This window comes from Paenibacillus massiliensis 2301065 = DSM 16942, assembly GCF_000377505.1.
GTDB classification, from domain to species: domain Bacteria; phylum Bacillota; class Bacilli; order Paenibacillales; family Paenibacillaceae; genus Paenibacillus; species Paenibacillus massiliensis.
Genome location: NZ_KB898188.1, coordinates 115343 through 346028, shown reverse-complemented (window position 1 = coordinate 346028; position 230686 = coordinate 115343). Strand labels below are relative to the sequence as shown.

The window sequence follows — 230686 nt, the reverse complement described above, 5'->3', positions numbered from 1 at the left end:
CTCATATGTTCGATTATGTCCTCTCGATCCAGACGGCGCAGACCCCGGATTCTCCATGAAACCTGGCGGGCTCTCTGTGAACGGTGCGACCGTATTTGTCCCGGAGCATAGGCATTCATTGGAGGAACTGCAGGACGAGCTGTCACTCAGTTCAGCCGAGGTGCTCAGACTCCGGGAGAATGGGATCGATTCTGCTCCCTCCGCTGCGGGCTTATCTGGTCCGGAGATGCTGGATGGTGTCTTGGGCAGACTGCTGGCGCGGGTTGACCCTGAACAAGTACGTTACCTGCTGCTGCCGTACATTTATTACGCTTTTCCTCATTCAGAGGACGTGCTCGGGAATCTACGTAGGAAATACGGTCTAAAGCGTGCGCTCTGCTTCTCGCTCCGGGATCAGCTATGCTCCGGGTATCTGCTTGCCTTGTATGCTGCAGCACGGTGGATGGAGCAGGAGGAGGCAGAGACGTCTGCCATCATCCTTGCATCGGAGAAATGCATCCTGTCCGATCAGCGCTATGGAGGCGGCCACATTCTTACTGGGGATGCTGCAGCGGCAGTGCTGCTCTCGAAGTCTCCTTCTGGAGATCGTCTGCTTGCCGTCAATAGCTCGACTGATATCCGTACACTACAGCTCGGTAAGCTGAAGACGCGGCAGGATGAAGTGCCCAACTATTTCTATTTTGTGAATCTGGCGAAAATGATCAAACGAACGCTCCGGGAGGCAGGTATTTCCTTCTCTCAGTTGCGTCTGATTATTCCCAATAATGTTACACCCGAGCTGTGGTCTTACATGGCCCGTCTGCTGCGTGTGGATACCACGAAATTTTATACCGAGGGTATACAATCATCAGGACACCTGAACACCTGCGATCTTCCGGTGAACTACACTCGGATTGTGCTGGAGCAGCGAGTGCAGCCGGGAGAATATTACGCGATGCTTAGTCTCGGCAATGGAGGGGTGATCGGCTGTGCAATTTTTCAAAAAGGCGAATGTCTTCCTGTCCTGGCCAGCTGTATGTAGAGACTACGGGCATGTGCGTCCTCTTCAATCCATTGAGCATCGGCTATATAGACATGTAATTCAGTCCTTCAGCGGTGATCCGACTGTTGTGGCTGAGGGTGTGGGAATGAGCTACTCGATCAGTGACACATGTCAGTCACCACATCAGATAGAGGGGAAATTAGGGCTTCCACCAGCATCTCAGCTAGAAGGCCAGCCTGAGCTCCATTCGAGTGTCCAGTCAAGAGTTCAATCCAGACAAGCTGGAGAAGCGACGCACACCGAATGTCCCGAACAGGCCAGCCTTCAACTCAGGCTGGAACCCTGCGAATATGCAGCTGAACTGTTCGCCAGCCTGGGTAGACGAGAGTATGCTGAAGAGCTACAGCCTGAATATCTGGTATGCTGCTATGATTCATACCCGCTGACGGACAAGATTAATGCCGCATTGTATATGCAGAAGCTATTACATTTGAATGAATCACTTACCTTCTCCATAGCAGATGTCGGTTCACTAAGTCCTGTGATGGCTATTCATTGGGCTGCTTCGACCCATGCCGTCGTATGGATGGTCTGCATGGAGCAACTGGGCTTACATGAGCTTGAATATGTGCCTTCTGGGGAATTCCCGATGGCTGATGCAATCGCTGCCTGCCGAATCTCCCCGGAGCAAGGAGACTGGAGAGTTGTTGGTTACGCCTGTATGCAGCCTGATCAGACGGAGCCAAGGGTCAGTGGATCAGTTCTGGGAAGACGTACCGTAGATTTTGTGCTGGATGTGCTTCACCGCCTCGATATTCCAGTGGAGGAGTGCGCGTTATTGACTCAGGCTGTGAGCGAGCAGTACGTCTGTGAGCTGGAGGCCCACATGGACTACGTCATTACAGGGATCGAGGAAGTGAACCTGGGTACAGCAGGATCATTGTATGCCCTCGATACACTTCGCTCGGCAGCAACAACATTGCGATATGCTGTGCTTCATATGGCTGACCCTGCGCGAGGATTGGGATGCATCGTTCTGGAGATGACAGCTGATTGAACAAGACGTCAGAAAGCGAGGGATGCTCGTGGGCAGACTGCGAGATCAGCTTGGAGAATCGATAGGATTGGAAGAGAACGGAAGGCTTGTATGGTTGGGTAATTTCGAGGTTGAGCGGTTCTGGCGAACGGAGGGGCTGCTCTCGCTACCCTTGCTGTCTACGCATTCAGCTGGGAGTGAGTCACTGATCAACAGTCTGAGTGAGCTCGCGTTATGGCTTGCTGATCCCCATGACTTGGTGTTGCTACATCGGAGACCAGACCCTGATTTTATCCAATATATGAAGCAGCTTGGCTGGTCGGTACCAAAGTTCATCACGATTGATGGTGTTCCGTCCTTGCCACTCACAGACTCGTTACTGGCAGACGAGCACGTATGCGCTCAGATTCGGCAATGGGCATCACAGCAGCGAATTACAGAGCACCAGGCTAGCGTCTCTCTTATGCCGCATGGTGCTTCGCCCTCAGAGGAACGTCTTGCACATCGCAGTGATCTACGGCTGGCGGCCCCCGAATCGGAGGTCGTGCAGAAGGTCAATAGCAAGATCTATTCCAGGCGGATCTGCGCGGAGCTCGGCATTCGGCAGCCGAAAGGCAGTACAGCCCATACGCTCACGGAGCTGGAGCAGGCTGCCCATGAGTTGCGTTCATTGTGGAAGTCTGGTCCTCTCGTAGTGAAGGACGCGATGGGCGTATCCGGCAAAGGGATCATCGTACTGGAGGATGAGCAGCGCTTCGAGCAGATCATGAGACTTCTGCGAAGGTCAGCCGAGCGTGATGGACATGAACGTATTGAATTTGTAATCGAGCAATGGCTCCCTAAGCAATGTGATCTGAATGCGACCTTCACCATAGATCCTCAGGGAAATATGCGCTGGGGAACACTACTTCGGGCCTTGGTTCAACAAGGAGTTCACCAGGGGCATCAGTATCCGCACGGCATTTCTGCGGAACTGGAGGCGGTCATGCGCGATACGGGAGAGCGGATTGGAAGCAGGCTGGCAGCTGACAGCTACTTTGGTCCGGTAGGAATTGATGCCATGATCAGCAAGGAAGGCACGATCTATCCCTGTCTTGAGATCAATGCAAGGCTGAATATGTCATCCTATCATGTCGGGCTATTGGACAAGCTGCTGAGCGAACGAGCTGACTATGCCTTGATCAGCCAGATTCAATTCCGAAGAGAGCGTGCCTTCAGCTTCGCAGAGCTTCAACAAGCGCTGAAGCCAGTTCTTTATACACTAGAGCATCGACTAGGCATTGTAGTATGTGCATTTGCACCAGCCTGTGCGGATTCAGTGCGGACAATGGATGCTGGTGAGACGCAAAAAGATAGCAAGTACGCGTACCCGGGTGAGGGCAAGAGAAAAGTGGACCAACAGGGACAAGGGAGGCTATACATCATGAGTATAGGCTCATCCACGGAGCAATGCAGCTCTTATATCCAACGCTGTAAGGAGCTCTTGGAGGAAATCCCCGGCATTCAATGCCGTAACTGAAAGGGAGTGATGACAAAATGGGACATCTGGCTTCGGAGGAGGACAGGAGTGGCATGAAGCATCATATACCAGAAGGCAAGTCGGACTTGCTGGCATGTGCGGAGACCTTTGGTACTCCGCTATATGTCTACGATACACAGGTGATTAATGAACGGATCAGGATGCTTCTGGATAGTCTGCATCCATCTGTTCGACTGATGTACTCGCTGAAGGCGAACCCCAATCCAACGCTGGTGAGTCACATTCATCGACAAGGACTGGGGCTCGAGATCTGCTCCGCCGGAGAGCTGGAGACGGCTCTTGCAGCGGGCGCTACTCCTGATCAGATGATGTATGTAGGACCAGGTAAATCTTTGGGTGAGCTGGAGCGAATTTTGGACATAGGAATTCACTATATCATTGTGGAGTCACTTCAAGAACTTCAAATACTGGAGCGACTTGCGGTAGAAAGGGAGCTCAGGGTGGGTGTGGGGCTGAGATTTAATCCACAGACCGCTATCCATGGTGCACGGTTGAAGATGGGCGGGACGGCTCGACAATTCGGCATAGATGAGACGCAGCTGGATGAAGCCGTTACCATGATTGCATTGTCGGAGCATCTCCGTCTATCCGGCATCCACGCCTATTATGGTACCCGAATACTGAGCGCGCAGACACTGGCAGCGAATCTGTCATACGTGCTTGATTTTGCAGAACGATTCATGGTTGCTCATGCTCTGGAACTGGATTATGTAGGTGTGGGTGGTGGCTTCGGTGTGCCTTATTACGAAAATGAACAACCACTGGACCTGAAGGAATTCAGATCCAGAACCTACGGCCTGATAGATGCTTTCCGCTCACGTTATCCTGTTATCGAATTACTGGCGGAATCGGGTCGATTTCTGATGGCGGAGGCGGGGAGCTATCTGTCCAGCGTGAGATATACGAAGGAATCGCAGGGCAAGCAATTTGCCATTACCGATGGTGGGACGAATCATCACGCAGCAGCAGGAGGAGCAGGTAGCTTGCTTCGGCGGCATTTCCCCGTCTATGCCTGGGCACGGAATATGGCAGCAGACGAGGTGCCCGTAACCATCACAGGTCCTTTGTGTACGCCAGCTGATCTGCTGGCTGAGGATGTCATGCTGCCTCCACTACAGCCTGGAGACGTTATAGCCGTGTTGAATTCGGGAGCCTACGGGCTTACGATGAGCCCGGTTCTGTTCCTGAGCCATGGGATTCCCCGCGAGGTGCTGCTGCATGAAGGGGATGCCATCCTCATACGGGATCGCGATGAATGGTCCCTTCCTCGGATCAGGCTATTGCCACATCGTGAAGTGAGGACGTGTGTACCGGATGAAGATGGTCAGGAGCATACAAGCGAGTAAAGCCGAATAGGACGCCAACGATCGTCGAGAGCGTATGGGTTCGTACGAATTATGATATAGACATCAGACGGGATGCACTGAGATGAACAGGAGTGCATAGCCGTAGGAAGGAGGAGGACAGTGGAGACAGTACAAGCAGATATTGTTATTATCGGGGCCGGGCCTGCGGGAGCGAGCGCGGCGAATTTCATGGCACGTGCTGGTCAACGCACGATATTGCTCGACAACAGCCAGAGTGGTACCCATCATGCCTGGGTTGCCAACCATTATGGCATTACCGGCATGACAGGATATGACCTGTTCGAGACAGGAAAGCTGCAAGCACAGCGTAGCGGAGCTCAGTTGGAGGTAGCTGCTGTTGAAGCGCTGGAGGCAACGGGTGACGGCTTCATCATCCGCACCGAGCAGTCAGCCTATTGCGCTCCACGCGTGCTGCTGGCGACAGGAAAGGCTTATCAGCTTGCGGAGCACGCAGGAGTCGAACTGGTATCTGATAACAACGGAAATATGATAGTTAACACAGATACCGAAGGACGAACCAATGTACCAGGAATTCGGGCAGCGGGGGTATGTACAGGCCTTAGTATGCATGTATCCGTTACCTCCGGGCACGGGGCCCATGTGGCAGTCACCTGGCTAGGTGATATTACCGGTCGTTCCTATCAGGATCACGATAACATGTGCTGAAGAGGTGATTAATAATGAGTCAGGCTATGACATTAAGCGAGGAGCAGAAGTCTTTTTTTGAACAAGAGGGCTATCTGGTGATCAAGGGACTATACTCACCTGAAGAAGTGAACGTACTCAATGAGCTCTACCATAAAATCTGGCTTCGGCTTATGGCCGGGGGGCATATTCAGCAAGCGCCCAATCGTCCGCTCAATAGTCTGTATCCTCGTTTGCGGGATTATCACAAAGACCATGAGGGAATCACTCGCTTTATCCTGAAGCCAGAAGCCATGGAGGCATTGGAGAATCTGACTGGCGAGGAGATGCTTGCGTGTCAGACAAGCTATTATTTCAAGGCTCCAGGGGCAAGCGGGCTACCGCTTCATCAAGACAACTACAGTATTGGTGCCTATCCAGACACGACCTATGCGGTCTGGGTGAGCCTGGACCGCTCAGAGGAGAGCAATGGTGGCCTACATGTCGTGCCGGGTTCACATCGACTGGAGATCATTTCACCAGCAAATGTGCCCAAGACGGTGAATGCATATGGACTGCGTCTGGATCTCCCAGAGGGCTACAGCATTCGGCAGGTGGAGAATGAGCCGGGAGATGTCGTAATCTTCAACGGCAATATTCTGCATGGCTCCTCCCATAACGAGTCGGAGGACTTGTTCCGACGAGCGATCGTTACTCATTTTGCCCGGAGCAGTGTGGAGAAGATTACATTGAATTACAGCAATCTGGTGAACAAGCATGGCGTAAAGGTGCGGAGACGACTGAACTCAGACCCGCGAGTCGTGGAGACAAAGGAGACCCTCTTTGAATTTCGGGATGCCAAATTCTACGACCAGATTATTCATAGAGAATAGGAATGAAGCAGTCTACGTGGGATGTGAAAGCGTATTTAGCCATTCTGGCGCGACATGGTGACAGGACATGCTTCATACATGAGGAGGGGCGTGCCACCAGCTATAGGCAGCTTCTGGATGCTGTGGAATGGAACGCTGCAGCTTTGCGCAAGGCTGGCTGTGCTTCACAAGAAGGGGACAGCAATCATGCTAGTGTGGCGTTCGACGTCTGGCTTGGCTGGAGGGCGGTTCCATTGCTGCTGGCCATTTTTCTGGAGGGCTTAACGGCAGTTCCTGTTGATCCCGTGCGTAGTCCAGCGCAATGCCGCAGAATTCTTGGCAGTGTTCGCCCTGCGTTATATTTGCGTGATGAGCAGTTGGACGAGCAGGGTAAGCTACTCCTGCCGGCGTCAAGCCATTTCGGTAACAAGCATGGCTACTATGACTTGCAGCATGCAGATAGCAGTCTCGCAGCAGGGATCGCTATGCTGCTGTTCACTTCAGGCACAGGTGGACAGCCGAAAGGTGTAATGCTGAGCTATCGGAATATAGGGGGCAATCTTGCTGGTGTTTTGGATTATTTCAGACTGGGCCCGGAGGATCGCCTCGTCATGGTGCGTTCCCTAGCCCATGCTTCGGCGATTACTGGCGAGCTATTACCGGCATTGTATCATGGCAGCTCCATCCTACTGCGCGCCCATGAACGAGGCCCACTCGCCATTGTCAGGTCGGTACAGGAGCATGACGGGACGATTCTGTGTACGACACCATCCGTAGCTGCTGCTCTGGCTGGAAGAGCATCCCGATATGATACAGATACATTGCGGCGCATTGTGCTTAGCGGTGAGCTGTTGCTGCCAGCTCATGTAGACAGAATCAGGAGAGGCTTTCCAGAGGCTACGCTGAGTAATGCGTATGGACTGACGGAGGCTTCGCCAAGGGTGAGCTGCCTGCTGGACATCGCACAGTCTGAGTCACTGGCTTGCGTCGGCAAGCCGATCACGGGAGTTCAGATCCGGATTGAGCCGCCTGAGAATACTGTGACAGCCGCAAGCATGGGGGCGAACACGGGAGTGCTATGGGTATCTGGTCCAGGGGTTATGGCTGGTTATTTAGATGATAAGGAAGCGACCGACATCCGTCTCAGAGACGGATGGTTATGTACACAGGATCTGGCCTCTTGGCAGAATGGGGAGCTTCATGTGTATGGAAGGGCAGATGATATGCTGATCCGCTCGGGGATGAACGTGCATCCGGCTGAGGTTGAGTCGTGGCTGACAGGTATTGAAGGGATTCTGGAGGCTATGGTATTCGGGACTTCGACTCCACAAGGAACCCGGATTGTGGCTTGGGTGGTGGCGGAGCCTGGCATGGAGGCCAAGGAGATTTATCGGCTGCTGCTGCGTGGGGAAAGAGACGAGCGGCTGTGGCCTGACGAGCTGGAGCTGAAGAGTGAGCTGCCCAAGACGCCTTCTGGCAAAATAAGCCGACCAGCTCGTCCATTCATTCAGGAAAGAGAGGTATGACATTGAGGGAACGCGAGCATTGGAATGCTTTTTTTGGTGAGGATTATGTCAGGTTCTCAGAGGTTATTCTGTCACCAGAGCGTACAGCCTTTGAGGCACAGCGCATTGTAGAGCTTTTGCAGCTCCCGCCGGGTGCAGCCATACTCGATCTTGGCTGTGGTCAAGGGAGACTAAGCATTGAGCTGGCCCGAAGGGGCTACCAGGTCACAGGCGTTGATGCCTCAAAGGAGCTGCTTGAAGTAGCGCGCAGGCGAACCGCTGAAGCACACCAGAAGGTAACCTATCTGGAGACGGACATGCGAGATCTGGATTTTACAGCGACCTTCGATGCGGTCATTAATGTAGGTACAGCCTATGGTTACATTGATGATGAGGCAGGGGATCAACTGATTCTGAGCAAGGTCTACACAGCGCTCAAGTCAGAGGGAGTATTTCTGCAGGAGACGGAGAACCGTGATTACAAGCTACAGGGCCTAAGAAATACATGGAACCACATGAATGGACGTCCGGTCTTCTCTGAACGGATCTTTAATCCTGTGAATGGACGCTGGCGTGAGCATATCTTCTGGTATGAAGGCGATCAGCAGCGCAGCTCCTTGCTGGAGCTACGTCTTTATAGTGCGACGGAATTGATTCGAATGATACGTACAGCAGGTTTGAATGTAGAGCAGGTCTATGGAGGATTCGATGCATCGGAGCTGACGGTGAACAGCCCACGGCTGGTTATTCTATCCCGAAAGGAGCGGGGACATGTCTAAGGAGCATACCATTATTCCAACGGCAGAGCGGCAATGGCATGAGGGAATCTACGAAAATACGGAGATGTGCTATCTGTGGGAGGAGGCTTCCTCCGAGCGACGTGCTTTTTTGCTCAAAATGAAGCCAGGCAGTGTTATACCCATGCATGATCATCCTCAGCGTGAAATAGCAATATTGCTTGAGGGAGATATGATCATGGATGATGGCCAAGTGATGTATGCGGGAGATTTTCTGACGGCGGGGCATGGTGAGCCCCACGAGGTAACGACCAAGACAGGCTGCATTATGTTCTTGTACATTGACTATGATGTAGAGACGAGACAGATTGTGAACCGGGAATGAGCAGCATGATGATTACGAATGACAGTCGTACTTTATTTAACGATGTATATCATGCAGCCTATGATTTTGTCACCAGCTATACTGCCGGTCGGATTCGCCAGGAGTTAGAGCATGTAGGCCTACACGACACAGACACATTTTCCAGGGAGCAGGCTGAGCAGCAGCTTCGTTGTCTGGATTCATATCGGTCACTTGTGCACTGGGCTCTTGCCTTTCTGGTTCAGGAGGGACACTTGGTAGGGGAGGGCGCAGAGCTTTATCGTTGGACCGCAGGCCGCCCATCAGGTCTCGACCTTCGGGAGCGGGACGTGCAGGCTCTGAATCTTCATATACAGCCGTCACTGACGATGATTGATTATGTGGCCTCCCACTGGCTAGCCATATTGAACGGTGAGTCTCAGGTGATGCAGGTTATGTTCGGCGCGCAGGGCACCTCCCTGTGGGAAAGCTACTTCAATAATGCTCATGATCTGTACTCGGTCCACAATCAATGGGCAGCCGAATCCTTGGCAGACCGTATTCTTCCTGGTCATTCTCCGAAGATTCTTGAGCTCGGAGCGGGATACGGATCTGCAGCAAGAGCCTTGGTCGAGGAGCTTCGTTTACGCCATCAGACTATTGCTGGTTACGCGCTTACAGATGTGAGCCCGCTGCTCGCAGGGAAGGCCAGACGGCTTCTAGCCCCCGAATTTCCCGAGATTCCATTCAGCTCTCGCAAGCTCGACATGAATCGTTTCTCCCCTGCAGATGAGGACTCATATGATTTCATCTACGCAGTCAATACCGTGCATTGCGGGAGCCCCCTATCGACTGTGCTTGGTCATCTGCGTGAGCTGCTGACAGACAAGGGTCAGCTCATCATTTCCGAGTGTGTAAGGGCAGATTATGATGTGCTGCTGCATCAGGAATTTTTGTTCTCGCTACTGCCGGGCTTCTACAAGATTACTGGAATGAGGGAGGGAACCCCTTGCTTTGGATTCCGTACTGCAGCGGATTGGGGAAGTCTTCTGATGGAGGCGGGGTACGCTCAGGTCAATGTTGAAGTGAACAGTGGTACGGCCATACGTGGTGCGATAATTACAGCACAAAAATAATGTCTACGCAGACACAAAGCACAGAAAATGACTCATTAGCAAACATGGGCACCCAACGTGGTGTCTTTTTTTTTCGACAAAATCTCCAGTATTCCTACGTAATTCCAATTGATGAAAATGGGAAAAAGCCGATTTATGGGTAAAAAAAGCCGAGTTACCTTCTGTGGAAAAATCTATCATTAAATTACTGGTACAACCACTATAAACACGGCAGGAGGGGAAGTTCTTTGGTTGTTGTATGGGATGTGGAGCAGTGCTCGGAAAGTAGCCAGATGATCGGCGCAGAACTGAATCAGTCTTGGGAGAATATACCGGTAAGGTATGCTGTATCGTGGGAGGATGCCAGTCGTATGGCAGAGGGTGGTGAGGCAGGAGCGTTGCTGGTGGTAAGCTCAGGCGATAGCTGGCCGCCAGGATTCCACTGGTCTAGTCTTCCTTCCCATCTGCCCAAGTTTCTGATCTCACAGGCAGACAAGCAGGCTCGATTCATCATCCAGCTATTGATGTATTATTTGGCCTCACTTCCCGGTTCGCAGACTACAGAAGCAGAAGTGGGAGCCAAAGCTGATGATATCGACTGGAACAAATCCATCAACTATATTCAGGAAAATCTGGACAATAACGATCTGACCCTGGAAGAGGTCGCCAGACAAAACTATGTCTGCAAGTGGCACTTTTCCAAAATGTTCAAAAGAAAAATGGGCCTTACCTTTCGTGAATTTCTGATCAATGAGCGTATTAAGCTGGCTAAGGAAATGCTGATGACCGACCAGTCTGTAACAGATGTGTGCTATGCGGTGGGCTATGGAGATCTGACCCATTTTGGCCGTATGTTCCAAAAGAAGGTAGGCATGCCTCCCTCCCGCTTCAAACGAATGTACTGGAAGGCCGATCGGACATAGAGTACGGGCCCGGCATTCCATACAAGCATGAACGGCATTCTTGCAGACAGGGATCGGAGCTGTACTCACGTAGGAATATTCCAGCATCTTCGTGTCCTGCGGGAAGGCTGCACATGACTCTATCCAATTGAGGAGTATTGTATGAAAAAAATAACAATATCCATCGTAATTGTGCTGATTCTGCTACTGGCAGGCGGCTACTGGTGGTGGACAAAGCCATATGATCTACCTGCGATCTCTTCAGAAGCCTCGTGGGAATCCTTTCAGCTGGATTTTGCCAAGGAGGCGCAATCCTACGCGACAGCTCAACAGGATACGGTGGAGAGACCACAACTTCCGCTGCAAAGTGTGGAGGAGGCTGACCAGCTCTTTGCTTATGCTCTTACTGCATCTCGTAACAAGCAGTTGGAGCAATCGGAGATTGTGCGATATCTGAAAGAGACGGTTGCCTATGATCCATCGAATGCTGCTTACTCCACTGCATTGCGATTGGAACTGATGGACACGGAGCGTAGCGAAGAATTCGTATCCTTCGTCGAGGGACTCAACGCTCAGGATGTGCCGCAGCTTGAAATCCAAAAATCTATGGCCATCATTGATAGACTCCAGGACCCTTCAATCGGAACAGCAGTGCTGGGACAACGTTCATATGTTGCCATCGAAATACTCGATCGTGTGCTGGAGCGCAATCCGTATGACTGGATGGCTCACTATGCCCGGGGAATCAACAATCTCTATTGGCCTGTAGGGCTGCAGCGAATCGATCTGTCCATTCAGGACTTGTCCTTCTGTGTGGCTGTGGCGCGTCAATATGAGGGTCGTTCGCCGGAATTGTGGACGAGAGCTTATCTTGCATTGGGAGATGCTTTGGTCAAGAAGGGACAGATCGCAGAAGGCATCAAAATCTGGGAGGAAGGGTACGAGCAGTATCCTGAAAATGAAGAGCTGCGCAATCGTGTAGAAGCAGGTGAGGATCAGGCTGAGGTGATTGTGTCGGCAGAACGGGGAATGGAGCAATTCGAGCGCCCTGCCCCGGATATGACGAATCTGAATGTGATCTGGGAGCAAGCCGAATCAGTGGAGACTCGCTAGGAAATGCATGCAAAGGTGGATGGTTCATGGATGAAGTAATGATTACAGGAATCGGCACACATACCTCGATCGGGCGTGATACGAGTGAGCTATGGGAGTCGTTGTTGGCGGGGAAGTGTGGTACGGAGCCACTCACCTTGTTCGATGTCAGCTCACATACGAATAAGATGGCTTGTCAGATCCGCCATTTACCTGCCCCCGAGCAGCAGAGCCTGCTCGATGGGGGTGGAAGAACTATTGGCATTTTTATGCCAGCGATAGAGGAAGCTCTACGTTCAGCAGGCCTAAGCATTGCAGACCTGTCTCGTTATCGTGTAGGTCTGTGCGTAGGTACAACGATGGGCGAGATTGAGCCGTTGGAGCAGGCTCTTCGAGGTGCGAATCCAGCAGTCCAAGGTGGACCGAGCCGGATTGCCGCTCATACCGCGGCGAAGCTGGGGCTTCAAGGACCGCTATGGACGTTCACAAATGCTTGTTCAGCCGGGAATTTTGCCATTGCCAAGAGCATGGATGAGTTAAGGTTCGGCCGGGCTGACATTATGATTGCAGGTGGAGTGGATTCGCTGTCGTGGGTGGCCTTTACGGGATTCTCCAGTCTGCGGGCGATGTCACCAGACTGCTGTCGTCCCTTTGACGTGAATCGCCAAGGGCTGATTCTCGGTGAGGGAGCCGGGGTGCTGGTGCTCGAAACGCGAGCGCATGCCCAGAAGCGTGGAGCTTCACAGAGGGCGCAGCTTCTGGGCTATGGACTGGGCTGCGACGCGCATCATATTACACAGCCTGATCCTGAGGCGAAAGGGGCCGTTCGGGCGATGCGGCAGGCGATGAGCGCTGCTGGTGTTCTTCCGTACGAGGTCACGCATGTCAGTGCTCATGGAACAGGTACGATTGCTAATGACCGAATGGAAGCCAAAGCGATTATGGAGGTGTTCATGGATAAGGATCGGGACGAACGGCTTACGGTCAATTCCATCAAAGGCCATCTTGGACATACGCTTGGGGCTGCCAGTGCCATCGAAGCTGTCATGTGTGTGAAGACCATAGAGACCAGCGCATTCCCACCAACAGCCAATACCGAGCACATCGATCCCATCTGCATACATGAGCAATTAACTATTAACAGGCAGGTACAGGAGGGACGTGTGGGCATTGTCATGTCCAATTCCTACGCGTTCGGAGGTATTAATTCTTCGATCGTGCTAGCTGCTCCCGAAAGGAGAACGACAGGATGAGCAATTCCGGCAAAAGCAGCTGCACGGAGCTACTAATGCTGAGCAGCGGGGCGGTGACCCCGGCGGGAGCCGGTACACGATTAGCCCAGCCATGGCTCAGGAGAGCCATGAACAATCCTACGCTGTCCCCACGGCTTGAACGAATTCCTGCTGAGGTGACTGCGATCAGACTGCCAGGAGTCCGGAAGTGGGGACGCCCCTCACGAATGGCTTATTTGGCTGTGGCGGAAGCCCTGAAGGGGATTGAGCTTGAATGTCCAGAACGAACGGGAATGATTATTGGTGGGGAGTATACGAATCTTGAGGCCATTCTTCAGCTCGATGAGGATGCAGCCTCGTTCGGAGTCAACGGCACCAATCCAGCCATTTTTCCAGAGACGGTTCTAAATGTCGTAGGCGGGCATCTTGCGGCCCAGTTCGGCATTACAGGCGTTAATGTTACGGTGTCTAGCGGCTCACGTACCGGGGTGCAGGCTTTTCAATATGCAGCGGATTTACTGCGGCTGAACCTGGTGGACAGGATCGTCGTCTGTATCGTACACGTGCATATTCCTGACAAGCTGACTGATTATGTAGAACCCCCGCAGGCTTCGGGCGAGTATGCTGCTGCCTTCCTGCTGCAAGCCCTACCAGCTGAATGCAGCTGGAGAGATATGGTTAAGGAGAAAGACGTCGACAGGCTGCTCCTCGTACCACGTTCGGGAGATTTGATGCTCTGTGTGGCTGCAGAGGCTGAACAATTACGTGAGAACAATCGCCCACTTGGGATGAAATCAGAGCTTGAGGATCATCAGATCTGGCTGGCTTATGCGGAGGGAGGGGGCCATGTTGTCCAACTCGTTGCACCCATCTCAGGCTCGGCCTGAGGCGGTCATTACAGGAACGGGCCTGCTAGCCTCAAGCGGCAGCACGGAGGAAGAGGTGTGGCAAGCGCTTCTGAGGGGAGATACACAGGCAGGGAGAAGAATCTATGCTACGGCTGGAATCGGTGATGAACTGGCGTATCCAGTCTATGGCATAGAGCAGGAACGATTACAAGCCCTGCTGCTGCCATCCGAGCACGCCGCGCTTGAGCGGTGGGGGCTCGCAGAGGATGCCGATGTCCAAATGCTGATAGCCGTTATTCGTCAGGCGCTGGAGCATGCCGGATTAGCAGCTGGGACCGACTCGCTTGCGTGGCCGAAGCCCTGCCGGGTGTCGCTAGTCATCGGACATGAGAATTTGGGAGTCACATCCTTGGCTGATCGTCTGCTAGGACAGCCGGATACTACTCCTGCCTTTTCCAAGCTACAGCAATCGTTCTTTCATCTGCAGACCTTTCCGTACCTGTTCTATATCGCCCAATTGTTCGGGGTCGATGGCATGGCTTATACAGTCAATAATGCGTGTGCATCAGGGCTATATGCGCTAGAGCTAGGTCGCAAGCTGCTGCTCTCGGGGGACACGGATGTAGTCATTGTAGCTTGCTCGGATTATGCACATGTCACTGAATACCTGTGGCTTGATGAGAAGGGGGCTCTCTCACCGTCCGGAGCTCTTCGCCCGTTCGATACGAAGCGGGACGGGTCCGTGCTTGGTGATGGAGCAGGCGCACTGATCCTGGAGACAGCTGAGCATGCCAGACTACGTGGGGCGCTTCCGCTGTGCAGCTATACAGGAGGCTGTTTTGCGCAGGATTCATGGAGCATGACGCTGCCTGATGTTAGCAGACATACCTATGCGTCTGTTATTGAAGGGGCCGTGAGAAAGGGGAAAAGGGAGACGGTGGATCTGCTCATTCCGCATGGTTCCGGCAGCCGACTCTGGGATCGATACGAGGCTGCAGAAATCACCCTGGCCATGGACAGGCTGGAACGAGACGTTCCCCTGATAGCAGCCTTTAAAGGAGGGCTGGGGCACACGCTGGGTGCCAGTGCGATGATGGAGCTGCTGCTTGGCATTCGTTGTCTGCGAGAGCAACTGGTACCTGCTACCGCACACTGTGAAATCGTCGATCCCAAGTTGGGAATGCCTGTTGTGCAGAGAGTCCTGCAGACACCACTGCAATCCATCATCAAGGCAGTGCCTGCTTATGGAGGTTTCCACGCTGCCTGCAGGCTGGAGCGATGGAGTTAGGAGGATGATATGAAGCAAGAGCAGTGCTTACAGATACGGAATTTCAAGGGTAGGACAGCATTTGTAACAGGGGGATCACAGGGGATCGGAGCAGCCATTGTCCGCATGCTAGTCTCCGCAGGGGCACAGGTAGTATTCACTTATTCAAGTAACGCCGAGGCTGCGGAGTCCTTAATCGAGCAATGCGGCGGGCTGGAGAATGCAAGAGCAATTCGGGCCAATTTTACAGATTCGACGAACTGTGCAGCACTCCTGGAGGAGCTTCGGGGCTTGGAGCTGGATTACCTTGTTAACAATGCGGGCATGATTCGGGACGCTCCGCTCTACACGATGCCGCAGCAGAGCTGGCAGGATGTATTGGAGGTAAATCTGGTCGCTCTTTTTCCGGTCGTGCAGGCGGCCTTGCCTTCATTGACCCGCAAGCAGGGCAGTATCGTGAACGTGGCCTCGGTGTCGGGCTTAAGTGGTACAGCAGGGCAGACCAATTATTCGGCTGCGAAAGCCGGGGTCATCGGGTTCGGCAAGGCACTCGCCCGTGAAGCCGGTCCGCTGGGGGTACGAGTCAACACCGTAGCACCTGGCTACGTCGACACCGGAATGGTAGGTGATCTGACTGATCGCCGCAGAAAGGGAGTAACGCGCGGCATACCGCTTCGCCGCTTCGCGCAGCCAGAGGAGATAGCCCGGGTGGTGCTCTTCCTGTTGTCTGACGAGGCTTCTTATGTGACGGGTGCTGTACTCAGCGTAGATGGAGGACTTTACTAATCCAAGGAGGAATAGGCATGAATCAATCAGAGGAGAAGTTGAGGAGCAGACTGTACGAGCTGGCGCAAGACGTGAGCGGAGAAGGCGATCTCGGGCTGACGCCTGCCGAATACTTCGCGACTCCGCTCGGGGAGCTAGGGATCGATTCCTTATCAGCACTGGAGCTGTCAGTGTATCTGGAGAGAGAATTTGGCGCCCGAATTGAAGAAGATGAACTAAGCAGCATCCGAACGCTCGAAGACATTGTCGCTTTGGCCCAGTCCAAGGGGGTATGAGATGCGTGTGCAATGGCTGCGCCGGAATTACGGGGCTGTAGCGCGACGAATTCCGCTGCTGGAGACGGGGACGCCCCGTTTTGTAGATCGGTTCTCCACCATTCTGGGAGCCTTTCTGGAAGGCTACAACACCGTACTTGAAGAGGCGGAGCTGGACCCCGAACGTGTACGTACTCGGTTGGATGAACGGTTCGATGACTTTTACCGGGGCTTTGCCTATGAGGGCATGGGGATGGGGTTAGGTGCCCGCAGCCTGTTTCGCTTCGGAGAATTGCGAGCCTTTGAGTATAATGCTGCCCAGGTGTCCAACGCTTATCTTTACCAATACTATGTCGGATTGGGCTGGTGGCTGCTGACTCGCTACGGATATCGGGCTCAGGCTTATGAGCGTATGCTGGGGAGTCTTGATCCTCTGCATGGCCCGATCATCTTTGACGGAGTTGGCTTCCGAACGGGAATGGAGCGCTTCGCATCGAAGCCGCAGACGATCGCCCGCTTCGCGCGGTTTGGACCCGTTGGCGAGACCGTATGCTATCAAGGCCTGGGACGCTGGTTATGGTTCCAATGCGAATTCAACCCCATGAAGCTAATGCAGCAAGTGGATAAGCTACCCTCCGAGCATCAAGCCGATGCCATGAGTGGAGCAGGATTGGCGGCAGCCTACAGCATGTTCGACGACATGGAATGGACCTGCGCTCTGTCTGCTTACATCCCTGAAGAGCTGCGAGCAGGCTTTGTTCAGGGGCTATCCTTCGGCTGGGAGGCCCGTAGGCTCCAGACGCCAGACTTCGAGCATAGGGTAGCTGCTCTGACGGCCTCCTCACAGGCACAGATAACCGAGGCGATTCGGCTGGTGCATGAAGTGAAGGCGAGCGTTGAGGATAGGATTCAACAGCGGAGCTTGGCAGGAGAGAACCCCTATGTGCACTGGATTCAAGGAGTAAGACGTAAGCTGAGCTCAGTTTCGAATGGACAAGGAGCATTTTAATACCGTGCTTATTTCGAACTAGCACTGGTTCATAGTCAAGTGTAGCAAGCGATTTAATATTGAACGATTCAAAAAGCCCAAGTGCTCAATGCAGCCTCACACGAGCAAATTGAGCCAAAGGAGGATCATTGTGCGGAGAACTTTCACGATGTCATGTGTATGGATCATGTTGGCGGGTGCAGCTTTAAGCGGCTGCGCGGCTGGTGGGTCCCAAGTAGCCGAATATGGCTTCAGCTATGAGGATGTCACGAAGCAGGCAGGGATCGACTTCAAGCATGAGAAGGCTGTATTCGACTCCAAGGTCGAGCATGTGATGCCCTGGCTGGCATCGACAGGAGCGGGAGTGGCTGTCGAGGATTATGATGGCGATGGTCTGATGGATATTTATTTTACCAGCTCCGCCCGTGGCAGCAAGAACGCCCTTTATCGCAATAACGGCGATGGTACCTTTACGGATGTAGCCGAGGAACTGGGTGTTGCTGACGTCAATCAGACTGGGGTATCGGAGACCGTGTTATGGCTGGATTATGATAACAGTGGTTATCCCAGCTTGCTAATCGGCAAATGGGGGGGACCTGTCCAGCTATTCCGCAACAATGGAGACGGTACCTTCACGGATGTATCCGAGGAGAGTGGAGTAAGCAACATTATGGGCAATTTTGCCAAAGTTATCTCGCTGGACTATAACCGGGATGGGTATCTGGATGTCTATCTCGGTGGTTATTTTCATGAAGACCATGATCTGTTCAACCTGACCACCACCAAGATTATGCATAATGATTTCGAAAAAGCACGTAACGGCGGGACGAACATCATGCTGCGCAACAACGGGGACGGCACCTTTACAGATGTAACGGAGGAGACAGGCACTGGTGATACGGGCTGGACGCTAGCTGCCGGGGCTGCAGACCTGAATAACGATGGTTGGCCTGATATCTATAACGCTAATGATTTTGGTCCAGATGTGCTGTATCTCAACCGCGAAGGAAAGGATTTCGAACGTATTATTCAAAAGCGGGGAATCGGCGATGACACTTACAAAGGGATGAATGCAGATTTCGCAGACGTCTTCCACGACGGTAATCAGGCTGTCTATGTATCCAATGTAAGCAAGTCCCGTTATATTCTGGAGGGTAACCAGCTGTGGCAGGCCAATGCTGACGGCAAATTCGTGGATCGTGCAGAGGAAATGGGCATCAATCTCGCAGGCTTCTCTTGGGGAGCACGATTCCTGGATGCCGATAACAGTGGGAATTTCAGTCTGATGGTGACCAATGGCTTCATCTCGGATAGCACCAAGCGTGACTACTGGTTCGACCTTGGAACCCTTGCGACTACGCCTGGTACAATTGTAGAGGATACGAAAAATTGGCCGCCATTCAAAGACAAGAGCCTGTCGGGCTATGAGAAAAAGCTTCTGTTCTGGAATAATGGCACGACGATGAAGGACGTCGCTCAGGATGTGGGCATTACCTTTGATCTGGATAGCCGTGGCGTTGCTGTCGTGGATCTATGGAATCGCGGAACGCTCGATATGGTATTTGCCAATCAGGGTGCGGAGCAGAAGCTCTACAAGAGTCATAATGAGACGGGGAATCACTGGATCAAGCTGGATCTGGAGGGTACCTTCCCGAGCAATCGGGATGCTGTAGGAGCGAAAGCTATCTTTGAAATTGGAGGCATCCGTACTGCCATTGAACGAGATGGTGGCAATTCTCACGGAGCTCAGAGTGATCCGAGAATTCATTTTGGCCTAGGTGCTCACACCAAGGTGGACAAGCTCACTATTCAATGGCCAAGTGGCCGAGTACAAGAGCTGGAGAATGTGGAGGCCGATCAGATTCTGAAGCTGACAGAGCCGGATACTCCTATGGAGGATACGCTACAGCCCCGCGCCACGAATTCAGATCCAAGCAATGGAGAGGAGAATACAGGCCAATGAGTGAGCAATTACGCATTGGGATCATCGGGTGTGGCAGAATTGCTGTTACCCGGCATATTCCTGAGCTGCTCGCCCACCCACGGGCTGTCCTCACGGCATTGTGTGATACGCGCAAAGCAAGGGCTGCGGAGCTTGCTGAGCGATATGGTGTGACAGGTGTCTATGATACTGCTGAGGAGATGCTTCGGTCTGCTGCCTTGGACGCGGTTATCATCTGCACCCCGAATTGGCTGCATGCAGCAGATGCGGTGCATGCATTGCGCAGGGGACTGCATGTGTTCGTGGAGAAGCCGATGGCTGTAAGTCTGGAGCAGTGCCAGCTCATGATTGAGGAGGCCGAACGTGCAGGCAAGGTGCTGGCGATCGGACATAATCAGAGGCTGCACCCGGTATTTCGAAGAGCCAAGGATTGGCTGGATAGCGGCCGGATCGGCAAGGTCACACAAGTGATGACTCAATTTCAGCATGGCGGGCCAGAGCTGTGGAGCGTAGATGGCAGTGAGAGCTGGTTCCTGAATGGCAGTGAGACAGGACTTGGTGTGCTCGGGGATCTCGGCATTCATCGCCTGGATATGCTGCGCTGGATGCTGGCAGATGAGATTACAAAGGTGCATGCCTTGACCTCAAGCGTAAGGGGCATATCAGGAGTGAATGACAGTGCGGCATTGGTGCTACAGACTGCGGCAGGAGTGCTGGGCACCGTGCAGGTTAGCTGGAACAATCCGCTACAGGAGCACAGGACTGTTTTTTATGGAACGAAAGGCACGTTGTTGTTCGGGGAGACAATGGATTCGATTACGATATCGGATATGGACGGCAGTGTCGTAACAGAGACGGTCGCGCTCCCTCTCCGGAAGGACGGGGGTATGGAGTCGGGCATGGTAGACGACTTTATTCACAGTATTCTGGAGGGTAGAAAGCCTGCTGTTAGCGGACAGGAAGCGTATCAGGGCATGAAGGTATTGTTTGAGGCGTTATCTGTAGGCCAGTAATCTGGCGAAGGAAGATTCGACTTAGGCAGGGGCTCCGTATGGGAGTCCTTGCCTTTTTAGCTACATAGACTTTGTGAATGTATATACATACTTGTAAGTGGAGGAAAACTATGGTAAATGATCATTAGAAGGAAAAATTCGAACCCAGTCATAGGATGGATCGGAGGGGGCAGAGCATGAGTCGGACGGAAGAATGGATGGCAACCTACCATGAGCATATCCGAAGGTATAGCCTCTCTGTTACTGGAGGGAGTGGCGACGCCGAGGATGTGTATCAGGAGACGGCACTCCGCCTCTTGCGGGCACTCAAGCAGGACAGCAGCAGAGCTGTTACGAAAGCCTTCATTTACCGGATTACCAAAAGTGTATGGATTGATATGTGCCGCAAGCGCAAGCTGAAGGAGGTATCACTGCACATGTTGCCTGAGCATCAGCTTCAGGGAGCACAGATGGCTGATGGCATGGAACTGCTGGAGACGTTGGAGTTGCTTGCCAGTCGCTTGTCTCCCCGTTATCTGGTGGTGCTGCTCCTCATGGATGTATTTCATTTCACGGCAAAGGAGACTGCTGGACTAATCGGAGGTACCGAAGGGGCAGTGCACATTACCCGCAGCCGCGCCAGACATAAAATTCAGATGTTGCAAGCCCGCTCGTGTCACGGAAATCTGGATGTTGCGCCCATATCGAAGGCTACGCTGTTGGAGCGGGATGCTTTCCAAACTATTGTTGAAGGCTTCCGACGGCGAGATGCACAGCAAATTGTTAATGCATTTTTACAGATATCCTCGCAGGACAGCTTCCTCAGACAGATGCGGGTGGGGGCTTATCGACTATCATTCGCCTTCGAGGACCCTGACGGGAATGTATGTATGGTCTCATCCAGATAAAAAAAATATAAAACAGGTGTATATTTTTCGTGTATACCTACGTTAATTCATCGCACCCGTATTTAACGGGGCATAATCGGCAGGAGCCGAGTATTTTCGTCGAAAGAGAGGTGAGCTTTGGCGTGGCAGAACGTAGAGCACTAGTAACGAGAATTGATACCATCTTCATCCCGGTGACGGACCTCAAGCGATCAGCTGAATGGTATGAACAATTGCTGGATTTGGATCGGGTCTACGTGACACCAGATACCAACTATATCGGCTTTCGATTCAAGGGAGCTGGTCCGCAAGCGACAGCTCTTACTTTGTTCCGGTCAGAGACAATCCCGCAGTGCAAGCACGCTGCATTCAATTTGTTCACGTCGGATGTAGAGGAAGCCCATCGGTTTTTCCAGGAGAAGCAAGTGAAGGTAACCGAGGTGCACGATGAGGCTGGCATGCAGTTCTTTGATTTTTGGGATCTGGACGGCAATTGGGCACAGTTGATTTCATTTCCGGAGTAATGCACAAGACATTTGGATAGGAGGAGATTCATTTGATCACAAGCGAAGATGTAGAGATCAAGAAGCTGGGGGGCTTCAAGGCGGCTGTACTGACCGTGGAGGCCCCCTTCGCCAAGCTGGGACATGAGGTTCGTAGACAGTGGAAGCGTATTGAGGCCATGCTACCTGACGAACACCCCCTGCGCCTCGATGCTGAGATCGGATATGTATTTTCTCCGCAGTGGAACACGGATGAGGGTGACGGTACGATGAAAATTAAGGTCGGTGTCAAGGTGTCTCATGATACTTCCCTCCCGGATGCTGTAGAGCTTCTGGAGGTACCCACCCGTGAGTATGTAATCCTTCGGTTCGAGGGAGATCGTGAGCGCCTGAACACGATCTATCAGGATTTATTCGCCTGGATTGACGGCAGTGGCTATAAGGCTATATCGGAAGAGGGAGTATACTGGATTGAGGCCAATCGCTTGCAGCCTGTAAATCCTTTCGACATTGCACCTGAGGAAATAGATAGCTTTGACTATGATATCTGCATTGCTGTTGAGCCCGCTTGATCGTTGTTGGTACCTTGCTAACTGCAAGACCAAAAAGGATGCCCCGAAGTCGTACAAGCGGGGCATCCTTTTGTTGTAATCATGATAATGCCAGCTGGCATGGCCAAGAGCCTGCATGAACCTAGCATCATCGGATATTCATGATATATTTTTATTTATTGATAACATTTGCAACGGTTACTTCAGGATCAACCTCGGCCTCATAATCTACACCATCGATCTCGAAGCCGAACAGTCGGAAAAATTCACGGCGATAGCCTTCCAGATCAGTCTTGTCATAGATGTTGTCTGTATCCACTGTGGCCCAGAGCTGTGCTACCTCTTCCTGGACATCGGCGCGCAGCTCCAATTCATCAATTCGGATGCGTCCCTTCTCATCTACCGGAGTTCCGTCTGCAGCATACAGGCGATCTGCGAATAGACGATACATTTGCTCGATACAGCCCTCATGAATCCCCTTCTCCTTCATTACACGATATAGTGCGGAGATGTAGAGAGGAACGACTGGAATCGCCGAGCTGGATTGAGTAACCAGTGCCTTACAGACAGCAACATAGGCGCGTCCACCAATAGAAGAGAGCTTGTTGGTCATTGTAAGAGCTGTAGCTTCCAGATGGTCCTTGGCTCTGCCGATAGTTCCGTCGCGGTAAATCGGCTTCGTAATCTCCGAACCAATGTATGAATAGGCAATGGTAGTGGCGTTGTCTGCGAGCACTCCAGCTTCGAGCAAGCGGTTAACCCAGTCCTGCCAATCCTCACCGCCCATGACAAATACAGTATCCTCAACCTCTTGCTCCGAAGCGGGCTCCAAAGTAACCTGGCTTACTTCTCCGGTATGGAAATTAACCGTTTTGTTCGTGTAGGTCCCATTGAGTGTCTTCAGTACGGAAGTCTTGGTCTCGCCTGTAGCTGGATGGGTACGGCGAGCTGTAGCTACACTGTATACCACCAGATCAACCTGGCCCAGCTCACGACGAATTAGTTCAATCGTTTCAGCCTTCAGCTCAGCTGAGAAGGCATCTCCTGTAATACTGTAGGATTTGAGGCCAGCTTCCTGAGCTGCCTCTTCAAAGGCAGCCGAATTGTACCAGCCAGCAGACGCTGTACGCCCCTTGCCTGCGGAGCTTTCACGATAGACGCCAATTGTATTTGCATTAGCCCCGAAGGCCGCTACAATGCGTGAGGACAGTCCATAGCCTGCAGAAGCTCCGATGACCAATACATTTTTCGGTCCGCTAATGGCTGGCTGGGATTGTACATATTGTACCTGCTCGCGTACTTGCTGAGCACATCCGACTGGATGAGCCGTTGTGCAGATAAAACCTCTGGTTCTTGGTTTAATAATCATGTGTATTCATTACCTCTCTTCAGATCCGAAAATTGTACAAGCGAAAGCGTGAAGTCTGATTCACAATCTCTTTCTAAACCATCATTGTATTCTTTGATGTACTATCCTATTTTAACGATTTTTTTGAAAAACGAAAACCTTGTGTCTCCATTTAACCGGATTTAGTCATTATTTGGTTGGTGAGCACATGATGGAGCTGTTATTTCTGAATGTGTTTTTAAGTGTTAATAAACATGACGTGAATATGTTACATGTCAAAGATTGTTTTGACGTTCATAGGGATTATTGTATAGAATGTAAGAGATCGTGCAATGTATCAGATAGGTATCATCACCTAATATTTGGTTTATTTGCAGTTGTGCGAGTGTCAATCCGTTGTTTTTATTATTTTTTATCCACTGTTTAATTCTTGACGTCAGGTCGGAGAGTGGGTAGAATAAATTAAATAATTGTGCAAGTTGTGTCTATATAACTGTGGGTAACATGCACAAGCATCAGTGGAGCTGAGTCATCTTGTAATCGCAAGAAAAACATCCGCTTATGGCGGTCTATCTTCTTACGCAAGTACGTCGATTGATGTTTTTCTTTAGATTATACAACCTAACAGCTTTAGCAGAGCTGGTCATTTGTATAATCGCAAGAAAAACAACTGCTTAAGGCGGTCTATCTTCTTACGCAAGTACGTCGATTGATGTTTTTCTTATTAAATAATGAATGTGAGTGATATAACATATGAGTCGTCTTTTGGAAGTTAAGGATTTAGCTATCTCATTTAAGACTCGTGGCGGCGAGCTGCAGGCGATCCGCGGAGTCAGCTTTTACGTGAACAAAGGGGAGACACTTGCCATCGTAGGTGAATCCGGTTCAGGCAAGAGCGTTACCTCACAGGCCATCATGAAGCTAATCCCTGAGCCACAAGGAATGTACAAGCGTGGACAGATTATGTTTGACGGTCAGGAAATCATTAAGAAGAATGACAAGCAGATGCAGAGCATTCGTGGTAATGAGATCGGCATGATCTTCCAGGATCCGATGACCTCTCTGAACCCGACAATCAAGGTAGGTAAGCAGATCACAGAAGTGCTGTTCAAGCACAAAAAAATGAATAAAGAAGCAGCGCGCAAGCGGGCAATTGAGTTGCTGGATCTGGTAGGTATTCCATTGCCGGAGCAGCGCTTCAATCAATATCCGCATGAATTCAGTGGCGGTATGCGTCAGCGCGTCGTTATTGCAATGGCACTGGCTGCTGACCCTAAGCTGCTGATTGCGGACGAGCCAACAACGGCTCTTGACGTTACAATCCAAGCTCAGATTCTGGAACTGATGAAGGATCTGCAGAAGAAGATTGGGACAGCCATTATTTTCATTACCCATGATCTTGGCGTCGTAGCGAAAATGGCAGACCGCGTAGCTGTTATGTACGCTGGTCAGATTGTGGAGACCGGAACAGTACAGGAGATTTTCTACGATCCGCGTCATCCATATACATGGGGATTGCTTGCATCCATGCCGCACCTAGACAGCAGAGGCACCAAGCTGACTGCGATTCCAGGTACGCCACCAGACTTGTTACATCCTCCTAAAGGTGATGCATTTGCGCTGAGAAGCTCCTATGCTATGAATATTGACTTTGAGAAGGAGCCACCGTTGTTCAAGGTATCGGATACACATTACGTGAAGTCCTGGCTGCTTCATCCGATGTCTCCAGCGGTAGAGCCGCCAGAAGTCGTGAAGACTAAGCGTCGCGATCTGGAGCAGAACTATGCTGAGCCTGTCATGGTAGATGCCTACGAGCTGTAAGGCAAACGGATCATGATGCAAGGTCAGACTGGTGGGGATAGTAGCTCCTGACGGCATTGTATCTACAGAATGCATTTTGTTGAAATAATTGTATAGCAACAGCGGCCTATAAGTTCATAAGGTTGCTGCGTCTCGGGTGGTGTACTGTCATAATGACGGTGCACCACCTTTTTTCATTTTTTGCTATCAGTACACATGTAATCACATCACATGTAATGATCTCATCGTTTTGCAGATGCAAGCGAGCTTTGTGCCGGACATGAGTAGGAAAATGAACAACGAAAAGTTAAAATAGAATATAGTTCCATCGCGATTCACATTCACTTGTTGACATGAAGGCTATATGGCTAATCATATTCTGAACAGGGAGCGTGAGGACAATGGCAGCATTTGCTAACAAAATAGGAGTCATCTCGGACAGCTTCGGTCTAGGGGTGTATCAGGATTTGCTTGAAGCCCGGAAGCTAGGAGTGGAGGGAGTTCAGATCTGGGCAACCCAAGGGGAAATGGACCCCGTACAGATGACAACGGACCGGCGCAAGGAACTGCGCCAATATGCTGCAGGGCTTGGCCTGGATATCTCTGCACTATGCGCCGATTATGGGGGCTGGGGCTTCCGACATGCTGCGGACAATCCGCACCGAATTGAGCAATCCAAGCGGGTCATGGAGCTGGCGCTTGACCTGGATTGCCGGATCGTGACGACCCATATTGGCATTATTCCCAGAGACACGAATCATGATGAATATAAAGTGCTTCAGGAGGCATGCAATGAGCTGGGACGCGCAGCTTCGGCTCTTGGGGGATATTTTGCGATTGAGACAGGACCCGAGCCTGCCGACCGATTGAAGCAGTTCCTGGATTCATTGAACACACCTGGTATTGCGGTGAATTTTGATCCGGCCAATATGGTGATGGTGACGGGCGATGATCCCGTCCAAGGCGTATATAGCTTGAGAGATTATATTGTTCATACACATGTGAAGGACGGTATTCGATTAAGGGAAGTTGATCCTTATGAGGTATATGGGGAGTTAAGTCATGATCAGATCGCGACAATGGCTGAGACAGGAGCTGGCTTCCGGGAGGTTCCGCTGGGGGAGGGGACGGTTGATTTTGCAGCCTATTTTGCAGCCTTGCAGGCGATTGGATATGCCGGATATTTGACGATTGAGCGGGAAGCAGGACAGCAGCCGCATATCGAGCTTGAGGCTGCCATCCGTTTCGTTCGCCGCTATCGCGACGCCTGACTACACGCGTCCCTTGCCTATAGCTCATTCCAGATCCGGCGAACGTTGGCCATGCCGATCCTGGAGCCTGTGCGACAATCCTCCATCCCTTCGAATTCGAGGGACAGATAGCCGTCATAGCCTGATTGCTTAATAGAGCGCAGCACCTCTCGCAGATCCAGATCTCCATGTCCGGCAATAGCCCCTCTCAGATAATTGCCGCCAGTGGTTCGGAACCAGCCTTCTCCAGGGCCATCTGGTGAATCTGCATGAGCAGGACGAAGATAGAAATCCTTGATGTGAATCATGGATGCATAGGGAAGATTATTGCGGACAGCAACCACCGGGTTCTCGTCGGCACACATGAAATTGCCAATATCCAGTGTTGTCTTGTAATTGGGTTCCTCCACCGCTTCGACCAGCGCCTGGACACGATCACTATGCTGAATGAAGTATCCGTGATTCTCTACACTTGTAGTGATTCCGAAGGCAGCAGCATAGCGTGCTACCGTACGGCAAGCGTGGGCCAGACGGTCGAGCTGCCTGTTAAAATGTCCAATAGAGACATCCTTACTGGAGGCCACATCATGTCTCATAAGCTTGACACCTAGACGAGCGGCGATATTCACTTGGCTCTTGACACGCTCAATTTCCGCCTCGTAAGCGTCATCATGGTCTGTCAGGAAATTGGCTCCGATCGCATAGTTCGATATCTCCAGCCCGGCGGCAAGCGCTTGAGAGCGAATCCGATCAATTAGTTCGGGTTGCTCTGTCAGATCGAAGCCGAGGGGCACAATTTCGATATGCTCACTTCCGAGCTCAGCTGCGTAATCAATGAAGCCGACGATGTCCATATCACCCTTGTGCAGTGCGTTATACAGGCTATAGCTGCTTAATCCAAGCTTCACAGATGTACCTCCTTTCCAAGCTGGGCAGATGTGTAGACGGCATTAAGAATTTTCGTAATCTCCACACCATCCTCGACAGGACTAAGTGGCTCCTTGCCTGATTGGATGCATTCGATGAAGTGCGCAATTTCATTCGCAAATGCGGTGTCCACCTGGAAAGTGGTACTATCTGTCTGTGGATGAATATTTAGAATGGTGTTATTTTTCTCGGAGACCATCACCAGCTGAGGATCAATCTCCAGCCCCCCTTGATCTCCATATAGCTTGACTGAGCTTTCGTTACGCTGTGCATGGAGTGAGAAGCTAACATCGACGAATAGAGACGCGCCGTTCTCGAATCGGATTAAGGCATTGGCCATGTCCTCAACGTTGTTCTTACTAGCGTCATAGTCTGCAGCCTGGTAACGGGAGAGGTTCGCGATATGTGCGCGATTGCCTAGGCGGTAATAGGTGTTGCCGCTGACGGATACGGCTCTGGGGCGGCCCATCATATACCAGCATAGATCAATGACGTGCACGCCAATATCAATCAGGGGGCCTCCGCCCGAGCGATCTACATCACTGAACCAACCGCCGGGATTTCCCAATCTGCGAATGGTTGATGCCTTGGCATAGTACAGTTCTCCGAATTCTCCAGCCTCGACGAACGAGCGGAGCATTTGAACATTGGGATCATAGCGTCGGACGAAGCCAACCTGCAAAATGTTGCCGGAGCTGCGAACTGCCTCCTGTATACGAATAGCCTCATCAACGGTGCGGCATAGCGGCTTCTCGATGAGTACATGCTTGCCCGCCTCTAGTGCGGCGATACTAATCTCGGCGTGGGTACTGTTCCAGGTGCATATACTGACGGCATCAATGGCGCTGTCAGCCAGCAACTCCCGGTAGTCAGAATAAGCCTTCGTAGCGCCGTTCGCCGTGGCTACTTGCTCCGCTCGTGCTTTGTTGTTATCGCAAATGGCCTGGATGACGACGTCCGGATGATTACGGTAGGGTCGAAGATGGAAGTCGGATATACTTCCTGCTCCAATGACACCGATATGTACTTTTTTCAATGGAACCAGCTCCTTTCGGTATGCTTGTTGCTTCAAATGTAGACATGAACGATGTACAACTCCATGAGGATTGACTTCATTGTAGCGGGAGAGCAGTCTCTAGGCTATGTAGCCGTGTGCTGTTTATTTGAATAATTGTGCGCTTCAGGAGGGATGGACGTGAGCAGAATGACAGCGTTACGAGAAGAAATGGATATGCCAGATCCCCATTTTCCAGCCAAGCTTAATTCACTGCGTTACGATACCAAAGGGCAGGTCATATTCCAGCATCACTGGCATGCCCATCTGGAGCTGCAATATTTTGTATCAGGGGAAGCGGTTATTGAATGTAATGGGGTGCCTCTGCGTGTAAAAAGCGGGGATCTTGTCGTGCTAAATAGCAATGATCTGCATATGGGTGTCTGCCAATCCAACGAGCTGGCATACCATGTGCTCATTGTGGATATTGCGCTGCTGCATAGCCTGTCGCCAGATGCCATTGAGACCAAATACATAGCCCCGATCGCCCGGAACCAGATTCTGTTCCAGAACCGGATTGAGCGTGATGCCAATCTGAACCGATGCATGGATGCCATGATAGGGGAGTTCAGAGAGCAGGAGCCGGGCTATGAGCTGTCGATCAAGTCGTCCCTGTATCGCCTGCTGACCTTGTTGGTTCGTAGCTATGTCACCGAGTGTAGTCAACTCCCGCAGCATGAGACTCGAACGAGGAATCTGCAGCGCTTCGCTCCGGTATTCGACTATATTGACGGGCATCTGGATCAGGAGCTTACGGCCAGCGAGCTTGCTGACCTGATCGGGCTGAGCCGTTATCATTTCAGTCGCCTGTTCAGCAGTCTGACGGGCAGGACGATCTCGGAGTACATCAATCAGCTTCGCATCAATAGATCCGAGCAGCTTCTACGTCATTCCAGTATGACGGTCTCCGAGATTGCCTGGGCTATTGGCTTCAAGGACGTGTCCTACTTCAGTCGGACCTTCAAGAAATACAAATCGCTATCCCCCTCTGAGCTTAGGACGGAGCGTTAGCTTTACATTAGACAGTACACGAAACATCATATTCCCAGACCTCTTAGTACCTTGACCAGTTTGAACAGATACAATGTGAGTGTAGAGTTGCTGCAAGCGGGGAGCACTGTGGGTCACTGTTAAGCTTGCTGTTCTTTGGAACGAAATTGAAAAAGAGGATGAACAGCAAGCTTAAGGTCGGCAACTGTCGTTTCTCTAGGCTCCCCCGCTGTCCGCTAATTAGGATCTCTCCAAATCATTCACACCTGAAATCAGATTCGATCAAGGTACTGTTCGCCAATGCCTGCCTAGCGGTAGCCTTCGGTCTGAGCTGGCTTTCCTGCCTCCTGCACCTCCACCAGATAACGGAAGCAATCGGGTCTGGACCCGTCCCTATCAGTGAATCCGTATACTTGGGCTAACTGGCCGCTGGACAGCGAATGCCCATTCCAGCGAGCCTTGTTGTCATCCGAGGCAAGGGCTGCTACGGCGCGACCTACATAGAACGGCGTCTCAGATATGGCAAAATGAGGCTCCTGCTCCGTCGCATCCTCCCAGTTCGACTCGGTGACGCCAAAATGCTCCAGCATCATCTCGGATCGCATCCAGCCTGGTGTCAGTGAGACAGCTGTGCAAGCATGCGGCTTCAGATCATGACTTAGCCCCCATGCCATCCGGCTTACAGCCGTCTTGGCCAGATCGTAGAAGAGCGACAGACGATAGTGTGATTGGTTGTATTCGGCGGTACCGTCCGTCATTTCCACGACCAGACCTCCTGCTTGGCGGATTAACAATGGCAAGGCATAGTGGCTTGTAATCAAATGGGTATCAAGTGCAAGACGAAGCAGACGCAGCCCGTTGTCCAGCGAATGCTCCCAGACCGGGACGTTCCAGTCTGTGAGCAGCTCACCACCCCAAATATCGTTCACAAGGATATCCAGTCGGCCTTGCTCCTGCTCAATGCGGGTGATCAGAGCCTTCACCTGCTCTGATTGTAGATGATCGACCTGCACGGGGATGCCAATCCCTCCAGCCTCATTCACCAGCTCTGCCGTGTCCTCGATGGTCTCGGGCCGATTGTATTCTGAAATCTGCGTACGCGTCGTGCGGCCAGTGACGTATACCGTGGCTCCGGCTGCACCTAGCTCGACGGCTATGCCTCTTCCGGCACCACGAGTACCTCCGGCTACTAAAGCTACTTTTCCTTGTAATGGTTGCATGTGTTCCAGCTCCTTTCGTTGTCTTACCGTTCACTTTACACTATAATGATGTCATCTATTGTCATATATAATACGAATCACCAAGGAGGGAGCTTATGAGAGCCGATCGGCTGCTTGCGTTGCTTCTACTGCTACAGACTCACGGCAAGCTGACGACCCGTGAACTGGCAGAGCGTCTGGAGGTATCCAGTCGTACAGTCATACGTGATCTGGAGGCGTTAAGCGTGGCGGGTCTACCCGTCTATTCGGAGCGCGGGCCGGATGGAGGCTGGCGGCTGATGGAGGATTTCCGCAGTCGATTAGGAATGATGAGGCTGCATGAGATCAAGTCCTTGTTCATCGTTCCTTCCGATACAATTATGAGACAACTAGGATTACCTGCTCGGGAGGATGAAGTCCGTGCCAAGCTGCTGCATGCCCTTCCTTCACCGATGAAGCGTGAGGCCGAGCAGTTTCTGGACAAAATCTATATCGACACAGGCACCTGGGCACCTGCTGTGGAGAGTAAGGAGCAGGCTGAGCGGTTCGCACTTGTGTATGAGGCAGTATGGCAGGAGCTTCAGCTACAAATAGAATACGAGAAAGCCGACGGCAGTCGTATCCAGCGTAGCGTGGCTCCACTCGGGCTGGTCGCCAAGGGGAATACATGGTATTTGGTAGCAAGCTCCGGGACAGATCAACTGCGCAGCTATAGATTATCGCGAATGTTGTCTGTTCAGATCACCTCTGATGCCATCGTTCGTCCAGCAGAATTTTCCTTGCGTGCATACTGGCACCAGAGCAAGAATGAGTTCGTACAGGGCATTCCTGTCTATGAGGCCGACGTGCTGGCACATCGTTCTATTCTGGGGCGTCTTACCTTTACAGGGAAATTCGTCAAGCATATACATCTTCATGAAGAGCGTGGTGGGGAGGAGTTAGCAGACGAGAATTCCTGGACTCGTGTGAGTCTTCATTTCAATGATGAAGAGGAGATTGTGGAATACGTCATGGGCTTTGGTGATCGGATGAAGCTGCTACAGCCAGAGCATTTAATAGATACCATTGCTGAGCGCGCCCAGGCAATTCTGAAGCTGTATGGCTCTTCCAAAATTATTAGTCAGGAGCAGCAGGCAACTGAGAGTACGTAATACCATATCCATATCCACATCAGGAAGAAGGAGTAGGTCATTTTGGCAAACACACTAACCATCAAGGGCATAACCATTGGCACGGGCATCCCGAAAATCTGTGTCTCCATGGTAGGCGCTAATCTGGAGCGACTGAAGGAGGAAGCAGCGGAGCTGCGGCTTCTGAGTCCCGACCTTGTCGAGTGGCGGGTGGATTTCTATGAGCAGGTAGAGGACATAGATCGTGTCAGAGAAGCCTTGGCGATTATTCGAGCCCTGTTGCCAGACACCCCACTCGTGTTCACCTTTCGCAGCGCGAAGGAGGGTGGGGAGAAGGAGGTAAGCTCTTCCTATTATGTAGAGCTGAATCAGGCGATTGCACAATCCGGTCAAGCGGATCTGATCGATGTCGAGCTGTTCCGTGCGGAGCAGGATGTCCAACTGTTGGTAGATACGGCGCATGCACATCAGGTGCATGTGATCATGTCCAATCATGATTTTAACAAGACCCCAGCCAAGGATGAACTGGTAGGGCGCCTGCGGAAAATGCAGGAGCTTGGTGCTGATCTGCCCAAGATCGCCGTCATGCCAACCTCCACAGCGGATGTGATTACTCTGCTGGATGCTACCAACACGATGAAGGAGCAGTACGCGGATCGTCCGATCATTACGATGTCGATGGCGGCAAACGGGGTGATCAGCCGGTTATCTGGTGAGCTATTTGGCTCGGCGGTCACCTTTGGCGCAGCCAAGCAAGCCTCTGCTCCAGGACAGGTGGCTATCTCAGAGCTGCGTACGATGCTGACCATGTTCCATCAGCAGCTGGTGAAATAGCAATGAAGTAATGATAGGCATGGTCTCCTGAACAAGATGAATCTCAGAGTCGCAGGCTGCGGTTCAGAGATTTTTTGCAAAGTCTGGGACTCGGAAAGTGCTAAGGCGGTGATACTGCTTCCGGCTTTCCCCCCCCGTGTTCATTGGTAAAATTTGAAGAGAGCATCCGAGCATACCATGTGAATTTGTCTCTCCATGGAGGAATATAGTTCTTGTGCTGTGGACTTTCTTATTCTATAATATCAGAAAGTATGTAGAGTAACGTTGACTTCACTGGTCATACCAGCAGAGATCTAATCAGCAATGGGGGATGCATTGTTCATGGAATATATAAGCACAAGAGGACAGGTAACAGGTAAAGGCTTTATTGAGACAGTACTGATGGGCTTGGCGGATGATGGCGGCCTTATGCTACCAGCACAGATTCCGACGGTAAGCGCCGCCACGTTGGAACAATGGAAGACGCTGAGCTATGAGGAGCTATTCCTGGAAATTTTCGCTTTGTACATCAATGATGAGATTCCGCGTGAGGACCTCAGAGAGCTGGTGCGTCGCAGCTATTCCAGCTTCCGTACACCAGAGGTGACTCCGGTGCATAAGGTGCACGACTCTTTGTATATTCTGGAGCTGTTCCACGGCCCTACCTTCGCATTCAAGGATGTAGCACTACAGTTCATGGGTGAGTTCTACTCCTACGTGTCCAAGAAGCAGGGGCAGATCATTCACATTCTGGGTGCAACCTCCGGGGATACCGGAGCTGCAGCCATTCAGGGTGTACGTGGTAAAGAAGGCATCAAGATCTGTATCCTGCATCCGCATCAGAAGGTAAGTAAGGTGCAGGAGCTGCAGATGACGACAGTACAGGACGAGAATGTATTGAATCTGTCGGTTAAGGGCAACTTTGACGACTGCCAGGGCGTAATCAAGGAGCTGTTCGCTGACCTTGATTTCAAGAGTCAGTACCATCTGCGGGCTATTAATTCCATTAATTTTGTACGCATTCTGGCACAGACGGTGTATTATTTCTACGCTTATCTGCACATTGAGCAGAGCGGTCCGTCTTCTAAGGTGAACATCAGTGTGCCTTCTGGCAACTTTGGCAATATCTTCTCTGGCTTCCTGGCCAAGAAGATGGGTCTGCCGGTGAACAAGCTGATCATTGCCACGAATGAGAATAACATTCTGGAGCGCTTCGTGAAGACTGGCGAATATCGTCCGGGTGGCTTCAAGAGCACATATAGTCCTTCTATGGATATTCAGGTGGCCAGCAACTTTGAGCGCTATCTGTATTATTTGCTGGATGAGGATGCTGCACAGGTATCTCACTATATGGCACAACTGAAGGAGCAGGGGGCTATCGTCATCCGTCCTGAGGATCTTGCGAAGGTCCAGGCTGATTTTGCAGCTTATGGTACCAGCAATGAGCAATGCCTGGAGATCATCAAGTCGTACCAATCCGAGTATGACTACCTGTTGGACCCACATACGGCCTGTGGTATTGCTGCGTATGAGGCGAATCAGGAGCCAGGCGAGGTCACGATCACCTTTGCTACGGCTCATCCTGCCAAGTTCAACGAAGCCATCGAACTAACGGGAATTGAGCAGCAATTCCCAGAGCCGATTGCTCGCTTGTCCTCCCTGCCTCAATATCAGGTTGTAGTAGATAACGACAAGGCTGAGATTGTGAATCAGCTAGAAGCCTTCTACACGCTGAAGGGCTAATGCTGTTACTCCGACCCGCTGGGTGGGAGATATGAGACCTATCCATCGAGTTCATGAAGAAGCTGTTCTCACGGCCAATGCTGGCTGCTGGGGGCAGCTTTTTTTAGGATGTGACATGAAAAGTGAGCCTGAGCGATTTATAATAAAGCGGAGAATACCACAGTGAGATGTCAATGGCGAAGCAAGAACACCCAAGCAGCGAAGCGCTTGATTAGGCTTGTCAGGAGGAGGAGACAGACACACATGCTGAAGGAACGAGTAGAATACTTATGCAAACGAAGAGGGATTACCCGCAAGGAACTGGTGGACGGGCTGGTTACACAGGCGCATTTTGCTAATATTTTGGCGGATCGCTATCCACTACCAGAGGATTTGGCGGAGCAGCTGGCTCCAAGGCTGAATGTGCCAATGGATCATCTGACAGAGGCAGCACGAGCCGACGAATCCGTCCTGGTCCAGGCGGAAGACATCTTCCAACAGCTATCCCAGACAGCCTCCTTCGTGCCAGAGAGCTACGTGCACGAGCTGCCGGATCGAGCCCCTGCCCTGACGATCGAGCTGACCACGGCCCTTATGAAGGCTGTCTACTATCAGCAATTAAATGATCTGGCAGCCTATGAATATATACATAGCTCGTATCTGAACTTTTACCTTGATAAGTATGGTCGCCCGGATGAAGTAAGCGTGCCAGGACCGCTCCAGAAAGCATTATTGTTCTATAAAATACAGCATTATCGTTCGAAAGGTTATTATCATGATGTATTGCACCATGTAGAGAAGCTATTGAGCAAGGTGGAGCCAGGGACAGAGATATGGCTGACTACACAAAATATGAAAATGGAAGCATATGTATCCCTCAAGCAATTTGAGCAGGCCAAGCGTGTGTTCGATGAAACGCTGCGACGGGTATACGATGACCGCTTATTCCACAGACTGTCAGGTCTGTATGTAGCCTATAGTGGATATTGCTATGCTGTAGGCTGGCTGAAGGAAGCTTTGTCTGCCTTGAGTATGGCAGAGGCTCATCTGGTCTATGCTCCTAATGCTGGTGAAGTGATGCTCTCGATCATGAACAACCGCATTATTATGGAGACTATGGCAGGAAAATATGACAAGGCGCTAGAGGATATTACTCGGCTGCAGTCAATGGTGGAGAAGGAGCCAGAGGAGACGAGGCAGCTTCTTAGACCCACGCTTACGATCTACCGTTGTGAGCTGGCATTAGCCCGCAAGCATTGGCCTACATTGTCTGCCGAGGTGGAGGAGCTGGGACAGCTGCCGTTGAGCCGAGATCAGCACATGACGCTGCTGTTTTATCAGAGTCAATTAGCTCTATCTCACGGAGCCAATGAACAGTTCATGGAACAGGCCCTTGCGTGTCTGGAATACTATGAAGAGACGCAGCAGGAGCTTCGACTGGAGCAGCTCTATGAAGCGCTTGCGACCATATCTGAGGAGGGGCGAAAATATAAGGAAGCCGCTACCTACTATCGCAAGCTGGTGTATTTGCTTAGAAGACACAGCGCGCCTGGAAGCATGGACTAGACTTACCAATCGCACGAATCAATTGTACGAAGTCACAAAACTCTACTCCTAATAGGGGTGTATAGATCCCGGAAGTGACACTTTTATTGCGCTTATATCGTTATTTTTCCAAATATCGAACTCGAAGATCCCTGTGAAGCAGGGATTTTTGCTGTTTTATTGGATGTCCCGAGATGTATTGTGGTGAGGCTGCGCGGGTGTTTATACTTGAATTAAGCCAGAAACATAGCTAAACGCTATAACTAATGAAAAGAGGTGCAGCCATGCTAGGATGGTTCGGGAAAAAGAAAAAGAATGAAGATGCTCTGCAGCATGCCGACCGTGTCATGAATACAGGATTAACAGGGCTAATGATGAAGGGCTTCGTATCGAAGGAGCATCGGGATGCGATCAATCAAGGCCTTAATTCAGCCAAGGATGCTCAGCTTGCTGCTCATGGTGGCCTGCCGCTAGCCGCTACTGCGAAGGTGTTACGTGTTACAGATACTGGTAAGCTGATTAACTTTGATCCGGTGGTCATTCTGGAGCTCAGTGTGACGGAGACAGGCGGCAGTTGCTATAACAAGACGATGGAGACCTTGGTATCCAAGCTCCAGATTCCTCGGGCAGGCGATACTGTAGGGCTTGCGTCCAATCCTGCCAAGCCTTCCGAATTCCTTTATATGGGTCTGATTGCAGGCTGATCGGTCTGCAGCCAAGTCCTGGAGTATGAATGCAATGCGTATAACCTATGAATGCGATGCATGTAACAAGGGATAGTCGAGTTATTTAGGGTGCTTTAATGGGGCTGGCAAAGCAAAGTCTCGAACGAGTAGCAAAACTATAAATACCGTTGTACAAAATAGCGAACAGGTGAGCAACAACCTCGGCCTCTAACCTGTTCGCGCTACCTTTTTTATAGAAATCCAATGGCCTTGTACATTCTTCCTTCAATAAAAAAGATGATATTCAAGTCAGTTTTATTGAATAGGAACTAAAATCTCGCACAGGTGATTATCAATCCTTTGTAGAGTATATCTTTCAATAATGGGCTGTTCTCTGATGGATAGATTATTTTCCTTGATTTCATAAAAAATGCTGTCCCAAAATTGACTGATGGCTTCCTTAGAATGGTCAAGCAAGAACACAGCGTATTTTCCTCCAGGAAGATTACCAGCCTGTGCCGGTTGTTCCACATTAAAGTCTTTATCTACAACCACACAAACATCATACCGACATTCCTCTTTAGGAGTAACCTTAGGGTTATCCTGTGGTATGCCTAGAATCGCAGCTTGGTTCAATACACCATTCAACTGTGCCCAATGCTTGAAAGATTCCATTAATTCTTTGTTTTGCTCTCCACCATACGTTCCAACGCTTCGGAAATAGGCAATTCTTGATTCAGTTAATTCCTCAATGGTAATTTTCATTGTATAATCCCCCTCCTTTCCAGGATAAGGTAATATGATATAAAATAATTATCAAGCCAGTTTTAAAAAGAAATTATTAACTATAATTAATCAGTCTATAATTTCCTTTATGTACTCAACACTCTAAATGAAAAGAGCACCTCAATGCGCGAATGAATTCATTCGTCCATCGAGGTGCTCTTTTACTTAATTCCGCTATTGCTATTGTTCTAAAGTTCATTTCTATTGCTCTAAAGTTCATTGCTCTGGGTTTACTGCTTCAGCGTAATATTAATGGGCTTCGGCCTGCTTGGTGCTTGCCTGATTGTGATCCCGGTGAAGCTTGCGATCGTATACAAATGGACCAAAGGGCAGCAGGGATGCGAGCACACCCAGAAAGGATTGCCACAGTGTAATTTTGCGTACGACCAGTGCGAACAAGATGGCTGCAAGGTACATCACGAATAGAATACCGTGGATCATCCCCGTCCAGCTGACCATTTGCGGCAGATCCAATCCATATTTGAGCGGCATAGCAATAAATACAAGCAGCAGATAGGATATAGCTTCAAAAATACCTACAACACGAAGAATCGGTAGTGCACGACCAGTCAATTCAGGCAGCCCCTTTCAGCATCTTACACCCTTCCTGAAATGCAATGCACTTGAGAGAGGATATGTAAAATGACCGTACATGATTTGGTGGGATCATATACGACGAGAATGTTATTTTTTTATAATATATCCTATAGAAAGTGCCTTGAGATCACTGGAAAGTTACGAAAATTTGAATATTTTAAATTCATATAATTATTTATACATATCATTAAATTTGTTTGCAAGGAATTGAAGATATTACCGTCATGCTATACTTTTTCACAGCCTTTCATAGGGTTCGTTATCGTGGTTCGTTATCCCTGTAGCGCTCATGAAAGTCATCAGTAAACTGTACTTTTATTGCGGAATAGCTACCCAGTGGCCCTTGGATACCTCCACCAGCTCTGAACGATCCAGTTGGTAGTTGTCAGGCGTGCGTGCTTCTTCTGGTGCCAGACGCTTCTTGGCAGCTTCTCTGACAGGATCAGGAATCGGTACAGCGGCCAGTAATGACTTCGTATACTCATGCTGTGGATTGGTGTACAGCTCTTCACTCTCTGCCAGCTCTACAATTTTGCCCATGTACATGACAGCGACCCGATCGCTGATGTGCTTGACCATGGACAAATCATGAGCAATGAACAGATAGGTCAGGCCGAGGCGCTGCTGCAGCTCCTCCATCAGCTTGACGATCTGAGACTGAATGGAGACGTCAAGTGCGGATAGCGGCTCATCGCAGACAATGAACTGCGGCTCTACTGCCAACGCTCTTGCAATTCCGATCCGCTGGCGTTGACCGCCCGAGAATTCATGTGGATAACGCAGGGCATGCCGGGGCTCAAGGCCGACCATATCCAATAGCTCCTCTACCCGCTTGCGCCGTTCCTGCTTGCTGCCGGACAGACCCTGCACATCCATTGATTCTCCGATAATATCCAGCACATTCAATCGTGGATTCAGCGAAGCATAGGGGTCCTGGAAGATCATCTGCATATGCCGGCGCATCGCCTTCATATCCTTTCGTGAGAAGCGATTAATCGCCATCCCCTGGTACAGGATATCTCCGCCTGTCGGCTCATGCAGGCGCAGGATCGAACGTCCCGTCGTAGACTTGCCACTGCCGGATTCTCCTACGACCCCAAGTGTCTCACCGCGCTGAATATGAAAACTGATGTCATCAACCGCGCGGAGCACCTTGCCTTTGCCCAGATTGAAATGCTGCTTGAGGGACTTCACCTCCAGCAGTGGACGCTCATCCCGGGAAATCACTGTGGATGCAGGCTTGGGCTTCTTGGGCTCGTCCAGCCGGGGCAACGCGTTCAGCAGCTTCTGTGTATAAGGGTGACGCGGATTCGCGAAGATCTCAGTTGTCGTGCCTGTCTCGACAATCTCCCCTTGTTTCATAACAGCAACGCGGTCGCACACGCCTGCGACGACACCCAGATCATGGGTAATCAGAATGATGGCTGTACCGAACTGCTGCTGCATATGCTTCATCAGATTCAGAATCTGCGCCTGAATTGTCACATCGAGTGCGGTCGTCGGCTCATCAGCAATGAGCAGGGAAGGACGACAGGCCAGCGCGATCGCAATCATCACTCGCTGTCGCATCCCGCCGGAGAATTCATGTGGATATTGATTGAATCGTACTTCACTATCGCGTATGCCTACAGATTGCAGCATTTGCAGAGCTTGTGCCCGTGCCTCCTGATGGGATAGCTTTTGATGCTTTTGGAGGCTCTCCATAATTTGCTGCCCGATTCTCATCGTCGGGTTCAGCGAGGTCATCGGGTCCTGGAAGATCATACCGATCTCCTTGCCACGGATTCGCTCCATTTCTGGCTGGGTCAGCTCCGCCAGATTTTGACTGTTAAAAAGAATTTCTCCGTTCTTCAGGTAGGAGGGAGGTGAAGGAAGCAGACGCATGATCGAGCGTGCAGTTACACTTTTTCCACTACCGGATTCGCCGACGATGCCGAGCGTTTCTCCTTTGTTCAACGTGAAGCTGACGTTACGCACAGCCTCGAATTCATCGCCTCTTGTCTGGAAAGATATACTTAAATTGTTCACTTCTAATAACGGGGTCATCTCACTCACCTGCACCATGTCGAATTATATGAACTTGGGAAATTTTATGCTTGACTTCACCACAATATGGACTAATAATTAAGTATACTAATATACTCGGAATTGTCAATTTGAGTTCTGCTATGATTGGACTTTCAAGCAATTTTGGAGAGGATTTGTCGTTCTATGGAATTATCGGGAGCTGTCCAACACAGTTTACTAGGTCGTAATATAAGTGAAGCTTTTGGAAAAATGCTGCATAGCCCGTTGTATAAAGGAGCCGTATTCTTACTTGGTGCTCCGGTTCATCTGTATGCTGGCATCGTGCATCTGGGACGAAAAAGGAATCATCCCTTCTTTGCAGTTGAGCAGGAGATAAGGCGTGAGCTACTGGAGGCAGGTACCCGTGATCGGCTGCTTGCTGAATTCAAGGAGCAGCTGCAATTGAAGGAGCAGTTCTTTCAGCGGACTATAGATGAGGAGGTGCTCGCCAAGGAGGCAGCACAGCTGGCTGATGAACGAATCGAGGCATTGGTCCGGGAGCAGGCTACCCGAAGGATGGAGGAGCAGGGCGAGGAGAAGCCGACTTATGCGGCTACGTTTCAGTCGCTGCTGACACGTCCATTGTTCTGTATTTTGTCTTTCCTGCCAGGCCTGCTGATGTATGGCCTTCTTTTTATGTATAGCAATCCTTATCTGAAATACATGCTAGAGCGGCTATTCATGACATTATTCGTTATCTTCGGTGTATCTGTGCTCGTATTTACGATCCTGTACCTATCCCCGTTCAACCCGGCGGCGAATATTTTGGGTGTGACGGCGACGCCAGAGCAGATCGCTAATTTTAATGCGGTGTATGGACTTGATCAGCCTTATTGGGTACAGCTATGGAACTATCTGCGTGGTATTGCCATGTTTGACCTTGGTAAATCCTTCGCCGGTAATGAAGAGATTGCCTCAGCAATTGCTCGCAAATTCCCGGTGACGCTCGTATTGTCAGTGCTATCGTTAGTGCTGGCCGTTGTAATCGCCTTGCCGATCGGGATTTTGTCGGCGACGAGACCGAATACGCTGCTGGATTATTCCTTTATGCTGATAGCATTGATTGGTCTGTCGATTCCTAACTTCTGGCAGGGGTTGATCTTCATTCTGAACTTCTCCATTAAGCTCCAGTGGCTGCCGCCGACCTATAATCCGCAGAACTGGCTATCCATGATTATGCCGATAGCCGTGCTGGGTACAGGGCTGACAGCAGCCGTAGCAAGGATGACCCGATCGTCGACGCTGGAGGTCATTCACGAGGACTACATGCTGACAGCCAAAGCCAAAGGACTTACGGAACGACAGGTCATCTGGCGTCATGGAGTTCGCAACGCGATTATCCCAATCATCACGGTGATCGGCCTGCAATTCGGAGCCATGATGGGCGGGGCGGCCGTGACGGAGAAGGTATTCAACATTAGCGGCTTGGGCAGCTATATTGTGGATAAGCAGTTCATACCCGATATTCCGGGTATTATGGGCGGTGTCGTATATATAGCCATTACGATTTCCATTATTAATGCAATCATTGACATTTCTTATGCCTTCTTCGATCCGCGAATTCGTTCCCGGATGAAACAATATTGATAAAGCAGGTGACTTCATTGGCTGATATGCTCCACATTTCCAAGCACAGAGCAGCCATCGCACTCCAATCCTCATCAGAGTATCAGCAAGCCAGTCTGGCAGGGATATGCTCGCTCGTTGTGACCGTGATCTGGTTGTTAGGCAGTTATGATTTTGCAGATGGACAGCTGCGTCCCTTTGTTCTCATTGCTGGCATCGTATATGGTGTGTTCACGCTCCTACAGGCAGGTCTTACGCTTCTGCTCCGCAGAAGCCTGCTTCGTGAGGGGCGTATCTCTTCAAGACTACGCTTGCTGGGGTACGTGCAATTGCTGAGCTTGCTTACAGGCAATATATTTATCTTTCTCGCCGCCTGTCAATTGATTAAGAAGGAACGAGTGCCAGAGTACACGATAGGGATCTACATGCTGCTCACGCAGCTGGCTGTCATTGCCGTATCCGGGCTGAATGTGTTCAAGCCCTACGTAGCGGATACCTTCATAACAGGCATGCTGGCTCTGATCATCGTGGCAGTGTTCTATCTTGTAGCAGTGCTACTGATTGCCCTCGCAGTTAAGAGGGATCATATCCCGGGCTGGATGCTGTGGCTGGCGATTCCCTTGATGGCAACAGCTGTAACAGGCAACCTCTTTGCTCTTGTACTGGGGCTGTCGTTAATCTCCAGAATTCGTAGACAGGCCAGTCATACAGTAGGGAGCTGGGAGCGGATCAGTGAGCATCTAACGGGAAATACCACTTCGATGCTTGGCGCATTTTTCGTTATTTTTCTGTTCAACATCTCGATAGGCAGCTTCTTCACCTTTGATTACGGCATGGCGATCGAAAATAATTACAGTGCGATCCTGCAGCAGCCGTCCCTGGCTTATCCACTGGGTACCGATAATTTCGGGCGCTGTCTGTTCTCTCGTATTATCTTCGGTGCGCGCATCTCACTGATCGTCGGTGTGATCTCGACACTCATACCGCTGTTGCTCGGTGGTATACTTGGTGCCGTTTCTGGCTATTTTGGACGCTACACAGACCATATCATCATGCGTGCATTGGATATTCTGTATGCGGTGCCGGGCATTCTGCTGGCAATTGCTATTATCGCAGCCTTCGGTGCGAATACGGTGAACCTGATTGTGGCCTTGAGTGTGGGAGCCATCCCTACTTATGCTCGGACTATGAGAGCTAATGTGCTCCAGGTATCTACATTTGAGTTCGTCGATGCTGCCCGGGCTTTTGGCTCAGGACATTTGAAGATTATTTTCAAGCATATCGTTCCGAATTCCATGGCTCCAATGATCGTCAAATCAACGTTGACCATCGGTAGTGCTGTCATTGCCACGAGCAGTCTGAGCTACCTGGGTCTTGGCGTAGAACCGCATATTCCCGAATGGGGGAACATTCTGAAGCTGGGTAGTACGTATCTGGAGAGTCATTCCTACCTGGCGATCTATCCAGGGCTTGCGATTATTGCGCTTGTACTGTCATTCAACTTCCTCGGGGATGGTCTGCGTGATGCGCTTGACCCACGTATGGAGCAGTCCTCGTAGACAGTTGAATGTGAAATTCGAGCAAACCGTGCATCACAGCCATCGGTGGGTTGTTCTGACCGCTTAGGTATCGTATGTGAAGGTGATTGGATCAAGCCATGTTGAAGTAAACGCCTGTTTGGAAAAGGGTAGTACAAGAGGGAGTTCAGTTAGCGGTAGCGTGCAATATTCGGCCTTCAAGAGGGCTGCATAAAGTACTGCCGCTTGTCAATGAAATTATACCTAGCAAAATGATAGGGATAATGGTAATATAAAAAACAGGAACACACACATAGGGGGAGTTCAACCATGAAGTTGAGACATGTAATATCGCTACTACTCGTATTCGCTATAGTACTTAGCGGTTGCAGCGTAGCTACCAAATCAGAGGTTGCAGGTAACACCGAGTCCCAGGCGGAAGAGACTGCTACTAATACAAATGGTGTAGAGATTGAATTGCTGGCACAGACGGCCAGTGAATCTGATGTAAATATTATCCGTGATCAGTTGACCAAGAACGGCTTCAATGTGAAGCTGAATCTGCAGCCAGACTACGGCGGCTTCACAGCCCAGAAGGACGCTGGTAACTATGATATTGCGCTGTCCAGCTGGACGACGGTAACGGGTAACCCGGATTATGCGGTTCGTTCCCTGTTCAAGACAGGCGGCGATTACAGCATTTTGGCAGATTCGGACGTTGATGCATTGGTTGATGAAGCTTCCACGCAGACACCAGAGCAATATACAGAGACTTATAAGAAGCTTGAGCAGCGCCTGGTGTTCGACAAGGCTTACATAGCTCCATTGTACATTTCGTTGAAGAGCCAAGCGATCAACAAGGATATCCTGCAGCCGGAATCGGTGCATTTGTCTAAATCCCGTGCACTGGCTTGGGAGCATATCACCTTTGCCGATAGCAGCAAGAATACCAAGGACCCGCTCGTTATTACCCAGACCGCGTCCACATTGACTTCTTTGGACCCGATCAAAGGGAATGATGGCTCCATTAATACGATTAACACGAACATGTACGTTCGTCTGATCAACCTGACAGATGACGACAAGATTACTTCCGATGGTTCGTTGTCCCGTAATTTTACGATTGCTGATGGGAACTCCGAATATTACTTCATTTTGCGCGATGATATTAACTTTGCCAAAGTGACAGATAAGAAAGCTGTAGATACCGGCGAGCGTGTCGGTGCAGATGATGTAGTATTCTCTCTGAACAGAGCGAAGAACAAGGATTCTGTACCGGATCACCGTACGTTCTCACTGCATGAGCACATTAAGGATGTAGAGGTAGTAACCGATGTAGCAGCGCTGGATGCTGTGAAGAGCAATGATGGCGGCAGCGTGCGTGAAGCTCTGGAGAAGGGCTTGGATAGTCGTATTACACAGCTCGTAGCGGATAAAAAGCAAGCCAACAATGCTGAGGGTAAATACCAGGTCGTGAAGCTGACTACTACAGAGCCATTTCCACAGGTGCTGAACTATCTCGGTCACCAATCTGCTGGTATTGTATCCAAGAAGCAGGTAGAGAGCATCAACACGTATGACGTGGCTTCCTTCGATGTCAATAAGGATATCCCTTATGGAGATCAGAACACCGTGACCGAAGGTGACAAATACAATAACACACTGTATGCAAGCGGGCCGTACATCTTGACCTTCAAGAACGATTACGAAGCTGTGTTCCAGAAGAACCCTGGCTACATGAAGGGAACTGAGAATGAGCCTAAGATTTCTTCCATCTCGCTGCGCTTCATTGCCGATGCAGACAGTGCTCTGTCAGCTCTCCGCAGCGGTGAAATCTACTACTACTATAATGTTCCTGAGACGAAGTACAATGTCGTTAAAGGAGACAGCAAGCTGGTGCTGAACACCATCCCGAGCAACGCTGTAGCTTATCTGCTATTCAACACTAAAGGCAGAGCTGTATCGGACAGTGAGGATCTGAGAAAAGCTGTGCTGTACTCCATCAATCAGGATGAGATTCAGCAATTCTACGAAGGCAACAAGCTGAAGGCTGTATCCACACTGAGCCCACTTGTAGAGACAGGCAATGAGCTGAAGGCAGATCCAGCCAAGGTCAAAGAGCTGCTGGCAAGCTACAATAGCTCGAAGTAAACAAACAATCTGAAAGGCAAAATAAGGTGAGGTACATTCGCCGAATTTGCAGATGACACCTACCAGATGAGCTCCAAGTTGAATAACTAGACTGATAAATGATATCGGTACGGACTCATTCGTTCATATTGAAATAACATAATCAGCCCTTTCGAATTCCTTGCGGGGAACACGAAAGGGCTGATTGTCTTATCAGTTCAATATAGTCTCAAGCACAGCTTAAGCTCTTAGATGTTAGTCGTTGATTCATTCATGGCAACCAAGCGTGGTGTATGGCCAGGTTACTTGCCCGATACGGCAGGGGGAAGCCATGCACTGATCATTGCTTCAAAGCCGGTACGAGCCATATGTGGATATTTCATGCATAGCCGCTGGTATGCTTTGCAGATATCTGGATGCAGCGGATGGTTGCTGGGAAGACCTAGCAGCTCAGATACTGTGGACTTGATGCCTTGTGCACGGATATGCTCCTGGATTCGTACAGCCTCCTGGTCCTCCGCAGTGTCGAACATGAGGGCTGAGGCTATAGCAGAGACGATCGCGTCGGTAGGAAGTCCCAAGGCATGGGCATCGAGTGCGGGCCTGAGCAGGCGCTCATGGGGAGAGAGCTTCCGCAATGGTGATCTACCGATTCGCTCGATTTTATCCGTGAAGTTGGCGTTAGAGAAGCGCCGTAGAATTTTAAGGATGTAACGCTCGTGAATCTCCGGGTCAAAATGATGCTTGCTCACTAGCAGCGCTCCAGTCTCCTGAAGTACAGCACGTACCCGCTCACGGATGGATGGATTGCCCATCGCTTCCTGAATGGTAGTACAGCCTTCCAGATAAGCGAAGTAAGCTGCACAGCAATGGCCTGTATTGACGGTGAAGAGCTTCCGTTCCAGATAGGGGTCCAGTGTCTTCACATATCGTACGCCTTCAATTCGCGGTAAGCCTTGAATGGCATCAATATCATGAATGACCCATTCACTGAAGGGTTCTACCATAATTTGTAGCGGATCTGCATGCTTCTGAACAGGAACGATTCGGTCAATTAACGCATTTGGGTACGCCATGAGGGACTTCAGCTGCTCAGCTGAAGCTGGTCTTAGATGACGCAGAATATATTGCTTCAACTGATCGCTCGCCTTGAGACCATTCTCGCAGGCAATAATCTGTACAGGTACGTCGTCACGGCGATGCTTCAATCTGAACTCTAGCCCTTTGGCTATCGACTCTGCAATATCCTTGAGGGCAGACATACCCACTGCGGTCGTGATGATATCAGCCTCAGCTATGGCCTGTGCCACTTCTTGCGTGTGGCTAATGCTGATAGCCGTCACATTATGGACCATGAAGCTATCACGGTCGTCATTCGCGAGTGTGACCCTGTATTTACCGCGTTGCTGTAGCTGAGAGACCTGCTTTTGATTACGTGCGACAAAACATACATCAAAACCGGATTGGGTCAGCGTGGGGGCTATGAGTCCCCTGCCGATATTTCCCGCTCCAAAGTGAACTGTTTTCATTGATAGAGTTCCTCCTTCAGCTTGCTAATGCTAGCCTGCCAGGCGTGAGGAACAGGATATGCTCGAATAGCGTCTCCACTGTTTCCGAGTCCTGCTCCACCGCAGGCTGTATGGAAATAGTGTCTGTCGCGCGAAAGTCGCGTGAAGTATTAAGCGAGTATGTTGGAGCTATTCGCAAATGCACGGGAAATGACATGCTCGAAATCGAGGGAGCTTAAGCTGTCTGTCTTGTAATGCGGAGTGTCGAATTCAAGGAAGTTTGTAATTTCGTTAGGGATGACTACGCAATGCATACCAGCTGCAGCCGCGGCTCGCGATCCGTTCGGCGAATCCTCGATTGCTACGGTCTCGCTAGGTGTCAGCTCAAGGCAAGCAAGGGTCTGTTCGTACAGCTCAGGGTCAGGCTTCACATTCGCGACATGATCGGCGGTACGTATGCATTCGAAGTAGTGCTTAATACCAAGATGGTCCAAATGCTTCTCGACCCATGCTGTAGATGAGCTCGTTGCCAATCCAAGACGCAATCCAGCTTCCTTCGCAGAATCCAGATAATGCTGGATGCCAGGTCTGATCTGCTCCAGCTCCATCAGCTCAGCGTGTCTTGCCTGTACGAGTGTGCGGAATTCGTCCTTATCAATGGGCAAATTCAGGTCAGTCATCAGATACTCGTAAGGGTTGAAGCTGTTCAGGCTTGTGCCGATGCAGGTAGAATACTGCTCCAGGGTAAGATCAACTCCGTGCTCCTGGTAAGCCTCACGAAAAGCGGTGTACCAAGCTGTCTCCGTATCGATAATCGTTCCGTCAAAATCAAAGATCATTCCTCTGATCAAGTTCAACCATCTCCTCTTCAAGCAGTTAGTTAGCAAATCTCACACGTTTCACCTCTCATAAGCTCCAAGTCGAGCTTTTCTGGAAGTGAATGGAGTGGAATCATCGCTGTTTGCTATAAAAACCGTAACATAGCCTTCCAGATGGTTCAAGTTTGTCAGGGAATATAACGCATGTATTAAGCGCTTACAATAGATTGTTTTTTTACATTTTTCAAGATGTTTTTGTGGCGTTAAAAGCTGCTATTTATGCCCCAATTCAATAATTGGAGAAAACGTTTAATTTCAAGCTGGTTAAGGGTTTGTTAGCCTGAGGTGTATGCTTAGGACAAGACGGCCATTCGCTTAATCAGAACAGGAGGACAGCAGCCTCATTTCAGAAAAAATATTTTTTTGAAATTTTAGTGCTCTGATGGGCTGAATGATCTCAGAAATAGATGATTCCGCCTAGTGGGGAATTAATTTTTTCCAGCTGCCAGCAAGGTGTGAATCGGAGGGAATGGGGAGTGAAACTGGGAAGTACCAGAGTATATGTACCAGAATATTAAATCACTAGAGTATAGCCGTAAAGCTTGCTGCTCTTCTACTGTGCATGACAGGTCAAAGAACAACAAGCTTAATGGCGTTGACAGTCCCTCGTTGAAGTGGCTCTATATTTGCATTTGATACGGTTAAATTACCAGGTTAGTTGGAGCTGCCTTGCTTGCTACCTTCAATCAGCATGTCCACGAACAAGTCGATCTGTGCCATGACGGCAATCGGGTCATAGCGATAAAAGGTGTCAAAATCATTGATGAATAGGCGACCGTTCTTTGCCGCATCAAGGTTTTTCCATACAGGAGAACCTTTTAATTTTTCCAACGCATCACTATTATTTTCAGGATTATAGAACGTCAGGAACATGTAGTCTGCAGCATAGTCAGGCAGCACCTCCATGGAGAGCTGTACAGTCTGATCCTGTCCTGCCATCTTATCCGGCATTTTGAGTCCAAGCGCATTATAGACAGTCTGCCCGCCTCGACCTGCATTATCGTTGAATATCCACAGATCTCCCTTGTCAGTCAATTCATATAGTCCAACCGTTGTATTCTCATCCACGATTCCTTTGATCCGCTCACGTCCCTCAGCAGCCTTCTTATCGAACTCGGCGAGGAATTCCTTAGCTTTGTCCGGTTCTCCCACGAGATCCCCGAAGAGCTCAACGGTTTCTTGAATATTCTTTGTAGTACCGTATGGAATATGTACCGTTGGTGCAATTTTGGACAAAGCCTCATAGCTCTCATCGTACATGACAACGATCAGGTCTGGCTGGAGCTCAAGGACCTTCTCCGCGTTAATGGGAGCGCCGACATCCTGGGCTCCTGAGAGCTTGTCTTTCATAAAAGGACTGTCGAAGGCGAGTGGTTCCGCACCAATGACGTTACCCCCAACGGACAGCACTTCGCCTGCATAGTAATCGGTCACAATGCGCTGCGGGTGCTGTGGAATCTCGACAGGTCCTTTGGCCGTATCGAAGGTACGGGTGGCTCCCTCAGTAGGGGCCGCTGTCGTGGGTGAAGCTTCAGGTGAAGTTGCTGTAGGTGTGGTGCTCGCACCGCCACCGCTGCAAGCGGACAGCATAATGGTACAGACAAAAATCAACATAAATAGCGGTAACAGATAGCGATTGTGATTCATACAAGCCTCCTAAAGTAAGAATACCGACAAGTTAATACCTTTTCGCAGAACAACAAGCTCAATAGGGGTCGAGAGGGCTCCTGGCGTGCAGCGACTATATACTCATAGTTGATCTGGTCAAAGTACTAGCATTCATACACAGAATGAGCGCGTGCAGCGTGTAATGTCTCAACCAGTGTAAATGATATTGCGAATCATTATCAATAATAAAATGTATCAAAGCCAACTATTTCTGTCAATCATTTAGTGCAATATCGGAGTTGCTTCATACGTTCCTGTAATCCTCTATTTTCGCCTGATATAGATTAATATTGTCCAACGGCAGGCCACTCAATTTTCCAACGCCAAAAAGAGAAGTGACAGTTATAATGTAAGCGTACACATAAAAATAATAATATCTGTTTCATTAACATGAAAACGAGGCATATATTAAGCAATTCTTAGTACGAGCAAGCTGAGATGGGGGTGAGAGGTAATGAGGTTATGGCGCGGCAAGTTAGGCATTCCCTTTCGGCACAGTATACGAAGTCGTCTTATGATGTCCATGATCCTGGTAGCGGTTATTCCCATTGCGATCCTGACGCTTGTAGCTGCTGAGAACAATCGCAGAGCCATGGAAATGGAGATTATCGGAACGAACCTGTCCAATATGAAATGGACCGCCTCCTACCTGGATGAGCAGTTCGCAGATTGGAATCAGCTTATCTATTCCATGCTAATCAATCCTTATCTAGATGGTTACCTGAGAGCCTCCGAGGAAGCCGATTTATCCAGAAAATTCGCGGCTCAGCGAAATATTACTGATTCTCTTACGAATATGTACTACTCTGCCGGAAATCAAGTGCTTGGCGTCAGGCTCTATGCCAGAGACACCCGCCATCTATTCGTAGTGAATGCCTCCACCAGCTCGATGCGAACTCCAGCCATGCTTCCGGATATATACAGCATTTTGCTAGAGCAGCACAAGGATGTACTCATTCGTACCGACCCGCAGGACTCTGGGCGCTTTCAGCTCATTCGCAGCATTAATCGATTCGAGAACAAGGAGAAGCTGGGGGCAATCTCACTGGATATTCGCTGGGATGCTGTGGAGAAGACACTGGAGCTGCTGGGGCGCCAAAATGAAATGACCGTACTCATTACCGATGCCGATGGACAAATATTATATCGCTCACGCGGTGAGGCCTCGATACCTCTAGGGCTAGCAAGCAGTCTTATCACTGAGTCTGAAGATGGATATATGAAGGAGGGGGAGAATTACGTATTCTACAGCGCAATAGAATCGACTGGGCTTAGGATCGTATCTCTGATTCCTGGTAGCGTAATTAACCAGAGCGCCTGGACAACCATGCGATCAGGGCTGCTGGTAGGTACTCTCGCAGCGACGCTTGCGGTAGTAGTAGCGGCATTTCTGGCTTGGCGAACGGCAACGCCCATTGTCACATTGGCCCGTTCCTTGCGGGATTTGGACCCCATTCATGGCAATACAGGACTAGGCAGTACACGCACGGATGAGATCGGTATGCTGGAACGGAGATTATATCAGATGTCCCGTCGGATCAAAGAGCAGGTCCGCAAGGAATACGTTATGCGCCTTGAGAAAAACACTGCTGAGCTAAAGGCGCTGCAGTCCCAGATTAACCCCCATTTTCTGCAGAATACGCTACAGCTGATCGGAAGCATGCTGTTTGCCAAGCAGCCGCATGAGAGCTATGAGATTGTCAGATCACTTAGTGATATGTTCCGATATGTGATTCGCGAGCCGGACGATCTGACAAATCTCGGCGCGGAGCTCAAGCATTTGGGCAATTATATGAAGATTCAGCAGCAGCGCTTCTCTCATCAGCTGCATTATACGGTAAGCATAGACGAGGAAGAGCTCAAGTCCGCTATTCCCAAGCTTAGCCTGCAGCCACTGGTTGAGAATGCTTTCTTTCATGGCTTAGAGCCTAGGCAAGGCACCTGGGAGCTGGAAATTAAGGCGTACAAAGAGGCAAGCATGCTTACGATTGCGATCCGCGATAATGGTGTTGGTATGAGCGCAGACAGACTAAATGAGGTGCGTATGCGCCTTGAGCAGCAGGATGGACAATTGTGGCGTCAGGGCAGCCGAATTGGACTGCATAATGTGGCTGCACGCATTCGGCTGCATTTTGGTGAGGAGTATGGAATCTCAATGGAGAGTAGCGCTGGTCAGGGCACGACAGTATTCGTTCATATTCCTGCCCATCAGCATATGGACTCTTGGTCTACTAGAAAGGGAACTTCATATGGATAATCACAATCTACCTACGTTCGCTGTGTGAACGGTATGGAACAGATACATTTGGTTCAGCAAGGCTGCGTGTTCGGCATATGACAAGCTTGTACATTTTGTTGTGGGGGTGGCTGGATGATCAAGGTATTAATCGTCGATGATGAGAGTTGGAACCGGGAGCTGTTCCGCAGCCTGGGACAATGGGAGGCTCTTGAGATGGAAGTGGTCGGAGAAGCCGCTGATGGAGAGGAGGCACTGAGACAAATGGAGGCCATGCGGCCGCATATCGTCATTACAGATATGAGAATGCCAGCCATGGATGGCGTTCAGCTCATGGGCCACATCCGGGAGCGGTATGCTGATACTAAAGTGATCGTCGTTAGTGGCTATGATGATTTTGAATATGCACGACAAGCGATCAAGCATCGTGCTGTGGATTATTTGCTGAAGCCGATCGACCCGCAGGAGTTGAACAATGTATTAAACAAATGCAGAGAGGACATTCGGCAGACCCTGGTCCGAACGGTGGGATTGAACTATGACTCCAGAGTGACGGCACTGCTGCTTCCTTATAAGCGATTGTTCCACACGGGCTTCAAGCACTGGGACGAGGAGGGGCTGCTTGCTGTATTCCGCCAGCTTCACGATGAATTAGCGGCCAGCACTGCACTCACGCCCGATTCCCTGAAGCAGGTCATCTACGAGCTAAGGCTGGAGCTGGAGGAGCTATGCCAAGCTAACGAGGTGGAATGTGAGACGGAGATCCGCGAGCTACGTGAAGGTGCGGAGCTTCAAGTTCAGGGCGAGCTGGAGGCAGCAGCTTTGCTGGATGCTGTGCACAGGCAACTGTGTAAGGCTTATCTGAAGGCGTTACGTCTGTTGCAGGAGCAGCGACGGATGAGATTCAGACTGAATCTGGATGAGGTGCAAGGCTACATTGATGAGCATTTTGCCAAGACTATTTCGCTGGAAGGAATTGCACAAGCTTTCCATGTCAGCAAGGAGTACCTGAGTAAAATGTTCAAGCAGAGATTCGATTGCACAGTGAATGACTATATTATTCGACAGCGCATGAATAAGGCTCGCAAATGGCTGGCTGATGAGGATATGCCGATCAAGGCCGTAGCAGAAATGGTGGGTTATGAGGATGTGACTTACTTTTATCGTGTCTTCAAGAAGCATTTCGGTATAGCTCCTGGCGAGATGAGGCGTAATGGATAAAGCCTGATTAATAAAGCCTCATTAATAATATCCAATCCAAGAGAACAATACTGTCCAATTTCAAGGAATCCCCTAGCGGCTATAATGAAAGCGTAACCAAAACGCAAGAGACATCACAATGAAAAGCTTAGGGAGGTCATCAAGATGAGAAAACTTTGGACCGGAATGCTGTGTACGATTCTGACAGCAGGCTTACTCGCAGGGTGCGGCTCGACGGGAACGGACAGTACGGATACATCCAGCCAGGGCGGGGATGGTGTGAAGAACGTAACTCTCAAAATGTTCGTTGCCCAGCCACGTTTCAAGGAGCAGTACGATAGCTATATTGCCAAATTCGTCGCCAAGCAGAAGGCTGAGAACAATGTAAATGTAGATGTTCAGTTGGAGATGCCTACAGCCGATAATGCAGCACAGATCCTGAAGACTCGATTGGCTTCCAATGATGGGCCTGATATTTTCGCACTGCATGCCGTGAATGAGTCTCCTTCCTTCTATAAAGCAGGCTATCTGGAGGATCTGTCAGATCAGCCATTCGCTTCCAAGCTACTCGACAATGTCAAGCCGTCAGTAACCAGTGTAGATGGGAAGATCATTGCCCTTCCTTTGGAAACGCTGTCATGGGGATATCTCTATAATAAGAAAATTTTCGAGGAACAAGGCTTAACTCCACCGCAGACCCTCTCCGAAATGAAAGAGGTGATTGCGAAGCTGAAGGCTAGCAACATCACTCCATTTGAGCTGTCGTACAAGGAGGCTTGGGTTCCCCAGCTCATACTGCCGTTGGCTGTAGGTGGGATGGTGAAGACAGAGAATCCTGATTTTGTAGATCGGATGGGCAAGGATGAGGGCTCATTTGCCGAAATGAAAACCGCAATCTTCGATGTGTTCGATCTGATTAATGCAAATGGAACAGCGAAGGCTACTGAAGCTAGCGCCGATGACGGTGCCGCCTCCTTCGCCGCAGGCAAAACGGCAATGTGGCTGCAAGGTCCATGGTACGCCGAGACGATTCTCAAATCCAATCCCGATCTTCAGATTGGCGTAGCTCCACTGCCACTGAACGATAATCCGGACGCAACGCTGATTAACCTGAGTGCATCGACATCGTTGGCTGTCTCATCTGCAAGCAAGAATAAAGAGCTCGCCAAGGAATTCCTGAATTTCATGCTGGATGACAAAGAGTCTAATTCCTTCTTCGAATCCGTGAAGTTCAATCCAGTTGCTACGATTCACACGTATAAGAACTTCCCGTGGGTGGATGAAGCGACAGCCTATGTGAAGGAAGGCAAGTCAGTACAGGATCCTACGATTCCGCAAGCTGTAAAGGATGAGGCCGGAAAGGCACTGCAGTCTTATTATGCGGGACAGATCAATCAGGATGACGTCATTAGCGCATTGGACAAAGCTTGGAAATCCTTTAATAAGGTGAACCGTTAATCGTGAGAAGGAGGGATTTGTGTGACTGGAGGTAGCTATCGCCGTTTACTCTCCTTGCTCGCTTTCGTGGCGCCTGCGTTTGTAATCTATGCCTTATTTCTGCTCATTCCTACGCTGGGAGGCATGTACTACAGCTTCACGGATTGGAACGGACTGAATCAGAATTATTCCTTTATCGGCCTGGAGAACTTCACGGAGGCACTGCGCGAGGACCCGGATTTCGTCAATTCACTATGGTTCACTCTGAAATATGTACTGTTCATGGTCGTGCTTCAAAATGCTTTTGCACTGCTGCTGGCAACATTGATCGAGACGAGAACCCGCTCGAAAGGATTTTTTCGCACCATCTTCTTCATGCCGAATATGATCAGTGTCATTATCAGTGCCTTCATGTGGACCTTTATCTTCTCGCAAGTGCTGCCACAGCTGGCGGAGAAGACGGGACTGGCACTACTCGATCAGCTATGGATTGGTGACCCGAGCGTATCCTTCTACTCGATTCTCATCGTTTCACTCTGGAATGGTGTAGGCTATATGATGATTATCTATCTGGCGGCATTGCAGGGTGTACCGCAAAGTATCAAGGAAGCAGCACTGATTGACGGTGCGACACCGCTGCAGAGCTTCCGTCATGTTACGATGCCGCTGATCTCTCATGCTGTTACGATCTGCTTCTTCCTAACACTCAATGGTGCCTTTAAGGTATTCGAGGTCGTGTATGGGTTGACAGGCGGTGGACCAGGACGCAGCACGCAAGTCATTACGATGAACATTTATGAGGAGGCCTTCTCTAACAACTTCAGATATGGTTATGCAAGTGCCAAGTCTGTCATCTTGTTCGTGATTGTACTAATTATTACCTTCATCCAGATTGGTGCCATGAAGAAGCGGGAGGTGGAGGCATGAAGGCTCGCAGACTGTCTTCCATACTGATCAGCGTATTCCTGAGTGTGGGGGCTGTGGTCTCTTTCTTCCCGGTCTATATGGCGATTATTAACTCGTTCAAGACTCAGGGAGAGATGTTCGCCTCCTTTACTTCTCTACCTACAACACTGAATTTTGATAATTACATTCAAGCCTTCGAACGAATTCAACTGGTGCAGAGTACAATCAATTCGACGGTGGTATCGGTACTAGGCATTGGGGGAATTATCCTGTGCTCCTCCTTGGCGGGCTATAAGCTATCACGAACACCGGGAAAATTAAGCGCTTTTATCTTCTCGCTGTTCGTCGCATCCATGCTCGTACCGTTTCACTCCATGATGATCCCGTTGACTCGTATGGCCAAGACGTTGAATGTTAGCGGTAGCACCTACGGACTGGCACTGATCTATATCGGACTGGGCGTGAATATGGCGATCTTCCTGTATCATGGCTTCGTCAAGTCGATTCCTCGTGAGCTGGAGGAGGCGGCTGTGATTGATGGGTGTAATCAGCTGCAGACCTTCTTCCGCGTCATTTTCCCGCTGCTGCTGCCTATCTCGGTCACGATCGCCATACTGGACTTTCTGTGGATATGGAATGACTTTCTGCTACCTTTGCTCATGCTGACTGATTCCAATGACTACACCTTGATCCTATCTACCAATGCGTTATTTGGAGAGTACACTAAGGAATGGTCGCTTATTCTGGCGGCGCTTGTCTTGACGGCGATTCCCGTAATTGTCATCTATTCCTTCTTTCAAAAATTCATTATGCATGGCATTGCTGAGGGAGCGATAAAGGGTTAATTCAAGCTTCAAGCTCTAAGGTATAAGCTTAAGGTACAGGCTCCAAGGTTAAGCTCCAATCTCCAATCTCTAAGGTTTGGACCTAGTCTCGTCAACTATGATCAGCTATGGAGTGGAATTTACGCAAAAGGTTTGGCCACACAACAAAGACCAGTCATGGAGAGATTCCGTGACTGGTCTTGTTGTAATTATGTACATTTAAATTTTTGTGCTCACTGTAAACGTAGAAGTGTCTAGCTGCCATATATCCAACATCCTGAAGCGCTCAGCGACTTAGCGTACTAGCGAGTTGAGCAGGATGCTGATTATATCAGGTCTTCTGCTTGACCTTGACCCCATGTGTCATGGAAAATCAGTCCTTGCAGATCCCTTCTACTCGCCCAGTTGGACAACTCTAGAATTGGCTTGGAGGGATAGTGGTCTGTATATCCGATAGACAACAGGGCAACAGGCTCAATGTGGGGTGGAATGCTCAGGATGTCTCTAACGTCGTTCTTCTTGTAGAAGCTTACCCAGCCGAGAGCCAAGCCTTCCACACAGGCTGCCAGCCACATGTTCTGGATCGCGCAAGCGGTGGACAGCAGATCCGTCTCGGGTATGGAATTCCGGCCCAGCACATGAGACCCGCCTCGTGTAGGATCGGAGGTTACGCAGATGGTCAGTGGTGCCTGCATAAGACCTTCCACTTTCAGATTCAGAAATTCTTCCTTCCGATCCTCTTCATAATGAATGGCCAATGCTCTGCGTTCCTTGTCCGCTGCCCAGGCGAGACGAGCTTTGACAGCTTCGTTAGTGATGACTATAAAATTCCAGGGCTGCATAAATCCAACCGATGGGCCGTGATGAGCAGCATTTAATATGCGGCTAATTGCCTCTGGGGGGACAGGCTTATCCACGAATGTTCGTATATCTCTTCGGGTATAGATGACCTTGTATAATGCTTCCTTTTCTTGTTCACTGAACATACTGAATCAGCTCCTGTGGCAAAAGTGATTGGAAATCATCCATTAACCTGATTATACTAATCCAATCCGCCCTTTATGGGAAGCCTGATCATGGACATGCCACTATTTAATTATGCTCTTATTTAAGATAGAAAAGGCTGCGCTGTACGGGTTCATTGCTTGAAGGTGTGCTCTGTATTCTTCCGCCGCTTACGGCTGCGCAGCCAGCGCTGAAGTGGATTCTCCTGCTTGCGCTGCCGTAGCTCCTCCTTCAGGCCTGTAATCAGCAACTCGGATCGCTCCTTGTCCTGCCTTCCGGTATTACGCAGCTGTCTAATAAATTGGTCATCCATCTCATCATCATCTCCATATGATTATCGATAAGAATATCGGCGTGCATGTCAGCGTGAGGACTCAATCAGACATAAAATTGCTATTCGACTTCAATTCGACTTACAACTCAATAACAATACATGCTCCGCATATCTCTTGGTAACAGAACGCGATAGCCTCTGCAACGCTTACCGATCTCTATTCTGGAATCGGGTGTAGTTTTTTAGTATATTATATAGAACACACGTTCCTTTATCAAGTCAATCATGGAAGAGCTAGGAAGATGGATGGCAGCCATCGTGAGAATGAGGTGTCTAGACCATAAGAGCAAGAATGAGGACACACGCGGACCTCATCCCTGCTAGAATAGACACATCAGATGGATCAATCATCACACAAAGAGGAGGGGGACCATGGGAGAGGCAGTACTGTCATTTGAGGAGATGTGGGAGCGAATTATGGCTTGTGACCGTCATTATGATGGCATCTTTTATACGGCAGTGAAGACTACCAGAATATACTGCCGTCCCTCCTGTCGCTCCAGAAAGCCCAAGAAAATGAATGTGGAATTCTACCCGAATATGCAGCAGGCAGAGCAAGCAGGCTATCGTGCATGCAAGCGATGTCAGCCTGATCAGGCGGATTCACCAAGCGTTACTCTTGTCCGCCAAGCCTCTGCATTTCTGATACAGAACTACAAGCGGAGGCTCCTGCTGGAGGATGTAGCCGCGCATGTTGGCGTGAGCCCTTTTTATCTGGACAGGGTGTTCAAGCTGGAGACGGACGAGACACCAAGGACATTTCTGGAGCAGATACGAATAGATAAGGCGGCTTATCTGCTAAGGCATACGCAGCGCTCCAATCTGGAGATTGGCTACGATTGCGGCTTTCAGAGCACATCACATTTTTACAAGGCATTTCGTCGTCTGAAGCATTGCTCACCAGGCGAATACAGGAGGAATTCTAATGAATGTAACCCAAGCCTCATGGATTGATAGACAGGAATATATCGAGATTATACCGCCGCTGGATTTCAGCTATAGCGAATGCCTTGTATTCTTAAGTCGATCGGACGAAGAGATCATGCATACCATACAGGGGGAAGGCATCTATAAGGCATTATCCTTATCAGAGCGGTCGGAACCTGGTGAAGCAGACAGTATGCTGCTATTGAAGATTACCTACTCGAACCACCGCACACTTCATATAACATTTCCAGAGCAGGAGCCGAGCGCTGTTGAGCGGGCACTAGCCGCGCAGTATGTCATCGAATGGTTCGATCTGGACAAGGATCTGGCTGCGTATTATCAATTGGGCGCGAACGATTCGCTGCTGGCTCCATTGGTCGCGCGTTATCAAGGACTTCGGGTTATCGGCATTCCCGAGCTGTTCGAGGCCTTGGTGTGGGCAGTGGCTGGTCAACAGATTCACCTTGGACTTGCTTATAGAATGAAGCGGAATCTGGTGCAGCAGTATGGAAGAGCTATCCACTTCAATGATAAGCAGTGCTGGTTATTCCCGGAGCCAGCGGAGATTGCCGCTCTGGAGCCGGAGGATTTGCGTCCGCTGAAGTTCACGACCCGCAAGGCCGAATATATTATCGGCATTGCCCGGGAGCTGGCAGAAGGCTCATTGTCCAAAACGGAGCTGCTACAGCTTGGCCCACAGCAGGCACGTGATAGGTTGCTGGCGATCCGGGGTGTAGGTGCATGGACAGCAGATTATGTGCGAATGAAATGTCTGCGTGATCCTTCGGCCTTCCCCATAGCGGATGCAGGACTGCATCAGGCCATGAAAGCCCAGTTGAACCTACCGCATAAGCCTGAAATGGCCGAGCTTGAGGCATGGGGCGCCCGCTGGACAGGCTGGCAGGCCTACGCTACATTTTACCTTTGGAGGTCACTATATGATGAACGTGGATAAGCTGTATTACGAATCACCGCTCGGTGTTATTGAGATTCAAGGTACAGAGGAGGCAGTGCTCTCCATTATGTTCGTTGATGATCCTGCGTCGATAGATATGATGAGCGGGATGGAGGGAGCGCCAGGGGCACTGCAATTATGCGCAATCCAGCTTGATGAATATTTTAAGGGGCAGCGGCAAGTCTTTACTATTCCCTATAGGGTACAAGGGACGGAATTTCAGCAAAAGGTGTGGACAGCGCTGGGTACGGTTGGCTACGCCGAGACATGCTCCTATCAGGACATTGCCGATCAGATCGGCAACACCAAGGCGAACCGTGCCGTTGGACACGCGAATGGCAAGAATCGGCTGAGCATTATCATTCCCTGTCATCGGGTTATCGGCTCGAACCGTAAGCTGACAGGCTATGCTGGAGGATTGTGGCGCAAGGAATGGCTCCTGCAGCATGAGCAGTCCTTTGCCTATGCTGATAATACGGTTAGTACCAAATAGGTGCATTTTGCCAGAGCTGTCTCATCCAATAATTGACGAATTGACCAAATCCCCTATATGATGTTCATAACATTGATAATAATTATCAATATCAACTGGATTGAACAATGCTCAGGGGAGGACTCTTTCATCATGACGGAGAATCTGGAATTATATGATCTGACCATTATTGGCGGCGGCCCTGCGGGGATGTACGCGGCTTTTTATAGCGGAATGAGAGATATGAAGACCAAGCTGCTGGAGGCTCAGGAGGAACTTGGTGGACGGATGCTCATTTACAAGGAGAAGATGATATGGGATGTGGGTGGTGTACCGCCGATCCTCTGCAATGATCTTATAGGACAAATGCGTCAGCAGGCGGAGACATTTGAGCCGACGGTTGTGCTTGGACAGCATGTCAAGCATCTGGAGCGCTGTGAAGACGGGACCTATATTCTCGTCACAGAAGCAGGGGAACGGCATTGGACCAAGACGATTATTCTGGCAATCGGACGTGGAATTCTGAAGCTGGCCAAGCTGGAGCTGGACGGGGCTGAGCGGTATGAAGTGACGAATCTGCATTATACCGTAGAAGAGCTGGAAGGCTTTCGTGGTAAAAAGGTGCTGATCTCTGGCGGTGGCAATTCGGCTGTAGACTGGGCCAACGAACTGGAGCCCATTGCAGAGCAGGTCACTGTAGTCCATCGTCGTGCCGAATTCGGCGGCCATGAGAAGCAGGTGGCTCGTATGAAAAATTCCTCGGTAGCCGTGCTTACTCCCTATGAGGTGACCCAGTTAAGCAGCTCAGATGGTCAGTCAATCGATCAGGTCCGTATTGAGCACAAAGAATCTGGCGATCAGACAAGCCTGCAGGTGGATGCCGTGATCGTCAATCATGGTTTAGCCTCCGACTTCAGTGGCATTCGAGATTGGGGGCTGAACATGGATGATTGGTTCCTGTACGTGGACGCCAAGCTGCATACGAATCTGCCTGGGATTTTCGGAGCAGGTGACTTTGCTGTCTACGATAGCAAGGTTAATCTCATTGCGGGAGCTATCACCGATGCTGTACTGGCTGTCAACAGCGCCAAGCTGTTCATCGACCCGGAGGCCCCAAAGAAGGCTTATGTATCCTCGCATAATGAGCGCTTCAAGGAGAAGAATAGATTGCTGGGTGTCATAGAGGAAGACTGAATTACATAAGACAAGACATGCCCGCAAGTCTGGAATAAAGTCCAGCTGCGGGCATGTGTGTGTATTGTTCAGGAAATTAGCGTAATGTGAATGGCCTATGTGTAAGATTTAGATGCAGAACCCATGTGAGAGGGAGAGGTGCATAGCTAACGTGAAAGCTACTGTGTGAGCACGAGTGCAATCCGATTATTTCTTGCTTTTCTGCTTGTTGCGTGAGATCAGTGAGCGCAGTAGCTTGATGCTGCTGGCGAATTCCTCATCATTCAGCATGTAATACGTGCTGACCTCCCACTTGCTCCCATCCTTCAAATGAAAAATATAAGCGGGAAACCTCGGTAGCATCCATTTTTGGAAGGACGCTCCCCTGTAATCGAGTCTGGCTACAGCATTCCAGGGGACTGAGCGTACACCGTCTGTGATCTGATGCTCATCATATATGAGCAGACGGGTATCCTTACGTAACCATTTGCTGGCCGATGCAACAAGATAGCCGCCAAAGAACGGAATGCCCAGCATCGCTGAGCTAATGCAGAAGAAAATCTGGATCTTGGATATTTCACGATCCCAAAATACAATCAGCACAAGTAATATACAGACAACCACGAATAGCATACTGCCCATCATTTTCCAAAATGCTAGCGATTTGCGATAGCTGATATTATCCATGAAGCTCTGTTTTCTGCCGGAATGGCTCGGTGAAATCAGCGATCAGCGCCCTCCACTCCGGCTCCGTGACGCTCTCGATGCGGAGTGCTGGAGGTGCCTGCATGTCAGGCTCGGTGTTGCGTACCACCCAGATATCATTGCTTCCTTGCAGAAGGAAGAGTAGCCCTGTGACGGTTGGTCCATCTGTATCGGAATCATCATAGATCATCCGGCTCAGATTATCGAGACTGTTCCCATTGTTGTGAAAGTCTTTATGCCAATTCAATAGCACCTGCTCACCCTGCTCGCCAACATTCCAATCGGAGGTCAGCTTCATTGTAAATCCAGGGGACGTTAGCTGTTCCCATTGTGCTTCGGTAAGACTCACGCCTCGGTGATCGGATCTGAAGGCAAGAGGGCGGAGCCCAAACACTTCATTAATCTGGCCATACCACTCATCAGGAGAGGACCACCGGAAGAAGTGCAGCTCATTGTTGCTGGATACATGATAGAGGTATTTACCCTCTTGCTCATGAAGTGTCAAAGTATGTTCCTTCGTCTGATTGTCTCGATGTCCTCGCAGCATGCTCCGGCTCTGGGCCATATGAGCGAGCATCCCGACGATTTCAGGATCAAATTCGATCTGCTGCTCTTCCTCATTCAGGTCTGCGATGAAGCCCTTGGACATCAAGCTGTGTGTAGCTGCCTGAAAGAGCAGTTCCCAGCGGTCCTCGCTCAAGTCACCATAGTAGGATTTGAGGAGGCCTGAAGCCATGTCCTCTGCGCCAAGCGCAGTTAACATGAACCCTAATTCCTCCAGTGTGAGTACAACGGTTGGATTCTCCATGTCATTCTCCTTCATACATTTTCGTATTATTCAAACAGGTAAATTGTCGCCAATTGTATATCAAATGTGAGGTTTGAGCTGCCTTAGCACTATTTGAACAGCTTGCTGGCCCAGCGAATGCCACTTTCCGCTAGTTTCGCTGCCTTGCCGCCCAAATAGCTACCAACTGTGCCCCCGACGTAGGAGCCTACAGCAGCGCCTATGGGGCCACCGATAGCAGCGCCAATGCTGCCGCCGACAACCGCACCACCATAGGTAGAGACGGTCTTAATCGCTACATTCGAAGCGGACACAGCAACATCAGTACCTGTGATGGTGCCATTTTTTATTTTGCCAGCGAGGTTAATGCCCTCACCGACAATATTCATGGTCGCATTGATCGGATACAGCTTCTTGGCGATCATGCCGGGTATTTTTTTGGTGGCGATCCCGTAGCGTCCTTTCTCGACCCCCACGATGACATTGCGCGTCCATTGCTTGAAGCTGTTCGCCTTGCTGAAGCCAAGCCCCAGCTTGCCGACCTGTAGCTTGCCTGCGAGTCGGTCGAAGCCCTTCAGTCCCTTCATGATCAAGCCAGGTTTGGCAAATTGGCGATTCAATGTTCTTCCAAGGTTGGCCATGAACGGATTATTACCCTTGCCCTTAACCCAGGCAGCATTATGAATGACAGTACGTGTCGGATTTTTGAGGCTTGTCTTGAAGTGGACAGTTTTGCTCAGAACCAGGGAGGTAGCTAGCCCGGAGTAGATAGCTGTTCCCCAGAAGGATAGATTGCCGCGCACCGCATTCAGATCCGAAGCCCCCTGAATTGTGCGGTCCACAGCATCGGGACCGGATGGAGCAGCATTGCCACTTCCTGGATTCGGAGCATTCCCGGCCTGAGCGCCGATCCCTGCCCCCTGCTCGGCATCAGTCTCGCTGAACTTGACAGCGATGGAATGCAACTGGGTGCTGACCGAGGCGACAGTCTGAGTGAAGGATGACATTTGAGATTGTGCTCTTTGGAAATCGTGGTAAAATCGCTCTTGCGTTGCTCCTGCCCAGCCGCTCTCTAGCATCTGAATATGCTGGGAAAGACGTCCGCAGATTTCAGCCCCCATCTCACGGGCCTGCGCAAATTGCTTGGAGACCTCCTCCAGACGCTCGGGGGGGACCATAATTTTCGTCATGTTCTGCACCTCTTATAGACTGGAATGTAAACAACAATATGAATATTTTAAGGGAACTCTATCAGCGTTGGCAAAACCTAGCGACCAATTTCGGCCAAAATTAAGCCGTAGGTATGAAATAAGAGCATATGAATGGGGATAAGGTCGGATATATAGTGCCTGTTCATATATACCCATAGAACTGTAGAATTAACCGGAATGCTGTGTCATGTATTCGAAAAAAGAACGGCCCCAAAGGGAGCCGTTAAGAAGGATGTTATCTGAGGAATGATAGTCAGATCAGACGGTATCCAGAAGGCAAATCGCCACTACTACGAATATTCCGTATCTGGGTAAGTGTAAGTCGCTGGTTGGTGGCAATCAGAGATTCCACATCATTGCCGTTGATATAGTCCTCTAGGTCGCTGATGCTGTGGTTGCCACGCAGCACGCGGAAGTTGCCTCTGAAGCGGGTTCTCGTGAACAGTACAAGAGTAGCATTGCTGTTGGTCGAGAAGAAGCGCAGGCTCTCAATTCCGTCCAGGATCGCATCGGTATTACGAATGCCAAGATTACCTGTGTATACCCTGCTACGCCCTCTGTAATTCTCATCCTCATACACCGTAAGGCGAGGGTAAGTCTGTGAAGCATGAACTAGTTTTCTCATGTGATCATTCCTCCTTCACAGCCATACTATGTGAACTTTCCAGCTTTGCATGGATGAAGGTCCTATCAGAATGACCCATTTTATATGAAAATAGAGTTATCCGTTGCTAGATACTAGAAAAGCAAGCCCCATGATAAGGAGGTCATCCTCTCATTGGACTTGCTTAAGGTTGAGAAGTATAGAGCTTTGTAGCTATACTTGGAATTACTTGGATCAATCCTTGTGTAGGGATTGGGATGTTTTATGTGATTGCTTTATTTGGCATCCAACCACTGCGATCCTTTCCAGTTCAGCTTGCCTGCACCAGCACCGCTGGAGCTAATCAATCTGGATTTCAGCTTGGAAGGATCATCAGGTGTATAGCTATAAGGCAGCTTGCTGAAGCCTGTCCAGGCGAACTTAATGGCGGATGCTGGCACTGGAGAGAGCGGGCTCTTGGAATCTTCACTGCCTCCGCGGAAGGTAACGCCATTCATGGTGTAGATGGTATCCAGCACCTGGATTTTACCAGTGTAGTTGCTCTTCTTAGCATCCTTCTGATTGTTGCGCACAGGTGATGAGACATCGTTAATGACGGATTTCTCTACGAGCACAGAGCCACCTTCAGTAGAGATTGCTCCGTTGCTCGTTACGCCAAAGTGGAAGCCTTTATCGGCCAGAGCCTTGTCAATCTTCGAGGTGATCAGTTTTTTTGCTTGCCATGCATTGCCGTTATCCATCACGATATTGTAGGCGTGGACGTTGCCGCCGCGTAGACGAGGCATGCGATCCTGAACATCCTTGTAGTAGTTATGGTGCAGCGTCACTTGCAGATCCTTGTTATCGCTAGCGAACTCATTGGCACCAACCAGATGGCCTTTCTTTTGGCTGGCAGCAACAGCCGCAATATCCTTCGTGCTCAAGCCTTGGGATCTTAGCAGGTTGTACATCGGATATTTGGAGCGACTGGCCTCCAGTTCCTTAATTTGCTGGTTCACCCAGCTATTTGAGTTACCATTATCACCGAGGAAGGCAGACCAGGAGATCGTGACACCTGTGCTACCTTTCTTTACATCAACCAGTCCATCGTATGCTTTATTAAAAGTACAGTGATCGATCCAGATTTTATGGCTTTCCTCAATGTTGATATAGTCCCAATCGTTGCGGTCATAGTCGCCCTTGGTCGCTTCATCCCACTCCCATAGCTCGTCGAACTCCAGATTGCGGATAATAACGTTTTGGCTCCGCTTCAATGTGAAGCCCGCATGCTTGATCTTGGCTCCGTTGGAGGAGAAGATGGTCAATCCATTAAATCCGTCAATGCTGATTTTGCTTACACCAGTCTTCTTCAGCACAGGATGCGTGAGCGGAGTCGCATATTGCGCAAAAGCACTGTTCTTGGCAGCTGAAGGAATCTCATTCCAGCCCAGATCGAGATCGTTCATGATCTCGACAACTTTATATCCCGAGCCCTTTTTCAGCGCTTTGGCCAAATCCGTTGCATTGTATACCTGGATGTATTTGGAATTGCTCTCGGCAACGACACCTCCACCAGTGGTGCCCGCTGCGAATCCGGCTACTCCATATTCACTGCTGCTGGCAGCAGCCAGGGAAGTAAGCAACATGTCCTCCGTCAGGGCAGGAATCTCTCCGTAGGTTGCATCAATGACGGAACTGGAGAACTGGTCTGTATTCACAGTCTCAACTTCAAGCTCCGCTGCGTTGGTCAAGCTAGTACTGCCAAGCGACAGTACCAAAGCAAGTGTAGTAGCTGCACAAGCCAGTTTTTTAATTTTATTACCCCAAATCATTTCTTTACCTCCACAAAGTGTATTATTTTCACAAATTATGTATCGGACCATTTTTTTGCAATGTTTATAGTGCTAAAGTTTCAAATTTGTATTAATTTAGAATTTAACCCTTTTATTAAATGTTAAAATCCAGTGAGTCGCTTGTAAATGCGGGCTTTATTGATTACCAGCGTAGGAAAATGGGTTCTGAGTTTATCTATGAAATAGCCAGTATGCTCGGGTCCGTATGCATAAATCCTCTATCATTTTCATGATTATGCATGGTTCAATAATGATAATTGTGTGCAGAGGGAGCCTGTGACACCAAAAAACCGATGCCCCTTTGTGATGAAAGGATGCATCGGTGATGGAACCATTGTATGGAATAGTGTATGTTCAAGGCTGTCTAAAGCTAAGCTGAAGCTGCACCAGCTCTGATCTGCTTCCGGTCCGAATCGGGGGTCCCCAGAAGCCGTAGCCAGAAGAGACAATGGAGTGAAATGAATTTTTCTGCAAATATCCCCAGTCATTCTCGTATATTGCCCCAGTGATGAGATGAAATGGGGCGATCTGTCCGCGGTGCGTGTGACCAGAGAGCATGACGTCAACCCCTTGCTGCCCAGCAATATCCAGGTCATAGGGCTGATGGTCCAGTAACAGTACAGGCTGAGTGAGATCCACGCCAGCGATCAGCTCAGACAGCTCTGCCCGATCATCATCGGTACGATCCTTGCGCCCGATCAGCGTCAGATTATTTCCGATCTGTATGGACTTGTCGTGCAGCACCTGAATGTGACTTTCCTCTAGTGATTCGATCAGCTCCTGCGTAGAGTTCTTATCCTTGTCGTGGTTGCCCAGTACAGCATATACGCCAAGAGGTGCCTTCACCTCTGCTATAATCTTGTCAATGCCTTTATTCAAATACCCGCTTAGGTCGTCATCTATAATATCTCCTGCATAAAGAACAAGGTCAGGCTGGAGCGCCTGAATCTCCTCGACCATTTTGCGAGCATGTGCAGCTCCGGATAGACCACCATAGTGCATGTCTGACACCATGACAATATTGAGATCATTCAGGTCGCCCGCAGGTTTATCCAGCTGTATTTCATAATTACGGACGACAGGACTGTATGCATTGAACGAGCCATAACTCATAAGTCCAAGGAAGATAACTAAAGTAGCAGCACCTGCCCACTTGTGCAGCTTATGATGGCGCAGGCGGGTTAGACGGATCAGCCACAGGCTCAGATGCACGATGGGGAGGAGTATAATCAGTAAAGAGAAGGCTGCCATCCAGTAGGAGCCAATCACGCTCAGGAATGCAGCGTTGCCAAACAATCTGCCCAGAATGAAGGAAGAGGCGAGAAAGATAATGGCAATGATGTACAGGATTCTGAATCTGGCAGATACGACAGGCTTCATCCAGCTCCAGCCGCTCCAGCCTATGTAAAATACTAATAAAGCGTAGACTAACAGCATAGCAATTCCGATAAATGCGAACATGTATGTGACAGACCTCCATGCACTTGCCCCTAGGGCAAGCTGTTTTTCATGTGTTGTGTAGTAGATGTACCAATACTCTATTTATTTATTCCGATCTCAACTCTCATTAGCCTCCTGCCAGATTCGTGTCTATACTTATAGTATAACTGCTAGGAGCATCAAAATAAAAATTAGTCGTAACTATACTAGATACAGGCAGTAGAGAGGCGAATATGCTGTATTTTGAACTAGGGCATCATTTGGAATTGTGGCATAATAAGGAATCTATGGTGCGAGCTAATTCAATTCATTTTGGAGGAATCTTATTAATATGTATACCGATCCGAAGGGAAATGCTTATAAGGAGCTTATTAAATATGCGATCCAGCGTACACCACAGTTCATGCTAGGAGTGGGCGGATATTCAACCTTTAGCGGAGATGATTATCATAATATACAGCCCCCGCCCCCAGAGCTACTGGATAGGCTTCAGCCCTATCTATTGGACGTGCGGCGGGTTACACACGAGGAGGTAATGGCAGCTATTGAAAATGGGGAAGTGGGATCCCTATTGGACCACGGTATGAGTGGAGCAGGAGAATTCTATTACTATCGTTGCTGTGAGGCATCAGGTCAAATACTGGCAGAAGCGGTGCACGGACTCTATGATTGGTGCTCGCCGCTTCCAGAGGATCTGACCTTTCTGAACGAGGATGGTACGCTCTTCCTGGGCTCGGTTGCCCATGAACGAATGGGAGTTCTGAATGTAGAGTACAGCGAGAGAAGAGAACTTATGTCCCGGATACAGGGCCTGTTCCTGAGGCTACCAGAACATAAGGAATTCGATTGCTATCTGGACGATGCCATCCAGCACCAGACAGACTGGCTGGAGATTCAGGGGTACGAGCTTACCGAGCTGCCAGTCCGTATTCGTGAGCTGCAGCAGTTGAAGCATCTGTCTGTGTTTGAACAGGATCTCGACAGGCTGCCTCCGGAATTATTCGAACTGACAGGCCTGAAGAGTCTTAGTATTATGTCTGCCGAGCTGGTCGAGATTCCGAAGGAGATACGCAAACTGAAGCAATTAAGGGAACTCAGAATCTATGGTGGGAGCTCGGATCGTCCTACTCCAGGCTGGCGCCCCAGACCGAAGGAAGAGCTGCCATTACGAAGTCTTCCTGCCGAGATTGGAGAGCTTAGCAGACTGGAATTTCTGGAGATCACCTACAGCGGGCTCCGTGAGCTGCCACCTGAGCTGGAGAGTCTGCAGAAGCTGAAGTATTTGTCTATTCATTCGAGTCTGATGGAGAAGGAGCCAGACTTCCTCGGGCGAATGAAGTCACTGGAGCATGTATCCATCTCCACGAATCCTCTTGGGATAGGCGATTAATACCATCGCATAGCACCAAGCAACTGTTGCCTCAATGGGGACGTAGGACGTAGAGCCAGCTTCAGCCTCAAGGCAGAACATAAAAGCGATCAGCCCACGTCCCCCCGTCCTAGACGTCGGATTGCCAAGGTACTTAGAGCAGCAATGTAGAGAATGCACATCGTGTAAAATCCTAGCATAGTGCCGGTGGCTAATGCTTCCTGATTCAACGCTCCCATCCCAATCGTAAGCAGGGAGTGGGGAAATAACAGACCTAGCTTGAGCACATACAAGCCCAAGCCTATGATGCATGCGGATAGCCCAATACCTATGGGCACAGCAAAGCTGCGAATACGCATGGATAACGAAAGCTGCATACTTCCGATCGCCATTCCTGCCACCCATCCCCGGAATATCCAGCTGGGCCATTCAGCGGGCATCCCGGGTGGAAGTCCGATCCATCTTCCCCCGGCATAATACAGGATAAGGAATAGCAACTGGACATATCCGAGGAATAGAGCAAGCATCAACAGCTTGGCAAGCCAAATGGACGCTCGACGGATTGGGGCGCTCAGCAGCAGCTTCCAGTTCTCGTTGCTGTGCTCCAGTCTTCCCAGATAGGAGGCCCCGATGGCAATGAGTATAGGAAAGAAGAATTCACCGTAAAACAATCCCACCTGAGACCAGAGACTGTACCATTCGTTCTGCAGTACGCCTTGGTTCAGCATGAAGTTTGCGCAGCCGATCAATACGCTCACCAGTGGCAAAGCTGAGAGAAGTATCCATATTCCTGAGCGTCGCTGCTTCATCCATTCTGCGGTAATACAGCGCAGTAGCATGATTTTATCGCCTCCTATTTATATTGCCTGGATAAATGTATGTGGCCGGCTGTGTATAGCAATGCTGTACCAAGCAGCAGTCCAATGATTGTGGGTAAAGTATCCGGAACATGCCGGATGATGAATTGCAGCTGCTCGTCTACGTAGCTGCTGGTTACCGGGCTAAGGACGGTGTAATACGACCAGATCCACAGAGAACGAACCGACGCTGGGAATAATTCGGCAGTCATTCCTAGGCAAGCACCCAGCATGCCGAGACAGAGAGCCCATGCTTGATTACGGACGACTAAGGACACCCATTGCTGAAGGGCGAGTACAGTCGCCGTGGTCAGCACGGTTCCACAGAAAAAACGAAGCAGCAGCACACCTGGGACAGGCTCATAGCTGTCGATCATCCAACCAAAGAGGAGCATCGCACTGCTTTGCAGTATACATATCCCCAGCATGATGCTGCAGAGGCAGAGGTATTTCGCAGCATATAGCTGCCCTGGACGAATGGCCGAACTTAGTAGTAGCTTCCAGGTATCGCCCTTGTGCTCCATATCACATATCCTGGAGGCCATGATGGCTGAGAGCAGCGGCAGGAGCAGACTGTTCATGGAGGCTACCAGCAGAATCAGGGACGCCCATACATCAACCTGTGGATTCCGTGACATAGACATGCTAATGGCGGAGAAGGCCCAGCCTACTTCAATGATGAGCATACCGATGCCGAAGAGAAGAACCCCCCGACGTCGTAGCTTGAAAAATTCGACCCTCAGCAGCATTAGCATATCGGCTGCCCCTTTCCGGTCCATTCCAGGAAAATATGCTCCAGCGATTTCTTACGTTCCTCAATCCTCAGCACATCAATCTGAGCATGGACCAGATAGCGTACAATCTGGGAAATCTCGTCATCGCTCAGTAGCCCCAGAATCAGACCGCGCCCTTGATCATCTGTGAGGGCATTCATTCCGTGCGTATGTAGCAGCCTCCGCGCAGCGGCATCGTTACGGGTGTGTAGGAGAATATCAGGTCTGCTGCGCTCCTGAAGCGCCGCTACGCTTCCTTGAAAGATAAGAGAGCCATGATGAATGATGCCTACGGAGGTCGCCAGCTGTTCAATCTCGCTCAGCAAGTGACTGGATATAAGAATCGTCATTCCATAGCGTGAGGCTAGAATCTGGATCAGCTCACGCATTTCCTGCATCCCAGCCGGGTCCAATCCATTCGTGGGCTCGTCCAGAATCAATAAGCGAGGTGAGCCTACAAGAGCCATAGCGATGGCTAACCGTTGCTTCATGCCAAGCGAATAGTGCCCCGCCTTTTTGTGCTGCTGACGATCTAGCCTGACCAATTGTAGTGCATCCTTCACTTCCTGATCGGAGCCATGTCGTAGCTGCTGAACGACCTTCATATTTTCCAGGCCAGTAAGATGGCTGTAATAGGAGGGAGATTCAATCAATGAACCGATTCGGCGAAGGATGGATTGGCGTTGTCGGGCCAGATCCTGTCCGAAAATATGTACCTCTCCTGCTGTAGGTCGTGTCAGTCCGAGCAGCATTTTCAAGGTCGTCGATTTGCCAGCCCCGTTCGGTCCCAAAAATCCGTAAATCTCGCCTTCTCTAATCTCCAGGTTCAATTGATCGACCACGGTTGTGCGGCCGTATTGCTTGGTCAGCTTTCGTGTTGACACAATAAGACTCATCGGTGCTTCCTCCTGTCCTTGTTGGTCTCTAAGAAGATGGTTCAAGTGTAGCTGACGGCCCTGACAGGAGCCTGAGCACAACCTTACGTCAATCTTAAATGTCGGCGGAGAAGCTGCTATAAGCTGTACGGACCACAGAAAATCGGTATGATGTAATACAGGTGATCAATATATGAATGAATTACAGCAAAAAAAATTGCTGATCGTGGACGATGAGCCGGACATCCGAGGGATGATAGAGAGCTTCCTGCGCAAGGATGGCTTTGCACGAATTTATCACGCCCAGGACTGTACAGCTGCTTTAGAAATGGTTCAGCGGGTGAAGCCGGATCTGGTGATTCTGGATGTCATGCTTCCAGATGGTGATGGCTTTTCGCTGCTTATGGCAATTCGTCAGATGTCCAATGTCCCGGTACTATTTCTGTCGGCCAGGGGAGAGGATGAGGACCGATTGCTGGGTCTGGGTCTGGGTGCCGATGATTATATAGTCAAGCCCTTCTTGCCGCGTGAGCTGCTGCTTCGCTTGAAGGCTGTTCTCCGTAGGGTCTACGCTCCGCCAGTTCGGGAGCAACGTCCTGTATTTCAATTGGGAGAGAGAATGGTCAATCTGGAGAGTGGCACAATTCGGGTGCTCCAACAGGAATATGCACTGACAGCCAAGGAATTGTTGCTGTTGTCAGCGTTCTATGAGCAGCGCAATCGAATCGTAACGAATGATGCCCTTTGTCAAGCAGCGTGGGGGGACGACTATTATGGCTATGAAAATACATTGATGGTCCATATTCGCCGTATTCGGGAGAAGATCGAGCCGCTTCCCTCAAGTCCACAGTATCTTCTGACCATGAGAGGTCTCGGATACAAATTGCTAGTGCAGGACGGGGCTGTAGAAGATGTGCGTTGACTACAACAAGGATCAAGCCGTTTCAAATTGTGAGCATGACGCTGACAAGCAGACAAGGACTAGGGGGGAGGAGCCGAAGTGGAAAGCACCGTCAGGATCCTGAGACGCTTCATAAGCTCGACAGTACTCATCTCCATCTTGCTGCTGCTGCTCAATGGAATCGTTCTTGTTGTGTGGTTCAGTAAGGGAATGAGTACAGAGTTGGCACCTGCAACACTCGTGCGACAGGTGTCTGAGCAACTGCAGCCTGGAGCTGAGGGCTACGCACTCGGGCCAGCAGCTAGCGAGCTGCTGTCTGAGCAGCATGTATGGGCCATGCTGGTGCTGGAGGATGGCAGTATCGGCTGGAGCTATCAATTACCGGATGATCTGCAGCGGGCCTATTCATTGACCGATGTGGCTAAGTGGTCGCGAGGCTATTTGCAGGAATATCCCGTATTCTCCTGGGAGCATCCTGGTGGACTAGTCGTAATAGGCTATCCCGGGAACAGTCTCGCCAAATACCAGTACATTCTTCCCGTCAGCTGGGTGGAGGGTCTGATCAGTAAGCTTGGACTCATTCTTGCAGGTAACATGCTGCTCGCTGTGCTGCTCTCCTTATGGATCGGCTCCCGCCTGATTCAGTCGATTCGTCCACTAACAGAAGGGATTCAGGCGCTAGCTGAGGATCGGGAGGTACGTCTGGAGACCAAAGGAATATTAGCTGATCTGGCGGAACGGATTAATCACGTCTCCCGGCTGTTGCGACACAAGAAGGACGCCATCCAGAGTCGTGATGCGGCGCGCTCGAACTGGGTAGCAGGCATTTCTCATGATATTCGAACACCGCTGTCCATGATTCTTGGGCACGCCAGTGATCTGGAGGACAACGAGGCCTTGCCTCCCGAGCAGCAGAGACAGGCAGTGATCATTAGACAGCAGGCGGTCCATCTTCGGGAGCTGGTGCAGGACCTGAATCTGGTCTCGAAGCTTGAATACGAGATGCAGCCCTTGAATAGACAGCCACTACGTCTCTCTCGCATTGCAAGGCGTGTGGCGACAGAGCTGATCAATAATGGTCTTGACGGGAAATATACTGTGGACCTGGAGGTAGCAAATGAAGGAGTTCAGGTGCTGGGAGATGAGAGGTTACTGCTGCGGGCAATTACCAACCTCGTTCACAATAGTGTTCGCCATAATCCTGAAGGCTGTCATATAACCATTGCAGTGTTAATGATGAACAGTACTGATGTAGCATCCGATGCGATAGACACAATGTGCTGCTGCAGGGTATCTGATGATGGGCAAGGTATTGAAGCGCGCCGAATTCCCTGGCTGCTGCAATTACCGTTCTCCAGGTATAACAAATCGCAGGCACACCGTGAGCATGGGTTAGGGCTGCCGATGGCGGCGCAGATTGCCAAGGCTCACCAAGGGAGACTTGTCCTGGAGAACGAGGAAGGAGGGGGACTTCGAGCTATACTGATGCTCCCGTGCTGGGAGCATCAGTACACTCTGTAGTCCAAGCTATTACAGAGGCAATAGTAGTGGGTGTTACTTTGATTCGATTTATCCTGAGTCGGGTATCTGAATACCTGACTTAGTTGTACTTATATTAAGCCTACTTATCTGGAGTCTGCTGCTGTGCTTCCCATTCGGATCTCAGCATGCCCATTAGGATACGGTCATATCGCCGCCCATCCCGGTACACGGCAGAACGTACACACCCTTCCTGCTGGAAGCCAGCCTTCTCGTAGGCGCGAATAGCTTTGGCATTATACGAGATGACGTCCAAGCCTACCCGATCAAGGTTCAATTCATAAAATGCATATCTAAGAATCAAGTGAAGTGCTTCTGTGCCATAACCTTGATTGCGGTGCTTGGACAGTCCAATCCCAATGGCGAGCTGCCCTGTACGATTGTTCCATTCGATACTGTGAATAACAACGAAGCCTATCAGCTCATCCTCCGTCCGGGTTCTCAAGCGGAAATAGACCTCGCGATCCTTGGAATCCTGTTCTCCCTCCAATTGTCTCTCCGAATAGGGGATAGCCGCTTCCGTATCGACATGACGCAAATATTCCGGGTCCTCATTCCAGGTTAGCATGGTCTGAATATCATCGGCTCGGGCAGTGGTTAGCTTCAGCTTAGGGCCCATAAATAAATTGTCTGTAGTTAACATAAGTAAGTCTCCTCATAGCTGGGAATGTGGCAAAACAAAACGATAATGAAGTCGAATAAAAAAAATGAAGTCGAATGAAATTGGGTATAACGATTTGTGGGTAGATTGTGAATCTACTCTACCTGCATATTTTATTATGATTATCAAGGGTTGGCAATAATTGTATTATATATTAAGCTTGGGGAGAAAGGAGAGATTATATGAATGTTAGTGCTGGCTTCGGTATCATTTCCTTGATCAGTATTATTTTTACCCTTGTCTTTGGAGGTCTGGGCATATACGCTCTGATTCTGTTTATTCAGCTTGCTCAACGTGGAATCAGAGCGCTCGATATCTACATTCGTGATAAAGAGAACGGTCTGAAATTGTAGTGTGGTCCTGCAATGGGAGAGTTCGAACCCTATTAAAATAGCCTTAACCCGAATGAAGGGATAAGGCTATTTGAAGTTAGTAGCTTATTAGTAGCTTATTAGTAGCTGAGCCTATAGCAGGCCTTATAGCTTGAACTTGCTGACCTGCATTTGCAGTTCCTCGGCGACACTGGACAGAGAGCCTGCAAGAGCAGTGATCTCCTCCATGGATGCCAGCTGCTGCTGGGTTGCTGCCGAGATGCTGTGCACATTCTCTTCCGAGCTCTTGGCGATCTCGGCTACCTGATCGACATTACGAACGACCTCGTCTGTACTGGCGGACATTTGCTCAGAGCTGGCAGAGACCTCTTCAATCTCGCTGGCTACTTTGTTGACAGCCGCAGAGATCTGTCCGAAGGCTTGTCCCGCTTCGTTAATCACCTGAATTCCGGATTCGGCTTCCTGGTTGTTCGATTGCACAGCCTGCACAGCCTTATGAGTGTCATTCTGAATTAACTGTACGAGCGATGTGATCTTCTGGGATGAGGTGGCAGCTTCCTCAGCCAGCTTGCGAACTTCATTCGCGACGACAGCAAAGCCACGTCCATGTTCTCCGGCTCTAGCCGCTTCTATTGTAGCGTTCAGAGCAAGCAGATTGGTCTGACCTGCAATGTTATTAATCACTTCCGTGATCGAACCAATCTCGGCGGAACGTACCCCTAGTCCAGTCACCAGCTCATTGAGAGAGGTGATAGAGTCGCGGATTGTTCTCATTTGATCTACAGCATGTGTAATGATTTCATTCCCGCTGGTAGATTGTGTAGCGGCATCGACAGCAGCCACAGATACGCTTTGCGCCAATTGAGCGATCTGATCGGTTCCAATCGACATTTCACCCATCGCCTGGGAAGAACGCTCAGCAACATTCGTTTGCTCCGAAGCGCTCAGCGACATTTCCTCGACTTGCTCTGTAATTTGCTGAGATGCCCTTGAGTTCTGCTCGGCACTAGCCAGAAGCTCCTCGGAAGAGGCTGTAATCTGGGTAGTTGTATCCGTGACAGATTGAATCATGAGTTTCAGGTTGCTAGTCATCTCATTGAAAGAGCTTGCAAGAACCCCTAATTCATCACGGTTACGCAACACGATCGGTTCATTCGTCAGATCGCCGTTAGCTACCATTTGAGCAGCCTTATTGATCAACTGAATCGGTCTGGAAATAAGGATCGAGATCAGAATGGCAAGGCCGACTGCCAGAATAGACACAATAATGGTGGCTATAAGGATAGCCTGATAGGCAAAGCTGGTCAGTTCTGAGGATGATGTCGTGATCTTCTTGGAGTTCGTAGCCCCTAATTCGACTAGCTGAACTATGGAATCATTAGCTGTGTACCAGGCTGGATATATTCTTTCGTGGATCTCCAGCGCTTCCTCGTTTTGATTGTTTTTGGATAATTCAAGAAATTTAGGTAGTTCTGCTTTGTAGGCATTAAAATTAGAGGTGTAAGCTTCGAAAAGCTTGGTAATTTCGGGATCAGCTCCTTCAATTAGCGCAGCTAATTGCTTACTGCTCTCATCAAGCCTGGACAGCACAGCACTTAGCGTCTGATCGGTCTGTGCGATATCGTCGGCATCCGTCTGAATAGCCAGCGTCAAGGCCAGCCGATCCACGTCAGAGACATCGCCATTCATATTTCCCAGCAGCGCGACCAGAGGCATCCATTTCTCGTCGATTTGTGTGGAATTGTCGTCCATTTGATTGATCTGCATAAGTGAATTCACACTAACTCCGGCGAGCAGTACAACGACCAGCATAAAACCGGTTATTAACTTCATTCGGATACTGTATTTCACTTTGGACTGTCCTTCTTTTTTTGGTAAAGCTTTGCTTGTCATAGTCTCCACTCCTTGGACGATTAACAGTACTGTACAGAATATATATATCGACAGAAAATTTGTAGTTTTGTATAGTTTCATGTCGGAAATAATCTAAAATTTACATAATTAATAAAATCGGTGCACTTAACAAGGAGGTAATGAAAGTGTTTGCATCGGATGATTTTAGTGTTGAACGTGCTCAGCACCATGATATTGAAGGAATAGCTACTGTATATAATTCCAACCCGGATTTACTGAATACCCACTTAGGGCAAAGTCAGATCAGCGAGAGGTAGGTAGCTGCAGAGCTTGCAGATGCCGAGATATACGCTTCTGCTGTAAGGGTGTGTGTTATACTTGTACTATATGAATATAGATGATTCACACCCAAAGGATAGGTGAGACGGCTTGAAGTTATTGACACTGAACACGCACTCCTGGCTTGAAGAGGATCAATTGGCCAAGATTACTTACATGGCTGATTTCATTAACGAGCATGAATTCGATGTGATTGCATTCCAAGAGGTCAATCAAATGAAGACGGAGCCAGTTGTTCCGTTGGAGCAGCTAGGGAAATTCGTGGTAACAGATTCCTCTATGCCCATAAGAGCGAATAATTATGCATATCTTGTACAGCAGCAGCTCAAAGCTGATTATTACTGGACATGGGCCCCTGTGCACACAGGTAAGCTCCGCTATGATGAGGGATTGGCGTTCCTTAGTCGGACACCTATTGGTGAGACTTTCTGTGAGCATGTGTCTGGTATAACGGTATATAACAATTACAAGACCCGCAAAATACTTGGCGCCAGCACGACAATTGAAGGTGTCCACACCTGGATTGTGAATGGACATCTGGGATGGTGGCATGATGAGGAAGAGCCGTTCCGCCCTCAATGGGATCGGGTAGAGGCTATTTTACGAAATTATACAGGGGACGCCATGTTCCTTATGGGTGACTTTAACAATGTAGCTGAACTCTCGGGTGAGGGCTATGACTACATGATGTCCAAAGGCTGGTGTGACTTGTATACTGCCGCTGAGATCAAGGATGCAGGAGCTACAGTTACGAAATCCATTGGTGGTTGGGAGGGCAATACGCAGGATCTTCGCATTGATTACATTTTCTCGCGGGAGGCGCGCAAGGCGAAGTCCTCCACAGTCGTCATGAACGGAATCCATGGTGAGGTGGTCTCTGACCATTTCGGAGTTGCCGTGGAACTGTAGCAATATTGCTGTATTGTTGATGGAAGTGGACGAGCTTGCGATGAGTAGCAGCCAGGGTGTAAGGCTTAAATGATAATGCATTTGAGCTTTATGCCCTTGTTGTGTTTGTCGTTGTTTCATTTGCCGTCATGTTCATAAGTTCATTGAATTTTGTCTATACTGCCTGAAGAGGATTATGAGTCTTGACTATGGTGTAATAAGTAATCAGTGACATAGTAGGCTGGGTTCAATATAATGGATACCTGAAATGTTATCGTGTCAATATTTAAGGAAAAGGCTGGTGTGCGATGATTGAACAGCATAGAAAGTGGGTCGTAGCGAGCTTGCTGCTAGGTATTTTGATGGCCGCTATGGATAATACGATTGTAGCGACAGCCATGGGTACTATTGTGGCCGATCTTGGTGGACTTAGCCAATTCATCTGGGTTACGTCGGCTTATATGGTAGCCACGATGGCTGGGATGCCAATTTTCGGCAAGCTGTCGGATATGTACGGTCGCAAGCGCTTTTTTGTTTTTGGCTTAATCGTGTTTCTTGTTGGGTCGGTGCTGTGCGGATTCGCCCAGTCGATGACACAGCTCAGTCTGTTTCGGGCGATTCAGGGGATTGGTGGCGGTGCGCTCATGCCGATTGCCTTCACGATTATATTCGATATTTTCCCGCCAGAGCAGCGCGGAAAGATGACAGGTCTCATTGGAGCTGTATTTGGCTTGTCCAGTGTGCTCGGTCCATTGCTTGGTGCCTATATTACAGATACGATCAGTTGGCATTGGATTTTTTATGTTAATGTTCCGATTGGATTGCTGTCATTGGCTTTGGTGATACCCTTTTATCGAGAATCAACTTCACAGCATAAGCAGCAGATTGACTGGATCGGTGCCATCACACTGGTCATTGCTGTTGTAAGTCTGATGTTCGCGCTGGAACTGGGTGGCGGTACATACGATTGGAATTCTCCCGTGATCATTGGGTTGTTCGCTATCTTCCTACTGTTTGCTATAATCTTCTTCCTGGCTGAACGTAGAGCATCGGACCCGATTCTCCCATTTTGGTTATTCAAGCGGCCTCTCTTTGCTTCGGCTCAAGCACTGGCATTTCTATATGGGGGGACCTTCATTATCCTGACGGTCTATATCCCGCTGTTTGTGCAGGCGGTGTATGGCGGATCGGCGACCAATGCAGGCTTTATTCTCACCCCAATGATGCTGGGCTCTGTGGCGGGGAGTTCGATTGGGGGAATATTTCAGACGAAAACTACGTTCCGTCGTCTTATGACCATTTCGGTGGTAGCCTTTTTCGCTGGGATGCTCCTGCTCGCTTTCATGTCGCCAGAGACCTCACGTGGTGCATTGACGTTGTATATGGCTCTTACGGGGTTCGGGGTGGGCTTCTCATTCTCGCTGCTCCCAACAGCCTCTGCTCATCAACTGGAGCCACGCTATCGCGGAACTGCCAATTCTACGAATTCGTTCTTGCGTTCGCTCGGAATGACGCTCGGAGTTACGATCTTCGGAACAATTCAGGGGAGCGTGCTGACCAAGCGAATTACGGAGGCATTTGCAGGCCAGGACGGAGCGGATATGTCGCAATTCGGAGATTTGCGTCAGGTGTTCCAGCCTGAGGTGCGTGCGCAGATTCCACCACAGGTGCTTCGCGTCATCGTGGAGGCTATGTCCGACTCCATTACGTATGTATTCCTGCTCGCTCTTGTGCCTATTGCATTAGCTGCAGTAGCTGTAATATTTATGGGTAGAGCAAGTGTTGGTGGAGAAGGCAGCAGAGAAGGTAACGGTTCGTAGTATAGCTCATTGATTAGTGGTATGGTTACCGAGACATGTGGATTGTTAATTAAGGGATTAGAGATGAGGGGCTTGGCTTGCACGCCAAAAAGCCCCTCAGTCAAGGCTGATGGGCGAGGGCTTCTTCAGTAATCTGCTTGATATCAATGGGAGACAGCATGCCCTCGTGTACCAGATCAGGCAGGATATGCTCCAGAAAGTAGTCTACACAATGCAGTTCAATGCTTTTGATTTTGATAATGGCTTGGCGGTACATCACGATGAATTCCTTCTCCGTGTTGCCACGTTGCAGCTCCGCGAATGCTTCATAGACCTGATCAAGCTTATCAGCTACCTCCAGAATTCGACCCTCTAACGAGCTGTCCTTTCCTTCTCGCAGCTGTCTGCGGAAGATCGCCTTGAATTCCTCAGGAATATTCTCATCGATAAAATGTTCAATCATGCCCTCTTCAACCTGCTGTAGCAGAGAACGAAGCTCCATGGAATAATGCTTCACAGGGGTCTTGATATCCCCGATAAAAATCTCACCATAGTCGTGGCTGCTGGTAATCTCGTAGAGCTTCTTCCAGTCCACGCTCACTCCGTGCTGCTCTTCGATGTCAGCCAGTGTCTTCGCATACTGTACGACCTTCCAGGAGTGTGCAGACACGCTATGCTCCTCGAATTTGAATTTGCCAGGACAGCGAATGATTCGTTCCAAGTCATTGAGGGATCTGAAGTACGTATGAATGCCCATTGGGTATACCATCCTTTAATTTTCTTTTTGTTGCAGATAAGGTACACCCTATCTTAGACTGTCTTTGTTAGCGCAGCATTAACGGAGCATTTAATAGAACACAAAATTCAGTTCAACTGTATAAATATTACTTTTTGTAATGCATGAATGGAGGATAAGTATGAGCTTGCGGGCAGAGTTGGACTATCGTAAGGGCAAGGTTGCAGTACAGATCTCGGATATTCGAGAGGCTGAACTAATAGAATTGGTAAGGCGTATTCAGGAATTTGAGCCTTACGGTGAGGAAGCAGTGGATTACTATTTGGAGCTGTTACAGCGCAATGTATTGATGCCAGACGTATCGAATCTGATCTACATGGAGGATTTATCACCCAGTGAGGTGGTAGCCACAGCACTGGCTTATCGTCCAATCCTGCTGTAGAACACGCTCAGGCAGGAAGTGAATGTGTTGTCTTGGTTGAGGTAGGGTACAATAAGGGGCGATTAGCAGTGCTTGTTCCTTATTTGCAAGAGTCCATTATTAGTATAGAAGGAGGCTCCCATGACAGAGAAGAAGATAGAAGCGAGTGTTGGTTGGAATTGGCATGATAGCTATGGCAAGCTGCCCGAGCTAATGTATACCAGACAGGCACCGACCCCAGTACGTGCCCCGGAGCTATTCGTGCTGAACGAAAGCTATGCCGCTACCCTTGGTCTAGAGCCAGCTGCGCTCAGGAGCGAGGAAGCGGTTCGGACCTTGGCAGGTAACGAGGTGCCCGCTGGCACAGCTCCACTTGCTCAGGCCTACGCAGGGCATCAATTTGGTCATTTCAACAGACTAGGTGATGGGCGGGCGTTGCTGCTGGGGGAGCATAAGACTCCTGCGGGGCAACAACTTGATATTCAGCTCAAAGGCTCGGGACGAACGCCATATTCCCGGGGAGGGGATGGTCGCGCCGCCTTGGGGCCGATGCTGCGGGAATATATTATTAGCGAAGCTATGCATGGCCTAGGTATTCCGACTACCCGCAGTCTGGCTGTTGTGACCACCGGAGAGACGATTCTGCGTGAGCAGGAGCTGCCCGGTGCGATCCTGACGCGAGTCGCAGCTAGTCATATCAGGGTCGGTACATTTCAATATGCTGCCGCTTGGGGTGGTGTGGAGGATCTGAGAGCACTGGCTGATTATACATGGCTGCGACACTATTCGAATATGTTACCAGTGGAAGGTCAGCCCCGTTATCTCGCACTCTTGCGGCAGGTGATCCAGCGGCAAGCGGCTCTGATTGCACAATGGCAGCTGGTCGGTTTTATCCACGGGGTTATGAACACGGATAACATGACCTTAAGCGGAGAAACGATTGATTATGGCCCATGTGCCTTCATGGATCAATTTGATCCTGCGACTGTATTCAGCTCCATTGATCAGCAAGGACGGTATGCTTATGGCAATCAGCCGGATATTGCTCTCTGGAATCTGGCCAGGTTAGCTGAGGCGCTGCTGCCTTTGCTTCATGAGGATGAGGAAGAGGGAATCAGAATAGCCCAGGAGACGTTGGAGGAGTTCCCGGACTTATACCAGGGGCACTGGCTGCGAGGTATGCGAGCCAAGCTGGGAATATTCGCTCCTCAATCGGTTGTTGAGACAGCAGCTGAGAATGGACAACAGACTGCTACCGGGAACGTCACTGGGCAGGATGAGCCGAAGCATGATGGACACGTCGATGATGAGCACAAGGAGGCGGATGAGCAGTTGATATTTGATCTGCTGCAGCTCATGCATAAGCACCACGCAGATTATACCAACACTTTCCGCGCATTAACACTGGAGCAGCCAGTAGAGCCTGTACTCGGTGAGGCAACAGAATACGTGTCATGGTATGCACGCTGGCAGAGCAGACTTGCGATGCAGCAGCAGACACGTGAACAATCGCTTGAGCTCATGCGCTCCAGTAATCCTGCGGTCATTCCCCGCAATCATCGCGTGGAGGAGGCGCTTGCGGCCGCGATGAAGGGTGATCATGGCGTTATGGAACGACTGCTGGATGTGCTGGCGAAGCCATACGCCTATTCAACAGCGCAGGAGGAATATACCGCAGGGCCGCCTGATTCAATGTGCAATTATCGGACCTTCTGCGGCACGTGACGTGGTGGGGCGGTCAGGCTGTAGCAGACTTGGAGGGATTCACATGACTGGATCATCAGAGACTGAACGGAATCACATCTGGCGATTCCGTTACCAAGGGCCACGTAATGGTATTGGTTATACGTTCTGCCCCTTGCGGGGAGGATTAGCGGTAGAGAATGCTGAACAAATATTTATTTATGATGAGGATTTTACTGAACCCATTCAGATAATTAAGCGGCAATACCCGCTGGATGAAGAGTATGCGGGGGAAGGCTATGAAGCTTTTGATGCTTGCTGGGATAATCCGATTCCTGCGGACGTCTGGTTTCGCATTTTTGAGGAGCTGGAATCTCTTCATCCCGATGATCCCGAAGCCCAGAGCTTCATACGTACCTTTATAGATTGGGCTAGGGCAGCACTACAGCATGCGGATGGAATCGAAATTGTTGGGAATTTATAAACCAAGCTTGAAGAGGAGTGTATCTCTTTCAAACTTGGAATACTTATAATTAAACCGTTTACATTCCTGAGAGGGTGTGCTATATTGTCCACTAAAGGATTGTAACTGTGTATGCAGGCAAAACCTGAGAATAAGCTTGTCCACTTAAGTGGCAGCTTTATTTTCAGGTTTTTTTGTCTTCATGCAACAATGAAGGAATACATGGAAATAATCCTTATAGCATCCAGAATCGAAGAAAAGGGGTAGAGCGAATGAGGAAGAATACATGGTGGAATATGCTGGCTGTGAGTACAGTACTGACAGTTGGCTTGAGTGCATGTGCAGGTACACCGGGGCAGGCCAATCAGCAGGTACCGCAACCGCCACAGCAGGAGACAACGCAGCAGCAATCCCAGAAAGCGAGAACAGTCATTACGACGGATGGTGAAGTCGATGATATGAACTCGGTGATTCGCTTTTTGTTATATTCCAATGAGATGGATCTAGCCGGAATCGTGCTGACTAGCTCGGTGTACCACTATGCCGGAGACAAGGAAGCAGGCATTGAGCCGTTCCGCTGGACAGGAACGAAGTGGCTGTACGATATGCTGGATGCGTACGGGGAAATCTATCCGAATCTGTCCAAGCATGCAGACGGCTACCCTGAGCCTGAGACGCTCAAGAGTATGACGAAAATTGGCAATATCTCCGACAAAGGCGAAATGACCAAGGAGACGGAGGGCTCTGAGTTCCTGAAGGATCTGTTCCTGGACGATGACTCCAGAGATCTGTACGTTCAGACTTGGGGAGGTACGAATACTACGGCTAGAGCACTGAAATCCATCGAAGAGAAGTACAAGGATACTCCAGAGTGGGATCAGATTAGACAAAAGGTCAGCAATAAAGTAGTCCTCTACATTATTCTCGATCAAGATGACAGCTATAATGAATATATTGCCAAGAATTGGCCAGATATTCGCATCATCAATGACCAGTCCAACTTCTGGCACTTCGCCTATGCGTGGAAGCTTCATCCCGATGAAGTAAACAGCAAGCTGCAGGGAGATTGGATGTTCCCGAATATCAAAGATGGACACGGCAAGCTACTGGGTATGTATGCCTTGATGGGTGATGGCAACATCATTGAAGGCGAGCTTGATGAGGAGCAGCGCGGAGCAGAGGCCTATCTTAAGAATAATCCAGAGTACAAGCGTTATGATTTCATTTCCGAGGGCGATTCTCCTTCCTTCTTCTATTTGATTGACAACGGGCTGCGCAGCATGGAAGATCCAAGCTACGGAGGCTGGGGAGGACGTTTTGGTACAGTGAGCGATAAGCTGTATAGAAATAACGTATTGGATTACGATATCTATACGAAGAAGTATGAAGCAGAGTATTCGCTGATGCGCTGGTTCGATGATATTCAGAATGATTTTGCGGCTCGTGCCGATTGGGCGATTACACCGGAGTATGAGAATGCCAACCATAATCCGAAGCTGACCATTAAGGAAGGACTGGATCTCACGGCAGCACCAGGTGAGAAGGTTACTTTGACGGCTGAGGGCAGTGATCCGGATGGCGATACATTGACATACAAATGGTGGAGATATTTCGAAGCGGACACCTATCAGGATAGCGAGGTGACGACGAAGGCTGAGCCTGTGGTGATGGGCGGCTTACAATTAAGCCTGGCTCGTGAGCTTGGTCCTGACGAGAAGACGGATACGATTTCGCTGGAAGGCAGCGATACGCAGAAAGTAAGCTTTACCGTCCCTGCCAATGCGAAGTCGGGTGATACCATTCATATCATTGCAGAGGTCCAAGATAACGGGGAGCATCCGTTGAAGCACTATCAGCGTGTGATTATCACCGTAAAATAAAATCGGATATTAGCACATTCACCGTATTTTGACATCTTCCTGACACAAACATTTGCTACAATCTGCTCATGTCCTAAAATTTGATATCTCAATATCATGATATGACTAGGATGAGGAGATTACGTGAAGGGGAGAATTCCATGAAAAACAATAAAAAATGGATTATAGGTATTGGAGCAGTCGTCATTATCGGTGGAGGTATCATCGGTTATAACGTCATGAACCAATCGCTGGGCAACAATGTAGAGATTCAATCCGTGGTTCCGGCTCAATCGCAGCCGACATCAACGGAAGCAGCCTCTGGAAGCACAGCAGTACAAGCTGATCAGATCAATGGAGACTGGAACATTGCCGAGGGCTCCAAGGTGTACTGGTCAGTAACGACTTCCCGGGAGACGGTTAACTTTGAGGATGCTGCGGTTACAGGAAAGTGGACGTTGAACGTGAATGATCCTTCTGCCAGCACGGGTGAGGGCACCGTAGATCTGAGCGTACTCAGCTCTGGTAATGAGCAGCGGGACGAGCATGTGAAGGCGGCGGACTTCCTGGATATCAGCCAATATCCTGAAGCGACCTTCAAGGCGACCTCCTTCTCGGAGCTGCCACAAGAGTGGACTGAAGGTACTGCGGTACCATTTGAAATGAATGGCGTATTGACTGTGAAGGGCGTAGATAAGGACGTCGTGTTCCAAAGTCAGGCCGTGTACAATGAAGGCAAGCTGATGCTGTCTGGTACCACGAAGGTTACGTTCTCTGACTTCGGACTGACGAACCCTCATAATGTTGTGCTTGAGACCGAGAATGAGTTCACGGTTCAGCTTGAGCTTATCCTTACTAAATAAATGCGTGCTAGAGGGGATGACCTTCCATTCAGGAAGGGACGTCCCCCCTTTTTGTAAGTTCTGATATTTATCAGACTATTGGATGAATATCATCAGTGTTTATGTAAATTAGTAACCGGATATTACTGAGATAAATGTTTTAATATATCCTAAAATATACCAATAAAAGAAAAGTATCAAGCATCTGAGCAACGGTGAGCAAATCGTGCTAATAAGCCATTAGAATAAGCCTGACGACGAAGATGACTATCTCTGTTGAGCTTGTATATTTATGATTGCAAACGTTTTATTAATATGTTAACATGAAATTAATAAAAGGATTGTAACCGCTTAATGGCGGGCAAAACCCTGTATAAATGAATTGAATAGGACTTATTTTAACTGTATATTTTTACAATATATGTGTTATTAAATTCGATCAGGATTGTTACGTTTATGGCAAAACCTGAATTGAGCTGAAGATCTGTAGCGTTGACGTGATGGCTATGGAAGTTCACTTAATTCAGGTTTTTTTATATATTCACACAAAACATTGCAGCGAGGGGAAATCACTTGATGAAGAGCAAAAAGACAAAAGCGTTGTTGAAACGTACAGCAGTAGTAGCTACAGTATTCGGTCTGGTGGCAGGATCAATTCCAGCACACACTGGTTTGACTGCCGTAACGAATGCAGCGGATGCAGGTGTATACAAGCTTCAGAATGCAGGCTTCCAAAATAATACGCTCCAACAGACCAAATATGGTCTGATTGATGGGGTTACCAATGATGTATATAGCACAATGGGTTGGCTTGGAGTACCGTATGCTGCACCTCCAGTAGGTGAGCTGCGCTGGAAAGCACCGCGTGAGCCAGAAGCATGGACAGGTATTCGTGCAGCCAAGACGTTTGCCTCGAACAGTCTGCAGCTTTCCGGTCAGAAAACCGTGGGTAGCGAGGATTCTCTCTACCTGAATATTTGGCGCCCAGACACGAAAGAGACGAACCTGCCCGTTATGGTATTCTTCCATGGCGGTGCTAATATGACTGGCTCCGGTAAGGATTTTCAAGGGGAAAAGCTGGCTCGCAGCACCAACAGCATCATTATCACCGTGAACTACAGACTGGGAGCTCTGGGCTTCTTCAAGAATAGCCAGCTCGCTACGGGCAATGCTCTCGACGACTCGGGCAACTACGGCTTACTCGATATGTTCCGCGCATTGGAGTGGGTGCAGGACAACATTGAAGGCTTCGGCGGTAACAAGAATAACGTCACACTAGCTGGGCAATCTGCCGGAGCACGGGACGTACTGGCGGCACTGATTTCTCCGCTGGGCACAGGGCTGTACCACAAGGCTATCGCGTTCAGTGGCGGTCTGACCACAGCAGCTCCAGAGGATGGAGAGCGCAAATCCAAGGAAGTACTCGCACAGCTGGCGCTTGAGGATGGCAAAGCGAACTCTCTGGATAATGCCAAGGCATGGATTAGCAAGCTGTCCTCCAGCCAAATGGATGCGTACGTTCGCTCCCTCTCGGCTGATCGTCTTGTCAAAGCCTTCGGTAGCACAGCGATTCGTATGGAGCCGTTCCCGCATCTGTTCCGTGACGGTACCGTAATTCCAAAGGAAGGCTTTGATGCTCTGGATCAAGGCAACTATAATAAGGTCCCTGTATTGCTGGGCAGCCTGGAGACAGAATTCTCCGGATTTGCCTTTGGTGATCCGAACTTCGCTCCTTCGATTAATGACGGAACCCTGTTCACCGATTCTACTAAGGGGGCGCAATATGCAGCAGCTCTCAAGTATGGTAGTGAAATGTATGCTGGCTTTAATGCCGAGCGTGTGGCAGAGCGTCTGACGGCTGTAGAGGGTCAACCTTCGGTATATGCATATCGCTTCGCATGGGGAGCCAAAGAGGGCCTGATTTCTGACCGTCTCCATACGCTGCTGGGTGCTCCGCACGGAGCTGATCTGGACTTCTACACGGGTCGTGCTGACGGCATCGCGTCCTACTTCCCACAAGGATACTTCACTGAGGACAATCTCCAAGGACGTCTCGAGCTGTCGACTGTGATGAATTCCTACTTGAAGCAATTCCTGTACACAGGTAATCCGGGCACGGGTGCTACTGGTGATCTTGAGGCATGGACACCATGGACTGCTGAGGATGGCAAGGAACGCATCATGAAATTCGACGGTGACAAAGAACAAGCGATCTTCGGCATGTCAGAGGATTACAATGGTGACAAGGAAGCTGTGCTGGAGAAAATGAAGAAAGAGCTTCCTGAGGATACCTACAAACTGTTGACAGAAGATGTACTGAAGGGACGTTTCTTCTGGGATTATTAATTCAGCCGAAGCAGCTACGTAGCCTGCAGCTCAGCCGAACCGAATAGCTTATTACAACAAACGACATTCTCTTAATAGAGGGTGTCGTTTTTTTTGTATATGCTGGAGGGTTACATGAATATGCATAGACTATCATAAAAATGGGCTTATCCTATCATTGTAGGATTTTTCGTTTCCTATATACTAGGAAAAAAGGGGGATTTATGAATAGAGCAGAAGCCATGGATCATTTCCGCGAACATTACATAGATGTACATATGAAGTACTATATTCATAAATTGGAAGAGGGGTATCGCAACCAGTTTCAGGAAAGGTCTGCTGAATTTGTCGAATCTTTTCGGCGCATATGCAAGTTGGCCAAGGCTGAACAAGACCAAGGAACCAAGGGAGCGATCGGTTATATTACCTTTTCCATGAGACGAACCTATCTGCTGCATCGACAATACGATTATGTGGTGCAGGCATTTGACCGCAATTGGTACTTTGATGCCAAGCCATGTGAAGATCGCTATGATGCCGGGTGGGTATGGACCTGCTGGCATGAGCTTGGTGAGCAGCTAGAGTCCCGTCGCAAGCTGTACATGGATCGCCTTCTCCAACCGGAGGTAGAGCAGGTTCACTGGGCCTGTATTCCCGATTTTCATGAATATGTAATGAGGCTAGGCGCCGAATGTATAGGACAGGCTGTCAAGCTTCCTGAATTCGCAGAGCTGGAGCTGGAAGAGGAACTTGAGATTAGAATTGGCGAGTACAAAGGAATCAGTAAGGTGATTTACTCGATCTGTGAAGAATCCCTTCTGAAGGAAGAAGAACTGATGGATTGGTTCTAAAAGACTGGCAGACAGGTGGAATTCATGAGATGGAGATCGAGTACTATCGTGTAGTACAGGATGAGCGGTTCACGGAGGTTGCTTATCCGCTCAATCTGACCAAGGCACAGCTGCTGAATCACATCACAATTGCACAGGAGCAGGATATATCCTCACTTCAGTTTTATGTTGATGGACAGGCTGCTTTTCTGGATTGGCTGGATGATCCATATTACATGTTATCAGATGAGCTCAAGTGTATCTGGGAGCAGTATCAGCCCAGCCTGGTCTGGCGGCAAGTAGTCCTTGCTGATCAGCATACCAGGACACAGCGATTGTGTTGGCTGATGGCTTCCACTGAGGTTATTAATGCGTTGTCCCCGCTCAGTGAGTGGAATAAGGATGGTACGTTGAAAAAGATGGTGCTGGATGAGAGAAAGCTTCGTGGTCACAAGGTATGCCGGGTTCAAGGAGCTGGTGCTCCTGAGGTCATCGTAGATCTGGATGTGGCAGAATGCATGCTTCGATTCCCCTTGAAGGGGATACAGTTGCAGCGGCTTCAGATCGAGCGGGATGTCTTGGCTGGCAAGGATTAATATAGCAAGGGTGTGTATAGGAGATGAATGATCGTTATATCGTAGATGGAGCTTCAGTCCGTTGCAGCTATGGGAGCGCAACAGGTGTATTTCGAGCCGGAGCAGGGCGGCAGGTGTTCATTCACTCCAAAGCGCAGGGAAGTATTCGGGATTGTGAGCCGGGAATACATATACCCGCATTCGGCATGTGCAGCAGCAAGCATAATCCAGATGTGATTGCTGCCAGTCAGGGGCAGTTGGATCGCCTGATACCGCAGCCCTGCAGACCATCGCTCTCGATGGCTTGGTTGAATGGGAAGAACAACGTTATGGTGGATCATTCTCCAGCGCTACTGAGTTGCTCTACGAATATGTGCATGTGGTGTGGAGTGATTTCATTTGATACAGATGGTCAGGAATGAACTACTTGGATGGAAAGGGTGAAGGCTGATGGGGCTACTGTCAGGGCAGGCACTTACCTATGAAAATATTAAAATCAAGGCTCCTTATCCTATTGTCAGGTTGCTGGAACTCGATCTGATCCACCAGGTTAATGACCATGGCAGACTTCAACTGACCGCTGTCATTTCGGATGATGATGAGCAAGGCTACGACAAGCTGATGTATGAGGATGAGCCTGTCGAGGTCTATGAGATGGACGGGAGTCAAGTAGTAGCATGCCTCTTCAAGGGATTGATCACCGAACTGACCGTCAAGTCGGTCAATGGAGTCTACTCGATGTCTCTGAGCGCGGCCTCTCATACGATTCTGCTGGACAGACAGCCAATGAGTCGTAGCTATCAGGAGCCAGGGATGACGTATTACAAGCTGTTTCGTGACCGGATTGACGCCTACCCTCACGGTGACTTTATTGATCTGCTGGATGCTGAACGACCGTTGGGTGCCTTTACCCTGCAGTATCAGGAGAGCGATTGGTTGTTTTTACAGCGAATGGCATCCAGGCTAGGAACCGGATTAATTCCTGAAGTAACCTCCGATGCGCCACGCTTCTGGCTAGGCACATCCAGGGGGCAAGTGAAGGGTAGACTTGAGGGGGCTAACTACACTATACGTAGAAGCACGGTAGCTCCGGGCAGTCGTAACAAGAATCAAATAAATACATATTACGAGGTTGAGGATTCCGCTCGTTATGCTCCAGGGGATATGGTGATATTCAAGAATCAGGAGTGGAGCATACACCGTGCAACAGGCACAATAGCCAAGGGTCTTCTGATATTTGTGTACGAGTTAGTCCCTGGAGCAGGGCTATCCTATGAGGAGGTATATCATCCGGCGCTCTGCGGAACAGCGATTAATGGCATAGTCATTGACAGGGCCAATGAGTCTGTTCGGTTGCATTTCGATATAGATGCCGAGCCTCCGACCGGCAGTACGTGGTTCCCCTACCCAACGATATATACCGCGAATGGAGTGGGCTGGCAATGTGTGGCAGAGCTCGGTGACACGGTGCAGCTATACTTTCCCTCTGCCAATGAGAGTGAGGCCTATGTTATCCAAGCGCTCCGTAAGAAGGGGCTTACGGGGGATGAGATCCAGCAGCCTGAGCGCAAACTCTTCCATACTCGGTCCGGTAAAAAAGCCAAATTCGATGAGAAGGAGCTGGCTTTGTCGTCTCAGAAGGATAAGCTTCTCATTCGCCTGAATCCAGCCACCGGCATGCATGTATATAGTAGATATGATATGAGCTTCACGGCAGAGGTTGATCTGGTCCTGCATGGCAAGAAGGTTGAGGTTATGGCAACCAAGGGGCTGAATTTGTCTAGTAAAACAAGCTACCTGAAGGCAGACGAGGAATTCCATTTGAAGGCATCAAAGCTGTTGACGGCACAGGTACCGCTCGAAGAGCTGAAGGCATATGAGTCGTTAATGAAGGAACTGCAGGGCAAGAAGTATCCGTCCTGGGCGCAGGAGCTATTGCTTAAATACAAGGCAGAATACTATAAGGCTATAGCAGCTGGAGATCAGAAAGGGGCCAAAGCGGCGGCGGCCAAAGCGAAGCAGGTGCGTGAGCAGCTTGCGGCGATTGATGCCATGCCGGATTGGGCCAGAGCACAAATGCATGAATATACAGCCCAGTGGTGGGAGGCTCATGCTGCCGGTGACAAGGCGCGGCAAAATAAAATCCATGCTCTGGCGAACAAGCTGCGAGATCATGTGCTCATTAACGATCTCATCCGAAGCAGTACAGCCATGTCGTATAAGGATGCCAATCGTCTGGCAGAGTTGTCCGCCCTGTATGCAGATGCGGCTCACAAGCTTACGGTGGCTGACAAGGCAGCGCTGGCGAAGGAGGCTGCTGAGCTGCGGAAGAAGTACGGTATCGGCAATCTGCAGGCTCGTGAGAACCTCAATAAGCTGGGCCGTAAATTTCCAGACAGCTTCCCCTACAAGCTACCTCTGGGAGACGAGTGGGATGCGGATCTTAATGCAGCATTATACGACTTTGCCAAGAAGTATGGTCTTGCCGGGAAGGGCTACAGCCGTGAGGTGCTGGAGGTATACCTGTATCAGGTAGCTAACGGTATTCTTCCGTGGCCGAAGGTGACTGCTACCAAGCCTGTGAGCAAGCCCGTAACCGAGGTGCCCGCGAAGCCGGATAAAGCTCCTGATAAGCCGAAGGAAGAAGAACCAGCAGATGAGAACGAGTACAAAGATGGGTTAGTAGCAGTAAGCCACATTGAACAATACATTAAGAAATACGGATTAAAGGGCAAACAGGCGAAGGCGCTTTATCGTGTAAATGATTATACGAACAACAGTATGATTAAGAATAAGCTATCCGGCAATAAGAACACGCCGCTTGTATTTTTCTTTGAAGGCAATGGGTCTTACAGCTATGCTCAGCAGAATCATCCAGAGGGAAGATATGGAGCAATGGCTATTGTAGTTGTTAATGGTCAAATTAAATACACCAGTAAAAATGCAAGCTCTCTGCCGGACAACGAAAGTGTGGCTGCAACAGTAATTGATGGTGTGTATGAATTCGTAGGAGGCTATCATCGAAGCTCATACCCAGCTCTACGCGTGCGAGATGGAGCAGGTGTACCAGCTACAAAAGGCTCCAAAAAGACAAGCTACACGGCAACGGGCATTAATATTCACAAAGGCTATAACAAAGATAATATAGATAGGCCTACATCTACAGGCTGTCTTACGGTTCACAAAGATGAATATGTGAACTTTCTTGTAGCCGTTGGAGTCGTTAAGAGGTCACTCAGTGAGAAGCCGATCGGTATTAAGGGACTAGCTATTATAGATCGAAAAGATAGATAAGACCGCTTGAGAAAGTCGATCGAAAATTAGCTGTAATAAGAATGTGAAAGCGGTGCAGTGATGATTTTTATGAAAAAATTGTCTGTCGTATTCCTCGCCGTATCCTTATCTGCTTGCGCTGCTCCTCTATCAAATACGGAAATAGCGCTTCAACCAGAACCGAACGTAGCCATAGCAAAAACTATCTTAGATCCCAAGGAAGATGCAAGGGAATGGCTGTTAAATGCGACATTAGGCGGTGGCCCTGGTGAGGATGAGATGTTCTTGACCAGATTGGATGATCCTACTGGCGAATCTTACATTTCGGTGCAGGAATTAGTCAATGCAATACAGTCGGATGAAGAGCGTCAGGAGAGTACAGACTCCTACCTTTCGAGGGGAAAGCTGAACAGGGATGGCAGTAGATTGGCTGTAAATCGTTGGAGAGAGGGCGAGGAGCAATCTGACGTGGAGATCTACGACCTTCGGGAAAGAAAAAAGGCGCAAGGCTTTGAGATGCCAGGAGACTTGCTCGATATTTCTGCTGATTTGACTCACTATTTCTATGAGCAGGAGGGACAGTTCTACGTCTATGATTGTATAACAGGTCAGAAATGGAACATTCGACTAGAACAGGATTATGGAGTGGAGGCCATCCATGAGGATCGTGCTCTGGACCGATACAGGCATGGTAAATTCTCTCCAGATCATGCGCAGATCAGCTTGCCTGCTGCTAATAATGGCGTAGTGGTCACAGATATTCAGCAAGGAACATCCGAGCTTATGGCTACAGACCACAATATATCCTCAATCGTGCAGTGGGATGAATCAGAGCAGCTTATATATACGCTGCATGAGCATGAAGACTCATTTCTAAGTGAAATCTATGTACTGGATATGACGACGGGGCAAAGTCAAAGAATCGGGTCTGCAGAGGACTCTTTTGTCTTGTCACCAGATCATACGAGGATGATTGAAGCTAATCAGGGGCTCGTTAAGACCTTTCTGGTCGAGCTACAGCATGATGAGAAAAGAGATATTACCAGTACCGTTAATGGTCATGGTAACTGGACGTACCCGGAGCAATGGATTATGAGTAAAGTCGATTATTTGGCTTACTTAGCAGCACGTTAGATGCTGACAATATCATTTGAGGTGCTGTGATGTATCAAAAGATTGAATGGTTACGACAAAGGGCAAATGCAGTCAAGGTGCTGTATCTTATCTTCCTATTGGTACTTCTGTGCGCGTGTACAGGTAAGGAACGAGCTAGCTCTGAATCCATAGCTGGACAGGCTGATCAGACTCTGGCTGCCAGCACTGTTGAACAGACTACTAGTCAGGCTCCAAACGGCAGCAGCAACCCAGATGTGTCCGCTCAACAGGGCACTCCTTGGCTATTGATGTATGGTGAAAATGATAGTGAGAGCCTGGATCAGCTGGTAGACCTGACGGACCCGACAGGGAGCAGCTATGTACGAATAGAAGATGTAATTAAGAGTTTACATGCGAAGAGTGGGGCAGCATACCCATGGTATGAGCTATACCTTGGAGGTATATCAACAGATGGTAGCCGTATTGCTCTGGTTCGTCAATCACATGAGCTGGATCATCAGCAGGTTGGGATATATGACCTAAGCACAGCAGAGAAGCTGCTAGAGGTAGATATGCCCAATCAATTCATCCAATTCTCACCTGATCTGGAGAGCTGCGTGTATGAAATGGACCATAAGCTGTACGTGTATCGCTTCCAGAATCAGACGTTGCAGGAGCTGAAGGCTCCTACTAATCAAGGAGCGTATGAAGAAGGAGCTATCTACGGAGTGGTGTACTCACCAGATAGCCTTAGGTTAGCTATACAAACAGGTGGTTCACTGTTCATTGTTAACTTGCAGGATGATGCTGTGAATCCGTATGAGCATGCGATATCAACAGATCTGGAGCTGAAGCAGTGGCTTAGCAAGGATCAATTATTGTATATAGATACTGGAGACAATGGGCTGTCCCTTGTAGACATGACAACGGGTGAATCCAAGAGAATTGGTCAGCCCCCAGTGGATTCCAGAGAAGCCCCCCTCATGACTTGGGATGGTGAGAAGCTCTTGCTTGCAGAGGAATCTGGCCCGATCGTGGAATGGAACTGGAAAAGTAATAATGTTGTTCGTTACCAGGCTGTATTGAACAGAATCGGCTATACTCTGAGACCGGTACAAAGGATCGAGAGTAGGACTGATTTTACACCATATCGGACAAGTATTCCTGTACAAGAGATTACAGCTTCGTCAACGTTGCCTGATCAATCAGGAAATAACTATAACCCAGCTAATCTTATGGATGGAAACGCCAATACGGCATGGTGCGAGGGTGTAGCTGGCGATGGAGTAGGGGAGTGGGTGAAGCTGGACTTTGGTCAGCCTCAAGTGGTGAATGGAATTGAAATCTTGAATGGGTTAACCAAATCGAAAGCGTCTTATCTCGCTAATAATAGATTCAAGCGAGTACAATTGGAGTTCTCCGAGGGGCAACGTCTTGTAATGAATAGTGATGCGTTAAAGTATGAGCTCGACGAACCCGTACGGACCTCGTGGATCAAGCTGACCATTCTCGAAGTAGAATCTGGCACAGCATATCCTGATACATGCATTTCCGAAGTAAGGGTGTTCTGATAGATACTGTTCAGGAGAGAGGTGAAGCAGGGCATGAAATGGAAAGAGCCTACCTTTGGTGCGACACCTATGCTAAAGGCATTAACTGCCGCCAGTGCTCGTAAGAAGGCCAAGTCCTTCGACCTGGTGGCGGAGCAGAAGAAGCAAAAGCTGACCTATCCCGATTGGGCCCAGGACTGGATGAGGAAGTATAAGGAGGCTTGGTATATTGCCAAGGCTAACGGCGATGAGGTAGGGATGCGCAAAGCGCAAAAGCTGGCCGAAGGCCTCCGCTCGAAGCTACGGGAAATGGCCAACATGCCGAAGTGGGCACAGGAACAGATGAAGAAGCAGACCCTGCTCTGGATGGAGGGGCAGGCTACGGGTAACATCCGGCAAATGAAGGCAGCAGAGCAAGCAGGAAAGGGCATTCGCGAGAAGCTGGATCTGATTCGTACCATTGCGAAAACGTCCAAGGCTGACGCGGACAAGCTGAATGAGCTGACGGCTAAATGGTATGCCGCTCATGATCATGGTCTCGTAGACGGCAAAGATCTCAGTAAGGATCCTAAGGCTGTAAAAGCAGCGAAGGATAAATACAGCCAGGAGGCACAGGCGATTATTGGGAAGTATCAAAAGCCAGTCGCACCGGTGGAGGAGAAACCGAGTAAAGATGACACACCTAAAGTTACCCCACCTAAAGTTACCCCGACTGTTCCTGAGCAAGGGGATAAAAGTTCATTTGGATCTGTAAGTGCCTTTAAAGCTAAATATGGAGATTTAATGAATCAGTTAGGCAAGGAATTATCTGTTGATCCCAATTTACTTGGAGCAGTAGTTCTTGTGGAATCAGGAGGATCAGGCTTTGTAAATGGAAAATTAAAGATTAGATTTGAAGTGCATCACTTTGTGGATTCTCCTACTTCACAATTTACATATGGAAGCCCCAAGTATAAAGGGCATAAATATAGAAAAAGCTCCAGTGAAAATTGGAAGAGTGTACATGAGAATCAAACAAGTGAATACGCCGCTCTTGATCTTGCCAAGTCTCAAAATGAAGAGAGAGCATATAAGTCGATAAGTATGGGTTTGTGCCAGATTTTAGGGAGTAATTATAAAGCAACTGGTTACAGTAGTGCCAAAGAAATGTTTTTGAAATTTAGTACAGGTAATGAAGAACAAATTAAGGGATTTGTGAATTTTTTGAAAAACGATGGTAACGGAAATAAAATTAAATATCTTCAAAAGGAGGATTTAAGAAGTTTTGTTTCATCATATAACGGTCCTGGTAAGGTTGATGACTACACTGAAAAATTAAAAAAGAATACTAAGCTTTACAAGAACTCTTAACGATCTGAGGAAGGTTAGAATGGGTGGGATTATGAATAAGAACCTTATCATTTTTATATTGAGTGTTCTATGCCTAATAAATGGTCATTACAACATAAGTGTTGGAAATACTGAGCTTAAATCCAGTCTAATTGGAAACAAACTGGACTCAAATCAGTACTTTATTGAACGTGAATATCCAATATATATAGAAGGGAAGGGGCAGTTGACGTTTGGAGCTGTCGTAGGAAAAAAAGATGATAAACGAAAATATCAATTTTTCCTTTTGGATAGACAAAAGAAGGTTACTTATACATTCCCAACTTTTTACGGGAGTGTGAATTGGAACGGTGGTGATGGAATACAAGATGTTGTGATTAAAGACCTTAACCATGATGGTTTAAATGATATTATTGTTATCGCCTATTATAATACTGGAGCAGGGGGGCCAGATGGAGTCGAGCCATTTCCTGTTGCTGGGTTGTATTTTCAAAACACTGATCAGACCTTTTCAACAAACTATGAATTGGATGAAGCAATAAATGAAGCTGGATATAACAAAACAGTTGAGGATATCATCCGATATATGGAGAATTATCCATTGCAAGCAGAAGATGCTGTAAACTAGCCAGAGAATCATGAAGTATATATGCAGCGCTGCTACGTGGCAGTCATCGTTCGAAGGAGGATCATCCTATGGGTATACCAATCATCTATCTTAATGGCAGCGCCTTGCCCTTGAAGAATCCAAAAATCAAGCTGGTTCAACGGATCAATAATCATGCGAAAATGTATCTTACAGCGGTGCTGACAGGAGAAGAGCCAGAAAAATATGTGGAAGCGATGGATACAGGTGCAGGTCTGATGCTGTCTTATCAGGAGGATGATGACAAGCGAACGTTACTGTTCAAGGGTCTCATCAGTCAGGTGCGCATTAAAATGGTGGCGGATGTAGCTCATCTTGTGGCAGAGGCTGTATCCTATACCATCAAGCTTGATGAGGAGAAGCGCAGCAGGTCTTTTCAGAATAAAAATATGCCCTACAAGGCTGTACTGGATAAGGTGCTGGCCAGATACAAGGAAGCCAACTGCACACATCCTCTACGGGACGAGACAATTCAAAACTTCACTTTACAGTATGAGGAGACGGACTGGGAGTTCTTGAAGCGTATGGCTTCTCGTTTTGGCTGGGGGCTGATTCCTGATCCACTGACGAGCAAGCAACAGTTTTACTTCGGTCTACCTGACGGTACGCAGAAGGGCAAGCTGAGCTCATACAATTATTCGGTTACCAGAAAGGCTGAGCCTAACGATTCAAATCTGCTGTATTACAAGGTGCAGACGAAAGGAATGAGCGGGCAGCGTCTGAGTATCGGCGACGAGACCCAGTTCAGAAATATGACGCTGTGGGTCCTGCAATCCTCGGCTATTATTCGCCATAGTGCCATCTGGCATGAATATGTCCTTACCACGAAGGAAGGAATGCAGCAGGAACTGATTCTCAATGAGAGCATCCGGGGAATGACATTGAAATCCAAGGTCATTGGACTGGAGCAGGATCATGTGAAGGTCTTTTTCTACGAAATAGATAAGGACAAGCCAGCTGTAGCTGAGACACACGCTTTTCCATATGCAACCTTCTATACCTCTGAGGGGAATACAGGATGGTACTGCATGCCTGAATTGTACGATTTTGTAGATGTATATTTCCCGAGCAATAAAGAGCAGGAGGCGATTATAACCCACTCCATTCGTAGACGCTCCAAGGGCGGTGATTTTATCAAAGACCCAGCAGTCAAGCTATTCATGACAAAATATCGTAAAGCCATTATTTTCGATCAGCACGAAATTCTGATTACGGGCCAGGATGATGAAGTAGTGATTCGTTTGCTGGATGATCACGGTATCGAGCTGCGCAGTACCAAAGATATTCGTGTTAAGGCGGATGGTACCCTTTCCCTCAAGGCAGGAAATACCGTACAGATTACGGCCAAGGACGCGATTGGACTTAAATGTAAAACCAGTCTGCTGGAGATGGATGGGAATGTATCCATAACCGGGGCGAAGGTCAACATCCAATAATGCATGGCATAGGAGAAATGAGAATGGCTAAGGTAACTACAGGGGCAGTTGTTCAGGAGAAGCCCCGCACGCGCGAGGATATGATCCAGGAATGGAAGCGGAAGATTGCTAATGGAGAGTATCCGTACATTATTGTAACGGAAGCTATGAACACAGCCAGACAAGAGTCTTAACATTTTCATTATGCTTTATTCATTGATCCAAAAAGAAAATGGAAAAGCAAAGAGCTGCCTTCAATCAACTATGTGATGAATGGCAGCTCTCTTCAGCTATAGCCTAGGTTGTTTATTCCATCTTCTCGTTTACCAGCTTAATGAGCTCATCAACAGCTTCTTCAACCAGATAGGGACCGTAGTTCCACTTGTTACGACTGACATTAATAATACGATCGTTGTTCACAGCGGGGATCGTCTGATAGAGCGGTTGCTCGAACAGATCCAGCATGGCCGGTAATTCATCATGATTCATCTGCGTGAAGAAGTAATCACTGTTGCTGCCAGCCAGTTCCTCCATTGATAGGGCATCGCCACCATCAGCATATTGCTCGAACTGTGAAGGCATCTGGAAGCCGAAGTCCTCATAGACGAGCTTGCCAAGTGTACCGCCTTTGCCGCCAAGCAGGAATTCACCCTTGTACAGAATAAAGGTAATGGCTGTCGCCCCTTCTGGCAGGTTGACTTTGATATTGTCGCGGATGCCCTGCAGCTTGGTCTCGAATTTGGTGATCCAGGCGTCCGCTTCAGCCTTGCGGTTCATGACCTCGCCTATGTCTCCAAGAATGTTGATTACATCGGGATCACCGCCCCAGGATACAGCGACGGTAGGGGCAATGACCTGATACTTATCATACGTAGCCTGATCAAAGTATTCGGGTAAAATAATGATGTCTGGCTCTAGTGCCGAGATGGCTTCCAGGTTACCAAGTCCCTCTCCAATGCTCTCTACACCAGCCATATCCTCAGGATACAAGTCCAATACTGCTTGGTCTACACCAACTGGCTTAAGACCCAGCGGCAGCAGATAGCCACCGTAGGTAATCACCACAGCACGTTTGGGCTCTACAGGAATCTCTATCTCCCGATTCAAGGCATCCTTGTAGACTCTGGTCGATTGTGCAGCAGTATCCGCAGCGCCAGCGTCACCCGTCTGCACAGCATTCCCCTGCGACTGCTGTGCTTGTGGCTCGGTAGCTCCACAGGCCGCCAAAATCAGGGATAGACTAAAGAGTAGCAGCATTGCTGCAAAGGTCGGCTTAAGACCTGATTTCATGTCATTCACACTCCATGCTTCGTGTTGAGAATCATTATCACTTATAACACTATAGCGGTCTGATCCGCTCGAAGCAATGAACGATTTGAACCTCATTTCAGGACGAATTGAACCTTGCAGAGACAACTGCTTCATTTTGAACTGAGCAGGAGTGACCTCATTCATCTTTTTAAATAGACGACTGAAGTAATACATATCCTTATAGCCGACACGATCAGCCACATCCCGGATGGGGAGGTCACTGTGAGTAAGCCAATGCTTGGCCTGCTGAATGCGAGTACGTGCAAGATACTCCATGGGACTGCAGCCGTATCTGCGCTTGAACACTCGTGCCACATAATGTGTACTATAATGCATCGCTTGAGACAACTGGTCCATGGACAGCTGTTGCTGGTAATTGTGCTGAATAAATTGGGCCACCTGCACAGCCAGATCAGGCTTCTGGGCAGGGAGTGGAGATAGCTCTCGTTGATGGTAAAGCTCGTAAATATATTGATACAGCAGCCCCTTCACTTGCAATTTATCCAGCTCTCGTCCACTCCTCCAGCATTCGAGCATACGTTCCAGCAAAGGAAGAAGACGCAGGGGATGGCCAGCTGTAAAAGCATATATTTCAGAGAAAGGCTCCGATTGAGCTACGCTGCTCTCCTGAAGCTGATTGGGATAGGGCAACGACTTGTACATAATCATGTAATAGTCCAACGGTTCATTTAAACACTGGATGCTTAGTGATTCTCCTTTGCCAGTGTGGATCGCATGATGATGAACTTGGTGAATCTCCAGACCGCTCAAGGAAATGAATCCTTCCCCTTGATTCACATAGATGAAGGAGCTTGCAGGTAACCGATAGGAACGAAGCTCTTCGCCTTTTTTCATCCGGATATGACGGATATCTAGAAGGACGAGCGGCGTCTCGTTCCAGATTTGAATTTGTTTAGACCATTTCACGACATCCTACACCTCAAGTTGCTTGACATGAATGTAATTATAATAAGCATTTGGCATAAACCTAATGAATGTGCCCTGCCTACAAAAAAGCTTATGTATGGTCTATTTTATAGTATATTTAACAGAAGTGAACTAGATAGGTTAGAATGTCGCTTTCCAGAAAGGTAGGAATGTACATGACTCAATATACAGTGAATCGGAATCGTCATCATGGGTGCCTGGTCGGTCTTGCGGTAGGGGATGCACTAGGCACCACTGTGGAGTTCAGCAGCCCGGGCACTTTTCCGCCTGTGGAGGATATGATTGGTGGAGGTGTGTTTGACCTGAAGCCAGGTCAATGGACCGATGATACCTCCATGGCGTTATGTCTGGGGGAAAGCTTGGTTAGATGCGGTGGCTTCGATGCAGGGGACCAGATGCGCAGATATGTGAATTGGTACAGGACCGGATATATGAGCAGTACTGGAATCTGCTTTGATATCGGAAATGCGACTCGTACTGCCCTGGAGCGCTTCGAGCATACTGGCGAGGCATATAGTGGTCTGACAGACCCTATGACGGCTGGAAATGGCTCTATTATGCGACTGGCACCGGTGGCCATGGCTTATGCCCATCAGCCTGAGCAGGCCATACGCTATGCCGAGCAGAGTTCATTAACGACACACGGTGCGGTTGAAAGTGTACAAGCGTGCGCCGTGCTGGCTGCAATGCTGGTGTCCGGTATGCAGGGAGCAGACAAACAGACAATGCTAGCGTCAACGACATGGCGAGACTGGCTTGGGGAGAAGGAGCTGTCTCCCGGACTACAGGACGTCATTGATGGTTCGTATAAGCACAGGGAGCCGCCAGAGATCAAAGGGACCGGATATGTCATTCGCTCGCTGGAAGCTGCTTTGTGGGCATTTGATCGTACAAGCTCATTTGCGGAGGGGGCACTACTCGCTGTGAATCTCGGAGATGATGCGGACACGACCGGAGCAGTATATGGTCAGTTGGCAGGTGCTTATTATGGTTATGATCAGATCCCGGAGCACTGGCTTGCGCGGCTTGCTATGAAGGATGAGCTACAGCTGCTTACAAATAGGCTATGGGAAATGATTGGCCAAGAATAGGCTAATGTTCTTTTACAAGTTCAGCTGATCTCAAATAAAGCGAAACGCAGGCTGTTCAGGCCAAGGCGTTTCGCTTTATTTAATGAATCTGCCACTGCGATGTTGTAGCAATCTCCTGTCAGTGGCAATCTGCTGCAGCCAGTACATTGCGGCGGCACTATACTCCCATTTGATTTGGCCGAGTAGAGTACTAGAAGGCTAGTAGACACTTGCAGATGTAGCAAGTCTATAGCTGGAAATGATAAGGGTTGCTGTCTGTGTCTCTCAATGGTTGGACACGGACTGCGCTAATGACGCTGCAGCCTTGCTATGCCAGAAGGCAATACCGAAGGAGACGAGAGCGACGATCAGAAGGATGCCGTACACATAACTGTAGGGCTCTGCAGATGGCAGATAGCTCTTGCTGTGCAGCAGCAGACCACAGAAGGCTACAGACATCGAGCCGCCGAAAAATTGAATCAGCTGCAATAAGCCCATTCCGGAGCCCACCAGCTCCCGAGGCAGCAGCCGGGCAGCTTCATTATTGACGGAAGCCATCGTGGCTGAGAACGCAGGGGAGAAGATGAGATACCCTACGGTCACGATCAGCGCCGAAGCATGGATCTCCAGCATGAACAGCAGCAGGACAGCGCTTAGCAGCACGTGTCCGACAAGTAGGAAGCGCATGCCCCCACGACTATCAATCCAGCGGCCGACGAAGCGTGCACAGCAAGCAGATAGCAATGCACCGGGAGCAATCAGCAATCCGATCATGAATGAGCTGCGGTGGAAGACGTTTGCTAGCACTAAGGGCATCAAGAACAGGTTGCCCAGATTCAGAATCAGGATACCGAAGCCGATCATTAGTAGTCTTGTATAGCCAGGCACGGCAAAGAGCCGGGGATGAATAAACGTATTATTCGCCCGACGTGTATAGATGACGTGCACGATGAGGGACACGACTCCGACGCTTAGCCACAGCAGAGATTGCGTCGTGATGGCTACGAGCAGTGAAGAAGCATTGATGACGGTCAGCATGGCGCCAATAACATCGAAGGAGCTGCCAGCGGAGGACTTTTCCCGAGGCAAAAAGTACAAGAGCACAGGTAGGACAGCGAGAACAAGCACAGTAACCCCGAACAGCCCATTCCAGCCCCAATATTCGCTAATCAGACCCCCGACGATTGGTCCAAGACCGAAGGCCATGGCTCCAGCTGATGAGATCATGGCGATGGCAGCACCTCTACGCTGGGCTGGCACATAACGACTGGCGATGACTAGCCCCAGACCTGCCATCACTCCGGCACCGGCGGATTGCAGAATGCGGGTAGCCAGCAGTAGGGCAAAGGAATGCGCAAATAGTCCAAGTACAGAGGCTAATCCCAAGGTCAGAAGACCCGTCGCGACCAGCTTGCGCAGCGGGAAGCGATCCGTCAAGCGACTATAGATTACAGTGGAGAGGGCATAACCGATCGAGTAGCTGGAGATGACCCAGGCGCCCAGATCAGCCGTAATATCGAGATCTTTTATAATAGCAGGCAAGGATACGTTGAACATCGTTGTATTCATGACGACTATGAACAGACAGCAGGTCCAGAGGGGCATTACGATTTTGTCTTTCATACTACCATTCCTATCTATTGAAAATGACGTAGATTACGAATTTCACACTATTTAAATTGTACTCCTTAAAAATTGATATAGCAATATTGCCATATAAGTATCTAGTGTCATCACTGTGATTATTCCAGAGAAGCTGAAGGAAAGGGGATTTGAACAGGTACTTGCTGCTGACTACAGAGTAAGCGTCTAGATGATCGTAAGCGCATGATAGAGATATAGGTTTATGGCAATAACAGCCGATCAAGGGTGCGTATCCTTGATCGGTTTTTTTAAGATAAATGAATTTATGAGTTTTCATCGGAGTTGAACAATTGGATTATCGCAAGAAAAACTTCAGCTAAAGGTGGCCTATCTTCTGTGTAAGTACGACGATAGACGTTTTTCTTACGATTAGAGCTCGTGTGTGTGACCTGATTCTCATTTTCTGAGTTTGTAAGAATTTCGTTTTTGCGCAATTAAGATGGTATCTATATGTTAATAATATAATAACAAGTGATAACGAAGTTATATTCACGTTACTTATGGTAATTATTTATATTTATTTCCAGCTGAATTGAGACCAAAGTGTATGTAGAGCTTGCCCTCAATAACCGATATATAACAAGATAGGTTATTTCATTTACAGACAAATGGGGGAACTTGGAATGGGCACACAAAGCACGAATGGAGTCAGCAGCTCCAAGACAAGGTTGGATATCAAGATCAGCACGGCAATGTTGATGATGGTCATTATTGGTCTTATCGGTTTGTTAACGTTAACATTAGTGAGTTTATCAGGCATGAATGCGATGAAGACGAATCAGGGCACGCTCTACAATGACCGTTTTCAGCACCAGACAGTGATTCTTCAGCTTAAGGCAGATTTCTATAACATGAGAGCGAACTATACGAAGGTTCTCGACAATCCGCAATATACCGATAAACAGTACGAGCAGGTGCAGAAGGGCAAGGGCAGTGTAAGCAATAACCTGAATAGCTTCGGACAAATGAATCTGGACAACGAAGAGCAGGGGATGTATGACCGATTGCAGGCTGCAGTAGATACGTACTATCAGGATATTGAAGGAATTATGGCGGTCAAGAAGGATACGGGAACCTATGACAATGAGGAACGGGGACGTATTAATTCCTCCAGTACGGCAATTGTCGAACAGATTACGAAAATATCCGAATATAACAACGAGCAATCAGCCTTGCTGTATGGACAGGCCCAGGAAGAGATTACACGGAGTAGAAACCTGCTGGTCGCGGTCATGACGGGAGTTGTCCTTTTGCTCGCCGCGATTTCCTTCCTGGTCATTCGTAGAACCAAGCGTCAGATGAAGATGATTACCGAATATTCCAGTCAGATTATCCAAAAGGACATGACAGCATCGCTTGATCCCCGACTACTCCAGGGTAGCAACGAGATCGCCGTCATTTCCCGTGCTATTAAGGAGATGACGAGCAATACAACTGGGGTCATTACCGGCATTGTACGTGAGTCTCGTAATATTAGCGGACTCAGTGATCAGACGAATCATAATATTGCTGCTCTCAATGAGCAGATTCGTGATGTCTCGGCTACAGTAGAGCAACTGTCTGCCACGATGCAGGAGACTAGTGCTTATGCGCAAAATATGAATGACTCTGCCGAGCAAGTAAAAAATGCGATCGAGTCTATCGCCAGCCGCTCTCATGAGAGCGCCGAGACAGCACAGAGCACAAGTCGGAGGGCCGAGGCCTTGCAGCGTGAAGCCGGTGAATCCAGCCAGCAAGCAAAAGAAGTGTATCAGACGGCGAGCCAGAAAATGGCTGAAGCTCTTCAGCAGGCCAAGGCCGTCGAACAGATTCGTATGCTCTCGCAGTCAATTCTGGAGATTACTGCACAGACGAATCTGCTTGCCTTGAATGCATCTATTGAGGCATCTCGCGCAGGAGAGGCAGGTCGAGGCTTTGCCGTCGTTGCGAATGAGATTCGCAAGCTTGCTGATAGCTCCAGACACGCAGTGGACCAGATCCAGAGCGTTACACATGAGGTTGTGCAATCGGTGGAGTACTTGTCCACTAGCGCTGAGGAGTTGCTGGAATTCATGAAGCATCAGGTAGGACGGGATTACCAGCTGCTGGAGGACACGGCTGGCCAATATCTCCGGGATACGGTGGAGTATACCCATACTGTACAGGAGCTTAATCTTACCTCCCAGCAGGTCCGGGATACAGTAGAGTCCATGGTAAGAGCCATCCATGAAATTGCAACAGCCAGCGAGCAATCTGCAGTATCTACTCAGCATATCGCCGAAAATATGGTAGTATCGAGCGAGAAGTCCTCCCAGGTTACTGAGCAGTCTGATCAGGTGAAGAACAGCGCGGTACAGCTCAATTCATTGATCGCAGACTACAAGATTCATGGTGAGGGTAATCGTACTATTGAATAGCTACATCCGAATTAAATATGACGTAAAGGAGATCTATGATTGAAGGCTACGTATGTTGATTATCTGAAATACAACCTTTTATTGCGAACACTACCGCTAATTATTTTGGTTACCTTGTATTTCATTATGCTGAAGGACAATTTTGCCCGAATATTCGATATGTTTGTCCTGATTCTGGAGGTAGAGGACGAATTGCCTTCGACAATGGATTGGACACCTCTGGGAGATTTGTTACTGGTGTTCCTTATGGCTATTTTGTTCGGTATCGTGTGGACCTTTTTGCGGTCGGGGCTTTACTTTATGCCTGCTCTAGCCGTTCACGGGAACATGAAGCTCTCGTCGATTATGCGTGTAGGGACACGGAAGTTCCTGTGGGTATATGTACTTGTGATGATTGGTGGTGCCAGTGGGGGGACTGTATTAAATCTTCTGGCTCAAGTGGCGATTTGGATTCCTATCCTGGGATGGATCATTTATGCTGTCGTCTCGGCTTACTGTATGGCGCTGGTTGAAATCATCTCTTATTATTATTTGTCGTACAATCTACTTCACGGCCATGCTACACTGGCCAGACCTGGTGATCGATTGCAGGAGGTGCTAGGTACAAAGGCTAACCGTAATGTGTATGTGCTGGCCCTGGCGCTTGCGGGATCGTCTCTGGTCTTACTCAATATATTAGTGGTACCCATTATTCAGATGAAGATTGCAGAGATGATCAGCCGTAACAAGACGAATGATTCAGATGCGCCCGCTCTAGGAGGACCGACTCCAATGTCAGCCAATGGAAGTAGCATACACTGGCAGAAGTAGCGGACTTGTCATAAGGAATAACAGATGCAACTGTATTTGAGGGAAGGATTGGCAAGATGAGAATCATAATATCGCCCGCCAAAAAGATGAAGGTAGATACGGATAACATGGCTTACCGCGGGTTGCCTCAATTTATGGAGGAGTCGGAGCACCTACTAGCTTGGCTTCAAAAACTTACGTACGATGAACTCAAAGCGTTGTGGAAGTGCAACGATGCTATCGCTGCGCTGAATGTCGAGCGGATTCAGCATATGAATTTGAGGGGTAATTTGACACCGGCTATCTACTCCTATGAGGGCATTCAGTATCAATACATGGCGCCGGGCGTTTTTGAAAATGAAGAGCTGGATTACCTTCAGCGACATTTGCGGATTTTATCCGGGTTGTATGGGATGTTGAGCCCTTTTGACGGGGTGGCTCCGTACCGGTTGGAGATGCAGGCAAGGCTCGGAGGTCCCGGCTTCAGCTCTCTCTATCAATTTTGGGGCAGAAAGCTCGCAGATCGGCTCCTTTCCGAAAGCAGCTGCGTTCTGAATTTGGCTTCCAAGGAATATAGCAAATGCATTTCTCCCTTTTTGAGCAAAGAGGATCGGTTTATCACATGTATTTTTGGGCAGCAGATAGACGGAAAGGTAATTGAGAAGGGAACTCAGGTCAAGATGGCCAGGGGAGAAATGGTACGTTTTATGGCGGAGCGGCAGATTGAAGCCGTGGAGGGCATTCGCAGCTTTGATCGGTTAAACTATGGTTTTTCAGAGGAGTTGTCTGACGAGCGCACTTATGTTTTCATACAGACACTGGAAAAATGAGGCGGAAAACTGCCTATATCCTTACTTTGAGCTGTACCGCTACGGCTGTAACCTTCATTGGACTTAGAAAAAGCTAATGATCGGCAGACGTTAAAAAATGTTGTGGATGTTTTCATGATCAGTCTGCCCAATTCAGTATATCTTGCACATAGTTGGATTTTTGGGGACAGTATACCTGTCCCCTTATTGTATGCGATCCAAAGAATGGCATTACAAAGCCTATCTTGGAGAGATTCTATGCCTTTGATTGTGGAGATAGGTGCCTGCCACTGGTGAGGACTATTTACGCTGGGCTGCGAGCCATTCCATCAGGGTGACAGCCTTGCCATTGACGATCACAGGCGTGCCATCAAAATCCTTGGTGCTATCGTTATTCAATACGTAGATCCAGGACCAGTGTGCATCGTATTCATACGGCTGTACACTTCCCCCCGCCAAAGCGTACTCATTCCGGATATCTGTGACCTTGTCGAAGTAAGAATAATGAACATGAGGTGCTCCGGCTGCTACGAGGCGTTTATAGGTTGCCGTGGTATTTTTGGCTGTGTTGACAACCTGATCCTGTCCAGCAGCCGTGAACCAGATCGGTGTTTGCTTCAGCTTCGCGATGTCCTCATCACTTAACCAGGCATCCAGGTAAGCTTCGGCTACAGGGTAGGCTGCCGCAAAATAATCAGGATCTGCAAGCAGTAGATTTAGGGTCATAAAGCCACCATTGGAGCCTCCACCAAGATAGATGCGACTTGTATCGATCGTATTCTTGTTGTCCTCAACATATTGCTTAATCAAAGCTAGCAGGGCGTTGGTGTACATGCTGCTGCCATCCTTAGTATATTGCCCACTGCCATCATTCATCCACATGGTTGGCGTCTGTGGGACCAGAACCTCGGCGCCGCCAAAATACCCCTGAATCGGTTCTTCAGCCAAAGCAGTTACCTCATTGGCCAGCACAGAAATGCGTGGGTCCGTACCACCCTCTCCAGCGCCGTGAAGCCAGATAATCAGGGGCCGCTTTTGTACGGTGCCTTCAGGCTTGTAGGACGCATAGGTGAGGGTAATATCTCCATGCTGCGCATCTGTGTAGTTGAATTTTCCACTAGTATCAAATTCATCGACGGTTTGCTCAACTACAGTATAAGGATTGTGTTTGGTTGTAGTCAGGTTATTAACTTCACTGCCTTCTGTATTTTTCAAGGGGTGCTGCTGGATAATGGTATATTGATAATTAGCATATTTATTATGTGTGGCAGACAGATCATAATAAATCGGGCTGGTAGTAGGATCGTCAGGCCGCACAGCCATTTCAATCGTGATGTAATTACCAGCTTCCTGCTCAGACGCGTTCCCTTGCTCGTCAGAGAGATAGATCTGTTGGATTTGCCGACTGCTGCTCTCGAAGGCTTCATAGCTGATTCCTGTTTGCAGATTCAACTGTGGGTACGTGCGTTCAACGAGTACCTTAAAGCTATCCTTCTCAATCGAACTCGCGAGTACTTCTGTATGGATGCTCAGGATGACCTTATAGATACCGGGTCCTCCGTCATACACTTTGGTCAGCAGCTTATAGGATGGGATAGATGATTCGGCATAAGAAATGTTAGCGCTTACAAATAAAGAGGTCAAACTACCTGATAATACAGTCAAAGCCAGAAGTCCTGTGGCAAAACGTCGTGTATGTCTCTTAGTCATGCTCATTCCTCCTATTGTGTAATTTCTTTAAGAAGCTAATATTATGTAAGCGTATCAAAGGAGGATGTTTTTGACAAGGATTTCTATCATAGAAAAAGGCAGGTAGAAAGACTCGTTACTCTACCTGCCAATTATATAGGGGCTTGCATGCATAGTGCGGCTTCATGCTCGTAGAGGCATACTTTTTATTGTACTTGTATGTCAGTTGCCTCTCGTCTGGAAAAAAGCTTACAGATTCGGAGAGACGAGGATCTTCACCTGACTCTTTTCCTTCATCAGAGTCTCGAAGCCTTCGGATACTACATCCTTCAAGGCAATCCGCTTGGTAATGAGCTTCTCCGCAGAGAAATATCCTTGCTCCATCAGACTGATGACCGCTGGGAATACGTCGCGATAGCCGATGATGCCGGCAATGTTGCGCTCCTGCATGACGATCAGATTCGGGTGAATCGGTGCTTCCTTCTCGAAGATGCTGACGATCATGATTTGACCGCTCAGCTTCGTCGACTGAATTGCTTGAGTCAGCACGACAGGAACGCCAGTGACCTCGTAGGAGACGTCTGCACCACCGTTTGTTAGACGACGAATATCGTCTACTACATCTCCCTCAGCAGGATTCAGTCCGACAGCTCCCAGCTCTTCGGCTTTGGCTCTACGTTCAGGAGATAATTCGACGGCGTAGATCTCAGATGCACCGGAAGCTTTCAGTGCTTCAATTACTAGCAGTCCGATCGGTCCTGCACCGAATACAACTGCACGATCTCCTACCTTGAACTGGCTTTGACGGACGGCATATAGTGCTACAGCCGATGGCTCAACCAGCGCACCTTGCTCGAACGATACGCTGTCCGGAATCTTGTGCACCATATGCTCGTCAGCCGCCACATACTCGGAGAAGCCGCCACCACCACCTGCCAGACCGAGGAAGCCCATTTTCTCGCACAGGTTGTATTTGCCTTGCTTGCAGGCGACACATTGACCACAGGCATAGATCGGCTCGACGACGACACGATCCCCAGCCTTGAACCTGCTTACTCCTTCCCCGACCTCTACAATCTGTCCAGAGAATTCATGACCCATTACTATCGGAGCCTGCTCCTGTGTCAACGGGTGAGGTGCATCCTTCGGAATGAAGATGGGACCAGCAGCATATTCGTGCAGATCACTACCGCAGATTCCGCACCATTCCACTTTAATTTTGACTTTTCCCTTTAGCGCGGTTGGCTCCTCAATCTGTTCCATCCGGACATCCTTTACTCCGTGCCATCTCAATGCTTGCATGAAAGTCATCTCCCTATCTAGGTATATAATTTCATAAATATTAAATTAGAAAAATTTTATAGGAAACGTTTCCTACACAAGGATGTCACAATTTATATAAAGTGTCAATCGTTTTAGGAGTGGAGAATTCACATTTTAGACACATCAAATGAAAAATACAATGCTTAAACACACGTATTTACTAGCGGAATTTAATTTATTCAATATCGTTGTTGGAGCGACGGATGAAGAGCTATCAGAATTCATGATATACTAATTGAAAAGTGTGAAAATTTCCGTGATAACAGGAAACGATTCCGAGTGGAGAGGGAAGTAGCCATGGCCAGTAGAAAAAAAGTGACGATTGAGGATGTGGCAAAGCATGCGGGAGTCGGTATTGCGACAGTATCCAGAGCGCTTAACAATAGTACTGGCATAAGTGCCAAGACGAAAGCCCATATTTTGCAGGTGGTAGCGGAGATGGGCTTCGTGCCCAATACATCGGCGCAAAGCTTGAAGATCCGTCAGACCCGCCAGATTGCGCTCGCGGTGCCGGATATCCGCAATGCCATTATTCCCGACATCGCCTGGGCGGTGGAGCAGGCTGCCAAGCAGCATGACTACCGGGTCGTGCAGATAAATACCCTTGAGAATGCCAGACTGGAGCTAGAGGTGCTACGAGACATCAAGAAGCTGCATGTCGATGGATTGGTCATTATGCCGCTGGCTTATCCGAAGACGATCGAGAGTATGATTAATCAGACGAGCATTCCGGTATCCGTGATCAATTATAGCAAGCTGCTCAGTCCTGAGCTGAAGGCGGATGTCGTCGGTCTGGCGCGGCAGGAAGGCCGGCTGGTCATGGAGCATCTACTCCAGATCGGCAGGACCCGCATTGCCTATGCCGGAGCGCCCAAGGACAAGATTGAGGAGCGTTACCGGGCCTACGAGCAATCATTGGCGCATGTGGACACGTCTTTGGTCTACTTTGGAGAGGATTTCACCTTTGAGACTGGACGACAGGCTGCTAATTACTTCTATAATCTGAAGCTCATGCCGGATGCCATCTACGCCGTAAATGACATGGTAGCCATCGGTATTGTGAACCGCTTTAAGGAACTGGGTGTGCGTGTCCCTGAGGATGTGGCGGTGGTCGGCATTGATAATAATCTGTGGGCGACCGTCACGTCTCCACAGATCAGCTCGGTATCCATCATGGGCAGTGAGGTGGGACGCCTTGCTACAGAGCTGCTGCTCAAGCGTATTCAGTCCCCGGAGCCTGCCGAGTATGAGCGGGTGGAATTCGAGCCACGGCTGATTGTCCGAGAGTCGAGTGTGGCCATGAAGCAATACTCGCGAGGGGAAAGGTAGCAATACATCCCGTAGCATCAGGAACGTCTCTGAAGTGTCTCTGAAGTGTCTTTGGAATGTCCCTGGAATGTCCCTGGTATGTCCCTGGTATATCTCAAGGAAAGGTTTCCATTATAGTCCTCCTCAAGGTAAGCCACCTGCAGGCGGATATAGATGCTACGCTACAAGTCTTTACGGTTGATCATGTGCCAGTGCCCCCTGGTGATGTACGTAAGGGCATTGTAAAGCAGACCTGAGACTCAGTTACAGAAAAATCCAGTCATGATACACTAGGATGGATTATTTTTTCACAGTAAAAAGGTCACACAATATAACAAGCGAGAAAAAATGCAATGGGTATAGGGGGCAGTATTTCCATGAAACAAAAGATGAGCAGAATGCTTGGTGGAGCCGGCCTGGTGGCAATGTGCACGCTTGTAGCCGCTTGTGGGGAGTCTTCCAGTCCTTCTCAGATCGAGTACGAGAGGCTTGAGCAGCGTGTAGCAGAGCTGGAGCAACGACTGGCTGAGCGCGATCAGAACATTACAGAGCTTACGGAAGAATTGAAGGAGCAGGACATCGCGAGCGCCGTGATAGAGGGAGCAGATACTGAAAGCACAGAGTCCAGCAAAAATGGTCCGTTGGATCAGGGGGACGGTGTTCGGATTACATTGGGGCAGTATCAGCAAGTCGAGATTGGTATGACCTATGAGGATGTCGCCGCAATCATGGGTGGTGATGGCAATGCGATCAGCGAGTCCTCGACTATGGCTGTGTACTCCTATTTTGGTACCGGGGGGATCGGTGCGAATGCTGTGTTCACATTTCAGAATGGCAAGCTGCTAACCAAAGCCCAGTCGGGTCTGGATGGATAAGCTCACGGCTTTTCATTAGGGCTTGTGCATCGGCCTTCACAAGCAGGCTTGGGAATATGGGTAGTAAGCTCTTTGTTCGATCACAGTTACTAGGCAACTCCACAGCTCCTTACACAGCCGTATCTGGCTGATGGAAGGGGCATTTTCAAATTACGGAATCATACAATGACCCAAGACTTCGCAGCGACTTATTCAAAAAAGTGCCAATACGATCTTTACAACCTCCTGATATAATAGCGATGTGTTCTAAAAAATACGGCTGAAGCTAGCTCATAGCGGATATAGTCAGTCGACGGCAGTTATGGAGGATCGCTTTGGCATGCTAGATGAACTAACAATGCAGGATACAGACAAAGGCAAGGGCGAGTCCTTGGGTATATTTTATGACCCATCTTGTGCCTCATCTTGTAAATCGTCTTTTGAATCATTCTATAAAATACAACGCTCTTCTAGGGAAGTGATAGTCTCTGACAAGAAGATCGCCAGTCCGTCACGGGCGATCCTAGAATATTGCAGACTCCTCTGCAAGAAAGCCCGTAAAGCAGTGGTAGCTACATGCTTGGCGATATTGTTCGTCATCCTCCTATGCATGCTGCCCCAAGGCTCAGCCTGGTGGGGACTATCTACCGCTTCTGCCGAGCCTGTCCTCGGACAGGTGACGGATGGCACTACAGATCTATCGAATTGGAATGGAGAGCAGCAGCCTACGCTGGAATTGAACGGAGAGTGGGAATTTTATTGGGAGGCTTTACTGGAGCCAAAGGATTTCCAAAGTCCTTCGCTCCCGCAGCCTGCTTTGGCATCTGTTCCACAGCCTTGGACAGCTTACAAGCTGGGGACCGGGCATCTGCCCAATGAGGGATATGCCACGTACCGGCTTCGCTTTCTGGCTCCAGAGCAGTTGGTGCGCGAGCATCAGATGCTAGGCATTTACCCCAAGAGCATTGCCTCAGCTTATCGCTTATGGGTGAATGGCGAGCTGAAGGGCGGCAATGGAATCGTCGGAACGAGTCATGCCACAATGCAGCCAGCAAGCTACCCGAAGACCTTCTACTTTGAGCCAGTGGAGGGCTGGAATGAGATTGTTATTCAGGTCTCCAACTTTTCGCAGCGTAATGCAGGAATATGGCAGGAGATGGAGATAGGGATGGCTGAGGGGATATCCTGGCTACGTGTATATCGTGTCGCTGCCCAGATGTTCATTGTAGGAATATTCTGCGTGATGTCGCTATACTATCTGCTGGTCTATTTGAATCGGAGACAGGAGTTCTCCGCGCTGCTATTCAGCTTGCTATGTATAGCTGTAGGCGTACGAACAGTCGTGCTTGGAGAGACTACGGCCCCGTATCTGTTACCATCCTTACCATGGGAATGGGCCGTGAAGGCCGAGTACATCTCAATATCCATGACCGGCTTGATTGTGGTGCTGTTCATACATAGAGAGTATCCGGCGGAATCTCACGCCCGTGCACCTCAGGTGACCGCCATTGTGATGCTTGGCTGTACACTGTTGTTTTTGCTGTTGCCTGCACGCGTGTATACTTACTGGCTCGTTATCTATATTTGGGGCGCGCTGTTCCCGATTCTGCTGTACACGACTTATGTGTATGCCCGCTCGGTATTTAGCCGCCGCAAGGGATCATTTATGAATGCAATGGGCTTCCTGATCTTCATGATCTTCGCCTTGAACGATATGCTGTTCTATTCAGGCTTGCTGGCGACGGATGACCTGCTGTCCATGGGACTGCTGGCTTTTCTGTTAACTCAGGCACTCAATCTGTCTTACCGTTTCTCTAGTGCGCTGCAGGCGAAGGAGGAGCTGTCTGCACAGCTGCTGGAGACGAATCACTCGCTGGAACGCACTGTGGAGGAGCGGACGCAATCCTTGCTGCAGAGTAACAGCCATCTGCAGGAGGCCAACCGGAAGATGGCGGATATTGAGCAGTTCCGGGTGCGTCTACTCGCTAATATTTCGCACGAGCTAAGTACGCCGATTACTTCGATTAAGGGCTTCGCGAAGGCATTGCGAGACGGAATTATTACCCAGGATGCTCCCAAGTATGCTAATCGAATCTATGAGCGTTCCATTCTTCTGGAACAAATGATACTGGATCTGATTGAGCTAACGAAGCTGGAGACCAACCAGAGCAAGTTTCATATGCGGGAGGTTGAACTGTTTCCATTCATGAAAGACCTATTCGATAAATACGAATACGAGATTGCAGATCGAGGTATTAGGTATGAGCAGGTGCTGCCACCCCCTGGCTCATATTCGTCATGCTTCGCTCGCCTGGACCCGGTACGAATCGAGCAGGTGCTGTCCAATCTAATATCCAATGCGCTACGCTTCACGGCTCCTCCTGGGGCCATCAGCCTTCACATCCATGTAGAGGAGTCTCAGGGGGTCAACAAGGAAGGAGCTGTGCTGATGGCCGTAATCCGGGTGCAAGATACCGGAATTGGAATCGATCCGTCCATGCATGAGCATATTTTTGAGCGCTTTGGTCAAGTGAAGGGACCCGGTGCAGCTATGGATAGCCAGCATACCGGATCTGGTCTGGGTCTGGCGATCTGCAAGGAGATCATACATCATCATGAGGGGGATATCAGGGTAGAGAGTAAGCCAGGAGCAGGCAGTGGATTTTATTTCAGGCTGCCTGTATGGATCAAGGGGGAGGGACCAAGACATGAATGCGATTGAGGAGCAACGCGATATTTTAATTGTAGAAGACGATGTGGATATCGCCGAATTAGTGTCCCTTTATTTGCTTAATCACGGCTTCACGACCCGTGTGGCCAATAGCTTGGCTGAAGCTGTGGGGCTCCTGAATGGGTATAGACCTGCTTTGATCATCTGTGACATTATGCTTCCTGATGGCTCTGGTAAGGAATGGGTACAGACACTCAAGCAAAGGATGGATATTCAGGTCATCTTCTTAAGCAGTCTGAAGGAGAGTGAGGATATTATTTCGGGTCTGGAGCATGGTGATGACTATATTACCAAGCCGTTTGACCCCGATATTATGGTCGCACGGGTAAAGGCCCGGCTGAGAAGCTCACCTATGTCTGGGGGACCGCATGCTGCTGCCATGAGACGAATATGGAGTGATGGTCAACTGGAGCTGGATTTTATCCGAAATGAGGCAAGACTTAATGGCAGGGAGCTCGTCCTGACAGCCAAAGAACTGCAGCTTTTACTCTACATGGCTGGTCATCCAGGTCTGGTGTTCAGTGTGGAGCAATTGTACGAGCAGGTGTGGGGGCTGGAGCATTGGAGTGATACCCGTACAGTCATGGTACATGTTCATCATCTGAGACGTAAGCTTGAGGAGTATGCAGATAGCCCCCATCGCTACATCGCAACTGTACGTGGAATTGGATACAAGTTCCAAGGGAGCGATAGCTCTGATTAAGTACAGAGGTCACAGAATACCCATCGTATTTGTCCAGATAGTGAACGCTAAAGTCCATGTTCCCTGGCCCTGCTTTTTCTTATAATTTCATTGATAATCAATATCAATAGAGAAATAGTGAGGATTGGCTCGATCCGAAAGGAGAAGGATCATGAGGCTATGTGAAGACTCGCGGCTTAGTAAAGAGTATGGGATTACCCTCCGTGCTGACATCAGTCAATTGTCCCTGGACGAAGCTCAGCGAGTAATGGCGCATAATGACAAAGGTGTATACAGACTGATAGACCTGCTCAATCCCCAGCTGGTAGCAGACTACCTGGATCACTACACACGCATTGCGCGGGCGGAGGACCGTCAAGTAGCAGCAGCATTCACTGCTGGCTGGATCGGTGCCATTCCGCTGGCATTCCAATATGGGTTATCTATATATAATACGGCTGCTGATTTCTCTCTTTCGAACCTATCGTTGCGTCTATGGGAGCATAATGGACGGGCAAGAGTGGATTTTGTGCTGGAGCACTGGGCTGAAACTCTGGCTCCGCTCGACGTTGATGCAAGACAGAACTGGCTCAGGCAGCAATGGACAGCACTATATAAAGGTCAATTGGGGCTCTTGCTGAAGCAGCTGGCCGAGGTGAGCGGCATTGCTGAGACACAGCTCTGGGGGCAGTGGCCGAGCCGCTTCTATCGGGAGCAGCAGTGGCTGGCCGAGGAACTGGATGAGCCCGTTCTGCGGGAACGGGTGAAGGACGATTACCAGCTGCTGAGGGACGAAGCAGATGCATCTCAGGTGTTTGGCTGCCGCCGGAATCCATTTGCCGTTAAGATTGTTCATTTGGAGCCGCTGGTACCGAACCGGCTAACTGTGATGAAGAACGCCTGCTGTCAATTTTATCGGGTGGAAGGACAGGATTATTGTTATACCTGCCCGCGTCTGACCCGGAAGCAGCGACAGCACAAATTCGAAGAATACTGCGCGAAGCAGACATGACAGATAATAGCGTAACCAGCCTGTGAGACCCGCGATAAGAGATGCGATTGCAAACGTAAATCTGTAGTTTGTCGTTGCTTGAGAGCACTGCGGCATAAGAGCAATAGAGTGCTGTAGCACAAGAACGTAAGAAAATAAAATATGAAGCACATTCATGTCTTACATGCATGATGTTCAAGCCTCGGATACCCGTCTAGGAGAGTGGGTCTAGGGGCTTATTGGCTTTGTAAGGTTTGCCAACGTTTAACTTGAACCAGGTAGTCCTTGGGGGCCCTAATCATGGAGGCTAGAAATCTGATAAACTATAAGTATTGTGGTTGTAACATGAAATTTTTTCGGTAAATTTATTGTTCGTGGTGGTAGTTCGTGATGGTATATAACTAGAGTATTACATTGAGGATGGGTGAAGCAGATGTATAAAGAGCAGCTACAACGGATTAGCTCCAAGCTCCATCAGCTCAGACAAGCGGACACTGAGCTTACTGTGTTCGGAGCCGATTGCCATGATTATGAGCTCGACCCTGTCAAGACACCTGAAGAAATTCGGCAATTGGAGTCCGACTGGAGTGTAAGTCTCCCGGAGGATTACAAAGCCTTCTTGATGGAGATCGGTGCAGGCGGGGCTGGACCATATTATGGACTGGAGAAGCCTGAGGAAGGCATCTATGTAGATTTGGACTACAAGGATCTACCGAATGATATCTCGGGGGAATTTCCTTATACAGAGACCTGGAACCCGGAAGTGGATTGGTTCGAGGATGATGTAGACGAGGAAGAGAGTGCGGCCAAGGATGAGGAGTACTTCAGTGATCGGCACTCTGCGGGCATGCTGCGTATCAGCAATTTTGGCTGCGGTGTAACGATGAATCTGATCGTAAATGGGAATTCCTATGGAGAGATTTGGGTAGATGACCGCGGGAATAGCGGCGGAATTTATCCTGATCAATATTTTGGTAATAAGGATAGGCTGAATTTTCTGGATTGGTATGAGCTGTGGCTAGATCAGTCATTGGCCAAGGTGACGCAACAATAACGATATACGTCAAGTTAGTGGCTAGGAAGGTGGTAGCGAATGGAAGCATGGCTGACGAATGAAATACGTCATTATGTTGGGCTGGAACCGCTGAAGGAGCATTGGGAGCAGGCGGAGCTACGCAAGGGCTTCTGGGTATGCTTTGATGGCGAAGTGATAAGAAAGCGAATCAGCGTAAGTAATGCTTCGTATACTGAGGCCGATGTTGAGATACTTACCCGAGAGCGCCAGTTTGTATTGCCCAAGACGGCTAGGGGCAAGGAGAAGAAGCTCAATTATACCAGCGTCAGCAGCTACAAGGCAGAGGGGGTTACCTTCTCGACAGGCATCAGTGAAAGAGATTCGACAAGCTATGTTTCTGCTGTGAATAACAGGAATTCTGTAAGCTTGCCATTCTCCAATTACAAGCAATTGAAGGACAAGGATGAGATCGTAGAGTGGCTGAAGCGCCTGCCGGAGATTGTTCCTGGTGATTATGCACGCAAGCTGGAGCGACTCAAGTACATGAAGAATCAGCAGTATAAGGCCACTCCGGGCGATATTTTTCGGGTAGAGCTGGACCTGCATACCGATGGTTATGTACTTGTCATTGGAGATCTGCGCCGCATGCAGAAGGATAAGCTATTTGGCAAAGAGAGCATCTGGAATAGTGTAATGACCATGCCGCTTTTTGTACGGCCTTATCTATATAAGACCACGAGCCGGAACCCTTCCATGGAAGAGATTATTGCCGCTCCGTTATCGGAGCAGACATGGATCGTAATGGATGATCGATTCCTGCGCGGTGCTTATGAATACGTAGCTCATAAGACCTTGACAGAGGATGATGTGCTGTTCCCAATGGGGTATGGGCAGCAGGCCCGATTCACAGGGGAGGAGCAGCATTATGAGCTGACGTGGGGGCTTGGCACGGTGTCCAAGCTGGCTGCGGAGACAGACTTCAAGTCGGGACTTCAATTTTTGAACCATGGAGTGTATGCAGGATTGCATTCGGATTTTTTTGGGGCTCCAGAGAAAAGGAGCTGGTCCCAAGCGCTGGATAATGCTGTATATCAGGTGGAGCGCGGCAGGGCTCTGGCGGAATATGGCTTCCCGGCAGAAACCTCCTATGACGAATTCAACAGTCGGACAGGTGGACTTACACGAGTGCAGTATTTGGACTATGTGGCCCGAACATACGGGAAGCGTTGAGTAGCAGGCTTGAGCGATGAGCCTGGGCTCAAGTGATTGTACGAAGCAGACTTATCAGTAGATGAGTACCAAGGTAGTACGAGTATAGCTGTTCAAGGTATTAGTATATGCGGGTAAAACTCTAAGAGGACATAACTCTATGGGGACATGAGTACATAACAGAAGGGCTGTTTCCTGTGCTGAGGCACTTGGGAGCAGCCCTTTACTTGTACTGGTGAGAATGGAGCAGATACCTATAAGCTAAGCGATATATTGAGCCATAATCGTCTCCAGATCGAAAGGGGTGATGCCGGAGTGAACAGAGAATACAAGGTCCGCTTCTTCCGGTGCAGCCACGAGCTGGCCGCGTGCCTCTGCATGAAGGAGGAAGAGATCGTACAGATTGGGCTTGCGTAAGTTCGCCATTGTATATCCAGTTAGAGCGAGGCCGGACAGATGCCCCTCCAGATTGTTGCGATGGCTTACATCCCTTGTGAACGTCAGATCACACCAGATGACTGTGCGCTCCACCAGATCGAGAATGACTGGAACCGCAATCTGTGTATCGGAGGTAATATCCACTTTGTCCAGCACCGTAGACGGCTCGAATACCTCGCCTGAGCCTGGGCGCTTGCGCATCATCCAGCCTGCATAGCATTCTGGCAGATCACAATACGGCTGGCTATTGAAGGAATGCAGAGAGGTAAGTACATATCTACCACCATTACCAATCACAGATTCGATGTCCAGATCGATGAATTCGCAGGCCCCGTTCGGAGCGGTAACGACATCACCGCTATGCGCAGCATTGAATTTCCGTGAGCTTAGATGTGTGTATGAAATATGATCCATGTAGTTCCAGTCTGTGTCGAATAGCGTTGCAGACAAGTCAATATCCACGCGGCCAGTCGGCTTGCCGTTCACGAAGCCTTCCTTCCACCACAGGAAGAAGCGCACGGTATTTCCCTCGGGAAGGCTCACCCGGCTTCCGCGGACGAGTGTGCGCAGCGATTTGCTGGCTGAGCGTTGGGAGAATGGCACCATGTGCTGTCTTAATTGCTCATCAATGTAGACCTTGCCCAGTGATGGAAGCTCAGCGAAGCGATCCAGCAGGGCTTGACGGATGAGATGTATCAATGTAGCACATAGTGTGGTATCCAGCTTTGGCAGAAGATTGGGTACAGTGTAGGCCTTGGCGGTATTTCCTTTTGGAAAAAAGGTTCGCCATGCCCGTTCATCGTTGCGGTGCGTAAAATGCGTAATGAGCTGGAGCAGTGTAGGCGTCGATATCTGATCTATGACGTCACCAAATAGCTCGGTTACGAAATAGGGCTCCGGGTGTGTGCGCAGCAGGTGATCCAATCTACGCGCTAGCTCGCCTGGACGCTCCGCAAGCAGCAGCAGAGCATCATCGGTCTGCTGCCAGCGGAGTGCCAGTTCAACCTTGCTTCCGAAGGTAGCATACGGGCGATTGTTACGCAGCAGATCAAAGGCGGCGAAGGATTGCGGATAACGCTGCTTGTATTCAGATGGATGCAGGATCTCACCAAGTCGAATCCAAGGCTCCTTGTAGCGAAGCATATCCTCAGTGATGCCCAAGCATTGCTCCAGTAGCGCCAGCAACAAGCGTCGCTCACTACGCTTGAACTTGCGGAAGCGGGTATTCTGGGCGAGGCTGATATCTCCATCAGACAGGGCGACTGCAAGCCGCAATATGTCCGTAGCCGTCTTGAAGTAGGGAGCGATCTGCTCAGGACTCGCCTTACCGTGTCGGAGAAGCATAGCAACAACGAAGCTGGCATTTTCCTTGTGCGGAATATGAGCAGGCAAGAGTGAAGAGATATCCTCCGTGGAAGCGATGACCTGCTCAATATCCTCCCGATCGGTAGCCGATATGGAGGTACCTGCCTGAATTAATTGACTGATGAGATATGACAGATCTTCCTGATGTCCGAGCTCAATGACCTTCAACTCTGGATGATCGATCAGGGTCGGGCGTGCAGTGCGTTCACGCTCAGGCATAGCCAGCCCGAAATAATGCATCAGATTATGCACGTATAGCTTGGCATAGCCCTCTTCAATGAGATCAGTCGGGAAGCGTGGGAACAACGGCGTGTAAGTAACATTAGCGCCGACCAGCGTCTTGAGTTGACGGACCAACTGCTTGTATTCCTTTACGAAAGCAGCTGGAGTCAGGGTAGAGAGCACCTTGATCAGGGCAGGGGAACATGTGAAGCCGAGTTGTTCTATATTCTTAAGTGCAGTTGCTATATAGGGAAGAGGAAGCTCATGCCTTCCTGACTGTACAGCCCATTTTCGTTGTCTACGTAATAAAATATCGTTGTTATTCATAGGTCATTATTAGCCTGTGAACCTCTTGCTAAGTCCTTGGGAACAGGGTCCTTAGGATGACTGAGAGCAGGGAGTCACGGCTGCCTCCTTTCGCTTGCATAGCCTTTATAATAATCCCGCATCAGGGAACCCGCATATCTATGGCCATATCAATTGGATGAGAAGGAAGATATGCGATAGCCTGATGGGGAATGACCAGGAGAGCTGCTGCCCTATATCTTATCAATAGAGAGAAGGAAGGACGGCAATAGCCTGGAGGAGGCGGGGCAACTGTAATCCGCAGAGCGAATCGTCGATGCAGCACCGTTCTCTTGGTACTCATTCTGCCGTATTCGGGAGGCTACGAACATGGCGAAAGTATTACGAACCCAAAAAATGTTCAGCTGAAGCTCCATCCGTAGGTGTAGAAGATGACAAGTTGACTGTCTTGAACACGGTCGCTTGCAGTAGCTGCATCGCTTCCGTAATCCGACCAAGCTCTGCTTCGCTCAAGCTTTCTAGCTGTGTACCGAGCTGTGCCTGCATACATGCAAATGCCTGTCCCATATATTGCTCGCCTGCCGGAGATAATCGAAAGTACTGCTTACGCCGATCAGAAGAATCGTTGAATTTTACACACAGCCCCTTATCCGTCAGCTTCTTGAGCTCACGACTTGTATTCGGCATGGATACATCCATACATACGCTAATCTGGCTGGGTGATAACGGCTGGTGAACCATCAAATATTCGATAATACGGTATTGCAGCGGTGTGATGCCATCCATGGGGATCAGCTTGGTCCATTCGGTATGCACCTGATGCACCGAGGCTACGAAAGCCACCGTCTGCTGGAAAAGTACTTCTTTGGCATTCATATAGTCACCTCAAGTTGTAAATTTATTTTCAAATGATAATTATCCATTGACAACTATTTGAATATTGTGCTAGCTTATTATCAAATGATAACAAAGAAGGTGCCAAATGAAAACCTTGATTATCTACACCCACCCCAATCATCAAAGTCTGAACTATGCTTTTTTGCAGAAGACCGTTCAGGGACTGACAGAAAATGCACGTGCTGCCGAGATCAAGGTGCTTGATCTATATGAGGAGGATTTCGACCCGCGCTTGGTCTTTAATGAGCATAAGCGGAGACGAGATCTATATATGGACCCGGAGATGAAGGAGTATCGAGAGCAATTGTTGTGGGCAGATCAATATGTGTTCATCTATCCGATTTTCTGGGGACGTCCGCCTGCCATGCTACTTGGTTACATAGATCGAATCATGTCGACGAACTTTGCCTATCGCAAATCTGGAGGGCTCATGCCAGAGGGATTGCTGAAGAATAAATCTGTCGTGGTCATTTCCACGATGGAGGGACCGACGAGATACCCGTTGCTGTGGCTGAATAATGCACACAAGGTATTGATGAAGCGAGCGTTGTTTCAGTATATCGGTATCAAGAAGGTGAAATTTTTCGAGTTTGGCTCGATGGAGAAAAAGAATGGTCAGCAGTCCAAACGACTGGAGCAGATATATCGCTACTTTAAGGCGATGTAGGTCATGCCAGTACAGATGTGAAGCTTGCAGCACTTGAGCAGTCACAACCAGTGACAGTAACACCAGTGTCCAGATGGATCATCCCCGGAGCTCGGTACAGTCTAATTGGTAATTGCTGCAGTTATAGAGCGGGATGCAAGACGAAGACAACGGGAGAGACCTATGTCCTCCCGTTGTGAATGTTAGGATATGTGATGAAAAACGGCTGTGGCAGCATCTTGCCTCGGCGAAGTCGATGTTGAAGCCGAAGCCTATACGTACGATCTGATCAATCGCTGCAGCTCACTCGCGATGAACTGAGGGCCTTGCTCGATATCGCGGCTGCTAAAGTTGACTTTTACGAAATGCTCATCTGCATCCATCGCTTCTGCCAGCCAGCCGGATAACCCGCGTGCCTTGCGATCAATTTGCAGCAGCAATTCAATGCCTTGCTCGTAAGGTGTGAAGAAGATCTCCAACTCATCCAGCTCGCTGCGGAATTGACTCGCAGGGACGAATTCAAATTCCTGCACGAAAGGCTGTCCCGAGCTGCTGTACTTTGGTGCGTACTCACAAGTTACCTCACGTAACCGGAAGCCCAAGTGATCCACGACAGCCGCCAGCACGGCGGCAGCATAAGGATGCGGACTAACATGCAGCATATCCCGATCCTTAGGGTCTACGGCATCCTTAATATCCATTCCGGTCTGAATCCAGACAGGCGTCCTGCCAAGAGTAGCAGGTGTATTCGCTGGAAGCTCGAATGAGACGGGGAACTCGTAGGTGCGCTCAGGCTCTACCAGCATGGGTCCTGTAAGCTGATGCTTGGATACGGTGGCCTCCACGTTGTATTTCTTGTCGTCCTGTTCTTTTATGTAGTTGGTCTTGACGAAGGCATAGATGGCGTCGACCTGCTGCTCGACCCGTCCTCCTTGAATACGTACAACCCCTGTGAGCGTGTCGCCTGGACGAACATGAGACTCGTGTAGCATCAAATCAACCTGGGCTGCTCCGATCCCAACACTGGCGAGCATTTTTTTGAACATGGACATTGTGTTAGCCTCCTTGATGATTTATTACACAATGATACGCCGTAAGAAAATTAGAGGTTTCAGTTTTGGAAGGCCATTTTGAAAAAAAATATATAAAACAAAGAAAAGAGAGCTATATGGCTCCCTTTCTTTGTTTTATATCCCTATATTCAGTTCTCGTCTTCAGCAGGGTCCTGCTGAGCAGCAGCTTGCATGAGCTTGTATATTTGTCGTGTCGTGTTGACATTGCGTATGGTCATGGCGGCATATAGGCGGGTACCGACCAGCTTGTTCATGCCGCTGCGAGTCACCAGCTCGCGGGGGATCGATACCAGCACCGCTCCAGGTGTATAGAGGATGGTTGCCGTGTCGACCTTAAGCGGAAGCTGCTCCACCACTGAGCTGTCGTCTATCTCCTCCCATAAGAATAGAACGTCGCTCTTCATGATGTCGCCATTGCTCCATTCGTCAGGGAGGGTGGTGATGATTCGCTCCATCTCTGACAGACTGCGAATCAACACAGGGATGGAGAGGCCAAAGTCAGCAGCGATGGCCTGTTCCAGCTGGACAGCAAGCTCAGTAGTAGGCAGCGGATCGGAAGCAAACACAATATTGCCAGAATTAATATAGGTGGTGACCTGCTTCATTCCGATCCGCTCAAAAGTACCCTTTAAGAGCTTCATATTGATTTTATTATGTCCACCGACATTAATTCCCCGCAATAAAGCAGCATAGATCATTTTCATGTGGCCACCTTTATTCGAATTCAATATGTTGCAGACTGGATGACAGACAGGACTATTCACTTATGGATAAGTAATCCAGTAAATGATGGATCATCTCTTCCTCTAGTAGGGGACTCAATTTTTCCTTGATCAGCTTAACATAATCTGGCTTGACCTCGTAGGTGTCTTCATCCGTTATTTGTCCATCGAACGCCAGAGCAGCTTCAATCAGGATGGCTAGCGCTTGGAAAAAATCAGCGAGTGAACGGGCAAGCAGCTTCGCCTGACCACCTTCAATGGCTCCATACACGGGCGAGCCCGGGACAGAGGTATCGACGATGATGGGGTCACTGTTAGCGTTGGCTATGACGACGTGAGGCTCAGGCCAGTGCGGCGAAGTCACCAGTGTGTTCGGGTCTGCCGTGGTGATCCAGCGGTAGCCGAGCTGCTGACGGTATAGCTCCTCGGGCGCAGGAAAGTCCAAGAACGGACCATCACCGATCTCGATGGTTGCGTGCTTCATTCGTTTGGTACCTTCAGCTGCAGGATCATTGATCTTGCAGTGTGTATAGAAATCCGTCAGCTCCGGGGACATAGGAATCCTCTTATCGATCTGCGGCGTAGCTGGCTGCGTGTAGAAGCGTATTTCATTGCCAGGGAACAGGCCGTAGGCTTCATTGTATTGGTGATGCTGTGTGATGAAGGCAGTCAATGATTGCTGTAACGGCTGGCTCTGAAAGCTGTGCATGAGTAGTATCCTTTCTATGATAAGCTGAAGAATATAACTTGAAAAATATATGTTGAATGAACAACAGTAATGCTGTTGTGATTACGGTAAAATAGCGAAGGATCGAACAGGGAAGCCAGAGGCTTTGGCAGCCTTTGGCACGATGTTAAAGATGACAGCTCCCTTCGCAGGCAGACGATCCAGATTGGTGAGCAGCTCAACCTGATAGGCGTCCTGCTCCAGCACATAGTACTCAGCGATGAGGGACCCGTTCTTGCTGACATCTATTGCAGAATCTGTATCAAAGGTCTCGTGCCCGACGGCTGTGATCTTTCGCTCGGTGAATAGAAAGCGCAGTGCATCCACAGACCAGCCTGGTGAATGGCTGTTGCCTTCGGCATCCTTGTTCTCGAAGGCTTCCTGACTTGGCCAGCGCTTGCTCCAGTCCGTCCGCAGTGCAACGAATGATCCCGGCTCAATGATACCATGCTGTGCTTCGAATTGCTGAATATGCTCGATACCCAGAGTGAAATCAGGGTCGGCAGCGGCTGCAGATGATTGGTCAATGACGATCAGAGGAAGCACCAGCTCCTTCAGCTCCAGCTCTTCCAGGTATCGCTTGCCTTGGACAAAATGAATCGGGGCATCCAGGTGGGTGCCGTACTGTCCAGGGAAGGTAAAGCTTTGGGCGAAGAAGCCCTGGTCATGGTCGAACAGGGTTGTGAATTGTGCCGCAGCAAAAGCGGGAAAGTGGGGAGAATCCGGGCCAAAGGTATGTGTCAGATCGACCCATTCTTTTTGCTTCAGCCATTGCAACGTCTTGATCAGCTCATTTGACATCTAATCACCTCATATATTTTTGTTGGATTTATAGAAAAAGGAATACTTTGGATAAAAGTTATAATTATCATAATACAGATGTGAATAATTATCATTAGTAATTTATATCGGATCAGCTGCTCGAATATCCGCAATGAAAATTAGGTCTATAGTAAGATTATACGGTTAAGAGGAAGTTTAATATAATTAAGAGGAAAGGAGTGGAAAAAATGTTTAAAGAACAATTGGACCGAATCAGGCTTAAGCTTCCGCTTGCTGCGCAGGCAGACCGGGAATGCGAGGTATTCGGAGCCAGTTCCCATCGCTATAGGTTAAATCCCCCACTCCACCGTGCACAACTTCAGGAGTTCGAGCAGGCACATGGAATTATCCTACCAGAGTCCTATGCTGCATTTCTGACAGATATTGGTAACGGAGGGGCAGGCCCATATTATGGAGTTCACCCTTTAGGTACCAACCAATCCATGGAGCTGGAACGGCTCCATAAGCCATCAGGAATTCAATCTACAAGCCTGCTGGATGGGATCATCGAGGATGCTGATTACACTGTGAAGGCTGACACGGATGAGATGAGCGATACCGAATATGATGAATACATAGCGAAAATGACACAAGGATTGCTGAATATTGGTGAGCAGGGCTGTAGCTATGAGACTATGCTAGTCGTTACGGGAGAGCTTCGGGGCAAAGTAATCTATATGGATTTGGAAAGTCATCAGACCTTTGTTACCTATGAAGAGACTTTTCTGGACTGGTACGAGCGCTGGTTGGATGAGACTATAGCTCGTTACAACAGCTCCTGGTTCGGAACGACTCGTGGAGGCGACGACCGTGTGCTGATGCAGCTTTATGCGTCAACGATGAGGGACGATGTAAGGATGCAGGCTCTAAAGGGCATGTTCAAGCTGCCGGTCATTCATGATGACACGGCAGAATTTTTGCTGCGGCTATGTCAGGAGAGTACGGAAGAGATTCGCTACAATGCGCTACAGGTATTGGCGAAGTCGCGCTTTGCCGAGGCAGAGCCGGTCATCTGCAAGTGGCTGCAGGAGGTGGATCAAGCAGCCTGGCTACCAGCTGTCCAGAGCATTCAATGGTCCATGCCGGAAGGGATGTACAGCTTTGAAAAGGAGCTGTTGGCGTTATTGCCACAGATCGAAGACATCGAGACCTTTCGCTTTGCTGGCTATATATTGGATGCCGCAGGGGTGGATATGCTGCCCTCGGTGCTGCCTTTCTTCACTCATCCGGATAAGGACTTCCGGGTACAGTCGTTATACCAGGCCGGGAAAAGCCAGCCACAGGTCAAGTCCGAGCATGTTGCTGACTTTATACGTGCACTGCGGGACCCGGAATCCTATGTACAGCTAATCGCTCTGCAGGCGCTTCATGGAGTGACGGAAGTGGGTCTGCTAGAGGTGTACGAGGAATTGCTGGTGCAGCACCCTACGAATGAGGGCTATATTCGATCCAATGTCACTCACAGACTGAAGGAGTTCCCGTTTGCTTCACTAGAGGAGCTAGAGCAGGAGGTCCCGGCTTCCTTGCATCAGGTCAGAGGTGTACTGCGTAAGGAGCTGAGCAGCAGGCCGTAAGGCTTGACCAAGGGTGAAGGTATAGCTTTTGCCCAAGATTCGCCTGTGTGGGAACTGACAGGTGGATGAAAGGAGAGATACCAATGAATAGTAAGTTCAGCTTTGGTCGTTTGTTCATGAACCTGATGTTTCTATTCCCTGTAATATTGCTAAGTATTTTTGTGTGGAATGATTACACGGATAAGATTGATAACCTTTATAAGAATTCCGAAGCAGAGGCATTCTATTATTTTGATGAAGGGCGCAAGGTAGTCGTACTGACAAATGAACCGGACCGAATCCGCATGAGGCTGCATATGTTCGATGGAGAGACGGGGCAACGGCTGCAGGAGACCACGATCATGGCCAATGTCCATGAAGTGCTGGCTGTATCCTATCAGAAGGATCAATTGATTATTGTCACCTACGATGAGGGCAGGGACTTGCAACTGAATGTCATCCATCCATCTGGTGAAGTCAGTGAGCTGGCGATGTCCACTTTGCCAGTACCCAGCTATCTTACCTCTGGGGTCATGACGTGGCAGGACCGAATTCTTATTGCAGGTGAGACTTCTGGCGAAGAGCTGCTCATGGCTGAGGTGCATGAAGGGAAGTTGGCCAAAATCATGCTAAATCAGGTAGAGCAGCTGCCAGCTAGACCTGTGCGGGTAAGCAAGGTGAATGAGACCTTTGATCAGGATGCAGCAATTCCGGTGTTTGATGCCGATCTGATTGATGACAGGACGGCTTACATCAGCGGTATTCTGGATCAGAACGGGCTTCCGGCGGTGGGGCTGGAAGATGATAAGGCCTCTTTTTTTGACGAAAGAGACCGAATCGCTGGAGAGCTTGCGAAGCAATTGGGCAGGGATAATACGAGACTGGTGCGCGTAGAGAATAGCTATCCGAAGCAAGCCCAATATTATAACGCATCCACTGACAAATGGGGCGCAGTTGTCCCTACACCACAGCCTGTATATCAAGCCAAGGTGTACGCGCTGAATGAAGAGGAGGCGCTCATAGTCGGTTCTTCTGCGAAGGACCCGCTTCAGGGTAAGGTCATCGGCTATGTGCTGCAGAGAGCAACAGGCGAGTTCGCGGATGTGTCCCCACTAGTCGGGCAGCTTAGCTACAATGAGCTGAATGCTTCCACCCTGCAATTTTTCAAAGCTACTGGAAGCGGGCCTCTCTATTATGTAAATGATGAGAAGACTCTTGGGTTGATGCATATGGGACAGACGACTGCCCAACAGCTAACCTATGAACAAGCTCTACAGCTGCTATATGCAGGCAAGGATACGATATCGCTGCAGAGCTTTTGGAGCTATGTGCTGGAAGGTGGGGCATTAGTAATCAATTGGGTGGTATGGATTGCAATCTCAGTCTTCACCGTGGGATTACTGGTGCTCGTTCCCATTCTGGCGCAACGTAAGCAAGCGCGTGCAGTGGCACGTGGTGTCATGCGACAAGGAACGATTGTTAGCATGAAGGAGACAGGATTGGAGGTCAATCATCAGCCGATGGTTGCCTTTCGAATCAGCTTTGAGGATGAGGGGCAGATGAAGGAGATAGAGATCAAGAAGGTCATCTCCTACCTGAACGAGGTACGGGTCGGTGATTCTGTGCTGATCAGTTATGATCGTAAGCGGAACCGTGCCGTATTTGCTACAGAAGGGGATATCCCCGCAGAGTCAGAGCGTCAGAATATAGACAACGCAATCCTTGAACGGATCGATAAATATGGCGAGGTCGGACGAGGGCAAGCTTTATTGCTTCATTTCAGGGCCAATGATCGTCAATACGCTGTCCCTGTCGTGCAGCCTGTCGGATTCGAGTACCGAGCCGGAGAACGAGCGACGCTGGCTGTCATCGGTGGATTGATTCGAATGATCAGCTATGGTCAAGTAACCAGGCTGGAGGGCTCTGACATGGTGACGATGCAGGGAGAGATCATTCGGCTAGAGCGGTATCCGATGACGATTCAGAACCGTCAGCTCATGGTGATGGAAGTGAGCATGTCTGCTGGCGATACTGCCCATGGGGCAACTATCCAGAGAAACGGTCTGGGCGGATCGGGACAGCTTCGCAGGACGAACAGTATGTTCGTGCCCAAGGAGCTCTCGTTGCAAGAGGGTGCTGTAATACCTGTCAGCATGAGAAGAGAGGATTATACAAGGGAGCTGAGACTCTTGAATGGCAAGCAAGGCGCTGCAAGGGTTATAGATGTACAATATGAGGGGACCTTAAGCGAGCGTCCGCTGGCCCATATCTCGGTGGAGCGAGGTGGTAGTGTCTATAAGATCTACCAATCCATTGAACCTGTATATGGCGTAGTGCCGGGTGATGAGCTATGGGTCGCCTATGATGAATATTCACGTGAAGCGATGATCCTGCAATATTCTACCTAATCACTTCTGGTAACGATTAAGCCCTAGAGATCATTCAACCTGAAATCAGATTCGGTTAAGATACCGGTGCCGTTTGATGAAAGCAAAAGTGCCTGATGCTGAGGACATAAGTCTTCGGATCAGGCACTTTTTAGCTAATTGCACCTTCACTGCATCCGCTCTGTGATGAGAGGTTCCTTTCATGTCCCCAAGTATCGAGAGCTATGCTTTAAGCAGACACACAGCTTAATGAGCTATTCCTTACATCGAGCTCCAGGCAAAGGCGGCTGCAATCAATGCAAGAACTAATCCAGTCGCAAGGAAGGCATAGCCAATTCTTGCGAAGATAGTGCCATTCTGGGCAATAGTGTCAATGACCGCACGTCCTGGCTGCTCAGGATTATAGCGCACGGACACAGAAATTCCCGGCTTGAAGCCAGAGGGATGTTGAACGGAGGAGGTACATTCGTACTGTACGCCATTTACTTGATATTGGACGGTAGGATAGCGGTCGGGAACATCTTTGTCGAATTGCCCTTTCTTGATAATTAGGCCGTCTGTGGACGGCCAGCGGCGTGCCTTGCTTTTGCGCATTACACCAATCAGTGCGAAGGCCAGTCCCATGAAGGCCCAGGCGAGCGCGAAAAATAAGAGAAAGAGCCAGACTTTCAAATTAATCATCCTCCAAGTGCAGTGTAATGAATTTAATATGTCTGTATGAGCGGTTCAAGCAGGCATGGATCAGGTGTTGTGTTGCACGGATTCATTGTATGCCTGATTGATCTATTTTCTGGTCTGTTTATTGGACGAGTTGATACACGCAATGTTGTGACCATTATGTGGCTATAGTATACCATCTCTACTAGCAATAGGTCGAAATGTGAAGATCGAGTGACTTCCATGCCGAATTTCACGCATACTTGTCTTTCTTTACTATAATGGATAGATATGTCGTATTCCTTCGTCTGTGCCACTTCTAGATACGGAGGAGAGAAGATCGTGTGCCGATATATACCAGTTGCTCTCATCCCATGAGCATCAGATCAGAGATAGGAACGAGGAGTTGAACTATATGAGAAAAGGAATTTCAATAGTTGTTGGACTTGTGGTGATTGCTGTAGGCACATATCTGTTCATAGGGGGCCCGCAGCAGAAGGAGGCGAGTACCACCAGTGTGGTAACGGGAGATATCAAGTCCTTCGTGCAGCAGATTAGCACAGGTCAAGTGGATGCGCAATCTGCCTCGATCACTTCACATCAGCTGACGGTTACCGACAGCAAGGAGCACACCCAGACTTATGCGGTAGATGGTGATGAGTTTTTTGTGTCCATTGCGCCGTATATTCAGCAGACGCATCCCTGTGAGATTCATAGTCTGACAGGCTGTGAAGGAGAGCTCCAGGATCAGGAGTTCATGATATCCATTGAGGATGAGAGCGGCAATACCGTGATGAACCGTGACGTTGTGAAGTCTCAGTCTAATGGCTTTATCGATCTGTGGCTACCACGTGATCAGACCTATCATATTACGATTGAACATGAGGGCAAGACATCTGAGGCGGACATTTCTACCCGTGAGGGGGATAACACCTGCATCACAACGATGCAATTAATCTAGTATCTTAGTTAGATTAAATAGGCGTGTAGAGCCAGCAAGTGGGGGAATTTGTCGATCATTGATAAGCTTGCTGTTCATTGAAACGAAACAGAAAAGTTTATGAACAGCAAGCTTAAGCTGGACATTTCGTCTCGCTAGGGCAATCCCACTTTTCGCATGTGAGACATTCACAAGAAATCAATCCTGAATCGAGCGGGGATGCCCCAAGTTCATAATGAGTCCCCAAGGTTATAGTGAATCCCTATGGAGGAGGCAGCAGATCGGGGGTCATAGCTGGAGATAACAGTCCCCCAAGCCAGTTGATATTCTATGTAGGGATACGGATGTGAGCGTCGCACATCTGGTTGTCTGCCTAGCATATCCATGAGGATGCGATCATGCAGCCGTTTCTTGGTAAGCTCAGCTTCTTCGCTCCATTCCTCCCAGGACTTAGGGAAGTCAGGTCTATCCGCAGATAAATACGCGCACACAAGGTGTGACGTACGAAAGCATAATGAGACGTAAAAGGGTATATCGGATACGTGGACACATCCCAGGGTGTACCATACGTTTCCGTTCCCAAGATCTCGAACCTCTACAGATAGGTGCTTGTACATGTCTGAATCGGTTAGCTGCTGTTCTGTTAACCCGTTGTGAAGCAGCAGCTTCCTGTTTCCTTCACACAGCTCCAATTGTCCATGCTGAATGTCATCTCTCACGATGGATTCCTCCCTCGATTCGTTTATAAATGAGGTGCGAAGACTTCGACTTAGCGTTCCAGGGTAAATTCTTGTAGAGAGGTGTCCTCGCTCATAGATTATCTTACAGGATAAGGTGCAGTGAGAATAACTTGGGCCACAATGAATGCACGATCAGTCCATGTGCCCAAGTACGATACATCTACTATGCAGCAGCCTAGGGCCGTACTCCGGATCGAAGTGCTTGCCAGTAGTCTGTCAGCAACTCGCCAAAATCAGCACTCTTCTCAATACGATCAATATATTTCCACAGGATGAGTTCCTCGGACTCGATGTGTATGACCTCAAATTCCATTTGCTGCGATGCCCAGACGACGATCTTGCCTAGGCAGAGCCGGGATTCATGGAGGACTCCAGTCGAAGGGTCCGCAGTAGCATTTGTCTCGCTTTCTTGTGAATGGATGAATTCAATCGTTGCGATGCCATTAGCTTGCAAGTGCTCCTGTGTGTGCTCTGCCCATTGTAGAAAAAGCTGGTGAAGCATATAGATCGTCCTCCTGATCATATGGCTAGTATTTTGACCGAATCTAAAGTGAGTATAAAGTCGATGTCCGCTAATACACCACGCACCACGCTTTCCAGATCATTAGATCTGGCATCAGATACGGTCAATGTATTAAACTAGCTCACTGGCGCACATCCAATTTGCATCAATCCGTGTCAAGAATTCCGCTCATTGCGACCGATTGGACTGCTTGTCTTAGCTGCTCAAGATCCTGTACTAGTGCCAAGCGAACATACCCTTCCCCAGAAGGACCAAAGGCACTGCCAGGCGTTACGATTACACCAGCTCTCGTCAATAGATCCATGGCAAATTGCTCCGAAGAGGTATAGTGGGCAGGAATTCGGCTCCAGACGAACATGGTGGCATCAGGCTTAGGTATGTGCCAGCCCAGACTGCTCATTCCATCGCATAAAATGTCTCGCCGCTCCTGATATATGGCTCGCACCTGCTCCACCTCGGACTGATCAGCCGAAATAGCAGCGATAGCCGCCTTCTGAATCGGCAGGAACATGCCGTAGTCCATGTTGGATTTCAGCTTCTTCAGCATGGAAACGATCTTAGCGTTGCCGAGACAGAAGCCGATTCGCGCTCCTGCCAGACCGTAGGTCTTTGACAAGGAATTGAACTCAATGCCGATATCCATCGCTCCTGGGTAGGAGAGGAAGCTCCCCGCGTGCTTGCCATCGAACACTAGCTCACTATAGGCATTGTCGTGGAGTACGATAATGTCATGCTTTTTGGCAAAGGCAATGAGATCCGTATAGAATTGTGTTGGTGCCATTGCTGTCGTCGGATTGTTCGGATAGGATACAAGCATGAACTTAGCGCGGTCAGCAATATCCTCAGGAATATCCTGTAACTGGATAACGTAGCCGTGCTCTTCTTTTTGCGGCATGTAGTATAGTTCTGCTCCAGCCAGCAACGGCCCGTCAGCAAAGATCGGGTAGCAAGGATCAGGGACGAGGACCAGATCACCTTCATCAACTATGGACAGGGAGATATGGGCAAGCCCTTCCTGCGAGCCTAATAAGGAGCATATCTGCGTACGAGGGTCAAGTTCAACCTGATAGCGTCTCTCGTACCATTCACTAACCGCCTGCAGCAGCTCCGTCTGGTCATTTAATGCATAGATATAGTTCTCGGCATTTGCTGCCGCTTCACATAAGGCTGATATAATATGCGGTGCCGGGGGGATATTCGGTGCCCCCACACTCAGGTCAATAACCGATTGTCCGTGCTCCAGCCGCTCTTTTTTGAGCTCCAGCAAGCGACTGAATATTCCTTCGCTGAAAGGGTCCATACGTTTGGCAAATTTCATAATTCATAATCCTCCAATTCAACATAAGAGTAAAGCAGCAAGCTCTGCACTGCAGGACTTAAACGAGTAGGTATATGCTCGCCTGGGTCACAGCTTTAATACATCAGGTACACTAGAAATGAGATTATACGCTTGGTAGTAAAGTAAGATTACACGCTCTAATAGTAGAGATTATAAGCTCTATAATAGATGGAATGGGGCAAATGACACAAGTGATCCTGAACAAAGTGGAATTGCGTAGCTGCATCCCAGCTGTATCCGTAGCAGTACCACATAGGTAGTACCACCTGGGTTCCCATGTCTGTAGCTGAATAGAGCTGTATGATCGGTCTTAGGTTAACAGATAATAGAATGGACCGGTACATATGTGAAAGTTCATTATTTGCGAATCTGGAATGTAATCAATGCAAGGCTGATTATGGAAAGGAGCAGGACAATTGGCGCATGCATCAACTTTAACCACAACCATTCGTCTGCACATGACTCGACGCTTCGAAGCGTCAGCGGAAAGACTGTACGAGGCATGGGTAAGCCCGGATCAAATCAAGAAATGGCTCTTCACACAGGAAGCTACTAACAAAATTGCCCGCAATGAACTTTATATCGGGGGTGAGTGGCAGATTACAGACCATCGTGAGGGTAAGGATTATATGGCAACAGGTGAATATCTTGAGCTTGATCCACCCAAGCGCCTCGTATTCACCTTCAAGATGCCCCAGTTCAGCGATACGATGGACACAATTATCGTCGAGCTCCAGCCCCAGAAATCCGGCTGTGAGATGAGCTTCACACAGGAGATCGTGGTTCCTTATGAAGAAGGCTGGCAGGACGAAGAGATCGAGCAAGCGAAGCAAGAGTATCACACATCCTCCGAGGAGGGATGGAAGCTGATGTTCGACGGATTGGCCCACCTGCTGACCATAGATGGTCAGAAATAGCCAAGTCGAAGGGGCTAGTAGATTGGCCGAAATTGGGGTGTGAGGATGTGAAAAAAGGCTGTCTTATAGTATGCTTTCCTTGGGCGATAACAGGATGATTCATCTGTTTGTCGCAAGGTGCATGTCCATAAGAACAGCCTATTTTTTTATTGCTTAAGGATGAATTTGCCCAGTTCATCCTGCAGCTGTTGCGCACTTGCACTCAGCATCTCTGAGGAAGCCTGAACTTCCTCCATCGAAGATAATTGCTGCTGGGTTGCAGCGGCTACGTTGCGTGTCTCGTCCGCTGTAGATCTCGTAACGCCGACCATCTCTCCAATCGCAGCTGTGACCTGCTCGGTGCTTGCTGATACTTCCTCAGCTGCTGCGGATACCTCTTGAATATGTTCGGCTACCTGCCCAATGGAATGCAGAATGGTGCCGATCGCTTCAACGGCTTCCTTGTTGGCGGCAATTCCTTGCTCTGTTACGATTGTAGATTCCTCCATAGAGGTCGTTACCCGTACCAGCAGAGTCCGGACATTACCGACAAGCTGAGTAATGGACTGAGCTGAATGAGTAGCTTGCTCTGCCAGCTTGCGAACTTCATTGGCTACAACCATGAAGCCGCGTCCATGCTCGCCAGCGCGTGCAGCTTCGATATTGGCATTCAGGGCAAGAAGATGAGTCTGAGCTGAGATTTCCATAATCACAGATACGATAGATTCGATCTCATTGGAATGCTGATTAAGCTGTGCAGCCAATCCGCTGGAATGGTGGACTGCTTCCTGGACGCTACTCATCTGACGGAAGGTCTCCTGCAGCTTTGCCTCGCCCAATCTTGCACCTTGCGTAATATTCGTAGCGGATTCCGATACATCCGAGGTAGTCTCCGCAATGCGATTAATGGCAGCAGCTACCTCATTCATGGCTTGCGCATTCTCCTCCGACACCTTCTGCTGCGTATCAGCCCCATCGGATATGGAGCCCACGGAATTAGCAATCTGCTGGGTGACCGAGGTTGACTCTACGGCTAGTGCGGACAGTTGCTCAGAGGCTGCGGCGACCTGCTCAGAAATTTCCTGATTGCGCAGCAGCAGTGTGTTCAGTGCGTCTGCCATATTATTGAACGATTCACCCACGTAGCGTAGCTCGTCTTTTGTCTGCAGGTCGAACCGTTCAGACAGATCCCCTTGTGCCATTTTATCCGCACCATCCCGCAAGGTTCGAATGGTGGAGCGTACATTGCTGTAGAAGCCAAGATAGAATAAGGCTACAAGCAGCACAGCTACGGCTACAATAATGAGCATGACCGTCCGGGTGTCACTTAGCGAAGTATACCGTTCGGTTAAGAGATGATCCATCTCATCAACGACGACATTAAATAGCTGCGTAGAGGTCTCAATCGTCTTCGTTCCCTCTGCGAAAAAATCAGTCGGCTTCATGGACAGCGTCGTCGCATTCAGAATCTGATCATCCAGAGTGGCTGCAAATTGCTCAATGGATTGAACGTTGCTCGTGCCTATCTCTCCGATCCGCTGGCTGGAGGTAGCGTTGTTCTCTCCCAGCTTCGTCAGCGCCTTCTGAATACCTTCGAGTGTATTCAGAATTTGATTCTTCATAATCACCAGATTAATTCGCTCATCCTCTGTCAGCTGCTTACGGGCTAAGATACCATTTCCTTGTCCGCGCACCTGTCCAGAGAGTTCGATGAGCTCCGGCATGTGATTGACCATCAGGTCCATTACATAATAGGAGTCGATCTGCGGGTCGAGAGTCAGCCCAGATTGATCAGCAGCATGAATGATGAGATCCAGTATGTTCTGAACTAGCTCGGAATGCCGCTGGAAGCTCTCCTCCGGGGCCAGCGTTATCACGCTCGACTGCAGCGTGCTCCATTCGTTCTTAATATTACTCCATTCTGCCTCCGTACCAAGCTTGGCGGCAGCACCAGATTGTTCTGTATCAATAGAGGCTAGCAGATTGCCTAGCTCCTGACCTACCTCGTCGAGATTGGCCTTGGCCTGTGAATCACCATTCAGATAGCCATTTGCTAGGCCGCGATGCTGCTGAATCTGCAGGATGACCGGGAATAATGACTTAATGTAATGAACGCCTTCTTGTTCATTGACAGCAAATCGAATATCCTTCTGCAGCTCTGTCAGCCAATTGCTCATTAGAAGTGTTAGGGGGCAAATTAAGAGAAGACTAAGCAGGATAAACTTTTGCGCATACTTCAGACGGGACATGATTGCTGTGAATGGTCTCAGGAGCCAATTATTCATAATAAACCCACCTCTATTTTTGTGTATAACTATATTATTCGGTAGAGGTGGAGCGATTTGTGATATTAAGCACTAAAAAAATGAAATTATTTTACATAAAAACTATATAATTGCTAGAAAGTGCTATTTTTATTTAAATAATAAGCAGAATAGGCTTTCAATAAAGCATTCAAGCACTCAATAAAGCATTCAATTTGTACTCATTGCGTATTAAATGAGGAGCGAAGTAGATACAGATGTATTTGTGTCGGCATAGGCGGTACATTGACAACCACATTAAAGGAAGCCGAAACTTCCTATTTTAATTTTAACGACTCCAGTAATTCTCGTAGCACAATAGCGTGGTTATGCTGTACATCCTTGGCGGCGTAGATCAGCGTGACTGGCTTCTTGGAAGCAAACTCCAGAATTCGAGCTACGTGAGGCTGGATGCCATCCGTAGTTAATTCGAGTGTGTATAACTCACGGAACTCCTCAAATCTGGCAGGGTCATGCCCGAACCAGCGTCGTAACTCTGGACTGGGAGCAACCTCCTTCATCCAGAAGTCCAGCTGTGCCGACTCTTTTGCAATACCTCTGGGCCAGAGTCGATCTACCAGAATACGAATACCATCCGAGGAATATGAGGGCTCATAGATTCTTTTGAGCAGGAACGGATGCGTCTGCATTAATTTCCCTCCAAATGTGGTAGCTGGACCGGGGAATACACGACGGTGTCGCCATCCTCCTCACGCTTCAGAACGATGCCAAATACGACACTTCCTCTGTGATCCCCTGAGGGAAGGGCAAAGATCATGGGCGGACAGCGGAGCTCAGAATTGTAGGTGAATTGCTGCTTCCAATGGGCAAGAGCCACTTCGAGCAGTTCATCAATTTGCTGTAGGATGACTGTCAGTTCTCCTGCTACAGCTTGGTAGAAGGGTTCATTTTGCGCATACTTGTGAGATAGCTTCGCCTTGTACTCTTCGATATAGAGTAGGCCAAATTCCCAATCCAGTGGATAGATGCCAAGATCATAATGATAAAGCTTCAACTAAGACACTCCTTTGGAAAAAATGTAAAGTAAGGATTATGAGTGCAGTTAAGCAACGATGCAGTGACTATGCACTATAGCTGTACTCTATTATACATCACTAGGTATTTAGCATTGACTGGGTAATGACGTCTCTCGAACGATTTTTGGGAAAACTAGTAAAAGCCCACGGTAATCGTGGGCTTTCAGAGTGCAGACAAACTCCTTGTTTCAAATGAAACTTAGGAGTTTGTCTTGTTTCTTAGCGAGGATGAGCAAAAATACGCCTAATCTGTGTTTTGAGCCACCTGAATTTTATAGCCAGACGGCCAGTTTTTTGAGAATCATGCATGCATAAACGAGCATCGCTGAGAGGTAGAGTTAACTACCTCCCAGCCAGCTCTTGCATTCCTCTGCTAATTGCTGAAGCTCATTGAATAACACGCCTGCATGATAACCATCACACACGGCATGATGAAATTGCACAGATAAGGGCAGCATTAGCTTTGTATCTTGCCAAACGTATTTACCTAAAGTAAATATAGGGAGTAAATAGGCTTCTCCTGAATAGACATTCAGGTTAAACCCGGTAAAGCTAACCCATGGAATACTGGAGATTGAGAACGTGTTAGGCGGTTCATGAGGATCAGGGAACAGCTGGTCTGTATTTTTGTATTTTGTGATAACTTGAAGATAGCGACTATAAAAGGTCTGAAAATCCTCGCTGAACGGTGTCCACAGGCTTGAGAAAGATTTATGCTTTTCATGAAATATGGTGAAGCTAGGAGCCATCTGATCCCACACGCCCAACCGTCCTTCGGAATCTAAGCAAGTACGGAATTCATTGTGCCGGTTAACCACCGTGGTCAGCATATGAATTAAGGCAGGGTACAGCTTCATGTCCATGCGCTTTAATTCTTCTCGCAAGAGCCTGATTTCTATATTGGCAGTTATGCTGTAGGTACAATTGACATGATTGAAATAATGCTCAAAATAAGGCTTTCTGAGCCAACAATTGATATCAATTAGCTTGAAATTCATTTTTCACCCTCCTAAATTATGTTGTTTAGGAGGGTACATCCACTGCTTTAACCATTTCCTCACAGCCTTTATGTTCTCATTTTGCTTCCTTTTGCTTCTTATTTCTCACCTGTAGCCACCGGGTTCTCCTCGTAGTTAATCCAGTCGCTCCAATCGGATTCGCCGATGTCTAGTTCATCGCGTCATCGACGTTGTTCACAAAACTGTATGTGAAAAATGCAGTATACGGATGGGAACGATTTTACTAGTTGGGTATGCGGCACCTTTTATTATATCGGTCTTATAGAAGTTCTATCGGAAAAATATTCGATAATTTCCTGATAAAACACTTTGGAAGGCGTATTCAAAATACGTTTTTTGTGCCGAACGATTCCGTGAACGAAGGTGACTTGTCGAGGCAGGGGAAGTGAAACGACATTGCCTTCCGCAAGTTCTTGAGCCATCGAGATTTTAGGCACAAGAGCAACGCCGAGTCCGCAAGTGACGATCTGCCTTACAAGTTCGGTACTTGCAAATCCGGTCGAACGGCTTCCAGAAGGAAACCCCATTTCGCTTAACAGTTTAAGTCCTTCCGTATGATACACACAGCGGGAACCGAAACCAACCATCTGAATCCCCGAAATATTTTCCCAGCCTTCGCTTTCGATCACATGAGCCAGACTTCTGGAGGCGACGACGATCATTTCTTCTTCGATCAGCGGTTCGAAAATCAGATCTTCTTTTTGGGGGTCCATCGGCACGATTCCGAAATCGAGTGCATGAGACTGAACTTGTTCAACGATGTCCGCTTGAAATCCCGTTTCCAACAGCAGATTGATTTCGGTGTATTCTGTGAAAAAAGCATGCATAAAATCGGACATCCGCGTTACCAAAAAAGATTCCAAAGATCCCAAACGCATCATGCCTCGAGGATGATCCAGATTTTCCAAGGCTTCTTCGAGCGAATGACCCAGCTGTACAAATTGTCGGGCATAAAGCGCAAATTGTTCGCCCGCTTCAGTGGGCTTTACGCCGCGGGACAGTCGGTGAAAAAGTTTTTGATTGCAGCTTTGCTCCAATAACCGGATCTGCGAAGTCACCGTTGATTGTACATAACCCAGCTTTTCTGCGGCACGGCTAAAATTCCCTTCTTCCAATACGGCCAAAAAGGTAAGCAGCGACCGTCCTTCCAAAGTCTCCAACATGATTTGTTCCTCCTAGGTATCGAAAAACCAAATGAATTCTATCGTATTTTTTCGTTTTTGAAATGGATAAATCTATGATAACATGAGGATGTTTTCAAGCCAACCACTTCTTCAAGGAGGAACCATCGTAATGAAGAAAAGCGGATTTCGATTAGGAATTTATGTGTTCAAAGATGCAGAAGTCATCGATTAGCCGCACCTTACGGCGTATTTTCGCTAGCAAAGACTTGATCCGGAATTGGACGTGTTTTTGGTGGCGGACTCGCTTCGTCCCGTACAAACACAGGCCGGCCTGACAGTGGTGCCGAATTATTCGTTTGCCGAAGAGCCGGATATGGATGCTTTTCTTATTCCCGGAGGATTCGGAACACGCCAAGAAAATGCATAACAGTCGCTTGTATCGCTATATCCGCTCTCTTCCGGAACATTGTTTGCTGACAAGTGTATGTACGGGTTCTTGGGTTTACGGAAAAATGGGACTGCTCGACGGCATTGCCACGACCAGCCGTAAAGCACCTGATCGCTTGGAAGCTTCGGAGATGGGCAAAGTGCCGATCGATCGTTTGGCCGAGCTTGCGCCAGCCTGCCGTATCAGTCGTGCACGGGTCGTGGACAGCGAGCGTATCGCCACGGCAGGGCTAACGACCGCGCTTATGAAGTCTACCGTGACGATATCGAGTGGAACGTTTAACTACAAGGGGGAAATTATCATGATGCATACAGCCAATGGTCATTATATTAAGGTCGAGGAAAACGTCACGCTTTACGTGGAAGATGTCGGGGAAGGCAAACCTGTTGTATTTGTACATGGTATGCCGGTCAATCACCGGATCTACGAGTATCAGCAATCGATCCTGCCTCAACAAGGTATCCGTTTTATCGGAATCGATCTTCGAGGATATGGTCGTTCCGATCATCCGCTGCACGGGTACACTTACGATCGGATGGCAGACGACATTAAGGCAGTGATCGATCAGCTTGATCTCAATGATGTTACGCTGGCCGGTTTTTCTATGGGCGGCGGCGTTGTAACGCGGTATATGGGAAGGCATGGAGGACATAAAGTTTCCAAATTGATGCTTTTTGGAGCCTCGACTTTGAGCAAACTTCCCGAAGAAGCGGTAAACGGATTGATCGCCGGGCTTCAATCCGATCGTCCGCAAACGCTGACGAATATGTTTAAAGGATTTTTCCACACACTGCCTTCCCAAGGGATCGAAAACTGGTTATGGCACATGGGGATGAAGGCAAATGTTCATGCCACGATCGAAACGGTAAAAGCAATCGGCAGGGAGGATCTTCGCTCCGATCTTGAAGCCATTCGTGTTCCGACACTAATGTTGCACGGCGTTCACGATCAAGTGTGTCCGTTCCCCGCCGCCGAGCAAGCTCACGAAATTGTATCGACATCCATACTTGTTCGTTTTGAAAACAGCGGACATGCCCCTTTCTATGAGGAAAAAGAAAAATTCAATCAGGAAGTCATAGATTTTGTGCGGTCATAAAAGGCTTTCAGATGAATCAAGGCAGACGTTTCAAGTTCTTGCTTGCGTATACAGGCTCGCCGGCTTTTGCCCGGCGAGTCTTTTTATCTTATGCTGCTTCCGGATACGGATAGCGTCTCATATCGTTTATCTTCCGACGTCCCCACTTGTGCTTTCGAATGTTGCTTTGTTACTAAGGGTGGAGTTGAATATATTGTAGAACTTTCTCAACCGCCACAACGCAAAAAAAGCCCGCGTCCATCACAGGCTTCTCTACTCCAAGCCGACCTACACCTCTTCCCCCGTCGCTACTAAATTCTCCTCATAACTAATCCAGTCGCTCCAGCTCCCTGGATAGAGCTTCACATTCTCATACCCGGCTTGCCGGAGTGCGAGCACGTTCGGACAAGCGGAGACGCCAGAGCCACAGTAGACGATAATCTCTGCATCCTGATCCAGTCCGGCAAAGTATTGTGTCAGCTCCTCAGAGGATTTCAGGCTACCGTTATCATTCAGAACATCCTTCCAGAAATAATTCAAGGCACCCGGGATATGTCCGGCCTTCTTGTCAATCGGCTCCTCCAGGCCCAGATAACGATTGCGGTCACGAGAATCGATGAGCACCTGAGGTCCGGCTGTCTCAACCATGGCCGACTCTGCCTTCTTCGACACCTCACGAACATAATCTACATCTACAATCATATCTGGCTGTGGATGGGCAACAAAGGTCTTGGGAATGACGACAGGCTGCTCATCCGTAACCGGAAATCCAGCTTGCTGCCATGCGGTGAAGTCCTGTTCCAGAATGTAGACCTGGGTATGACCAAGATAAGTGAGCATCCACCATAAGCGGGAAGCATTCATGCCATTGTTGTCATCATAGATTACGATCCGGTCATCCTGGCTGAGTCCAACACGGCCGAATACGCGGGCGATCTCCTCCGGCTCCGGTAATGGATGTCGTCCGCCATGTGTGGTGACAGGTGCGGAGAGATCCTGCTCCAGATCAAGGAATACGGCACGCGGAATATGTGCCTCTTCATATTTTTGACGCCCGGCAGCTGGGTCGTTCAGCCAGAAACGGCAATCTGCGATGACCAGATCAGGCTCATACATTCGGGCGAGCAGCCATCTGATGGATACAGTATTTTGCATAGGGACAACTCCTTTTTTGAGAGACGGTTTCTGTTCGATTCAAGCAACTGATATGTTTTATTTTAGCCTAACCTGCTTCAGAAATCGATTCTGCTTGCTCTGACTTCCAAAGATCAGATAGAGCACCAGATCACGTTGATAATCCTCCAGTGCCTTCAGGTGGTCAGCGAGCAGCTGTGCCAGCTCTGGCGAGTCGAAGTGGTCCGCAAGTCCCTTAACGGGTCTGGCAGATTCACCACTACCGAGCAGAATCGAGATGAGCACCGGAAGCAGCTGTTCATCTAGCTGATACGTTGAGATGAAGGCTTCTGCGAATGCATTGTGGGCGAGTTGATGCTCTGTATCGACCAGCTTCATATAGTGCTGCAGCAGTGGGAAATATTCCTTGCTGTGCAGAGCTAGCCCAAGCACCGCATACGATCCGGGCATTACTGACTTTTCACCCGACTCCACATCTCCATACCAGGCGAATTCCTTCATCGCAAGCTGTGCGTATTCTGAGAGCAATGGGTGCAGTGCAGGGTATTGGAGGGCGCCTACAAAGAAACGGTGCAGCGGCGACTTCGCCAGACCCTTCACCGGCAATAGCAGCTTCGACTTGCTTCCACCAAGCTTGAGACTGTATTCCACAGGAAAACCTTGGCGCAGCAGGTCACAGAGATAGGTCAATGCATCTGCATAGCTCTCCTCCGTATCTGTCAGCAGCTTGATCTGAATCGTATGTAAAATATCGTTCGCCTGCCCTTGGATATGAGCTGTACGCCGCTGACTTTCGATGGTGCCACTGCCCTGCTGCAGGTAGCTGTGTGCTTGCTCTGAGCCGAGTTGAACTGCGTACTCCAGATACTGCCTGCGGTCCCCGGAATCCATCATACCGATACGAAGTGCCCCATACACAAGCTTGTCCAGCTGTGAAGACTCTATTGCAGGACGTGCCTCATCCGGCTTCAGAGTCAATGTCCGGTTAAAAAGTCCACCAGCATCGTAATATTGTGGTAGTAATGTATCATCTGCCCAGAAGCGGAAGGCAAGGCCTGAATGGCGTACCCAGTCCTCGTAGAGCTTGGGAATAGGCTTCAGCTTATGGTCCAGGTGCTCGCACAACTCCTTCAATGTGGCAAGGTCATCAGGGAATACCTCCGGATTCACTAGCTGCCTCGAGAAATGGAACAGATCCTTTTCTTTCGGATATACGGGAGGAGCGCTTTGTACTTTGTCACGGATAAAAGTATGCAATGCCCCCTGCAGCTCACTCAGCTTAGGCTCATGAATCCAGCGTTCTCTCCACTGCAAAGAGTCACTTCCCGTAGGTCGTTCAAAATGCAGGACAAGCTCCAGGTGATAATCGAAATACTTCGGTCCGTGAACATTATCGTAGAACAGGCGCACCAGCTCCTGCTTGAAGGCGGGCAACCATTGTTGTGTGATGAGCTCATCGGTAAGCTCGGTGATATCAATTGCGGTATCCCATGTATACGCAGAATCACTCCAATCAAACGGACGACTGATCTCAAAGAACATTTTTCCTTCGGCCCAATTGAATTTCCCCTTACGGTAACCGACACGGATATAGTCGTGAATCCCCGCCTGCAGTGAACTGAGCTTCCCCAGCTCTTCGATGCGTGCCTGTTCTTTCATTAGTACGGGCTTCATGTGTTCCCAGGTCTCGTTCAGTAATATCTGTACATTATCATTCATATGGCTCTCTCCCTGTGGTTCTTATGTAGTGTCATGTGTAGCGTCATGCTAACTATGAGAAATATGGATATTAGAAATATAGAGTGGATTATAGAGTATGTAGATCGCCAGCCGAGTTGCAAATTTTATGCAGGATAGACTGTAAGCTTCATTATAGCATGTCACAATTGGTGAAACATGGAACCTAAGCCGCAAAACGAGGGGGAAAACAACAGGATCATCAAGAGAAGTTCATATGTCCAGGAAAGAGGAAATCATAGGAGGAAATGAATGTGCTTGTGAATGTGCTAAGGGCGTGTGAATATGGTACGAGCGTGTGAATGTGCCTGTGCACGTCAAAAAAGGAAGCCCGCTAGAAGCAAGCATCCTTGTAAATATATTGCGTACGATGATCCATTGCGATAGCAGTATAAACATCAGCATTAACATCAATTAATATAAACATCAATATAAAGGCCTACTATCCAATCGTCTGCACGACGTTGCCGTCTGTATCCTTGATATGAGTCTGTACAACCTGAACCTGTACTTTCGGAAAAGAAGACAGCTTAACGGTACCAGCGATCGGCTGAAGCAGCTCTGCCAATTCATTCACAGCTGTTTCATTCAATTGCACATGAATCTCCTCATTCTCCTCGGTAACAAGCGGCTGCTCACCCGGCTCCAGAATGATCTGCAGACCCGAGCTAACAAGCGTCAAGGATCGATTGTGCAAAATTCTCCTCCGTAGCAGCTTACCGACTACCTCTGCCTGCTTCGCTCCCAAGGTGAGGGTATATGAATCAGCTAAGGATTGCCCGGGGAGCGTCTCCCAGCCGAGCTGATCCACGAACAGAAATCCGGTACTGGACCCTTCGCGCTCGCTGCCCTCCTGCACGGCTTGCAATGCGGCTGGCTTCGTCAGTATGGAATCACGTCCGAGATCAGTCAAATAGAATGGAATATATTCAGCCAGCGTATGCAGCAGCCCAAGTGTATTCCATTCCTGCGTAACCTGAAGCTCGTCCGCTGTAATGCCCACGACCTGTATGAATTCTACCTTGCCGTTAGGCGTATCCATCTCTTTCAGCTCCGGGTCTGTGATGAAGCCCAGCGCTGTCAGCTTCGTATCCGATCCAAGCATAATCGGACCGTTCGCATCCATGTGATCGCCATTTCTGAAAATATTGCCGCTGCCGAAGACATAACGAGCGAGATTTTGCAATAGATTCATCGTCCAGGCTGGAGGCTCCTGCTCATCAGGCTGTCGGACCAGTCGTAGCGTGAGCTCGAAGCCGTATCCGCTGTAATTAGGGTCATCAGTCTCTTTTTCATACAGGTCAGAGAAGCCATACGTTACAAAATGCCAGTGGGGAACGGGCTGCTGTGCCCGATAGACACTGATTCCGTTCAGTGGATCATTTCCTCCTAGCATGTAAGGGATGGAGCTGGCATAATGCATGGGCTCCTGATCCCCATAGATTTGCTCCAGAGCGCCGTCTATGGCCTCCCAGCCGATTGATTCCACTTCTTCACTCATCACGAATCCTCCTGTCATTTACCAATTATGAAGTATTCGTGCCTATTGTAGCATGGCTGACGGTAGTGAGGCCAAATTGTACCTATCCAAAGCGACCAAGAGCTTAAAGACGACGAAGATGAGTAAACAAATTCACAAAAGTGATGTAGCAGATGAATAGCACACCTTGTGAGTGGTAGGACATGCTCCTGACCCTATATTACTTGGCTATAATGCGACCATCACTGGCCAGCATCCGAAGTTCACGTGGCAGGCGGTCCTGCTCCTGCTCGGGAATCAGAAATTCCACACCGTAATAATTCTGGTCCTTCTCTAATGGTCCCCAGCGGAGCTCGCCCTCTAATTGAAGAGGGTCTTGATTAAGTTGCAAGTCCAGACGGATCGCGATCCTGTTGGTGCTCACATGAAGGGCCAGTGGTATCCATATGCGGCACCCAGAGCGGCTAATATCATACAGACGGGCAGGTACAGGCTTGGTAGGTGCTGGATTTCCATTTATACTGAGAATGTGGAGCTCGAAATCTACAGGGTCTTTCATTGTATATCGAAAAGGTTCTTTTCTGCGGTTCATAATCATGATGTCCTCCATGCTCCATAATGTTCCATTTAAATTTGCTTTTCTTTATTCATCGTCAGGAACCGTGTGTAAATGAAGACTAAAATTGTAGTCAAGTAGGAACACGGTCAGGAAGGAGTAGCAAGATGACATGGTTAGACCAGAGCATTGCCGAAAAATGGCGTAATGAGGGGAAACGTTATGCCAAGGAAGTGAATGAGTTCGTAAGAAGAGGGATGGCAGGTGGCTGGGCAGAAACGGATGATAATCAGGAGCCAAGGGCGGATAGACGTTCACAGCTGGCAGCCAAGGTGCTGCGGATGATTCAGGAGGCTAATGCTGCCGGAGAGGTCGAGCTGCTGCGTCAAGAGCTGCCAGCCGCATCATGGCCGCTAACCTCCGAATTCGAGCAGCAGCTGCAATCGGTCAGACCTATGGTCCAACTGGAGGATGGTCGCGTGATCCTCGGGGTAGGCCAGCCGTGGTCAGGCTACCAAATGTACATAGCTACAACAGAGGAGATAAGCGAGCTTGAGCAGGTGAGCTTCACAGGTATCTCTCCAGATGGTCGTTATATCGCGCTTGTAGACAAGCATAGCATTCGTGTGATACAGGGCAGAGATCTTACAGGAGCTGTAGTACGGACCTATACATGGACGGAAATACTTAGCCAAATTAGAGCGGAGACCGAAGGAGTGCAGACACTTGCGGATGAGGCGTCGCCTGAGCTGCAGCTTATAGAGGTCATTCCATTTGGCGAGGAGCATAGGGTACTGCTGGTCACCATGCACGGTGTGTACCTGGTGAAGCATGGGCAGGTCGAATTGGTTGAACCTGATCTACCTTCCTTGCGAAAGCATGAGCTAGAGGAGACACGGATTGATATGGGTCACGGAAGTGTATCGCCAGACGGCCAATGGATCGCCTGCGGTAGCCAGGGCAGTGACCATGTGCTCATGCATGTGGAGAGCGGGACACGTTATGAGATTCCCCCAGAGATCAGCTACCCGCACTACAGCATCTTCACGCGTGATGGCAAGCAGGTATGGTATAATGCATGTCATTTCTATAACGGAGCTACCGTGTCGGTAAACGTCCCCGAGAAGACTGGAGCAGAGACAGCTCTTGAACAGCAAGAGTGGCCGTTCGTGGATGAGTCCATGCGAGTCTATGCTGGCGTAGCTCTGAAAGAGGGGATTATTTTAGGAGATGCTTACGGCTACCTGCGCCTGCTGGATGAGAATGGGCAAGAGAAATGGCGTTATTTTGTAGGCAGCACCATTGCAGGGCTGCTGGTCAGCCCTGACGAGAGCCAGCTCTATGTGGGAACTTATGGCGGGATGCTGCATGTGCTGGATCTACAGAGCGTGACCAAAACGGACTATGATATCGGCACGGCCCCTTTACGGGAGAATGGACGCTGGATGCTATGGAAGGAATGTGAGCCCCTGCGCTGGTAGCATGGCACATAGAGATGGTACTGTATTGCTGTTATACAGCTGCAGGAGGTTTGGAATTTGCCTGTGAGATCGTTCCTTCAGATGGCTTAAAATCATTACCGAAGCGAATGAACAGCCAGACTCCTGCCAAAATCACGGCACCTGCGGTCATCTGAATGACAGTAAGCTGTTCGTGCAGCAGCACCCAGGCCAGAATGGAGGAGATGACAGGCTCACCAAGGACGGCCATGGAGACTGTAGTCGCATTAATATATTTCAGCAGCCAATTGAACAGATAATGTCCAAATAGTGTAGGGACGATCGCTAACAACAGAAACAAGCCCCATTCCCGCCAGGCATAACCCGTGAACGGAATGCTGTTGCTGACGTTATAGACAGCCAGGAAGCTGGCTGCAATGGCAAATACCCAGAAATTGTAGGTAAAGGCGCTGATATGATCCCGTAAATGCTTGCCCATGAGCATATGAATAGCCACAGCAACGGTGCCTAGCAGGGATAGCAGATCTCCAGTTAATGCAGTTCCGCTAGCGTGGAAATCACCAGCGCCGATAGCGATGGAGCCTAGGACTGCGAGGGACATGCCCAGCAGCATCATGCGATTCGTGCGGGTTCGGAAGATCCAGTAGGAGCCCAGCATGACGAGGATCGGCTCCAGAGTAAGAATGACGGTCGAGCTTGCCACGGTCGTTAGGCGCAAGGAGGCCATCCACAGCAGGAAGTGAAGCCCAAGCATAATGCCAGAGGCCCCAAGCCACAGCCACTGCTTGCGGGTAAGGCCGAACAGCTCGCGGCGGTATGTCCAGGCCAGAGGCAGCATGATCAGATTGGTCAGGTATAGTCGATACATGGCCATAGCGGACACTTCGGCTTCAGACCATTTAATGAAAATGGACGAGAAGGAGATAGCGACAATTCCGATCATGTATAGCAGTCCCAGCGTCTGCCGGGATGGTTGATGAGTATTCATGCATTGACAGCTCCATTCGTAGATTAACGTAATCTCCTGTTCGAGCTGCCTGACAGCAGGATATCACAGGGGATTTACAGAAGTTCATTATAGCCGAGCCATCCAGAATGGTGAACTATATTTTACAGGAATAATTTGGGTGGGGGGCCTTGGCGTTTTCAGGGTAAAAGATGCTAAGGATGCTAACTCGCTTGGCTAAGGAACTTTTTCGGCTCAGACTCGTCTAATATGGTGGAGGTGTTGAAATGAAGAAAAAACATATGATTGTATATGCAGTTGTATTGGCTTCCCTAGTGCTTGTGCTGTCTGCCTGTGGTGGCCGGCAACAGGCTGCGCCACCTGCTCCGCAGGAGCCAGCTCAGGAGCAGAATGAGCCTGTAACCCCTGAAGTACTGAGCGGCAACGGGGTGTACAGTGGACAGGCTGATCCACATACGGTAGAGATTGAAGTAAATGGGGAGCCCAAGGCTTTTCAATTCAGCGAGGATCTGGATGCGTCCATTGCTGAGCTGACCGAAGGACAGGCTGTCTCCTTTGAATATACAGAAGAGGCTGTCGAAGGAGACGACACCCTGAAGCAGCTTACCTTGACATCAATTCAAGTGGTAGAAGGTGAAGCAGGTAGCACCACAGGAGCGGGTAGTTCTTCAGAAGATGGTACAGCCGTAACTGGTGATCGCCCGGCGACCAAGGATTTCACGTTGAAGCTGGAAGGTACGGATGAGATTCGCACGGCCGAGCTTGCCCAAGGTGAAGGGTACTCGCTATACGTGTTCGATGCGATGTCGTTATTTCCTGATCAGCACCGCGTAGCGATGGCTATCGATGATGAGTATTACGCAGAGATTACGAAGCTGCCGACTGACTTCAGCCTGGATACGCTGGAGCAGGAAGGGAAGCAGGCCCTGTCCGAGGTAGGCACAGCAGAGAAGCTGAGTTCTTCTGACATTCCGTCCGCATTGGAGCATGCCAGTCTCATGCTGAAGGCTACCAGTAGCGATCACAAGCTGACGCGTCAATATATCGTCCTTGAGAACAATGGACAAGGCTTCGCTGTTGTCGTGAATATTCCACAAGGTGAGCCTTCCGAGGGCTTCCAGGGCCATATCTATACCTCGCTGAACACACTGGAATAGGATCGACATCCGGAATACGAATTCGATTAAGATATAGGGCTGCGCTACGATCTGAGTGGGAAGTAAGCGACATAGAGCAGGCCATTCCAAATACGAGCTGAACGGTCACCTGAGTGGGTCCCGACTTCACGTTCACTGAAAGGTGTTCGTTGCGGGACCCTCTCTTTTATGCTATAAAGGAATATAGTGTATGACTAGCGATGAAGGAGCTGTTGAACCCAAATGTCTAACGAAATGAACACACAAGACGTCATTAATCTGATCAAGAACAGCAAGAAGAAAACCCCTGTGAAGGTATATGTAAAGGGTGAACTGGCAGGAGCAGATTTTGGCGATCATGTACAAACCTTTATTTCCGGCGGCACAGGTGTCGTATTTGGCGATTGGGCGGATATCAAGGCTGTAATTGAGAGCACTAACGTTAAGGAAGAAGATTATGTGGTGGAGAATGACCGTCGCAACTCCGCTGTTCCTTTTCTTGATCTTAAAGGCATTAACGCACGGATCGAGCCGGGCGCAATCATCCGTGACATGGTTAGTATCGGCGACAATGCGGTCATCATGATGGGTGCAGTCATTAACATTGGTGTGGAAATTGGCGAAGGCACAATGGTTGACATGAATGCTGTGCTTGGAGGACGTGTTAAGGTCGGTAAAATGTGCCATGTGGGTGCGGGAGTCGTCCTTGCCGGGGTTATTGAACCACCATCCGCACAGCCAGTTGTACTGGAGGATGATGTCCTGGTTGGTGCCAATGCCGTTGTACTTGAGGGTGTAAGAATCGGACAAGGCTCCGTGGTAGCTGCTGGCGCAGTAGTCACCGAGGATGTTCCTCCGTTCTCCGTAGTAGCCGGAATGCCTGCCCGTATCATTAAACAGGTCGATGACAAGACTAAATCCAAGACAGAGATTCTGCAGGAACTGCGTACCCTCTAATCCATGAGTGGCTATGCTCTTTCGAAATAGATAACGGACAAGGCTCGGCGGCTGCGCCGAGTCTTGTGTTCTGTTGGAGCGTAATCCAGACAGACCGTAATTCAGGTAAGACGTAATTCAGTAGGATGTAATTCAGGCATGATGTAATTCAAGAAAGGGGAGTGCAACGATGACCGCTGTAGATCTGCATACATATACTCGCATCCGGCGAGAGCTTCATCAGATTCCGGAGGCAGGCTTTCAGGAATTCAAGACGCAGCAGTACCTGCTTGATTATATTTCCACGCTTCCGCAGGAGCATCTGGAGGTCAAGACATGGCGTACTGGCATACTGGTGCTGGTGCACGGTACGGCGCCGCGGCGTAGATTCGGATATCGAGCTGATATGGACGGTCTTCCCATTACAGAGGATACGGGGCTGGAGTTCAAGTCCCAGCATCCCGGATACATGCATGCCTGTGGCCATGATCTGCATATGACGATCGGACTTGGGATTCTGACGCACTTTGCCAAGCAGCGAATGACGGACGATCTGTTACTAATCTTCCAGCCAGCTGAAGAGGGTCCGGGGGGAGCGCTCCCTATGCTGGATAGCGAGGAGTTCAAGGCGTGGAAGCCAGACCAAATGGTAGGATTGCACATTGCACCAGAATATCCAGTGGGCACGATTGCGACCCGTCCTGGTATTCTCTTCGCAAATACGTCTGAGCTATTCATTGAATTGACTGGAACAGGTGGCCATGCAGCGTATCCTCATAAAGCTAATGACATGGTCGTGGCAGGCTGTCAGCTTGTTGGTCAGCTGCAGACGATCGTATCCCGGAATATCAATCCTCTCGACGCAGCCGTCATAACTGTCGGCAAGGTGGAGGGTGGTACGAAGCAGAATATCATTGCGGAGACCGCACGCCTGGAGGGCACGATTCGTACCCTCTCAGCAGATACGATGAAGCTGATCAAATCCCGGATTGAAGCCCTGATTCATGGTGTAGAGACAGGCTTCGAATGCCGTGCAGATATCAATTATGGTTCTAACTATCTTCAAGTATGGAATGAAGCTACGCTTACAGGCGAGTTCATGCAATGGCTGAATGAGCGACCCGCAGTAGAGGTGATCGAATGCACGGAGGCCATGACGGGTGAGGACTTTGGTTATTTTCTGGAGCACATTCCAGGCTTCATGTTCTGGCTCGGCGTCGATACGCCTTATGGACTGCACCATGCCAAGCTGCAGCCTAATGAGGGTGCCATTGGCGTAGCGATTGAGACGATGACGAGCTACTTTACATGGAAGTCTCAGCAGTAGGGTGTGAAAGAGAGCCAAAGCAGTAGCATAAGAAAGTCACAGCAGTAGATATGAAAGTCTCAGTAGTAGATATGAGAGCTCAGTAGTAGATATGAAAGCCCCAGTATTACAAAGTAACACAGATTATTAACGGACGGATGATCAGGGTAATCATCCAAGAGAGACGCACCAGCAAAAGAGAAGCATCAGGTGCAAGGCCGAGGATAGGAGGAGCTAACATGGAAGACCGTACAATTATTCGATTTGACCGGGTTACCAAAAGCTATGATCATGACCCGCCCGTGCTAGCGGATGTCAGCTTTACCATCGAGCGTGGGAAATTCTATACACTGCTGGGGCCATCCGGCTGTGGGAAGACGACTATTTTACGTATGATTGCAGGATTCGCAGAGCCGACAGAAGGCTCCATCTATTTGAACGGTAAGCTAGTCAACAAGGTACCTGCTAATGAGCGCCAAGTCAATACGGTGTTTCAGGATTATGCCTTGTTTCCGCATTTGAACGTATTTGAGAACGTGGCCTTCGGGCTTCGTATTCGCAAGCTGGGCAAGAAAGAGATTGAAGAGAAGGTAAAGCAGGCACTCAGCTTCGTGAATCTGGACGGTTACGAGCAGCGGAGCATTGACGAGATGTCTGGCGGGCAGCGCCAGCGTGTAGCCATAGCCCGGGCTATTGTGAATGAGCCGGATGTGCTGCTGCTGGACGAGCCCCTGTCGGCTCTGGACCTGAAGCTGCGCACGGAAATGCAGTATATATTGCGGGAGATGCAGCAGCGTCTGGGCATCACCTTCATTTTCGTTACACACGACCAGGAGGAAGCCTTGGCCATGTCCGATGAGATCTTCGTCATGAACCGGGGGAAGATCGAGCAGAGCGGTACGCCTAATGACATCTATGATGAGCCGATTAACCGCTTCGTAGCGGATTTCGTTGGGGAGTCCAACATTGTGCCGGCTCGCATGATTGCGGATTATCAGGTCGAATTCAATGGCCGTCAGTTCGAGTGCGTGGATGGTGGCTTGCGCCCGAATGAGGCGGTGGAAATTGTCATTCGCCCGGAGGACCTGGTCATTACAGGTGTGAATGAAGGGAAGCTGCGGGTAAAGGTCGATACCCAATTGTTCCGGGGCGTTCATTATGAGATCAGCTGCTATGATGATTCCGGACAGGAGTGGCTGGTGCATTCCACCAAGCGTGCGGACCCGGGCAGTGAGATTGGACTGTACTTCGATCCTGAAGCCATTCATGTTATGAGATTCGGGGAGACGGAAGAGGAATTCGACCGTCGTCTGGAGGCCTACGAAGAGGTGCAGCATGTCCAGTAATACACGCACAGTCTACTTGCTGCCCTACTACCTCTGGATTGTGCTGTTCGTGATCGCGCCAGTGCTGCTGGTGCTCTATTATTCCTTTTTTGATGTAAATGGGGAATTTACGCTACAGAACTACGCGAATTTCCTTACGCCTGTCTATTTGCAAATGACATTGAGTTCATTTTGGTACGCTCTGCTGGTGACGGTATTTTCACTATTGATTGCCTATCCTGCGGCCTATCTATTGACTCGTACCAAGCATAAGCAGTTGTGGCTATTGCTCATTATTTTGCCGACCTGGATCAATCTGCTGTTGAAGACCTACGCCTTCATTGGCATCTTCGGCACCTATGGACCCATCAACGCTTTGTTCGAGGTGGCCGGACTGGGTCAGCAGCAGATTCTGTTCACGAGCTTCAGCTTCGTCTTCGTCTCCGTCTATATCTTCATCCCGTTCATGATTCTACCGATCTATAATGCCTTGGAGGGACTGAAGCCTTCCTTGCTGGATGCGGCTCGTGATCTGGGTGCTTCGCAGTGGACGACCTTCCGTCGAGTGATTTTCCCGCTCACGCTTGCCGGTGTTCGCTCGGGATGTATGGCGGTCTTCATACCTGCATTGTCACTATTTATGATTACGAGACTGATCGCCGGTAACCGGGTGATTACCTTGGGTACGGCAATTGAGCAGCATTTCCTTGTCACACAGGATTGGGGCATGGGCTCTACGGTCGCAGTCTTCCTGATCGTAGCGATGATTGTACTCATGCTGCTGTTCGGCAGTGGACGGGAGGTGCGAGGTGGGCGGTAAATTCAAGCTTGCTAACATCTATCTCTTCCTGACCTTCGTCGTGCTGTATGCACCCATTCTGTATCTGATGTATTACTCCTTCAATAGCGGAGGAACGATGCACGGCTTCGAGGGCTTCACGCTGGAGTGGTATGGCGAGGTGTTTCAGGATACGAGATTGATGATTATCGTCATTAATACCCTTGTGATTGCGTTGCTATCGGCAGCCATTGCTACGATTATCGGCATTATGGGGGCACTGGCAATTGACCGGATGCAACGGCGACGGGTGAAAAATGCGTTGTTGTCACTGAACAATGTCCTGATTGTAAGCCCTGATGTCATTATCGGCGCTTCCTTCCTGATCCTGTTCACGATGATCGGCATCAAGCTGGGCTTTGTCTCTGTGCTGCTGTCACACATCGCATTCAGTATTCCGATTACGGTGCTCATGATTCTGCCACGCTTGCAGGAAATGAGTCCGACACTGATTGATGCGGCCCGCGATCTGGGTGCTACGCGTCGTGACGTGCTTACAAAGGTAATCTTGCCTTTCATCAAGCCTGGGATCTTTACGGGCTTCTTCATGGCCCTCACCTACTCGCTGGATGATTTTGCAGTGACCTTCTTCGTCACGGGTAGCGGCTACTCCACCTTGTCTGTCGAGATCTACTCGCGGGCGCGGCAGGGCGTAGCCTTGTCCATTAACGCTTTGTCTACGCTGATCTTCCTGTTCACGGTCTTGTTGGTTGTCGGCTACTACTTCATTACTCGCAGAACCCAGCAAGCAAGAGATAAAGCTAGACGCGAGCAGGAGCCTGCGGCGGAAATGGGGGTTCCTAGATGAAGTCACTTGTACGTGTATTCGTAGCTGTATTTGCAGCATCTTTTATACTTATGGGCGTAGCTGCGTGGCTGAACTCGAATCAGGGCTACACAAGCGGCAATACCCTTACGATCTACAATTGGGGGGACTATATCGACCCCGAACTGCTGGATCGCTTTCAGGAGGAGACAGGTATCACGGTCATCTATCAGACGTTCGATTCCAATGAAGCGATGCTGACGAAGATTGAGCAGGGAGGGACTTCCTTTGATGTGGCGATCCCCTCGGAATATGCGATCTCCAAGATGAAGGAAGAGAAGCTGCTTATCCCTCTGGATCATAGCCAGCTTCCTAACCTGAAGCATATTGATCCGCGCTTTCTGGACTTGTCCTTCGACCTTGGCAACCAATATTCCATACCGTATTTCTGGGGCACTGTTGGTATTGTCTTCAATCCTGAGCTGACGGAGGGCATCGAGTTCAATAGCTGGGACGATCTGTGGGACCCACGATTACGCAATAACATCCTACTGGCAGACGGCGCCCGTGAAGTCATGGGAATGGGACTGAACAGTCTTAATTACTCACTGAATGATACGGAAGAGGCGCATTTACAGGAGGCGCTTGCCAAGCTGAAGCAGCTTGCCCCGAACGTAAAGGCTGTGGTAGGGGATGAGATCAAGATGCTGCTGGCTAATGAAGAGGCTGCTGTCGGTCTCGTTTGGTCAGGGGATGCTTCTGAGATCATGGACCAGAATGAGAAGCTGGACTATGTGGTGCCGGAGGAGGGTTCGAATCTCTGGTTCGACAACATGGTCATCCCAAAGACGGCCACCCATGTGGAGGCAGCACATCAGTTCATCAACTTCATGCTTGATCCCGAGGTAGCGGCTCAGAATGCGGAATACGTAGGTTATTCTACGCCGAATGTGGATGCATTGGCGCTGCTGCCGGAGGATATTTCCGGGGATACACGCTTTTATCCAGAGCCGGAGCTGACTTCAGAGCTGGAGGTCTATGAGAATCTGGGTAAGAGCATGCTCGCGCATTACAACGAGCTGTTCCTGCAATTCAAGATGAGTCTAAAATAGTTAGTACCTCGGGCCGAATCAAGTGTGAGTGTAGAGCCGCTGCAAGCGGGGAGCCCTGTCGACCACTGTTAAGCTTGCTGTTCTTTTGAACGAAGTTGAAAAACTGATGAATAGCAAGCTTAAAGATGGGCACTTCGTTTCTCTAGGGCTTCCCCGTTTTCCGCTAACGACCATGCTCTTCAGCCTTATTCGAGCTAAAACAATTATTCGGTCAAGGTCTAGGAGCCGTGTAGCAGTATATGTAGGCCCGAGGTATTCATAAGAACTGCTTCAGATTCAGACATAAAGAAGACTCTGTACCACTGCAAAGTGGATACAGAGTCTTTTTTTATTTACCTCGGTTCTACGTAACCTGTCCGAAGACGCTGCGGATGACTGCTGAATCCCGCCTCTACACAAATGAAGTGTTCAAAGTGTACAACTGGTGCAGATTTATGGTGTGCTGCTCTAACGGATAATCGACTTGGCCCGCATACGGAGCTGATGCCGTTCACCACGAATGGCATTGCCAAGTGCATCAATGTTCTGATACAAGGCGAGACCGGAGAAGCCAGCGTCACCGATATGCTGAATATCTACCCCACAGGCTTTGCATGCGAGAGCGATCTTCTGAACGACTTCTTTGCTGGAGCTTTCCTGACTGGTTCCGATGGCCGACAGTGTCAGCACCTTATTAGCTGGATCGGTCACGGAACGATTGTGAGCATGGACAATCTCAACCATACTCATCAAATCTTCTTCCCTGAACTTGGGCACCGTGTACACGGCAGGGAACAGAATGATATCGGCACCGGCTTGAATGAATGACTGCACGGTCTCTGCGTCGATGATCGGCTCATCTATACCTGAGCTGTGCATTTTGCCTGCAATAATCAGACCTTGGAAATACTTCCGTGCCTGACTGATGGAATGATAGATGGCTTCATTCGTGACTCCTGTGCCGGGATTGCCAGTGAGACAAATGAAGTCGAGACCAAGCTCGTTCGCTTTGGTAAAGGTGGCGGAAGTCGCTTTGCGTCCTGCGCTAAGCTGCTCCTTCTCATCCATGGTCTCTCGTGTATCATCTACAGGCTCCAGATTAGCACCTACAGGACGCCCCGTCAGTCTTCTCAAAGTCCGTACTGGCTGAGGGTCGCTTGTGTCAATGCCTGAAATTTGAGGATATTCTACATCAAAGGCATTGAGCAGTATCAGGTCTGCCCCTGCGAACTTGGCAATTTCCCCATTCGTAATGCCATCAATGATCGGTTCCTTCACTACAGCTGTCTCGGCGAGTACCGTTCTTCCTTCACTGGCATAGATCGAGAGTTTTAATTCATCTCTGCTCATGGCGAGCAGGTCGCTGGCGTCACAGTTCAGTAAACGTTTGGTCATCGTTGTCACTCCTCTTTGCTTTCTTCACGAATGAATTGCTTGTCCATGGTTCTGAAGAAAGGATAGTAAATAAGAACAGATACGGCAAGGTTGACAAGCTGCAGAATGGAGCCTCGGATGCTGCTTGTTGCCAAATAACCGCTAATGAGTGGCGGCATGGTCCAAGGAACAGATACGCCGTTCGTCTTCGGTACGAGACCTGTTACCATGGCAAAGTAGGTCAGAATTACCATAGCAATCGGAGCCAAAATAAACGGAATGAACATGATTGGATTCAGCACGATTGGAACGCCGAACATGAGCGGCTCGCTGATATTAAAGGCAGCAGGCATGAAGCTCAGACGCCCCATGGACTTGTTCTGCTGGCTCTTACTGAACAAGAACAGACAGATGGCTAGGGCGAATACGGTACCTGCTCCGCCCATATGCACGAAGATATCGAAGAACGGCTGCGTGAAGATGTTGGGCAATTCCTCGCCAGCTTGGAAGGCGAGTCGGTTCTCGTCCATTTTTTGCATCCAGATCGGATTCATAATGCCACCCATGATGTTGCCGCCATGAATCCCTGTCAGCCAGAACAGACTGATCAACAGGTCATAAATAATAGCTCCGAAGATAGTACCACCCAGCAGTCCGAGCGGTTTGCCAAGAACGGTCTGAACGAGATCATGCAGGCTTCCGATCCCGGTTGCGGCCAGGACCCAGCTAATCGCGGCGAAGAAGACGATAATGAAGAAGCCCGGGATCAGCGCGGTGAAGGATCTGCCCACTGCAGGTGGCACACCGTCAGGCAGCTTAATCACAAGGTTCTTGTTGATGACGAACCGAAAGATCTCGGTCGCAACGATACCAATTACAATCGAGACGAACAGTCCCTTACTGCCCATAAGGCCCAGAGGAATTCCCACAGCATTGTCGGCAGACAAGATGTTAGGGGTACTGAGCAGATACGAGGACAGTGACAGGATTCCGACCGACATGCCGTCCAGTGAATATTGATTTGCCAAGGAATAGGCGATGGTGAATGAAGCCAATAAGCCAATGAGGCCGAACGTACCGTCAACGATCATCCCAAGACGCGCGCCCCAGCCGCCTTCGTTCATAAGATTCACATACCAGGCTGCCTCAATCGGAAGGCTGTTCAGAATCAGGGCAATTGAGCCTATGATGATCAGTGGCATGATGTAGGAGATTCCGTCGCGGATGGCTACCAGCTGTTTGATTTGACCGATTCTTCCGGCAAAAGGAGCAACCTTGTCTTCCATAAATGTTTGAACTCTGCTCATTGTATGTCCCCCTCAGGTGAGTTACTCATCCAGCTCTAGATAATTCAGCAGTAATTGGCAATACATCATATTGGACCATGAGAACCACTCACGGGTGTATTGGTGTTCATCGTTGACGTCAAAGCTTTCATGGCACTGCATTGTGCCGGCCGTCGTTCCGACCACGACGTCGAGCAGACGCTCCTTCTCTTGCCTGTTATTCGTGGTTAATCCCTGAATGGACAGGGCGATCGGCCAGATATACGGCTCTGGCGTGTGTGAACTACCAATGCCTGAAGCTACGGTGCCAGAATAATAATAAGGATTGCGGTCACTGAGCAAAAGCTCACGAGTGTTCAAATACACATCATCATCCGCATCACAATATCCAAGATAAGGAGCTGATAGCAGGCTAGGTACATTGGCGTCATCCATCAGGGTGTAATTACCCAGTCCGTCCACCTCATAGGCGAAGATCTTTTTGCCAGTATGCTTATCTTCAACAATTCCGAATTTCTCGATACCTGCCTGAATCTCATCCCGCAGGCGGATGATATCCGCCACAAGCGCGTCCTCCGTATAGAATCTGGGGATGATCTCTGTCAGGTAGGTAAGAATCACAACGGCAAACATATTGGCCGGGACCAAGTATCCGTATTGGCACGCATCATCGCTTGGACGGAAGCCTGACCAGGTCATGCCGGTATAGGCTAGCGGAGATCCTTTGCCGTCGTTAACCAGTGTGTCCTCTGGGCGTGCTCCGAATCGTTCAAATGAATAGTCTGAGGTCTCGTGATGCTGCTCTGTTGTAAATACGTTTACCATTTCTCTGACCGCTTGCAGGAAAGTGTCGTTGAAATGATCGGTATAGCCTGTCTTCTCATACAGCAGATAAGCAAGTCTTACGGGATAGCACAACGAGTCAATCTCGTATTTGCGCTCCCATACCCATGGCGACATGATCGTCTGATCTGTCTGATGTCCGTGGCTGTTGGGCTGCTCATTGAAGGCATTGGCGTACGGATCAATCAGAATATACTCGCATTGTTTTTGTACGAGCTTGGCGATCAGGAGCTGGAACACCACATTTGTCTTGGCCAATACCAGATAAGGTTCAATTTGGGCTGTGGAATCCCTGAGCCACATGGCGGGAATGTCCCCAGTAACCAGGTATACCGAGCCGTCCTCCTGAATATGAAGCGTTCTCAATAAGGTGTCTGAGAAGCAATTGCGAAATTGCCTACCCCAAGCTTCTTTATCCATGCTGCGAGTCTTGGTATCCACGGCCTCTAGCATCTCAGTAATGCCGAGCATTGCTTGTTCTTTAATAATAGTTCCCCACTCCTTTTCAACATTTATATCTTTTTATAATACTTTTATGTCCTTTATATTATGATTATGTAAGTCTTTTTGTCAATCAAATTATAAAATGATATAATATATATATCTTTTGGAAAAGGGACGATTCCATGATGAAGAAGAAACCGCTATATCAAACAATTTACCAGCAGATTAAGGAAGATATTCAGCGTGGAAAGTATGCTTCGGGCGATCAGGTGCCTACCGAGAAAGAATTAATGGACATGTACGATGTCAGTCGACTCACAGCCAAAAATGCTATGAATCTTCTGGCAGAGGAAGGGTGGATTCATCGCGTGTCGGGCAAAGGGAGCTTTGTCAGCGAGCAGGCAGTAGAGCAGGCGAACGAAAGTGAGCAGAGACATGCCAGGCTGATCGGTCTGATACTGGCCGGCTTCTCAGACAGCTACGGTACAGAGCTACTCCGTACTACAGTGAACGAATTGAACCGAAGAGGCTATCATACTATTCTCAAAATTTCCAATGAATCGCAGGAGCTGGAGACACAATATCTGAATGAACTGATTACGCTGGGTGTTCAAGGTATCCTGATCCTACCCGTTCAGGCAGAATTCCATAATATAGCTCTACTCAAGGTAACCCTTAGTAATTTCCCGATCGTATTAATGGATCGCAAGCTATCGGGCTTGTCTGTTCCTTATGTGGGGAGCAATAATCATGAGATCGCCAGCCAGCTAACGAGTAAGCTTCTGAACTCTGGCCACAGCAAAATCAGTGTCATCTCCCATGAAAATTTAAATAATTCTTCCATCAATGACCGCATCGACGGAATTAAGGAAGCGTACATGGATAATCAGGTCCTGCTGGATAATAGCTTATGGTTACTTGATCTGGAGACGTCTTATTGGAATCTAACGGATACGAAGGTGCTGGAAAATGATTTTCAGAAGATCTACCACAAACTGAAGGAAAAGCCGGAGATCACTTGCTTCTTCGCGCTGGATTATCTCAGTGGACAGATTCTGTGGTATGCACTCCATCAGATCGGCAAGCGCATCCCAGAGGATTACAGTCTGCTGAGCTTCGATGGTCCGCTACAAAGCTTTCTGTCTCCTTCGGTCTCCAGAGTTATCCAGAATCAGTCGGAGATCGGCTTGCATGCTGTAGAATTGCTGCTCCAAATGGTGGCCTCCGGAAAGACTACATACAAGGAAGTCATTGTGGATACAAGCTTCATGGATAATGATTCAATACGTAGTCTCTTGCCATAGGTTAGAGTGGCTGAAGGCTTAGCAAAGGAGGAGACCGCATGTATCCCAGAATTGCACATCTCCTGCAGTCCCTGCTCCATGCGGGCACTCCGGTGACCGGGGAGCAACTGGCTGCTGAGCTTGGGGTGACCTCTAGAACGGTGCGGAGCGACATCAAGCTGCTGCATCAGCTGATTTCCAGCCACGGTGCGGAGATCCAGGCTATGAGAGGAATGGGCTATGAGCTGATGATTAGCGATAGGCCTGCTTTTGAGGACTGGCTGAAGAGACAGGTGTCCTGGGCATCATTTGGCGTAATCGACCCTGCGGACCGGATCAGCTTCGTCATTAGAACGCTGCTGCTGACGGAGGGCTATGTCAAGCTAGAGGATTTGGCGGATCAGATGTATGTAAGTAAATCTACCGTCCAGAACGACTTGAAAATCGTGAAGCAGCGATTGGATGCTTATGGGCTGCATATCATAACAAGGCCAAGCTATGGCTTGAAGATCAGTGGAGAAGAATATCAGCTCCGTTTGTGCATGTCCGAATTTTTTGGGAATCAAGTTGACGAGGTCGATCTGAATGAAGCAGGTGATCATCGGTATACCCGTCTTTTTGGTAGAGGCGAGTTAAGCAGGGTACGTGAGATTGTCATTCATAGTATGAGAAAGCATGGTCTGTTTTTTTCGGATCGAGGTCTCGATCAGCTTACGATTCATATTCTGCTTGCGATACGACGAATTCGAGAGGGGCACCAGATATTGTCCTTGCCAGCAGCATGGATGCCATCTGCGACTTCTAGAGAGTCTATGGCAGCATTAGATATCGCAGCAGCATTGGAGTCCTCGACTATTATGTCATTCAATAAGTCATTTTCTGAAGAAGAGCTCGTCTACCTAACTATGCATTTAATGGGAACAGAGCTGCTTGTAGAAATGGGGGACACTCAACAAGTGGCGATGACAGAGATTGATCAGGAATATCAGACGTATGCTAAGTCAATGATTGAAGAAATAGAAGCAAGCCTGAAGCTCGGAATCAGTCATGATTCAGAATTGGCGTGGGGGCTTAGCCTGCATCTGAAGCATGCTCTTAGCCGCATCCGTTTCGGCATGAGCTTGACCAACCCGATGCTAAATTCCATCAAATTAGCGTATCCCCTAGCCTTCCAGGCCGGTATTATCGGGGCTGCCGTGCTTCAAGAGCAGTCAGGCCTAGACATCTCCGAGCATGAGATAGGTTATATTTCGCTTCATATTGGAGCGGCATTGGAGAGGCGAAAGGATCGGTCTGTTGTCAAAAAGTGCATTATCGTGTGTAGTACTGGACTCGGCAGTGCGCGACTGTTATATCAGAAGATCAATAGACACTTTGGCTCCAAGCTTGAGGTCATGGGTACCTTCGGTTTTTATAATCTGGATCAGGCCCCACTGGACAATATCGATGTTATTATCAGTACCGTTCCACTGCCCGCAGAATTGCCTGTTCCCGTAGTAATCGTACAAACATTGCTTCAAAGCACAGATCTGCAGCAGATTGAAAAGCTAATGCTGGATCTTGACCATGTACCACTCCGATTTCTGCGTGAGGAACTGACGTTTCTCCAGCTTGATCTGGAGAATAAAGAGGATGTTCTGGATTTCCTGTGTAAGGAGCTGGAATCAAGAGAATTGGTGACTGCTGACTTTCGGGAATCCGTCAAACAGAGGGAAGCGATCGCATCTACCGCTTATGGCAATAGGACAGCCATGCCGCATCCGCTTGTTCCACAGACGAAGGAGACGTTTGGGGTCATATGTACCTTACAAAAGCCTGTGCAATGGGGGGACAAGCTAGTTCAGCTCGTATGTCTTCTCTGTATTGGAAAGGCGAGTCAGGAGGAGCTGACATCCATGTACGATACCCTGATTCATGTCACGGAAAGTGCTGAACTGGTCGAGCAGCTGGTCAGGGCAGAGACATTCGAGCAGCTAAGTGATATTTTTTTCCTAAGATAAACGGAAAAACATTCGCTGTAGCTTGGAAGAGGGATAGCCTATACTTGTGAAAACGCTATTGCACATTAGAGCTATCGGGGGGATGGTAATGGAATTCATAGAGAAGATCATGGTGCTGATTGCCATGTCTGGCGCCGCCAGGAGCCAGGCGATGGAAGCCATTATGCTGGCGAAGCAGAACAATCCCGCTGCAGCGGCTGAGGTTCTGGATTCTGCATCCAAGGAATTGAAGGAAGCTCACAAAGTGCAGACTCAATTGATTCAGGAGGAGGCTGGCGGTGCTAAGCATGAGATTACACTGCTGCTGATTCATGCTCAGGATCATTTGATGAATGCCATGACAGTCAAAGATTTAGCCAAAGAATTCGTTGAGCTGTATGAACATACTCACCAGCTCCAATCCGGAAAGGAGATCACATCATGATCAAGATCATACTTGTATGCTCTGCTGGCATGTCTACCAGCTTGATGGTGAAGAAAATGCAGGAGGCAGCCCAGACTAGCGGTCAGGACGTGAGCATCGAGGCGACGGCGGGGGAGAATCTGTCCAACTTCGGCGATGAGATTGATGTATTGATGCTCGGTCCGCAGGTTGGCTATATGAGAAAGGATTATGAGAAGAAATTTGTGCCCAAGGGTGTCAAAGTAGATGTGATCAACACGGTGGATTATGGCAGAATGAATGGAGAAAAAGTGTTGGCCAGAGCCTTAGAGCTGGCGGCGAGTAATTAAGCGAGCATGTGAAGTACAAGTAACATTGCTTGTGCGTGGCGGGAGCTCTGACTTGTTAGTTGACACAGTCACCTTTAGTTCTACCTGTTCACTGGCTTAACTCGATAAGTAGACTGTGAAACGAATTGTAAGAGTATGTTTAGAAATAGCTTGTGACTAACTGAGTGGTAGACCTCTGAATATATCAGGGGTCTTTTTTCTGTTTGGACACTAGTATAGCTTATCTTCGGAACAAGTGTTGTTAATAGAAGTCCAGTTGTAGGAACTAAAAGAAACCTTGAAAGGCACTTCTCCTTTCAAGGTTCTTTTTAGGTGGATGCAACGCACCTCTTATGATTCACTACAGTCCCAACCTTTATACAACCCTACAATCGCTGCAGAAAGCTCTCCAGTCGATCCAGACCTTGCTCCAGCACGGATTGTGCACAGGCGTAGGAAAGCCGAATATAGCCTTCTCCGTAGACAGAGAACGCACTTCCAGGAACGACGGCCACCTGCTGCTCCTCCAGCAAGCGAAGAGCGAAGTCCATGGATTCCATGTTTAGGTGTCGAATGGATGGAAATAGATAGAAGGCTCCTTCCGGCTTCGAGAGCGGCAGTCCCATCGCAGTTAAACGTGCATGCACGTAGTCGCGCCTGCTCCGATATTCATCTTTCATCGGAAGAGCGTCGTCCACTCCAGCGGTAAGGGCGGCAATCGCTGCATATTGGCTGATCGAGCTGGCGCAGGTCACATTGTATTGATGGACCTTCAGCATATGTTGCGTAATCGCAGCTGGAGCCAGTGTGAAGCCTATGCGCCACCCGGTCATGGAATGGGATTTGGACAGCCCGTTGATAACGATGGTGCGCTCACGCATGCCTTCGAGCGTAGCAATGGAGGCGTGCGGCATATCGTAGACCAGTTCGCTGTAGATCTCATCGGAAATAATGAATAGGTCCCTTCCCGACAGGAGATGAGCAATGTCCTGCAGTTCTTCCTGCGTCATGACACGTCCGGTCGGGTTAGAAGGATAGCCCAGCACGACGGCTTTAGTACGCTCACTCAGATGAGGCTGAATCAGCTCTGCAGTGAGCTTGAATTCACTGTCCCGTGTATCCACCAGAACCGGAATGCCACCGCTTAGTCGAATTAAAGGCTCATATCCGGGATAAATCGGACCTGGCAGGATGACTTCATCACCTGGTGACAAAATCGTACGCAGCGTAATGTCCAGTGCTTGACTGGCGCCGTTCGTAATGATGACCTCATCGTTCGGATTATAGTGCTGAGCGTATCGTGCTCCTACAAAAGCTGCCGCTGCCTCTCTCAGCTCAGGGAGTCCGGCATTGGGGGTGTAGACGGTCTTGCCGGCATTCATCGCTTGATGAGCAGCCTCTACGATATGCGAAGGCGTGGGGAAGTCCGGCTGTCCAATCGTCAGGGATATGACCCCTGGAATGCTGGCAGCCTTATTGGCGATTTTACGAATTCCACTAATTTGAATATCCTTGACGCTGCTGTTCAGTAAGTGTTCCATCCGTCTGACCTTCCTATTCTACAATAGTCTCGCTATTCAAATGCAAGCTGTGATCCCGACTCGGGATGCTAATTGGTTACAGTGTACCATAGCACCGTACTAAATGGTCATGAAATATGGATCAGGCTGGTACTTTGACCGAATTTGATTTCAGAATTGAGGTATTAGAAAAGTGGTGAACATTAGTGAATAACATATCTTTACCAAAGTGCCTTATTTCATGGCGGGACTGACTGAGACCCACTTCAAGACTGCTGCTCGGAATATACTAACATATACACTTCTTTTATATGCCTTCATTACATGACACATATACACTTCTTACAAGTGAACACTTCGTTGCTTAAATTGCCCCGAGGCTCCATACGGGTTCGCTTAGCTGGGCAACATCGTCAATGGTATACTCGTCCATTAGAGTGTTGCAAGGATAGGAAGACCCTAAGTTGGGGAGACTGTGCGCAGATCTATTATGACGGAGTCGTCTGCTGGAACACCATAATGAAAATCCAGAGATGGATCACTAACCTTGCTATACCCTGTAAAACCCAACATCTTCATATTCCGACTGGCATAACCTGTAACTCGGTCGTATAATGGGTACTGGCCCCGAGTATTGTTGATTTGGCTCGAATGGCCAGGTTCGGAAGTAATCCACAGCGGAGGAATGAAGGACAATGAGGCTTGAACATGATTTTTTGGGTACAAAAGAAGTTCCGCCCGATGCCTACTACGGCATTCAGACGATGCGGGCAGCAGAGAATTTCCCGATTACAGGACAGCGTCTGCATCCTGAGCTGATTAAAGCTATGGCTATGGTCAAAAAAGCAGCGGCAACAGTCAACACGGAGTTGACTCGTCTGCATCATACCAAGGCAGAAGCGATTATTAAGGCTGCTGAGGAGATTCTCGCTGGGCAATGGCATGATCATTTCATTGTAGATCCAATTCAGGGCGGCGCTGGCACGTCCATTAACATGAATACGAACGAGGTTATCGCGAACCGAGGGCTGGAGCTGATGGGCTTCACCAAGGGCGATTACCAGCAACTGAGTCCTAATAACCATGTCAACATGGCGCAATCTACGAATGACTCCTTCCCGACGGCCGTGCATCTGGCTGTCCTGACTATGGTGGATAAGCTACTGGGAACGATGAGCGAGCTGCGCAATGCATTTGAGAAGAAGGCGGACGAGTTCGACGGTGTCATCAAAATGGGTCGCACACATCTGCAGGATGCTGTGCCGATTCGATTGGGACAGGAATTTCAGGCGTATGCACGCGTGTTGGGGCGTGATATCAAGCGTCTGGCGGCTACCAGAGAGCATCTCCTGAGCATTAATATGGGAGCGACTGCCGTTGGGACCGGACTGAATGCGGATCGGCGTTATATTCAGCGTGTGGCCGAGGTGCTTGCTGATCTGTCTGGCTATCCGCTGCATGCAGATGATCATCTTGTAGATGCTACTCAGAACACGGATGCCTATACCGAGGTATCCGCCGCATTGAAGATCTGCATGATGAATATGTCCAAGGTCGCCAATGATATTCGCTTGATGGCCTCAGGACCGCGGGCGGGCTTTGGAGAATTGATCCTGCCAGCTCGTCAGCCTGGCTCCTCGATTATGCCGGGCAAAGTCAACCCGGTCATGTGCGAGGTAATTAATCAGATTGCGTTCCAGGTTATCGGCAACGATAATACAATTTGTCTGGCTTCGGAGGCAGGTCAGCTAGAGCTGAATGTCATGGAGCCGGTGCTCGTCTACAACCTGCTGCAATCGCTGGAGATTATGAATCAGGGCTTCATGGTCTTCCGGGTACATTGTATTGAAGGCATTCAGGCGAATGTGGAGCGCTGCAAATCCTATGTCGATAACAGCGTGGGCATCATTACAGCGCTGAATCCACATCTGGGCTATGAGGTCGTATCGCGTATTGCTCGTGAAGCGATTCAGACAGGCAAATCCGTACGGGAGCTCTGCCTTCTGTATAATGTCCTGACTGAAGAAGAGCTAGATCTCATTCTGGACCCTTATCAGATGACGCAGCCAGGTATTGCTGGTGAGGCACTGCTGGAGCGGGAATAAGTTCATTCCGGACGTTCCCTGTGTAAATGGTGGCTTTACGCTTCCTTTACCTGGGAACGTTTTTCATTGTAGCTGATAGCTTCAGCAGAAAGGAACGAAAGATGGACATATTGTATACGCCTGTAGGCTTGGCTGCCCTTATTGGGCTACTCATCCTGGCAGGCTTGCTGATCCGGTGGGTAATACATAGGAGAGCACGCGTACTACGAGAGCTGAACCCGCGCAAAATCACCATGAAGGATATTGATCGTATGGAGGATGGCTCGGAATTCGAAGCTTATCTTCATCGTTTGCTGACAGAGCTTGGTTATGATGAGGTATTCAAGACAACCGGCAGCCGTGACTTCGGAGCAGATCTCGTGTTCACAGATCGCCACGGGCTAAGAAATGTAGTGCAGGCCAAGCGGTATGGCAAGCAGAGTCCAGTAGGTCTGAGTGCTGTTCAGGAAATTTTTACTTCTATTAACTATTATCATGCCCAGCGCTCCATTGTGATCACCACTGGACGATACACGGATTCCTGCAAGACTTTGGCTGGTGTGAATAGAGTAACCCTGCTCCATCGTGAGGATCTGGAGGACATGATCTTATTGTTCAAGCAGCGTTGCTACGACGAAGCTATGAATATTCTGGAACGTGAGCCAGAGGTCGGTGAGGGTGGCTGGAATGAAAGTAAGCTACGCAGAAAGAGTAGCAAGCAGGGGTAGACGTACTTTTTCAGCAAAGATTTATTTAGCATTCATTTTTATTTAAGCTTCCTCGCTTATAGTAATTATTAATAACCCCCTAATTGATATACACTTGGCCCTGCTGAACCTCAGCAGGGTATTTTTTTTGGATAGGCGCCAGCGTATTTCTCTTCTTGGCGACTGCGAGCTGCTGTCTGTAGCTTACTCTTATAGAACGAATATTAAGGAATTGAATACTCTGCAGCTAGACGGAGCATAGCCTTTTTAGCGGGCTCGGCGTTTTTATGAGGGACACAGCCGGGTATATATGATAATCTAAGAGATACTATATATACATCGTGGCTAGCTGAGCTGCAGTAGATAGGGGGACATCATGACTGTATACGACCAGCATAACAGGCCATTGCAAGATTTGCGTATTTCGGTCACAGACCGGTGTAACTTTCGCTGCCGTTATTGCATGCCTGAGGAAATATTTAATAAGGATTATGAATTCCTGCCGACCAAGGATATTTTGTCTGCTACGGAGATTGAGCGAATCTCACGCCTATTCATAGACTTGGGAGTACGTAAGCTTCGGATTACCGGAGGAGAGCCGTTATTACGCAAGGATCTGACAGAGATCATCCGGCGTCTGGCTGCCCTGGATGCTGAGGATATTTCATTGACCACCAACGGCAGTCTGCTGCGCAATAAGGCAAGTGAGCTGAGAGAGGCTGGTCTGCAACGGATTACGGTCAGTCTGGATGCGCTGGATGATGAGACCTTCCTGAATATGAATGGCCGTCGAAGCCGCATAACGCCTGTACTAGAAGGTATTGCTGCTGCAGCTGCCGCCGGACTTGACGTTAAGGTCAACATGGTTGTGCAGAAGGGTGTGAATGAGCACGCTGTACTGCCCATGGTTGAATATTTTCGAAATGAGGGCCACATCCTCAGAATGGTTGAGTATATGGATGTAGGGAATACGAACGGCTGGAATCGGGAGCATGTTGTTAGCAAGCAGGAGCTGCTGGATCGAATCGGAAGTCAATGGCCGCTGGAGCCTATTGCGCCGAATTATCCTGGAGAGGTAGCCTCTCGTTATAGATTCGTGGATGGGCGTGGAGAGATTGGACTGATCTCCTCTGTAACGGATGCTTTCTGCTCCACGTGCACCCGCGCCCGTCTGTCTGCGAGTGGGATGCTATATACGTGCCTGTTTGCCGTTAAAGGACATGATCTGCGCAAGCTACTGCGCTCAGAGGCTGATGACGCCATGCTAAGGGAGCAGGTTCACGCCATCTGGAGTGGACGTACAGATCAGTACTCGCTTGAACGGGAGCTGGGCCGTACGTCTCATGGTAAAGTAGAGATGTCTCATATTGGTGGTTAGCAGGTGTGCCACCTTCCTTCGGGGTCGGGAAGACTCTGGAGGAAGGTGGTTTTTTTGTGGATTTATAACATTGTATATTGAATTAGCCGTATCCAATGTAAGTGTAGAGCCGCAAGCGTGGGAGTTCTGTCGACTGCGGTTAAGCTTGCTTCGATATCTCCTTCCATGCAAAGCTGTGAGCCAGCACGTCTATATATGAATCATGTGCGCTCAGTACCCAATGTCTGATCTTGGGGGAGTTGAAGCCGTAGACAGCTCCTAGTGGTGAATTGATCACTTCATAGAAGCCTGGATTGGGACACATTCCCGTATCGTTCCACTCCTCCTGCAATGAGCGCTCCCCACGGGTATATGGCTCGAAATAACTGTAGTCATATCGCTCCCATTCACGAAGCTTGCTATACACGCTGAAGAGGAGCACTGGGGCAAAGGTAATCTCTACAAGGGCGTTTCCGGCCTTATTGTATTCTTCATCAGGTATGTCCCCATCATATAGAAGCGACAGCTCCGAAAGGGTGTTCTCAAAGTGCTTACTACTATACCCGCACATCATCTGTATGGCGACTTCTTGCTGATCATCTCCTCTATAGGTGGCAAAGTCGTAGGATGGGCTAATCATCCAGGGCACCTGCATTGGTGTGACAGCCATACGACGCATATCCATGTTCGTTCCTCCGTCTCTCGGGATTGCTACTGGTTGACTCCATAGCGTTAATAACAACTGCATAACGTATGCAATCGACAGCTTATTGGCGGTATTGCTTGTTGTATTGTAAGCCGAAAAGGATAAAGTTGTAAATCGGTAGCATTCACATGAGCTTCTAGGATTAAATTTGTCTGAAATCAGAACTAAATAAAGAAAAATAAAAATAAAAACGAATTTATGTGTGTTGTTTTATTGACTGAACAAAAATATAGCAGTAGGATGAAAGTGAAAAAGGTATTGTTTATCTGTATTTATTTTTACTTTTTAAAATATAAGATTTAAGGAGTGGATCAAGATGGGACAAGTAAGCTATAAGGAAGTGAATGCTGCCGACGTACCGTTCATTCAGGAAATGGCCGGCATCGCATATGATATGTGGAGTCTAGGCTGGGACGAGCGGAACGGCGGTAATATCAGCTGGCTGCTGGATGAGGAGACGGTAAGCAGCTACTTAGACATCCATCATGTAATTCGGACAATTGAGCCTGCTTTTCCAGTAGCTGAGTTGGCGGGCAAGTATTTTGTGGTGACAGGTTCGGGGAAATATTTCAAGAACATGCTGGCTGCACCCGAGATGAACTTAGGAGTGCTGCGCGTTTCGTCTGATGGACAGAAGCTGGAGATTCTGTGGGGCTTCGGCAACGGCAGTGTGCCAACGAGTGAATTGGCTTCGCACTTCATGAGTCACATTGAGCGACTGAAGGTTGATCCTACACACCGGGTCGTGATTCATACGCATGCGACCAATGTCATTGCTATGACGTTCATTCATGATCTGGACGAACGCCTCCTGACGAGAACGCTGTGGGAGATGTGCACCGAATGTGTAGTGGTATTCCCGGACGGAATCGGCGTCATTCCTTGGATGGTTCCCGGTTCGAGCGAGATCGGGCGTGCTACGGCAGGCAAGATGAAGGACCATCGTGTAGTCTTGTGGCCACAGCACGGGATCTTCGGCACAGGAAGCTCGATTGATGAAGCCTTTGGACTGATTGAGACTGTAGAGAAGGCAGCCCAGATCTATATGCTGATTGCCCACCACGAGATCAAGCAAAGAATCACGAAGCAGGAGCTCCTGGACCTGGCAAAAGCATTCGGCGTGACGCCACGCGCAGGAGTTCTGGACTAATTGCCTGCAGGTTTCATACAATATGCGGTACAACATATATATGGCCGTACAAGGTATAAGATCCATACAGTATGGCCGTAGAATTGTGTGACCTATCCCAAATAACCCCTACGCTCGGTATACACTTCAACTGAGGGCAGGGGTTATTTCAGTTGCTCAGAACTACGATGGAGAGGACATGGTGTATTACAGCTACAGCCAAATCACTGTAGCACGATGATACGGCAGACTATTATTATGAACGCATACGATTTCAGGTGTGAATGATTTGCAGAGAGTATGTCTAGCGGAAAGCGTGGAAGCCCTAGAGAAACGGATTGCCCACCTTAAAGCTCGCTGTTCATCAACTAATCAACTTCGTTCGAAAGAACAGCAGCTTAACAGTGGTCGACAAGGCTCCCCGCTTGCAGCGGCTCTATGCACACATTTTAATGGGGTCCATGTGTGTTAGTCCTTCAGCTTCAGCGCGGCTATACCCAAATACTCCTTTAAGGCAGTCCCTATCACGGATGAAGCGCCGGGTGATGGCGAGAACTTGCCTGCATACCAGCGCTGCGGCTGGCTTGCGAGATAGTCTGTCGGGAAGGGCGTCACCTCTATGCCTGCCCGCTCGAATTGTAGAACGGCCCGCGGCAAATGAAAAGCTGAAGTGATCAGTATGGGCCGCTGAAAGCCTTCCTCCTGAAGCAAGATGGCTGAATAGCTAGCATTCTGTTCTGTGTTCAGGGAGCGGTTCTCTGTGTAAATGTCCTGCGGAGGAACTCCCAGGCCGAGCAGTTGTCTACGGGCAATGTCTGCTTCATTCCCACTGTCCGGGAATACTTGACCGCCAGAGAACAGGATCGGCAGGCCTGTCTGTTCATATAGTCTTGCTGCGGTTAGCAGTCGATTCGCTGCTGATCCCAGCATATTCCCTTCCCCATCAACATCGGGAGTACCTTGCGTGGCACCACCACCAAGTACGACAATAATATCACCCTGAGCTTCCTGTGGCTGAGCATATTGCCGCTCCAGGGTACCAACGAGCAGATCACCAGTCAACGGAATCATGGAAGCATACAGCAACACGGTAACGCCGAGTAGCGTAATAGCTGCTCGGCGTTGTTTTTTCCATATCCAGATGCTGATGCCTAGTAATAAGATCACGAACAATCCCGGGGGAAGTACGAAGCTATACAACCATTTGATTAGATAAATCATACATCTACACCGCCCTTTACGAGCTACTCATGCTCATAGAATCTGGCATTTTGGGCATGCTGCAGCATTCGAGCTAAAGTCAGCAGACACGAAGAGAGCCGGTAGGCTCTAGCAAGTCAGGCTTGTCTGAACCTATATTTGTGATGCGTACACATGCAAAATGCCACTTTGCCTACATTGTAGCATGTTTACTCGCAGGAGAGCTTCCTTTATCCTCATGCTCCAATCGAATCCGCTCAAAGTTGGCAATGAACAGACCTGTAAAATACGGGTCCCACTGAGTACCTTTTCCTTCCAGCATAATGCTCAGAGCCTTCTCTTCCGTCATTCCTTGACGGTAGGTACGATTCGAGGTCATTGCATCGTAAGCATCTGCGATGGCGATAATGCGGCCCATTACAGGAATGCTGTTCCCCGCCAGACGATCGGGGTAACCGTTCCCGTCATAGCGCTCATGGTGAGAGCGTACTCCCGGCAAAATCTCAACCATCGCATCAGCTGGCTCGATCTGCAGCAGGATTTTCTCACCTAGCACGGTATGCTGCTTGATAATCTCGAACTCTTCATCGGTAAGCTTGCCCTCCTTGAGCAGCACGGTATCGCGAATCCCGATCTTGCCGATGTCATGGAGCAGCGCAGCTTTGCGAAGGGTATCCAATTCCTGGTCTGTCAAGCCAGCCAGCTTGCCGATCTCATGGGAATAATGTGCCACACGCTTGGAATGCCCTGCCGTATAGGGGTCTCTGGCATCCAGCACAGTAGCAAGGGTAGTAAAATAGCTCTGAATGAGCAGCTTGGTCATATCCTCCCGATTCTTCAAGGCTCTGACCATGTGGTTGAAGCCGGCTACCAGCTGGGAGAATTCATCCGAATAAATATCGGGGGTTAGATGATCCAGCTTCCCCTGCTGAACGATTCTCATGGAGGCTGTGATGTTGCGAATCGGATGCTGTATGTCCCTGGACAGTACCCATGCACCGAAGGATGAGAAGATCGCTCCTGCTACGAGGAAGATAGTCGTCCATTCCCAATAGCTCATAAAGTTATATTGATCCAGATAGTCCTGACGGATATAGCCTGCAATACTGAACAGAAATAATGGAAAGGTGCCGATCAGAAAGGCACTATACAGAAATTTTTTGCGGACCGAAATCAGAACCGAGCCTTCTAGAGACAAATCCTTACCATAGAGGTTGTAAGCCATGCTGCGAATGTGGTTGACCACTGGAATGATCGCATGAGACGTCAGGAAGAATTCAATAAATGCATGCATACCTGCTACGACGGGAGCACAGACAATGGCAAGCACCAGATAGCTGTAGGGAACATGAATCCACTTCATATAGATGGACAGATACGTCAACAATATTCCAGGAATCATCAGCCCCATCATATGTGGCAGTACAATGCGCTTGATCGCCAGCAGCGGAAGGCGATGGGTCTGAATGTAAGCTTTCCGTAGCTCCTCATAAGAGGGAATAGAGCCTTCACGATAAATTCTGCGAATCGGATGCAGATGTCGAAAAAATACAGCAAGCTCCACTGAAATCATTATTACTAAGGACAGCATCAGAACGGTCATTAAGAATAGTGCTTCTTTTACAGGCATTTTTATAGCTACAAATATAAAAAACAAGCCCGTGAACATCACGGCGATGAATGATCCAACAATATAATTCAGAACTGTTTTTCGTATAAATTGGGAGTAAATGTCCAAGTCATCGCCTTCTTTAGTCTGTATGAAATGATGTTGCCAGTCATAATTAATATCGGCTAAATGGCCGGGTTTGTGAGCATTTGGTCAGGATCCAGACAGATTTATCGACGTTCGGGCAGATGATTCGCTGTTATGTGACGCGCCAGAGTGTTAAGTAACTATTTGTATATGACATGAGCGGGCAGAAGGGGAGGATCTGTTAAAAAGAACACTGATATTTAAATTTTAATGTCTTACAATGCAGGATGAGAGATACTGTGTGTGTAAGTTAGTATATGATGCATTTTTCGTATACTGCATTGCGATGTCTATGCCTTCGTACAGGCAAGCATTTTTTAATAAAAATTGCAGTATGCTTATGCAATTGCAATACATGCTCAAGGCTGGAAGGATGAGATACACCATGCTTCGTTTGAAGTTGAAATTCATGTTCAAGAATAAGCAGACCAGGCTAATCCTGCTTCTGACGCTGACCGTCTCGCTGCTTATTACGCTGATTGGTCTCTTCTCGTATAACAACTATAGAAAAGGTATGGATACAGAGCTGAACACCCCTAATGTGGAGTTGCTTCAAATTAATCTGGACGTCACGAATCGTGCCTTCAGGGAATCAGATAGCAAAGCCGTAGACCTGGCGTTTCAGCCAGCCGTCATTTCATATGTTCAGGCGATGTCTAGTGGTATGCCTCCTTCATCCGAGCAGGAGCTTTCCTTATTGAAAGCACTATCAAGCGAAGAGGACATCCATTCGGCATATATTATCTCCCTTCAGGAAGAGGCTCTGCTCTCCAGCGAAGAGGGCTATATATCACGCTGGAGCGATGCGGCCGATCAAAGCTGGATTCCGTGGATTCAAGAGATTAACAGTAAGCCCCTGCTGATTGAGCGGAGATGGACCGGTGAAGCGCAGACGCCCGGGCAGGTGGAGCTGCTGTCGCTAGTGAGACCCATCGTAGATCAAGGCCGCATCATTGGTGCAGTTATGGTGAACATGGACTATGATCGTTTTTTCTCCAAAATGTACACGCATCTCCCCAGCCATCAATATGTGTTCAATCTGGATCATGAGCTGATCTACCCAAAGCTGAATACAAGTGTGCCTTTGGAAGACATGCAGCATGTCATTCGTGAGCTTGACGTGAACCCGTTCACCTATGTAGAGGTAGATGGGCTAGCCTACATGGCGAATCAGACCTTCTCGGATGTGACAGGATGGCGTCTGGTATCTTTGGTGCCGATGGATCAGATGCTGAAAAGTGTGAATCTGGCCCGGAACATGATGCTCTTCTTATCGTTGCTCTCGATTGTGGTTGGGTGCTCAGCGATTTATTACTATAATTATGCGGCCCTTCGACCGGTCAGAAGAATCCAGCAGCTCTTGAATCCGGGGGAGCGTGGGAGTCGGCAAGTGAATCTCTATGAACTGGAGCCAATCATTGGTAAATGGGTGGGCGAATATCAGATGAAGTCACTTGTGGCTGAACGCAGCCTGCCCGAGCTCCGCTCCAAATATGTGCAGGACATCCTGAACAAGAGCATTGGCTTACAGGAGGTTCGCACAAAATGGCAGCACTACTTCCAGGATTGGGAGGAAGGACCACTCTCTGTCTTGGTGCTGTCGATTGACCGTTATTGGCAGTGGACCAATGAGTACAGGGAAGAGGATCAGATGCTGCTCAAGTACGCCTTGCATAATATTATTCTGGAAATGCTAATGTCCTCCTGGAGAGCAGTCAGCATTGCCGCGGAGAAGGATCATTATGTCATTGTGGTTCAGCCAAGAGAGGCAGAACATGCGCCTTCGTTACTGGAGGATGCGCAGCGCATGATTGTGACGGTTCAGGAGTACCTGCATGTGACCATTTCAATTGGAGTAGGCAGTCCAGTAGCGGATGTGTATCAAATTAACCAGTCTTATGAGGAAGCCAGAGAGGCACTCTCCTATCGACTGTATGAGGGCTATGGAACGATTATGGAATATGCGACCCTTCCCTATCCGACAGGCGAATACCCACGCAGCATTCTGGATGATTCCTGGCGAGTCGGTATGAATACCAGCTTGAAATCTGGTGATATGGAGGCCTGTGTGAGCTGGATTCAGCAGTGGGCTGAGTATATTCGAAAAAACGGAATTCAACCGTCCGTTGTCTATATCTCAGCTGACATGCTGGTTCAGGATCTACTGAAGCTCACCGAGCTGCAGCGCATTGAGCTGCCGTCCGAGCTTGCACACTACAGCACGAATCAGGTAGGGACCATGACCCTTTCGGAGATTGAGATTATGTTATCACAAGCAGCTGTGTATTTATCTGGTCATATGACTGCTCATAGTGAATCCAGAGAGTACAAGCTTGTGCAGGAAATGATCCAATATATGAAGGACAATCTGCATCTGAATATCGGTCTGCAAAATATTGCTGATGCTGTGCGCATGAGCATCTCATCCGTCAGTAGTATCTTCAAGGAGGAGACGGGAAGCACCGTCTATGATTATCTGACGAACCTTCGGATTGAAAAAGCCTGCGAGTTGCTGCAGGATTCTAGCCTGAAGATTGCAGACATTGCCGGGCTGGTCGGATACCAGAATGAGAACAGCTTCATTCGCACCTTCCGCAAGCAGAAATCAGTTACACCAGGCAAGTACAGAGAGACCTTCAAATCCTCCAGCGGATATGCAGATCCTCCAAATGCCGATAACGCCGGGGTTTTTGACGATCAGGAATAAGATTATACGATAGATTGCACACCGTCTCTTACGGTACACTTCAGGTGAGATAAGCGCTTCGCCTGACGAATGTCGACTGCAGGATTCAGAGCCCATAGGGAATGATATCCTCTTGAAGCAGACCATGAAGAGACGGAGGTGACCCTACAGAAAAGAGGGGATGGCAGTGAAAGGGCATGGATGGCGAAAGTATATAGTAATTGCAGGAGCAGGTATCGTTTTGCTAATGATCGTTATAATGATGCTACCCAGCAGCAAATTTTCTTCGGATGCTGTGCAACGTGACGCGGCTTCCTTTCCCAACAAACCTATCACATTGGTCGTGCCTTATGCTGCCGGTGGTGGGACTGACATCACGGCCAGAGCACTGGCTGAGGCTGCCGAGAAGTATCTGGATCAGCCGATTATCGTGGTGAACCGGACGGGGGGAGGCGGAGCGATCGGGCTTATGGAGGGAGCGAATGCCCGACCAGATGGTTATACGGTAACGTATCTGGTGGCTGAGCTGACGACGCTGCCCCATATGGGATTGCTGCCCATTACCTATGAGAAATTCGAGCCGATTGCCCAGACGAATTTTGATCCTTCTGCCATCACGGTTCGTGCAGATGCGCCATGGACGACAGCTGCGGCGTTTCTGGAGTATGCAAAAACACATCCCGGAGAGGTGAAGATGGGAAACGCCGGGACAGGTAGTATCTGGCACCTAGCGGCTGCCACGTTGGAGAAAGAAAGCGGCGTTACGTTTACACACATCCCTTATGAAGGGGCCGGTCCAGCAGTATCGGCTTTGGCTAGCGGCTTTGTGGATGCGGTTCCAGTTAGCCCTGCCGAAGTGAAATCTCTAGTTGAACAAGGGCAGCTTCGTACGTTGGCTGTGAACACGGCCGAACGCTCGGAAGCGCTTCCTAAGGTGCCGACTCTTTATGAGGCCACTGGCGTAAGATTTGAATTCATTGGAACACTCAGGGGGCTGGCCGTTCCGAAGGGAACGCCTCAGGAAATTACGGATCGTCTGGAGCAAGCATTCATGCAGGCGACCGAGGACCCGATCTTTCGGGAACGAATGCGACAAAATGGCTTGGGATTAATGGTTAGAGATAGCGAGAGCTTCGGTAGTCAACTGAAGGAATATCATGATTTGTTCGCGCGACTGATCCCGGAGCTTGGCCTAAGTCGAAAATGATACCGCTTTAACTAAAGCTTGGCTTCATCTTATAAAGAACAAATGGGATGGAGCATACAGAAAGGATAGATCAATGTATGAACATTAAGAAGAAAATTGACAAGATTCCTGGCGGCATGATGCTGGTGCCGCTGTTCATAGGGGCCATAATCCATACCTTCTGGCCAACGTCGGGTGCCTATTTCGGTTCCTTTACGAATGGACTCATGACAGGTACCGTGCCTATTCTGGCCGTATGGTTCTTCTGTATGGGCGCCTCCATCGATGTAAGGGCTACGGGTACAGTGCTGCGCAAATCGGGTACGCTTGTTTTAACCAAAATCGCGGTGGCATGGGTGGTGGCTATCATTGCTGCCCAGTTCCTGCCAGTAGGCGGAATTCAGACCGGATTCTTCGCCGGACTATCTGTACTGGCCTTGATTGCGGCTATGGATATGACGAATGGCGGGCTGTATGCCTCCATCATGAATCAATATGGCACAAAAGAAGAAGCAGGCGCGTTCGTGCTGATGTCATTGGAATCCGGACCGCTCGTAACGATGCTGATTCTGGGAAGTACAGGTATGGCGGTATTCGAACCACATGCATTTGTAGGGGCAGTATTACCTTTCCTCGTAGGGTTCTTGCTGGGGAATGTGGATCATGATTTTAGAACCTTCTTCGGCAAAGCTACACAGACCTTGATTCCTTTCTTCGGATTTGCTCTGGGAAGCTCGATTGACCTCAGTGTCATCCTTCAGACCGGCATCCTTGGTATTCTGCTAGGTATAGCAGTTATCATTGTAACAGGCATTCCACTGATGCTCGCAGATCGCTTCATTGGTGGCGGGAATGGTACTGCAGGACTTGCAGCCTCCAGTACAGCAGGAGCAGCCGTAGCCAATCCAATGATCGTCGCTACGATGAAGCCAGAATTCATGCCAGCGGCACAATCTGCGACAGCACTCGTAGCAGCATCGGTCATCGTGACCTCCATTCTGGTGCCAATCCTGACGGCCTACTGGGCGAAATACAAAAATAATCAGAATGGCAGTATGAATAGTGGTGCCACTAAGGGAAATGCAGGGGGCCAGACCTCCATTGATGCAGAGGCTCCTGCCAAAGCTTAGGTGAAGCGTTCCCATTCTCACGCGTACGTTTTCACTATACAAGTAAGCACGTTGTGAGGACTGATCAAGCAGCAAGTTTTCTTGATACAGGCAGGTTGTTATAAGGTAAATTCTTATAACAACCTTTTTTTAATACTTGAATATTGTCTCTGATCAGCCTGTCATAACAATTGCGGGCTTATTCGCATATTTGTCCATTCGCTGCATACGATTAGGCGATGAATGTATGTGAAGGGGCGAGAACGAATATGACATTAAACCAATGGTCATGGTCAGAGCTGGTCATGAGTTACGTGCCTCATGGCGGTGAACTAATGAACGTGGAGAGACTTGATGGTCAAGCTGCGATTCTGCCTGCGGATCTCAGGGGCAGTGGGCAGGCTGATATTGCCGCGGTCTATCGCTGGAATGGCAGCTTGTATGTATTGGTGCTGGTGAATAACGGTGGTAGCTGGAGACAGACAGGTCACCTCGCTGGACCTGGATATGCAGTATCTGCACTCACCGCTGCTCCATTGATTGGTGCAGGGCGGCCGCAGCTGCTTGTAGGCTGGCGCACTCATACTAATCGTTGCCTGCTCTCGGTCTACGATTACGATGAAGCGGGACTTAGGGATATTACACCAGGTCCGATCCAATTCAGTCATATGGATGTGGAGGACATGGCTGGCGGATATGGTTCTGATGGAGTGGCGGAGCTGGCTCTATGGCTTCATGAGACTGAATCGGCCTATCGTGTTGATATTTTCCGTTGGTCTGGCAGCGGGCTTGTGGCAGCTCAGGATGCCTACCCGGCGTACTTTCCGAAGGTCATCCGCTACTATGAAGAGCTACAGCAAGCCTATCCGGATGAACCTGTGTACGGCTATTATCTGGCTGATGCGCAGCTCCGTACTGGAGCACTGCAGTCAGCGCTACATACCGTGGGCAGGACGTTAACGCTGTCACAGTCTGCCACGTCCAGAAGTCGCTTGCTTGGTCTGGAGCAATGGATACTGACTGCTGGCTATCAGGAGGGCTTTTGGCGAACGGTGGGCTTATATCCGGTGTCACTCAAGACGACAGAGGGTCTGAAGTGGGGCTATATGAACCAGACGGGGCAGCTTACCATTCAGCCGCAATTTGATGATGCCCGAGATTTTGATCATGGTTTGGCTGTGGTCAGCAAGCGCAATAAATATGGACTGATTAATGCGGCAGCTCAATTCGTGGTCCAGCCTGTGTATGACTCAATCGGTCCCTTTTTCGAGGGTCTTGCCGTCGTATCCGACGCCAGAGGCTACAGATTAATGAATGAACAGGGGAACATTATTACCCGCAGAGCCTACTCGTACATTAACGCAGTCAAAAATGGCAGAGCTGTCTTTAGCGACACAATTCAGGTGCCAGGTGCAGGTGGTCAGGAGCAGATACGTTATGGTTATCTGGACCGCGCAGGCCACGAAGTCATTCCAGCTCAGTATGAAGAAGCTTATGATTTTCAAGAGGATCGTGCGATTGTGAAGTTGCCAGCCGGGGCATATGTACTGATTCAGAAGGATGGAACCAAGCTGCACGAATATAGCTATCCAAGTGTCGGTCCCTATTCGGACGGATTAATGTCCTTCCAGCAGGAGGAAGCCGGGAAATATGGATATATTAATGAGCGTGGGGATGTCGTGATTCAGCCTATATTTACGTTCGCGATGCCGTTTCAGCAAGGGAGGGCTATCGTAAATACGTCAGAGGATGGAGAGTACCTGTATGGTGTCATCGACCGACAGGGCAGATACATTGTGCAGCCGGAATACAACGATATTCGCAATCTGGATGCAGGACGGCTGGCTTTGGGAAGGGCTGTCGATCCTTCGCAGCCCTTCCTGGGATCATATTATGCCATTGCGGACTGGAATGGGCGAAGGCTGACAGACTTCATCTATGCAGAATTGGAATCGTATCAGGATGGACTGGCATCTGCAACTGACGGCAAGGAGACGTATTTCATTGACTTGACGGGGCGTCCGGCTCCGGGCTATCCACGACTTCGAGGGCAGGGGAGCGTGAAGCTGGTCTCGCATGGCTTGATTCAGGCGTTCATAGATCAGCGATTAAGCTATGTAACGCGCGCAGGTCAGCTCATCTGGCAGCAAAATACGCTAATTCCCCTTGCACCGCCATATGCCGTGCGAGAGGAGAAATACCATCCGAACCCTGACTATCTCGTGTACTATCCGCAGGTGGAGGGAATTCAAGACCGTACCGCTGCACAGAAGCTCAATCGCAGGCTCAAGGAGCTGTCGCAGGTCAAGCCTGTGCCTTCGGATCAAAAACTGGATTATACGTATACAGGCGACTTCCAGGTCTCCTTTTACCGCTATTACCTGCTTCAACTGGAGCTCACAGGGTACCGCTATCCGCTTGGTGCAGCACATGGTATGCCTTCATTGATCTACGCCATCATTAACCTGGGTAATGGACGTATGTATAGTCTGAAGGATTTGTTCAAGCCTGGCAGTCCGTATGTACGGGAGCTCAGTAGGATCGTGGGAGAGCAGATTCGCAACGACCCGCAATATTCTTACGTATTCCCGGATAGCTACACAGGTATAAAAGAGGATCAGCCCTTCTATGTCACAGAGGATGCGCTACATCTGTACTTTGAGCCCTATGAGATTGCACCCTATGCTGCTGGCTTTCCGACCTTTACCATTCCATTCATTCAGATTCGTAACCTTATTAATACAAAGGGAGAATTCTGGCAGGCCTTTCACCAAGCGCCATATAGTTCATAGCCGTTACCGCCAAGCACTCCTTTCCATACACTAGCAATGTATACGGAGAGGAGTGATACAGTGGTAGAAGCCTATTATAATTGTATGCAATGCATGAACAAGCGCGTACGGGTTATAACCGTCAATGGTCAGCATTACGAGGGTGTCATCGTGAATGTAGACCGCGAGAACGTGTACTTACAAATGGATAAGGAAGATAAGGGTCGGGTCAACACGTCAGGATTCTATCCGTATGGTTATGGCTACGGAAGCTCTATCTTAACCTTAAGCCTGTTCACGCTGCTGGCTATTGCTTTGATCTGAGAAAGTGCTCAGGAGCCTTTTGTCCACCTGAATGGGGGGACAGAAGGTTTTTTTGTTGAGAAATGCATGATTTATGCTTTCATAGAGGAAGACTGACATCATGCTATTGCTTTGCAGCATTATAATGAATATGGTAGAGAGAGTAATGAAATGTTTGAATACCTAAGACAAGATGAAGTGAAGAAATTACAAAGATAGTCCAGAATGTCAAAAATATCACTGAAGGAGAATGCCCCTATGATTCCGTTACAACTTCCACGAGAAGAGAAGCTCCAATTAATTGAAAGCTTGCAGCATTACTTTGAAATGGAGCGTTCGGAGGAGATTGGAGAGCTTGCAGCCGAGAATCTGCTGGACTACATGCTGAAGGAGCTGTCACCTTACGTGTATAATCGTGCGATTCACGATGCCCGCAAGGTTATCGATCAGCAAATGCTTAATCTGGAAGAGGAGCTGTATGCATTACAAAAGCCCGTCCGGTAGTGGAGAGGGCTTCCTTCACATGTTCAGGTAGGCCTATCTATATGCTGCAACTACAGCAGATCCGATACGGTTCATCCTTGCTTCATTGAAGCAGCATTAAAATAATGGTACAATATGGAATGTTGAATTAATATGAATATGACTGCGGAGGGACTAATCATGAACTCATCATCTGTTACCGCGATCGAACAACTGATCAGCTTGGAGAACATCAGGAATACCAAGGCAAGATATTGTCGCTACATCGACACGAAGCAGTGGGACAAGCTGGGTGAGGTATTCGCTCCTGATGCGGTAGCTGATTTCAGCACGGAGGGTAATCCCATACCACTCCTGGAAGGACGCGATACGATTGTAAAGGTGTTTCGTGACTTGGTGGATGTCACTGTCTCCGTGCACCATATTCACAGTGTAGAGGTTGAGTTTGTCTCGGAAAATGAAGCGAAGGTCATCTCTGCGATGGAGGATTTGGTTCAATTCCCAGCAGAGAACCCAAATAAGTCATTCCGTGGCTATGGGCATTACCATGAGACATTTGTTCAGCTTGATGGTCAATGGGTAATTAAGCACACAACACTGAAGCGTCTTCGTCTGGACATGGAGGAGAAGTGAGAAGTGAGCTTCACTTGTTCATCTGATTCTATAATTTGACAAACAGCCTGATCGAAGGGGAACTCACTCCTTTGGATCAGGCTGTTTTTTTAAGAGATCATAGAGTGTACAAGCTTTCAGCGGAGCTGAACAATTCGATTATTGTAAGCTGGAAGTGTGCAATACAAATCACATTACCTCACAGTACCTAACTGCAGCATGTTGCTAGCTTTTGAGGATCTTTTCCTGGGAAATAATCACTTTGTTTTTGACTTAAGGTATAGAACAAAAGAGCACAAGCTCCAAGTTGTAAGGGCTGCAGCGGTTAAAGGATATTGACTTTCTTATCTCAGTGGATTATTATTATCGCATTGTTAATAACAATTAATTAATATCAATATAATATCAATTACTGGATTCAAATTATATCTACAATGGAGTGATACCAAATGAGTCAGACCCATCATCAACGAGTGATTCGATCACGTTGGGCAGAGGAAACGCTCAAGATTATAGAGGAGGGTGGCTATACCCACCCTGTTGGAAAAGTGATTCAGATTCAGGCGCAAATAGCCAAGACGATTGCCGAGGCAAAATTATATGCACCGGATGAGCTTCCGACCATTAGAGAACGAATGGAAGCGACAATTAGTACTGCTAATCGAACTGCCAACGGAACCGAGAGGACTACTGAAATTCATGTGACTGCAGAGACAACACTGGAAGCAGCACAACGCTTGGTTGCAAAGGAAGGGCGAGCGCATGTAGTGTGCCTTAATTTTGCTTCTGCCAAAAATCCTGGTGGCGGCTTTCTCGGAGGAAGTCAGGCTCAGGAAGAAAGCCTTGCACGCTCCTCAGCATTGTATCCTTCCATCGTACAGATGGAGGAAATGTATAAGTTCAACAAGCGCTTAGGCACGTGCCTCTATTCGGATTACATGATCTTTTCTCCAGAGGTACCCGTATTTCGTGCAGATGATGGAGGGCTGCTGGAGGAGCCATATTGTGTGTCGATGATCACTGCTCCAGCTGTTAATGCAGGTGTTGTGCGTGAGCGTGAATCGGAGAATGTAGAACGCATCGCAGAAGTTATGCTGAACCGCATTCGCGGAATTCTGGCGGTCGTGGCAGAGCAGGGAATGGATACACTCATTCTCGGAGCATACGGATGCGGCGTATTCCGTCATAACCCGGTGGAGGTAGCAGAGTGGTTCCGTAAGGTCATTGTAGATGAGAATTATGGTAGTTTGTTTGAACGTATTGAATTCGCAGTGCTGGACCGTAAAGCCGATGGACGGACTATCGGAGCATTTCGGGACGCTTTTGAGGTGAAATAGAAGTAGAAGTTATAGATACAAAAACGACGATTCACTACATCGCAGCTATGGGCCACGGGAGAGTGAGTCGTCGTCTCTACGAGAATGTATTAAATATTCAAATTTTGAAGCGGCTGATTAGCGTGTTCAGATTACTGGATAGCTCACGCAGTGATTCTGCCGAGCCCTTCATCTCGTCCATAGATTGCAGCTGGCTCACTGTCGCAGCGGACACTTCCTGAATGCTGAAGGAGGAGTCGCGGGAGATGAGCTCCATGTCCTCAATGGCGGCTGATACCTCCTCGGCACCTGCAGATAGCTGCTCCGAGGCTGCAGAGACTTCATGCAGTCGCTCGTCCATGCTCTCGACCCCTGCATGAATAGAACCAAAGGATCTGCCTGCTTCCTGAATGACTGCAAGCCCTGTCTGTACTTCAGTGGTACTGGCAGCCATGTGGTCAGCCAATACAGCCGTCTGTCGTGTCATTTCTGCAATCAATTCGGATACATGCCTGGACGAATGCTCGGATTCACCTGCAAGCTTCTGAACCTCCGAGGCAACGACAGCGAAGCCTTTGCCGTGCTCTCCCGAGCGTGCGGCCTCAATGCTGGCATTCAAGGCAAGTAGCTTCGTCTGAGAGGCAATATTATTCATAAGATGCACTACGGACTCAATCTTGCCCGAATACTGTTCCATCTGCGATGTAGAGCTGGCCATCTGGGCATTGGCTTTATGGATTCGATCCATGCTGCCGATTGCGGTATGGATTTGTTCTTGTCCTTTCACAGCATTATGGGTCGTATCCCGGGATATGTCCGCAACGACTGAGGCGGCCTGAGAGATATGCTGCATGCTACGTGTAATCTCCTCCATGGAGGCTGTAATTTCACCGGCTCGTGCGACCTGCTCGGAGGCCCCCTTGGCTGAATCTTGAGTATGCACAACGATCTGCTGACTGGCTTCTGCGGTAGTTCGTGAATGCCTCGATACATCTTCAGCGGCTTGAAGCAGAGAATCAGAGTCTTGGCGAATCCCACTCATGACCTCACGTGTATCGGTGACCAGACGCTTGAACTCCCATGCCAGCTGTCCAATCTCATCCTTGGAGCCAAGCTCCACATTGACGGTCAGGTCACCTTGGCCAACCTGAGCAATGTTCTGTCTGAGTCTAACCAGCGGGCGGGTCAGGATATGAGCAAACAGATAGACCAGTAGCACACTGAGCAACACAATTCCCAGTGCAGTCCAGATCATCGTAAGCCGGTTCTGTGCCATCAGCTCATAGACGGCGGTCGAATCCAGATCAGCCCCCACCAGGCCAAGGACTTCTCCGCTCTCGCTATGGATCGGTACATAGGCTGTAATTGTGGCCCCATACTCATCGCTTGTGAGCTCGCCCCGGACAGCTTCATTCTGGCTAAAGGCCTGTAGCATGCCTTCATAGTGCGTTTCTTCGATTGAGCCATATGGAGAGAAATCATCCTCACTCACATCCGCAGCAGCACCGTCGACGACATAATAATACGATGGAGAGCCACTTTCCTCGCGTACACCAAGGGTGTACAAATATTTAAGTCCGTTAGCCTCACGGAGCTGACTTAGCTGATCGCGCAGCACCTCGTAATAACTCGTCTTGCTCAGTCCTGTGCTAAGCGGTGCATATTGAGCGGTATCGATCAATTGTACAGCTCGTTCAGCAACGGCTTGTGCCTGCATACCCATGGACTGCTCTACCAGCTGTGCCGAGGTGCGATACAGCGTTAGTCCTAAGATGACTCCTGCTCCTAACAAAAGACAGGAAAAAAATAAAAAAATACGCATAAACAAAGTATTCATCCGTTAACGTGCTCCCCCTGACATCATTCATACTGCATATGAGCTAATAAGCTGTTCTATGTATTGCTTGTAAGCCCCCGCTTGCGTAAAATTCATGTAATTACGATAACGATATTGGTATTAATTTTAAATATCGGCATCTGGCAGGTAAAGAGTTAGGCCCGGGGAGGAGTTCATTATGATCTACATCACAGGTGATATTCATGGAACGATAAGTGTCGGTCAGCGCTTCAATACGAGAAATTTCCCGGAGCAGAAGGAGCTATCCAAGCATGATTATGTGATTGTAACAGGTGATTTTGGACTGGTCTGGGACGGGAGCAAAGAGGATCAATACTGGCTGAAGTGGCTTCAGCACACCAAGCCGTTCACGACACTGTTCATTGATGGGAATCATGAGAATTTTGACTTGCTGGAAGCATATCCGACCGAGCAGTGGAATGGGGGGCGCATACATAGAATCAACGATAGCATCATTCATCTGATGCGAGGTCAGGTATTCACCATAGAAGGACAGACGTTCTTTACCTTTGGGGGAGCAGCATCCCATGACATTGAATATCGCAAGGAAGGGAAGTCATGGTGGAGACGGGAGATGCCATCACAGGCAGAGTATGAAGAGGGTCTGCAGAATTTGGAAAAGCACAATTGGCAGGTAGACTACATATTGACGCATACATGCTCGACGGGTGCCCTTAGCTACATTAAGGAGCACTGTGGAATCCATATGGAATTGGACGAGATGCATGCATATTTCGACGGTGTGGAGGGCAGAACGACATATAAGCAGTGGTACTTTGGTCATTTTCATCGGGATATGTTATTACCGAAGCGACAGAGGTTGATTTATAACGATAGGATCAGGCTGGAGGAAGTAATTGAATAGATTTCAAGTAGTAAATGGAATCGAAGCAGAATGATAGCAGAATTACAGCAGAGTTATAGGCCCCCCTTTGCCGCTGATGCGAGAAAGGGGGATTCCTATAATATCTATGGTTGCGGATCAAATCTAGCTTGATCAGACAGAGACTAATTATGCGGCGAATTCGGATTTTTAAGTGAGCGTCCTAGCCCCTTGAGGAAGCTGAGCCCGAAGCTTAGCGCTCGTAAAATGTCGGGATCGCGAAGCGATTTTGATATTGACCACAGACTGGTCTTGCTGGATGCTGCGGTGGTCGTCTGTGCCTCGGTAATCCCGGACTTGAGCCCATCCATAAGGCTCTTTGTATAAGCAGGATCAAGGCTGGTTAGTGCACCAGCCGCTGCCATTCCGTGATTAATCAGGTTCGTCACCTCGGGGCGTGACACTTGCCCGAGGGCAATCTCAGCGATATTGGCTCTTGCTTGCAGCAAGGACTCGGCAGCCTCCAGTATGCCGCTGTTATGGAGCTCATTTAAGATGGATAATGATTTCTCTAGTGCCTCATTACTCTCAGCGAGCTGCTGTTTCAGTTGGAGAATTGTCTTCTCCTGCAGCTCTTCCTCTGTGAGCAGGCGTTTTTTGACGATGGAGATGGGTTTTGCCATAGTTGAATGGCCTCCTCTGGTATTCTATTTGACCAACGATACGAAGTCAGATCGGTTCCACTTCCGCTCTACCTCAACACCTGCTTGCGGGTTGCGCTTCTTGTAGCGCGGATTTGTCGGAGGCAGAGGGTTCACGCCCTTCACGTTCAGAATCTGCATACGCACCTTGGTCTGTTTGTAAGCAGGGGTCCGTGTGCGTACATCCAGCGCGGTACCTGTCAGTAGGTTGACTGCACTTTCATGGCTGTTGGAGTGCATGGGCACATACACTTCATGGCCCCGAACACGGTCTGTGACTAGTGCACTGAGCTTAATCGCCCCGTATGGGGATTCCAGTCTAACTAGAGACCCGCTCTCGATGCCGCGTTCATGGGCAAGCTCAGGTGATACCTCAACGAACACATCAGGGAATTTCTGATTGATCCCTTTCGATTTCTTGGTCAGATTCCCCTCATGAAAATGCTCTAGCAGACGCCCGTTGTTCAAGACGAGATCATATTCCTTCGGATACTCTACAGGCGGAACGTACTCTACCAGTGAGAAGCGTGCCTTTTTATCGGGGAAATAAAACCCATCTGTGTAGAGAAGTGGTGTGCTCTCTCCCGTATCCGAGCCCCACATGAAGCTTCCCCAGTCCTCTAGCATCTCGTAACTACACCCAGAGAAGAATGGAGTCAGGCTGGCCATCTCGGCAAAAATGTCGGATGGATGTGTGTAGCCCCAGTCATAGCCCATGGCTTTGGCAATTTGTGTGGTAATCCACCAGTCAGGCTTCGAGTCGCCCACCAAATCCAATGCTTGATACAGTCTTTGAACCCGGCGCTCGGTGTTCGTGAAGGTACCGTCCTTCTCCAATGAAGGTGCCGCTGGCAGAATTACATCTGCGAACTGAGCGGTCGTAGACAGGAACACATCCTGAACGACGAAGAAGTCCAGCTTCTCCAGTACTTCATGAACGTGGTTCGCATTGGAATCAACCCATGCCATGTCCTCACCTACGAGATACATCGCCTTCATTTCACCATGCTCAATGTCATCTAGCATTTTGATATTGTCCTTGCCTGGTAGTGGAGAGATCGGTGTTCCGTAAGCTGCCTCGAATCTCATTCGTGCCTCGTCATTGGAGACATGCTGATAGCCAGGCAGCCATGGCGGTAATGTCCCCATATCGCATGCACCCTGGACATTGTTATGTCCTCGCAATGGATAGGCCCCGGCGCCTGAACGCATATAGTTCCCTGTAGTCAGCAGCAGATTGGAGATGGCTGCGGAGGTATGCGAGCCAGCGATATTCTGAGTGACACCCATGCCCCAGCAGATGGCCGTTCCATCCGCATCACGAATCATTTCGGCGATCGAGATTAATTCTGCTCTGGAAATACCGGTCTCTTGCTCAGCGAATTCCAATGTGTATGGCTCTAGCACCGACTCATAGTCTGCAAAGAAATTAACGTGATTCTCAATGAAGCTCAGGTCATGCCAGCCTTGATCAATGATGTATTTGGTCACTGCGCTAAGCCAGACGAAGTCCGTCCCTTGCTTCGGATGGATGAACAGATCGGACCGCTCTGCCATCTCGTGCTTGCGCAAGTCAGCCACGATCAACTTTTGCCCGTGCAGCTTATGTGCTCGCTTAATACGAGTTGCCAGGACTGGATGTCCTTCCGCTGGTGCACAGCCGATCAGAATAACCAAGCCTGCAGCAGAGATGTCCTGAATTGTTCCTGCATCCCCGCCGATTCCTACCGTGGACATCAGGCCATCCGATGCAGGGGATTGGCAGTACCGGGAGCAGTTATCAATGTTGTTCGTACCGAAGACCTGACGTGCCAGCTTCTGAATGACATAATTCTCTTCATTCGTAATCTTGGAGGAGGAGATAAATCCAATCTTGTCAGAGCCATAATCTTTCTTAATCGTACCCATGCGATCAGCAATCAGGGAGAAGGCCTCTTCCCAGGTAGCTTCTACGAATTCTTCCCCTTGGCGAATGAGTGGAGTCGTCAAGCGCTGGTCACTGTTGACAAAGTCCCAGCCGAATTTACCCTTCACACAGGTGGAAATGGCGTTCACCGGGGCATCATGGGAAGGCTGGATTTTCAGAATATGGCGCCCCTTGGTCCAGACCTCGAAGGAGCAGCCTACGCCGCAGAAGGTACAGACGGTCTTCGTCTTGCGGGTCCGGGTCTCACGCATGGCAGCTTCCATCTCGGAAATCGCGAATATGCCGCTGTATCCAGGTTCTACTTCTTTAATCAGATCAACCATCGGATTCAGCAGCTCTTCACCTATGCCGGACATGAATCCAGCCTCACCCAGCATAGACTTCTCCATTAGAGCGTTGCATGGGCAAATAGTAACGCATTGACCACAGCTCACGCAGGAAGAATCATTGATGGAAGAGCCTTGGTCCCAGATCACTCGTGGAATGTCTGCCTCCCAGTCGATGGACAGAGTCTCATTCACTTGGAGGTTCTGACATACTTCTACGCATTGACCACAAGCAATGCATTGATTTGGATCATAGCGATAGAAGGGGTGCGACATATCTACCTCAGAGGGGGCTACCTTGGGACGATATGGATATTTCTGATGCTCAACCTCCATCATCTCGACGGTGTTGTGTAGCTTGCAATTCCCATTGTTATTGTCACATACCGTGCAATATAGCATGTGATTTTCCAGCAGCCGATCCATGCCTTCGGTCTGTGCTGCCTTGGCGGAGGGGGAATTGGTGATGATGTTCATGCCTGCCTGAACCTTGGTGGAGCAGGCGCGCTTAAGCTGCCCGTCAATCTCAACGATACAGGTGTCACAGGTCTGGATGGGGTCAACTTCGGGAACATGGCAAATTTGTGGATGGGCGATATTGGCAAAGTTAATGACGTCGATGACATTTGCGCCTGGTGACACCTCATAGGTACCTCCATTCACGACAACCTTAATCGTTTGCTCGTTCATACAGATGCTCCTTTACGATTTCTTGGCACAGAGTCTTGCGTATGTATGCACAATCTCGACTGTATGCCATTTCCATTTTCGTAAAAATGGCCATAAAAAAACTCCACCCCAAATGTAAAATCCGATACCTCGGACCATACATTTAAAGTGGAGTAATTCATTAGCAATGACCTACCAATGGATCAATCCTAAAATATTTGACAAATTTACGACTAATTAGATTATACTACTACATGACAAAAAAACAAGACTGCATCTTGAGAATCGGCACTTCTGCAATGAAATAGGATGTATTCATTTCTTATCTTTGGGGGATTTGCATGAAGAAAGAAGCTGCTTTTAACGAGATTGTGAGAAAAGTTAGAAAAGATACCTTTGGGAAGGGTCCAGAGCGGATTCACACGACATTTGTGGAGAACATGGCAATTACGAAGATGTACGGGAACTTTACGCCAACGGAGAAATTCATTGCCAAGACCACAGAAGGGGTACAGATGGTGCACAGTGCAAGGACGCATATGATCAAGAAGCTCTATGAGAATCATGTTCCAGACGGGATGGAGGAGCTATGCGGCTCAAGGCTAATTCATTTATTCTCGGATATTAAGGTGGATGAGGATGTAGCCGTGTCTGTGTTTCTTTTTGAAAAAAATATTGAACAGGGATGAGATGCGATGAGTTTACCACTACAGCGTTCACAGCGTGTCATTCGTTATGAACATGGCCAGGTAGCTGCAGAGGATGACCTGATTGTGACCGAGCACCCCGTCACGGTGAAAGTGAATGGGGAGGAGCTGGCCACGATGATATGCTCACCGGAGTATATTGAAGACATGGCTGTTGGATATTTAGCGTCAGAAGGAATCATTAAGGACTATAGCGATATTCAGGACTTATGGGTACAGGAGGAGGCCGGCTTTGTTCATGTTCGAACTCAGCGGCCTAGCCTTCTTCATAAGCAGATGTACACCAAGCGTTACATTACTTCTTGTTGTGGCATGAGCCGCCCTGGATTTGTATTCTTCAACGATGCGCGGACAGCAAAAAGTATGGATGATGTTCATATCAGGCTGTCCTTCCAGGAGTGCTTCAAGCTGATGCATGAGGTACTCGCACAGACGGATCTGTTCCACCGCACCGGTGGGGTGCACAATGCAGCCTTGTGTGATTCACAGGGGATATTGCTGGCTAGATGCGATATTGGACGTCACAATGCTCTGGATAAAATCTATGGTCATTGTCTGAAAGAGGGACTAGCCCTCAATGATAAGGTGATTGTATTCAGTGGACGGATATCTTCTGAGATCCTGATGAAGGTATCGAAGATTGGCTGCGAGATTGTCCTCTCCAAGTCTGCGCCAACAGCGCTAGCGTTGGAGCTTGCAGAGCAGCTAGGTATTACGACCGTAGGTTTTATTCGTAATGACACTTGCAATGTCTATACACATCCTGAGAGAATCGTAGATGTAAAGAGGCAAATATAAGAACTTTTCTGGCGAGTTACATGTCACATTATTGACAAAATCTGAATTCTGGAATAATCTTGATTTTGCAGAAGAACAACGCATCGTACTTATGCATTACGTTTGGAGTACATTCAAGGACTTGTCTTTACTCTAAACTACCCGGTAACCAGCTTGTTTGGTTCCCCTATAGTTTGTGTAGGGAAATTAACCAGCATGGAAGTCATCTCTTACAAGATTCCTCAAGTGTCACGACTAGCTTGAAGAGAGTCTATAACAGAGCATAACTTCATGAGGGTTATTTGTGCTTTCATGATATACAATCTGGAGGTCAGCCATGGGATATAATTCACCACAACAAATTATGGAATTCACCGCAGAGGCAGGTGTGAAAAAAGCACAGCTCACATGGTTGTCCTTGATTCTCCTTGGGTTTCTGGGGGGAGCATTCATCTCACTTGGATTTCTCCTCGACATCAGAGTCATTGGAACAGCACCTAAGGAATGGGGCTCTATCGCCGGATTTATTGGTGCATCGGTATTCCCGTTAGGATTGGTGCTCATTATACTTGCGGGAGGAGAGCTGTTGACAGGCAATATGATGACGATGTCAATGGCCTGGTTCGCGCGCAAAATTCGCCTTTATGATGTACTACGCAACTGGATTGTTGTGCTCATCATGAATTTCGTGGGTGCGATCTTTGTCGCATTTTTCTTCGGACATGTCGTGGGGCTCACAGAAGGCGACTTTCTGATGAAGACGCTGGCTATTGCTCAGGCGAAGGTGAAGGATGGATTTATGGAATCTTTCATCTCGGCGATTGGCTGTAACTGGCTCGTATGTCTGTCTATCTGGATCGCAAATGGCAGTAAGGATTCCTTAGGGAAATTCGCAGGAGTCTGGTTCCCGGTCATGGCATTTGTGGCTATCGGTTTCCAGCATGTGGTGGCCAATATGTTCGTTATCCCGGCAGCCATCTTCGCAGGCAACCTGACCTGGGGAGATTATCTTTCAAATTTTGTTCCGGTGTTGCTAGGAAACATCGTGGGTGGTGCGGTATTTGTCTCTCTGATTTACTTTGGAGCCTATCGTAATAAGAGAGAGGCTGCCAGTGTTATGAACAGAGCGGCTTGAGTTATACAAGATTAATCGTTGTTTAGGAAGATAATAGCTTTATTGAAAATGGACGAGGGATAGTTAATATATTCCTTATCCATTTTTTTTGATGTCATTATTCTACTGCATTGAATCCAGTAAGACGAAAATTTTTGACTTAACTCATAGTACGTCTTTATATGAAATTCTATCTGTTTTCCCTGTAATTAGACTCCATATATGGTATGATTAATTCAAAGTATGGATTATAATTCCATTAATTAAAATATAAGCTAAATTCAAAACTGAGAAAAAATATAACTACATAAGAGAAGAATTCCCCATAGCATAGTTTGACTTATCCGTCTCCTTACCATTGGAAATCGAGTCAAACCAGGTTCATAAAAGCACTACGAGGAGATGTACGAAGTGAAAAAGCTTATCGAATTCAAAGCTGTGACGAAAGAATATTCCGTAGGAGAGGTGACAATTAAGGCACTTGCTGGCGTAGATTTCTCAATCATGGAGGGAGAATTCGTTGTAGTCTTGGGTGCTAGTGGTGCAGGTAAAAGTACAATTCTGAATATTCTAGGCGGTATGGATACAGCCACGGCTGGACAAGTGTGGGTTGGTGACAAGGATATTACGGGATTCAACGAGAAAAGATGCTAAAGACATCCTATACAAAGTGGGGCTAAAGGATCGTATGATGAACTTCCCTTCCCAACTTTCGGGTGGTGAACAACAGCGCGTAGCGATCGCGCGAGCCGTTGCCAAAAATCGGTTGCTTCTTCTGTGCGATGAACCAACCGGCGCCTTGGATTATGTTACGGGGAAATCGGTCCTAAAACTTCTTCAAGACCTGAACAAAGAAACTCAGAAATGCGTTGTACTGGTCACACATAACTCAGCGATCGCGCCCATGGCAGATAAAATTATTAAGGTGAAGAGCGGAAAGATTGAAAGCGTCACAATGAATCCTAACAGGCAGAACGTTGAAGGAATCGAGTGGTAATGATGAAGCTATTCATAAAATTGATTCGTGATATCAGGCAATCCATCGGGCAATTTATTGCTTTTGTGCTGGTAATTGCGGTGGGCGCTTTTTTTTATGCGGGTCTGGTCACGTTAAGTGATGATCTTAGTGATTATACGAAAGCTTACTTTGAGGAGCATAATTTAAGTGATTTGAATGTCTACTACGAACGCATTTCCAAGCAGGCTGTGGCAAGCCTGAGTTACACCACGATCATTGAAGGCCGAATTCCGAACCAAGCGAATGAAATCTTGCTGGATTCGCATTACGCTCAAGAGCATCAGTATCAAGTAGGAGATCAGATTCAGTTAAGTGTAAATAACAAAAATGAGATGTTCATAATCAGCGCTTTGGGCGAGAATGTGGAATATGCCAAGAAAAATGAAATACAGGATCATAGAACCTCAGGATTTGGGTACGTGTCTGAAGCAGCCCTGCCTCTCATAGCAGGCAGCCTTAACAAAGGGAAAGCTTTGGCGAGCTCCGCTGGAATTGTCGTAAGCACGGTTTTGTTAATTACAGCTTTTGGTACTCAAATGGCTATGCAGCAAGTAGCTGATCAAATTGAAGTGGTAAACACCTATGATTTAAAGATTGACTACACCAGGGGAAATTCACCAGAGATGCTACAACTACCTGAAGGTATTAAGAGCAGCTATGATTTGTCAGCCTTCCCAGTGGAGCTCATTCAAGGAAATCGTAATGAGAATGCGACGTTAGTAGTTACTGAGAAGGATAACCATCTTATTCATTTCTTTGACGATCATGGTAATGAGCTGGCACTGCAAGATAATGGGGTACTGGTACCTAAATCGTATGCAGATAAGTACCGTATTGCAGAAGGTGATACCATTCAGATCAAGTTCACCACGCCAGAGTTGTCTGATAAAACGGTCGATATGGAAGTTTTGCAAATTTCTACTCAGTACTCGAATCCTTCATTCTACTGTACACCAGCTTATCTCAGTAACTTCGGTATCGATTATTCGCCAATGTCGTTATTAGTAGAAGCTGGTAGTGGGACAGAGCTTACAACCGTACGCAACTTCTTCGAGCAAGTACAGCAGGTGGATATGATCTCGGATAAGAATGATTTAAGGCAATCGGCAGAGTATATTATGAAGCAAAATAGTTTTATCTTTATTATGTTTATCATTAGTGCTGTTGTTCTCTCCTTTGGAGCGATGTACACGATATCCTCTATCAATATTATGAAAGAAATCGTGAACTAGCTACTTTAAAGGTGTTAGGCTATCCAAAACATAAAATACATCGGCTTATATTTTTCGAAAATATCATCCTGACCAGTTTTGCGATTTTGGTAGCACTGCCTATAAGTGGGTACATGTACGATCTGGTTGTCAGGGGCTTATCCAGTACACACCAGCAGATTCCTAACCAATTAAGTCTGCTTGTCTTGCTCATATCGGTGTGCCTTGCATTTGTGCTCACGATTTTGTCCAACTTGTTACTGCGAAGAAAAGTGTCGCAGATCAATATGATTGAATCCTTGAAGAGCATAGAATAGTGGTATTGATCCTGATGACCCGGACTGGCATGAAAAATTTCAGTAGGCAAAGAAGCGTCCTTTCCTATATGTACGACATGGATCATTTGATGAATTTTGTAGACGGGTTCTTTTTAGGTAGCGTACAGGCACAGATGGGCAGCCGCCCACATACAATAAACAGACCAGCCGTGATGGAAAAGAACGACTCACGCATATTTCCAGGAGGTGTCCTCTGTGCCCGGATTGTTTACCGCAATTGCGCTGTTTATTAAAGAACTGACTCTGCTCGTCTCCTATGTCAAGAATAATGCATTTCCCCAGCCGCTCAGTGAGCAGGATGAAGCTAAACATCTGAAGCTGATGGCTGAAGGCAATGCTCATTCTCGTAACATGCTCATTGAACATAATCTGCGCTTGGTTGCACATATCGTCAAAAAGTTTGACAATACCGGAGAGGATCTTGAGGACCTGATCTCCATTGGTACTATAGGATTGATTAAAGCAATTGAAAGTTTTCAGACCGGAAAAGGGACTAAGTTGGCAACGTTTGCAGCTCGCTGCATTGAAAATGAAATTCTAATGCACCTCCGTTCTCTCAAGAAAACACGGAAGGACGTTTCCCTTCATGATCCAATCGGTACGGATAAAGAAGGTAACGAAATTACATTAATCGATATCCTCGGCTCGGAAGAAGACGATGTTGTGAATACGGTCCAGCTCAAGATTGAGAAGAGCAAAATCTATCGCAATCTGGATATTCTGGATGATCGGGAGAAGGAAGTCGTGATAGGGCGCTTCGGCCTGGAGACAGGTGGAGAAGAACGAACACAGCGTGAGATCGCCAAGGAGCTGGGAATCAGTCGTAGCTATGTGTCGCGGATTGAGAAGCGTGCCCTGATGAAGCTGTATCATGAGTTCTATAAACAGAAGGGGTAAGTTTAGAATACGAAATGATTTTATACAATGTAGGCTTCTAAAGGAATAATTATAGTGAATTTATATTACAATATAAATATGTGAATATATTGCTTTTTTGTGTATTTTCTTGGTAAAATGTGGTTGGATGACAACGCGATGAAGAGAAGAGTAAATGCTGATATTCTTGTACAGAGAGCCCGAGTTGCTGGAAACGGGTGAAGAATCGGTGTTGAACCAAGGCTCTGAGCGGCTCGCCGGAATGTGGTGTCAGCCACAGGATGGTGAGACGGGAACTCCCGTTATAGAGACAGGGTATAATTTTGTTGTAGATCAAACATTCTGTACCCGATGAGGTCGATGTAGCAGCATATCGACGAATAGGGGTGGCACCACGAGAATTTCGTCCCCAAGACTGTAAGTCTTGGAGATGAAATTCTTTTTTTATTCGATGCATGAGGTAAGGTAATTAATCACTAAGGAGAGGAAGACAATGAATACCAATTCTTACGGAGAAGAAGATGCATTCAAGTTAACTCCAAACAATGAAGTGTATAAGTCGGGTGAAGGAGCTACTATGGAGGCGGATCATCATTATGATGTGGCTGACACAGAAAGAGGTTTTGCTAAAACAGGTACTTATCTCGATGCCTTAATTAGTGAGGATCTAAAAAGTGGTAAATTCACTCGTCCAATCTGCACCCGATTTCCGCCGGAGCCCAATGGCTTCCTACATATAGGAAGTGCTTATGCCATTCATTTAAATTACGCAACAGCTCTTGCTTTCGGCGGAACCTTCCACCTTCGATTTGATGACACGAACCCCCTTAAGGAGGACATCAGTTACGTAGAGTCCATTAAAGAAGATATAGAGTGGCTTGGGTACAGCCCTGATGGTCATATCTATTACGGGTCAGATTATTCTGAGCAAATCTATGCAGCTGCTATGCGTCTGATCGAGCGAGGCAAAGCGTATGTGTGTGATCTTCCCCCCTCTGAATTGGCTAGAACCCGGGGAACGTTGACGGAGCATGGAACGGACAGCCCATACCGTAATCGAACTGCAGAGGAGAACTTGAGGTTGTTCGCAGAAATGCGGAAGGGTTTCTACCCTGATGGGACGCGTGTACTACGAGCGAAAATCGATATGCATTCTCCTAACATCAATCTGCGGGACCCTGTGCTATATCGAATTATTCATGCCTCTCACTATAGAACAGGAGAAGAATGGTGTATTTATCCAATGTATGACTTTGCTCATCCGATTCAGGATGCTATTGAGGGAATCACACACTCTTTATGCTCGGCTGAGTTTAAGGACCATCGTCCGTTATATGAATGGGTTCTTTCAGAGTTGGAAGTTGTAGAGCCTCCTCGTCAGTGGGAGTTTGGACGCATCAATATAAATGGGGCGGTTACTGGTAAACGATATCTTAGACAATTAGTCGAAGCAGGCTTGGTTGAAGGATGGGATGATCCAAGACTACCCACAATTTCAGGCCTTCGTCGCAGAGGGTTTACTCCAGAAAGCATTCGTGATTTTGTCAGTGGCATCGGACTGGCGCGGCAGCAAACTATGGCCGACATATCATTGCTGGAACATGCACTCCGACAAGATCTTAAGGCGAAAGTACCGGGGATTATGGCAGTCATTGAACCTTTGAAAGTCATAATTCTCAATTATCCAGAAGGCGAAGAAGAGTTGCTAACCATTGAGAATAACCCGGTTAACGAAGAGATGGGCGTAAGAGAGGTAGTGTTCTCCAGAGAGTTATATATCGAAAGAGAAGATTTTATGGAGACACCAGTAAAGGGTTTTCATCGACTTTCACCAGGTGTTGAAGTGAGGCTAAAGGGAGCCTATTTCATCCGTTGTAATGAGGTTGTTAGGGATGGTTTGACAGGCGACATTATAGAAATTCACTGCACTTACGATCCGAGAACAAAAAGCGGAAGTGGGTTCAATGAACGAAAGGTAAAAGGGACTATACATTGGGTTGCAGCGCATAAAGCTATGGAATGTGAACTGCATTTGTACGATGGATTGCTACTTCCGGATGCTGAGCTAGGCCGTGAGGGAGAAGACTGGGAGGCATGGATCAACCCTAATTCACATCGTGTGGTTAGCAAAGCGTTGATTGAGCCCTGTGTGCGAGATTATGAATTAGGCGGCAGGTTTCAATTTATACGGCATGGCTACTTTATTCTCAGTTCTGTCTCAGGAGCCACTGGGGAGAAATATGTATTTAACCGCATAGTATCACTCAAGGATAGTTGGAAGAAATAACGTTTAAATCTCTTGTTTTAGGTAGTAAAGAGTTCAGAGCCGTCGAAATTTTAAGACTATTAACGCGCACTGTTATTCATCAGTGCGCGTTAAGATTGTCCATAAAAAGTGGTGGTTCAATATCCTGTAATCATATTCGCTCTAAAATATAATATTTCATATCCTTTAAGGTTGTGAAACGATTGGTATATAGATCTTGATCATCAAATTCAAAGTCAAAGACATCTTCAATTTTAAGGATGATTTTTATGAATTTAATAGAATTCATGCCCAAATCTTGAATCTTGGTATCTTCCTGCCATGTTAAATGGGGGACGTCCAAAATTTGAGAGATGATACTAATCAAATGTTTTTCTACGAAAGTTGTTTGCTCTAGGAAGTTACCACTTGACTCGCTGTTCATCTATATCACTCCTTTGTTTAAAATTCAGAGAAATTCTTATAATTTTGTTTGAATTTTTCTCCTAGCTCTTCTTTGTTACTAAATGCAAAAAGACGCTTCCAGAATGATTTTTTCCACCGGTAATGCTCTGTTGAATGGACGCTACTTGGTGAGTGTACGAACTCCGATTCCTTAATGTCTAATTTATTCATCAGTGCTTCTTCATAGCCATCGTTATATAACATTTGTAAATAATAAAATGTAAAATATAGCGGGTGTTGTAGTCCAAAGTAATTTGCAAATTCTACAGCCCGAATCAAGGTGGTTGTATCCATTTGTATTAGAATATACTCCCGAACGTCGCAAAATTTAATGGTGTTCATATCGCAGTCTGTGTAAATCCAAATTGCCCCCGTTGCTTCTTTATATAGATGGCAGCAGAGATGAACAAGAAAATGCTCCGCAAGTAACTTCCCTTCCTGTGCTTGCATAATCATTTCATCAACTGGTTCGATATGCTTATCAAGATTTAAACTAAAGCTGAAATCAACCATGAAAAACTCGACTTCCTTAGAATCACTCAACTTAACAAAGGTTGGAAGTGTGTTCATGTTCATCTTCCACGACACGTTCTTTTCCCTACTGTGCTCTTGTAACTGTCCTGTACTGTAATCATAGTTACCTTGTAAGTAGCCTAATGAGGTCATGATATCAGTTATTTCCTTGGAGTCCTTAAGTTGAATGAGCAAATCAATATCGTTTATAGAGCGGGTCCCTGACTCTAAATAAAGCTCAGAAAGAAGAAGGGCCCCTTTCAGGGGAAAACAGGGGACTTTTTTAGCATGAAATGCCAATAATATCTTCTGTAGTTCTTCTTGGTATAGTTTGTTTCGCGTTTGGTTCCCGATGTAATAGTACTTCATCAGTTGATTGATTTGTAGCGGCACATGCTGAAGAACACCCAATTTTTTTAGGTTAGCGTAAGCTAAACCGACAACTTTATTCTTAGTCAAATAGTTCAGAAAGGTATACGATTCAATTGGTTTTTGTATAAGCTCAATAACTTCTCTAACATCGTCAGTACTAAAGGTTAGACGGCTTAGTAGGATCACCAGCTTTTCCTCACTTGATAAGCCTATAGTTTCCATTTTAATCCTCCCCAAAAGAAAGTTATCTACCACTAACTATATTTTATTGTTGGAAATACTTGTATGACTTTGCACATTGACATAAAAAATAATAATTATTATAATGCAAGCGTATTCAAACAAAAAATGTAAAATGGGTGATGATAAATGCCACAGATTGAAGTTGAGCATCTTACTAAGACTTTCAGAGTCCATGAGAGAGGTCAAGGAATAAGAAGCTCGTTCAAAACCCTGTTTAAACCTGGATACAAGGATCGGACTGTGGTTAATAATCTTTCCTTTTGTGTTAACAAGGGGGAAATGGTAGGTTATCTGGGTCCGAATGGTGCAGGAAAATCAACGACGATTAAGATGTTGACTGGTATTTTGGTTCCTACTGCGGGCTCAATATTGGTCAACGGCATGATCCCACATAAGAATCGCATTCAGAATGCCAGCAAAATAGGTGTTGTTTTTGGACAGAGGACACAACTGTGGTGGGATATACCTGTATCTGAATCCATTGAATTAATGAAATACATGTATAAAATTCCGGATATTATATTTAAAAGTAACCTAGAGATGTTTAATGAAATTCTTGGACTACAGGAATTTATTCATATTCCAGTAAGACATTTAAGCCTTGGCCAGCGAATGAGAGCAGATCTATGCTGTGCTTTGTTGCATAATCCTGAAATCATCTTTTTGGATGAGCCTACAATTGGTCTCGATGTGGTTGTAAAACAGAGCATCAGAGAATTTATTAGAGAAGTTAATCGGTTGCGTCAAGTTACGTTATTACTTACAACACATGATATTGATGATATAGAGGCTTTATGCAAAAGGGTGATTGTGATAGATCAGGGATCAATTATGTTTGATGGCAGTATTTCAAAGCTTAAAGAGGCTTATAACTGGAGTGGAAATATCACTGCAAAAGTGAAAGATGATTGTATTAATCAAGAGCTACTGAAAAGACGATTTGGAGAGGCAATTCTAAGTGAAGCTGTAGACAATGGTAAGCTGGTGATTACTTACGACAAAAGTAAAGTACTGGCTTCGGAAATTGCCAAAGAGGTGCTCAATCAATTTGAAGTGGAGGACATAACTTTTGTAGAAGCTGAATTGGAGGATATAATCCGGGAGTTATACAGAGGTGCAATTAAGCGATGAAAAATACATATTTGCTCTACTTAAAAGTATACAAAAATGCACTTCTTACTTTAAATGCCTACAAATTAAATACAATCACAAAAATCATATATAGCCTATTACTGTTCTGCATTCAAATTTATATTTGGAAATCAGTATACACTAATAGAGAGGCTTTTCATACGGAGTATGGGAATATAGATTTGAATGACATGATCGTGTATGTGTTTCTCAGTTCCTGCATTTCAGTGTTTGCTAACTTTGAGGGGAGCGCTGTTCATAGAATTGGTCGAAAAGTGATAACTGGAGAAATAGCATCGGATTTAATAAGACCTATCAGTCTCGTTGGCTATTTATCAGCTGAGTATGCTGGTAGTTCTACTTATCGATTTTTTTTTAATCTGATCCCAGTGGCTGGTATAGGTTTTTTCTTGTTTAGAATCCAATTCTCTTTCCAATTTAGTACACTATTTTTATTTTTGATAAGTATCATCAATGTATCTATACTTTATTTTTTATTAACTTATTGTGTGGGTTTACTTAGTTTCTGGTATGAGAAGATTGGAAATCTGAATATTTTAATAGATAGCAGTATTACATTATTTTCTGGATCAGTAATTCCCTTATGGTTCTTTCCACAATTTTTCTCTGCTTTGATTGAATTCTCTCCTTTCCCTTACCTGTATTTTTTTCCTATATCATTGGCCCTTGGGAAGCTAAGCATAGGAGATATATACGTGGGTCTTTTTATTCAGCTTTTTTGGATCATAGCTGTTTATTCTTTATCCAAATTGATTTATAAGAAGGGGATTAAAAAGCTGACTATTCAAGGGGGATAGAGCTAGATGAAAATAAAACTTGTGCTTCGTTTTATGGTTGCTCATTGGAAAGCACAGACTGAATATCGATTTGCTTTTTTTGCAGATATACTCGTCCAATTTTTTGCGTATGGAGTCACAATAATAAATATCTGGATGCTATTCAGGAACATAACTACTTTGCAAGGTTGGGATTTTTACCAAATATTCTTTCTTTTTATCTTGAATTTATTATCTTATGGAATAACTGGATTGTTCATCTATGATTCTAGTCGTAAGGTAGAGGAAATGGTCCAAAATGGTACCTTTGACACGCTACTCACAAGACCGCTAGATACTTTCTTCCACCTCGTACTAAAGAATTTCTCACCTTTGTTTATTGCCCACATTATATTATCCCTCTTATTGTTTTTGGCTTTTTTAGATCGTTTCGGAATCATATGGAGTTTAGGTAAGGTTATTATGTTGTTTTTTACTATTATTGGCTGTGTTTTGATCCAAGCTTCCATAATGATCATAACTTCTTCCTTAAGCTTCTGGTTCACCAAATCAACTACAGTTGTAAATGCAATGATCTATGGATTCCGAAATTTTATAACCTATCCTCTGACAATATACAACCGCTTTATACAATTCTTACTCACCTTTATTATACCCTATGGTTTTGTTGCCTATTTTCCTGCAACGTATTTCTTTGACAAGAACGAAACAATGTTTTTTCCTGCTCTCAAATATGGGACGCTGTTCGTAGGTCTGCTTATGATAGTTCTAGCTAAATTGGTCTGGAATGCAGGCATCAACAGTTATCAAAGTAGTGGGCACTAACACCAATTGTGGGAAGGATGAGGGAGTGTCATGTTGAGCACTGTAGAAGAATTAAAGCTGCATCATGTAGGTATTGTTGTACCAAGTATTCAAAAGGCCTGTGTCTTTTGGAGCCTATTGGTTACAAAGGCAGACATGAAAATAGAATATATTGACTCGCAAAAGGTCAACATTTGCCTGCTTCCTTTTGGAGAGATTAATCTCGAATTAATTGAACCTTCTTCATGTGATTCCCCTGTATATTCCTTTGCACAGCAAGGGGGCGGATTCCATCATTTATGCTATGAGACACGCAATCTGGAACGAAGCATTTATACCTTAGTCCAGCAAAAGTTTCGATTACTAGTGAAACCAGTGTTAGGCTTCGAGCAAAGAACAATAGCTTTTTTGATCAACCCCTTTGAAAATACTGGTGTAGAAATTATTGAGCTTGCTAGCAGGAGATCTGAATGACCCTTTATATGGAGTTTTAGGAGGTGCTATAACCATGTGCGGGATTACAGGGATCTATAATTATAAAAATTTTAATGAAGTCTCGCTGGGGCATATACAAATGATGAATGATACTTTGAGCTATCGTGGACCAGATGGTAATGGTGTATACCGTTCAAAGGATAGACATCTGGGATTAGGTCATCGCAGGTTGGCTATTACGGATTTGAGTCAGCAAGCCAATCAACCGATGTCGAATGAAGACGGAAGCTTATGGATAGTGTTCAATGGAGAAATCTATAACCATACAGAATTACGGTATGAATTGCAGCTGTATGGTCACGTATTTCGAACACATCATAGTGATACAGAGGTTATTCTCCATGCCTATGAACAATGGGGAATGGAGTTTGTTCATCGATTAAGGGGAATGTATGCTTTTGCGATATGGGATGAACCTTCAAATAAGTTGTTGCTAGTTAGAGATCGTATCGGTATAAAACCTGTTTTCTATTCCTACAGATACGGATTTTTTGCTTTTGCTAGTGAGATTCATGCTTTACAACGAATACTCCCTGTCCAAGAATTTAGCGAGACATCAATTTACCACTACCTTACTTTCTTGACAGTGCCTGCCCCACTCACGATGTACAAGCATGTACTTAAGCTTGAGGCTGGTACATATCTTGTGGTTGAGGCTGACGGAATCACCATTACGCCATATTGGGAGCCTGAAACCTACTTAAGTAAGCCACTCAGCGACAGTTATTCGACCGCATATGAGCACACAGAGTTCTTGATCAAGGATTCCGTTTCCAAGTGTGGTATGGGTGATGTTCCGCTTTGTGCATCGTTAAGTAGTGGTGTCGATTCTAGTATTGTAGCAGCTCTCTTAAAGAAAGAGCATCCTGAGCTAAGGACAGTAACAATGGATTATGAGGTGCCTTCTCCTTATAGTGAGGCTGTCGCGGCCCAAGAGATTGCAAATCAATTAAATATTCAAGATCAAGTTGTATATACCGTAACGTCAACACGCTTTTTTGCTGCTTGCAATGAATATTTGCAGCAGCACAATGACGGTCCTGTTGGAGCACAGGATATTATCTTGTTCTACATGATGTCCAAGCGGTTGAATCAGCAAGGCTATAAAATTTGTGTTCTGGGAGAAGGAGCTGATGAATGTGGGGGATATCCTTCTTATTTAAAGATGAATGATGAGCATCGACTTTTGAGTGTTTTTTCACAAATGAACACGGGAGTAAAAGAAGGGATTTTTAAGCTAGCATCTACAAAATGGAAAGAGCACCTGAGTATTGCCATGGGAAATTCAATAATTTCAAGAAAACACATCCAATCTTTTTCCGAGTATGAAAAAAGTAAATTGTGGTGCGGAGAGAAGAATGTAAGTAGTTATGACATTCTGGAGGACATTATGAATCGAATTTCTACCCATACGCAGGACAATTTTATCCGTAAGGTCTTGAATGTTGAATTTCGTCTAAGGCTTCCAGAATTTATGTTGCCAAGAGTTGATTACCCTACTATGGCCTGTTCGTTAGAGGCGAGGGTGCCATTCCTGGATCACCACTTGGTGGAGTATTCTCTTCAATTAGATAACAGTGTCAAAATGAAAGACAATATTCCTAAGCGGATGTTTAAGGAGCTTTTGTCCAACTACGTTAATCAGAAATATGTTTACCGTCCCAAGCTAGGTTTTGGAAAAGTTATGGCTCCGCTTCTAAATGAGACGCTGCCGACTGTTATGCATAATGAGATCATTTCAAAACCTAATCATGTGCTTTTCTCCGTGATTCACCATAAAGCGTTAGTTCAACTTTGGCAGGAGCATGCGGCACATAAGAACAGAGGTTTTCAACTTTGGACACTCTATGGGTTGGGAAAATGGATGGAATTAAACACTCAATAGTTCCCTAATTGGAGGTCAATAAATGATTACTGCGTTAATTGATATCGTCGATAGACGAAATAACGATGACAGAGAGAATATTGGGCTGGCTAACATTGCTTCTTTCTTACAGAAGGAAGGCTATCCAGTAGATCTGTATTCATTTCAGATGAATGAGCCATTTTCTGAACTAGACCCCTCACTACCTTACCATGATTTGTTTGGATTTTCATTTTATCCGAATACGGCCTTAGAAGTCTTTCTATACGCAAAAAGGATTAAGAAGCTTTATCCACAGGCTCTTGTATGCCTGGGCGGCAAATTGGCATCTGCTGTACCTTCTGATATTTTGGCTGATTGCAAAGAGATTGATTTTATTGTTCTTGGCTACGGAGAAGTTCCGATGCTGCAAGTATTACAATCGTTGGACCATGGGACAGCTCTTGAAAAGGTCCCATCGATATTTATTCCAGGAAAGGGGGCGATACTGGGACAAAATAAAAATATGCCAGTGCTTTCACCGGACTTTCGGCCTCGAAGGGATTTCCTTCCAATAGCTTTTCAGCATGGGAATTTCACAGCAAGAATAAACGGTAGCTATGGTTGTTACGGAGGCTGTACATTCTGCTCAGTTAATCAGTATACCTGCATAACAAAGAAGAATTGGTTTGGTCGTGAGGCGGAGGATTTATTTAATGAGATGGTCAATTTACACGAAATCTATGGTGTTAATAGCTTTTATTTTAATGATGCAAGCTTCGAGGATCCACCAGGCAGAGCAGGTAAGAATAGGATAGAATAGTTGTGTAATTTAATACTCGGGTCCAATTCCCGATTTTCCATCCGTTGTTCTATGCGTTCAGAATCATTTATGGAAGGTGATGGAGATCTCCTTGAACTTATGAAGAGTAGTGGGTTTACACAAGTCTTTTTGGGGATTGAGGCAGGTGATGATCGAGATCTAAAAGTTTATCGAAAAAGGGCACGTACCGCTGATCACGATAGGGCTTTACAACTTTTTCGATCTAAGGGAATAGACATCATTTTAGGATTTATCATGTTAAATCCTTACTCAACCATTGAGACTATGATGGAAAACTATAATTTTCTGATAAAACAATCTGAGTACAGGTTGGATCCCTTTATACGAAAAGTTGATGTATATGCCGGAACGTCACTAGAAAAAAAACTGCGGCTTGATCATTTGTTGACTGAGAATTTCAATTATCGTAGACCATTAGAATATCATTTCGTTCACACCGAAACAGCTCGTTACGATGAGTTTTTAGAAGAAATTCGGGGAGATGATGCTTTAGGGGCTTATGATGGTAAACTGTATCATTTAACTTGCGTAATGAATAACCTAAGAGCTTTATATGGAGAAGTGGCCGATAGCTACTTTAGTGAATTTATGTACATTAGACAACAACTTGCTACATTATTGTCCTCTTATTTTGCAATTGTGTACGTAGAGAATGACCTAATATTGGCCAAAGAACGTTATGAAGATTTCAAAAGAGAGCTACTGGATATGAGTTTCGAAGTTGACTCGTTTATTTTGAAATTGATGCATAAACGGAAGTTTCGTGATTATTTCCTTAAAGAAATTGGATAACGTGAGGATTACGGTCTCTATTTTGAAATTAGGAGTCTTTTACATGAACACAGAGCCTTATGTTAGCGTAGCAGATGTGCTGCATACCATTAAAAATGGGAATGATGAGGAGCTAAGGAATCTGGCATGGAAGATTGGCATGTTTTTGTCAGATTTGGATCTGGAGGAAAAAAGAACAATGCTTAATGCGTTCTTGGACAGGATTGCTACAGTCTCGAACGTAGCTAGATGTTTCATTCTGGATAGCCTTCTTGCCCATATTGAGATTTTAGAGCATGATCGGCAATGCCAGATGCTTAGTTATTATCTAGCACTTGAACATTGCAACTGCTGCTCTGCTTGTTGTAAAGAACGGACTGATATTATACGTACTTGCGGCACCCTGCTCAGCCGGGTAGATCCTAAGGCACAGACAGTGCTCCAGGATTTTTTGGATAATATCAGCATAGAAGAATCTCTTATTCTAGCTCATATCAAGGAGCAAGACATTGAGGACAGCAGCAGCTATAGTGGCGATTGTATAGGGGCTGGAAGTAGGATGGTTGTTGGTCTTGTCATTCCAGCATTTTTGTCTGCGAGCTCCTTTTTACAGCCACCCGTGGATATGTTGATGGCGGCAGCTCAACTGCGTCAGGCGGGATATGAAATTCTATTTATAGATAATCGTGTTAAACGACTACCTACTAATCATCTCTCAGAAATACTTGATCAAGCTGATGTAGTTGTGGTGACGACAACCCCTTATGATCATATTCAGAATTATTTTCTGGATTATCGATTGAGGCATGCTTTGGACACAGTAAATGCTATAAAAAAACGTAAGGAAGATCGTACGATAATTGTGTGTGGAGCTCATGGAACGGTTCGTCCAGATATTATCTTTAAAGATACAGATGCAGATATCATTTTGCAATGGGAGTACGATTATCAGATCGTATCTGTAATCAATGCTTTGTTCCAAAAAGATAAACTTCGTGAAATTCCTAATGTGTGCTTACGTTCAGAAGGTGGGGAAGCGCTTTTTTCAGGAAAGGAATATATGCATGACAATCTGGATGACGGTATTCTACCTGCTTATGACTTAATTAATTTTAATGACTACTATGGTGATGTCTTTTATCAAAATCGGCTTTATCGAAAGGCAAAATGGGGAATTGTATTGGCTTCTAGAGGTTGTCGTCATAATTGTAAGTTCTGTTTTAATTTCTGGGGACAAAGGATGCGATACAGAGATCCTGTAAGTGTTATTGAAGAGTTAGAGTATCTGCAACTGGAGGGGTTAGAGGAAATATTTTTTATTGACTTCCATTTTACACAAGATAAGCATTGGGTGTCCCGTTTCTGTCAACAGTATAATCATCGTAAATTAACTATAAAATGGACAGCTCAAGTTCGTTGTGACTCGGTATCCTATGATTTACTTTCTGAAATGGCACTTGCAGGCTGTAAATCTTTGTGGTTTGGAGTAGAGTCTTTTAATTCGTGTATCGTTCAAGCTTCAGGGAAGTATAGAGATTCGAGTGTAGCGCTAACCGCGCTAAGCAATTGCGTCAAGGCTGGGATTGAACCACATCAGTTCATAATGATCGGTCTGCCTGGAGAGACAAAGGCCTCAATTAACCAGACTATATCACAGGTGTATGATCTCAAAATGCCATACACAGAATCGATTTTGGTAGCAACTCCTCGCTTTGGTACATCGTACTATGAGATGGCAAAAAGGCAATTTCCAATGCTCGGAAATGACTTTTATAGCTTAAATTCAGTCAGGGGAATTGTTGCAAACGATATTTTACCAGTGGACTTACAAAATGCTTCGTTAATCTTCAGAGATCGTGATTTTATATACTCCCACAAAGTCCCGCAACTAGTATAAGCACAAGGCTTTCTATCTTATACATTTGAGAGGAGTTTTTGATTATGGGAAAATTTCAATTGGTAGAACCAGAAGAAAAATTAAGTAAAGAAATTAAGCCGTACGTAACCTTCCCGATCATTAATGCATGTATGCTGAAATGCTTGTATTGTGGCGATGGTGGCGAGATGTCCATAAGTGACAAGGCTCAGTTTGATACGGAAGATTTGCTTGATTGGCACTCTGAAGCACGAAAGCTAGGTGTTGAGAAATTCAGAATTACAGGAGGCGAACCACTTCTTCATAAGGATTTCAGAACTATTGTTCAAACTATAGCACAGGATGCGAATACTGTACTCATAAACACGAATGGAACTGCACTAAAGAAGTTTAGGGACAAATGGATTGATTCGCCTTCCAATTGTAGATACGTAGTCAATTATCACGGAGCTACGGAGGAAGTATATAATAAAGTCACTGGAACATCTGGTCACTTTCTGAACCTTCAGGAAGGTGTTCGTATGCTAGCGGATGAGGGCATGCTCCACCGTTTGAATATTGTACTCTGTAAGCATAATATTCATGAAATCTATGATGTTATCGATTTCTGTAAAGAGATTGGTACTGACTTGAAGATCCAAGATGTAGTGTCAGTTCCTTGGCAATTTAAAGAGTGGGAAGAGCTTTATTTAGATACCACGAGGATTGAAGAGGAATTTTTAGCTAAAAGCACGTTTGTTAAGGATCATAAATATGCTCGAGGTTTTGGAACTCCTAGCAAAATATACACCATTAATGGGGTTAATGTGACCTTGAAAAGTGTCAGAAATGGTTCTCACTATGATATGAAAAAGGTATGCAAAGGTTGTGAGTATTATCCATGCCATGAGGGAGTATATGATCTATTTATATTCCCAAATAACACTTCTTTTGCTTGTAACTGGACGTTAAAGAGCAAAGCACCTGAGGGTACCAAGCAAATGCAACTGCAGTGGCTTATTGAAGTGTTTCAACGCTCAGAGTATCAAGAAGCATCCAATTCAATCACAAAAATGGAACTTCAGGTGTGAGATGATGAAGTCTATACCCACAACTGACAGTATAAGACTGCAAATGCAAAATCGTTTAATGAGCAGTGGGGAAAGAATGTATCATTTACCTCAAGCCTACGTCTTGTCACATACTGAAATACCAGAACAATTTCTGGAAGGGGAAATGACGAAATGGGTAGAACAAACAATAGAGCGAATGAGGCAAGAGTTCTCTTTCAATAGTCATGAGCCTATTTTTGTTCGTCCTTGCCCAGTAGATGAATTTTATTATCCCCATCTTTCTTTCGCAGGCGTGTACAAATCATATAAACCGACCAGAGGGAAGAATCTTTCAGAACATTTATATGATGGGATATTAAGGGTTCTGCTGGGGAGATACAGTAAATACGCGGATTATTATTATCATAGACATGATATAAATTTGAAGCGGCATTTGTCTATCATGTTTACTCCTCAAATTACGGATGCATCAATGTACGGTACTGCTTATGTGTATAAAGGAAAGTGTATATACGAACTTTTTGATACTCCTTTGGCTATGTATATGAACGATCCCCTTCGAGTAGCCGATTCCGGGATAAAACAGGGACTGGAAGGGAGAATAGCTCAATGTATGATAGAAGCAGAACAGATTATAGGGGTTCCTGTAGATATTGAGTTTGTACTAAATCGGCGAGAGCAGATATACATTACACAAGTCAGACCTATTTCCAGAGCGCACTTGACACAATGGGCAAAACTTGAGGATGAGACATGGGCTATGGCTGTTAAAGTAGGTACTTCGTCCAATGTTCTGAATTCAATTGGACAAACAGAAGGGGTTGCGCTAGATCTTAGAAATCGCACATTACAGCCGGAAGATACAGAATTAATGGAAAGACAAATATGCATTATAAACCACAAGCCAGGCACAGGAACCTGCTCAGAGGATGTACTGTATTGGCTGGATAAATTTAAGCTATCGAATATTCGTCTGATTGTTGATCATGGAGATACCCGTATGAACAATCATCTACAGTACATTATGATGGAAGATCCGGGAATATCCTTTATTGTGAATACAGTCTCTGTTCCTTCAATTCTAAATGGCTGTGCACTTAGAGTTAAGTGTGATGGATTTAATACACAAATAATTGTTGATTAGTTGAGGGTAGGATCTTTATTCAAAAGAGGTGTTACCGGATGAATAATATGAATGACCTAAGTCCTTTAAAAAAGCCCATTTATAATTGTGGTCAAGACCCCATTTAGTGGACATTGAAAAAACACCTAAGCTAGAAACTGGCGTCGGTACTCTACCGGCGTCAGTTTGTTTAATTTACGCTGTGGTCGTCTTCGGTTGTAAAAACGTATGTATTTCTCAATTCGTCTTTGTGCCTCTGCCAGATTTCGTATATCATAGGGATAGAGTCCTTCCGTTTTGAGATGCGAGAAGAAACTCTCCATGGAGGCGTTGTCTAGGCAATTGCCCCGGCGAGACATGCTGATTTGGGCGCCAACCTTTGGCAGCATGTCGTGGTAAGCATGAGACGTGTACTGGAACCCTTGGTCGCTGTGAACGACCAATCCGGTCACGTCTTTTTGCTTTGCAAATGCCTTGGCAAAGGTCTGGAGGACCAGCTCATTGTCGTTACGTTCGCTAAGTTGGTAGGCCACAATCTCGTTATTGAATAGGTCTTTGACTGCTGAGAGATACAACCAGCGTTCGCCTACCCGGTATTGAGTCACATCCGTCACCCATTTCTGGCTTGGTTTTTCGGCTGTGAAATTTCGCTTAAGCAGATTATCAGCTACACGCTCGGCAGCCTGGTATGTCATATTAAATCGACGTTTCCGGCGAATGCTGGCTTGAAGACCGAGCTTTTGCATAAGGCGCAGCACCTTCTTGTGATTCATCCATACACCTTCATCCTGCCACAAGAACAGCTGGATCTGCCGGTAGCCATACCTTCCTTCGTAGCGTTTATACACCGTGCGGATGAGTCGTTTAGCACCGGCGTCTGGGTCGTTGTTCTTCCGCTTCAAATATGCGTAGTAACCACTTCTAGAGACGCCAAGGAGTTGGCAGTATTCAGCTACTTGGCCGATGTCCGCTGCTTGCTCAATGAGCTTGAAGCGCTGTTCTTTCCCTCCCGCATCCAGATTTCCAAACACTTTTTTAGCATCATATTCTCCCGTTTCAACTGCTGAACATATCGCTCCTGATCTAAATATTCTTTCCGCCTTCCTCGTTGATCCAATAGACCAAACTCACCTTTCTCACGGTATTTTCGCATCCAACGCTTCATCCGACCCTGATCTTGGATTCCGAAATGATCGTTGATCTGCCGATACGTCCACTTTTCCTCTACGTGCAGGCGAATTGCCTCCACCTTGAGTTCCTCGGAATACGTCTTAAACTTTTGACCTTTAATAGCCATTAAAAATGCACCCCCTAGAAATTCATCGGTTAAACCAAGGGGTTTTTCCAATGTCTATTCTAAGGGGTGCACTTCAAAGGGATAGGTCTACTTTTTGTTTTGCAAGTGGTTGTTGCGGCATTTCTGCACAGTATTGGCTACAGACTATCTTGTGGAAAATAATCCTAATATGTGCAGGAGCTTATCAGCGTTAGACAGTCTGCTCTTGCAGCTTCTCGACTTTATCGATCGTGCCGCCGCCAAGACATACTTCGCCATCGTAGAACACAACGGCTTGTCCAGGTGTAATGGCTTTTTGCTGTACATCAAATGCGACATGCACTGTGCCATCCTCACGCCAGGTCAGGGTTACACCTTGATCCGGCTGACGATATCTGAATTTGGCGGTACAGCGGAGCGGCTGTTCTGGAATAGCGGCTTCACCAGCAATCCAGTTCACGCCAGTAGCAGTCAGTCCTGTGGAGTATAGACTCGGGTGCTTATCGCCTTGTACAACATAGAGAATGTTCTTCGTCAGATCTTTGTCAGCCACGAACCACGGTTCGCCGTTACCAGATCCGCCAATGCCAAGCCCCTGACGTTGCCCGAGCGTATAGTACATTAAGCCATCATGACGGCCTTTAACCTCGCCTGTAGCAATATCCACCATATCTCCGCTTTGTGCCGGTAGATAATGACTCAGGAATTGCTTGAAATCACGTTCTCCAATGAAGCAGACGCCTGTGCTGTCTTTCTTCTTGGCTGTATACAGTCCCGCTTCCTCCGCGATTCTGCGAACCTCCGGCTTAGGCAGGTGCCCGATGGGGAACATGGCCTTCGACAGCTGCTGCTGACTCAGTGCATTGAGGAAGTAGGTCTGATCCTTGTTATTGTCCACCCCGCGCATCAGCGTATAGGTGCCGTTCTCTTCAATAACACGTGCGTAATGACCTGTAGCTACATAATCTGCGCCAAGATCCAGTGCCTTGTTGAGAAACTCTCCGAACTTGATCTCACGGTTGCACATGACATCCGGGTTCGGCGTGCGGCCTGCCTTGTATTCATCGAGAAAATAAGAGAATACTTTATCGTAGTACTCCTTCTCGAAATTGACCGTATAGTAAGGGATATCAATCTGCTCGCAGACTCGGCGTACATCCTCCGCGTCCTCTTCGGCCGTGCAGTGACCGAATTCATCCGTGTCATCCCAGTTCTTCATGAAGATGCCGATTACGTCATATCCCTGCTGCTTCAGCAGTAGCGCGGTGACCGAAGAGTCAACGCCTCCAGACATGCCGACGACGACACGGGTATCCTGATTGGCTTTTGCCATCGTTATCACCCAGACTTTCTATATTTAGTATAACTTGATACAAGCAACTCACCGCATTTTCAGTAGAAAAAAGGGAGTCCGAGACAGCCATAAGACACGTTGTCCTGCAGTTGCAGGATATATTGTAACATACAGAGCATCATATTACGATGCTTAGCGTAACGCTCTTTTTGCCTGCTGGTTGGTATTGGCGGACTCTTTGAGTGCCTATGAATGAACAGTCGATTTGCACGATTAGGAATTTAGATATATACTCATTATAACGCCTAAAATTATATTGTCCAAAATATAATTATGAAATCTATCTATCATTGATCCAGGAGGAATACCCATGAATTCAAAATACGCTTCATTCTTCGAATCTGTCTCACTCCCTAATGGTACTAAACTGAACAACCGCCTTGTACTCGCTCCGATGACGACGATGTCGGCCAATCCCGATGGAACTGTATCTGATGCAGAGCTTGCATACTATGAACGTCGAACAGGCGGCGTGGGAATGGCTATTACAGCAACCACTTATGTCACACCGAACGGAATTGGCTTCCCTGGTCAGTTCGCTGCCTATGATGACAGCTTCGTTCCTGGCCTGACACGTCTGGCTGAGACCATCAAGAAGCAAGGCTCGCATGGTATTCTGCAAATATTCCATGCAGGTAGACAGACACCAGAGCAGCTAAGTCCTACTGGAGAAATTGTTGCTCCAAGCGCTGTGGCAAGCGAACGTCCTGACTCGGCTGTGCCAAGAGAGCTGACAGATGAGGAGATTCTAAGCATTATTCATGACTTTGGTGAGACGACTCGTCGTGCCATTGAAGCTGGATTTGATGGTGTCGAGATTCATGGTGCGAATGGATATCTACTGCAGCAGTTCTTCTCATCGCACTCCAATCGTCGTGAGGATCGTTGGGGAGGAAGTCTTGAGAAGCGCCTGAGATTCCCGCTCGCGGTTATTGATGAGGTGCAGAAGGTTGTTGCGAAGTATGCGAAGCAGCCATTTACCATCGGATATCGCTTCTCCCCGGAGGAGCCAGAAACTCCAGGAATAACTATGACCGAGACGTATGCATTGATTGATGCGCTCAAGGACAAAAATCTGGATTACTTGCATGTATCGTTGAACGAATTCTGGTCGAAGCCACGACGCGGTGAGGCAGACACACGTGCTCGCATCGAGTACATTCTGGACCGTGTGGATGGCAAGCTTCCGGTTATTGGTGTGGGCTCTATCTATACAGCGGATGATGCAGCAGCAGCGCTCAACACAGGCGTTCCATTGCTAGCGATCGGACGTGAGCTGATTATCGAGCCGGATTGGGTCGAGAAAATCGAAAGCGGGCGCGAAGAGGATATTGAGACGGTTATTACGAAATCAAGCCAAGAGCGTCTGGTTGTTCCTGATGGGTTGTGGAATGCTATTATCCATACGCCAGGCTGGTTCCCGGTAGAAGATTAATCCTACTGCCGTGCCGATGCTTACAGATGCCACTTGTTCAGTAGAACGGGGGGATTTGGATCTGAAAGGCAGGATAAGCGGAAAGAATAAGGTAATAATTCGATAAGAACACGGTAAGTAAATATTATGAAGAATAGTTTGAAAGTGAAAACGATAGAGGAAGGCAAGCGCATGATGCGCTTGCCTTTTCTTGTTGCCCGAGGTGTGGCCTAGGGCAAGCAGCTATCGTAATTGTTACTCATTATGTTCAGTGTACAGAAGTGTCTAATTTGTCTTGGTTATCAGTGGCGTCTCTAGCGTCCCACCGAGTCAAAGGTCCCCAAGGTCTTCAACATCCCCACCAGTTCGTGTGATTCCTGCAGCTTAAATTTCACCAGAGTCTAATGCTCTACGCGTGACTGGTATTACTTGGAATAAATTTCATGGACAGTGAGTTGAACAGCGACGTGAACAGGATGTGAATAGTGAGATGAAAGAGATTCAAGAAATTCTTTTGGGTTCATCTGATTTTCTGGATTTACTGAATTTCTGGATTTATAGGATCTCATCTTCCTCGTATCTCTGGATCACAATAACAGCGTTATGTCCACCGAAGCCGAAGGAATTGGACATACCGATCCGAAGCTTAGCCTGTCTTGCTTTATGGGGAACGTAGTCCAGATCACAGGCGGGGTCAGGCGAATGCAAATTGATGGTCGGCGGAATGATTCCCTCTTGCAGCGATTTGAGTAGGGCAATGGCTTCCACGCCACCCGAAGCACCCAGCATGTGCCCTGTCATGGATTTGTTGGCTGTCACAGGCACGTGGTAAGCGTGATCTCCGAATACATGCTTAATGGCCGCTGTCTCGGAGCGGTCCCCAATGACTGTACTGGTTGCATGTGCGCTGATGACATCGATCTCGTTAGGGGACAGTCCTGCCACATTGAGTGCCAGCTGCATGGCACGGGCCGCGCCATTACCATCCTCCGGGGTAGCTACCATGTGATAGGCATCTGAGCTCGCTCCGTATCCGATAATTTCACCCAGAATCCGCGCCCCACGGGCTAACGCATGCGTCAGGGACTCCATAATGACAATCCCTGCACCCTCAGCCATGACGAATCCATCACGTTCATCATCAAATGGCCGACTTGCCTGTTCAGGAGCATGGTTACGAGTGGACAAAGCTGTGGCATTCGCGAAGCTGGACAATGAAATTTCGGCAATAGCCGCTTCAGAGCCTCCAGCTATTATGAGGTCGGAACGACCAGCCTGAATGTTGAAAAATGCCTCACCAATCGCCGTATTCCCGATGGAGCAAGCCGTGACAGGAGCCAGCGTTGGGCCGAGTGCTCCATATTTCATGCTGATCAGAGCTGCTGCCATATTGGGGATCATCATGGGGACGAGCATCGGGCTTACCCGTTCCGGTCCACGGGAGGCCAGCTTCTCGCTCTGCCCCATCAAGGTCTGGATTCCCCCAATACCGGAGCCAACATACACGCCCATCCGCTCCCGATTTAGCTTGTCCAGATCAAGTTCGGCCTGTTGTATGGCCTGGTCTGCGGCAGCCAATGCAAAATGGCAGAAACGATCCATACGACGAGCCTCCTTGGCTCCCAACAGGGTCTCTGGATCAAAATTCGGAACAAGTCCCGCAATCTGCACCTTATGCCTAGCGGTGTCGAATGTATCAATATGCCGGATTCCCGACTGTCCTTGAGTTAAATGCGACCAAAAGGTCTCTATATCATTTCCGAGAGGGGAAATTACACCCATCCCTGTAATTACGACTCTTTCCATATCTAAATGCCTCCTTCGATCTTTTAAACAGTGAGCTTAACGACTATAATGACAGGTAAGATATCCTATTACCAGAGAGCGATTATCCTAGTATAAATACTGCTATTATGAACACGGCTATTATGAACACAGGAAGGAGCGCAGAGCATGAATTCTCAGGTAAGACTACAGGCATTATCAACATTTCTTAAAGGAAAAAGAGCCAGCATTTCTCCAGAATCGGCCGGATTTCCTTCGGGTATACGTAGACGAACCCCAGGCTTGCGGCGGGAGGAGGTAGCTCATTTGGCAGGGGTCAGCACCACCTGGTATACCTGGTTGGAGCAGGGACGGGACATTCAGGTGTCTCACTCCGTGCTGGAATGTGTGGCTAATGCACTGCAGCTCAATGGGGATGAACGCAGATACTTATATTCGTTAGCATTTGAAGGAGGTGGGGAGGGCTATTCTGCCGCGCAGGAAATGGCTCAGCTCAGCCCATCGTTGCAGAAAATCATTACTGAGCTCCAATATTGCCCGGTAATTGTCTCGGATCGCAAATGTAACATTGTAGGCTGGAACCGAGCCGCCGAATATGTGTTTTTGGACTTCAACCGCATTCCTGTTGAGGAACGCAACATGATCCGTCTGCTTTTCACACGCCGGGAATTTCGACGCTTGGCAGTGAACTGGGAGCAATTCTCCAGTGGCTTTCTGGCAATGTTCCGGACCTACTATGGTCAATACGTGGAGGATGCGTGGTATGATCAGTTCCTGGAGGAGATGAGACAGACCCATCCCGAATTCAATCGTATGTGGGAGCAGAGTCAGGTAAGCTATGCCCCGGAGGTGCATCTGGAATTTCGCCACGCCAAGGCTGGGAAAATGGTGTATGAGCTTACGTCGTTGAAGGTGTATGGACCGGATGATCTGCGTTGCAGTATTTATACACCGGCTGCCGAGACTACGACAGAGACAAAATTACGACAACTCATGATTGAGGAGTAGCGTAGTTGTGAAGAATGGTTACCATATTAGCATCAAATATGTTACGATGGATGGAGTGTTATGTTCGGATCATGGCAATCAGGACCTGTTGTGTCCTATATACCATGCATCTCTATAAGAATACATTGACAAATGAGGTGGCACCTTGAAGATATCAACTAAAGGTAGGTATGGTCTAACCATTATGATGGAGCTTGCCATCAAATTCGGCGAAGGTCCTACATCATTGAAAAGTATAGCTGAGAAAAACCAGCTGTCCGAGCACTATCTGGAGCAACTGATCGCTCCATTGCGCAATGCAGGGCTGGTTAAGAGTATTCGTGGCGCTTATGGCGGCTACATTCTGTCTGGCGACCCTGGCGATATTACGGCAGGAGATATCATCCGCGTGCTGGAGGGCCCGATCTCTCCCGTGGACTTCACGGAAGAGGACGATCCTGCAAAACGCGATCTGTGGCTGCGTATCCGCGATAGCATTGCAGAAGTGCTGGACTCCACGACGCTGAAGGATCTGATATCCTTCCAGGAGCAGGAGAAGGCTGATAATTACATGTTTTATATTTAACAAAGAGCTAGTTATATAGCTGAATTGCCTTATGTGGCAAGGGTTTTCGAGGTTATATGTTTTGACGAGTTACCCGCAAATTACCCACAACCGCCTAATTGTTGATGGCCCATTCAAAGTCATCAGCAATTTTCATCTGGCGGTTCTTTGTTACGTGCAGATAAATTAATTCAGTAACTTTTGAACTACTCTTATGTCCTATTCGTGCCTGAATCTCTGGCAAACCAACCCGCGGATTCGAGGCCAGTAGCGACACATGGGTATGACGTAAGCTGTGTGGCGTAAGGTTTACAGGTAACTCAGCATCATTAAGTACTTTACGCATAATTCTACCTAGACCCGTTATTTGAAAAGGGTATCCAGGCAAAGTGGGGCACCAGAAAACGAAGTTGTCCTTTGGATTGAATGTTTTAGCTGAGAGACGTTCATTCTTTTGCCATTTCTTGAGTGTTTTAAGAGCCTTTTCTACTGTTTCCCCGGAACTCACTATACGCTCACTCTGTTCATTTTTCGGAGGAATAAAGGAGTATTGGGTAACACTTGAGCTGTAATTTGCTTGTTAATATCAATTGTTCTGTTTTCAAAATCAATGTCTTCCCACTGAAGTCCGGCTGCTTCACTGACCCGCAGGCCAGTATATGTGAGCACAACGAATACAGCCCACATGTTGGTAGTTAGCATAAACCTAGCAACTTGAAGAAACTTTTTTAACTCGTCTTTCTCAAGAAACTTGGGGAGGACTTGTCTTTTCTCTCCGATTTTACGCGCTGTCCTTTTCTCCCTTGGTATTACGGCATCAGCAGTCGGATCGTCTTCGATCAAGCCTTTACGTTTAGCGTGTTCAAACATAAGTGAAGCTGCAGTATGAACACTGGTACGCAGCGGGGCACGTCATTGATGGTGTTCTTGGCGACGGCCACATGTTCCGTGACGCTATTATCTATTTCTATATGGCTAACGAGTTATTGAGCTGGATTGAGAATGCCGACAAGATCGGGCAGCCTATCCCCGAGCCGATCAAGCAAGCCGTTGCAATATTGAAAGGCAGAAGTGGCGTACCAGGTACTGATAAGAAGGAAGATGCAGCATGAGTAATCCATTCGAAGGTTATAGACGCACTAGCCCATTTGGGATGAGAGAACATCCAGTGGATGGCGGCCAACGCTTTCACCGTGGAGTAGACCTGGTGCTTGAGACTAAGGACAGCTACGGTCCGATTAAAGCATTTACCTCTGGTAAGGTCCTGCATGCCAAGATGGGGGCCACGGGTTCAGGATTCGGCAACATGGATATCGTAGTTGCCGCGCAAGATGACAAGGGATACTTACACGTATACGCGCACCTATCGAGCGCAGCAGTCAAGGTAGGGCAGCAGGCCACTCAGGGGCAGATTATCGGTCGGCAGGGATCTACGGGCAAGTCCACTGGACCGCACCTGCACTACGAAGTACGTAGGGCTGCTTCACCATCCTATGGCTACACAGCCACGGAGGCGGGAGTGGTGGAGCCTACGGCATACTTGATTAAATACTACGGGCAACAGCCCAAGAAGAAGGACAAGCTAGTGGACAAAGCAAAGGTAATTGTAAATGGTAAGGCTATAGCAGATGGTGTGCTTATCGAGGGGACGACATATGTGCCGCTACGTGCAGTAGGAGAAGCGCTTGGGTTGGGTCTGGGCTGGGATAACCAGAGTAAGACGGCCAGTCTGACTTCAAAAGTAGAATAGGTTCAATTCGAACACTCAATTGGAGTGCGTGGATGACAAAGAGCTTTTCTATTTCAATCCACGCACTCGCATGGAGTGCGACTTATCAGGCGTAGGGGTGTGTAGAATTCACCGCCATATTTCAATCCACGCACTCATGTAGAGTGCGGCCTGTGGATATGAGGTCATTGATTGCCATCAATGGCGTTGCTTATCAATCCCTAAACTACGTTTCAAACCCTCATGCAGCACTTGACTAAAATTGAGGTGTTGTTCTTCAGCTGCATCATTCAGCCACTTGGGAACAGTGAGCGTCTTTTTCACGGCTTTGGACTCCATGGCGTCGCGAACAGTCGGCATGTATACCATTACTTCAAAAGCAGCTTCCCTGGTTTCAGCTTGAGACAGGATAACATCTAAACTTGATGGTGAAGGAATAGTGTCCCCGTCCTGCTCCATTACATAGATAAAGCCTTCTAGAGCTTCACGCGCTGCTGCATTTGCTTCTTCTGCTGTGTCGCCGGAAGTAAAGCATCCAGGTAGATCAGGAAAGCGAACGGATACCCCTTCTTCAGCCTTATCGAGTAGCGCCCAAAAGCGATACACATCTTTATTACTCATTTATATATTTAACCTCCTTGAGGGGGAGGGGCTGGAGCCCCTACAACCCTGCTGTTTTTAGGATACTTGCCTGCGTCTTAGGAGGAAAGCTTTTTCTAGGGTGCGGTACAGTTATTTTGCCAGGCTTCGTCGGATGTTTGAAGTAATGATGACTGCCATGTACACCTATTATGTACCATCCGTCCTCTTCGAGCATCTTGATAATTTCTCTCGAATTGTATGCCTTCATCTCAACCCTCCTTACACCTATAAATTTACACGTATTAATAACACGTGTCAACGTGTAAATAACACGTGTTATTTGGGTTTGCATAGCTATGCAAAGGCCTGAAGAACTAGGTGTTTCCTTTTATTTTTCATTGATATAGGAATATATGTTCGTATACAATGAAATCACTATTGACCACAGGAGGCGGGCTTACCAATGTCAAAGAAGCTTCAGGGAAACGGACTGTTTGAAAGCTCCAGAATGATACTGCCAGAACATGCGGAACGTATCAGGCAGCAGTATATAGAAGAGAAGCGGAAGGAGAATCTAATCCTAGATGACCAAGAATTGCGGCTGATCGAGCAGGCGCTGGTTGACTCATATAATCAGCGGCAGCCGGTTACGTTGAAAGTGTTTGGTCCCTTTGAGGACTTTGTATTGAAGGGGACCGTGATTGCATTAAACACCAGCCGTCGAGAGGTAAAGCTGCTGAATGCTAATGGAGATTATCAGTGGATAGAGCTAGGTGAAATACTTGCGGCATATGAATAGAGCAGTAAGGGCAAACCCCTTACTGCTCTTTTTAGATAATTATGCTCATCTAATGCCTAAAAAGTTACCCACGTTTTACCCACAAAAGGGGTTGTAGATTGGTGTTTTTTCTTGTAGAAGAAGCTTGATGTAAAACCCCGAAAACCCAGTAGCCATAAGGCTTTATGTAGCTATAACTAGTTACTTGTAGACGACCAGAAAGACATGTTCGTGAGCTGGCTCAAATCGATTGAGGGTCCCACCCGATCCGCCATACTATCGCAGCTACTGGTTACACCAGCGAATCCAGGACAAGGCAAATTGACGACGAGAGCAGAACATCGTACATTAGATCGACTGAATAGTAGGAGGGAGTACATGAGGCTGAGATCCGCACTTGGCATCCTGTTCCTGGTCAGCTGTGATCATCTTTCGTGAATGGCACGGCTGTTCAACCAGAAGACTACGTGCGATTATGATCAGTGTTACGCTTGGAACGGCGATTCTGGCCATTGTTCTTCTATACCAGCCGAACCTTCCTGGTCCGACCCAATGGGTCAAGCTGTTGTTCGGGAAGATTGACAAAATCATGAAGTGAAGGGAGCAAGAAGGCCGCACACAGCAGTAATGCTGGTGCGGCCTTCTTGACACATCCCCGCTTATGGCTTGTACGCTGCGTTGAACTCCTCCAGAATCTGGTCGCCTCCTCTGGACCTCCATGCATCTACTGCTGCTTCCCAGCCAGATTGATCCAACTGACCAACAATATATTTGACCGAAGCGTCTGTGATAATCTTCTGTAATTCTTTCCCCTTTTGATTATTCGTCTCTGAGGTGAGTGGCACACTGTAATCCTGAATGGCCAGCTTCTGATTTTCCTTGAACATGTGCTGTATGTTAGTCATAATTTCACCTTGATTGCCAGGTGTCATGTTGGCACCATCATCCCATTTCAGCTGGATGTACGGCCTGTTGTATTCTGCTCCCTCAGTAGGAGTAGCTGCGCCATTCTCGATCTTGTAGTGTGTCCCTTCAATACCCCACTCCATCAAATCCTGCATAGGCTGATCTGCAAGTTTGTCTACAAAGTCCAGTACCTTGAGTAGCTCATCCTCGGTCTTCACGCTTGTCTTCGGAATCATCAGCATGCCATCAAAACCCCAGGTAGCCATAATTCGCTCCCCTTTGGGCCCGGAAATATTTTGTACGGCATTGACGGCAAGTGGCTGGTCCTTGGACGAAAGATAACTATTTACATCATCAATGGTGGTGAAGTACATTCCAGCTTCTTTTTTCTTGATGTAATCGCCTTTTTTGGCAATGGGGAAGTCCTGGTTGATTAGTCCCTCATTGTACATTTTCTTTAGTAATTCCAGAGCTTGCATATATTCAGCTGTCATGAAGTCAGGCTGGATCTTGCCGTCTAACTCTCCCCAGACGTTGGGGCCGCCTAACTGCACGGTGAGTCCGTTGAGGATCTTCAGCCCAGAATCCACCTCCATGCCGAAGGTATCCCGTTGTCCATTCTGATCCGGATCATTTTCCGTAAATGCTTTGGCTACCTTGTAGATGTCATCTACTGTTTTAGGTACTTCCAGCCCCAGTTGCTTCAACCAGTCTTCCCGATAAATGTATCCGTAGCGTGCCAGTGTACGAGAGCGGTACACACCGAAGATCTTTCCATCTACGGAGCTATTCTTCAGCACAGCCTCATCCAGCTTCGCCAGGTTCGGGAACTGCTTCAGATAGGGTCCCACTTCCCAGAATAAGCCCGATTGCATAGCATTTACGATCCCGGGGTCTTTCACTCTGCGGACCACCATCAGATTGGGCAATTCACCGGAGGCGATGGTCGCATTCACCTTATCGTCATAAGCAGATACAGGCACAAAAGTCATATCCAGCTTCGTATGAGTATACTTTTCAATTGCAAGCTCCACTTCGTTATCAGGCTTGGGTGGCTCCGCGTCATACAATACATTCATAATGGATATGCTTGTTGTACCATCCTCTACGGCTGCGGTTGACTCATTCTTGCTGCCACAGGCAGTCAAGACTCCTGTCGCTGCAAGAATGATACACAGGGGCAGGATTGCTTTGTTGAACGGTTTTCTCTTCATCATGTTGAACCTCCCTTTGGTATTGAAGCTATAGGACGGGTCATCCTTTGACGGAGCCCAGAAGAACACCTTTGGCGAAATGCTTTTGTAAAAACGGATAGACAATGAGAATAGGAACGGTTGCTATTACAATGACAGCCATTTTGATGACCTCAGCGGGAGGCATAACGAAGCTACTGTCCAGTGCTTCCGAATCGCCAATGCTCCCTTCTGACAGAATGACAATCTGGCGTAACCAGACCTGAATCGGCCATTTGGCATTATCATTAATGTACAGGATGGCGTTAAAGTAAGAGTTCCAGTGTCCAACAGCATAGAATAGTGCAAATGTTGCCAGTGCAGGGCCAGAGAGTGGAAGAATGATGCGGAAGAGTATGCCAATATCATTGCACCCGTCCATCTTGGCGGATTCCTCCAGTTCACTGGGGATCTGCTGGAAAAAGTTCTTCAGAATAATCAAATTGTAAGCGCTAATGGCAACGGGAATAATCAGGGACCACATGCTGTCCAACAGGCCAGTAGCTTTGACCACCAGATAAGTAGGAATCATCCCCCCGCTGAAAATCATTGTGAACAGCACCATCAGCATGACCATGTTCCTGCCATCCAGATCCTTACGGGTCAGTGGATAAGCCATAAGACAGGTGAAGAATAGATTCGTGGCTGTGCCGATTACAGTGATGTATACGGACACCCAGAGACTCTTCAGAATGGTGCCAGATGAAAATATATACCTGTATCCGTCGAGTGAGAAATCCGTTGGAAACAGTATGAAACCTGTGCGAAGCATTGCCTCCGAGCTCGAAAAAGATCCTGCCAGAATATAGATGAACGGTAGAATGCAGATCAGTGACAGCATGGTCAAAAGCAGAACGTTGGAGATATCAAATACTTGGCCCCAAAAGCTGCTGTATTTACGCACCTAAAATCACCTCCTCAGCGTCTAGTACACGCCTTCCTCACCGAATTTTTTGGCTAAGCGGTTCGCTCCGATAACCATCATAAGACCGATGACGGATTTGAAAATTCCTACAGCAGTGCTGAAGCTAAACTGTCCCTGTGAGATGCCGAGCGTGTACACATAAGTGTCGAATACTTCGCCAACCCCTCGATTCATTGAATTGAGCATTAGGAATATTTGCTCGAAGCCACTGTCCATCACGTGACCAAGTCTCAAGATTAGCAAAATGATAATCGTACTGCGCAAGGCGGGAAGTGTAATGTGCCACATCTGTCGCCAGCGGTTCGCACCGTCGATCACGGAAGCCTCATACTGCTGGGGATCGACGCCGGACAGTGCTGCCAGAAAAATGATCGTCCCCCAACCAGTCTCTTTCCACATGACCTGTGAGGTAATTAAGGTGCGAAACCAGCCCTCTTCAAGTAGAAAATTCACTTTACCGAAGCCCATCAACACCAAGAGTTCATTTACAATCCCTCCCTGGGTCGTAAAGAACGTATAGGTTATTCCAGCGACTACAACCCAGGATACGAAGTGAGGAATATAAACCATGGTCTGCACGAATCGTTTGAATTTTTCCCGCCTTAGCTCGTTCAGAAGCAGCGAGATCACAATCGGTAGTGGGAAAAAGAATACCAGATTATAGATAGCCAATATTAATGTGTTGCGAAATAGCTGAAGAAAGCTCGGATCTGAGAAAAAATGCTGGAAATGCTTAAAGCCTACCCACTGGCTCCCCGAAATACCGAGGTAAGGATGATAATCCTGAAATGCAATCACGACACCCCACATCGGAATGTATTTGTACACGATAAAATAGACTAATCCAGGCAGCAGCATGAGATACAGATACCTATTCTTAATTAATCTGCGTAGCAGACTGCCACGAGAAGATGATGAATGTGCCGCGGTTCTCCCGAACCTGTTCGCGGTACTTAGGTTATTCAAAGCATAGTCCCTCCCTTATTCATGGCTGCATTACGGACACAAGCAGTTGATTGCGCTTACATTTTTAGCTTAGCGCTTGTTCGCTCTAACGGTCTATAATCTCTCCGGCAGAAGGAGAGGTCTCCAGACATTGCATAATCTCTATAGCCTGCGGAATAATCATCAGGGCAGTTCAGGCATATCAGATATCGAATCCCTGTAATCTTAATGGTGGCAGCCAATACAACGAACAGATCAATGGGTAGACAGCAATTCCAAATGCAAGGTGATATCCACCGGAGTAAGCAGATTCATGACTAGTAGCTTGCCACGAGAGGGTTGTATATCATTGCGCAGGACCGTCAGTCGATGCTCGAAGGCACCAGAAGAGATACGGATCTGATCTTTTCCATGGGTATACAGAGCGGTACCCTCCTTCCAGAAGAACTGATCCTGTTGAAACTCTTCTATACACTCACCCGATAGCTCACCCTCTTCCCCAAAGATCAGAGTGAATTGGGTGAACAAGTCCTCCTCCTCGCTGGACTGCAGCCTGATGGACCAGCCATTGGCCTCAACTTGTACATTGGCCTGCAGCCAATGCCGTTGCAGATGGGTAAGGGGCCGATGCTGGTGGGGGAGCAGACTCCAGGGACTTGTTTCTTTCCCATAATCGGTTGTCAAAGGCAGCAGCTCGCTAGGTATAGGCCCGTTGTACCCCTTTTCCATCACCTTACGTAAAATATATCCGCCCTCCGTCGGTGTGAATTCATCAAACATGACGATTCCTGGCGTAAAAGCCGTGGTCAGCTTCATACCAAGCAGGCGAGCCTGACCATGCCGCAAGGCAAGAAAAGAGGGGGTGTGTGACATGATCGTAATACTCGTCTGACCTTCGCGAATACGGACAACTGGTGCGCCGAAGGCGGGATGATCGGAGCTGTGCAGGATAGAATTGTACCCTGTTGTACTGGCTCTGGCTAGGTTGGTTGCCAGCGGGTATTGTTGGTTCAGCACAACATGATAGCTATCTGGGAGCGGCTTGCGTACCATTCCAACCAGATCCAGCTCTGGATGCAATAATCGGGTAAGCATGTAGTGGTTGTTCACACTTCCAGGGTCAGATATGCAGGAGGCTGCAAGATCAGACATGGCTGCAAAGTGGGGGTCCTGATCCGTGACGGCCATTAATGCGCAGATCGGGTAGTAGGATGAGAGATCGCTGGTCACTCCGAAATCCTGACGACCGGAATAGTCTGTAATGACCTCCCCGGATGGGTACACAAGATATTGCATCATCCGCAGGTTCTTTCTGACCGCTTCTAGCAGCTCGGGACGCTCCAGGAGGATAGCAGCGTGATACAGGGAGATATCACTTACCGCATTGTAAATACCGTTACTGCGCTCTGTCCATTCCCCGTCGTGGGTAATATCAAGGCCCTCGGCAAGCCATGATTGCGCGCGCTCCAGCAGAGCAGAATAACCGAATCTGTCGTAGAGCTGAGCAAGTGCGGAGGCCAGCACCCAGCGGTGATTCGGTGTGTGACAACCGCCAGTCAACATGGCAGGCATCGCTCGCTCCATGAATTGAAGCAGTTGGTCACGTACAGGCATCAGCATCTCCCATCCATCCTGCTCCAGCAGCTTGACGACTTGCGCCAGCCCATTGATAACGAAGCCCGTATCTGGTGGGGAATGATAATTGGTGGAGCCCAGTGAGATCGTGCCGTCCTCATGCTGTCTGTTCAGCATGAATTGGGCCAACAGCTTAAGTCTCTCCAGCAGTTCGATGTGATGATAATATGATGATGCGGGATTTACAATCGAGGCAGCGTATGTTGCCAGTGTGCTGGCTGAGCTACCGTGATTTGGCCGCGGAATGCCCGTATGCTCGTCCATGATTCCGCCTATGTATTTACTCCCCTGCTCCAGTACCTGCAGTTCCATTCCACTCAAGGTATAATACTCGTTCACTCGAAGAATCTGTGAATATGCTTCATTCATTGTGCCCTTCCCCTCCTGTTGACTTGTACATGCATCTTACGCACTAACGATATACGCTGATTGGAGCAACATCTATAATCATGAGGGAAGACTTGTCAACTTGCCCCTGAAGAACAATCCTCATGGCATATTACCAGTGAGATTGGGGGCCAACCGTATAGATAGATCCAATGATGATTGCGACTAGACTCGTGAGGAGCGCGACAAACACCACAAACACAAACACCACAAACACCGAAGGCAGCCACACCTTCGGTGTTGTGGATTATGATGCAGCGGAGAGCAGAGACAAGAAAAGCAGAGGAGGGAGGAGAACAGAGCTCGGGGGTCTACTAGCTTTGATATTCGCCCATACGTATCTTTTTGCGATATTCACCAGGCGTGATATCCTCCATTTTGCGAAAGTAACGAATGAAATTTTGCGAATTCTGGTATCTGAGTCGTTCGGCAATTTCTCCGACCTTCATCTCCGTGTTGCATAGCCATTCTTTGGCTTTATTGAGTCTGTAGCGGGATACGTATTCACTAAAACTCACTCCCGTCTCCTTACGGAATACGGTCTTGAGATAATTCGGATGATAATTGAGCCTGGATGCACAGACCTCAAGACTCAGCTCCTGTTCGAATTCGCTGTGTATTATTTCTAGCATTCGATCCGAGATGTTGGTATTGCGTGAGTCCAGCGCCGAGCTCATGTGGTTGATAATCGGATGGACCAATGCGAACATGAACCAGTCTTCCATTTCTACTACGGTGCGCAAATGTGATATTTCATCGAACAAATGCCGTTCACCCAGTACGATTGGAGAGTCTGACTCACGGTCCTGAATGAACTCCCTGATGATATCAATGAGCAG

204 protein-coding genes, 2 pseudogenes and 1 other annotated feature (2 of these 207 cut by a window edge) are annotated in these 230686 nt (G+C 48.3%); of the genes and pseudogenes, 133 read left to right on the top strand and 73 right to left on the bottom strand.

All coding sequences use genetic code 11. The features are described from left to right. The 24 genes from D328_RS28800 to D328_RS0110325 form a co-directional block, all read left to right on the top strand. Positions 1-59, top strand: the end of a protein-coding gene (locus D328_RS28800; protein WP_018884947.1) for a phosphopantetheine-binding protein. It extends 193 nt beyond the left edge of the window; 59 of the gene's 252 nt are visible here — the last part of the coding sequence; the start codon falls outside the window, past its left edge; the stop codon is at positions 57-59. Beyond that, the gene (locus D328_RS0110435; protein WP_018884946.1) at positions 56-1021 is read left to right on the top strand and encodes a 3-oxoacyl-[acyl-carrier-protein] synthase III C-terminal domain-containing protein; all 966 of its coding nucleotides are present in this window, start codon (positions 56-58) and stop codon (positions 1019-1021) included. The genes D328_RS28800 and D328_RS0110435 overlap by 4 nt, the downstream gene beginning before the upstream one ends. Further along, entirely contained in the window at positions 969-2039 is a 1071-nt protein-coding gene (locus D328_RS0110430) for a hypothetical protein (RefSeq protein ID WP_018884945.1), read from the top strand. Before D328_RS0110435 ends, D328_RS0110430 begins: the two co-directional genes overlap by 53 nt. Before the next feature lie 28 nt (positions 2040-2067). Further along, the gene (locus tag D328_RS28795) at positions 2068-3537 is read left to right on the top strand and encodes a preATP grasp domain-containing protein (RefSeq protein ID WP_169445795.1); all 1470 of its coding nucleotides are present in this window, start codon (positions 2068-2070) and stop codon (positions 3535-3537) included. A gap of 53 nt (positions 3538-3590) precedes the next feature. Beyond that, the gene (locus tag D328_RS28790) at positions 3591-4904 is read left to right on the top strand and encodes a type III PLP-dependent enzyme domain-containing protein (RefSeq protein ID WP_025680065.1); all 1314 of its coding nucleotides are present in this window, start codon (positions 3591-3593) and stop codon (positions 4902-4904) included. A gap of 120 nt (positions 4905-5024) precedes the next feature. Then, positions 5025-5591 carry an FAD-dependent oxidoreductase gene (locus D328_RS0110415; RefSeq protein WP_018884942.1) on the top strand — a complete coding sequence of 189 codons (567 nt, stop codon included), beginning with the start codon at positions 5025-5027 and terminating at the stop codon, positions 5589-5591. A gap of 14 nt (positions 5592-5605) precedes the next feature. Further along, positions 5606-6442: a phytanoyl-CoA dioxygenase family protein gene (locus D328_RS0110410; RefSeq protein WP_018884941.1), complete on the top strand. Its 837-nt coding sequence runs from the start codon at positions 5606-5608 to the stop codon at positions 6440-6442. A gap of 2 nt (positions 6443-6444) precedes the next feature. Next, entirely contained in the window at positions 6445-7947 is a 1503-nt protein-coding gene (locus D328_RS28785) for a class I adenylate-forming enzyme family protein (protein ID WP_018884940.1), read from the top strand. Beyond that, positions 7944-8705 (top strand): SAM-dependent methyltransferase, encoded by a 762-nt coding sequence (locus D328_RS0110400; RefSeq protein WP_018884939.1) that lies wholly within the window; start codon positions 7944-7946, stop codon positions 8703-8705. The genes D328_RS28785 and D328_RS0110400 overlap by 4 nt, the downstream gene beginning before the upstream one ends. Beyond that, positions 8698-9048: a cupin domain-containing protein gene (locus D328_RS0110395; RefSeq protein ID WP_018884938.1), complete on the top strand. Its 351-nt coding sequence runs from the start codon at positions 8698-8700 to the stop codon at positions 9046-9048. The genes D328_RS0110400 and D328_RS0110395 overlap by 8 nt, the downstream gene beginning before the upstream one ends. A gap of 5 nt (positions 9049-9053) precedes the next feature. Beyond that, positions 9054-10142, top strand: coding sequence for a class I SAM-dependent methyltransferase (locus D328_RS0110390; protein ID WP_018884937.1), 1089 nt, complete (start codon positions 9054-9056; stop codon positions 10140-10142). Between the two features lie 227 nt (positions 10143-10369). Beyond that, positions 10370-11044 (top strand): helix-turn-helix domain-containing protein, encoded by a 675-nt coding sequence (locus D328_RS28780; protein WP_018884936.1) that lies wholly within the window; start codon positions 10370-10372, stop codon positions 11042-11044. 141 nt (positions 11045-11185) lie between these two features. Then, positions 11186-12136: a tetratricopeptide repeat protein gene (locus tag D328_RS28775; RefSeq protein ID WP_018884935.1), complete on the top strand. Its 951-nt coding sequence runs from the start codon at positions 11186-11188 to the stop codon at positions 12134-12136. A gap of 26 nt (positions 12137-12162) precedes the next feature. After that, complete coding sequence (locus tag D328_RS28770; protein ID WP_018884934.1) at positions 12163-13368, top strand: beta-ketoacyl-[acyl-carrier-protein] synthase family protein; 1206 nt, start codon at positions 12163-12165, stop codon at positions 13366-13368. Further along, positions 13365-14234, top strand: coding sequence for a beta-ketoacyl synthase N-terminal-like domain-containing protein (locus D328_RS0110370; protein WP_018884933.1), 870 nt, complete (start codon positions 13365-13367; stop codon positions 14232-14234). Before D328_RS28770 ends, D328_RS0110370 begins: the two co-directional genes overlap by 4 nt. Then, positions 14194-15483 (top strand): beta-ketoacyl synthase N-terminal-like domain-containing protein, encoded by a 1290-nt coding sequence (locus D328_RS0110365; protein WP_018884932.1) that lies wholly within the window; start codon positions 14194-14196, stop codon positions 15481-15483. Before D328_RS0110370 ends, D328_RS0110365 begins: the two co-directional genes overlap by 41 nt. 9 nt (positions 15484-15492) lie before the next feature. Then, on the top strand, positions 15493-16248 hold the full coding sequence (gene fabG, locus D328_RS0110360; protein ID WP_018884931.1) for a 3-oxoacyl-ACP reductase FabG: 756 nt from the start codon (positions 15493-15495) through the stop codon (positions 16246-16248). A gap of 17 nt (positions 16249-16265) precedes the next feature. After that, positions 16266-16523 (top strand): acyl carrier protein, encoded by a 258-nt coding sequence (locus D328_RS28765; protein WP_018884930.1) that lies wholly within the window; start codon positions 16266-16268, stop codon positions 16521-16523. 1 nt (position 16524) lies between these two features. Next, positions 16525-17511, top strand: a complete 987-nt coding sequence (locus tag D328_RS28760) for a DUF1702 family protein (RefSeq protein ID WP_018884929.1) — start codon at positions 16525-16527, stop codon at positions 17509-17511. Positions 17512-17641: 130 nt separating this feature from the next. After that, positions 17642-19453 carry a CRTAC1 family protein gene (locus D328_RS0110345; protein ID WP_025676715.1) on the top strand — a complete coding sequence of 604 codons (1812 nt, stop codon included), beginning with the start codon at positions 17642-17644 and terminating at the stop codon, positions 19451-19453. After that, positions 19450-20445: a Gfo/Idh/MocA family protein gene (locus D328_RS0110340; RefSeq protein ID WP_018884927.1), complete on the top strand. Its 996-nt coding sequence runs from the start codon at positions 19450-19452 to the stop codon at positions 20443-20445. Before D328_RS0110345 ends, D328_RS0110340 begins: the two co-directional genes overlap by 4 nt. Before the next feature lie 176 nt (positions 20446-20621). Next, positions 20622-21332, top strand: a complete 711-nt coding sequence (locus D328_RS0110335; protein WP_018884926.1) for an RNA polymerase sigma factor — start codon at positions 20622-20624, stop codon at positions 21330-21332. Between the two features lie 29 nt (positions 21333-21361). Further along, positions 21362-21835: a VOC family protein gene (locus D328_RS0110330; protein WP_169445794.1), complete on the top strand. Its 474-nt coding sequence runs from the start codon at positions 21362-21364 to the stop codon at positions 21833-21835. Positions 21836-21867: 32 nt separating this feature from the next. Next, complete coding sequence (locus D328_RS0110325; protein WP_018884924.1) at positions 21868-22386, top strand: GyrI-like domain-containing protein; 519 nt, start codon at positions 21868-21870, stop codon at positions 22384-22386. Between the two features lie 151 nt (positions 22387-22537). On the opposite strand, the gene fabV is transcribed toward D328_RS0110325, so the two are convergent. Further along, entirely contained in the window at positions 22538-23734 is a 1197-nt protein-coding gene (gene fabV, locus D328_RS0110320) for an enoyl-ACP reductase FabV (RefSeq protein WP_018884923.1), read from the bottom strand. 732 nt (positions 23735-24466) lie between these two features. Between fabV and D328_RS0110315 the strand changes: the two genes are divergently transcribed. Both D328_RS0110315 and D328_RS0110310 read left to right on the top strand, forming a co-directional pair. Then, positions 24467-25534 carry an ABC transporter ATP-binding protein gene (locus D328_RS0110315; protein ID WP_026281112.1) on the top strand — a complete coding sequence of 356 codons (1068 nt, stop codon included), beginning with the start codon at positions 24467-24469 and terminating at the stop codon, positions 25532-25534. A 380-nt stretch (positions 25535-25914) separates the two neighbouring features. Continuing rightward, positions 25915-26784: a sugar phosphate isomerase/epimerase family protein gene (locus D328_RS0110310; protein WP_018884921.1), complete on the top strand. Its 870-nt coding sequence runs from the start codon at positions 25915-25917 to the stop codon at positions 26782-26784. Positions 26785-26801: 17 nt separating this feature from the next. Here D328_RS0110310 and D328_RS0110305 read toward each other — a convergent pair whose 3' ends face one another. After that, entirely contained in the window at positions 26802-27671 is an 870-nt protein-coding gene (locus D328_RS0110305) for a sugar phosphate isomerase/epimerase family protein (RefSeq protein ID WP_018884920.1), read from the bottom strand. Further along, a complete protein-coding gene (locus tag D328_RS0110300; protein WP_018884919.1) occupies positions 27668-28726 on the bottom strand; it encodes a Gfo/Idh/MocA family protein in 1059 nt (352 codons plus the stop codon). Before D328_RS0110300 ends, D328_RS0110305 begins: the two co-directional genes overlap by 4 nt. Positions 28727-28894: 168 nt before the next feature. Between D328_RS0110300 and D328_RS0110295 the strand changes: the two genes are divergently transcribed. Continuing rightward, positions 28895-29755, top strand: a complete 861-nt coding sequence (locus D328_RS0110295; RefSeq protein ID WP_154659026.1) for an AraC family transcriptional regulator — start codon at positions 28895-28897, stop codon at positions 29753-29755. Between the two features lie 287 nt (positions 29756-30042). On the opposite strand, the gene D328_RS0110290 is transcribed toward D328_RS0110295, so the two are convergent. Beyond that, positions 30043-30954, bottom strand: coding sequence for an SDR family oxidoreductase (locus D328_RS0110290; protein WP_018884917.1), 912 nt, complete (start codon positions 30952-30954; stop codon positions 30043-30045). 95 nt (positions 30955-31049) lie between these two features. Between D328_RS0110290 and D328_RS0110285 the strand changes: the two genes are divergently transcribed. The 5 genes from D328_RS0110285 to D328_RS0110265 all read left to right on the top strand — a co-directional run bounded on the left by D328_RS0110285 (position 31050) and on the right by D328_RS0110265 (position 36847). Further along, positions 31050-32084, top strand: a complete 1035-nt coding sequence (locus D328_RS0110285) for a helix-turn-helix transcriptional regulator (RefSeq protein WP_018884916.1) — start codon at positions 31050-31052, stop codon at positions 32082-32084. A 42-nt stretch (positions 32085-32126) separates the two neighbouring features. Then, complete coding sequence (aroD, locus tag D328_RS0110280; protein ID WP_018884915.1) at positions 32127-32897, top strand: type I 3-dehydroquinate dehydratase; 771 nt, start codon at positions 32127-32129, stop codon at positions 32895-32897. A 321-nt stretch (positions 32898-33218) separates the two neighbouring features. Further along, a complete protein-coding gene (gene thrC / locus D328_RS0110275; protein WP_018884914.1) occupies positions 33219-34619 on the top strand; it encodes a threonine synthase in 1401 nt (466 codons plus the stop codon). 243 nt (positions 34620-34862) lie between these two features. Continuing rightward, on the top strand, positions 34863-36164 hold the full coding sequence (locus D328_RS0110270; RefSeq protein WP_018884913.1) for a helix-turn-helix domain-containing protein: 1302 nt from the start codon (positions 34863-34865) through the stop codon (positions 36162-36164). A gap of 263 nt (positions 36165-36427) precedes the next feature. Then, positions 36428-36847, top strand: a complete 420-nt coding sequence (locus tag D328_RS0110265) for a hypothetical protein (RefSeq protein ID WP_018884912.1) — start codon at positions 36428-36430, stop codon at positions 36845-36847. 276 nt (positions 36848-37123) lie between these two features. On the opposite strand, the gene D328_RS0110260 is transcribed toward D328_RS0110265, so the two are convergent. The 3 genes from D328_RS0110260 to D328_RS31815 form a co-directional block, all read right to left on the bottom strand. After that, positions 37124-37573 (bottom strand): AraC family transcriptional regulator, encoded by a 450-nt coding sequence (locus tag D328_RS0110260; protein WP_018884911.1) that lies wholly within the window; start codon positions 37571-37573, stop codon positions 37124-37126. 270 nt (positions 37574-37843) lie between these two features. Continuing rightward, positions 37844-38167 carry a DUF3817 domain-containing protein gene (locus tag D328_RS0110255; RefSeq protein WP_018884910.1) on the bottom strand — a complete coding sequence of 108 codons (324 nt, stop codon included), beginning with the start codon at positions 38165-38167 and terminating at the stop codon, positions 37844-37846. A 339-nt stretch (positions 38168-38506) separates the two neighbouring features. Beyond that, complete coding sequence (locus D328_RS31815) at positions 38507-40237, bottom strand: ABC transporter ATP-binding protein (RefSeq protein ID WP_018884909.1); 1731 nt, start codon at positions 40235-40237, stop codon at positions 38507-38509. Between the two features lie 165 nt (positions 40238-40402). Here D328_RS31815 and D328_RS0110245 point away from each other — a divergent pair, with 165 nt between their 5' ends. The 3 genes from D328_RS0110245 to D328_RS0110235 all read left to right on the top strand — a co-directional run bounded on the left by D328_RS0110245 (position 40403) and on the right by D328_RS0110235 (position 45492). Beyond that, entirely contained in the window at positions 40403-41845 is a 1443-nt protein-coding gene (locus tag D328_RS0110245; protein WP_018884908.1) for an ABC transporter permease, read from the top strand. Positions 41846-41871: 26 nt separating this feature from the next. Beyond that, positions 41872-43383, top strand: coding sequence for an ABC transporter permease (locus tag D328_RS0110240; RefSeq protein ID WP_033412788.1), 1512 nt, complete (start codon positions 41872-41874; stop codon positions 43381-43383). A 288-nt stretch (positions 43384-43671) separates the two neighbouring features. Then, positions 43672-45492 carry an ABC transporter substrate-binding protein gene (locus D328_RS0110235; RefSeq protein ID WP_018884906.1) on the top strand — a complete coding sequence of 607 codons (1821 nt, stop codon included), beginning with the start codon at positions 43672-43674 and terminating at the stop codon, positions 45490-45492. A 281-nt stretch (positions 45493-45773) separates the two neighbouring features. On the opposite strand, the gene D328_RS0110230 is transcribed toward D328_RS0110235, so the two are convergent. The 3 genes from D328_RS0110230 to D328_RS0110220 form a co-directional block, all read right to left on the bottom strand. Then, the gene (locus D328_RS0110230; protein ID WP_018884905.1) at positions 45774-47000 is read right to left on the bottom strand and encodes a mannitol-1-phosphate 5-dehydrogenase; all 1227 of its coding nucleotides are present in this window, start codon (positions 46998-47000) and stop codon (positions 45774-45776) included. Positions 47001-47149: 149 nt separating this feature from the next. Next, complete coding sequence (locus D328_RS0110225; RefSeq protein WP_018884904.1) at positions 47150-47830, bottom strand: HAD family hydrolase; 681 nt, start codon at positions 47828-47830, stop codon at positions 47150-47152. 681 nt (positions 47831-48511) lie between these two features. Beyond that, the gene (locus D328_RS0110220) at positions 48512-49504 is read right to left on the bottom strand and encodes an iron-hydroxamate ABC transporter substrate-binding protein (protein ID WP_018884903.1); all 993 of its coding nucleotides are present in this window, start codon (positions 49502-49504) and stop codon (positions 48512-48514) included. Positions 49505-49979: 475 nt separating this feature from the next. Here D328_RS0110220 and D328_RS0110215 point away from each other — a divergent pair, with 475 nt between their 5' ends. The 5 genes from D328_RS0110215 to D328_RS0110195 all read left to right on the top strand — a co-directional run bounded on the left by D328_RS0110215 (position 49980) and on the right by D328_RS0110195 (position 56149). Beyond that, a complete protein-coding gene (locus D328_RS0110215; RefSeq protein WP_018884902.1) occupies positions 49980-51782 on the top strand; it encodes a sensor histidine kinase in 1803 nt (600 codons plus the stop codon). A 114-nt stretch (positions 51783-51896) separates the two neighbouring features. Next, complete coding sequence (locus D328_RS0110210; RefSeq protein WP_018884901.1) at positions 51897-52982, top strand: response regulator; 1086 nt, start codon at positions 51897-51899, stop codon at positions 52980-52982. A 144-nt stretch (positions 52983-53126) separates the two neighbouring features. Further along, positions 53127-54419, top strand: coding sequence for an ABC transporter substrate-binding protein (locus tag D328_RS0110205; RefSeq protein WP_018884900.1), 1293 nt, complete (start codon positions 53127-53129; stop codon positions 54417-54419). Between the two features lie 21 nt (positions 54420-54440). Then, a complete protein-coding gene (locus D328_RS0110200; RefSeq protein WP_018884899.1) occupies positions 54441-55325 on the top strand; it encodes a carbohydrate ABC transporter permease in 885 nt (294 codons plus the stop codon). Beyond that, complete coding sequence (locus D328_RS0110195) at positions 55322-56149, top strand: carbohydrate ABC transporter permease (protein ID WP_018884898.1); 828 nt, start codon at positions 55322-55324, stop codon at positions 56147-56149. Before D328_RS0110200 ends, D328_RS0110195 begins: the two co-directional genes overlap by 4 nt. A gap of 305 nt (positions 56150-56454) precedes the next feature. Here the strand turns inward: D328_RS0110195 and bluB are convergent, their stop codons facing one another. Beyond that, positions 56455-57114, bottom strand: coding sequence for a 5,6-dimethylbenzimidazole synthase (gene bluB, locus D328_RS0110190; protein WP_018884897.1), 660 nt, complete (start codon positions 57112-57114; stop codon positions 56455-56457). Between the two features lie 152 nt (positions 57115-57266). Continuing rightward, complete coding sequence (locus D328_RS0110185; RefSeq protein ID WP_018884896.1) at positions 57267-57446, bottom strand: hypothetical protein; 180 nt, start codon at positions 57444-57446, stop codon at positions 57267-57269. A gap of 393 nt (positions 57447-57839) precedes the next feature. Here D328_RS0110185 and D328_RS0110180 point away from each other — a divergent pair, with 393 nt between their 5' ends. The 4 genes from D328_RS0110180 (at position 57840) to D328_RS0110165 (ending at position 61015) form a co-directional block, all read left to right on the top strand. Further along, positions 57840-58421 carry a bifunctional transcriptional activator/DNA repair enzyme AdaA gene (locus tag D328_RS0110180; protein WP_018884895.1) on the top strand — a complete coding sequence of 194 codons (582 nt, stop codon included), beginning with the start codon at positions 57840-57842 and terminating at the stop codon, positions 58419-58421. Next, positions 58393-59349 (top strand): DNA-3-methyladenine glycosylase family protein, encoded by a 957-nt coding sequence (locus D328_RS0110175; RefSeq protein ID WP_018884894.1) that lies wholly within the window; start codon positions 58393-58395, stop codon positions 59347-59349. Before D328_RS0110180 ends, D328_RS0110175 begins: the two co-directional genes overlap by 29 nt. Beyond that, entirely contained in the window at positions 59333-59842 is a 510-nt protein-coding gene (locus tag D328_RS0110170; RefSeq protein WP_018884893.1) for a methylated-DNA--[protein]-cysteine S-methyltransferase, read from the top strand. Before D328_RS0110175 ends, D328_RS0110170 begins: the two co-directional genes overlap by 17 nt. 132 nt (positions 59843-59974) lie before the next feature. Then, positions 59975-61015, top strand: coding sequence for an NAD(P)/FAD-dependent oxidoreductase (locus tag D328_RS0110165; RefSeq protein ID WP_018884892.1), 1041 nt, complete (start codon positions 59975-59977; stop codon positions 61013-61015). A gap of 186 nt (positions 61016-61201) precedes the next feature. Here D328_RS0110165 and D328_RS0110160 read toward each other — a convergent pair whose 3' ends face one another. The 6 genes from D328_RS0110160 to D328_RS0110135 all read right to left on the bottom strand — a co-directional run bounded on the left by D328_RS0110160 (position 61202) and on the right by D328_RS0110135 (position 67594). Next, complete coding sequence (locus tag D328_RS0110160) at positions 61202-61681, bottom strand: hypothetical protein (protein WP_018884891.1); 480 nt, start codon at positions 61679-61681, stop codon at positions 61202-61204. Further along, positions 61674-62507: a hypothetical protein gene (locus D328_RS0110155; RefSeq protein ID WP_018884890.1), complete on the bottom strand. Its 834-nt coding sequence runs from the start codon at positions 62505-62507 to the stop codon at positions 61674-61676. The genes D328_RS0110160 and D328_RS0110155 overlap by 8 nt, the downstream gene beginning before the upstream one ends. An 89-nt stretch (positions 62508-62596) precedes the next feature. After that, positions 62597-63676: a WXG100 family type VII secretion target gene (locus D328_RS0110150; RefSeq protein WP_018884889.1), complete on the bottom strand. Its 1080-nt coding sequence runs from the start codon at positions 63674-63676 to the stop codon at positions 62597-62599. Positions 63677-63950: 274 nt separating this feature from the next. Further along, positions 63951-64322, bottom strand: coding sequence for a hypothetical protein (locus D328_RS0110145; protein WP_018884888.1), 372 nt, complete (start codon positions 64320-64322; stop codon positions 63951-63953). A 254-nt stretch (positions 64323-64576) separates the two neighbouring features. Further along, positions 64577-66112: a pectate lyase family protein gene (locus D328_RS28755; protein ID WP_018884887.1), complete on the bottom strand. Its 1536-nt coding sequence runs from the start codon at positions 66110-66112 to the stop codon at positions 64577-64579. A 375-nt stretch (positions 66113-66487) separates the two neighbouring features. Next, positions 66488-67594, bottom strand: coding sequence for a metallophosphoesterase (locus D328_RS0110135; protein WP_018884886.1), 1107 nt, complete (start codon positions 67592-67594; stop codon positions 66488-66490). Positions 67595-67904: 310 nt separating this feature from the next. Here D328_RS0110135 and D328_RS28750 point away from each other — a divergent pair, with 310 nt between their 5' ends. Beyond that, on the top strand, positions 67905-68963 hold the full coding sequence (locus D328_RS28750; protein WP_018884885.1) for a leucine-rich repeat domain-containing protein: 1059 nt from the start codon (positions 67905-67907) through the stop codon (positions 68961-68963). A gap of 89 nt (positions 68964-69052) precedes the next feature. Here D328_RS28750 and D328_RS0110125 read toward each other — a convergent pair whose 3' ends face one another. Genes D328_RS0110125 through D328_RS0110115 form a run of 3 tightly spaced genes read right to left on the bottom strand, consistent with a single transcriptional unit; the run spans position 69053 to position 71468 of the window. Then, positions 69053-69781, bottom strand: a complete 729-nt coding sequence (locus D328_RS0110125) for an ABC transporter permease (RefSeq protein WP_018884884.1) — start codon at positions 69779-69781, stop codon at positions 69053-69055. A 14-nt stretch (positions 69782-69795) separates the two neighbouring features. Beyond that, positions 69796-70554: an ABC transporter permease gene (locus D328_RS0110120; protein WP_018884883.1), complete on the bottom strand. Its 759-nt coding sequence runs from the start codon at positions 70552-70554 to the stop codon at positions 69796-69798. Continuing rightward, a complete protein-coding gene (locus D328_RS0110115) occupies positions 70548-71468 on the bottom strand; it encodes an ABC transporter ATP-binding protein (protein ID WP_018884882.1) in 921 nt (306 codons plus the stop codon). Before D328_RS0110115 ends, D328_RS0110120 begins: the two co-directional genes overlap by 7 nt. A 172-nt stretch (positions 71469-71640) precedes the next feature. Here D328_RS0110115 and D328_RS0110110 point away from each other — a divergent pair, with 172 nt between their 5' ends. Further along, positions 71641-72369 (top strand): response regulator transcription factor, encoded by a 729-nt coding sequence (locus D328_RS0110110; protein ID WP_018884881.1) that lies wholly within the window; start codon positions 71641-71643, stop codon positions 72367-72369. Between the two features lie 78 nt (positions 72370-72447). Further along, positions 72448-73869: a sensor histidine kinase gene (locus tag D328_RS0110105; RefSeq protein ID WP_018884880.1), complete on the top strand. Its 1422-nt coding sequence runs from the start codon at positions 72448-72450 to the stop codon at positions 73867-73869. Between the two features lie 100 nt (positions 73870-73969). Here the strand turns inward: D328_RS0110105 and D328_RS0110100 are convergent, their stop codons facing one another. Further along, positions 73970-74530, bottom strand: coding sequence for a GNAT family N-acetyltransferase (locus D328_RS0110100; RefSeq protein ID WP_018884879.1), 561 nt, complete (start codon positions 74528-74530; stop codon positions 73970-73972). Between the two features lie 200 nt (positions 74531-74730). Here D328_RS0110100 and D328_RS31200 point away from each other — a divergent pair, with 200 nt between their 5' ends. Continuing rightward, the gene (locus D328_RS31200; protein ID WP_018884878.1) at positions 74731-74901 is read left to right on the top strand and encodes a hypothetical protein; all 171 of its coding nucleotides are present in this window, start codon (positions 74731-74733) and stop codon (positions 74899-74901) included. 123 nt (positions 74902-75024) lie between these two features. On the opposite strand, the gene D328_RS0110090 is transcribed toward D328_RS31200, so the two are convergent. Beyond that, the gene (locus tag D328_RS0110090; protein ID WP_018884877.1) at positions 75025-76773 is read right to left on the bottom strand and encodes a methyl-accepting chemotaxis protein; all 1749 of its coding nucleotides are present in this window, start codon (positions 76771-76773) and stop codon (positions 75025-75027) included. 390 nt (positions 76774-77163) lie between these two features. Between D328_RS0110090 and D328_RS0110080 the strand changes: the two genes are divergently transcribed. Beyond that, on the top strand, positions 77164-77982 hold the full coding sequence (locus D328_RS0110080) for an endonuclease/exonuclease/phosphatase family protein (protein ID WP_018884875.1): 819 nt from the start codon (positions 77164-77166) through the stop codon (positions 77980-77982). Positions 77983-78269: 287 nt separating this feature from the next. After that, positions 78270-79781: an MDR family MFS transporter gene (locus D328_RS0110075; protein WP_018884874.1), complete on the top strand. Its 1512-nt coding sequence runs from the start codon at positions 78270-78272 to the stop codon at positions 79779-79781. A 100-nt stretch (positions 79782-79881) separates the two neighbouring features. Here the strand turns inward: D328_RS0110075 and D328_RS0110070 are convergent, their stop codons facing one another. After that, the gene (locus D328_RS0110070; protein ID WP_018884873.1) at positions 79882-80517 is read right to left on the bottom strand and encodes a YfbR-like 5'-deoxynucleotidase; all 636 of its coding nucleotides are present in this window, start codon (positions 80515-80517) and stop codon (positions 79882-79884) included. 160 nt (positions 80518-80677) lie between these two features. Between D328_RS0110070 and D328_RS0110065 the strand changes: the two genes are divergently transcribed. The 16 genes from D328_RS0110065 to D328_RS31195 all read left to right on the top strand — a co-directional run bounded on the left by D328_RS0110065 (position 80678) and on the right by D328_RS31195 (position 98996). Further along, complete coding sequence (locus D328_RS0110065; protein WP_018884872.1) at positions 80678-80938, top strand: hypothetical protein; 261 nt, start codon at positions 80678-80680, stop codon at positions 80936-80938. A 120-nt stretch (positions 80939-81058) separates the two neighbouring features. Continuing rightward, on the top strand, positions 81059-82642 hold the full coding sequence (locus D328_RS0110060) for a protein adenylyltransferase SelO (RefSeq protein WP_018884871.1): 1584 nt from the start codon (positions 81059-81061) through the stop codon (positions 82640-82642). Positions 82643-82685: 43 nt separating this feature from the next. Next, positions 82686-83084, top strand: a complete 399-nt coding sequence (locus tag D328_RS0110055) for a hypothetical protein (RefSeq protein ID WP_018884870.1) — start codon at positions 82686-82688, stop codon at positions 83082-83084. 251 nt (positions 83085-83335) lie between these two features. After that, on the top strand, positions 83336-84943 hold the full coding sequence (locus D328_RS0110045; protein ID WP_018884868.1) for a DUF1593 domain-containing protein: 1608 nt from the start codon (positions 83336-83338) through the stop codon (positions 84941-84943). Between the two features lie 140 nt (positions 84944-85083). Further along, positions 85084-85785: a YceI family protein gene (locus tag D328_RS0110040; protein ID WP_018884867.1), complete on the top strand. Its 702-nt coding sequence runs from the start codon at positions 85084-85086 to the stop codon at positions 85783-85785. Between the two features lie 555 nt (positions 85786-86340). Then, entirely contained in the window at positions 86341-88110 is a 1770-nt protein-coding gene (locus tag D328_RS0110035) for a carboxylesterase/lipase family protein (RefSeq protein WP_018884866.1), read from the top strand. A gap of 203 nt (positions 88111-88313) precedes the next feature. Then, positions 88314-88940, top strand: coding sequence for a hypothetical protein (locus tag D328_RS0110030; protein WP_018884865.1), 627 nt, complete (start codon positions 88314-88316; stop codon positions 88938-88940). Next, positions 88931-89515 (top strand): hypothetical protein, encoded by a 585-nt coding sequence (locus D328_RS0110025; RefSeq protein WP_018884864.1) that lies wholly within the window; start codon positions 88931-88933, stop codon positions 89513-89515. Before D328_RS0110030 ends, D328_RS0110025 begins: the two co-directional genes overlap by 10 nt. 23 nt (positions 89516-89538) lie before the next feature. Beyond that, positions 89539-89916, top strand: a complete 378-nt coding sequence (locus tag D328_RS0110020) for a DUF4280 domain-containing protein (protein ID WP_018884863.1) — start codon at positions 89539-89541, stop codon at positions 89914-89916. 28 nt (positions 89917-89944) lie between these two features. Further along, positions 89945-92788: a hypothetical protein gene (locus tag D328_RS0110015; protein ID WP_018884862.1), complete on the top strand. Its 2844-nt coding sequence runs from the start codon at positions 89945-89947 to the stop codon at positions 92786-92788. A gap of 69 nt (positions 92789-92857) precedes the next feature. Next, positions 92858-93901 (top strand): hypothetical protein, encoded by a 1044-nt coding sequence (locus tag D328_RS0110010; RefSeq protein WP_154659011.1) that lies wholly within the window; start codon positions 92858-92860, stop codon positions 93899-93901. Between the two features lie 29 nt (positions 93902-93930). Then, on the top strand, positions 93931-95433 hold the full coding sequence (locus tag D328_RS30240; RefSeq protein WP_018884860.1) for a discoidin domain-containing protein: 1503 nt from the start codon (positions 93931-93933) through the stop codon (positions 95431-95433). Positions 95434-95466: 33 nt separating this feature from the next. Next, positions 95467-96762: an N-acetylmuramidase domain-containing protein gene (locus D328_RS0110000; RefSeq protein WP_018884859.1), complete on the top strand. Its 1296-nt coding sequence runs from the start codon at positions 95467-95469 to the stop codon at positions 96760-96762. Positions 96763-96781: 19 nt separating this feature from the next. Then, positions 96782-97369: a hypothetical protein gene (locus D328_RS0109995; protein ID WP_018884858.1), complete on the top strand. Its 588-nt coding sequence runs from the start codon at positions 96782-96784 to the stop codon at positions 97367-97369. Positions 97370-97437: 68 nt separating this feature from the next. After that, positions 97438-98823: a contractile injection system protein, VgrG/Pvc8 family gene (locus D328_RS0109990; protein ID WP_018884857.1), complete on the top strand. Its 1386-nt coding sequence runs from the start codon at positions 97438-97440 to the stop codon at positions 98821-98823. A gap of 23 nt (positions 98824-98846) precedes the next feature. Continuing rightward, positions 98847-98996: a hypothetical protein gene (locus tag D328_RS31195; RefSeq protein ID WP_018884856.1), complete on the top strand. Its 150-nt coding sequence runs from the start codon at positions 98847-98849 to the stop codon at positions 98994-98996. A gap of 112 nt (positions 98997-99108) precedes the next feature. Here D328_RS31195 and D328_RS0109980 read toward each other — a convergent pair whose 3' ends face one another. Then, positions 99109-101040: an AraC family transcriptional regulator gene (locus D328_RS0109980; RefSeq protein ID WP_018884855.1), complete on the bottom strand. Its 1932-nt coding sequence runs from the start codon at positions 101038-101040 to the stop codon at positions 99109-99111. A 170-nt stretch (positions 101041-101210) separates the two neighbouring features. Between D328_RS0109980 and D328_RS0109975 the strand changes: the two genes are divergently transcribed. Continuing rightward, positions 101211-102152, top strand: a complete 942-nt coding sequence (locus D328_RS0109975; protein WP_018884854.1) for an ADP-ribosylglycohydrolase family protein — start codon at positions 101211-101213, stop codon at positions 102150-102152. Between the two features lie 264 nt (positions 102153-102416). On the opposite strand, the gene D328_RS0109970 is transcribed toward D328_RS0109975, so the two are convergent. Then, positions 102417-103754 carry an MFS transporter gene (locus D328_RS0109970; RefSeq protein ID WP_018884853.1) on the bottom strand — a complete coding sequence of 446 codons (1338 nt, stop codon included), beginning with the start codon at positions 103752-103754 and terminating at the stop codon, positions 102417-102419. A 644-nt stretch (positions 103755-104398) separates the two neighbouring features. On the opposite strand from D328_RS0109970, the gene D328_RS0109965 reads away from it, so the two are divergent. The 3 genes from D328_RS0109965 to yaaA are packed head-to-tail and all read left to right on the top strand — an operon-like array spanning position 104399 to position 107790. Then, a complete protein-coding gene (locus D328_RS0109965) occupies positions 104399-106171 on the top strand; it encodes a methyl-accepting chemotaxis protein (RefSeq protein ID WP_018884852.1) in 1773 nt (590 codons plus the stop codon). A 39-nt stretch (positions 106172-106210) separates the two neighbouring features. Continuing rightward, a complete protein-coding gene (locus tag D328_RS0109960; RefSeq protein WP_018884851.1) occupies positions 106211-106981 on the top strand; it encodes a hypothetical protein in 771 nt (256 codons plus the stop codon). 56 nt (positions 106982-107037) lie between these two features. Beyond that, positions 107038-107790, top strand: a complete 753-nt coding sequence (gene yaaA, locus D328_RS0109955; protein WP_018884850.1) for a peroxide stress protein YaaA — start codon at positions 107038-107040, stop codon at positions 107788-107790. 279 nt (positions 107791-108069) lie between these two features. Here the strand turns inward: yaaA and D328_RS0109950 are convergent, their stop codons facing one another. Next, complete coding sequence (locus D328_RS0109950) at positions 108070-109479, bottom strand: prolyl oligopeptidase family serine peptidase (RefSeq protein ID WP_018884849.1); 1410 nt, start codon at positions 109477-109479, stop codon at positions 108070-108072. A 228-nt stretch (positions 109480-109707) separates the two neighbouring features. Next, positions 109708-110760, bottom strand: coding sequence for a 2,3-butanediol dehydrogenase (locus D328_RS0109945; RefSeq protein WP_018884848.1), 1053 nt, complete (start codon positions 110758-110760; stop codon positions 109708-109710). A 318-nt stretch (positions 110761-111078) separates the two neighbouring features. Here D328_RS0109945 and D328_RS0109940 point away from each other — a divergent pair, with 318 nt between their 5' ends. From D328_RS0109940 to D328_RS0109910, 7 genes are all read left to right on the top strand, one after another. Next, on the top strand, positions 111079-112110 hold the full coding sequence (locus tag D328_RS0109940) for a LacI family DNA-binding transcriptional regulator (protein ID WP_018884847.1): 1032 nt from the start codon (positions 111079-111081) through the stop codon (positions 112108-112110). Between the two features lie 356 nt (positions 112111-112466). Then, positions 112467-112964 (top strand): hypothetical protein, encoded by a 498-nt coding sequence (locus tag D328_RS31505; protein WP_018884846.1) that lies wholly within the window; start codon positions 112467-112469, stop codon positions 112962-112964. A gap of 559 nt (positions 112965-113523) precedes the next feature. Then, positions 113524-115665, top strand: coding sequence for an ATP-binding protein (locus D328_RS0109930; protein ID WP_233426182.1), 2142 nt, complete (start codon positions 113524-113526; stop codon positions 115663-115665). Further along, on the top strand, positions 115652-116377 hold the full coding sequence (locus D328_RS0109925; protein WP_018884844.1) for a response regulator transcription factor: 726 nt from the start codon (positions 115652-115654) through the stop codon (positions 116375-116377). The genes D328_RS0109930 and D328_RS0109925 overlap by 14 nt, the downstream gene beginning before the upstream one ends. Before the next feature lie 151 nt (positions 116378-116528). Then, the gene (locus D328_RS0109920; protein ID WP_018884843.1) at positions 116529-117368 is read left to right on the top strand and encodes a (2Fe-2S)-binding protein; all 840 of its coding nucleotides are present in this window, start codon (positions 116529-116531) and stop codon (positions 117366-117368) included. Between the two features lie 412 nt (positions 117369-117780). Then, entirely contained in the window at positions 117781-118401 is a 621-nt protein-coding gene (locus tag D328_RS0109915) for an SMI1/KNR4 family protein (RefSeq protein WP_018884842.1), read from the top strand. Positions 118402-118440: 39 nt separating this feature from the next. Beyond that, positions 118441-119592 carry an immunity 26/phosphotriesterase HocA family protein gene (locus D328_RS0109910; protein WP_018884841.1) on the top strand — a complete coding sequence of 384 codons (1152 nt, stop codon included), beginning with the start codon at positions 118441-118443 and terminating at the stop codon, positions 119590-119592. Positions 119593-119832: 240 nt separating this feature from the next. Here the strand turns inward: D328_RS0109910 and D328_RS0109905 are convergent, their stop codons facing one another. Beyond that, the gene (locus tag D328_RS0109905) at positions 119833-121923 is read right to left on the bottom strand and encodes a TerD family protein (protein ID WP_018884840.1); all 2091 of its coding nucleotides are present in this window, start codon (positions 121921-121923) and stop codon (positions 119833-119835) included. A 360-nt stretch (positions 121924-122283) separates the two neighbouring features. Further along, on the bottom strand, positions 122284-122778 hold the full coding sequence (locus tag D328_RS0109900; protein WP_018884839.1) for a MarR family winged helix-turn-helix transcriptional regulator: 495 nt from the start codon (positions 122776-122778) through the stop codon (positions 122284-122286). 106 nt (positions 122779-122884) lie between these two features. Between D328_RS0109900 and D328_RS0109895 the strand changes: the two genes are divergently transcribed. After that, positions 122885-123466 (top strand): NAD(P)H-dependent oxidoreductase, encoded by a 582-nt coding sequence (locus tag D328_RS0109895; RefSeq protein ID WP_018884838.1) that lies wholly within the window; start codon positions 122885-122887, stop codon positions 123464-123466. Positions 123467-123717: 251 nt separating this feature from the next. On the opposite strand, the gene D328_RS0109890 is transcribed toward D328_RS0109895, so the two are convergent. The 4 genes from D328_RS0109890 to D328_RS0109875 all read right to left on the bottom strand — a co-directional run bounded on the left by D328_RS0109890 (position 123718) and on the right by D328_RS0109875 (position 126768). Continuing rightward, positions 123718-124497, bottom strand: a complete 780-nt coding sequence (locus tag D328_RS0109890; RefSeq protein WP_018884837.1) for a sporulation protein — start codon at positions 124495-124497, stop codon at positions 123718-123720. Between the two features lie 149 nt (positions 124498-124646). Next, positions 124647-125216: a DUF1697 domain-containing protein gene (locus D328_RS0109885; protein ID WP_018884836.1), complete on the bottom strand. Its 570-nt coding sequence runs from the start codon at positions 125214-125216 to the stop codon at positions 124647-124649. 58 nt (positions 125217-125274) lie between these two features. After that, positions 125275-125949: a hypothetical protein gene (locus D328_RS0109880; RefSeq protein ID WP_018884835.1), complete on the bottom strand. Its 675-nt coding sequence runs from the start codon at positions 125947-125949 to the stop codon at positions 125275-125277. A gap of 81 nt (positions 125950-126030) precedes the next feature. Continuing rightward, positions 126031-126768 carry a cyclase family protein gene (locus tag D328_RS0109875; protein ID WP_018884834.1) on the bottom strand — a complete coding sequence of 246 codons (738 nt, stop codon included), beginning with the start codon at positions 126766-126768 and terminating at the stop codon, positions 126031-126033. Between the two features lie 209 nt (positions 126769-126977). On the opposite strand from D328_RS0109875, the gene D328_RS0109870 reads away from it, so the two are divergent. Both D328_RS0109870 and D328_RS0109865 read left to right on the top strand, forming a co-directional pair. After that, positions 126978-128363: an SMI1/KNR4 family protein gene (locus D328_RS0109870; RefSeq protein ID WP_018884833.1), complete on the top strand. Its 1386-nt coding sequence runs from the start codon at positions 126978-126980 to the stop codon at positions 128361-128363. A gap of 83 nt (positions 128364-128446) precedes the next feature. Beyond that, positions 128447-130750: a hypothetical protein gene (locus D328_RS0109865; protein WP_018884832.1), complete on the top strand. Its 2304-nt coding sequence runs from the start codon at positions 128447-128449 to the stop codon at positions 130748-130750. 240 nt (positions 130751-130990) lie between these two features. Here the strand turns inward: D328_RS0109865 and D328_RS0109860 are convergent, their stop codons facing one another. Beyond that, a complete protein-coding gene (locus D328_RS0109860) occupies positions 130991-131401 on the bottom strand; it encodes a DUF3592 domain-containing protein (RefSeq protein ID WP_018884831.1) in 411 nt (136 codons plus the stop codon). A 400-nt stretch (positions 131402-131801) separates the two neighbouring features. Between D328_RS0109860 and D328_RS0109855 the strand changes: the two genes are divergently transcribed. Beyond that, on the top strand, positions 131802-132347 hold the full coding sequence (locus D328_RS0109855) for a CueP family metal-binding protein (protein ID WP_018884830.1): 546 nt from the start codon (positions 131802-131804) through the stop codon (positions 132345-132347). Between the two features lie 209 nt (positions 132348-132556). Here D328_RS0109855 and D328_RS30235 read toward each other — a convergent pair whose 3' ends face one another. From D328_RS30235 to D328_RS0109840, 3 genes are all read right to left on the bottom strand, one after another. Beyond that, positions 132557-133045, bottom strand: a complete 489-nt coding sequence (locus tag D328_RS30235; protein WP_018884829.1) for a hypothetical protein — start codon at positions 133043-133045, stop codon at positions 132557-132559. A gap of 196 nt (positions 133046-133241) precedes the next feature. Continuing rightward, a complete protein-coding gene (locus tag D328_RS0109845; protein WP_018884828.1) occupies positions 133242-133568 on the bottom strand; it encodes an immunity protein TriTu family protein in 327 nt (108 codons plus the stop codon). 166 nt (positions 133569-133734) lie between these two features. Next, the gene (locus tag D328_RS0109840; RefSeq protein WP_018884827.1) at positions 133735-134907 is read right to left on the bottom strand and encodes an aminotransferase class I/II-fold pyridoxal phosphate-dependent enzyme; all 1173 of its coding nucleotides are present in this window, start codon (positions 134905-134907) and stop codon (positions 133735-133737) included. A gap of 437 nt (positions 134908-135344) precedes the next feature. Here D328_RS0109840 and D328_RS0109835 point away from each other — a divergent pair, with 437 nt between their 5' ends. Next, entirely contained in the window at positions 135345-135845 is a 501-nt protein-coding gene (locus D328_RS0109835; RefSeq protein ID WP_018884826.1) for an SRPBCC family protein, read from the top strand. Between the two features lie 146 nt (positions 135846-135991). On the opposite strand, the gene D328_RS0109830 is transcribed toward D328_RS0109835, so the two are convergent. The 5 genes from D328_RS0109830 to D328_RS0109810 all read right to left on the bottom strand — a co-directional run bounded on the left by D328_RS0109830 (position 135992) and on the right by D328_RS0109810 (position 141346). Beyond that, a complete protein-coding gene (locus D328_RS0109830; RefSeq protein ID WP_018884825.1) occupies positions 135992-138109 on the bottom strand; it encodes a methyl-accepting chemotaxis protein in 2118 nt (705 codons plus the stop codon). 296 nt (positions 138110-138405) lie between these two features. Beyond that, a complete protein-coding gene (locus tag D328_RS0109825) occupies positions 138406-138777 on the bottom strand; it encodes a DUF488 domain-containing protein (protein ID WP_018884824.1) in 372 nt (123 codons plus the stop codon). Continuing rightward, positions 138777-139142 (bottom strand): hypothetical protein, encoded by a 366-nt coding sequence (locus tag D328_RS0109820; protein ID WP_018884823.1) that lies wholly within the window; start codon positions 139140-139142, stop codon positions 138777-138779. The genes D328_RS0109825 and D328_RS0109820 overlap by 1 nt, the downstream gene beginning before the upstream one ends. 360 nt (positions 139143-139502) lie before the next feature. Continuing rightward, positions 139503-140162, bottom strand: a complete 660-nt coding sequence (catA, locus tag D328_RS0109815; protein ID WP_018884822.1) for a type A chloramphenicol O-acetyltransferase — start codon at positions 140160-140162, stop codon at positions 139503-139505. A 269-nt stretch (positions 140163-140431) separates the two neighbouring features. Beyond that, the gene (locus tag D328_RS0109810) at positions 140432-141346 is read right to left on the bottom strand and encodes a LysR family transcriptional regulator (protein ID WP_018884821.1); all 915 of its coding nucleotides are present in this window, start codon (positions 141344-141346) and stop codon (positions 140432-140434) included. Positions 141347-141684: 338 nt separating this feature from the next. Between D328_RS0109810 and D328_RS0109805 the strand changes: the two genes are divergently transcribed. Next, positions 141685-142851 carry an alpha/beta fold hydrolase gene (locus D328_RS0109805; RefSeq protein ID WP_018884820.1) on the top strand — a complete coding sequence of 389 codons (1167 nt, stop codon included), beginning with the start codon at positions 141685-141687 and terminating at the stop codon, positions 142849-142851. Positions 142852-143118: 267 nt separating this feature from the next. Here the strand turns inward: D328_RS0109805 and D328_RS0109800 are convergent, their stop codons facing one another. The 4 genes from D328_RS0109800 to D328_RS0109785 all read right to left on the bottom strand — a co-directional run bounded on the left by D328_RS0109800 (position 143119) and on the right by D328_RS0109785 (position 147773). Further along, positions 143119-143985 (bottom strand): sulfurtransferase, encoded by an 867-nt coding sequence (locus tag D328_RS0109800; RefSeq protein ID WP_018884819.1) that lies wholly within the window; start codon positions 143983-143985, stop codon positions 143119-143121. A 57-nt stretch (positions 143986-144042) separates the two neighbouring features. Beyond that, positions 144043-145683 (bottom strand): DUF6138 family protein, encoded by a 1641-nt coding sequence (locus tag D328_RS0109795; protein WP_018884818.1) that lies wholly within the window; start codon positions 145681-145683, stop codon positions 144043-144045. A gap of 460 nt (positions 145684-146143) precedes the next feature. Next, positions 146144-147202, bottom strand: a complete 1059-nt coding sequence (locus tag D328_RS0109790) for a suppressor of fused domain protein (protein ID WP_018884817.1) — start codon at positions 147200-147202, stop codon at positions 146144-146146. A gap of 199 nt (positions 147203-147401) precedes the next feature. Beyond that, positions 147402-147773 carry a PilZ domain-containing protein gene (locus D328_RS0109785; protein ID WP_233426181.1) on the bottom strand — a complete coding sequence of 124 codons (372 nt, stop codon included), beginning with the start codon at positions 147771-147773 and terminating at the stop codon, positions 147402-147404. A 131-nt stretch (positions 147774-147904) separates the two neighbouring features. Here D328_RS0109785 and D328_RS0109780 point away from each other — a divergent pair, with 131 nt between their 5' ends. Beyond that, positions 147905-149218, top strand: a complete 1314-nt coding sequence (locus tag D328_RS0109780) for a PQQ-binding-like beta-propeller repeat protein (RefSeq protein WP_018884815.1) — start codon at positions 147905-147907, stop codon at positions 149216-149218. 31 nt (positions 149219-149249) lie between these two features. On the opposite strand, the gene D328_RS0109775 is transcribed toward D328_RS0109780, so the two are convergent. Continuing rightward, the gene (locus tag D328_RS0109775) at positions 149250-150185 is read right to left on the bottom strand and encodes a DMT family transporter (RefSeq protein ID WP_018884814.1); all 936 of its coding nucleotides are present in this window, start codon (positions 150183-150185) and stop codon (positions 149250-149252) included. A gap of 245 nt (positions 150186-150430) precedes the next feature. Here D328_RS0109775 and D328_RS0109770 point away from each other — a divergent pair, with 245 nt between their 5' ends. The 7 genes from D328_RS0109770 (at position 150431) to D328_RS0109740 (ending at position 157583) form a co-directional block, all read left to right on the top strand. Next, positions 150431-151321, top strand: coding sequence for a hypothetical protein (locus D328_RS0109770; protein WP_018884813.1), 891 nt, complete (start codon positions 150431-150433; stop codon positions 151319-151321). A gap of 222 nt (positions 151322-151543) precedes the next feature. Beyond that, on the top strand, positions 151544-152257 hold the full coding sequence (dapD, locus tag D328_RS0109765) for a 2,3,4,5-tetrahydropyridine-2,6-dicarboxylate N-acetyltransferase (protein ID WP_018884812.1): 714 nt from the start codon (positions 151544-151546) through the stop codon (positions 152255-152257). 169 nt (positions 152258-152426) lie between these two features. Further along, complete coding sequence (locus tag D328_RS0109760; protein ID WP_018884811.1) at positions 152427-153563, top strand: N-acetyldiaminopimelate deacetylase; 1137 nt, start codon at positions 152427-152429, stop codon at positions 153561-153563. A 218-nt stretch (positions 153564-153781) separates the two neighbouring features. Next, complete coding sequence (locus D328_RS0109755) at positions 153782-154888, top strand: ABC transporter ATP-binding protein (RefSeq protein ID WP_018884810.1); 1107 nt, start codon at positions 153782-153784, stop codon at positions 154886-154888. After that, positions 154878-155687, top strand: a complete 810-nt coding sequence (locus D328_RS0109750; protein WP_018884809.1) for an ABC transporter permease — start codon at positions 154878-154880, stop codon at positions 155685-155687. Before D328_RS0109755 ends, D328_RS0109750 begins: the two co-directional genes overlap by 11 nt. Then, positions 155677-156513: an ABC transporter permease gene (locus D328_RS0109745; protein WP_018884808.1), complete on the top strand. Its 837-nt coding sequence runs from the start codon at positions 155677-155679 to the stop codon at positions 156511-156513. The genes D328_RS0109750 and D328_RS0109745 overlap by 11 nt, the downstream gene beginning before the upstream one ends. Beyond that, positions 156510-157583, top strand: coding sequence for an ABC transporter substrate-binding protein (locus D328_RS0109740; protein ID WP_018884807.1), 1074 nt, complete (start codon positions 156510-156512; stop codon positions 157581-157583). The genes D328_RS0109745 and D328_RS0109740 overlap by 4 nt, the downstream gene beginning before the upstream one ends. Positions 157584-158030: 447 nt before the next feature. Here D328_RS0109740 and D328_RS0109735 read toward each other — a convergent pair whose 3' ends face one another. From D328_RS0109735 to D328_RS0109725, 3 genes are read right to left on the bottom strand one after another with little or no spacing between them, the layout of a single operon-like run. Next, a complete protein-coding gene (locus tag D328_RS0109735) occupies positions 158031-158957 on the bottom strand; it encodes a DUF7916 family protein (protein ID WP_018884806.1) in 927 nt (308 codons plus the stop codon). Between the two features lie 5 nt (positions 158958-158962). Next, complete coding sequence (gene celB / locus D328_RS0109730; protein ID WP_018884805.1) at positions 158963-160243, bottom strand: PTS cellobiose transporter subunit IIC; 1281 nt, start codon at positions 160241-160243, stop codon at positions 158963-158965. Positions 160244-160264: 21 nt separating this feature from the next. Further along, the gene (locus D328_RS0109725) at positions 160265-161536 is read right to left on the bottom strand and encodes a glycoside hydrolase family 125 protein (protein ID WP_018884804.1); all 1272 of its coding nucleotides are present in this window, start codon (positions 161534-161536) and stop codon (positions 160265-160267) included. 155 nt (positions 161537-161691) lie between these two features. Between D328_RS0109725 and D328_RS0109720 the strand changes: the two genes are divergently transcribed. The 4 genes from D328_RS0109720 to D328_RS0109705 all read left to right on the top strand — a co-directional run bounded on the left by D328_RS0109720 (position 161692) and on the right by D328_RS0109705 (position 165524). Beyond that, entirely contained in the window at positions 161692-162813 is a 1122-nt protein-coding gene (locus D328_RS0109720) for a GntR family transcriptional regulator (RefSeq protein ID WP_018884803.1), read from the top strand. Positions 162814-162851: 38 nt separating this feature from the next. Further along, positions 162852-164792: a BglG family transcription antiterminator gene (locus tag D328_RS0109715; protein ID WP_018884802.1), complete on the top strand. Its 1941-nt coding sequence runs from the start codon at positions 162852-162854 to the stop codon at positions 164790-164792. An 88-nt stretch (positions 164793-164880) separates the two neighbouring features. Next, positions 164881-165216 carry a PTS lactose/cellobiose transporter subunit IIA gene (locus tag D328_RS0109710; RefSeq protein WP_018884801.1) on the top strand — a complete coding sequence of 112 codons (336 nt, stop codon included), beginning with the start codon at positions 164881-164883 and terminating at the stop codon, positions 165214-165216. Continuing rightward, entirely contained in the window at positions 165213-165524 is a 312-nt protein-coding gene (locus D328_RS0109705; protein ID WP_018884800.1) for a PTS sugar transporter subunit IIB, read from the top strand. The genes D328_RS0109710 and D328_RS0109705 overlap by 4 nt, the downstream gene beginning before the upstream one ends. 365 nt (positions 165525-165889) lie before the next feature. Here the strand turns inward: D328_RS0109705 and D328_RS0109700 are convergent, their stop codons facing one another. Then, positions 165890-167044 carry an aminotransferase A gene (locus tag D328_RS0109700; RefSeq protein ID WP_018884799.1) on the bottom strand — a complete coding sequence of 385 codons (1155 nt, stop codon included), beginning with the start codon at positions 167042-167044 and terminating at the stop codon, positions 165890-165892. A 674-nt stretch (positions 167045-167718) separates the two neighbouring features. Between D328_RS0109700 and aspA the strand changes: the two genes are divergently transcribed. The 3 genes from aspA (at position 167719) to moaA (ending at position 171192) form a co-directional block, all read left to right on the top strand. Then, positions 167719-169128, top strand: a complete 1410-nt coding sequence (gene aspA, locus D328_RS0109695) for an aspartate ammonia-lyase (RefSeq protein ID WP_018884798.1) — start codon at positions 167719-167721, stop codon at positions 169126-169128. A gap of 101 nt (positions 169129-169229) precedes the next feature. Further along, positions 169230-169835, top strand: a complete 606-nt coding sequence (locus D328_RS0109690) for a restriction endonuclease (RefSeq protein WP_033412767.1) — start codon at positions 169230-169232, stop codon at positions 169833-169835. A 355-nt stretch (positions 169836-170190) separates the two neighbouring features. Beyond that, entirely contained in the window at positions 170191-171192 is a 1002-nt protein-coding gene (gene moaA / locus D328_RS0109685) for a GTP 3',8-cyclase MoaA (protein WP_018884796.1), read from the top strand. 139 nt (positions 171193-171331) lie between these two features. Here moaA and D328_RS0109680 read toward each other — a convergent pair whose 3' ends face one another. Next, positions 171332-171856: a hypothetical protein gene (locus D328_RS0109680; protein ID WP_018884795.1), complete on the bottom strand. Its 525-nt coding sequence runs from the start codon at positions 171854-171856 to the stop codon at positions 171332-171334. 337 nt (positions 171857-172193) lie between these two features. Here D328_RS0109680 and rhaD point away from each other — a divergent pair, with 337 nt between their 5' ends. Further along, positions 172194-173027: a rhamnulose-1-phosphate aldolase gene (gene rhaD / locus D328_RS0109675; RefSeq protein ID WP_018884794.1), complete on the top strand. Its 834-nt coding sequence runs from the start codon at positions 172194-172196 to the stop codon at positions 173025-173027. A gap of 447 nt (positions 173028-173474) precedes the next feature. Here rhaD and D328_RS0109670 read toward each other — a convergent pair whose 3' ends face one another. Beyond that, positions 173475-174227, bottom strand: coding sequence for a YdcF family protein (locus D328_RS0109670; protein WP_018884793.1), 753 nt, complete (start codon positions 174225-174227; stop codon positions 173475-173477). Between the two features lie 172 nt (positions 174228-174399). Continuing rightward, positions 174400-175944: an HD domain-containing phosphohydrolase gene (locus D328_RS0109665; protein WP_018884792.1), complete on the bottom strand. Its 1545-nt coding sequence runs from the start codon at positions 175942-175944 to the stop codon at positions 174400-174402. 403 nt (positions 175945-176347) lie between these two features. On the opposite strand from D328_RS0109665, the gene D328_RS0109660 reads away from it, so the two are divergent. From D328_RS0109660 to D328_RS0109625, 8 genes are all read left to right on the top strand, one after another. Further along, positions 176348-178669 (top strand): helix-turn-helix domain-containing protein, encoded by a 2322-nt coding sequence (locus D328_RS0109660; RefSeq protein WP_018884791.1) that lies wholly within the window; start codon positions 176348-176350, stop codon positions 178667-178669. Positions 178670-178907: 238 nt separating this feature from the next. Then, a complete protein-coding gene (locus D328_RS0109655; RefSeq protein ID WP_404821505.1) occupies positions 178908-179855 on the top strand; it encodes a tripartite tricarboxylate transporter substrate binding protein in 948 nt (315 codons plus the stop codon). 77 nt (positions 179856-179932) lie between these two features. Continuing rightward, on the top strand, positions 179933-180964 hold the full coding sequence (gene kdgT, locus D328_RS0109650; RefSeq protein WP_018884789.1) for a 2-keto-3-deoxygluconate transporter: 1032 nt from the start codon (positions 179933-179935) through the stop codon (positions 180962-180964). Between the two features lie 248 nt (positions 180965-181212). Then, entirely contained in the window at positions 181213-183735 is a 2523-nt protein-coding gene (locus tag D328_RS0109645; protein WP_018884788.1) for a WG repeat-containing protein, read from the top strand. Positions 183736-183819: 84 nt separating this feature from the next. Then, on the top strand, positions 183820-184038 hold the full coding sequence (locus tag D328_RS0109640; protein WP_233426186.1) for a hypothetical protein: 219 nt from the start codon (positions 183820-183822) through the stop codon (positions 184036-184038). Between the two features lie 237 nt (positions 184039-184275). Then, the gene (locus D328_RS0109635) at positions 184276-184521 is read left to right on the top strand and encodes a DUF2164 domain-containing protein (protein WP_018884786.1); all 246 of its coding nucleotides are present in this window, start codon (positions 184276-184278) and stop codon (positions 184519-184521) included. 159 nt (positions 184522-184680) lie between these two features. Beyond that, entirely contained in the window at positions 184681-185133 is a 453-nt protein-coding gene (locus D328_RS0109630; RefSeq protein WP_018884785.1) for a nuclear transport factor 2 family protein, read from the top strand. 428 nt (positions 185134-185561) lie between these two features. Then, on the top strand, positions 185562-186449 hold the full coding sequence (locus D328_RS0109625) for a TIGR02452 family protein (protein ID WP_018884784.1): 888 nt from the start codon (positions 185562-185564) through the stop codon (positions 186447-186449). Positions 186450-186546: 97 nt separating this feature from the next. Here D328_RS0109625 and D328_RS0109620 read toward each other — a convergent pair whose 3' ends face one another. Further along, a complete protein-coding gene (locus tag D328_RS0109620; protein ID WP_018884783.1) occupies positions 186547-188265 on the bottom strand; it encodes a methyl-accepting chemotaxis protein in 1719 nt (572 codons plus the stop codon). A 178-nt stretch (positions 188266-188443) separates the two neighbouring features. Between D328_RS0109620 and D328_RS0109615 the strand changes: the two genes are divergently transcribed. Beyond that, positions 188444-189151 (top strand): metallophosphoesterase, encoded by a 708-nt coding sequence (locus D328_RS0109615; protein ID WP_018884782.1) that lies wholly within the window; start codon positions 188444-188446, stop codon positions 189149-189151. Between the two features lie 143 nt (positions 189152-189294). Here the strand turns inward: D328_RS0109615 and D328_RS0109610 are convergent, their stop codons facing one another. Together D328_RS0109610 and fdhF are read right to left on the bottom strand one after the other, a co-directional pair. Continuing rightward, positions 189295-189792 carry a DUF1641 domain-containing protein gene (locus tag D328_RS0109610; RefSeq protein WP_018884781.1) on the bottom strand — a complete coding sequence of 166 codons (498 nt, stop codon included), beginning with the start codon at positions 189790-189792 and terminating at the stop codon, positions 189295-189297. A 24-nt stretch (positions 189793-189816) separates the two neighbouring features. Then, positions 189817-192753: a formate dehydrogenase subunit alpha gene (fdhF, locus tag D328_RS0109605; RefSeq protein ID WP_018884780.1), complete on the bottom strand. Its 2937-nt coding sequence runs from the start codon at positions 192751-192753 to the stop codon at positions 189817-189819. A gap of 320 nt (positions 192754-193073) precedes the next feature. Between fdhF and D328_RS0109600 the strand changes: the two genes are divergently transcribed. From D328_RS0109600 to D328_RS0109565, 7 genes and pseudogenes are all read left to right on the top strand, one after another. Further along, a complete protein-coding gene (locus D328_RS0109600; RefSeq protein WP_018884779.1) occupies positions 193074-193421 on the top strand; it encodes a DUF2294 domain-containing protein in 348 nt (115 codons plus the stop codon). Between the two features lie 6 nt (positions 193422-193427). Further along, on the top strand, positions 193428-194237 hold the full coding sequence (fdhD, locus tag D328_RS0109595) for a formate dehydrogenase accessory sulfurtransferase FdhD (RefSeq protein ID WP_018884778.1): 810 nt from the start codon (positions 193428-193430) through the stop codon (positions 194235-194237). Positions 194238-194553: 316 nt separating this feature from the next. Then, positions 194554-195351, top strand: coding sequence for a formate/nitrite transporter family protein (locus D328_RS0109590; protein ID WP_018884777.1), 798 nt, complete (start codon positions 194554-194556; stop codon positions 195349-195351). A 390-nt stretch (positions 195352-195741) separates the two neighbouring features. Continuing rightward, positions 195742-196327 (top strand): annotated as a pseudogene (locus D328_RS30020) (ABC transporter ATP-binding protein). Positions 196328-196329: 2 nt separating this feature from the next. Beyond that, positions 196330-197876: pseudogene (locus D328_RS30015) on the top strand (ABC transporter permease). A gap of 216 nt (positions 197877-198092) precedes the next feature. Then, positions 198093-198794: an RNA polymerase sporulation sigma factor SigK gene (sigK, locus tag D328_RS0109575; protein WP_018884776.1), complete on the top strand. Its 702-nt coding sequence runs from the start codon at positions 198093-198095 to the stop codon at positions 198792-198794. A 129-nt stretch (positions 198795-198923) separates the two neighbouring features. Further along, positions 198924-199187, top strand: a binding site (T-box leader). A gap of 79 nt (positions 199188-199266) precedes the next feature. Next, on the top strand, positions 199267-201060 hold the full coding sequence (locus tag D328_RS0109565) for a glutamine--tRNA ligase/YqeY domain fusion protein (protein ID WP_018884774.1): 1794 nt from the start codon (positions 199267-199269) through the stop codon (positions 201058-201060). A gap of 130 nt (positions 201061-201190) precedes the next feature. Here the strand turns inward: D328_RS0109565 and D328_RS0109560 are convergent, their stop codons facing one another. Further along, a complete protein-coding gene (locus tag D328_RS0109560) occupies positions 201191-201463 on the bottom strand; it encodes a phosphopantetheine-binding protein (RefSeq protein ID WP_018884773.1) in 273 nt (90 codons plus the stop codon). Between the two features lie 17 nt (positions 201464-201480). Further along, the gene (locus tag D328_RS0109555) at positions 201481-202590 is read right to left on the bottom strand and encodes a nucleotidyltransferase family protein (RefSeq protein WP_018884772.1); all 1110 of its coding nucleotides are present in this window, start codon (positions 202588-202590) and stop codon (positions 201481-201483) included. A 147-nt stretch (positions 202591-202737) separates the two neighbouring features. Between D328_RS0109555 and D328_RS0109550 the strand changes: the two genes are divergently transcribed. From D328_RS0109550 to D328_RS0109505, 10 genes are read left to right on the top strand one after another with little or no spacing between them, the layout of a single operon-like run. Next, complete coding sequence (locus tag D328_RS0109550; protein ID WP_018884771.1) at positions 202738-203742, top strand: ABC transporter ATP-binding protein; 1005 nt, start codon at positions 202738-202740, stop codon at positions 203740-203742. Further along, complete coding sequence (locus D328_RS0109545; RefSeq protein WP_018884770.1) at positions 203739-204560, top strand: ABC transporter permease; 822 nt, start codon at positions 203739-203741, stop codon at positions 204558-204560. Before D328_RS0109550 ends, D328_RS0109545 begins: the two co-directional genes overlap by 4 nt. Positions 204561-204566: 6 nt before the next feature. Next, positions 204567-205364: an ABC transporter permease gene (locus D328_RS0109540; RefSeq protein WP_018884769.1), complete on the top strand. Its 798-nt coding sequence runs from the start codon at positions 204567-204569 to the stop codon at positions 205362-205364. Positions 205365-205394: 30 nt separating this feature from the next. Continuing rightward, positions 205395-205817: a VOC family protein gene (locus D328_RS0109535; RefSeq protein ID WP_018884768.1), complete on the top strand. Its 423-nt coding sequence runs from the start codon at positions 205395-205397 to the stop codon at positions 205815-205817. A 34-nt stretch (positions 205818-205851) separates the two neighbouring features. Then, entirely contained in the window at positions 205852-207723 is a 1872-nt protein-coding gene (asnB, locus tag D328_RS0109530) for an asparagine synthase (glutamine-hydrolyzing) (RefSeq protein WP_018884767.1), read from the top strand. A 22-nt stretch (positions 207724-207745) separates the two neighbouring features. Continuing rightward, positions 207746-208504 carry a B12-binding domain-containing radical SAM protein gene (locus D328_RS0109525; protein ID WP_018884766.1) on the top strand — a complete coding sequence of 253 codons (759 nt, stop codon included), beginning with the start codon at positions 207746-207748 and terminating at the stop codon, positions 208502-208504. A gap of 51 nt (positions 208505-208555) precedes the next feature. Continuing rightward, the gene (locus tag D328_RS0109520) at positions 208556-209317 is read left to right on the top strand and encodes a radical SAM protein (RefSeq protein ID WP_324608929.1); all 762 of its coding nucleotides are present in this window, start codon (positions 208556-208558) and stop codon (positions 209315-209317) included. A gap of 43 nt (positions 209318-209360) precedes the next feature. Beyond that, complete coding sequence (locus tag D328_RS0109515; protein ID WP_018884764.1) at positions 209361-211193, top strand: B12-binding domain-containing radical SAM protein; 1833 nt, start codon at positions 209361-209363, stop codon at positions 211191-211193. 44 nt (positions 211194-211237) lie between these two features. After that, positions 211238-212242: a radical SAM protein gene (locus tag D328_RS0109510; protein WP_018884763.1), complete on the top strand. Its 1005-nt coding sequence runs from the start codon at positions 211238-211240 to the stop codon at positions 212240-212242. Between the two features lie 4 nt (positions 212243-212246). Further along, complete coding sequence (locus tag D328_RS0109505) at positions 212247-213368, top strand: hypothetical protein (protein ID WP_018884762.1); 1122 nt, start codon at positions 212247-212249, stop codon at positions 213366-213368. Between the two features lie 125 nt (positions 213369-213493). On the opposite strand, the gene D328_RS0109500 is transcribed toward D328_RS0109505, so the two are convergent. The 3 genes from D328_RS0109500 to mnmA form a co-directional block, all read right to left on the bottom strand. After that, positions 213494-214378, bottom strand: a complete 885-nt coding sequence (locus D328_RS0109500) for an IS3 family transposase (RefSeq protein ID WP_169445793.1) — start codon at positions 214376-214378, stop codon at positions 213494-213496. Further along, positions 214300-214644, bottom strand: a complete 345-nt coding sequence (locus tag D328_RS0109495) for a helix-turn-helix domain-containing protein (RefSeq protein WP_018884760.1) — start codon at positions 214642-214644, stop codon at positions 214300-214302. The genes D328_RS0109500 and D328_RS0109495 overlap by 79 nt, the downstream gene beginning before the upstream one ends. A gap of 190 nt (positions 214645-214834) precedes the next feature. Then, positions 214835-215956, bottom strand: a complete 1122-nt coding sequence (gene mnmA, locus D328_RS0109490) for a tRNA 2-thiouridine(34) synthase MnmA (RefSeq protein WP_018884759.1) — start codon at positions 215954-215956, stop codon at positions 214835-214837. Positions 215957-216287: 331 nt separating this feature from the next. On the opposite strand from mnmA, the gene D328_RS0109485 reads away from it, so the two are divergent. Next, positions 216288-217412, top strand: coding sequence for an NADH-dependent flavin oxidoreductase (locus D328_RS0109485; protein ID WP_018884758.1), 1125 nt, complete (start codon positions 216288-216290; stop codon positions 217410-217412). Positions 217413-217946: 534 nt separating this feature from the next. On the opposite strand, the gene fabF is transcribed toward D328_RS0109485, so the two are convergent. Further along, positions 217947-219197 (bottom strand): beta-ketoacyl-ACP synthase II, encoded by a 1251-nt coding sequence (fabF, locus tag D328_RS0109480; RefSeq protein ID WP_018884757.1) that lies wholly within the window; start codon positions 219195-219197, stop codon positions 217947-217949. A gap of 147 nt (positions 219198-219344) precedes the next feature. Here fabF and D328_RS0109475 point away from each other — a divergent pair, with 147 nt between their 5' ends. Together D328_RS0109475 and cymR are read left to right on the top strand one after the other, a co-directional pair. Beyond that, positions 219345-220184 (top strand): helix-turn-helix transcriptional regulator, encoded by an 840-nt coding sequence (locus D328_RS0109475; RefSeq protein ID WP_026281098.1) that lies wholly within the window; start codon positions 219345-219347, stop codon positions 220182-220184. A gap of 145 nt (positions 220185-220329) precedes the next feature. After that, positions 220330-220749 (top strand): cysteine metabolism transcriptional regulator CymR, encoded by a 420-nt coding sequence (gene cymR / locus D328_RS0109470; protein WP_018884755.1) that lies wholly within the window; start codon positions 220330-220332, stop codon positions 220747-220749. Between the two features lie 94 nt (positions 220750-220843). Here the strand turns inward: cymR and D328_RS28725 are convergent, their stop codons facing one another. Together D328_RS28725 and D328_RS31755 are read right to left on the bottom strand one after the other, a co-directional pair. Further along, the gene (locus D328_RS28725) at positions 220844-221236 is read right to left on the bottom strand and encodes a tyrosine-type recombinase/integrase (protein WP_018884754.1); all 393 of its coding nucleotides are present in this window, start codon (positions 221234-221236) and stop codon (positions 220844-220846) included. Next, positions 221236-221598: a tyrosine-type recombinase/integrase gene (locus tag D328_RS31755; RefSeq protein ID WP_026281097.1), complete on the bottom strand. Its 363-nt coding sequence runs from the start codon at positions 221596-221598 to the stop codon at positions 221236-221238. The genes D328_RS28725 and D328_RS31755 overlap by 1 nt, the downstream gene beginning before the upstream one ends. Before the next feature lie 2 nt (positions 221599-221600). Between D328_RS31755 and D328_RS30645 the strand changes: the two genes are divergently transcribed. Continuing rightward, entirely contained in the window at positions 221601-221840 is a 240-nt protein-coding gene (locus D328_RS30645) for a phage holin family protein (protein ID WP_018884753.1), read from the top strand. Continuing rightward, a complete protein-coding gene (locus D328_RS31810; protein ID WP_018884752.1) occupies positions 221837-222478 on the top strand; it encodes a peptidoglycan DD-metalloendopeptidase family protein in 642 nt (213 codons plus the stop codon). The genes D328_RS30645 and D328_RS31810 overlap by 4 nt, the downstream gene beginning before the upstream one ends. Positions 222479-222655: 177 nt before the next feature. On the opposite strand, the gene D328_RS0109445 is transcribed toward D328_RS31810, so the two are convergent. After that, the gene (locus D328_RS0109445) at positions 222656-223078 is read right to left on the bottom strand and encodes a type II toxin-antitoxin system HicB family antitoxin (RefSeq protein ID WP_018884751.1); all 423 of its coding nucleotides are present in this window, start codon (positions 223076-223078) and stop codon (positions 222656-222658) included. A gap of 40 nt (positions 223079-223118) precedes the next feature. Beyond that, the gene (locus D328_RS0109440) at positions 223119-223307 is read right to left on the bottom strand and encodes a type II toxin-antitoxin system HicA family toxin (RefSeq protein WP_018884750.1); all 189 of its coding nucleotides are present in this window, start codon (positions 223305-223307) and stop codon (positions 223119-223121) included. Positions 223308-223502: 195 nt separating this feature from the next. Here D328_RS0109440 and D328_RS0109435 point away from each other — a divergent pair, with 195 nt between their 5' ends. The 3 genes from D328_RS0109435 to D328_RS31750 all read left to right on the top strand — a co-directional run bounded on the left by D328_RS0109435 (position 223503) and on the right by D328_RS31750 (position 224415). After that, entirely contained in the window at positions 223503-223838 is a 336-nt protein-coding gene (locus D328_RS0109435) for a YolD-like family protein (protein WP_018884749.1), read from the top strand. A 210-nt stretch (positions 223839-224048) separates the two neighbouring features. Beyond that, positions 224049-224255: a hypothetical protein gene (locus tag D328_RS31010; RefSeq protein ID WP_154659007.1), complete on the top strand. Its 207-nt coding sequence runs from the start codon at positions 224049-224051 to the stop codon at positions 224253-224255. 37 nt (positions 224256-224292) lie between these two features. After that, positions 224293-224415, top strand: coding sequence for a hypothetical protein (locus D328_RS31750; RefSeq protein WP_267879787.1), 123 nt, complete (start codon positions 224293-224295; stop codon positions 224413-224415). Between the two features lie 61 nt (positions 224416-224476). Here D328_RS31750 and D328_RS28710 read toward each other — a convergent pair whose 3' ends face one another. The 5 genes from D328_RS28710 to D328_RS0109405 form a co-directional block, all read right to left on the bottom strand. Further along, positions 224477-225940: an extracellular solute-binding protein gene (locus D328_RS28710; protein WP_018884747.1), complete on the bottom strand. Its 1464-nt coding sequence runs from the start codon at positions 225938-225940 to the stop codon at positions 224477-224479. A 37-nt stretch (positions 225941-225977) separates the two neighbouring features. After that, the gene (locus D328_RS0109420; RefSeq protein ID WP_018884746.1) at positions 225978-226859 is read right to left on the bottom strand and encodes a carbohydrate ABC transporter permease; all 882 of its coding nucleotides are present in this window, start codon (positions 226857-226859) and stop codon (positions 225978-225980) included. A 21-nt stretch (positions 226860-226880) separates the two neighbouring features. After that, positions 226881-227846, bottom strand: a complete 966-nt coding sequence (locus D328_RS0109415) for an ABC transporter permease (RefSeq protein ID WP_026281096.1) — start codon at positions 227844-227846, stop codon at positions 226881-226883. Positions 227847-228080: 234 nt separating this feature from the next. Next, positions 228081-229829, bottom strand: coding sequence for a hypothetical protein (locus D328_RS0109410; protein WP_018884744.1), 1749 nt, complete (start codon positions 229827-229829; stop codon positions 228081-228083). Positions 229830-230161: 332 nt separating this feature from the next. After that, on the bottom strand, positions 230162-230686 hold the final stretch of the coding sequence (locus tag D328_RS0109405; RefSeq protein WP_018884743.1) for a helix-turn-helix domain-containing protein. 1770 nt of this gene lie beyond the right edge of the window; the window shows 525 of its 2295 coding nt (coding positions 1771-2295); its start codon lies off the right edge, out of view; its stop codon occupies positions 230162-230164.

What these genes read in the sequence shown, in the direction of transcription:
- rhaD (WP_018884794.1), top strand. Translation starts at nt 172,194, where the DNA reads ATGGGACAAGTAAGCTATAAGGAAGTGAATGCTGCCGACGTACCGTTC.
- D328_RS0110175 (WP_018884894.1), top strand. Translation starts at nt 58,393, where the DNA reads ATGAATGTAACCCAAGCCTCATGGATTGATAGACAGGAATATATCGAG.
- D328_RS0110055 (WP_018884870.1), top strand. Translation starts at nt 82,686, where the DNA reads ATGACTGGATCATCAGAGACTGAACGGAATCACATCTGGCGATTCCGT.
- D328_RS0109630 (WP_018884785.1), top strand. Translation starts at nt 184,681, where the DNA reads ATGAACTCATCATCTGTTACCGCGATCGAACAACTGATCAGCTTGGAG.
- D328_RS0109555 (WP_018884772.1), bottom strand. Translation starts at nt 202,590, where the DNA reads ATGGAAACTATAGGCTTATCAAGTGAGGAAAAGCTGGTGATCCTACTA.
- D328_RS0110265 (WP_018884912.1), top strand. Translation starts at nt 36,428, where the DNA reads ATGCTAGGATGGTTCGGGAAAAAGAAAAAGAATGAAGATGCTCTGCAG.
- D328_RS0109610 (WP_018884781.1), bottom strand. Translation starts at nt 189,792, where the DNA reads ATGGCAAAACCCATCTCCATCGTCAAAAAACGCCTGCTCACAGAGGAA.
- fdhD (WP_018884778.1), top strand. Translation starts at nt 193,428, where the DNA reads ATGAGTTTACCACTACAGCGTTCACAGCGTGTCATTCGTTATGAACAT.
- D328_RS0109655 (WP_404821505.1), top strand. Translation starts at nt 178,908, where the DNA reads ATGATGCTACCCAGCAGCAAATTTTCTTCGGATGCTGTGCAACGTGAC.
- D328_RS0109625 (WP_018884784.1), top strand. Translation starts at nt 185,562, where the DNA reads ATGAGTCAGACCCATCATCAACGAGTGATTCGATCACGTTGGGCAGAG.
- D328_RS31815 (WP_018884909.1), bottom strand. Translation starts at nt 40,237, where the DNA reads ATGACCCCGTTATTAGAAGTGAACAATTTAAGTATATCTTTCCAGACA.
- D328_RS0110145 (WP_018884888.1), bottom strand. Translation starts at nt 64,322, where the DNA reads ATGAGAAAACTAGTTCATGCTTCACAGACTTACCCTCGCCTTACGGTG.
- D328_RS28785 (WP_018884940.1), top strand. Translation starts at nt 6,445, where the DNA reads ATGAAGCAGTCTACGTGGGATGTGAAAGCGTATTTAGCCATTCTGGCG.
- D328_RS0110410 (WP_018884941.1), top strand. Translation starts at nt 5,606, where the DNA reads ATGAGTCAGGCTATGACATTAAGCGAGGAGCAGAAGTCTTTTTTTGAA.
- fdhF (WP_018884780.1), bottom strand. Translation starts at nt 192,753, where the DNA reads ATGAACGAGCAAACGATTAAGGTTGTCGTGAATGGAGGTACCTATGAG.
- D328_RS0110210 (WP_018884901.1), top strand. Translation starts at nt 51,897, where the DNA reads ATGATCAAGGTATTAATCGTCGATGATGAGAGTTGGAACCGGGAGCTG.
- D328_RS0110340 (WP_018884927.1), top strand. Translation starts at nt 19,450, where the DNA reads ATGAGTGAGCAATTACGCATTGGGATCATCGGGTGTGGCAGAATTGCT.
- D328_RS0109680 (WP_018884795.1), bottom strand. Translation starts at nt 171,856, where the DNA reads ATGGATATGCGTCGTATGGCTGTCACACCAATGCAGGTGCCCTGGATG.
- D328_RS0109440 (WP_018884750.1), bottom strand. Translation starts at nt 223,307, where the DNA reads ATGAAGGCATACAATTCGAGAGAAATTATCAAGATGCTCGAAGAGGAC.
- D328_RS0109790 (WP_018884817.1), bottom strand. Translation starts at nt 147,202, where the DNA reads ATGAGTGAAGAAGTGGAATCAATCGGCTGGGAGGCCATAGACGGCGCT.
- D328_RS0109950 (WP_018884849.1), bottom strand. Translation starts at nt 109,479, where the DNA reads ATGACTAAGAGACATACACGACGTTTTGCCACAGGACTTCTGGCTTTG.
- D328_RS0109475 (WP_026281098.1), top strand. Translation starts at nt 219,345, where the DNA reads ATGAATTCTCAGGTAAGACTACAGGCATTATCAACATTTCTTAAAGGA.
- D328_RS0110230 (WP_018884905.1), bottom strand. Translation starts at nt 47,000, where the DNA reads ATGAAAACAGTTCACTTTGGAGCGGGAAATATCGGCAGGGGACTCATA.
- D328_RS0110160 (WP_018884891.1), bottom strand. Translation starts at nt 61,681, where the DNA reads ATGGATAATATCAGCTATCGCAAATCGCTAGCATTTTGGAAAATGATG.
- D328_RS0110395 (WP_018884938.1), top strand. Translation starts at nt 8,698, where the DNA reads ATGTCTAAGGAGCATACCATTATTCCAACGGCAGAGCGGCAATGGCAT.
- D328_RS0109640 (WP_233426186.1), top strand. Translation starts at nt 183,820, where the DNA reads ATGCAATGCATGAACAAGCGCGTACGGGTTATAACCGTCAATGGTCAG.
- D328_RS31505 (WP_018884846.1), top strand. Translation starts at nt 112,467, where the DNA reads ATGAAACAAAAGATGAGCAGAATGCTTGGTGGAGCCGGCCTGGTGGCA.
- celB (WP_018884805.1), bottom strand. Translation starts at nt 160,243, where the DNA reads ATGAGCAGAGTTCAAACATTTATGGAAGACAAGGTTGCTCCTTTTGCC.
- D328_RS0109550 (WP_018884771.1), top strand. Translation starts at nt 202,738, where the DNA reads ATGCCACAGATTGAAGTTGAGCATCTTACTAAGACTTTCAGAGTCCAT.
- D328_RS0109795 (WP_018884818.1), bottom strand. Translation starts at nt 145,683, where the DNA reads ATGAATGATAATGTACAGATATTACTGAACGAGACCTGGGAACACATG.
- D328_RS0109910 (WP_018884841.1), top strand. Translation starts at nt 118,441, where the DNA reads ATGGAAGCATGGCTGACGAATGAAATACGTCATTATGTTGGGCTGGAA.
- D328_RS0110295 (WP_154659026.1), top strand. Translation starts at nt 28,895, where the DNA reads ATGACAGCGTTACGAGAAGAAATGGATATGCCAGATCCCCATTTTCCA.
- D328_RS31750 (WP_267879787.1), top strand. Translation starts at nt 224,293, where the DNA reads ATGATCAGTGTTACGCTTGGAACGGCGATTCTGGCCATTGTTCTTCTA.
- D328_RS0109920 (WP_018884843.1), top strand. Translation starts at nt 116,529, where the DNA reads ATGAGGCTATGTGAAGACTCGCGGCTTAGTAAAGAGTATGGGATTACC.
- D328_RS0109805 (WP_018884820.1), top strand. Translation starts at nt 141,685, where the DNA reads ATGCTTTTCTTATTCCCGGAGGATTCGGAACACGCCAAGAAAATGCAT.
- D328_RS0110030 (WP_018884865.1), top strand. Translation starts at nt 88,314, where the DNA reads ATGAATAGAGCAGAAGCCATGGATCATTTCCGCGAACATTACATAGAT.
- kdgT (WP_018884789.1), top strand. Translation starts at nt 179,933, where the DNA reads ATGAACATTAAGAAGAAAATTGACAAGATTCCTGGCGGCATGATGCTG.
- mnmA (WP_018884759.1), bottom strand. Translation starts at nt 215,956, where the DNA reads ATGGCAAAAGCCAATCAGGATACCCGTGTCGTCGTCGGCATGTCTGGA.
- D328_RS0110040 (WP_018884867.1), top strand. Translation starts at nt 85,084, where the DNA reads ATGAAAAACAATAAAAAATGGATTATAGGTATTGGAGCAGTCGTCATT.
- catA (WP_018884822.1), bottom strand. Translation starts at nt 140,162, where the DNA reads ATGAATTTCAAGCTAATTGATATCAATTGTTGGCTCAGAAAGCCTTAT.
- D328_RS0110400 (WP_018884939.1), top strand. Translation starts at nt 7,944, where the DNA reads ATGACATTGAGGGAACGCGAGCATTGGAATGCTTTTTTTGGTGAGGAT.
- D328_RS0109785 (WP_233426181.1), bottom strand. Translation starts at nt 147,773, where the DNA reads ATGAACCGCAGAAAAGAACCTTTTCGATATACAATGAAAGACCCTGTA.
- D328_RS28710 (WP_018884747.1), bottom strand. Translation starts at nt 225,940, where the DNA reads ATGATGAAGAGAAAACCGTTCAACAAAGCAATCCTGCCCCTGTGTATC.
- D328_RS0109965 (WP_018884852.1), top strand. Translation starts at nt 104,399, where the DNA reads ATGGGCACACAAAGCACGAATGGAGTCAGCAGCTCCAAGACAAGGTTG.
- D328_RS0109895 (WP_018884838.1), top strand. Translation starts at nt 122,885, where the DNA reads ATGAAAACCTTGATTATCTACACCCACCCCAATCATCAAAGTCTGAAC.
- D328_RS0109890 (WP_018884837.1), bottom strand. Translation starts at nt 124,497, where the DNA reads ATGTCCATGTTCAAAAAAATGCTCGCCAGTGTTGGGATCGGAGCAGCC.
- D328_RS0109495 (WP_018884760.1), bottom strand. Translation starts at nt 214,644, where the DNA reads ATGGCTATTAAAGGTCAAAAGTTTAAGACGTATTCCGAGGAACTCAAG.
- D328_RS0109705 (WP_018884800.1), top strand. Translation starts at nt 165,213, where the DNA reads ATGATCAAGATCATACTTGTATGCTCTGCTGGCATGTCTACCAGCTTG.
- D328_RS28790 (WP_025680065.1), top strand. Translation starts at nt 3,591, where the DNA reads ATGAAGCATCATATACCAGAAGGCAAGTCGGACTTGCTGGCATGTGCG.
- D328_RS0109535 (WP_018884768.1), top strand. Translation starts at nt 205,395, where the DNA reads ATGTTGAGCACTGTAGAAGAATTAAAGCTGCATCATGTAGGTATTGTT.
- D328_RS0109540 (WP_018884769.1), top strand. Translation starts at nt 204,567, where the DNA reads ATGAAAATAAAACTTGTGCTTCGTTTTATGGTTGCTCATTGGAAAGCA.
- D328_RS0109780 (WP_018884815.1), top strand. Translation starts at nt 147,905, where the DNA reads ATGACATGGTTAGACCAGAGCATTGCCGAAAAATGGCGTAATGAGGGG.
- D328_RS28750 (WP_018884885.1), top strand. Translation starts at nt 67,905, where the DNA reads ATGTATACCGATCCGAAGGGAAATGCTTATAAGGAGCTTATTAAATAT.
- fabF (WP_018884757.1), bottom strand. Translation starts at nt 219,197, where the DNA reads ATGGAAAGAGTCGTAATTACAGGGATGGGTGTAATTTCCCCTCTCGGA.
- D328_RS0110335 (WP_018884926.1), top strand. Translation starts at nt 20,622, where the DNA reads ATGAGTCGGACGGAAGAATGGATGGCAACCTACCATGAGCATATCCGA.
- D328_RS0109620 (WP_018884783.1), bottom strand. Translation starts at nt 188,265, where the DNA reads ATGAATACTTTGTTTATGCGTATTTTTTTATTTTTTTCCTGTCTTTTG.
- D328_RS0109970 (WP_018884853.1), bottom strand. Translation starts at nt 103,754, where the DNA reads ATGAAAGACAAAATCGTAATGCCCCTCTGGACCTGCTGTCTGTTCATA.
- D328_RS0110260 (WP_018884911.1), bottom strand. Translation starts at nt 37,573, where the DNA reads ATGAAAATTACCATTGAGGAATTAACTGAATCAAGAATTGCCTATTTC.
- D328_RS0110240 (WP_033412788.1), top strand. Translation starts at nt 41,872, where the DNA reads ATGCTCCACATTTCCAAGCACAGAGCAGCCATCGCACTCCAATCCTCA.
- D328_RS0110310 (WP_018884921.1), top strand. Translation starts at nt 25,915, where the DNA reads ATGGCAGCATTTGCTAACAAAATAGGAGTCATCTCGGACAGCTTCGGT.
- dapD (WP_018884812.1), top strand. Translation starts at nt 151,544, where the DNA reads ATGTCTAACGAAATGAACACACAAGACGTCATTAATCTGATCAAGAAC.
- D328_RS0109975 (WP_018884854.1), top strand. Translation starts at nt 101,211, where the DNA reads ATGTACATGACTCAATATACAGTGAATCGGAATCGTCATCATGGGTGC.
- D328_RS0109945 (WP_018884848.1), bottom strand. Translation starts at nt 110,760, where the DNA reads ATGCAAGCATTGAGATGGCACGGAGTAAAGGATGTCCGGATGGAACAG.
- D328_RS0110070 (WP_018884873.1), bottom strand. Translation starts at nt 80,517, where the DNA reads ATGGGCATTCATACGTACTTCAGATCCCTCAATGACTTGGAACGAATC.
- D328_RS0109435 (WP_018884749.1), top strand. Translation starts at nt 223,503, where the DNA reads ATGTCAAAGAAGCTTCAGGGAAACGGACTGTTTGAAAGCTCCAGAATG.
- D328_RS0109870 (WP_018884833.1), top strand. Translation starts at nt 126,978, where the DNA reads ATGTTTAAAGAACAATTGGACCGAATCAGGCTTAAGCTTCCGCTTGCT.
- D328_RS0109565 (WP_018884774.1), top strand. Translation starts at nt 199,267, where the DNA reads ATGAATACCAATTCTTACGGAGAAGAAGATGCATTCAAGTTAACTCCA.
- D328_RS0109670 (WP_018884793.1), bottom strand. Translation starts at nt 174,227, where the DNA reads ATGATTTATCTAATCAAATGGTTGTATAGCTTCGTACTTCCCCCGGGA.
- D328_RS0109700 (WP_018884799.1), bottom strand. Translation starts at nt 167,044, where the DNA reads ATGGAACACTTACTGAACAGCAGCGTCAAGGATATTCAAATTAGTGGA.
- D328_RS0109775 (WP_018884814.1), bottom strand. Translation starts at nt 150,185, where the DNA reads ATGAATACTCATCAACCATCCCGGCAGACGCTGGGACTGCTATACATG.
- D328_RS0109735 (WP_018884806.1), bottom strand. Translation starts at nt 158,957, where the DNA reads ATGACCAAACGTTTACTGAACTGTGACGCCAGCGACCTGCTCGCCATG.
- D328_RS28755 (WP_018884887.1), bottom strand. Translation starts at nt 66,112, where the DNA reads ATGATTTGGGGTAATAAAATTAAAAAACTGGCTTGTGCAGCTACTACA.
- D328_RS0109800 (WP_018884819.1), bottom strand. Translation starts at nt 143,985, where the DNA reads ATGCAAAATACTGTATCCATCAGATGGCTGCTCGCCCGAATGTATGAG.
- D328_RS0109880 (WP_018884835.1), bottom strand. Translation starts at nt 125,949, where the DNA reads ATGCACAGCTTTCAGAGCCAGCCGTTACAGCAATCATTGACTGCCTTC.
- D328_RS0109760 (WP_018884811.1), top strand. Translation starts at nt 152,427, where the DNA reads ATGACCGCTGTAGATCTGCATACATATACTCGCATCCGGCGAGAGCTT.
- D328_RS0110365 (WP_018884932.1), top strand. Translation starts at nt 14,194, where the DNA reads ATGTTGTCCAACTCGTTGCACCCATCTCAGGCTCGGCCTGAGGCGGTC.
- D328_RS0110285 (WP_018884916.1), top strand. Translation starts at nt 31,050, where the DNA reads ATGAGAGCCGATCGGCTGCTTGCGTTGCTTCTACTGCTACAGACTCAC.
- D328_RS0110215 (WP_018884902.1), top strand. Translation starts at nt 49,980, where the DNA reads ATGAGGTTATGGCGCGGCAAGTTAGGCATTCCCTTTCGGCACAGTATA.
- D328_RS0109845 (WP_018884828.1), bottom strand. Translation starts at nt 133,568, where the DNA reads ATGCTTCACCAGCTTTTTCTACAATGGGCAGAGCACACACAGGAGCAC.
- D328_RS0110015 (WP_018884862.1), top strand. Translation starts at nt 89,945, where the DNA reads ATGGGGCTACTGTCAGGGCAGGCACTTACCTATGAAAATATTAAAATC.
- D328_RS28760 (WP_018884929.1), top strand. Translation starts at nt 16,525, where the DNA reads ATGCGTGTGCAATGGCTGCGCCGGAATTACGGGGCTGTAGCGCGACGA.
- D328_RS0109865 (WP_018884832.1), top strand. Translation starts at nt 128,447, where the DNA reads ATGAATAGTAAGTTCAGCTTTGGTCGTTTGTTCATGAACCTGATGTTT.
- D328_RS0109520 (WP_324608929.1), top strand. Translation starts at nt 208,556, where the DNA reads ATGCGTTCAGAATCATTTATGGAAGGTGATGGAGATCTCCTTGAACTT.
- D328_RS0109510 (WP_018884763.1), top strand. Translation starts at nt 211,238, where the DNA reads ATGGGAAAATTTCAATTGGTAGAACCAGAAGAAAAATTAAGTAAAGAA.
- fabV (WP_018884923.1), bottom strand. Translation starts at nt 23,734, where the DNA reads ATGATTATTAAACCAAGAACCAGAGGTTTTATCTGCACAACGGCTCAT.
- D328_RS0110120 (WP_018884883.1), bottom strand. Translation starts at nt 70,554, where the DNA reads ATGCTAATGCTGCTGAGGGTCGAATTTTTCAAGCTACGACGTCGGGGG.
- D328_RS0109995 (WP_018884858.1), top strand. Translation starts at nt 96,782, where the DNA reads ATGGGTGGGATTATGAATAAGAACCTTATCATTTTTATATTGAGTGTT.
- D328_RS0109720 (WP_018884803.1), top strand. Translation starts at nt 161,692, where the DNA reads ATGATGAAGAAGAAACCGCTATATCAAACAATTTACCAGCAGATTAAG.
- D328_RS0110075 (WP_018884874.1), top strand. Translation starts at nt 78,270, where the DNA reads ATGATTGAACAGCATAGAAAGTGGGTCGTAGCGAGCTTGCTGCTAGGT.
- D328_RS28770 (WP_018884934.1), top strand. Translation starts at nt 12,163, where the DNA reads ATGGATGAAGTAATGATTACAGGAATCGGCACACATACCTCGATCGGG.
- yaaA (WP_018884850.1), top strand. Translation starts at nt 107,038, where the DNA reads ATGAGAATCATAATATCGCCCGCCAAAAAGATGAAGGTAGATACGGAT.
- D328_RS0109590 (WP_018884777.1), top strand. Translation starts at nt 194,554, where the DNA reads ATGGGATATAATTCACCACAACAAATTATGGAATTCACCGCAGAGGCA.
- D328_RS31195 (WP_018884856.1), top strand. Translation starts at nt 98,847, where the DNA reads ATGGCTAAGGTAACTACAGGGGCAGTTGTTCAGGAGAAGCCCCGCACG.
- D328_RS0110100 (WP_018884879.1), bottom strand. Translation starts at nt 74,530, where the DNA reads ATGTTAACTACAGACAATTTATTTATGGGCCCTAAGCTGAAGCTAACC.
- D328_RS0109545 (WP_018884770.1), top strand. Translation starts at nt 203,739, where the DNA reads ATGAAAAATACATATTTGCTCTACTTAAAAGTATACAAAAATGCACTT.
- fabG (WP_018884931.1), top strand. Translation starts at nt 15,493, where the DNA reads ATGAAGCAAGAGCAGTGCTTACAGATACGGAATTTCAAGGGTAGGACA.
- D328_RS0109770 (WP_018884813.1), top strand. Translation starts at nt 150,431, where the DNA reads ATGAAGAAAAAACATATGATTGTATATGCAGTTGTATTGGCTTCCCTA.
- asnB (WP_018884767.1), top strand. Translation starts at nt 205,852, where the DNA reads ATGTGCGGGATTACAGGGATCTATAATTATAAAAATTTTAATGAAGTC.
- D328_RS0109915 (WP_018884842.1), top strand. Translation starts at nt 117,781, where the DNA reads ATGTATAAAGAGCAGCTACAACGGATTAGCTCCAAGCTCCATCAGCTC.
- D328_RS0110165 (WP_018884892.1), top strand. Translation starts at nt 59,975, where the DNA reads ATGACGGAGAATCTGGAATTATATGATCTGACCATTATTGGCGGCGGC.
- D328_RS0110020 (WP_018884863.1), top strand. Translation starts at nt 89,539, where the DNA reads ATGAATGATCGTTATATCGTAGATGGAGCTTCAGTCCGTTGCAGCTAT.
- D328_RS0109825 (WP_018884824.1), bottom strand. Translation starts at nt 138,777, where the DNA reads ATGCAGACGCATCCGTTCCTGCTCAAAAGAATCTATGAGCCCTCATAT.
- D328_RS0110065 (WP_018884872.1), top strand. Translation starts at nt 80,678, where the DNA reads ATGAGCTTGCGGGCAGAGTTGGACTATCGTAAGGGCAAGGTTGCAGTA.
- D328_RS0110170 (WP_018884893.1), top strand. Translation starts at nt 59,333, where the DNA reads ATGATGAACGTGGATAAGCTGTATTACGAATCACCGCTCGGTGTTATT.
- aspA (WP_018884798.1), top strand. Translation starts at nt 167,719, where the DNA reads ATGAGGCTTGAACATGATTTTTTGGGTACAAAAGAAGTTCCGCCCGAT.
- D328_RS0109725 (WP_018884804.1), bottom strand. Translation starts at nt 161,536, where the DNA reads ATGCTCGGCATTACTGAGATGCTAGAGGCCGTGGATACCAAGACTCGC.
- D328_RS0110035 (WP_018884866.1), top strand. Translation starts at nt 86,341, where the DNA reads ATGAAGAGCAAAAAGACAAAAGCGTTGTTGAAACGTACAGCAGTAGTA.
- D328_RS0109875 (WP_018884834.1), bottom strand. Translation starts at nt 126,768, where the DNA reads ATGTCAAATGAGCTGATCAAGACGTTGCAATGGCTGAAGCAAAAAGAA.
- D328_RS0110205 (WP_018884900.1), top strand. Translation starts at nt 53,127, where the DNA reads ATGAGAAAACTTTGGACCGGAATGCTGTGTACGATTCTGACAGCAGGC.
- D328_RS28775 (WP_018884935.1), top strand. Translation starts at nt 11,186, where the DNA reads ATGAAAAAAATAACAATATCCATCGTAATTGTGCTGATTCTGCTACTG.
- D328_RS0110245 (WP_018884908.1), top strand. Translation starts at nt 40,403, where the DNA reads ATGGAATTATCGGGAGCTGTCCAACACAGTTTACTAGGTCGTAATATA.
- D328_RS0109485 (WP_018884758.1), top strand. Translation starts at nt 216,288, where the DNA reads ATGAATTCAAAATACGCTTCATTCTTCGAATCTGTCTCACTCCCTAAT.
- D328_RS0109660 (WP_018884791.1), top strand. Translation starts at nt 176,348, where the DNA reads ATGCTTCGTTTGAAGTTGAAATTCATGTTCAAGAATAAGCAGACCAGG.
- D328_RS0110180 (WP_018884895.1), top strand. Translation starts at nt 57,840, where the DNA reads ATGGGAGAGGCAGTACTGTCATTTGAGGAGATGTGGGAGCGAATTATG.
- D328_RS0109830 (WP_018884825.1), bottom strand. Translation starts at nt 138,109, where the DNA reads ATGAATAATTGGCTCCTGAGACCATTCACAGCAATCATGTCCCGTCTG.
- D328_RS0110370 (WP_018884933.1), top strand. Translation starts at nt 13,365, where the DNA reads ATGAGCAATTCCGGCAAAAGCAGCTGCACGGAGCTACTAATGCTGAGC.
- D328_RS31755 (WP_026281097.1), bottom strand. Translation starts at nt 221,598, where the DNA reads ATGTTTGAACACGCTAAACGTAAAGGCTTGATCGAAGACGATCCGACT.
- D328_RS0110000 (WP_018884859.1), top strand. Translation starts at nt 95,467, where the DNA reads ATGAAATGGAAAGAGCCTACCTTTGGTGCGACACCTATGCTAAAGGCA.
- thrC (WP_018884914.1), top strand. Translation starts at nt 33,219, where the DNA reads ATGGAATATATAAGCACAAGAGGACAGGTAACAGGTAAAGGCTTTATT.
- D328_RS0110195 (WP_018884898.1), top strand. Translation starts at nt 55,322, where the DNA reads ATGAAGGCTCGCAGACTGTCTTCCATACTGATCAGCGTATTCCTGAGT.
- D328_RS0110290 (WP_018884917.1), bottom strand. Translation starts at nt 30,954, where the DNA reads ATGCAACCATTACAAGGAAAAGTAGCTTTAGTAGCCGGAGGTACTCGT.
- D328_RS0109410 (WP_018884744.1), bottom strand. Translation starts at nt 229,829, where the DNA reads ATGAATGAAGCATATTCACAGATTCTTCGAGTGAACGAGTATTATACC.
- D328_RS28765 (WP_018884930.1), top strand. Translation starts at nt 16,266, where the DNA reads ATGAATCAATCAGAGGAGAAGTTGAGGAGCAGACTGTACGAGCTGGCG.
- D328_RS0109560 (WP_018884773.1), bottom strand. Translation starts at nt 201,463, where the DNA reads ATGAACAGCGAGTCAAGTGGTAACTTCCTAGAGCAAACAACTTTCGTA.
- D328_RS0109505 (WP_018884762.1), top strand. Translation starts at nt 212,247, where the DNA reads ATGAAGTCTATACCCACAACTGACAGTATAAGACTGCAAATGCAAAAT.
- D328_RS0110135 (WP_018884886.1), bottom strand. Translation starts at nt 67,594, where the DNA reads ATGTTCGCATTTATCGGAATTGCTATGCTGTTAGTCTACGCTTTATTA.
- D328_RS0110115 (WP_018884882.1), bottom strand. Translation starts at nt 71,468, where the DNA reads ATGAGTCTTATTGTGTCAACACGAAAGCTGACCAAGCAATACGGCCGC.
- D328_RS0109755 (WP_018884810.1), top strand. Translation starts at nt 153,782, where the DNA reads ATGGAAGACCGTACAATTATTCGATTTGACCGGGTTACCAAAAGCTAT.
- D328_RS0109940 (WP_018884847.1), top strand. Translation starts at nt 111,079, where the DNA reads ATGGCCAGTAGAAAAAAAGTGACGATTGAGGATGTGGCAAAGCATGCG.
- D328_RS0110185 (WP_018884896.1), bottom strand. Translation starts at nt 57,446, where the DNA reads ATGGATGACCAATTTATTAGACAGCTGCGTAATACCGGAAGGCAGGAC.
- D328_RS0109750 (WP_018884809.1), top strand. Translation starts at nt 154,878, where the DNA reads ATGTCCAGTAATACACGCACAGTCTACTTGCTGCCCTACTACCTCTGG.
- D328_RS0110125 (WP_018884884.1), bottom strand. Translation starts at nt 69,781, where the DNA reads ATGCTACTGCGCTGTATTACCGCAGAATGGATGAAGCAGCGACGCTCA.
- D328_RS0109515 (WP_018884764.1), top strand. Translation starts at nt 209,361, where the DNA reads ATGAACACAGAGCCTTATGTTAGCGTAGCAGATGTGCTGCATACCATT.
- D328_RS0109900 (WP_018884839.1), bottom strand. Translation starts at nt 122,778, where the DNA reads ATGAATGCCAAAGAAGTACTTTTCCAGCAGACGGTGGCTTTCGTAGCC.
- D328_RS0110435 (WP_018884946.1), top strand. Translation starts at nt 56, where the DNA reads ATGAAACCTGGCGGGCTCTCTGTGAACGGTGCGACCGTATTTGTCCCG.
- D328_RS0109645 (WP_018884788.1), top strand. Translation starts at nt 181,213, where the DNA reads ATGACATTAAACCAATGGTCATGGTCAGAGCTGGTCATGAGTTACGTG.
- D328_RS0109600 (WP_018884779.1), top strand. Translation starts at nt 193,074, where the DNA reads ATGAAGAAAGAAGCTGCTTTTAACGAGATTGTGAGAAAAGTTAGAAAA.
- D328_RS0110270 (WP_018884913.1), top strand. Translation starts at nt 34,863, where the DNA reads ATGCTGAAGGAACGAGTAGAATACTTATGCAAACGAAGAGGGATTACC.
- D328_RS0110315 (WP_026281112.1), top strand. Translation starts at nt 24,467, where the DNA reads ATGAGTCGTCTTTTGGAAGTTAAGGATTTAGCTATCTCATTTAAGACT.
- D328_RS30240 (WP_018884860.1), top strand. Translation starts at nt 93,931, where the DNA reads ATGTATCAAAAGATTGAATGGTTACGACAAAGGGCAAATGCAGTCAAG.
- D328_RS0110155 (WP_018884890.1), bottom strand. Translation starts at nt 62,507, where the DNA reads ATGGAGAATCCAACCGTTGTACTCACACTGGAGGAATTAGGGTTCATG.
- D328_RS0110235 (WP_018884906.1), top strand. Translation starts at nt 43,672, where the DNA reads ATGAAGTTGAGACATGTAATATCGCTACTACTCGTATTCGCTATAGTA.
- D328_RS0109635 (WP_018884786.1), top strand. Translation starts at nt 184,276, where the DNA reads ATGATTCCGTTACAACTTCCACGAGAAGAGAAGCTCCAATTAATTGAA.
- D328_RS31200 (WP_018884878.1), top strand. Translation starts at nt 74,731, where the DNA reads ATGAATGTTAGTGCTGGCTTCGGTATCATTTCCTTGATCAGTATTATT.
- D328_RS0109445 (WP_018884751.1), bottom strand. Translation starts at nt 223,078, where the DNA reads ATGAGTAATAAAGATGTGTATCGCTTTTGGGCGCTACTCGATAAGGCT.
- D328_RS0110220 (WP_018884903.1), bottom strand. Translation starts at nt 49,504, where the DNA reads ATGAATCACAATCGCTATCTGTTACCGCTATTTATGTTGATTTTTGTC.
- D328_RS0109810 (WP_018884821.1), bottom strand. Translation starts at nt 141,346, where the DNA reads ATGTTGGAGACTTTGGAAGGACGGTCGCTGCTTACCTTTTTGGCCGTA.
- D328_RS0109905 (WP_018884840.1), bottom strand. Translation starts at nt 121,923, where the DNA reads ATGAATAACAACGATATTTTATTACGTAGACAACGAAAATGGGCTGTA.
- D328_RS0109615 (WP_018884782.1), top strand. Translation starts at nt 188,444, where the DNA reads ATGATCTACATCACAGGTGATATTCATGGAACGATAAGTGTCGGTCAG.
- D328_RS0109925 (WP_018884844.1), top strand. Translation starts at nt 115,652, where the DNA reads ATGAATGCGATTGAGGAGCAACGCGATATTTTAATTGTAGAAGACGAT.
- D328_RS0110060 (WP_018884871.1), top strand. Translation starts at nt 81,059, where the DNA reads ATGACAGAGAAGAAGATAGAAGCGAGTGTTGGTTGGAATTGGCATGAT.
- D328_RS0109525 (WP_018884766.1), top strand. Translation starts at nt 207,746, where the DNA reads ATGATTACTGCGTTAATTGATATCGTCGATAGACGAAATAACGATGAC.
- bluB (WP_018884897.1), bottom strand. Translation starts at nt 57,114, where the DNA reads ATGTTCAGTGAACAAGAAAAGGAAGCATTATACAAGGTCATCTATACC.
- D328_RS0109740 (WP_018884807.1), top strand. Translation starts at nt 156,510, where the DNA reads ATGAAGTCACTTGTACGTGTATTCGTAGCTGTATTTGCAGCATCTTTT.
- D328_RS0109990 (WP_018884857.1), top strand. Translation starts at nt 97,438, where the DNA reads ATGGGTATACCAATCATCTATCTTAATGGCAGCGCCTTGCCCTTGAAG.
- D328_RS0109840 (WP_018884827.1), bottom strand. Translation starts at nt 134,907, where the DNA reads ATGAAATTTGCCAAACGTATGGACCCTTTCAGCGAAGGAATATTCAGT.
- D328_RS31810 (WP_018884752.1), top strand. Translation starts at nt 221,837, where the DNA reads ATGAGTAATCCATTCGAAGGTTATAGACGCACTAGCCCATTTGGGATG.
- D328_RS0110150 (WP_018884889.1), bottom strand. Translation starts at nt 63,676, where the DNA reads ATGACGAAAATTATGGTCCCCCCCGAGCGTCTGGAGGAGGTCTCCAAG.
- D328_RS0110390 (WP_018884937.1), top strand. Translation starts at nt 9,054, where the DNA reads ATGATGATTACGAATGACAGTCGTACTTTATTTAACGATGTATATCAT.
- D328_RS0110010 (WP_154659011.1), top strand. Translation starts at nt 92,858, where the DNA reads ATGAAAAAATTGTCTGTCGTATTCCTCGCCGTATCCTTATCTGCTTGC.
- D328_RS0109690 (WP_033412767.1), top strand. Translation starts at nt 169,230, where the DNA reads ATGGACATATTGTATACGCCTGTAGGCTTGGCTGCCCTTATTGGGCTA.
- D328_RS0110090 (WP_018884877.1), bottom strand. Translation starts at nt 76,773, where the DNA reads ATGACAAGCAAAGCTTTACCAAAAAAAGAAGGACAGTCCAAAGTGAAA.
- moaA (WP_018884796.1), top strand. Translation starts at nt 170,191, where the DNA reads ATGACTGTATACGACCAGCATAACAGGCCATTGCAAGATTTGCGTATT.
- D328_RS0109855 (WP_018884830.1), top strand. Translation starts at nt 131,802, where the DNA reads ATGAGAAAAGGAATTTCAATAGTTGTTGGACTTGTGGTGATTGCTGTA.
- D328_RS0110045 (WP_018884868.1), top strand. Translation starts at nt 83,336, where the DNA reads ATGAGGAAGAATACATGGTGGAATATGCTGGCTGTGAGTACAGTACTG.
- D328_RS0110110 (WP_018884881.1), top strand. Translation starts at nt 71,641, where the DNA reads ATGAATGAATTACAGCAAAAAAAATTGCTGATCGTGGACGATGAGCCG.
- D328_RS0109885 (WP_018884836.1), bottom strand. Translation starts at nt 125,216, where the DNA reads ATGATCTATGCTGCTTTATTGCGGGGAATTAATGTCGGTGGACATAAT.
- D328_RS0109710 (WP_018884801.1), top strand. Translation starts at nt 164,881, where the DNA reads ATGGAATTCATAGAGAAGATCATGGTGCTGATTGCCATGTCTGGCGCC.
- D328_RS0109715 (WP_018884802.1), top strand. Translation starts at nt 162,852, where the DNA reads ATGTATCCCAGAATTGCACATCTCCTGCAGTCCCTGCTCCATGCGGGC.